This window comes from Niastella vici, assembly GCF_002077945.1.
GTDB lineage: Bacteria > Bacteroidota > Bacteroidia > Chitinophagales > Chitinophagaceae > Niastella > Niastella vici.
In genome coordinates this window covers 1-230686 of record NZ_LVYD01000124.1, presented here as the reverse complement: position 1 = coordinate 230686, position 230686 = coordinate 1, and the positions used below count along the sequence as shown (strand labels likewise).

The 230686-nt window shown below is 44.3% G+C and carries 163 protein-coding genes and 2 pseudogenes (1 of these 165 cut by a window edge); 84 read left to right on the top strand and 81 right to left on the bottom strand.

The window, feature by feature from the left end:
• On the top strand, positions 1 to 550 hold the 3' portion of the coding sequence (locus A3860_RS38460) for a glycosyltransferase family 2 protein (protein ID WP_081155911.1). The gene continues 203 nt to the left of window position 1, outside the view; the window shows 550 of its 753 coding nt (coding positions 204–753); its start codon lies beyond the left edge, outside the window; its stop codon occupies positions 548 to 550.
• A gap of 61 nt (positions 551 to 611) precedes the next feature.
• Here the strand turns inward: A3860_RS38460 and A3860_RS38455 are convergent, their stop codons facing one another.
• The 7 genes from A3860_RS38455 to A3860_RS38425 all read right to left on the bottom strand — a co-directional run bounded on the left by A3860_RS38455 (position 612) and on the right by A3860_RS38425 (position 8599).
• Positions 612 to 1991 carry a hypothetical protein gene (locus tag A3860_RS38455; protein WP_081155910.1) on the bottom strand — a complete coding sequence of 460 codons (1380 nt, stop codon included), beginning with the start codon at positions 1989 to 1991 and terminating at the stop codon, positions 612 to 614.
• Positions 1988 to 2587: a hypothetical protein gene (locus tag A3860_RS38450; protein WP_081155909.1), complete on the bottom strand. Its 600-nt coding sequence runs from the start codon at positions 2585 to 2587 to the stop codon at positions 1988 to 1990. The genes A3860_RS38455 and A3860_RS38450 overlap by 4 nt, the downstream gene beginning before the upstream one ends.
• Before the next feature lie 749 nt (positions 2588 to 3336).
• The gene (locus A3860_RS38445; protein ID WP_081155908.1) at positions 3337 to 4053 is read right to left on the bottom strand and encodes an SDR family oxidoreductase; all 717 of its coding nucleotides are present in this window, start codon (positions 4051 to 4053) and stop codon (positions 3337 to 3339) included.
• A 69-nt stretch (positions 4054 to 4122) separates the two neighbouring features.
• Entirely contained in the window at positions 4123 to 5070 is a 948-nt protein-coding gene (locus tag A3860_RS38440) for a helix-turn-helix domain-containing protein (protein ID WP_081155907.1), read from the bottom strand.
• Positions 5071 to 5261: 191 nt separating this feature from the next.
• Positions 5262 to 7706, bottom strand: a complete 2445-nt coding sequence (locus A3860_RS38435) for a TonB-dependent receptor (protein WP_081155906.1) — start codon at positions 7704 to 7706, stop codon at positions 5262 to 5264.
• Positions 7707 to 7873: 167 nt separating this feature from the next.
• Complete coding sequence (locus A3860_RS38430) at positions 7874 to 8200, bottom strand: hypothetical protein (RefSeq protein ID WP_081155905.1); 327 nt, start codon at positions 8198 to 8200, stop codon at positions 7874 to 7876.
• A gap of 54 nt (positions 8201 to 8254) precedes the next feature.
• Positions 8255 to 8599 carry a winged helix-turn-helix transcriptional regulator gene (locus A3860_RS38425; protein ID WP_081155904.1) on the bottom strand — a complete coding sequence of 115 codons (345 nt, stop codon included), beginning with the start codon at positions 8597 to 8599 and terminating at the stop codon, positions 8255 to 8257.
• A 92-nt stretch (positions 8600 to 8691) separates the two neighbouring features.
• Here A3860_RS38425 and A3860_RS38420 point away from each other — a divergent pair, with 92 nt between their 5' ends.
• Complete coding sequence (locus tag A3860_RS38420; RefSeq protein ID WP_216823613.1) at positions 8692 to 9432, top strand: SDR family NAD(P)-dependent oxidoreductase; 741 nt, start codon at positions 8692 to 8694, stop codon at positions 9430 to 9432.
• Positions 9433 to 9653: 221 nt separating this feature from the next.
• Here A3860_RS38420 and A3860_RS38415 read toward each other — a convergent pair whose 3' ends face one another.
• Both A3860_RS38415 and A3860_RS38410 read right to left on the bottom strand, forming a co-directional pair.
• Positions 9654 to 10076 carry a hypothetical protein gene (locus A3860_RS38415; RefSeq protein ID WP_081155902.1) on the bottom strand — a complete coding sequence of 141 codons (423 nt, stop codon included), beginning with the start codon at positions 10074 to 10076 and terminating at the stop codon, positions 9654 to 9656.
• 879 nt (positions 10077 to 10955) lie between these two features.
• A complete protein-coding gene (locus tag A3860_RS38410; protein WP_081155901.1) occupies positions 10956 to 13043 on the bottom strand; it encodes a S9 family peptidase in 2088 nt (695 codons plus the stop codon).
• A gap of 175 nt (positions 13044 to 13218) precedes the next feature.
• On the opposite strand from A3860_RS38410, the gene A3860_RS38405 reads away from it, so the two are divergent.
• Positions 13219 to 14010: a mechanosensitive ion channel family protein gene (locus A3860_RS38405; protein WP_081155900.1), complete on the top strand. Its 792-nt coding sequence runs from the start codon at positions 13219 to 13221 to the stop codon at positions 14008 to 14010.
• On the opposite strand, the gene A3860_RS38400 is transcribed toward A3860_RS38405, so the two are convergent.
• Both A3860_RS38400 and A3860_RS38395 read right to left on the bottom strand, forming a co-directional pair.
• Complete coding sequence (locus A3860_RS38400; RefSeq protein WP_081155899.1) at positions 14000 to 15517, bottom strand: FAD-dependent oxidoreductase; 1518 nt, start codon at positions 15515 to 15517, stop codon at positions 14000 to 14002. The genes A3860_RS38405 and A3860_RS38400 overlap by 11 nt on opposite strands.
• 105 nt (positions 15518 to 15622) lie before the next feature.
• On the bottom strand, positions 15623 to 16822 hold the full coding sequence (locus tag A3860_RS38395) for an NAD(P)/FAD-dependent oxidoreductase (RefSeq protein WP_081155898.1): 1200 nt from the start codon (positions 16820 to 16822) through the stop codon (positions 15623 to 15625).
• 314 nt (positions 16823 to 17136) lie between these two features.
• Between A3860_RS38395 and A3860_RS38390 the strand changes: the two genes are divergently transcribed.
• Positions 17137 to 20157, top strand: coding sequence for an ATP-binding protein (locus tag A3860_RS38390; RefSeq protein WP_081155897.1), 3021 nt, complete (start codon positions 17137 to 17139; stop codon positions 20155 to 20157).
• An 8-nt stretch (positions 20158 to 20165) separates the two neighbouring features.
• On the opposite strand, the gene A3860_RS38385 is transcribed toward A3860_RS38390, so the two are convergent.
• The 3 genes from A3860_RS38385 to A3860_RS38375 all read right to left on the bottom strand — a co-directional run bounded on the left by A3860_RS38385 (position 20166) and on the right by A3860_RS38375 (position 24491).
• The gene (locus A3860_RS38385; protein WP_081155896.1) at positions 20166 to 22547 is read right to left on the bottom strand and encodes an ABC transporter permease; all 2382 of its coding nucleotides are present in this window, start codon (positions 22545 to 22547) and stop codon (positions 20166 to 20168) included.
• 161 nt (positions 22548 to 22708) lie between these two features.
• Positions 22709 to 23542, bottom strand: coding sequence for a ThuA domain-containing protein (locus A3860_RS38380; protein WP_081155895.1), 834 nt, complete (start codon positions 23540 to 23542; stop codon positions 22709 to 22711).
• A 109-nt stretch (positions 23543 to 23651) separates the two neighbouring features.
• Positions 23652 to 24491 carry a hypothetical protein gene (locus A3860_RS38375; RefSeq protein WP_081155894.1) on the bottom strand — a complete coding sequence of 280 codons (840 nt, stop codon included), beginning with the start codon at positions 24489 to 24491 and terminating at the stop codon, positions 23652 to 23654.
• Between the two features lie 131 nt (positions 24492 to 24622).
• Here A3860_RS38375 and A3860_RS38370 point away from each other — a divergent pair, with 131 nt between their 5' ends.
• From A3860_RS38370 to A3860_RS38345, 6 genes are all read left to right on the top strand, one after another.
• The gene (locus tag A3860_RS38370; RefSeq protein ID WP_081155893.1) at positions 24623 to 24859 is read left to right on the top strand and encodes an RNA recognition motif domain-containing protein; all 237 of its coding nucleotides are present in this window, start codon (positions 24623 to 24625) and stop codon (positions 24857 to 24859) included.
• 222 nt (positions 24860 to 25081) lie between these two features.
• Complete coding sequence (locus A3860_RS38365) at positions 25082 to 26335, top strand: DEAD/DEAH box helicase (protein WP_081155892.1); 1254 nt, start codon at positions 25082 to 25084, stop codon at positions 26333 to 26335.
• Positions 26336 to 26360: 25 nt separating this feature from the next.
• Positions 26361 to 26618, top strand: a complete 258-nt coding sequence (locus tag A3860_RS38360) for a short-chain dehydrogenase (protein WP_081156265.1) — start codon at positions 26361 to 26363, stop codon at positions 26616 to 26618.
• 18 nt (positions 26619 to 26636) lie between these two features.
• Entirely contained in the window at positions 26637 to 27713 is a 1077-nt protein-coding gene (locus A3860_RS38355) for a 3-oxoacyl-ACP synthase III family protein (protein ID WP_081155891.1), read from the top strand.
• Between the two features lie 194 nt (positions 27714 to 27907).
• Positions 27908 to 28267, top strand: coding sequence for an RNA recognition motif domain-containing protein (locus tag A3860_RS38350; RefSeq protein ID WP_081155890.1), 360 nt, complete (start codon positions 27908 to 27910; stop codon positions 28265 to 28267).
• Between the two features lie 239 nt (positions 28268 to 28506).
• Positions 28507 to 29448: a hypothetical protein gene (locus A3860_RS38345; protein ID WP_081155889.1), complete on the top strand. Its 942-nt coding sequence runs from the start codon at positions 28507 to 28509 to the stop codon at positions 29446 to 29448.
• 133 nt (positions 29449 to 29581) lie between these two features.
• On the opposite strand, the gene A3860_RS38340 is transcribed toward A3860_RS38345, so the two are convergent.
• Positions 29582 to 30580 (bottom strand): T9SS type A sorting domain-containing protein, encoded by a 999-nt coding sequence (locus A3860_RS38340; protein WP_081155888.1) that lies wholly within the window; start codon positions 30578 to 30580, stop codon positions 29582 to 29584.
• Positions 30581 to 30858: 278 nt separating this feature from the next.
• Here A3860_RS38340 and A3860_RS38335 point away from each other — a divergent pair, with 278 nt between their 5' ends.
• Together A3860_RS38335 and A3860_RS38330 are read left to right on the top strand one after the other, a co-directional pair.
• Positions 30859 to 31779, top strand: a complete 921-nt coding sequence (locus tag A3860_RS38335) for a hypothetical protein (RefSeq protein WP_081155887.1) — start codon at positions 30859 to 30861, stop codon at positions 31777 to 31779.
• A 179-nt stretch (positions 31780 to 31958) separates the two neighbouring features.
• Positions 31959 to 32387 carry a hypothetical protein gene (locus tag A3860_RS38330; RefSeq protein WP_081155886.1) on the top strand — a complete coding sequence of 143 codons (429 nt, stop codon included), beginning with the start codon at positions 31959 to 31961 and terminating at the stop codon, positions 32385 to 32387.
• A gap of 120 nt (positions 32388 to 32507) precedes the next feature.
• Here A3860_RS38330 and A3860_RS38325 read toward each other — a convergent pair whose 3' ends face one another.
• Complete coding sequence (locus A3860_RS38325; protein WP_081156264.1) at positions 32508 to 32885, bottom strand: VOC family protein; 378 nt, start codon at positions 32883 to 32885, stop codon at positions 32508 to 32510.
• A gap of 260 nt (positions 32886 to 33145) precedes the next feature.
• Here A3860_RS38325 and A3860_RS38320 point away from each other — a divergent pair, with 260 nt between their 5' ends.
• The 6 genes from A3860_RS38320 (at position 33146) to A3860_RS38290 (ending at position 41048) form a co-directional block, all read left to right on the top strand.
• Positions 33146 to 33667: a DUF1003 domain-containing protein gene (locus tag A3860_RS38320; RefSeq protein ID WP_081155885.1), complete on the top strand. Its 522-nt coding sequence runs from the start codon at positions 33146 to 33148 to the stop codon at positions 33665 to 33667.
• 45 nt (positions 33668 to 33712) lie between these two features.
• A complete protein-coding gene (locus tag A3860_RS38315) occupies positions 33713 to 34294 on the top strand; it encodes a Crp/Fnr family transcriptional regulator (RefSeq protein ID WP_081155884.1) in 582 nt (193 codons plus the stop codon).
• 109 nt (positions 34295 to 34403) lie between these two features.
• Positions 34404 to 35243: an MBL fold metallo-hydrolase gene (locus A3860_RS38310; RefSeq protein ID WP_081155883.1), complete on the top strand. Its 840-nt coding sequence runs from the start codon at positions 34404 to 34406 to the stop codon at positions 35241 to 35243.
• A gap of 66 nt (positions 35244 to 35309) precedes the next feature.
• On the top strand, positions 35310 to 35699 hold the full coding sequence (locus A3860_RS38305) for a nuclear transport factor 2 family protein (RefSeq protein WP_081155882.1): 390 nt from the start codon (positions 35310 to 35312) through the stop codon (positions 35697 to 35699).
• Between the two features lie 589 nt (positions 35700 to 36288).
• On the top strand, positions 36289 to 39501 hold the full coding sequence (locus A3860_RS38295; RefSeq protein WP_081155880.1) for a SusC/RagA family TonB-linked outer membrane protein: 3213 nt from the start codon (positions 36289 to 36291) through the stop codon (positions 39499 to 39501).
• Positions 39502 to 39512: 11 nt separating this feature from the next.
• Positions 39513 to 41048, top strand: a complete 1536-nt coding sequence (locus A3860_RS38290; RefSeq protein WP_081155879.1) for a RagB/SusD family nutrient uptake outer membrane protein — start codon at positions 39513 to 39515, stop codon at positions 41046 to 41048.
• A gap of 313 nt (positions 41049 to 41361) precedes the next feature.
• Here A3860_RS38290 and A3860_RS38285 read toward each other — a convergent pair whose 3' ends face one another.
• Positions 41362 to 41760, bottom strand: a complete 399-nt coding sequence (locus tag A3860_RS38285) for a (R)-mandelonitrile lyase (RefSeq protein WP_081155878.1) — start codon at positions 41758 to 41760, stop codon at positions 41362 to 41364.
• Between the two features lie 84 nt (positions 41761 to 41844).
• Here A3860_RS38285 and A3860_RS38280 point away from each other — a divergent pair, with 84 nt between their 5' ends.
• The 3 genes from A3860_RS38280 to A3860_RS38270 all read left to right on the top strand — a co-directional run bounded on the left by A3860_RS38280 (position 41845) and on the right by A3860_RS38270 (position 44709).
• Entirely contained in the window at positions 41845 to 42240 is a 396-nt protein-coding gene (locus tag A3860_RS38280) for a putative quinol monooxygenase (RefSeq protein WP_081155877.1), read from the top strand.
• Positions 42241 to 42337: 97 nt separating this feature from the next.
• Positions 42338 to 42592 carry a hypothetical protein gene (locus A3860_RS38275; protein WP_143774475.1) on the top strand — a complete coding sequence of 85 codons (255 nt, stop codon included), beginning with the start codon at positions 42338 to 42340 and terminating at the stop codon, positions 42590 to 42592.
• A 194-nt stretch (positions 42593 to 42786) separates the two neighbouring features.
• Positions 42787 to 44709: a tetratricopeptide repeat-containing sensor histidine kinase gene (locus A3860_RS38270; protein ID WP_143774474.1), complete on the top strand. Its 1923-nt coding sequence runs from the start codon at positions 42787 to 42789 to the stop codon at positions 44707 to 44709.
• Positions 44710 to 44853: 144 nt separating this feature from the next.
• Here the strand turns inward: A3860_RS38270 and A3860_RS38265 are convergent, their stop codons facing one another.
• A complete protein-coding gene (locus tag A3860_RS38265) occupies positions 44854 to 45444 on the bottom strand; it encodes a hypothetical protein (RefSeq protein ID WP_245843718.1) in 591 nt (196 codons plus the stop codon).
• 89 nt (positions 45445 to 45533) lie between these two features.
• Here A3860_RS38265 and A3860_RS38260 point away from each other — a divergent pair, with 89 nt between their 5' ends.
• The 5 genes from A3860_RS38260 (at position 45534) to A3860_RS38240 (ending at position 60530) form a co-directional block, all read left to right on the top strand.
• Positions 45534 to 47945 carry a sugar-binding domain-containing protein gene (locus A3860_RS38260; protein WP_081155874.1) on the top strand — a complete coding sequence of 804 codons (2412 nt, stop codon included), beginning with the start codon at positions 45534 to 45536 and terminating at the stop codon, positions 47943 to 47945.
• Positions 47946 to 48102: 157 nt separating this feature from the next.
• Positions 48103 to 51603, top strand: coding sequence for an alpha-L-rhamnosidase (locus tag A3860_RS38255; protein ID WP_081155873.1), 3501 nt, complete (start codon positions 48103 to 48105; stop codon positions 51601 to 51603).
• A 202-nt stretch (positions 51604 to 51805) separates the two neighbouring features.
• The gene (locus A3860_RS38250; protein ID WP_143774473.1) at positions 51806 to 53644 is read left to right on the top strand and encodes a cellulase family glycosylhydrolase; all 1839 of its coding nucleotides are present in this window, start codon (positions 51806 to 51808) and stop codon (positions 53642 to 53644) included.
• A gap of 267 nt (positions 53645 to 53911) precedes the next feature.
• Positions 53912 to 58024 (top strand): hybrid sensor histidine kinase/response regulator transcription factor, encoded by a 4113-nt coding sequence (locus A3860_RS38245; RefSeq protein ID WP_143774472.1) that lies wholly within the window; start codon positions 53912 to 53914, stop codon positions 58022 to 58024.
• Between the two features lie 151 nt (positions 58025 to 58175).
• On the top strand, positions 58176 to 60530 hold the full coding sequence (locus A3860_RS38240) for a beta-galactosidase (RefSeq protein WP_081155870.1): 2355 nt from the start codon (positions 58176 to 58178) through the stop codon (positions 60528 to 60530).
• Positions 60531 to 60781: 251 nt separating this feature from the next.
• Here the strand turns inward: A3860_RS38240 and A3860_RS38235 are convergent, their stop codons facing one another.
• Positions 60782 to 60973: a hypothetical protein gene (locus tag A3860_RS38235; RefSeq protein ID WP_081155869.1), complete on the bottom strand. Its 192-nt coding sequence runs from the start codon at positions 60971 to 60973 to the stop codon at positions 60782 to 60784.
• A gap of 217 nt (positions 60974 to 61190) precedes the next feature.
• On the opposite strand from A3860_RS38235, the gene A3860_RS41795 reads away from it, so the two are divergent.
• The 5 genes from A3860_RS41795 to A3860_RS38215 are packed head-to-tail and all read left to right on the top strand — an operon-like array spanning position 61191 to position 68851.
• Entirely contained in the window at positions 61191 to 62270 is a 1080-nt protein-coding gene (locus A3860_RS41795; protein WP_216823612.1) for a TonB-dependent receptor plug domain-containing protein, read from the top strand.
• A gap of 11 nt (positions 62271 to 62281) precedes the next feature.
• Entirely contained in the window at positions 62282 to 64408 is a 2127-nt protein-coding gene (locus tag A3860_RS38230; protein ID WP_216823611.1) for a SusC/RagA family TonB-linked outer membrane protein, read from the top strand.
• Between the two features lie 11 nt (positions 64409 to 64419).
• Complete coding sequence (locus tag A3860_RS38225) at positions 64420 to 66357, top strand: RagB/SusD family nutrient uptake outer membrane protein (protein ID WP_081155868.1); 1938 nt, start codon at positions 64420 to 64422, stop codon at positions 66355 to 66357.
• Between the two features lie 40 nt (positions 66358 to 66397).
• Positions 66398 to 67630, top strand: coding sequence for a DUF4959 domain-containing protein (locus A3860_RS38220; protein ID WP_081155867.1), 1233 nt, complete (start codon positions 66398 to 66400; stop codon positions 67628 to 67630).
• 33 nt (positions 67631 to 67663) lie between these two features.
• Positions 67664 to 68851: a DUF4998 domain-containing protein gene (locus A3860_RS38215; protein WP_081155866.1), complete on the top strand. Its 1188-nt coding sequence runs from the start codon at positions 67664 to 67666 to the stop codon at positions 68849 to 68851.
• 232 nt (positions 68852 to 69083) lie between these two features.
• Here A3860_RS38215 and A3860_RS38210 read toward each other — a convergent pair whose 3' ends face one another.
• Positions 69084 to 73181: a hybrid sensor histidine kinase/response regulator transcription factor gene (locus A3860_RS38210; protein WP_081155865.1), complete on the bottom strand. Its 4098-nt coding sequence runs from the start codon at positions 73179 to 73181 to the stop codon at positions 69084 to 69086.
• Between the two features lie 231 nt (positions 73182 to 73412).
• Between A3860_RS38210 and xyl3A the strand changes: the two genes are divergently transcribed.
• Genes xyl3A through A3860_RS38185 form a run of 4 tightly spaced genes read left to right on the top strand, consistent with a single transcriptional unit; the run spans position 73413 to position 80904 of the window.
• Positions 73413 to 76025, top strand: a complete 2613-nt coding sequence (gene xyl3A / locus A3860_RS38200; RefSeq protein WP_081155863.1) for a xylan 1,4-beta-xylosidase — start codon at positions 73413 to 73415, stop codon at positions 76023 to 76025.
• A gap of 23 nt (positions 76026 to 76048) precedes the next feature.
• Positions 76049 to 77581 (top strand): alpha-L-arabinofuranosidase C-terminal domain-containing protein, encoded by a 1533-nt coding sequence (locus tag A3860_RS38195; protein WP_081155862.1) that lies wholly within the window; start codon positions 76049 to 76051, stop codon positions 77579 to 77581.
• A 29-nt stretch (positions 77582 to 77610) separates the two neighbouring features.
• Entirely contained in the window at positions 77611 to 79533 is a 1923-nt protein-coding gene (locus tag A3860_RS38190) for an alpha/beta hydrolase-fold protein (protein ID WP_081155861.1), read from the top strand.
• A 12-nt stretch (positions 79534 to 79545) separates the two neighbouring features.
• The gene (locus tag A3860_RS38185) at positions 79546 to 80904 is read left to right on the top strand and encodes a family 43 glycosylhydrolase (protein WP_081155860.1); all 1359 of its coding nucleotides are present in this window, start codon (positions 79546 to 79548) and stop codon (positions 80902 to 80904) included.
• 150 nt (positions 80905 to 81054) lie between these two features.
• On the opposite strand, the gene A3860_RS38180 is transcribed toward A3860_RS38185, so the two are convergent.
• From A3860_RS38180 to A3860_RS38160, 5 genes are all read right to left on the bottom strand, one after another.
• Positions 81055 to 83028: a hypothetical protein gene (locus A3860_RS38180; RefSeq protein WP_081155859.1), complete on the bottom strand. Its 1974-nt coding sequence runs from the start codon at positions 83026 to 83028 to the stop codon at positions 81055 to 81057.
• Positions 83029 to 83049: 21 nt separating this feature from the next.
• Positions 83050 to 84063 (bottom strand): GntR family transcriptional regulator, encoded by a 1014-nt coding sequence (locus A3860_RS38175; RefSeq protein WP_081155858.1) that lies wholly within the window; start codon positions 84061 to 84063, stop codon positions 83050 to 83052.
• A gap of 33 nt (positions 84064 to 84096) precedes the next feature.
• Positions 84097 to 85539, bottom strand: a complete 1443-nt coding sequence (locus A3860_RS38170) for a hypothetical protein (RefSeq protein WP_081155857.1) — start codon at positions 85537 to 85539, stop codon at positions 84097 to 84099.
• A gap of 107 nt (positions 85540 to 85646) precedes the next feature.
• A complete protein-coding gene (locus A3860_RS38165) occupies positions 85647 to 87317 on the bottom strand; it encodes a RagB/SusD family nutrient uptake outer membrane protein (protein ID WP_081155856.1) in 1671 nt (556 codons plus the stop codon).
• 30 nt (positions 87318 to 87347) lie between these two features.
• Positions 87348 to 90380, bottom strand: coding sequence for a SusC/RagA family TonB-linked outer membrane protein (locus A3860_RS38160; RefSeq protein WP_158085493.1), 3033 nt, complete (start codon positions 90378 to 90380; stop codon positions 87348 to 87350).
• A gap of 179 nt (positions 90381 to 90559) precedes the next feature.
• Between A3860_RS38160 and A3860_RS38155 the strand changes: the two genes are divergently transcribed.
• Both A3860_RS38155 and A3860_RS38150 read left to right on the top strand, forming a co-directional pair.
• Positions 90560 to 90748, top strand: a complete 189-nt coding sequence (locus A3860_RS38155) for a hypothetical protein (protein WP_081155854.1) — start codon at positions 90560 to 90562, stop codon at positions 90746 to 90748.
• A gap of 35 nt (positions 90749 to 90783) precedes the next feature.
• The gene (locus tag A3860_RS38150; protein WP_081155853.1) at positions 90784 to 91023 is read left to right on the top strand and encodes a beta propeller repeat protein; all 240 of its coding nucleotides are present in this window, start codon (positions 90784 to 90786) and stop codon (positions 91021 to 91023) included.
• 221 nt (positions 91024 to 91244) lie between these two features.
• Here the strand turns inward: A3860_RS38150 and A3860_RS38145 are convergent, their stop codons facing one another.
• The 3 genes from A3860_RS38145 to A3860_RS38135 form a co-directional block, all read right to left on the bottom strand.
• Positions 91245 to 92447: an epoxide hydrolase family protein gene (locus A3860_RS38145; protein WP_245843717.1), complete on the bottom strand. Its 1203-nt coding sequence runs from the start codon at positions 92445 to 92447 to the stop codon at positions 91245 to 91247.
• Between the two features lie 100 nt (positions 92448 to 92547).
• Complete coding sequence (locus A3860_RS38140; RefSeq protein WP_081155852.1) at positions 92548 to 93417, bottom strand: helix-turn-helix domain-containing protein; 870 nt, start codon at positions 93415 to 93417, stop codon at positions 92548 to 92550.
• A 283-nt stretch (positions 93418 to 93700) separates the two neighbouring features.
• On the bottom strand, positions 93701 to 94888 hold the full coding sequence (locus A3860_RS38135) for a winged helix-turn-helix domain-containing protein (RefSeq protein WP_081155851.1): 1188 nt from the start codon (positions 94886 to 94888) through the stop codon (positions 93701 to 93703).
• A 78-nt stretch (positions 94889 to 94966) separates the two neighbouring features.
• On the opposite strand from A3860_RS38135, the gene A3860_RS38130 reads away from it, so the two are divergent.
• The 4 genes from A3860_RS38130 to A3860_RS38115 all read left to right on the top strand — a co-directional run bounded on the left by A3860_RS38130 (position 94967) and on the right by A3860_RS38115 (position 97606).
• Positions 94967 to 95377 (top strand): VOC family protein, encoded by a 411-nt coding sequence (locus A3860_RS38130; RefSeq protein WP_081155850.1) that lies wholly within the window; start codon positions 94967 to 94969, stop codon positions 95375 to 95377.
• A complete protein-coding gene (locus A3860_RS38125; RefSeq protein WP_081155849.1) occupies positions 95377 to 96150 on the top strand; it encodes an SUMF1/EgtB/PvdO family nonheme iron enzyme in 774 nt (257 codons plus the stop codon). Before A3860_RS38130 ends, A3860_RS38125 begins: the two co-directional genes overlap by 1 nt.
• A 15-nt stretch (positions 96151 to 96165) precedes the next feature.
• Positions 96166 to 96732 (top strand): cysteine hydrolase family protein, encoded by a 567-nt coding sequence (locus A3860_RS38120; protein WP_081155848.1) that lies wholly within the window; start codon positions 96166 to 96168, stop codon positions 96730 to 96732.
• Between the two features lie 250 nt (positions 96733 to 96982).
• Entirely contained in the window at positions 96983 to 97606 is a 624-nt protein-coding gene (locus A3860_RS38115) for a hypothetical protein (protein WP_216823610.1), read from the top strand.
• A 202-nt stretch (positions 97607 to 97808) separates the two neighbouring features.
• On the opposite strand, the gene A3860_RS38110 is transcribed toward A3860_RS38115, so the two are convergent.
• On the bottom strand, positions 97809 to 101363 hold the full coding sequence (locus A3860_RS38110; protein WP_081155847.1) for a S8 family serine peptidase: 3555 nt from the start codon (positions 101361 to 101363) through the stop codon (positions 97809 to 97811).
• A gap of 124 nt (positions 101364 to 101487) precedes the next feature.
• Complete coding sequence (locus A3860_RS38105) at positions 101488 to 102309, bottom strand: DUF4292 domain-containing protein (protein ID WP_081155846.1); 822 nt, start codon at positions 102307 to 102309, stop codon at positions 101488 to 101490.
• Between the two features lie 215 nt (positions 102310 to 102524).
• Between A3860_RS38105 and A3860_RS38100 the strand changes: the two genes are divergently transcribed.
• Positions 102525 to 104237 carry a S41 family peptidase gene (locus tag A3860_RS38100; RefSeq protein WP_081155845.1) on the top strand — a complete coding sequence of 571 codons (1713 nt, stop codon included), beginning with the start codon at positions 102525 to 102527 and terminating at the stop codon, positions 104235 to 104237.
• Positions 104238 to 104466: 229 nt separating this feature from the next.
• On the top strand, positions 104467 to 105162 hold the full coding sequence (locus tag A3860_RS38095) for a DUF2625 domain-containing protein (protein ID WP_216823609.1): 696 nt from the start codon (positions 104467 to 104469) through the stop codon (positions 105160 to 105162).
• A 167-nt stretch (positions 105163 to 105329) separates the two neighbouring features.
• On the opposite strand, the gene A3860_RS38090 is transcribed toward A3860_RS38095, so the two are convergent.
• The 3 genes from A3860_RS38090 to A3860_RS38080 form a co-directional block, all read right to left on the bottom strand.
• On the bottom strand, positions 105330 to 106760 hold the full coding sequence (locus A3860_RS38090) for a PKD domain-containing protein (protein ID WP_081155844.1): 1431 nt from the start codon (positions 106758 to 106760) through the stop codon (positions 105330 to 105332).
• A 5-nt stretch (positions 106761 to 106765) separates the two neighbouring features.
• The gene (locus A3860_RS38085) at positions 106766 to 108061 is read right to left on the bottom strand and encodes a YncE family protein (protein ID WP_081155843.1); all 1296 of its coding nucleotides are present in this window, start codon (positions 108059 to 108061) and stop codon (positions 106766 to 106768) included.
• Positions 108062 to 108331: 270 nt separating this feature from the next.
• Positions 108332 to 108637, bottom strand: coding sequence for an antibiotic biosynthesis monooxygenase family protein (locus A3860_RS38080; protein ID WP_081155842.1), 306 nt, complete (start codon positions 108635 to 108637; stop codon positions 108332 to 108334).
• Positions 108638 to 109156: 519 nt separating this feature from the next.
• On the opposite strand from A3860_RS38080, the gene A3860_RS38075 reads away from it, so the two are divergent.
• The gene (locus A3860_RS38075; protein ID WP_216823608.1) at positions 109157 to 109885 is read left to right on the top strand and encodes a glycoside hydrolase family 11 protein; all 729 of its coding nucleotides are present in this window, start codon (positions 109157 to 109159) and stop codon (positions 109883 to 109885) included.
• Between the two features lie 81 nt (positions 109886 to 109966).
• Complete coding sequence (locus A3860_RS38070; protein ID WP_081155841.1) at positions 109967 to 110800, top strand: formylglycine-generating enzyme family protein; 834 nt, start codon at positions 109967 to 109969, stop codon at positions 110798 to 110800.
• Between the two features lie 204 nt (positions 110801 to 111004).
• On the opposite strand, the gene A3860_RS38065 is transcribed toward A3860_RS38070, so the two are convergent.
• The 5 genes from A3860_RS38065 to A3860_RS38045 all read right to left on the bottom strand — a co-directional run bounded on the left by A3860_RS38065 (position 111005) and on the right by A3860_RS38045 (position 118728).
• Entirely contained in the window at positions 111005 to 113956 is a 2952-nt protein-coding gene (locus A3860_RS38065) for a glycoside hydrolase family 9 protein (protein ID WP_081155840.1), read from the bottom strand.
• Between the two features lie 288 nt (positions 113957 to 114244).
• Positions 114245 to 116104, bottom strand: a complete 1860-nt coding sequence (locus A3860_RS38060) for a hypothetical protein (protein WP_081155839.1) — start codon at positions 116102 to 116104, stop codon at positions 114245 to 114247.
• Between the two features lie 96 nt (positions 116105 to 116200).
• Positions 116201 to 117643: a hypothetical protein gene (locus A3860_RS38055; RefSeq protein ID WP_081155838.1), complete on the bottom strand. Its 1443-nt coding sequence runs from the start codon at positions 117641 to 117643 to the stop codon at positions 116201 to 116203.
• Positions 117630 to 118202 (bottom strand): DUF4974 domain-containing protein, encoded by a 573-nt coding sequence (locus A3860_RS38050; protein ID WP_081155837.1) that lies wholly within the window; start codon positions 118200 to 118202, stop codon positions 117630 to 117632. Before A3860_RS38050 ends, A3860_RS38055 begins: the two co-directional genes overlap by 14 nt.
• Positions 118195 to 118728: an RNA polymerase sigma factor gene (locus A3860_RS38045; protein WP_081155836.1), complete on the bottom strand. Its 534-nt coding sequence runs from the start codon at positions 118726 to 118728 to the stop codon at positions 118195 to 118197. Before A3860_RS38045 ends, A3860_RS38050 begins: the two co-directional genes overlap by 8 nt.
• Positions 118729 to 119011: 283 nt before the next feature.
• Between A3860_RS38045 and A3860_RS38040 the strand changes: the two genes are divergently transcribed.
• Positions 119012 to 119764, top strand: coding sequence for a ThuA domain-containing protein (locus A3860_RS38040; protein ID WP_081155835.1), 753 nt, complete (start codon positions 119012 to 119014; stop codon positions 119762 to 119764).
• Positions 119765 to 119784: 20 nt separating this feature from the next.
• Here A3860_RS38040 and A3860_RS38035 read toward each other — a convergent pair whose 3' ends face one another.
• Positions 119785 to 120378 (bottom strand): Crp/Fnr family transcriptional regulator, encoded by a 594-nt coding sequence (locus A3860_RS38035; protein ID WP_081155834.1) that lies wholly within the window; start codon positions 120376 to 120378, stop codon positions 119785 to 119787.
• A gap of 144 nt (positions 120379 to 120522) precedes the next feature.
• Here A3860_RS38035 and A3860_RS38030 point away from each other — a divergent pair, with 144 nt between their 5' ends.
• Entirely contained in the window at positions 120523 to 121413 is an 891-nt protein-coding gene (locus A3860_RS38030; protein ID WP_081155833.1) for an SDR family oxidoreductase, read from the top strand.
• A 70-nt stretch (positions 121414 to 121483) separates the two neighbouring features.
• On the opposite strand, the gene A3860_RS38025 is transcribed toward A3860_RS38030, so the two are convergent.
• The gene (locus tag A3860_RS38025; protein WP_081155832.1) at positions 121484 to 122497 is read right to left on the bottom strand and encodes a glycoside hydrolase family protein; all 1014 of its coding nucleotides are present in this window, start codon (positions 122495 to 122497) and stop codon (positions 121484 to 121486) included.
• 210 nt (positions 122498 to 122707) lie between these two features.
• Here A3860_RS38025 and A3860_RS38020 point away from each other — a divergent pair, with 210 nt between their 5' ends.
• Complete coding sequence (locus A3860_RS38020; RefSeq protein WP_158085492.1) at positions 122708 to 123949, top strand: BamA/TamA family outer membrane protein; 1242 nt, start codon at positions 122708 to 122710, stop codon at positions 123947 to 123949.
• 279 nt (positions 123950 to 124228) lie between these two features.
• On the opposite strand, the gene A3860_RS38010 is transcribed toward A3860_RS38020, so the two are convergent.
• The 7 genes from A3860_RS38010 to A3860_RS37980 form a co-directional block, all read right to left on the bottom strand.
• Positions 124229 to 125050, bottom strand: coding sequence for a hypothetical protein (locus tag A3860_RS38010; protein ID WP_081155829.1), 822 nt, complete (start codon positions 125048 to 125050; stop codon positions 124229 to 124231).
• A 229-nt stretch (positions 125051 to 125279) separates the two neighbouring features.
• Entirely contained in the window at positions 125280 to 126746 is a 1467-nt protein-coding gene (locus A3860_RS38005) for an RICIN domain-containing protein (RefSeq protein WP_081155828.1), read from the bottom strand.
• A 51-nt stretch (positions 126747 to 126797) separates the two neighbouring features.
• Positions 126798 to 128351 carry a RagB/SusD family nutrient uptake outer membrane protein gene (locus tag A3860_RS38000; protein WP_081155827.1) on the bottom strand — a complete coding sequence of 518 codons (1554 nt, stop codon included), beginning with the start codon at positions 128349 to 128351 and terminating at the stop codon, positions 126798 to 126800.
• A gap of 11 nt (positions 128352 to 128362) precedes the next feature.
• Positions 128363 to 131719 carry a SusC/RagA family TonB-linked outer membrane protein gene (locus A3860_RS37995; protein ID WP_081155826.1) on the bottom strand — a complete coding sequence of 1119 codons (3357 nt, stop codon included), beginning with the start codon at positions 131717 to 131719 and terminating at the stop codon, positions 128363 to 128365.
• A 29-nt stretch (positions 131720 to 131748) separates the two neighbouring features.
• Positions 131749 to 132843 carry a FecR family protein gene (locus tag A3860_RS37990; protein ID WP_081155825.1) on the bottom strand — a complete coding sequence of 365 codons (1095 nt, stop codon included), beginning with the start codon at positions 132841 to 132843 and terminating at the stop codon, positions 131749 to 131751.
• A gap of 66 nt (positions 132844 to 132909) precedes the next feature.
• Complete coding sequence (locus tag A3860_RS37985) at positions 132910 to 133464, bottom strand: RNA polymerase sigma factor (RefSeq protein WP_143774470.1); 555 nt, start codon at positions 133462 to 133464, stop codon at positions 132910 to 132912.
• 241 nt (positions 133465 to 133705) lie between these two features.
• Positions 133706 to 134869 carry an alginate lyase family protein gene (locus A3860_RS37980; protein ID WP_081155823.1) on the bottom strand — a complete coding sequence of 388 codons (1164 nt, stop codon included), beginning with the start codon at positions 134867 to 134869 and terminating at the stop codon, positions 133706 to 133708.
• A gap of 292 nt (positions 134870 to 135161) precedes the next feature.
• Between A3860_RS37980 and A3860_RS37975 the strand changes: the two genes are divergently transcribed.
• From A3860_RS37975 to ppsA, 12 genes are all read left to right on the top strand, one after another.
• Positions 135162 to 136712 (top strand): sulfatase-like hydrolase/transferase, encoded by a 1551-nt coding sequence (locus A3860_RS37975; RefSeq protein WP_081155822.1) that lies wholly within the window; start codon positions 135162 to 135164, stop codon positions 136710 to 136712.
• 158 nt (positions 136713 to 136870) lie between these two features.
• Positions 136871 to 137479 carry an RNA polymerase sigma factor gene (locus A3860_RS37970; RefSeq protein WP_143774469.1) on the top strand — a complete coding sequence of 203 codons (609 nt, stop codon included), beginning with the start codon at positions 136871 to 136873 and terminating at the stop codon, positions 137477 to 137479.
• An 87-nt stretch (positions 137480 to 137566) separates the two neighbouring features.
• Positions 137567 to 138796, top strand: a complete 1230-nt coding sequence (locus tag A3860_RS37965; RefSeq protein ID WP_081155820.1) for a FecR family protein — start codon at positions 137567 to 137569, stop codon at positions 138794 to 138796.
• A 136-nt stretch (positions 138797 to 138932) separates the two neighbouring features.
• Positions 138933 to 142403 (top strand): SusC/RagA family TonB-linked outer membrane protein, encoded by a 3471-nt coding sequence (locus tag A3860_RS37960; RefSeq protein WP_216823607.1) that lies wholly within the window; start codon positions 138933 to 138935, stop codon positions 142401 to 142403.
• A gap of 20 nt (positions 142404 to 142423) precedes the next feature.
• Positions 142424 to 143887 (top strand): RagB/SusD family nutrient uptake outer membrane protein, encoded by a 1464-nt coding sequence (locus A3860_RS37955; protein WP_081155819.1) that lies wholly within the window; start codon positions 142424 to 142426, stop codon positions 143885 to 143887.
• 132 nt (positions 143888 to 144019) lie between these two features.
• The gene (locus A3860_RS37950) at positions 144020 to 144880 is read left to right on the top strand and encodes a DUF4843 domain-containing protein (protein WP_081155818.1); all 861 of its coding nucleotides are present in this window, start codon (positions 144020 to 144022) and stop codon (positions 144878 to 144880) included.
• A gap of 25 nt (positions 144881 to 144905) precedes the next feature.
• Positions 144906 to 146465, top strand: a complete 1560-nt coding sequence (locus A3860_RS37945; RefSeq protein ID WP_081155817.1) for a PKD-like family lipoprotein — start codon at positions 144906 to 144908, stop codon at positions 146463 to 146465.
• Between the two features lie 31 nt (positions 146466 to 146496).
• Positions 146497 to 147651 (top strand): TlpA disulfide reductase family protein, encoded by a 1155-nt coding sequence (locus A3860_RS37940; protein ID WP_081155816.1) that lies wholly within the window; start codon positions 146497 to 146499, stop codon positions 147649 to 147651.
• A gap of 221 nt (positions 147652 to 147872) precedes the next feature.
• Positions 147873 to 148382 carry a hypothetical protein gene (locus tag A3860_RS37935; RefSeq protein ID WP_081155815.1) on the top strand — a complete coding sequence of 170 codons (510 nt, stop codon included), beginning with the start codon at positions 147873 to 147875 and terminating at the stop codon, positions 148380 to 148382.
• Positions 148352 to 149194, top strand: coding sequence for a hypothetical protein (locus A3860_RS37930; RefSeq protein ID WP_143774468.1), 843 nt, complete (start codon positions 148352 to 148354; stop codon positions 149192 to 149194). The genes A3860_RS37935 and A3860_RS37930 overlap by 31 nt, the downstream gene beginning before the upstream one ends.
• Positions 149195 to 149255: 61 nt before the next feature.
• Positions 149256 to 149759: a hypothetical protein gene (locus A3860_RS37925; RefSeq protein ID WP_081155813.1), complete on the top strand. Its 504-nt coding sequence runs from the start codon at positions 149256 to 149258 to the stop codon at positions 149757 to 149759.
• Positions 149760 to 149927: 168 nt separating this feature from the next.
• A complete protein-coding gene (ppsA, locus tag A3860_RS37920; RefSeq protein WP_081155812.1) occupies positions 149928 to 152552 on the top strand; it encodes a phosphoenolpyruvate synthase in 2625 nt (874 codons plus the stop codon).
• A 64-nt stretch (positions 152553 to 152616) separates the two neighbouring features.
• Here the strand turns inward: ppsA and A3860_RS41580 are convergent, their stop codons facing one another.
• Together A3860_RS41580 and A3860_RS37910 are read right to left on the bottom strand one after the other, a co-directional pair.
• On the bottom strand, positions 152617 to 152778 hold the full coding sequence (locus tag A3860_RS41580) for a hypothetical protein (RefSeq protein ID WP_173820324.1): 162 nt from the start codon (positions 152776 to 152778) through the stop codon (positions 152617 to 152619).
• Positions 152779 to 152788: 10 nt separating this feature from the next.
• Positions 152789 to 153235: a DUF6934 family protein gene (locus A3860_RS37910; RefSeq protein ID WP_081155810.1), complete on the bottom strand. Its 447-nt coding sequence runs from the start codon at positions 153233 to 153235 to the stop codon at positions 152789 to 152791.
• 423 nt (positions 153236 to 153658) lie between these two features.
• Between A3860_RS37910 and A3860_RS37905 the strand changes: the two genes are divergently transcribed.
• A complete protein-coding gene (locus A3860_RS37905) occupies positions 153659 to 154645 on the top strand; it encodes a hypothetical protein (RefSeq protein WP_081155809.1) in 987 nt (328 codons plus the stop codon).
• Between the two features lie 189 nt (positions 154646 to 154834).
• On the opposite strand, the gene A3860_RS37900 is transcribed toward A3860_RS37905, so the two are convergent.
• From A3860_RS37900 to A3860_RS37890, 3 genes are all read right to left on the bottom strand, one after another.
• Positions 154835 to 156358: a serine hydrolase gene (locus tag A3860_RS37900; protein WP_081155808.1), complete on the bottom strand. Its 1524-nt coding sequence runs from the start codon at positions 156356 to 156358 to the stop codon at positions 154835 to 154837.
• A 56-nt stretch (positions 156359 to 156414) separates the two neighbouring features.
• A complete protein-coding gene (locus tag A3860_RS37895) occupies positions 156415 to 158430 on the bottom strand; it encodes a M13 family metallopeptidase (protein ID WP_081155807.1) in 2016 nt (671 codons plus the stop codon).
• Positions 158431 to 158697: 267 nt separating this feature from the next.
• The gene (locus A3860_RS37890) at positions 158698 to 159225 is read right to left on the bottom strand and encodes a class I SAM-dependent methyltransferase (RefSeq protein ID WP_081155806.1); all 528 of its coding nucleotides are present in this window, start codon (positions 159223 to 159225) and stop codon (positions 158698 to 158700) included.
• 246 nt (positions 159226 to 159471) lie between these two features.
• On the opposite strand from A3860_RS37890, the gene A3860_RS37885 reads away from it, so the two are divergent.
• On the top strand, positions 159472 to 162927 hold the full coding sequence (locus A3860_RS37885; protein WP_081155805.1) for a transglutaminase family protein: 3456 nt from the start codon (positions 159472 to 159474) through the stop codon (positions 162925 to 162927).
• Positions 162928 to 162935: 8 nt separating this feature from the next.
• Here A3860_RS37885 and A3860_RS37880 read toward each other — a convergent pair whose 3' ends face one another.
• The 6 genes and pseudogenes from A3860_RS37880 to A3860_RS37855 form a co-directional block, all read right to left on the bottom strand.
• A complete protein-coding gene (locus A3860_RS37880; RefSeq protein WP_081155804.1) occupies positions 162936 to 163823 on the bottom strand; it encodes a transglutaminase family protein in 888 nt (295 codons plus the stop codon).
• A gap of 7 nt (positions 163824 to 163830) precedes the next feature.
• Positions 163831 to 166410 (bottom strand): circularly permuted type 2 ATP-grasp protein, encoded by a 2580-nt coding sequence (locus A3860_RS37875; RefSeq protein ID WP_081155803.1) that lies wholly within the window; start codon positions 166408 to 166410, stop codon positions 163831 to 163833.
• A gap of 225 nt (positions 166411 to 166635) precedes the next feature.
• The gene (locus A3860_RS37870) at positions 166636 to 167586 is read right to left on the bottom strand and encodes a hypothetical protein (protein WP_081155802.1); all 951 of its coding nucleotides are present in this window, start codon (positions 167584 to 167586) and stop codon (positions 166636 to 166638) included.
• A 241-nt stretch (positions 167587 to 167827) separates the two neighbouring features.
• Positions 167828 to 167941: pseudogene (locus tag A3860_RS37865) on the bottom strand (helix-turn-helix domain-containing protein); the annotation flags it as partial.
• A gap of 175 nt (positions 167942 to 168116) precedes the next feature.
• A complete protein-coding gene (locus tag A3860_RS37860; RefSeq protein WP_081155801.1) occupies positions 168117 to 170120 on the bottom strand; it encodes an adenylate/guanylate cyclase domain-containing protein in 2004 nt (667 codons plus the stop codon).
• Between the two features lie 317 nt (positions 170121 to 170437).
• Positions 170438 to 170740: an RNA recognition motif domain-containing protein gene (locus tag A3860_RS37855; protein ID WP_081155800.1), complete on the bottom strand. Its 303-nt coding sequence runs from the start codon at positions 170738 to 170740 to the stop codon at positions 170438 to 170440.
• A gap of 351 nt (positions 170741 to 171091) precedes the next feature.
• Between A3860_RS37855 and A3860_RS37850 the strand changes: the two genes are divergently transcribed.
• From A3860_RS37850 to A3860_RS37840, 3 genes are all read left to right on the top strand, one after another.
• Positions 171092 to 171337: an RNA recognition motif domain-containing protein gene (locus A3860_RS37850; protein ID WP_081155799.1), complete on the top strand. Its 246-nt coding sequence runs from the start codon at positions 171092 to 171094 to the stop codon at positions 171335 to 171337.
• A 61-nt stretch (positions 171338 to 171398) separates the two neighbouring features.
• Positions 171399 to 171683, top strand: a complete 285-nt coding sequence (locus A3860_RS37845; protein WP_081155798.1) for a hypothetical protein — start codon at positions 171399 to 171401, stop codon at positions 171681 to 171683.
• Positions 171684 to 171733: 50 nt separating this feature from the next.
• Positions 171734 to 171985, top strand: coding sequence for an RNA recognition motif domain-containing protein (locus A3860_RS37840; RefSeq protein ID WP_081155797.1), 252 nt, complete (start codon positions 171734 to 171736; stop codon positions 171983 to 171985).
• Positions 171986 to 172076: 91 nt separating this feature from the next.
• Here A3860_RS37840 and A3860_RS37835 read toward each other — a convergent pair whose 3' ends face one another.
• Entirely contained in the window at positions 172077 to 172670 is a 594-nt protein-coding gene (locus A3860_RS37835) for a YdeI/OmpD-associated family protein (protein ID WP_216823606.1), read from the bottom strand.
• A 131-nt stretch (positions 172671 to 172801) separates the two neighbouring features.
• On the opposite strand from A3860_RS37835, the gene A3860_RS37830 reads away from it, so the two are divergent.
• The gene (locus A3860_RS37830; protein ID WP_081155796.1) at positions 172802 to 174280 is read left to right on the top strand and encodes a glycoside hydrolase family 130 protein; all 1479 of its coding nucleotides are present in this window, start codon (positions 172802 to 172804) and stop codon (positions 174278 to 174280) included.
• Here A3860_RS37830 and A3860_RS37825 read toward each other — a convergent pair.
• Both A3860_RS37825 and A3860_RS37820 read right to left on the bottom strand, forming a co-directional pair.
• The gene (locus A3860_RS37825) at positions 174263 to 175351 is read right to left on the bottom strand and encodes a glycosyltransferase (RefSeq protein WP_081155795.1); all 1089 of its coding nucleotides are present in this window, start codon (positions 175349 to 175351) and stop codon (positions 174263 to 174265) included. The two genes, A3860_RS37830 and A3860_RS37825, sit on opposite strands and share 18 nt — an antisense overlap.
• Positions 175352 to 175368: 17 nt before the next feature.
• Positions 175369 to 176574: a glycosyltransferase gene (locus tag A3860_RS37820; RefSeq protein WP_081155794.1), complete on the bottom strand. Its 1206-nt coding sequence runs from the start codon at positions 176572 to 176574 to the stop codon at positions 175369 to 175371.
• A gap of 365 nt (positions 176575 to 176939) precedes the next feature.
• Between A3860_RS37820 and A3860_RS37815 the strand changes: the two genes are divergently transcribed.
• Together A3860_RS37815 and A3860_RS37810 are read left to right on the top strand one after the other, a co-directional pair.
• Positions 176940 to 177188 carry an RNA recognition motif domain-containing protein gene (locus tag A3860_RS37815; protein WP_081155793.1) on the top strand — a complete coding sequence of 83 codons (249 nt, stop codon included), beginning with the start codon at positions 176940 to 176942 and terminating at the stop codon, positions 177186 to 177188.
• 45 nt (positions 177189 to 177233) lie between these two features.
• Positions 177234 to 177566, top strand: coding sequence for a hypothetical protein (locus A3860_RS37810; RefSeq protein WP_081155792.1), 333 nt, complete (start codon positions 177234 to 177236; stop codon positions 177564 to 177566).
• Positions 177567 to 177681: 115 nt separating this feature from the next.
• On the opposite strand, the gene A3860_RS37805 is transcribed toward A3860_RS37810, so the two are convergent.
• The 3 genes from A3860_RS37805 to A3860_RS37795 form a co-directional block, all read right to left on the bottom strand.
• Positions 177682 to 177870 (bottom strand): CsbD family protein, encoded by a 189-nt coding sequence (locus tag A3860_RS37805; RefSeq protein ID WP_081155791.1) that lies wholly within the window; start codon positions 177868 to 177870, stop codon positions 177682 to 177684.
• A 141-nt stretch (positions 177871 to 178011) separates the two neighbouring features.
• On the bottom strand, positions 178012 to 178716 hold the full coding sequence (locus tag A3860_RS37800; RefSeq protein ID WP_081155790.1) for a LytR/AlgR family response regulator transcription factor: 705 nt from the start codon (positions 178714 to 178716) through the stop codon (positions 178012 to 178014).
• On the bottom strand, positions 178713 to 179798 hold the full coding sequence (locus A3860_RS37795; RefSeq protein WP_143774467.1) for a sensor histidine kinase: 1086 nt from the start codon (positions 179796 to 179798) through the stop codon (positions 178713 to 178715). The genes A3860_RS37800 and A3860_RS37795 overlap by 4 nt, the downstream gene beginning before the upstream one ends.
• 230 nt (positions 179799 to 180028) lie before the next feature.
• Between A3860_RS37795 and A3860_RS37790 the strand changes: the two genes are divergently transcribed.
• Together A3860_RS37790 and A3860_RS37785 are read left to right on the top strand one after the other, a co-directional pair.
• Positions 180029 to 182413 carry an outer membrane beta-barrel protein gene (locus tag A3860_RS37790; RefSeq protein ID WP_081155788.1) on the top strand — a complete coding sequence of 795 codons (2385 nt, stop codon included), beginning with the start codon at positions 180029 to 180031 and terminating at the stop codon, positions 182411 to 182413.
• Positions 182414 to 182492: 79 nt separating this feature from the next.
• Complete coding sequence (locus A3860_RS37785; RefSeq protein ID WP_081155787.1) at positions 182493 to 184034, top strand: hypothetical protein; 1542 nt, start codon at positions 182493 to 182495, stop codon at positions 184032 to 184034.
• A gap of 4 nt (positions 184035 to 184038) precedes the next feature.
• Here A3860_RS37785 and A3860_RS37780 read toward each other — a convergent pair whose 3' ends face one another.
• Positions 184039 to 184911 carry a pirin family protein gene (locus tag A3860_RS37780; RefSeq protein ID WP_081155786.1) on the bottom strand — a complete coding sequence of 291 codons (873 nt, stop codon included), beginning with the start codon at positions 184909 to 184911 and terminating at the stop codon, positions 184039 to 184041.
• 137 nt (positions 184912 to 185048) lie between these two features.
• Between A3860_RS37780 and A3860_RS37775 the strand changes: the two genes are divergently transcribed.
• From A3860_RS37775 to A3860_RS42225, 3 genes and pseudogenes are all read left to right on the top strand, one after another.
• Positions 185049 to 185498 carry a hypothetical protein gene (locus A3860_RS37775; protein ID WP_081155785.1) on the top strand — a complete coding sequence of 150 codons (450 nt, stop codon included), beginning with the start codon at positions 185049 to 185051 and terminating at the stop codon, positions 185496 to 185498.
• A 607-nt stretch (positions 185499 to 186105) separates the two neighbouring features.
• Positions 186106 to 186705, top strand: a complete 600-nt coding sequence (locus tag A3860_RS37765) for a hypothetical protein (protein WP_081155783.1) — start codon at positions 186106 to 186108, stop codon at positions 186703 to 186705.
• 93 nt (positions 186706 to 186798) lie between these two features.
• Positions 186799 to 188319: pseudogene (locus tag A3860_RS42225) on the top strand (ADP-ribosylglycohydrolase family protein).
• A gap of 675 nt (positions 188320 to 188994) precedes the next feature.
• Here the strand turns inward: A3860_RS42225 and A3860_RS37750 are convergent.
• Positions 188995 to 192549, bottom strand: coding sequence for an alpha-L-rhamnosidase-related protein (locus tag A3860_RS37750; protein WP_081155780.1), 3555 nt, complete (start codon positions 192547 to 192549; stop codon positions 188995 to 188997).
• A 555-nt stretch (positions 192550 to 193104) separates the two neighbouring features.
• On the opposite strand from A3860_RS37750, the gene A3860_RS37745 reads away from it, so the two are divergent.
• From A3860_RS37745 to A3860_RS37735, 3 genes are all read left to right on the top strand, one after another.
• Entirely contained in the window at positions 193105 to 194319 is a 1215-nt protein-coding gene (locus A3860_RS37745) for a hypothetical protein (protein ID WP_081155779.1), read from the top strand.
• Positions 194320 to 194437: 118 nt separating this feature from the next.
• Entirely contained in the window at positions 194438 to 195562 is a 1125-nt protein-coding gene (locus A3860_RS37740) for a hypothetical protein (protein WP_143774466.1), read from the top strand.
• Positions 195563 to 195614: 52 nt separating this feature from the next.
• Positions 195615 to 197813, top strand: coding sequence for a B12-binding domain-containing radical SAM protein (locus tag A3860_RS37735; RefSeq protein WP_081155777.1), 2199 nt, complete (start codon positions 195615 to 195617; stop codon positions 197811 to 197813).
• A gap of 8 nt (positions 197814 to 197821) precedes the next feature.
• Here the strand turns inward: A3860_RS37735 and A3860_RS37730 are convergent, their stop codons facing one another.
• Both A3860_RS37730 and A3860_RS41435 read right to left on the bottom strand, forming a co-directional pair.
• Positions 197822 to 198352: a hypothetical protein gene (locus A3860_RS37730; RefSeq protein WP_081155776.1), complete on the bottom strand. Its 531-nt coding sequence runs from the start codon at positions 198350 to 198352 to the stop codon at positions 197822 to 197824.
• Between the two features lie 140 nt (positions 198353 to 198492).
• A complete protein-coding gene (locus A3860_RS41435; protein WP_158085491.1) occupies positions 198493 to 198663 on the bottom strand; it encodes a hypothetical protein in 171 nt (56 codons plus the stop codon).
• Positions 198664 to 199078: 415 nt separating this feature from the next.
• Here A3860_RS41435 and A3860_RS37725 point away from each other — a divergent pair, with 415 nt between their 5' ends.
• Entirely contained in the window at positions 199079 to 200491 is a 1413-nt protein-coding gene (locus tag A3860_RS37725; RefSeq protein WP_081155775.1) for a DUF262 domain-containing protein, read from the top strand.
• Positions 200482 to 202464, top strand: a complete 1983-nt coding sequence (locus A3860_RS37720) for a DUF262 domain-containing protein (RefSeq protein ID WP_081155774.1) — start codon at positions 200482 to 200484, stop codon at positions 202462 to 202464. The genes A3860_RS37725 and A3860_RS37720 overlap by 10 nt, the downstream gene beginning before the upstream one ends.
• Before the next feature lie 68 nt (positions 202465 to 202532).
• On the opposite strand, the gene A3860_RS37715 is transcribed toward A3860_RS37720, so the two are convergent.
• From A3860_RS37715 to A3860_RS37690, 6 genes are all read right to left on the bottom strand, one after another.
• Complete coding sequence (locus A3860_RS37715; protein ID WP_081155773.1) at positions 202533 to 203450, bottom strand: helix-turn-helix domain-containing protein; 918 nt, start codon at positions 203448 to 203450, stop codon at positions 202533 to 202535.
• A gap of 30 nt (positions 203451 to 203480) precedes the next feature.
• Entirely contained in the window at positions 203481 to 204221 is a 741-nt protein-coding gene (locus A3860_RS37710; protein WP_081156257.1) for an SDR family oxidoreductase, read from the bottom strand.
• Between the two features lie 666 nt (positions 204222 to 204887).
• The gene (locus A3860_RS37705) at positions 204888 to 205271 is read right to left on the bottom strand and encodes a hypothetical protein (protein ID WP_143774465.1); all 384 of its coding nucleotides are present in this window, start codon (positions 205269 to 205271) and stop codon (positions 204888 to 204890) included.
• A gap of 243 nt (positions 205272 to 205514) precedes the next feature.
• On the bottom strand, positions 205515 to 205886 hold the full coding sequence (locus tag A3860_RS37700) for a hypothetical protein (protein WP_081155771.1): 372 nt from the start codon (positions 205884 to 205886) through the stop codon (positions 205515 to 205517).
• Between the two features lie 162 nt (positions 205887 to 206048).
• Positions 206049 to 207899 (bottom strand): tetratricopeptide repeat-containing sensor histidine kinase, encoded by a 1851-nt coding sequence (locus A3860_RS37695; protein WP_081155770.1) that lies wholly within the window; start codon positions 207897 to 207899, stop codon positions 206049 to 206051.
• A 19-nt stretch (positions 207900 to 207918) separates the two neighbouring features.
• Entirely contained in the window at positions 207919 to 208632 is a 714-nt protein-coding gene (locus A3860_RS37690; protein WP_081155769.1) for a LytR/AlgR family response regulator transcription factor, read from the bottom strand.
• Between the two features lie 383 nt (positions 208633 to 209015).
• Between A3860_RS37690 and A3860_RS37685 the strand changes: the two genes are divergently transcribed.
• Both A3860_RS37685 and A3860_RS37680 read left to right on the top strand, forming a co-directional pair.
• Positions 209016 to 209633, top strand: coding sequence for a hypothetical protein (locus tag A3860_RS37685; protein ID WP_081155768.1), 618 nt, complete (start codon positions 209016 to 209018; stop codon positions 209631 to 209633).
• A gap of 506 nt (positions 209634 to 210139) precedes the next feature.
• Positions 210140 to 210832, top strand: a complete 693-nt coding sequence (locus A3860_RS37680; RefSeq protein WP_081155767.1) for a hypothetical protein — start codon at positions 210140 to 210142, stop codon at positions 210830 to 210832.
• Positions 210833 to 210972: 140 nt separating this feature from the next.
• Here the strand turns inward: A3860_RS37680 and A3860_RS37675 are convergent, their stop codons facing one another.
• From A3860_RS37675 to A3860_RS37655, 5 genes are all read right to left on the bottom strand, one after another.
• Complete coding sequence (locus A3860_RS37675) at positions 210973 to 212682, bottom strand: RagB/SusD family nutrient uptake outer membrane protein (RefSeq protein WP_081155766.1); 1710 nt, start codon at positions 212680 to 212682, stop codon at positions 210973 to 210975.
• Between the two features lie 25 nt (positions 212683 to 212707).
• A complete protein-coding gene (locus tag A3860_RS37670; protein ID WP_245843715.1) occupies positions 212708 to 216043 on the bottom strand; it encodes a SusC/RagA family TonB-linked outer membrane protein in 3336 nt (1111 codons plus the stop codon).
• A gap of 188 nt (positions 216044 to 216231) precedes the next feature.
• Complete coding sequence (locus tag A3860_RS37665; protein ID WP_081155765.1) at positions 216232 to 217302, bottom strand: FecR family protein; 1071 nt, start codon at positions 217300 to 217302, stop codon at positions 216232 to 216234.
• A 56-nt stretch (positions 217303 to 217358) separates the two neighbouring features.
• A complete protein-coding gene (locus A3860_RS37660; RefSeq protein ID WP_143774464.1) occupies positions 217359 to 217931 on the bottom strand; it encodes an RNA polymerase sigma-70 factor in 573 nt (190 codons plus the stop codon).
• Between the two features lie 119 nt (positions 217932 to 218050).
• The gene (locus tag A3860_RS37655; protein ID WP_081155763.1) at positions 218051 to 219013 is read right to left on the bottom strand and encodes a helix-turn-helix transcriptional regulator; all 963 of its coding nucleotides are present in this window, start codon (positions 219011 to 219013) and stop codon (positions 218051 to 218053) included.
• 80 nt (positions 219014 to 219093) lie between these two features.
• Here A3860_RS37655 and A3860_RS37650 point away from each other — a divergent pair, with 80 nt between their 5' ends.
• Positions 219094 to 220254 carry an FAD-dependent oxidoreductase gene (locus A3860_RS37650; protein ID WP_081155762.1) on the top strand — a complete coding sequence of 387 codons (1161 nt, stop codon included), beginning with the start codon at positions 219094 to 219096 and terminating at the stop codon, positions 220252 to 220254.
• 140 nt (positions 220255 to 220394) lie between these two features.
• The gene (locus A3860_RS37645; protein WP_081155761.1) at positions 220395 to 221945 is read left to right on the top strand and encodes a right-handed parallel beta-helix repeat-containing protein; all 1551 of its coding nucleotides are present in this window, start codon (positions 220395 to 220397) and stop codon (positions 221943 to 221945) included.
• Between the two features lie 123 nt (positions 221946 to 222068).
• On the opposite strand, the gene A3860_RS37640 is transcribed toward A3860_RS37645, so the two are convergent.
• A complete protein-coding gene (locus A3860_RS37640) occupies positions 222069 to 224543 on the bottom strand; it encodes a YfhO family protein (protein WP_081155760.1) in 2475 nt (824 codons plus the stop codon).
• A 290-nt stretch (positions 224544 to 224833) separates the two neighbouring features.
• Here A3860_RS37640 and A3860_RS37635 point away from each other — a divergent pair, with 290 nt between their 5' ends.
• Complete coding sequence (locus tag A3860_RS37635) at positions 224834 to 226060, top strand: alkaline phosphatase family protein (RefSeq protein WP_081155759.1); 1227 nt, start codon at positions 224834 to 224836, stop codon at positions 226058 to 226060.
• Positions 226061 to 226115: 55 nt separating this feature from the next.
• On the opposite strand, the gene A3860_RS37630 is transcribed toward A3860_RS37635, so the two are convergent.
• Entirely contained in the window at positions 226116 to 226904 is a 789-nt protein-coding gene (locus tag A3860_RS37630; RefSeq protein WP_081155758.1) for a class I SAM-dependent methyltransferase, read from the bottom strand.
• Positions 226905 to 227442: 538 nt separating this feature from the next.
• Here A3860_RS37630 and A3860_RS37625 point away from each other — a divergent pair.
• Positions 227443 to 230628, top strand: coding sequence for a reprolysin-like metallopeptidase (locus A3860_RS37625; RefSeq protein WP_081155757.1), 3186 nt, complete (start codon positions 227443 to 227445; stop codon positions 230626 to 230628).
• Positions 230629 to 230686: the final 58 nt, after the last annotated feature.

Genomic DNA, 230686 nt, shown 5'->3' with positions numbered 1-230686 from the left:
CGGCAACCAGAAATCCTGCTATAATAAGGCCCTCGAGATCGGCGCCGATATCATAGTAATGCTGCACCCCGATTATCAATATACGCCTGCTTTAATTACCCCCATGGTTTCGCTGATTGCCAATAAAGTGTACCCGGTTGTGCTGGGGTCGCGCATTTTGGGCAAGGGCGCGCGGAAAGGCGGCATGCCATTGTACAAATACATCTTCAACCGCATGCTCACCATGACGCAAAACATTTTGATGAACCAGAAGCTGAGTGAGTACCATACCGGTTACCGCGCTTATCATAAAGATGTGTTGCTGTCAATTCCTTTCAATGACAACTCCGACGATTTCGTATTCGATAATGAGCTGTTGGGCCAGATCTTTTTCAAAGGCTATGAAATAGCCGAAATAACCTGTCCCACGAAGTACTTTGATGAAGCTTCTTCCATCAACTTCAAACGCAGTTCCATATACGGGTTGGGCGTACTGCGGGTGAGTATGCAGTACTTTCTTCAAAAAGCGGGCATTGCGAAATTTAAATTATTTAAAGGCTTAGGTAAGTAAAATAAAAAATGGTCCGCTGCGGCGGACCATTTTTGTTGCATATAATTTTTTGTTTGTCTATTTATTTCGTCTCCCACTTCATGATCTTTTGCGACCAGCTAACCAGCAGGCTGTTATTCGCCATATACAATAACATCAGCGGGAAGATCTTGAACAAGCCTCTTTTGGTTGAATTGTTCAGATCGAGCAATGGTAATAAATATGCCATTACAGGGAACCCGATATAGATCACCAGCACGGCGTATAACCAATTACGGGTGGCGGGTGTAAGCTGGCGTTTGATGACCAGTTCAAGCAGCAACAGTAACAGGAAGAAGTAAATGAAATAACCATAATAGCCAACCCCCATGTCACTGAAGATGAGTTTGCTGTTGATATCAGTAAACCGGTCGAACAGGGGCGACAGATCGCCCAGGTTCTTATTCACCAGGCTCTGGATATTATATTTTACCGGCAGGTACTTGTTGATGTATATGGTAACAGAAATGATATACGATAATACCGAGGGTACCACAAACCAGGCACTGCTGATAAGGCCTTTTACCATACCCGTTTTATTTTTCCAGTGGTACCATACTATGGCGGGCGCCATCATACAACCAAGGATCAGCGTTTCGGAGCGGATGTAAGTGGCAAAGGCCATCAGCAACCCGGCAAAGGCCAGGTAATTGCGTTGCTGGTTCTGGAAGAACTGGTACAGGAACCAGACCGACAAACAGAAATACGCGGCATTTGCATAGTCGAACAACACCATAAAGGTGTAGGCGAACATTTCGGGTATGGCCATAAAGAACAATACCAGCAGTCCGGCGAACAGGCGATGTACGGTAAGTGTAAGCGCCTGGTATAAAAAGATCAAAAAACAGGTAACGATGGTGCTTAACCAAACCTGCCCAAATTCGAACCCGGCATATTTATAAATGATCTGCAAACAGGTAATGAACGGCGATTTGAATACGTTGTTGGTGGTTTCGAGGTTAACACTGAATACGGAGTTGATCATGGTTTTTTCGCGAATGGCGTATTCTGCGATCACTTCGGCCCCCGAGGTAAGGTCGCGTGGAGTAGGGGGGAAGTAGAAGCAGCGCCAGGCGCTTACAAACACAATAAAGATGATCATTACTAAATAGGGTATTTCATAAATTTTCAGTTTGAATCGCATAGTGGCCTTCAATTGCTGCAGGCGGGCAATACCCGATTTAAACTTAATATTTAAAAGAACACAAGCTACAATTATAGAAATGAATACGTTAGTTGATGTGAGTGGGATATACGCCAGCTGCAAAAGAAAGGGCATAATTGAAAAAACCATTACACCCAGTAAGATGGCCAGTGAAATAAGCAGGCCGGGTTTCAATTGTATATTGAACAGGTTAAGGAGCCCAAAGCCTGCAATAAACTGAATGATCGTAAAAAGAATAATGATCATTATGCCGCTCATAAGGAAGTTTTGAATTTGTTAAATGCTGCGATCGTGTCGAGTAAGATCTGTTTGTTGCTAACACTGTCGAAAACCAGTCCGCCATTTTTAACTGAAATGAACCAGTTGGCTTTAGACGCCTCGGCACTATTGGGCCAAATGGTCTTTAAGCCGGTGAAATAATAAAATACGGCTGGTTCGGGCACGTGAATGTCCAGATTATGGGCTTTGAAGTAATCGGTGGGTGGTAGCAGTACCAGCACTTTACCGGCCGAGCCTCTTTTTTCAAAAAAGCCGGTAACGTTTTTGGCGAACAGGTAATCGGTTTGGTAGCGGGCCAGTTTGCGCTCTTCGAGGTCGAGGTTCAGCTTTTGTTCCTTAAAATCATCCCAGTAAGGTATAATGCGTTGATTGAGCCAGAGTTTATTCGGTTCCAACCCAAAAAAGATAAGCAGTGAAATAATGGCTGCTACAAATAATATAAACGACTTAAAACCAGTGGTTGTGGCGGGGGAAGCCTGCTTTCCGGAAGGAGCGGCCGCTGGTGATGGGGCAACCGGTTTAGGACTGCTTTGGGCAGCACCGCGGTCTCGCGGGACGGTTTTCTTTTTCTTCATCTAAACGGTTTTATATTTTTTCGATGGCCATATGAATGATCCCTGCACAAAGCCCGACTCACGTCTGTTTAAAGCCCTGATCCTGCAAATATTACATCTTTTTGCGAAAATAAAAAGAGGCGCCCGGCCAGCTGGCGGATGCCTCTTTATTAGTGATCATAGACATTGGCGGGTTCTTCCCGGGAATTTGGATAGTCCATTATTTTAATTGCCCCACCACAGCAGGGGAATTAAAACGGGTTCCTTGTTAAACATGAAAAATGGTTTGCCAAATGGCAGCAGGCATTTTATATGTATAGCAAAAAACCAATCCATGGTTTTTCAAAGTGTATTTCTGAACTAAAAACAAAAAAAGCTTCGTTCCGTGCATACGCACAGTATATACAATGTATATAACATCAACTTCAAAGAGGGAACTGCTTCTTATGGGTGGTACACAGCGCCTTTAGAAACCAATGATGTCAGGAAAAGGTCGCCAATATAAATCGGGAAATAATTTCAGTCACCTGGTGAACGTTTTCTGGGGTATTTCTGGATTAGCGTTTATTCCACTAAAATCATTCCTATCTCTGCGTTTTTCGAAAAAAATGTATATGATCAATAAAATTGTTCCCCTTCATTACAAGCATTATGCCATCCTTCTTTTTCATTAAATGGGAATTGTATATTCAACAGGTTGACATTTATTCCGTTAGTTCATGTTACCTGATACGGTCTTTTAAATGTCATATGAAGTCATAACGATTAATTTACAAACTGAAGCCCCCATCACAATGGATCACTGAGCCCGTCATGTAATTATTACCCAGGGCGAACACCACTGCATCGGCGATCTCTGTCGCTTTTGCCGCACGGCCGGCAGGAATATGTGCGGTAAATTGTTTGAAGGTTTCCTGTTTGGCTTCCTCAGGCACAAAGTTCCACCAGGGGGTATCAACCACACCGGGCGAAACAGCATTGATGCGAAGTGGTTTTAATTCCTGGGCCAGCACCGGAACCATTAATTCAAGGGCGCCATTAATAGCTGCCAGTCCCGATGTGCCGGGTTTTTGCGCCACCGATGAAATGGCGGTAATGAGCACGATGCTTCCATTTTCGTTCAGGTAGGGCAGGGCGGCCTGTAAAGTATTGAGCTGGGGCCAGAATTTTCCTTCAAAGCCGGCCCTTAATTCCTGCAGGGGCAGGCTGGCAAAATTGCCCATGCCTTTTGAGCCGCTTACCGAGATCACCAGGTGATCGAATTTACCTATGGTGCTGAAAAACGCATCCAGCGCGGTGCGATCGCTGCTATCAACTGCCTGGGTTTGTATACCGGTTGTTTGATGAACGGCTTTTAGTTTGTTTTCATCTCTTCCGGTAACGGTTACCAATGCCCTGCTGTTGGCCAATAGCTGTGCGGTTGCCAGTCCAATGCCTGATGAGCCGCCTATTACAATTACTTTTTTGTTTTCGAATGCTGCGTTCATATTGTTCTGTTTTTGTGAGAACAAATTTCACGCGGTGGCGGGTATTCCTCATTGACCCAATCATGCATTCTATTGACCCAATGCATTCTTTCGCCAGGCAAGGGGTGGTTCGCCGGTCATTTTTTTGAAGAAGCGGTTAAAGGCGGCCGGTTCACTGAAGTTGAGTTGGTAAGAAATTTCAGCTATGGTGGCCCCGGTATATTTCAACACGGCTTTAGCTTCCTGCAACAGCATTTCGGCAATGGATTCAGAAGCGGTTTTACCAGTCACTTCCTTAACGGTTCGGTTCAGGTGATTGGCGCTTACTGCGAGCACGCTGGCATAATCGGTGACCTTTCTTTTTGATAAAAAATCGCGGCTCACCAGTTTTTGAAATTGCGATACCAGGTATACATTGTCGGTAGCATTGGCTGGCACATGCAATTGCTGGCGTTCATAACTTCTTTTGGCTTCCAGTAATAGCAGGTAAAGATAAAGCCGGATGGCTTTTTCCCTGCCGGGCCGGTTGAGTTTCAGTTCTTCATTCATTTTCAGCAGAAATTCTTCGGCCCGTACAATTTCATCGGGCGAGAGCTGAAAAAAGGGAACACCGGCATAATCGAAAAAGGGGAATTCTGTTGGGATGTTGACGGCAGGAATGAGCTCGCGCAAAAAATCTTCATTGAACAACAGGTAATAACCGAATGTATCGGCTTTGATATTGCTTTTTGAGAAAACCTGGTTGGGCCAGGTAAAGCTTACGGTGCGCGGCTGGTGTTTAAAATGTTGCAGCCCTATTTGTATATCCACAGAACCGCTGATGGTGATGCTGATGCGGTAAAAAGCTGATTTCAGCGGGCCCAGCGAGGGTTTTAATCCCCGGCTTGAATACAGTTCAAAACCTTCAACGGGATTGATCGCATCGAGCCGGTTGTACCCGAAATCTGAGGTATCATCTTCTTTCCGGTGCAATGACCGGAAGCCTTTTAAAGCATACTGCGGAATTTCGGGTAATGCGCTGGTTGATCGTTTGCCCATAGAATTGGTTGTATGGCCTCAAAGGTAATTGCAAAAAAGAAACCCCGGCGGTACCACCGGGAATTCAGTTCATCAACTGCAGTTACCAGTTACCGGATGCCAGTAACCGGGGCTCAAATCAAAAGCATGTTGATTATTGTTGAGCATACTGAAAATCAGGCCTGGTAACTGGCAACTGGTAACCGGAAACCCTACCAGTTAAAATCGAGCGGAATATTCAGTTTGAAACCAAAATTCCTGCCCATGTTAAACACGCCGGCCCTGCCGGTTACATTATTCACTGCTGTATATTTTAACCGGCTTAAATGATTTTGATAAGCTACATCGCCCAGGTTGTACGCCGTAAAGCGCAGGCTGAACAGGGTTTTTCCATGGTTCACAAAATCGCCACCGATGCCTGTATTGATGAGCCAGTAGCCGGGTGTGGCGGTTTCGGTAGCAAACCCGGTGAAAGGATGGTCCTGTTGAAAGGTGTAATCACTTTCAAGGTTCAGGTGCAGGTTACGAAGTGTTTTTCCCTTAGGAAGAAAATTCACTGCCAGGTCGGTGAACAACCGCGCAGCGGGGATAGAGGGAATATTTTTAGTGCCGTCTACTGCTGAAGTGAACTGAGCGCGGGTATACGAAAATGCATTTCTGAAATGCAACCAGTCGAGCGGGTGGGGGTGAATGTCGAGGGCCAGCTCGGCGCCATATAAATTAGCGTTGCGCTGATCGAAATGATAAACGTTCAGCTCATTGCCGGTATCGGGATCGGTGAGAATAGAATCGGCGGCGGCGTTGTTCGATAATTTTTCATAAAAGATAAAGTTGCTGATATGGTTATAAAACAGGCTTGTTTCCAGCGATACGTGTTCCGAGTTCAAGTCAAAACCACCATCTACCTGCAGGCTGGTCTCTGACTTCAGGTCATTGGCGCCCACTTCATAGCGGTTGGTACCTTCATGCGCGCCATTGCTGGCGAGCTCGGCGAGGTTGGGCGCTCTGAAACCCCGGGCCACATTGAATTTCAGCGTAACGAGGTCGCTGGCTGCATAACTGAGACCCACACTGCCCGATATATTCGAGAAATTACGGGTGAAACCGGTAAACTTAAGGTCGTTGTCGACGGTCATCGGTTTGCCGTTCACATGACGGCTATCAAAGCGGATACCGCCGTTGAGTGATAATTTATTTTTTTGGTAATGGGTGAACACAAAACCACCGATATCGAACAGGTCGTAATCGGGAATGATCACTTCCTCCGCTTTATTGGTATTGTTTTGCGACATACCCGTAATGCCAATGGTTGTTTTCCAGTTTTGGGTAGCAGGCAGGTGCCAGCGCACCGCATAATTGATGGTCTTTAAACTGAACCAGGCATTGGGCGTATTGGCTTCATCGGCATTTCCAAATTCCTGCCGCTGGTTTTGCTGATAACCCAGTGTAACATCCATGTTGCCTTTTCCGAGGGCAAAGTTGTTGTCGGTGGCTACTTTAAAATGGCGGATGTGCTGCCAGGGAATTTCCGGCGTTATCTTTTTGAAATCGTCATTACCGGCAATGCTTTGGGTACCGCCGGGCAATGCTTTCACAAAAGCGCCGGTGGCGCTGTCGCGATCACCTTCAACCATGCCAATATGCTGATCAAAATTGCTGACCATTATATGGCTGTAACCCCAGGCGCCGCTGTAACCCAGCATGCCGCCGAAATTCTGGTTATAGAATTTTGAGTTGAACACGCGGCCATCGTATTTGTTCCTGTAATCTTGGGCTCCTTTATAAGAGCCATAGGCATTAAAGCTGAAGCCATTCTTTGTTCCGGCTACGTCGCCATAAAACCCGCGCAGTGCATTATTGGTTTGGTATTCGCTCAATACATTGGCGGTTATATGCCCGTCGGCCACGGGGCGTTGGGTGATGATGTTTATAACACCGGCCAGCGCATCGCTGCCATACATTAAGGAGGCGGGGCCTTTTAATACTTCCACGCGCTGAATGCTGTAATCATCGATCTCAATCCCATGTTCATCGCCCCATTGTTGCCCTTCCTGGCGAATGCCGTCGTTGATGGTGACCACGCGATTATAACCAAGACCGCGGATAAAGGGTTTTGAAATGGCGGGGCCGGTTGAAAGGCCATTTACACCGGGCACTGTTTTGGCCAGGGCGTCGATGGCATTGGTGGCCGATACATTGAACAACTGTTCTTTTTTCAACACCTCAACCGGTTGGGGCGATTGCCTGATGCGGGTGGCGGAAGATACACCGGTAACCGTAACCTCTTCATTTTCTACCACTGCTTCCTTCAAAGCAAAATCTTTTTGGGTATCGCCATTGACGACAACTGTTTCTATAATGGTTGAATAACCCCGGTATGTTATCTCGATCAGGTATTTGCCGGCATTCAGATTGGCAATGCGATACTGACCTTTATCGTTTGAGATAGTTCCTTTTTTGAGGTCGTGCAGGTAAATGCTGGCGCCGGGCAAAGCTTCGCCAGTTTTGGCATCGGTTATTTTGCCCGTTAGTACGCCGGGGGTATTGCCGGTTGTTGCCGATGCATGTTTTTCGCTGGGGCCAAAATTATTCTGACTATAGGTAATTAAACTAATTATACTGAATATAAATGTGAGTAACGCATTTATTAATCTCATAAATGAATAGGTTTGAAGAGCCCGCAAAGGCATTGTCTGGATAAAGCTGGTTGATAAGATCGTTTCCAGGGGATGATAATCGTGAATGGTGAATGGTCAATGGTGAATGCTGAATAATAAAGACACCCTGGCCTTTACTATCTCATTCTTCATTTTTCATTCTTCATTTAGCTGAAAGCGGGTGGCGCGCGCAGGGAGTGAAAGTATTTGAATACAGCCGGGATGGAAAACACAGGAGTGGTGTAGGGCCTTATTACAGTAGTTACCGGCACCTCAATTGAAGGCACGGTAGTCTCTGTGAACGGCAGGTTGAAATCATTGATACAACCGCAGGCGAACTGTATTTCCTGGCCTGAAAGCGGCTTTGATGACGTGCTGTGTTGTTGTGGCGTGTGTAACCAGTTATGCAGATACAGGCCTACACCCATCTTCTGGCTGAACACCAGGATAAGAAGGAGGGTAGTAAGCTTTGTTATGATGCGGTTACCTGTCATCGGTTACAAAAGTATAGAAATTTGCAACACTATTACAAAAAATAATGTGCAAGATCACAATCTGTTCTCATCGCCCCAGTCTGAAAGGCTCTTCAGTATGGGTCTCAGTGAATTACCCTTGACGGTCATTTCATATTCAACACGGGGCGGTACTTCGGCATATACGATCCGTTTTATGAGACCGTCCTTTTCCATTTCACGTAATTGTAGTACCAACATCCGTTCGGTAACGTTGGGAATAGCATCGCGCAATTCGCTGTAACGCATTTTGCCTTTGCACAGCCGCCATAAAATAGCGGGTTTCCATCTTCCCCCAATCGTGGTGAGCGCATACGACATGCCACATTCCTTTTCAAGATTTTGTTTATTGAGCGTATTGGTGGAATTCTCTTTTCGCATTACTTACATTTTTGATAGTACCTAACACCATTATATGTACCGGCAAATTTACAGTACGGCCAATAGTTTTGCAAGCAATAAAAATGTTAACGATGAACCAATTACAAAACAAAGTTGTATTTATTACGGGTGGAAGCCGCGGCATAGGAGCAGGTATCGCTAAACGTGTGGCATCAGCAGGCGCCGATGTAGTGATCACTTATGTAAATTCGGCCGCCCGGGCAAAACAGGTAACTGATGACATTGAGCAATTAGGGCGGCGGGCATTGGCGATACCCGTTGACAATGCTTCGCCCGATGCCATCAATGACGCTATTGAAAAAACAATCGCCCAATTTGGCCGCATCGACATCCTGGTAAATAATGCCGGCATTTATATAGGCAAACCACTGGCCGATTATACGCTGCAGGATATTGACAATACCATTGCGGTGAACATTCGCGCTGTATTCCTGGCTTCGCAAAAAGCTGCACAATATATGCAGGCAGGCGGGCGCATTATTACCATTGGCAGTAATATGGCAGAACGCGTTGCTTTTGCTACCGGCAGTTTGTATGCCATGAGCAAATCGGCGTTAACCGGTTTAACAAAAGGGCTGGCGCGAGACCTGGGACCTAAAGGTGTAACGGTGAATATGGTTAACCCGGGACCGATAGATACTGATATGAACCCGGCCAACAGTGCGCATGCCGATGCATTGCGCAATGCCATGGCCATTCCGAAATATGGCAAACCGGCAGATATAGCCGAACTGGTGGTTTACCTGGCCAGTGAAGCCAGCTGGATGATGACGGGCGCTTCGCTGACGATGGATGGCGGGTTCAATATTTAATGATAGGGTGCAGCTGACCATCATTTAAACAAAAAAACCTCCCGGCATGCCGGGAGGTTTTGTATTCCGATTTGTTTGGTGAGGCAGAATCGATAATCATGAAACATTTGCAGACGAGGGATTACAAAGACGAAAATGTACCTGCATCCTGCTCCTGTAGGGCTTCACATCAAAAACTTACTCCATTGGACACACTATTTATTATAGCTTTTACATGCGTATTAAACGCTTTCCCACATGGTATTTTCTGTAGCTATAACCTGCATGGTTCCGTTAGAGGACAATGTTACATTTTTTAATGTGTACAAGCCGGGTTTGCAGTTCCCTGGAACTGTAAGCCCATCAACGATTGCTTCGGCCGGCAAGCTGCCTCCGTCACCGGCGTTCACCTTTTCAACGATTTCGATTGATTGCATCGGGCAGAAATAGAGTACCATTTTGCCGAAATTGCTTTCCAACCGTACCGGGGAAATGTTAGCTGTCACTGTTTCACCATGTGACAGTTTTTCTTCTTTCATTCTCTGTTGCAGCACATGCGGCTGAGAATAAGAAGTGATAACCACGGGTGTTGATTTTTCTGACTCTGTGGGTTTGCCCTTTGCACCAAAGAGATTGCTGAAAAGGGAGGTGTGTTCTTTTTTCATATCTCTTAAATTTTTAGTTACGAAAAAAACAAACAATAATAAAGAGGTCGTCGTCTTATACGTAAGTATAATCTGGCTTAATATCTTAATGCTCCGATCTAAACAGTAAATAGGATACAGTGTTGTACAATTCGTCTTTCTTCGGATCTGTTAGCGGTGTTAAAAAGGTTCTGCTGCATATTATCGGCTAAATAGGGTGGAGCTAAAAAGAGGATAATATGATTCAATGATTCATCTACAATATTAGACAGCGTTTATCTGTGAATTGCTGCTTATGCATTCGTGCATGGGTTCTCAAAATGGCGGAGGACAAAAGTAGTGATAGTGATTCGTTAATTCGTCAGTTGATCCGATGCCTTGTTGTGAGTTGTTGTAATGCGTTCCCCCACTTTTCAAACACACTCGAAATGTGCATACTTTCAAAGTAAAAAGATCAAAAATTATGCCGGGCAAACTATTCTGTTTTGCTATTGATACTAACTGTTCTTCTTTTATGATATCCTTAATTAAATGATGTCGTTTTAATTATGGCTGCAAGCAGATTGTTATAGCCGATCCACCTCTTCCCATATACGGTCATTTGCTGTTTTGCGTTGGGCTTATGTATTGCCCGGTGCAGGGGATAGAAGTTCTCATACATGCTACTTCACATGTACCATGATGGCCTTAACAAAACCTCATGCTGAAAGCGATAGAACATATCCTTTCTTCCTAAGCAATCGGTAGTTTAAACAGCTTAACCTAATTTAATCATTTTTTCTGGTATAGTAATGCAACTGCCCACATTAAAATTTAATTTTTACACAAACCTGAAATTGCTATCTGCATCAATGCATCACCTCCATTTTTTGAAACAATCATTTTAACAAATCAGTTCGCTTATTCAACGGGAATGTTCTCTTCTTTTTCGCCAAAAACATATTTGTTAAACCATAGCCAGTTATGCCAAACAGCTGCCAGCCGTTCTTTGGGTTTGTTAATGCCATGGCCAAATCCTTTGTATACGATCAGCCGGCTGGGCACCTTTCTATCCTGCAGTCCGCGGTATAATTCATATGCGTTTGGAATGGGCACCCGTTTATCCAATTCGCCATGTTGAATAAGTGTTGGCGTGGTAGCCTGGTTAATATTGGTCATGGGTGAGGTCTTGCGGTAGATGTCCATGTCGTTCCAGGGCGTATTTTGCAAATATTGGCGGGTAAATGGTGTAATATCGGTGTTCACGTAGTAGGTGACCCAGTTCGAAATGCCTGCGCCTACCGAAATGGCTTTAAAAATATGCGTGTTGGTGGTCAAAAAGGCAGAAATGTAGCCACCCTGGCTCCAGCCCATGCAGCCCATTCTTGAAGTATCGATCATACCCTTGCTGTTCAGGTAGTCGACCCCGCTCACCACATCCCACATATCGCCCACACCAAGGTTGCGCACATTCAGGGAACGGAACTTTTCGCCATAGCCGGCGCTGCCGCGGTAATTCACCCGCAATACAAGCGCACCTTTTTCAACCCATTGCATAATAGGGTAAACATAAGTGGCCGTGGGGTCGGGTATATCGATGCCGGTTGGGCCACCATGGATCACCACCAGCAACGGATATTTCTTTTGCGCATTATAATTGGCCGGTTTTATCAATACGCCTTCAATAAGGGCATCGTCCTTGCTTTTCCATTGAATGAGCTCATTCACGGGCGTATTCCAGCCGGCGATCTGCGCCGTATAACTGGTGATCTTTTTCAAAGGCTGTTTAATTATACCGGTGAAAGTGCCGGCATATACTTCGTTAAGGTCTGCGTAATTGCGGGCGGTTAGCGCAATTTTGTCGGTATTCCGGCTAAATGACACGCTGCTGATAAGATCATAGGGAAGCTCCACTGTTTTTGTTTTGCCTGTTTTAATATCAGCAATGAACAGTTTTTGTTTGGTTCTTTCCAGCGCGCTCAGGAACAGGCCCTGCTTGTTCCAGTCGGTCACCGATTTGTATTCATCGATATCGGTGGCTATTTCGCGGCTGGTTTTTGTGGCCATATCATATATGAACAATCGATTGTTTTTATAATAATCTGAAATACTGTCATTAAGGGAGCTCTGATAAACAAATGCCTTTCCGTCGGGACTCCAGCGGATGATGCCATCGGCGGTGGGATTGCTTACCAGGGTATCGATCTTTTTGGTAGCCAGTGTTAGCAACAGGATGTCAGAGGTTGTATAGGAAAGTATCAGCGGGTTCACCTGTTTATTAAAAAGTATTTGCTTATCATCGGGGCTCCAGGCAAAATTGGTAACGGTGTAATTGCCCTCAGTGAGCCTTTTAACAGCTGGCAATGAAATACAATTTGAATTAGCCATTGCGGCAGAATCCTTTTTCGTTGAATCTTTTTTGGTGTCGTAACAGGGAAGCTGACCGGCCATCACCACCGAATCATAATTAAAATTGAGTACCCATAGGTGCCGGTGTTTGTATTCCTCGCCTTCCACGCCAAAAGCGCCATACCGGTCTTTAAGCGTTTTATCCTGTTTGCTGTCGGGCTCCGTTTTCACCACCGCGATCCTGTCACCGGCCCAGTTCCATTCGTAGGCTGTAATGCCGTCTTCTTCTTTTGTAACAGGCAACGCTTCGCCACCCATTACGGAGATGATAAACAATTGCGTTTTGTCGCCCCGGTCGGCCAAAAAACTCACAAAGCGGCTATCGGGCGAAAAGCGGGGAGCCGAACTGCTTCCTTTCACCGTGCGGGTGAGCTGTACCGGTGTTTCACCATCGCGGCTCATCCATAATTCCGTATCGTAGGAATTATTTGCCCAATCGGTGCTATTCACCGAATACACGATGGTTCGGCCATCGGGCGATATTAATGGAGAAAAAGCGCCTTTCAGACTTATCCATTTTTCAAATGAAATGGTTGCGCCTTTTTGGGCCATGGCAGTGGTAGTGGCAAATAAAGACAGCAGGAAGAACAGGCGGGTCATAAGGTTGTTTTCTTAAATGTACAAAGAAAGGAAAGCGGTATCGTGGGGATTGTGATAAATGGGGTGTGGTTTCCCCATTACGGTTCATTACGGGCGCCTGTTGCCTGATATGGGCGAATGAGCCCCGGTGGCATTGATTTGACTGAAAAAAGGTATGCATCAAATAGTATCCGTTATGGAAAAGTGGATTGCCCTGATCAAAGAGAAATTAGAATCCTGGTTAACAACCCTGGTTAAAATGTTACCCAACCTGGTACTGGCCATTCTGGTAGCCGTGACCTTTTATTTGGTAGCCCGGCTGTTGCGAAAGCTTATGTATAAGTTGCTGCTGAAAATTTCCCATAAAGCAGCCATCAGCGGCCTTTTCTCCAGTATATTTTTTATCCTGATATTGTTGATCGGTTTTTTTATCAGTCTGCAATTGCTGCATTTGGAGAAAACCATTGCTTCCATGCTGGCAGGGGCAGGCATCATCGGTTTGGCATTGGGGTTTGCTTTTCAGGACCTCACGGCCAATTTTATTTCGGGCGTATTTATTATTTTCAGAAAACCATTCGATGTGGGCAACATAATTGATACGAACGGGTTTACCGGCATTGTGGAAGAAATTCAATTGCGCTCCACCACCATCCGAACTTTCGATGGTTTGCATATTATGCTGCCTAACAAGGAAATTTTTCAAAAGCCGGTCACCAATTATTCATTGAGTGGCAAACGGCGGATAGACGTAACGCTTACCGTGCCGGGAAAGTCGAACGTGAACGACATGGAGCGCCGTATTCAGCATGCGCTCGAAGAAATACCCGAAGTAAGGAATGATAAATCGGAGGTGCTGTACACAGATTATAATGGCGATGCCATAAAACTGGAAGTGCACTGCTGGATCGATAATACCATTGAACGGGGCTATTTTGCCACCCGCGATAAAGTGCTGCGGGCGGTACATGCAGCCATGCTTACAGCGTGATCTTTTCAAGGTCAATATCGGCGGGGCCTGTGAGCACCTTGCCATTGATATCGTACCGCGCGCCATGGCAGGGGCATTCCCAGCATTTTTCGGCGAGGCTCCAGCTTACAGTACATTTCAAATGCGTACAACGCGGGTTCAGGGCATGCACTTCACCATATTCGTCTTTATACAGGGCCAGGGTATGCCCATCAACCTGTACCACCTTGCCTTCACCCGGCGCCACATCGGCCAGTTCATGGATCTTTTCTTTGGTAAAGAAACCCGTTATCAACTGTTTTGCCACATCGATATTCTCTTTTACAAAATTGGTAAAACCGGCCACCGGTTTTATACGGTTGGGGTTGAACAATTTTATATATGGGTTCTCTTTATTTAAAACAATGTCCGACAACAGGCGGGCAGCCACGCTGCTATAGGTAATACCATTGCCGCCAAAGCCGGTAGCTACCAGTATTTTTCCCGGATTGCCCGGCAGGTGGCCGATATAAGGCAAGCCGTCGGCCGGTTCAAAATATTGCGATGACCAGCGATAGGGAATGTCCTGTACATCGAAATGCGAGCGAATATGACTTTCCAACCGCAGAAAGGGTTCGTTGGTGTTTTCTGCATGCGCTGTTTTGTGATCTTCACCACCTATGATGAGGTAAGGTTCTCCATCTATTATTTGTGTTCTGTAATAATGATAGGGATCGTACATATCATAAGCGAGGTCGCGGGGGTAGCTGCCCGATGTTAGTTTAACAGCCATAGCATAAGAACGGTAGGGCGCACAACGCAAATGCAGCAGGTTCACACCGGGCGGAATATGCGTAGTATAGATGAGCCAGCTGGCGTGCAGGTCGCCCGTTTCGGTCTTTACCACCAGGGGGTCTGTATTGTCGGTATCCATTACACGGCAATGTTGCACAATGGTGCCGCCGGCTTCTTCAAATGCTTTTGCCAATGCCATTACATAGCGCACCGGATGGAATTTTGCCTGGTTCATTACCTCTATCGCCTTGTCGAATTTTACCGGTACGGGTATCGTATCGGTATGAGCCGAGGTAACGCCTGCATCGATCGCTGCGTGGTGAATTGATTCCAGCTCTTTGGTTTGTTCCTCATTCTGTGAAAACAAAAAGGCGCTTGCTTCTTCAAAATTACAATTGATATTATAGGTTGTTACATTGGTTTTAACTGTATGGATGGCGTTGCGTACGGCCTGCTGCACCAGCGCCGCATTTTCCTTGCCGAAATTATTGGCGATGGTTGTATAGGGCGTATCGAGCAACGTATTCAGGTGGGCGGTAGTGCCGCCGGTTGTACCAAAACACAGGGTATGCGCTTCGAGTAAGATGCAACGTAAACCAGCCTGTTGTAATAACAGGGCGGTGCTTACACCGGTAATGACGCCGCCTGCGATCACTACATCATAGTTCTGATCTAATGAAACCTGCCGGCTGGGCGTAAATGCTTCCGATGAGTTTTGCCAAAGACTGATATTGGCGCCATCCCTTTGTATCATAATACTATTTTCAATAATACTGCAAATTTCATCCAGCTACAGGAAGGCGTATGATGTAGAAAAAGCATGCTATACAGGGAAAAAATTCCCCGGTGGGTGGTATTATCAGCGGTTGAAACCAAATAAGCGGGCATTATCATCGGGCAAACCCAATGCAAGGCTGGTAATGATCTGTGCAGCCAGCACACTGAAGGTAATGCCATTGCCACCGAGGCCGAGCGCGAAATAGGTATGCGGTTTTCCAGGCAAACTGCCGATATACGGCAAGCCATCCCGGGTAGAACCGAAGGTGCCGGCCCATTTAAAATCGGTTCTGAAATGAATGGCGGGAAATAATTTTTTGAAAGCCTGCTCCAGCGCCTTTGCTTTTGCCGGAAGGGCTTTGTCGCGGCGGCGGGCATCAGCAAAGTCATCGTCTTTACCACCAACCAAAATACGGTTATCAGCTGTTGTTCGCAAATACAGGTAGGGCTGGGCCGTTTCCCAGATCAGCGCATTCTGATGCCAGTGATGATCGGTAGGGCAGGGTTCGCTGATGATGGCATAGGTCGACTGCAACGTTTGTATCTTTTGAGGAATGTATTGCGCCGATTCATAGCCGCAGGCGATCACCAGTTTGCGGGCTTTAATTCTTTTCCCTTCTTCTGTTACCAGCTCAACACCGCGTTTGTTTTCATGAAAGGTAGTAACGGCCGTGTGGTCGTATACTTCTAACCCCAACCCCTGGCAACGATGCAGCAGGGCATGGGTAAGACTATACGCTTTTACTTCGGCTGCATCACGGGAAAGAATAGCGGCTTCTTTATTAAAGCCAAACTTTTCCCTGATGCCGGTTTCAGGAAGCCATTGAACCGCTATGCCATATTGTTTGCGCAGCTCATATTCCCTTTTTAATAACGGCACATCTTTCCTGTGCGATGCATATTGCATACTGGGGCGTTTGGTAAATGCCACTTCGGGCCATTGACCACAGATCGTTTCCAGGTCGTAAATGGCTTTGAGGCAAAGCAAATAACTTCTTACCGCATCGCTTTCGCCACGTTTATTGATCAGTTCGGCCAGGGGCGTATCAATTTCGTATTGCAGCAAAGCGGTGCTGGCAGCAGTGCTGCCCATGCCCACATGACGTTTATCAACGATCTCTGTTTTAAAACCGGCCTGGCAAAGGTACCAGGCGGCCAGGGCGCCACTGATGCCGGCGCCCATAATGGCAACATCGGCCCTTACATCCTGTAACAGCGAAGGATAAGAGTGAATAATGCCCCTGTCGAGCAGCCAGAAGGGATAGTCTGATCTAAGATCCATAACCAACCGTATGTATGTTGAACTTTATTAATATTCAATTAATAACAAGCATGCCAGTGGCAGATGGCATATCATTTGAAATTGTTGCTTTCAGGAATCATAATTTAAAACTGTAAATACACAAGTTAAACGAAGGAAACCCGGCTGTAATCATTATCCTGTTGTATAGGCACTGCTTTATCTGGTAAAGCAGGCCATTGTGAGAACAAATTTATTTAAGCCCCTCAAACCTGAAGTTGGGCAAACTATTGCCCAAACTGTGGTTAACCATTAAAGCGTGTTAAGAAAAAATGACCTTATTAGTATAACCAACCATGGATAAACATATTGCAATAACCAAACAGTTGGATTTCTTATCGGGTGGGGGTGAAATGGGTGAACGTATCCGCAATTTTGACTGGACAACAACCCCGCTTGGAGATCCGGAAACCTGGGACCAGAGCTTAAAGACCTGTGTACGTATTATTCTTACCTCGGCCCAACCCATGTTTGTATGGTGGGGGCCTTCCTACATAAACATATATAATGACAGCTATGCCCAGATCATGGGCAAAAAACATCCGGCCGGTTTAGGGGCCCGCGCATCAACTGTATGGGCTGAGATCTGGGATTCGTTAATACCAAAGATCAGAAGTGTAGAGCAGAATGAAGGAACTTATGACGAATCGTTCTTTTTTATCATGGAACGCAAGGGCTATCAGGAAGAAGTGTATGTATCGTTCAGTTATAGCCCGGCCCCAGGTGATGATGGAACTGTAAAAGGTATTTTTGGTATTTGTTCAGAAAGTACAGAACGGGTTATAAACGAAAGAAGATTGCAAACCCTGCGTGATGTGGGAACTGTTGTGTTTGACGAGAAATCGCTTGATGTAATATACCGGAATGTTGCCAATGCGTTGGGAAAAAACAATAAAGATTTTCCTTTTACCATTCTATATAAAATTGAAAACAATGGCGGCAGCGCCATTGCTGCCGCTTCAACAGGTACAGATAACAATCAATATGTTTTACCGGCGGAGATCGACCTGGATGATCCTGCAACTGTTACCGCCGATTTTTGTGAAGCATACAAATTGAATAAAGTTTCTGTAACAGGTATAAAACGAGTAACGGGGGAGCTTCCCCGGGGACCCTGGAAGAAAACAGCTTCGCAATTCGTATACATTCCTGTCACAGCTCCGGGCAGCAATCATCCTTATGCCATTATTTTTGCAGCGCTTAATCCATACAGACAGTTTGATGAAGCGTTCCATCAATTCTGTGAGCTGATCGGCGAACGGGTTTCCCTGGAAATAAATAAAATGCTGGCCTGGGAAGAAGAAAGGAAAAGGGCAGAGGCGCTGGAACAGCTCGACAAGGCCAAAACGGTTTTCTTCAGTAATATCAGCCATGAATTCAGAACCCCGCTTACTTTAATACTGAGCCCACTCGAAGAGCTACTTGACCAGCAGAGCAGTTGTTTGTCGATAATTGAAAAACAAAGTATTGAAACGGTATACCGGAACGCGTTGCGGTTATTGAAGCTGGTAAATACCCTGCTCGATTTCAGCCGCATTGAATCAGGGCGGCAGCAGGCAAGCTATACGGCCACCGATATAGCCACTTTTACAAAAGACCTGGCTGCCAACTTCAGGTCGGTGGTGGAAAAAGCGGGGCTGCAATTGATCGTACAGGTTGATGCCTTTGATCAACCCGTATATGTTGACCGCGCCATGTGGGAGAAAATTGTTTTCAACCTGTTATCAAATGCCTTTAAATATACACTCGAAGGCAGTATTACGGTAGCTCTTGCTGCTGAAAACGGCCATGCAGTGCTGAAAATAACAGATACCGGTGTTGGTATTCCGCCTTCCGAGATCCCGCATATGTTCGAACGTTTTCACCGGGTACAGCAGGTATCGGGAAGAACGTTTGAAGGAACCGGTATTGGCCTGTCGCTTATCAAAGAACTGGTGCTGCTTCACAAAGGAGAGATCAGTGTAACCAGTGAGCTTCATAAAGGAAGCACATTTACTGTTAAGATACCATTGGGCAGGGCGCATTTGGCGCAACAACAAATAGCGGCGCCGGTTGAAGGAGAATTAACCAGTTCAGCCATGTATGTAGAAGAAGCCGGAACCCTGCTGGTAAAGAACAATACGCAAAAAGCGTCTGTTGCACCTGATAAAAAGCACCTGTCACTGGTGCTGGTGGTCGATGATAATGCCGATATGCGGGAGCACATTCAAACCATATTATTACAGCATTTTAATGTGGTCACCGCCAATAACGGAGAGGAGGCGCTGCAAAGGCTACAGGAACAGCACCCAGCCCTGGTATTAAGCGATGTTATGATGCCGGTGATGGATGGTATTACCCTGGTAAAAGAAATTAAAGCAAACAAGACCACTGCGCATATCCCGGTTATTTTGCTCACTGCCCGGGCGGGCGAAGAATCAAAGATCGTTGGGTGGCAAACGGGCGCCGACGATTACCTTACCAAGCCTTTTTCTTCGCGCGAATTAATTGCCAGGATCTCGTCGCAGATAAAGACCCAGCAAATAAGGACCGAAGCCCTGTTGGGTATTGCAGAACAGGAAAAGCATGCAAAAAAGCTGGAGGATCTGAACCGGGAACTCACCAAAATGAATGAAGAGCTCACTTCATTTGCCTATGTGAGCAGTCATGACCTGCAGGAACCCCTGCGTAAGATCCAGATGTTCAGCAAGCGCATCATGGAAAAGGAAATGAAGGTGTTAAGCGATGAAGGGCGCGACTTCCTGCTTAGGATGGACAATGCCGCCAACCGTATGCAGCTGTTGATCAATGACCTGCTTACGTACTCGCGTACCAATACCTCGCAAAAGCATTTTGAAAAGATCGATCTGAATGAATTGATAGCTGAAGTGAAGCAGGAGCTGAATGAAAAGGTGGTGGCCACCCGCACCCGGATAGTTTGCGGAAAGCTTCCTGAATTATACCTCATTCCATTCCAGTTCAAACAACTGTTCACCAACCTGATCGCCAATTCTATCAAATTTGCCCGGCCCGATGTGCCGCCACGTATTACTATCAACTGTACCCGTATTGCTGGTCAGCGCATCGATCACCCTGCAGCCATTACCGCAAAAGAATACTGGCACTTATCCATTGCAGATAATGGCGCCGGTTTCGATCCCAGGTTCAATGAACAAATATTCGGATTGTTCCAGCGCCTGCATGGCCGAAGGGAGTATGAAGGAACAGGGATTGGACTGGCCATTGCCAAAAAAGTAGTGGAGAACCACAATGGTATTATTACAGCCGAAGGAAAAGAAAATGAAGGCGCCACGATAAACATTTATCTGCCTGGATAGGATGTTTATTATTCCGTTCGCAAACTATCTACCGGGTTTGCTGTAGCGGCCCTGATAGCTTGAAAACTTATAGTGATCAACGGGACGATCGTTGACATGAATCCGGTAATCACGAAAATATCTGGTTTAACAGGGATGCGATAAGCAAATTCGTTCAGCCAGCGGTACATGCCAAACCAAACCAATGGAAATGCAATGGCAGTGGCCACCATTACGAGTAACATGAATTCCTTGCTTAATAAATAGGTTAATTGAGCAGCGGAAGCGCCGATCACTTTCCTTATACCGATCTCCTTTTTCCGTTTCTGTGCTGTAAAAGCAGCCAGGCCAAATAAACCCAGGCAGCATATAATGATGGCGAGGCCTGCAAAATAACGTAACAGCATGCCTACCTGCATTTCAGACACATACAATTTTTGGTAATCTTCATCGAGGTACTGGTATTCAAACGCCATCCCGGCATTGAATCTGTTATACATATTTTTGATGGCCGCTATAGTAGTTTGTTCGCTGCCGGTTTTCAGGCGAACCATAATTTGATTAGCGACGGGATAACAGCGAAAAAATGCAGGCTTAACGGGTTGGTACAACGATTCGAAATTAAAGTCGCTTGCAATTCCGACAATTTCGCGTTTTTCATCCCAGAATCGTACTACTTTTCCAATAGGGTCTTGTATGCCCATTGCCTTTATTGCTGTTTCGTTTAAAATGATCTCATTCATAGACCGGGCATCCTGGGAGAAATTGCGGCCGGCTTTCAGCTTTATGCCGACTGTTTCAAGAAAATTATAACCTATTTCTATATTAGCGAAGTCGATATCGTTGCGCTCATTCTTACCTGGCCAGTGTATTCCGCCAATGCTGCCATGATCACCGGTGAGGTTATGCGCGTAACTGGCGGCATTTACAATACCAGGAATACTTTTAAGCTCATTTACAAAACTGGCGGCAGCGGCCAGCTTTACTGAATCCATTTCGAGCGGGATCTCAAAATGAATGATGTGGTCCCGGTTGTAACCCAGATCGCGGGTTTGTATATAGGTCATTTGCCTGTAAACGACAATTACGCTTGCAATGAGGATGATGGATAATATAAATTGGAAAACGGCCAGTCCCTTGCGTATCCATAGCTCGCTCCAGGATGTACGAAGCGTTCCCTTTAAAACGGCTACAGGCCGGAAGGCGGAAAGATACAATGCCGGGTAACTACCGGCTACCAATCCGGTGAGAATGGTTATGGCCAGTATAGATAGTAAAAATGCCGGCTCAAAATGCAGGCTTAACTGTTTACCGGTGATGTCATTGAAAACTGGTAATAGAAACCGAACCATAATCAGGGCCAGTGCCAGTGACAAAAACGTCATCAGCAGTGATTCGCCCAGGTATTGCAGCATGAGGGTGGAGCGGTTGGCGCCCACTACTTTTTTAATGCCCACCTCTTTAGCCCGGTGTACTGCACGGGCCGTAGACAGATTCATGAAATTGATACAGGCAATGATGAGGATAAAGACGGCGATGATTGTAAGAAAGCGCACATACGTGATGCGCCCACCGCTTTGAATGCCATTCTCATACCGGTTGTACAGGTAGCGATCAGAGAACCTGGCCAGGAACAGCTCGAATCCGAGGGCGTTTTTGTCTTTGCCTCGCATAAATTGGGCGATCTTTTTGTTCAGTAAGTCAGGATCGGCTCCTGGTTTTACCAATACGAAGGTATGTGGGTCTGCATTGTACCAATTATTGAGCCCCGGCCGTTTTTCAAGTACCAGGTCATAGTTGAACAACAGATCAAATTGTTCGGTAGCATTTGTTGGATTAGGCTTGAAAATGCCTCTGATCACAAAATCGCCAGAGAACTCGTACCGGTCATAGTGGATGACCTTTCCAATGACGTGTTCAGTAGTACCAAATAGTTTGTTGGCAAAAGTTTCAGAGATAGCTACCCCTTGTTTGTCAATAAATAATTGCCGTGGGTTGCTTTCCAGGAAGGAGCAGTTGAAGATATTGAAATAGTTGCTGTCGACATATTGCGGAATGGCTTTAAGTTTTTTATTACCTGCGGCCACCACGCCACCGGGGTTGAACCAGGATGCTGCGAGTACGGAAGTAGCATCTTCCACCTCGGGCAGATCGGCCCGCAGGGCTTTTGCCAGTATACCTGGCGTATACATACCCGTTCTTATCCCATTTTCCGATTTGCTATTACTCATTACCTGGAAGATGCGTGCATCTTTCTTATTATATTTCTCCATATGCCATTCATCGGCTACCCACAAACCGATCAATAACACACAAGCCAGTCCAACAGATAAACCCAGCAGGTTTAAGAATGAAAACTGGCGATCTTTCAGAAGATTGCGCCAGGCCAGCTTCAGGTAATTTTTAAACATGACGGTGATTTTAGGTGATGGAACACCGGATTTTTGTACTAGTATGATGCCGGTTTACGGTTGAGCTGGCAATCAATATATTATAGCTGCATAATTACTTTCGAATGTCCGGAATTGATACAGCTGGTGTTCGCGGGCAGGCCTGGTATATAAGATGGGGTTTATTTATTTTTCCCCGCCAGCCAGAACAAACCATCCAGCACGAGGCGGCAATATTCTTTATTATCAAACTGGAACGATAATTCTTTATTGGTTTTGTTTTCGTAGTCAATATCATTATGCCCCATGTTGATGTAAAGCATTTTATATTTGTTGTTCGTCCATACCACGGGGTAATAACCGCTGTGCCAGATCTCATGTGGTTTGGGGCCTGTTCCCAATGGGAAGCTGGTTGAGTCAATCGATAGCAGTATTTGTATATCCTTATTTTTCCGCAGGTCATTTTTCCATTTATACCATTCATTAGGGGCTGCCGTAAATGTTACCGGCAGGTGTTTTGTTACCGGATGTTTTTTGTTTTCTACCCGTAATACTGCTGATGTTGGCCGCCAGGTGTTGCCGGCATATTGACCAGAGCCGAGGAAAGTGTTGTGGTACCAATCCCAGTTTTGCGGGTAGGTAGAAGGAGTAAGTGCAAAAGCGGCAAAATGAAAACCCATCCAGGCGCCGCCATGCTGCACGTATTGCTCAAAAGCCGCCCGTTGTGCCGGATCATCGGGCGGCCGGGTATCTAAAAATAGCACCACCTGATAGTTGGCGAGGTGGCGGGTGTTCAGTAGGTTCCAGTCATTGGTTGAATCGTATTGGAAATGATGGGAGGCGGCTTGTTGGGCCAGCCAGCGGTTGGCCTCATGTACAAAGCTGATATGAGCCGGGTCGTTTTTGGCGGTGTAGAAGGCGAGAACACGGAACAGTGCCTTTTGCTGACCGGCGGCATGGGCGATTAAAATGACCTGGAGGAAAATCGTAATGATTGAGGGGCGAATGGATGGCATGCGTTAGGTTATATGGAAACTTTAATAATTGCGTCTTATCACGGAAATGTCATGATTAAATGACCCGTATGAGACGAGAACAAATTTATAATATTCCGGGGCTCACACATCACCAACCCGACACCAGTAAATTCCTGGCAGCTTTCCCGCTGCAGCGCTGGTTTTGAGCATAGGCGCTGGCAGCCCTGCTTCTGATACTGGCTACCGGTTCATTCAGCATATAACTGCTCAATGCATCGTGCAGCGTATAGGCTTCGGGGCACATTAAACCGGTGGTCCATACCAATGGGTTGGCGTGGGTGGCAGCGAGCAGGGGAGCAAAATATTTTTTGCTTATACAGGCTAAAATGATGGCATCGCGGGTGAGGCTATCCGTATTTCGGAAAATATTGGGAAGCGGAAAATCCATTAATCCATCGTGCCCGATGTAGGCCATCAGTTTGCCATTTCCATGAATGCCCAATTTTATTCCATCAATATGCAGCGTGTCTTTTAACTGTCCGGCACAGCTTTGCAGGAAATCAATAGTGCATTGCCTGATGTACTTACCATCATAGGCATCGGCTACCAGGTAGTATTTTTTTAGTTTATGTTTGAAGACCAGCCGTTCGAGCCGGATGCTGTCTACTTTATACCGTTTTACCATTGTCCATTCCTTACTTTTTTTGAACCAGGTACGAATGCCGGCATCGCAACCCCAGTATAAATTGCTGTTAGGGTCCTGGCCATTACCGATGGATGCCGGAACGGGCACAATGCCCTGGTATTTGTTATCGCATAAGGCCACAAATACATGGATCGTTTTTACCGATGTGTCGAAGGTGAGCGCAGGCGTATGCGATACCGGTTTTTTTGTTTTTTGTGCAGGCGTGGCTGGAGTGGGGGCACCAGCCGACTGGCAGTTAGTGTATGACTGACAGATCAGGAAAAACAGCAACAACCGGTTCACGCAATGAAGTTTTAATTTGATACAATGGTAGATACATGGGATGCGGTTGCGGTAAAAATCCATAAAGGGCTGGCCCCTAAAAATTATCCATCGTACCCCAAAAAGGCTTATCTTTCATTAAATGAACATTCATGAATATCCAGGTTTACAATTTGGGCAGAGATGTAAGTGATTCAGATCTGAGACGATTGTTTGCTGTATTCGGTATTGTTAATTCGGCTGAAGTGGTGCGCGACAAACTGAACGGCCGTTCCAAGGGGAATGGCATTATTGAAATGCCTGTTGAACACGATGCTAAACGGGCTATAGCTTCTCTTGATCAAACCATGGTTGATGGCAAAAAGATCTCCGTAAGTGAGTTGCGGTAACTGCCTGATAGTAACCTAACTTTAACTAAATGAGTGAGTTATGCTAATAACGACATGTTTTTTAGCCATATACGTATTAAATGCTTATCTTTGCACAACTTATTTCCTCCCTGCACCTATCTTGATTTTCCGCGTTCAACATTTGTGAAGGTAAGATTCTAAGCCAGGTACGTGTCTTTCATTGGCAGCTTACCAGATTATTATTAATTTAAATTTCAAAAATTGTCTTTCGAAAAGTTAAGAATTATTGAGCCTATATTAAAAGCGCTTAAGAACGAAGGTTATACTCAACCCACTCCAATTCAGGAACAATCAATTCCGGTTATACTTCAACGACGCGACCTCTTTGGCTGTGCCCAAACAGGTACCGGTAAAACGGCGGCCTTCGCCATTCCTGTATTACAGCTTTTACATGAGCAAAAACAGCCTGAAAAGCAGAAAAAAACTATTAAAGCATTGGTATTAACGCCAACCCGTGAACTGGCTATTCAGATCCAGGAAAGCTTTGAGGCGTATGGGAAATTTACCGGACTGAACCAACTGGTGATCTTTGGCGGTGTATCGCAATATGCCCAGGTAAATGCTTTAAGGAATGGGGTCGACATTTTAGTGGCTACGCCCGGACGCCTGCTCGATCTGATGGAACAACGTTATGTAAACCTCAATGACATCAAATTGCTGGTGCTGGATGAGGCAGATCGCATGCTCGACATGGGATTTGTGCATGATGTAAAAAAGATCATTGCCCGAACCCCTAAACAAAGACAAACCCTGTTCTTTTCCGCTACCATGGCGCCTGCCATCCGCAAGCTGGCCAACACCATACTTATCAATCCCGCTCAGGTGGAAGTGACCCCGGTTGCCACCACTGCAGAAACCATCAGGCAGGCGGTTTGTTTTGTAGAGAAAAAAGATAAACCCGCATTATTGCTGCATCTTTTGACGAATACCGACATTCCTATGGCCCTGGTATTCACCCGCACCAAACATGGGGCTAACAAGGTTGCGGCAGCATTGAACGGGAGGGGCGTTGCGGCAGAAGCGATACATGGAAACAAATCGCAGCAGGCCCGGCAAAAAGCATTGAACCAGTTCAGATCAAAACAAATAAAAGTGCTGGTGGCAACCGATATTGCCGCCAGGGGCATCGATATTGATGAGTTGTCGCATGTGATAAATTATGAATTACCCAACGTACCTGAAACGTATGTGCATCGCATAGGCCGCACAGGACGTGCCGGTGCCCAGGGTATTGCGGTATCCTTTTGCGACGGGGAAGAAAAAGAGTTCCTGCGCGACATTCAAAAACTCATTACCAGGGAAATACCGGTAAGGGCCGATCATCCGTTTCATAATGATAAGGCCAATAGCGGGGTGCGGCAGCCAGCTAAGACACCCCAGATTGCGGGAAAAGCCCCTGGACGGTCTTCATGGTCAAATAAAAGACGCCCCAAACGTCATAAAACAATTCAATAATTGTGTTACATTGTAAATGTTAAATATGACAAATATTCAGATCGAAAAATTCCTGGAACAGAACTACATTGATAAAAAGCCGGTGAAAGTCAGCTTTAAAGGCAGGAAACCGATAGTGGGAATATTTATTACCTCTGCAGATTATGGTGAATTGAAGGCAAAAAATTTCTGGCGCATCGTTGGCGAGGTGAATATTGAAAGTTTCAGAAAGTCAAAAGACATGGGTCTGGCAAGAATGTTCAATGGCTCGGAATTCACCAAATTGTCTGCTCCCGATCAGTAGTATCGTTTAATTTTTTTTATGTTACGTTCAATCATTACCGGAACAGGATGTTATATTCCGCCGGTCATTAAAAAAAACGCAGACTTTTTTACAGGGAGTTTTTATGGTGGCAATAATCAACCGCTTACGCTTCCTTCGGAGGAAGTTGTAAAGAAGTTTGAACAAATTACCGGTATTGAGGAACGACGGTATGCGCCCGACAACCTCAATACCTCTGATATTGCAGCCATTTCAGCACAGCTGGCTATTGACGACAGCGGCATTGATGCGGAAACGATTGACCAGATCATTGTTGCGCATAATTATGGCGACGTAATGAAAGGAAGTACGCAGTCTGATACGGTTCCGTCGGTAGCATCCCGGGTAAAACATTTGCTGGGTATACGCAACCCGGCCTGTGTGCCCTATGATCTGTTGTTTGGTTGTCCTGGCTGGGTTCAGGGCCTCATACAGGCCGACGCTTTTTGCAAGGCCGGCATGGCAAAAACCTGCCTCGTGATCGGCGCTGAAACATTGTCGAGGGTAGTGGATGAATACGACAGAGATGGCATGATTTTTTCGGATGGCGCCGGTGCCAGCATTGTTGAATATAAAGAAATGGGTGATAAACCGGGGGGCATATTGAGCGCCAGCACCAGGTCAGATTGTGTGAACGAGGTTGCTTATATCAATTTTGGTGAATCATACCACGCAGGATCAAATTCAGACACCCGTTATATTAAAATGAAGGGCCGGAAAGTATATGAATATGCGGTCCGGTATGTTCCCGAGGCAATGAAAGGATGTTTGGATAAAAGTGGTGTTCCCATAGAGGCACTGAAAAAGATATTCATCCATCAGGCCAATGAAAAAATGGATGAAGCCATGGTGACTGCTTTTTATAACCTGTATGGCATTCAGCAGGCGCCCGAACACATTATGCCCATGAGTATTCACTGGTTGGGAAACAGCTCGGTAGCTACCATTCCTACTTTGTACGATCTGGTATGTAAAGAGCAGGTTACCGATCAGCGGCTGCACCCCGGAGATGTTATTTTATTTGCATCTGTTGGCGCGGGTATGAATATTAATGCTATTTGTTATCAGTGTGTATAATTGGGGACATTCCCAATAAATCGCTGTAAAAGTATAGTTGGCTGTATTCTTTTTATAGGTTATCTTTATTTACGACAATTGAGTTATACTGCATAAAGTACTTGAAACGATATTTAGGTTTCCGCTGTGAACGTTCGCTTTTTCTACTTTTTGTGATTGCTCAGTTCAATTTATCACGATTTAATTTTACAGTAATGAATTTGTACGTTTCAAATTTAGGTTTTCACGTTAACGATGATGACCTGATGAATTTATTTTCGGCTTATGGTACTGTTACCTCAGCCAAGGTTATAACAGACAGGGAAACCGGCAAATCCCGTGGGTTTGGATTTGTTGAAATGCCTGTTGATGAGGAAGCTAAAAAAGCCATTTCGGGGTTGGAAGGAAAAGAAGTTGAAGGCAGAAACATTTCAGTTTCTGTTGCAAGACCCAAAACCGAGAACCGTGGATTCGGCGGCGGCGGCGGCGGTAGCCGTGGTGGCTATGGCGGCGGCGGTGGCAACCGTGGCGGTGGTAACCGTGGTGGTTATGGCGGTGGCGGTAACAGATGGTAATCATATCGCATTGAATTTCGCTCAATATAATTAAGACGAAATAGATCAATTGATTTGAAGCCTTTCCCTCGGCTAAGCCCGAGGGAAGGCTTTTTTTATTGCAGGCGGCCAACCACAAAATATATTTTCGAGCCATCAGGTATACGGAATCCCTGCCCGAAAAACCCGAAACCATTGAAGAACGGGGATGGCAGAAACTTTTCGGGCATTTTGTATCTTACCGGGCAAATTAAAATAAGATGCCCGGAAAGATCGGAAAGATAATAGCCAAACGTACAGGCAATGAGGACCTGATCAATATACTGGCCAATGAATTGCCGGGTTCCGATCTCAATTCCCTGTTGCTGGAGGTGTTTGCGCGCCGGGCACAACAACAGAGCGCTCCCACATTGTTAAAGCAATTTGAGCAGAACCGTTTTGTACAACCGGCAGAAACGGATTTCATTCACCTGCTGGAACGATCGCTGCAAACGCTGCAATGCTTATTGCAACACGACTTTAAACCACTGCAGGTTTCGCCGCTCAGTCAACTGGGCAGTTGCTCCGTTATAGCCACCGTTGACCAGGATAAAGTTGTTTCGGCCCTGCGCAACTGTGAGGTAATGTCCGACGCCACCAATGCGCTGGCTTTGTATATCAGCAGCCAGAAAAAGAAGCAAAAGAACGCAATCGGCGACACGCATATAAAATACTGCACCGTACAGCGGCATGTACGGTCGCAACCCTTCCCCATAAAAGGGTTCTCCCCGCATTTTACTATTGGCTGTATGGTTTCATCGGGTGTTGATACCGGTAATTATGCATTTGAAAAGAAGGCCATTGGTGAACATTTCGCGGCGTTAGGCGATGTGCTTACTAATGTTTTCAATGCTGGTCCCGTACGGTTTAAATTACAGAAACGAGAAGGCTACCCCGATGCATTTATTCCGGCGGTTTTGGACTACCTGCAAAACAGGCTGCCCGTTGCACAGGTCACCATTGATGAAACTCCTGGCATGAACAATTATTACAAGGGCTTACAATTTAAGGCGATCATCACACTGCAGCAGCGCGACTTTGAGATTGCCGATGGCGGACTGGTTGACTGGACACAACAGTTACTCAATAATAAAAAAGAACGGTTCTTTATTTCGGGGTTTGGGTTGGAATTGCTGAATAAACTGGAAGAGGGGCTACTGTAAAATCTGCAATTGTAGGAACTACGTTTGTAATATGGCGGAATTTTCTGCATCTTCCCGCTCCTAATCATTAAAACACAAAGGCCGGAGAACCGGCCCTTCTTTGTTGATTTCTCTATTTAAATGTATCCCTGTTTTATCTTTTAATAAAATTTTTGGTAATAGTACTGTTGTCATTCAGGATGATGAGTGCAGTGTAATTCCCTGCTGCCAGCTGTTGAATGTTCATCGAGTACGAAACTGCTTGTTGCAGCTGTGCCGAAGCTGCCAGGCTGCCGGCCGATGTGTAAATATTCACCCCTTTCAAGGGCTGATTGCCGCTTACTACAGTTAACACATCATTGGCCGGAATGGGGTAGAGCCAGATACCATTTGACTGGTCGTTTTTGACTGAAACGGTTTTTGAATATGAATACCGGCCATCGAGGTCCAGCTGCCGCACCCGGTAAAAACTGATGGCGGTGGGCAGGGTGGCATCAACCTGGTTGTAATTATTCGGCCCGGTCGTATTATGCGCATTTAGCGCAGCACCCAGGTTGTTCCAGTTAATACCATTACTGCTTTTTTCTACCTGGTAACCGGCGCAATTGGTTTCATCGGCTGTTTGCCAGCTTATTTGTACCGCATTATTACGACGTTGGGCTGTAATCTCGAGCCATACCAGGGGCAGCGGGCCTTGTGCCGCATTTACCAGGGTTAATTCATTCAGGGCTATACCTGATATAGTAGTTGTGATCAGGTTATCTGTACTGTTACGGACAATATTATTGATACAGGTATTCCAGCCTGAACCATTATGCACCTGCAACGAAAGCTGCGTTTCATTAAGACCATTCAATTCTCCATCCTGATAATATAGGGACACATTGCCGGTAAAAGGCGGCAGGGTGTTCGCCCATTGATATACCCGGCGAATGTAGGGGTTACTGCCACTATGAAGCGCAGTGGCCGCACGTTGCATACTGTTGCTGCCGGTGATCGTATAATCTGTTGATGGCGTTAATACCAGGCTGTCGATCGCTACCGGTGTGCCGGAGTTGATGTACAGGCTGGCGCCGGGCGACAAGTAAAGAGCGTTCTGCGCCAATACGCCAGCAGGCAATAAACAAATGGTTAAAAAATATAGGTTCCGCATACAGCAGGTGATTAACGGTTGCGCAAACCTACGATACTACAGGGCCTGCTTTATTCCCTTTGTATGTCAGCGGCAGGATTTTGTATGTGAACGACTAAACCGTCTGTGAGGCCCGGGAAATCGATTCGTTGTTTACATACAAATTTCCGCAGTTCACATACAAGTCCTCCCATGCCGGAATTACGCGGTGGTAATATTGCATCGCTTTAATCAGCAACGTTCATATCCAGATCCTTTCCAAAGACCCGCAAACATGTAACTCAACAAATATCAGGGATATGAACCGCATCTATATTATCACGCTCTATGCACTATTTATTATGTCACAGGCCCATGCACAACAGGTGGGGATAGGCACTACGCAACCCGATGCCAGTGCGGCATTGGAGATCAGGAGCACCGATAAAGGATTGCTGATACCGCGAGTTGACCTGGGGTTCAGTCCTGTTACAACTCCGGCCACAGGCCTTATGGTTTTTAATACCAACAGTATGTATGGTGCTGGAATCGGATTGTATATCAACATGGGAACAGGAAGTGCACCGCAATGGATGCAACTGGTACCCAATTCAACGGGAAATTTTATCCGAAACCAGACTGTGCAGCAGGCAAACAGCAATTTTAGTATTTCAAATTCCGGCGAAATAGGGAATGCCCTTACTGTTGGAGCTGTAAATACAGGACCTGCATCATTAGTGGTACAATCTGCAAGCAGTGTATATACAAACCTGGCGTTGCTAAATAATTCGTCTGGTACTTTGTGGAATATGCGTACCTGGGGTGTCTCTTCGGGTATTCCGGGCGCATTTTCAATTAGTAATGGTGTACACACACCGATTTTAGCAGTGGGTGGTAATGTGTCTATCAATCAGTCCGCTGCACCTACAGCCGCGCTGGATGTAAATGGCGATATAAAAGCATCCGGCAATTTTCTGATTGGCATGCAGTATTACAGTCATCAATCTACAGTGGCTGGAAATACTACGAAACTACTCACGCTGGTCTGCCCGGCTGGTTACAAGCTGATCAGCGGCGGCGGTGGTCACCGCGATTTTAATTCAGCTGCAAAAGATATCCGGCTCGATTATAATGGGCCTGATCCGTCGGCGCCTACCACTACCTGGAAGATCATAGCCCATAATAGCAGTGGCAGCAATCGCGAATTGATCATTTATTGCAATTGCGCAAAAGTGCAATAACCTGGTTAAGGCTTATGGTAACAAATGCCCTCTGAATGATCGGAGGGCTTTGTTCTTTTAAAAAAAACGGGGTTGTCCCGATAAATCAAAACAGCCCCGGGCAATCCTTTGAAAGGACAATCCATCAGCGCCATTGAACTTATTTTCGTTAAATTACCAGCAAATAAATTAATATTACGATGAAAGCCCTTTGTATATTAATAACCATCCTTCTGCCTGCCATTCTTTTTGCTCAAACAGAAGAAGTTGACAGTGTATGTGATGATAAAGTTTTTACCCAGGTTGAAACATTACCCGATCTTAAAAATGGCAAGGCTGCTTTTGAAGACTCGCTTACCGGATATTTAAGAAAGAGAACTGCTATTCCCCAAAAAGGAAGTATAACGTATACCTTTATCGTTACAACAAAGTCAAAGATATTCGATCTAAAAAAAGTGGAAGGCGACGTTAAAAATGAAGAGACTATTAATGAGGCGTTGATTTCCTTTGCTGGCCAATGGAAACCTGCGATACAAAATTCACATACCGTTTGTGCTTACGTTGGTCTTATAATTGAATTTGAGAAAAGTGCATTGAAAATAAAGGTAGTTAAACCGGTTTCTGAATAATTGGGTTATTAGTAAATAAAGGGCGTGAAAAGAACCGCCAAACCAGGGATTGCCGTCGACAAAAGTCCCCGGTCTTTGGCATTTCCCCGGTTTTATACTTTTTTGTTCGCTCGCCTGCAATTAATCCTTCGCTTCCCATAATTCAATTTTGTTGCCTTCTATGTCAAGGATGTGAACGAATTTTCCATAATCATATGATTCTATATTATCTAACACCGTAACACCTTCCTTTTTTAATTCTTCTACGAGTGCTTCAAGATTTTCGACCCGGTAATTGATCATAAAGTCCTTTGAGGAGGGCTCAAAATATTTGGTCTTTTCGGCAAAAGGGCTCCATAGCGTATAGCCTTTATTGGTTGAATCCCCTTCCTGTTTCCACTCAAATTTTGCTCCGTATTGGTTTACGTCAAAGCCAAGGTGGGTTTTATACCATTCTCTTATTTTTTCCGGGTCCTGGCATTTGAAGAAAATGCCCCCGATCCCTATTACTCGTTTCATGTTTACCTGATTTTTAGTTGTGCTGGTTATAATTGAATTGATTGCGAAACCAAAACCGAATGAGGTCGCAAGTGCCAAAAATATTAATGTTTTCTTTGCCATTTGTCAATGTTAAAAATATCAAAGGCCTGCTTTTCTGCTTTAAAATACAGCTTATTTTGTTTTTTTAATGTTTTTTCCCGGTCAGGTGGAAATTGTTCTACAGGACCGGCCGCCAGGCGCTGGCACAAAAATTCCTACCTATATAAATAAACGTGTACATGAGTGCCACTGCCGACAATGAAATACAGGATATAACCAAACTCATAGAGCGCAATGTCAATGCCCTGTTGAATAGAAAGAAAGAAGATCGTAAAAAAATGAGTTTTGCGCATAAAGTAGTGGCTGCCATAACTTCTTTCGCAAGCAGTATGCTCTCTATTTACATGCATACATTTTTCTTTACGTTGTGGATAGCCTGGAACCTGGGTTACCTCCGGCTGCAACCATTTGATAAAAACTTTATTATTCTCGCCACCTTTGCAGCCGTTGAAGCTATTTTCCTTACAACCTTTGTATTGATCGGTCAAAAGCAAATGAATGCCCAAGCCGATAAATGGGCAGAGCTGGATCTTCAGATCAGCATGTTAACAGAACACGAGGTTACCCGGATGTTAATGCTGGTAACAGAAATTGCCAGGAAAATGAAGATAGAGGTGGCCGGGAACAAAGAAATTGAAGAGTTGGCCAAGGATATACATCCCGATAAAGTACTTGATACCATGGAAAAAGCGTCGAAGTAAAACCAATCAAATCAATATCTTTGGACGCCTGGATGAACCTTACATATGACAGCCCTTCTTCAACAAAATATCGCCAGCCATATTTCGCTTTCTGAGGATGAAACAGAAGCCTTTTGTAATTTATTTCAACAGCAAGTTATTAAAAAGAAAAGTTTTTTATTAAGAGAGGGCGAAGTGTGCCGGTTTGAAGGCTTTGTTACCAGGGGGCTTTTTCGGGTGTATCATATTGACCAGAATGGCTTTGAACAAATACTCTATTTTGCCATCGAGAACTGGTGGGTGACCGATATCGACAGCTTTACCAATGAAAAGCCCTCACAACTGTATATAGAAGCGCTCGAAGACAGCACCGTGCTGTTGATTTCAAAAAAGAATAAAGAATTCGCGTATGCGAATTTGCCTAAGATCGAAAAGTTATTCCGGGTAATGACGCAAAAAACACATGTTGCCCTGCAAAGACGCATGATAGATAATTTGAGCAAGACGGCCGATCAGCGGTACCTCGACTTCAGGGAAAAATACCCCAATATCTATTCCAGGCTTACCAATCTTCAAATAGCGGCTTACCTGGGCATTAGCCACGAATTTTTGAGTAAAATAAGGAAGAAACTGGCCGAAAATAAGTAGGCCGGGCTATTTATTGAACTTGTTCAATGTTTTCGGGCATGGGGCCGGCGCATCTTTGTGCCTGTAATTTATACCGGCCGTATTATTAACAATTTCAATTTTACTCAACATGGATGTACAGGCACAAAGTTTCAAAACCATTGAAACAAACAATCTCAAACTACAGGTTTACAACGCTTCTGAAAATAGCTTTGGTGTGGCATCGGTAATTGTATCAGGAAAAAGGGATGCCATTTTAATTGATGCTCAATTTACCCTGGCTGATGCTGAAAAAGTAGCCCGGGAGCTCAGGGACTCCGGCAAAAAGCTCACCACCATTTATGTTTCACACGGTGATCCCGATTTTTATTTCGGACTGGAAGTGTTCAAGAAATATTTTCCCGAGGTTACTGCTTATGCAGCACCCGCCACAGTAGAACATATTAAGGCTACGGCTCAAAAGAAACTGGAAGTATGGGGAGAAAGATTAGGCAAAAACATTACTTCCAATGTGGTGCTGCCCCAGGTTTTAAAAGGTAACAGTATTGAGCTGGAAGGCCAGCAACTGGAGATCATTGGCCTGGATGAATTTCCCGCAAAAACCTTTGTATGGATACCGGCTATAAAAGCCGTTATTGGCGGAATTAACGTTTTTGGGACCACCTTCCATCTTTGGATGGCCGATGCGCAAACCGAAGCAGCCCGTAAGCAATGGATAAGCGTATTAGATAAAATTGAATCGCTGCAACCGGCTATCGTAGTGCCTGCCCACGCCAAATCAGATTCGCCGTTTGATCTATCGGCAGTGAAACATACAAAGTCTTATATTCAGCACTATGAAGATGCTTTGAAAGCTAATAAAACTTCAGAAGCCCTCATCGCTACCTTAAAGGCAACATACCCGGCATTGACTTTTGATATCGCTCTGCAAATAGGCGCCAAAGTGAACACCGGTGAAATGAAATGGTAAAATATATTATCTCAACCCTGACAGTGTCCGATGCACTGTCGGGTTGTTCTTTTAATAAAACTAACAATGACAAATCTCGAAATTATCAGGAGCACGTATGAAGGAAAAACTTCTGAAGAAAATGGGAAGAATCTGGCTAATCATGTTGCTGACAATATCTCCTGGACCGAAGCCCGGGGTTTTCCTTACGCAGGCACTTATGTTGGCCTGGCCAGTATAGTTAAAAATGTTTTCAGCAGGCTGGGCAGCGAATGGATCAATTATAAATTCACCCCTGAAGATTACGTTGCCAATGAAGACAGGGTAGTGGCCTATGGTACTTATTCCGGCACCTATAAAACAACCGGTAAATATTTTGAAGCCCGGGTAGCTCACCTTTGGAAATTGAAAGATGGAAAGATCATAAGCTTTGAACAATTTGTTGACAGCCAGCCGGTGAACGATTCAATAAATTAACGGCATCAGCAACTGCCATGGCTTTTACTGGTTTGAGCTAATAAAAATATGATACAGGTAATATTCCGCAACCCTGGTTGGTAATGCCATCAAATTTTATCCTGCCGGTAGTTTCTCCTGAAGCGATCCTCTGATTTATTTTCAAATAATAAGTGTTACATAAACACATGAAAAATCCAACTTATTTGAGTCGATAAAGTTATGATACTTTAAAGTCATAACATATATTTGTCCTGCATCATATAGTCTAATATAGCTACATCTACACGATTGTTTACTTACTGTTACCCGTCTCATTTGAGGACCTAACCTGCTACAGGAGTTATTCTCCACATGATTATGTTACTGGTGTGAAATAAACCGGTGGTTTACCCTGGCGTATACTCTTATAAGTATATACGCTTCTATTGATTTTCCATACCACATTGATTTAATGCCATAGTCGAAAAGCATAGTATATGCTTTCCATTCCTGTCGTGTATTGCCGGGCTGCATTCGTATGCCTGTGACTGAACAGCGAAAAAACAGGAAAGGAAAGCTACCGGGAATCTTTTGCCCTGTCCCTATTGTAAACCAAACCATAAAGTTCATGAGACATTTGCTTTTGATGACTATTGTATTCCTTATAACTGTTTCGGGTGCATGGGCCCAGCAGGTTATAAAAGGAAAAGTAACCGATGAAAAAGGTGCTCCCATTGGCGGAGCCACCATTAATGTAAAAGCCTCCGCTACTGGCACTGTAACCGACACTGCAGGTAAGTTCCATTTAAAAATTCCTTCCGACACAAAAATGCTTGTTGTTTCTGCGCTTGGATACAGCGTAAAAGAAATTCAGGTAAACAACGAGACTGAATTTAATATTTCACTTTCCCTTGAGGGAGAGAGCATGAATGAGATTGTGGTGGTGGCATATGGCACTGCCCGTAAGCAATCATTAACTGGTGCGGTTGCTACCGTTTCGGCAACTTCGCTCGAAAAACGACCGTTGACGAATGCCATAGCTGCTTTGGAAGGCGCTGCGGCCGGTATTCAGGTTAATAATACACAGGGGCAACCCGGCTCTTCCCCCACTGTGCGTATTCGCGGATTTGCTTCTGTGAATTATAGCAACGACCCGCTGTATGTTATTGATGGTGTTCCTTTTGGCGGTAATGTGGCCGACATTAATCCTGCCGATATTGAAAGTATTTCTGTGCTGAAAGATGCTGCCTCTTCTGCTTTATACGGCAGCAGGGCCTCTAACGGGGTTGTTATCATGACTACCAAAAAGGGAGGTAAAAGCAATAGCAGTTTAAACTTTACAATGAACCAGGGCGTGTACGACAAGGGGATCAATGAGTATCAAAAGATGAATGCCAATGAGTTTATGGAAACCATGTGGAAGGGCTACAGGAATTACCTCAAAAGTTCTAACCCCGCTACATATCCTACAGATGATGTGGCCGGTGCAAAAGCCACCCAGTCATTGATCAGTGATTATTTAAAACTGAATATCTATAATAAGCCAGATAATGCTTTGTTCGATGCAAACGGTAAACTGGTGTCCGACGCACAGATCTTACCGGGTTACGCCGAAGACCTTAACTGGTACAAAGACTATGAACGCCTGGGTCAAAGATCAGATTATAACTTAAATGGAAGATCCGGTTCTGACAAGAACTCCCTGTATTTTTCAGTAGGGTATCTCGATGAAAAAGGGTATATCTCTTATTCGGACTTTAAACGTTTTTCAGGTAGAATAAACGCCGAATTGCAGGCGGCCAAATGGTTGAAGTATGGCTTCAATATTGGCGCCACACACCAGATGGCTAACAATACCCCGGCTACCACAAGCAGCGCTACCTCTTTTGTGAATCCCATTTATTATTCCAGAACCATTGCACCTATTTATCCGGTTCACTTGCATACGGCCGGCACAGGCGATTATACACTTGATGCGCCTGGTAACAAACTATATGATGATGGCACTACTTCAAGGACCCAGTATGTTGGCCGCCATGCCATTTGGGAAAATGAACTGAATAAAGACCAGTTTTTCAGAAATACCCTGATGGGCCAGGCTTATGTAAATATTAATTTTTTAAAGGATTTTACATTGGGTGTAACAACTGATATGAACGCACGAACTGAAGATGAACAGATCTATAACAATGCGATCATTGGCGATGGTGCAGGCAATCATGGCCGGGCTTCCCGTAACAACTACAGGTATCAGAACTATACCATAAGGGAGTCGCTTACCTGGAATAAAAAACTCGATGCGCATTCCGTTGATGTAATGGTTGGGCATGAAAATTTTAACTATGACTACAATTATTTGTATGCCTATAAAACAAATGAATCATTTGCCAATGGAGTACAGCTGCAAAATTTTACAACCATTACCAGCTTAACCGACTACAAAGATGTATACCGCACCGAAGCTTATTTCAGCCGTGCCCGGTATAACTATGCCGACAAATACTTTCTCGAAGGTTCTTACAGAAGAGATGCGTCGTCGAAATTCTTTGGCAAATGGGGTAATTTCTTTTCTGTTGGCGGTAGCTGGGTGATATCTAAAGAGGCTTTCTTCGAATCTGTTGCCGATAAGGTCAATTCCCTGAAACTGCGCACTTCATATGGTGAAGTAGGAAGCGATGCCGGCATTAGTTATTACGCATGGATGCCATTGTACGATATGAACCAGAATAGTAATGCTTCAGCACTGTATAAAAGCCAGAATGCCAACAAAAACCTGATCTGGGAAACATCCGCTTCTTATGGCGCTGCTATTGAAGGACGGATCTTTGGCAGGGCTAATTTTATGGTAGAGTATTTCGACAAACAATCGCATAACCTCATCTTTGATGTGAATTTGCCTTTATCGTCTGGCGCCACCTCTACAACGAGCGCTGTTTCTGTAATTACAAAGAACATTGGTTCGGTTTCGAACAGAGGCTGGGAATTTACGTTCGATGTTGATCTGGTAAGAACGCATGACTTTCGGTTTAACCTTGGCGCGAATGCTACTTTCATGAAGAACAGGGTGATGAAGCTGCCCGATGAAAACAAGGAAAATGGGATCATCAATGGCACCAAGAAGATCATGGAAGGGCATGGTGTTTATGACTTCTGGCTGGCTCAGTACGTTGGGGTTGATCAAATGACCGGCAATGCCCTGTATTTACCCGATACAGTTACTTATTCGGCGGCTAATCCAATACCTGCACAATACCTTGTAACTATTAACGGGCAAACCTACACCACTTATACTACCTATGCAAAAAGAGACTGGAGCGGTAGTGCCATCCCTGATGTATTCGGCAGCGTTTCTCCTGTTTTTACTTATAAAAACTTAACCCTCGCCGGTTTGTTTACTTATGCTATAGGAGGAAAAACATACGACAACTCTTATGTTTCTTTAATGAGCATGAGTGGTACGCCCTCGGCTTTACATAAGAACCTGTTGAAAGCCTGGGACGGTGCGCCCAAAGATATGACGGCAACCTCAGCGGACCGGATTGCAGCCGGCGTTCCCGTAGTTGACTTTTTCAGAAGTGACAAAAACAACGCTACTTCAACGCAGTTCCTGCAGAATGGCTCTTACTTCGTAGTGAAAAATGTAAACCTCAGCTACAAATTATCAAAAGAGCTGTTAAGCGCAATCCCTTTAAGGACCCTGTCGATTGGCGTGAGTGTTGAAAACCTGTATACCAGAACAAAGTTAAGGGGCATGAATCCACAGCAGTCTTATACCGGAATAAGCGACAACGCTTTTGTGACGCCGAGGATATTATCATTCATGTTAAATGTTGGATTGTAAAAACAAGTACTATGAAAAAATTATTAAAAAATATACTGATCGTAACGGCTGTTTCGTCGATCGTGAGCTGTAAAAAAAGTTACCTCGATACAGAACCTACCAATGCTATTTCAATAGGTACCGTTTTTGAAACTACCGATAATGCTAAAATGGCGGTTAACGGCCTGGCCAAAATGATGACGCAGCAATACCTTAGTACGCAGGGCTTTAATGGGGAAGGTACCATCAAAATGTATTATGGGAATTATCCCGGTAATCATTTTTCGATAAACCTTTCGAGCTGGGCGCCTATTATCAATTCTACTTATAACGATAATACCATAAGCGTTTACTGTTATTATCCCTGGTATTACTATTACAAAATAATAGGAAATGCCAATACCATCATATTGCATGTAGATGAAGCTACCGGCGCTTCAACGCAAAAGGATTTTATCAAAGCGCAGGCGTTAACCTACAGGGCATATTGCTTTTTAATGCTGGTGCAACTGTACGGCAATCGCTGGGACGATTCGCATGGCGGCTCTACACCTGGTATTGTGTTGAGAACCGATGAATCAAATGGCGATCAGGCACGTGCCAATCTGGAAGATAGCTATAAACAGATCTATGCCGATCTGGATCAGGCAATTGCATTGTATACAAGCTCGGGGTTGAAAAGAACAAAAAATTATGAAGTTGATGCCAGTGTTGCCTATGCCATTTATGCAAGAGCGGCATTAACGCGGCAGGATTATGCGAATGCCGAAACCTATGCTGTGAAGGCAATGGATGGCTATCCACTTATGACCAACACCGAGTACAATGCCGGATTTTGTACGCCAAACCGGGAATGGATATGGGGTAGCTATGGCGCTTCGGATGAAACCTTATACTTTTATTCCTATTTTGCCTATATCGCCTATAATTCCAGCGCCAGTGCAGTGAGAACTACACCCAAAATGATCAGCCGGGAATTGTATAATAAAATACCATCAACCGACATGCGCAGGAGTTTGTTCCTCGATCCTACGGGTTATACCTATACAACCTCAACCGGAAATGCGGCTTCATCTACGCTGCTGTATAAATATGCATTCACCACGCGTCCGTCTTTGAACAGCACCGCAAGCGTATATGCCTATATGCAGTTTAAAATTGCTGCCAACGATCAACCGGGTGTAGGTAATCTCAATCACTTCAGATCGGCCGAAATGTACCTCATTGAAGCCGAAGCTAAATACCGCCAGGGTAAACCGGATGCAGAAGTGCAGAATTTGCTGGTGGCGCTGAATAACACATCGGGGCGTAATGCCAGCTATACCTGCACCAAAACAGGCACTGCGCTGCTCGATGAAATTAAACTGTACAGGGCTATTGAATTATGGGGTGAAGGATTCGATTGGTTTGATATGAAAAGATGGAATGACCCTATCAATAGAAAAACGTATGCCAATGGAGGTAATTTCATTACGAGCCTGGCACTAACCATTACACCTGATGCCAACAACAAATGGACCTGGAAACTTCCGTTGAAAGAAACAGATTTTAATACACTGGCAGAATAATAGTAAGCGCGTGATGCGCAGGGAAAACTTATTTTTTAACCGTTCCTGTTGAGTGTTTTTTCTTCCTTCATGCAACCGTAAAAGTGGCTGCCCCAAAAGAAATTTTGGGCAGCCCTTTTAATGTGTATACAGGTGCTGTGCTTACTTAAGTTTTGGGAAATATCAACGCTTGTTCAATGGTCTCGTTCTGGGAAGCGTTGCTGCGTTCCGTTATTTTTGGGGCTGCGTTATGCTACGGTCGTTCTTTCAAAACCGCCTGCAATACCTGGCTGGCAGCATTTTCGTTGAATTTGGTTTTTGTAATTGAACCTGATTATTCAGCATTATATTGTTCGTCGGTTACCTGCTCCATCCAGTCAACCACTTTGCCATTCAGATTTTCCTGTATGGCAATATGTGTCATTCCATTTGTTGCCGTAGCGCCATGCCAGTGCTTTTCATTGGGTGCAAACCAAACTACATCGCCGGGATATACTTCTTCAACCGGGCCGCCCTCACGTTGCATCCAACCGCAACCGGCCGTTATGATCAACGTTTGTCCGAGCGGGTGCGTATGCCAGGCTGTTCTTGCCCCCGGCTCAAAGGTAACGCTGGCTGCTGCAGCCCTTCTTGCATCATTGGCATCGAATAAAGGATCTATTCTTACTGATCCGGTAAACCAATCTCCTGGTCCTTTGGCAGAAGGCATTGCGCCTACTCTTGTTATTTGCATAGCTGGTTTTTATATTTTTACGATGAACCCAATATAGTATTTATAGGTATTGCGGCAAGGTACTATATTTTGTAACTTCATAGTATGACAAAATTCCGTTGTATTTTATTGGCCCATTTTTTCTTCATACTTACATTTATGTACAATGTTTCCTTCGCACAAACCCGGGATCCATATGTACGCATTGCAAAAATTATTGTTGATTCCACGCAACTTGAAAATTATAAAGCTGCACTCAAAGAAGGAATAGAAACAGCTGTTCGTTTGGAACCCGGCGTGTTAAGAATGTATGCGGTTTATGATAAGAATAAACCGACGCATGTTACCGTATTTGAAACCTATGCCAGTAAGCAAGCTTATGAATCACACATTCAAACACCACATTTTAAAAAATATAAAACGGGTACAGGGGGTATGGTGAAGTCCCTTGAATTAGTAGATGTTATTCCAATTGTTTTCGAAGCAAAAAAACAACAATAAACTGTCTGGCCTGTCATAAAGGTTGAGATAGAACGCACCCTTCTGTCTTGCATACCTTATCCTCAGTGCTGAGTTTATTGACTACCAGATCAGCAAGTTGAAATGGCAGCGACAGGTGCTGACAAGATATGTATGGATTTACAGTGTGCTTATATGGCTTGCTGTAAGCTTTTATATAGTGGAAGTTACGAGTAAGGGGTCGGTTTTGTTTACATTGACCGCTTTAGGACTTACTACAGCTTATATACTGGGAGTTGGTATATGGACATGGTTTCGCAAAAATAAAAAACAGCTTCAGCAGATCGATGATATCATGTATGACCTGGAACAATTGCATGATGCGCTGAGTTAATAGATCAGGTGCTTCACTCTACTATCACTCAAATTCTCATTGATGTAATCAATAGCTTGTGCAATACGGCTATCCCTTATATTTTGACGGCGTGATCTGTATTTGTCAATATGTTCCACAATAGCTCATGTGCAATAACATGAAAATATGGGTGTTGCCTCGTGATTAGTCATGAAAATGATTATCATTGATGTGTGAACACACCTGGTAATATGATATTGGCTTTGATCTTTTCATTGCTATTAAAACAGCAGCTGCATGCACAGTCGGCTGATATTCCCCATCTGCGGCGGATAATGCTGCAAATGCAGGCCAACAAGAATTTTGCAAAAGATACGGCCTACATTGATATACTCGATAGCCTGGCCTTTGCCTATTACCGCATCAATGCCGATAGTGTATTTCTGTATAGCAATAAAGCCCTCGCATATGCTGAACAAATGGGTTATGGCAAAGGCGCATCGGCAAGTTTACGATTGAAAGGAAATGCTTATTTATTGATCGGTGATTACGCCAGCATGTTATCGTGCTATCAACAGGCGCTGACCATTGCCGAAAAGATCAACGATCCTATAAGCATAGCCAAGGCAAGCATAAATATGGCCACCAGGTATTATAACGATATGGGAAAATATGATGAGGAAATGGTGTTATTGAAGAAGGCGGGTGATATTTTTGAAAAAATGCGTGATAGTCTAAACTGGCATAAAGCTTTAATTTCATACGGGGGAGTATGGGAAAACAAAAAGCAATATGAAAAAGCCTTACAATATTACCAGCGGGCATTAGCTGTTGCAACAGCTATGAAAGACAATTATTCGGTAGTAGTTTCGAACGACAATATAGGTATTGTATTATTCAGGGAAGGTTTGTACAAAGAAGCGCTGAGCCGGTTTTTACGCACTAAAGAATTTTTTAGCCATACCGATGATAAGATGCGGCAAATGCGCAATGCCATTGCACTGGCCCAAACGTATTTTAAGTTGAAGGATCACCGGAACGCATTGCAATACGCACAACTGGGCCTGAGACAGGCAACTGAGATCAGGGGGGAAAATTATATCAAAGAAGCCGACCTGTTACTGGCTGATATTTACGAAGCCAAGGGCGATGCGAGCAGCGCACTGAAATATTTCAGGGCGTATAAAGAGGCTTCGGATAGTGTGTTAAATGAAACAATGCTGAAAAAGACCGGCCAGCTTGAAGCGAAATATGAATACGAAAAAAAGGAAAGCCGGCTAAAAGAAGAGCAGAAGAAAAAAGATGCGCTGCATCAACTTCTGCTCTATATAGCCGTTTTAATGATCCTTTTTTTAAGCGTACTGGCCTTTTTGTTGTGCCGTAGCAGGGCGGCCAAACAAAAGCACAACCAGCTACTGGCAGCCATGAATGAAGAAATTGAGCAACAGGCAGTATTGGTGATGTTGAATAATAAGCAAAAAGATAAATTGTTCTCCATTATTGCCCATGATCTCAAAATGCCGCTGCATTCATTAAGGAATATGCTTGCCCTGCTTAATGCAAATGAACTGCCGGAAGAAGTTATAAAGGAGGTTATGGAAGAGCTGGGGCAGGATGTTAATTATTCTGCTGAACTGGTCAGCAATATGCTTTCATGGGCCGGCAGCCAGCTCGATGGCAGGATTGTTTCGCCGGTTGAGTTGCCTGTACATCAACTGGTAAGCGATACAATGGGGCTTTTTATAAAACAGGCGGCTGATAAAAAGATCTCAATGAAAAATGACATTCATCCGGCTTTACTGGTTTGGGCTGATAAAAATATGGTACAGGTAATGATCCGTAACCTGGTTGGAAATGCCATTAAGTTTTGCAATGCCGGCGACACCATCACTATAAATAGCAAAACAGCAGGCGCTGTAGTTGAGATATGCGTAGCTGATACTGGTATAGGAATACCTGCAGACGTATTGAGGAAGCTTGGCCGCAAAGAAAGCGTTACTACCTATGGTACCGCCAATGAAAGAGGTACAGGCCTGGGGATGCTGTTGTGCCATGAATTTGCCGAAGCGAACAACGGCCGGTTTAGTATTGAAAGTGAACAGGGCAAAGGCAGCCGGTTCTATTTTACCCTGCCGGCTGTTTCAGACCCGGGGTAGTATTATAAGTTAAGAGCATCACCGGCAGAAAATCAAAAACGACAGCCGCTCTGCCGGTTCCTCTCCTGGGGCTCACTGACAGATTTTAAAATAGCGGTGCACTATTATATCCTAACGAAAAATAGGTGTTTTTAATCGATCGCTTTAATGAGCTTCGCAGGAATCCAACAATTCAAGGAATACGGAAGTGAGTCGGAATGCAGCGTTCTTACGTTTGTCGAAGTTCTCCGAGGGCTGCAGTTTTAACGCTTCGTGGATGATTAAATTAATATAATTGCGGATGAGCTCATCTTTGTAGGCATAATCGGTTTGTTGCTCGTCGATCATTTTTTTGAAAATGGTATTCAGGAACTCCCGTTGTTCTACCGTTATATTAAAAATGGGCGTGCCGCCCAGCTTGAACAGCGGTGATTGTTGAAGGCTTTCTGACCGTTCGCCCGGCTTTAAAAAATCTTCTGCAAACAGAACGGTATATCCCACATAGCTGGTGGAGATTGTCTGCCATGAATAGGGGATATGCGGGTTACCAAAGAATAATACAGTGCCCTCTGTTTCAAAACTGCGGTCGGCGTAGTGAATGATGCTTTTGCCGGTGGTGAGGCAGATCTTATAGAAATCCTTTCTGCTGTAAATACGGGTTGCATGGCCATCACTTTCGATCTGGAACACGGTGAAGCCCTTTTGCTTCAGTTCGGTATTGAATTCGGAAAGTGGGCGCAGTTGCTTGTTTTCCATAAACTAAAGTTACAAAAATTTACTACAGCGGGCCGTCGGTAAAGGGCTGGCTTTTATACAAATGGAAAATCTTATTATCTTCGGTCGCTATGATCAAATGTATTAAGATTCCCCTAACGATATTGCTGGTTGTATATTCTATTGCAGTCAATGCTCAAAAACTCACCAATAACCGCACACAACTTTTTGATTACAACTGGAAATTCTCCCTGGGCGATCACCCCGATGCCCGCAACGTTGATTTTAACGATAATAACTGGCGAAACCTTGATCTGCCACACGACTGGAGTATTGAAGGAAGGGTGGATTCGCTGAACGCCTCAGGTAACGATGGCGGCTATTTCCCCGCCGGAACCGGCTGGTACCGCAAAAGATTTATAGTTCCGGCTGCGTGGAAGGGAAAGCACCTCTCCATTTATTTCGAAGGCGTATATATGAATTCCGAAGTGTTTATAAACGGACAATCATTGGGTATTCATCCTTATGGGTTTTCTTCTTTTTCCTATGAATTAACTCCCCACCTGAATTTCGGTAAAGAAAATATTATCTCGGTTAAGGTAGATAATTCCCAACAAAAAAATTGCCGCTGGTATAGCGGTTCGGGTATTTACCGGCATGTAAAGCTGTTGGTGACCAGTGCTATTCATATTGACCAATGGGGCGTAACGATCACCACGCCTGAAATAAGCAAAGCTAAAGCGACCGTTGCCGTTAGAACAAGTATAAAAAATGAAACTGATCAACCGCAACGCATCATCCTGCATACACTGCTTGCCTGTCAGCAGTCAAAAGCGGCGGGCAATAATGAGCTTACAGTAGATTTACCTGCTAATGGAATAAAGGAAGTAACGCAACAAATAACCGTGAGTAACCCGCGGCTTTGGTCGCCTCAAACGCCCATTACGTATAAAGCGCAAATAAAGATGCTAAAAGGAAGGGTGGCTATCGATAGCATCAGTCAGGCTTTCGGCATACGCTCCACGTCATTCGATGTGGAGAACGGGTTCCGGTTAAATGGGAAAAAGATAATCCTCAATGGTGGCTGTGTGCATCATGATAATGGTTGCCTCGGCGCAGCGGCTTACGACCGGGCCGAAACAAGAAAGGTGGAACTGCTGAAATTGGCAGGGTTTAATACCGTGCGTACTTCCCACAACCCGCCTTCAGAAGCGTTTTTAGATGCCTGTGACCGGTTAGGGCTGCTGGTAATTGATGAGTCGTTCGATGGCTGGCGCGAAAAGAAAACGCCCAACGACTATGCAAAATATTTTGATGACTGGTGGCAGCGCGACCTCGGCTCTATGGTGCTGCGCGATCGCAACCATCCATCCATTATTATGTGGAGTATTGGCAATGAGATCATCGAGCGTAAAAAAGCTGAAGCAATTACGACTGCCAATAACCTGGCCGGTCTTTGCCACCAGCTTGATGCCACCCGCCCGGTAACTTCGGCCATGACCACCTGGGATAAAGAATGGGAGCTATTTGATCCGCTTTTTGCGGCCCATGATATCGGCGGCTATAACTACCAGTTACACCGGGCGCCGGCCGATCACCAGCGCGTGCCCTCCCGCATTATTGTTCAAACAGAATCGTATCCGAAAGATGCTTTCGCTAACTGGAAATTGATAAACGATAATACCTATATCATCGGCGATTTTGTTTGGACGGCCATGGATTATTTAGGCGAGTCATCTATTGGCCGGTATTATTATCCCGGTGAACCGGATGGCCAGCATTGGGAAAAGAATTTCTATCCCTGGCATGGCGCTTATTGCGGCGATATTGATCTTACTGGTTACAGGAAGCCTATATCACATTATCGCGATCTGTTGTACAACGATAATAAGAAGCTCTATATGGCTGTAAAAGAGCCTAACCCCGATAATGGACCCATTAAACTAACCAGTTGGGCTGTTTGGCCTACCTGGGAAAGCTGGACCTGGCCCGGCCATGAAGGAAAAGAGATCCAGGTTGAGGTGTATTCAAGATACCAGTCGGTTCGCCTTTATTTGAATAATAAACTCATTGGCGAACAACCAACAGGCATGGAACAGCAATTCAAAGCTGTTTTTACATTGCCTTATGCGCCCGGGTTGTTAAAAGCAGTAGGTGTTGACAATAACAAGGAGAAAAAAGCTACTGTATTGAAGACTGCCAGGAATCCTGCCAGCATAAAGCTTATTGCAGACCGTTCAGGCATTCAGGCTAATGGACAGGACCTTTCCTTTGTTACGATTGAAATAACCGATGCGGAAGGAAATCTTCAGCCCAATGCAGAAAGCCTGTTATTGTTAAAAATAGAAGGACCAGGTGTTATCGCCGGTTCTGCTAATGCTAACCTGAAAGATCCCGATCCCTATGTCAGCGACATACGGAATGTATGGAAAGGGCGTGCCCTGATTGTAATTAAAAGCACACATCAGGAAGGCAATATTAATCTGATGGTAAGCTCGCCCGGTTTATCAGCTGCAAACTTAACCCTTAAGGCTATTAAATAATTAAAACCTTTTTGCATTTCAGCCGGCCCGAGGGCCCATATTTACTCGTAAATGTCAATTATACGCTTTCTTGAAAAATATTATCTTGCAGGCATCCGGCGCCGGTCATCGATCTTCCGGCGCCTTCATTGTTAGATGAATCCGATGCTTGTAACATATGCTTAGATCCTGTATTGTCTACCTGCTTTTATTGTTTTCTGCCACCTTATTACCGGGTTTATTGCAAGCCCAGGACGTACGTATTGTAAACCTGAAAACTGAATATACAACAACGCCGTTAGGCATTGATATTGAAAAGCCCCGGTTCAGCTGGCAAATGCAAGCAGAAAAAGGCGGGTGCTCCCAAACTGCCTGGCAAATAATAATTACAGATGAACGAAGGCAAATAGTCTGGAACTCCGGGAAGAACAACAGCGATATTTCATTGAATATAAAATATACGGGTGCACGGTTACAACCGCGTACCCGTTATAACTGGAAGCTGATCGTTTGGGACCAGCTTAAAAAAAAGCATACTGCAGCTTCCTGGTTTGAAACGGGGTTAATGAACTCCCGCAAGGGCGGGGGACTTTCTGCATGGAGCGGGGCCCGGTGGATCGGCGGCGGTGATAAGAACATGGTATTATATGCACAATACCTGCCTGTTTTCAACCTGAATTTTACGCTGCAATTAGATGAAGCTTCTCAAACTACGCGGGCCGGGTTTGTATATGGCGCCAATGATAACCGGTTAATGGACCCGAATAAGAATTTGTATAAACTGGAAAATAAAAAAGACAGTTCCTATATATTGGTTGAGCTTGATATTGCCGTGCTGTCGAATAACGATGCTGCCAAATTGCTTCTCTACCGCGTGGGATACGATCACAGCGATAAAAAAGAGCTTCCATTTAAAACTTTCTCTATTCCCTTATCCCTTATTAATGATAAGAACAAATACGGGAAACATACCGTATATCTTTCTTCCGTTTTAGGGGATACACAAATTTATATAGATGGCCAGTCGAAAGAGAACGGGATAGGGAATATCAATCTTAATCCATTAGGCAAAGGCGGTGATTTTATTGCTTTTCCGGTACTGGCTAATATTGGTTTTTCGGTACCTAAAGGACAGGCCGCTTATTTCTCAAACGTCGAGATCAGGAATTATCGCAGTCCGGGCAATGTATTGGTCTCTATAGCAGACACGCCGATAGCAGCAATAAACTCGGATGCTTTTGTGATCGCAGATCCAACAAGAAATTCCATGCCCATGCTGCGAACGACATTTTCGCCATCAACAACACCCATAGCAAAGGCGCGTTTGTATGTAACAGCACGTGGTATCTATGAAATTTATCTGAATGGAAAACGGATTGGAAATGATTATTTCAATCCGGGTCTTACTCAATATAACAAAACACATTTGTACCAGACGTATGATGTAACCGATTATTTGCTGCCTGGTAAAAATGCGATCGGCGCAATACTGGGCGAAGGATGGTGGAGTGGGGGCGCCACCTATATGGGTGATTTCTGGAATTTCTTTGGCGACCGGCAATCCCTGCTGGCAAAACTCGTGATCACCTATGCTAACGGAAAAGAAGACAGTATGGTAACAGACCCTGCTATCTGGAAATATTTTAATGATGGGCCAATACTATACAGTAGTTTTTTTCAGGGTGAAGTATACGATGCCTCCAAAGAAACATTGACAGCCGGCTGGAGTACGGCGGCATATGTTGATAACAAATGGCAAAATGCTGTAGAGACCGGTCTGGAAGATCATATCAGTAAGGACGAAAAAAATAAAGCCGTCAATATGCCAATGGTCGATGATTATAGCGGTCTGGTGTTGACGGGTCAGTTTGGTGAGCCGGTGAAAGAAATAAAAGAACTGGCGGCAGTATCAGTAAAAGAAGTGCACCCCGGCGTTTTTGTGTACGATATGGGGCAGAATATGGCAGGCGTACCAAAGATCAGTTTGCAGGGGATGGAACCGGGAAAACGAATAACCCTGCGGTTTGCAGAAGTGTTATATCCTGATCTGCCTGGCTATAAGGAAAATGCCGGGATGATCATGCTGGAAAACATCCGTGCGGCTATGGCGCAGGATATTTATATCACAAAAGGTGGGAATGAAATGATCAATCCTTCCTTTACCACGCATGGTTACCGTTATATAGAGATCACCGGCATTTCAGCACCATTACCAGTTGAGGCAGTTAAAGGAGCCGTGTTAAGTTCTGTACAGGAATTAACATCGGCCTATACAACTTCGAATATAACAGTTAATAAGCTTTGGGAAAATATCACCTGGTCGATGTATGCCAATTTCATGTCTATACCAACTGACTGTCCGCAACGGAATGAACGGTTGGGGTGGAGCGGCGATATCTCTGTATTTTCCCGTACCGCCACTTACCTGGCTGCTGTTCCGCAATTTTTTCGCAGGCATATGCGGGCTATGCGTGATGTACAACGGGAAGATGGGCGTTTTTCGGATGTGGCGCCATTGGGCGGCGGTTTTGGCGGTGTACTATGGGGCAGCGCAGGGATAACTGTAGCATGGGAAAGCTATCAGCAGTTTAATGATAAGGAAATGCTCGTAGAACACTACGATGCGATGAAAGCATACATGACTTTTTTGGTCCGCAGCATTGATCCCGTAACAAATGTGCTGGATGACAGGATCAGTAAGGAATGGTGGGCACTGGGCGACTGGTTGAGCCCCGAATACGATCGGTCAGAAAAAACGCTGTTGTGGGAGAGTTACTTTATTTATGATCTGGAAATAATGTCCAGAATAGCCGGTGTTTTAAATAAAAAGGAAGATGCCGCCTGGTTCATGAAAAAAGGCGCTGACAGGAAGATCTTCTTCAATAAAACATATGTTGACCCTGCAACTGGCAAAACCGCTTTTCGCGGAAGAACCATCGACACCCAAACCTCCTACGTGTTGCCACTGGCCTTCAATATTTTTGACGAAAAGAATAAACCAGCAATAGTGAAAAGTTTTGTAGCAGGCATTGCCCGGGAAAATAAAGCCGATGATGGTACCGTTTGCCCACCCAATTCTTTGATGACCGGTTTTATTGGCACCGCCTGGATCAACAAAGCCTTATCAGATAACGGCTCTGAAAAGATTGCTTATGAGCTGCTTCAGCAAACGACCTATCCTTCGTGGTTGTACCCGGTAGAGCAGGGCGCCACAACCATTTGGGAGCGGCTGAATTCCTATACGCATTCAGCCGGTTTTGGTGGAAATAACCGCATGAATTCATTCAATCACTATTCATTTGGCGCCGTGGGCGCCTGGATGTATAATTATTCTTTGGGCATTGAACGGGATGAGGCCTTTCCCGGCTTTAAGCATTTTGTACTGCGCCCACAACCAGACCCAACCGGAAAAATGACCTGGGCTAAAGGGCATTATAACTCCCTGTATGGCCGTATTGAAAGCGGGTGGGAGATAAAAGGGAAAAGCTGTTATTATCATTTTTCGGTTCCTGCCAATACCACGGCAACGCTTTATTTAAAGGCAGGCTCCATTCAGAATATTAGTGCGGGTGTTAATCCGGTGCTATCATTAAGGGGGGTAAAACTGGTACGGTCTAACGGCGGCAAATATGTTTTTACGTTACAATCAGGAGATTATGATATACAGGTAAGTTTATAGACAATATTTTTTTGTGAAAAGAAGGGTCCCGATGCGTCAGCTGGCGCACCGGGACCTTTTTGTTTGGTATCATTGTCATTACAACATTTAATAGCCCAATCTGAAACATTTGGCCCCCACGTTTTAAACAGCATCAAATTAGATTTACAAGAGAGTCTAGCGATCTGCCTGCCAGTTTTTTATAAACCAAAAAAACTAAAGTATGAAAAAACGTCTATTGATGCTTGTCACAAAGAGGAAATTTGCCATTGCGCATTTGCTTGTTGCGCTTTTACTATCCATTAGTGCACGCACGCAATTGCCTACCGCACAAACTATTGCCAGCCAAATGAAGGTTGGTTGGAATTTGGGTAACACCCTGGAAGCCATTTGTGGCGAAACGGTTTGGGGTGGCGCCACTACCACACAGCAACTGATCAATACCGTAAAGGCCTCGGGGTTTAATACCATACGGCTTCCGGTTTCCTGGGACTGCCATGCCACCAACGGCGTAATTGACCCTAACTGGATGGCACGCGTTAAACAAGTGGTGGATTATTGTATGAACCAGAACCTGTATGTGATCATTAATATCCATTGGGATAATGGCTGGCTCGAAAACAATGTAACAACATCGGCACAGGCTTCCGTAAATGCGAAGCAACAAAACTACTGGACCCAGATAGGGAATTATTTCAAAAATTATAATGAACGGTTGTTGTTTGCCAGCGCCAATGAGCCGAATGCGACTGATGCCACCGGCATGTCGGTATTGTTATCGTACCACCAGACATTTATCAATGCGGTGCGTGCAACCGGTGGAAATAACAGTTCCCGCACGCTTATTATCCAGGGGCCGCAGACAAATATAGATCTCACCAATAACCTTATGAATACCATGCCTACTGACCAGATTGCCAACCGGTTGATGGTGGAAGTGCACTATTACACGCCATGGCAATTCTGTGGTTTAACGGAAGATGCATCATGGGGCAGTATGTTCTACTATTGGGGAAATGGTTATCATTCCACAACCGACGCAAGCCGCAATGCCACCTGGGGCGAAGAGAGTGAAGTGGAGCGGGGATTGGGGTTAATGAAATCAAAGTTCATTGATAAAGGGATACCTGTGATCATTGGTGAATATGCGGCCGTTAAAAGAAATTTGAGTGCGCCCTCAGATCAGTCGCTGCACGTTGCTTCCCGGCTGTATTTTTATAAGTATCTGGTAAACTCAGCAAGGAGTAAAGGAATAATCCCGATCTGTTGGGACATCAATATGCAAATGTACAACCGCAGCACCTCTGCGGTACTCGATCAGCCCGTTATAGATGCCATTATGCAGGGTGCAGGCATCTCAACGGGTAGTTATGTTACGTTAACCAACCGGGCAACGGGATTATTGATCGATGGAATGTACAGGTCATCCAATGGTTCCAATGCAGGCCAATACAGTAGCAGTGGCTCTGATGCACAAAAATGGGTATTGGAGCCGGCCGGCAGTTATGTTAAAATAAAAAACAAGGCTACGGGCATATATCTCGACGGCATGGGCAGAACGGCCAATGGGTCAATATGCGGCCAATGGGCCACCAGCAGCAGTAATAACCAGCAATGGCTACAGGTTGCAGCGGGCAGCTATATGAAATTCCAGAACCGGGCAACGGGGTTATATCTCGATGGCCTCGGCGCAACAACCAATGGGGCCGACCTGGGTCAATGGCAAAACAGCAGTAGTAATAACCAGCAGTGGGCAGTAACTACCCTAGCCAATGGACGAAGAGATGTTAGCATGCCTGTTGTTTCATCGCCCGATGAATCAATGGCAGCGTTGGCATTAAATCCGAACCCATTCACCACCAATTTCAAACTTACTATTCCCGATCCCGGTAAAGTGTTGCGCATCGCCATTTTTGACATAATGGGCCGGCAGGTTGAAACTATTGAACAGGCTGCCATATTAAACTCCCTGTCATTAGGCGCTTCGCTGAAAAGCGGCGTGTATGTAGTGAAAGTATATGGTGTAAATGAAGTGAGATCGTTTAAGGTTATAAAGAAATAGGAATGAATAAGAACACCAATAAAATAGGGATGGGTTTACAGCCCATCCCTTATTGCTTTTCAGGGATCTAATGCCAGATCTCGGACTTTGGCTGCTGCCGTTTATGTATTGCAAAAATTGGCCAGCCATGAATATAATTTCCGTGATTTTTGTTGCTAAATCATTTACATTTATTTGTATTTCTGTTAGGGTGAATTAAAAGAATGTTGGTTTTTTATTATATATGTGCACGGAAATCGTATTTTTATATGCTATTCCCAAATAATTGTGAAACGTACGATTCTTGCCATTGACTGCTTGCTTTTATGCTTTGTTTTGACCGCTACCGGCCAGGATAAAGTACGTTACCTGACCATTGATCAGGGACTGGCTAACAATACCACTACCTGCATCTCAAAAGACAAACAGGGGTTTATGTGGTTCGGCACTTACGACGGGCTGAACAGGTACGACGGATATGCTTTTAAGAAATACAATCACCGGATAGGAGACTCCACTTCCCTGGCCGGAAATCAGGTTATAGCCATTGCCGAAGATGACCAGGGCAGGCATTGGATTGCTGCCTGGCCGGGCGTTTCGGTACTGGATGATAAGACTTCCCTTTTTTCTCATGTAAAATATCAGCCATTGCTTCAGCAGGAAACGAAGGTTTCGCCCAGAGCAGAAGCTGCAACCCTTGAAGTGTTTGTAAACAGTATTGTTAACGACGGACATGGTAACATGTTGGTGGGGGCAGCCTGTACAGGTCTCATCGTTTTTAAAAAAGGAGCTTTGACCGGCTCACAACTGGGCCTGCGTTATCATGGCAAAACGCTTTCAGAGTATACGGTTAAGACCATTTTTGCAGGTAGTGAAGGGCAAATATGGTTATATGTAGACCACATTGGCATATGTCAGTACGATCATAAGACCGGGAGTATAGTAATTAAACATGAAAACGCCATTCAGGCCAATTGTTTTGTTCAGCTGCAGGGTGATACGTTATTGGCAGGAACAGATAAGGCACTTTACCAATATTCTATTAATAATTCCCAATTGTCGCCTTACAAATTGCAACAGGGCCAACCGTTTCGGCCAGGCCGTATAATGTCGCTTTGCAACGACGAGGCTGGCAGGCTTTGGGTGGCTACGGATGGAAATGGCATTAGTGTCATAGACATTGCAACGCATCGTTTATTGGCAATAAGGGATATTGCAGGCTATCAAACCATTTCAAGCAATGCCATTTATTGTTTATATAAAGACGATGCACAGCGATTATGGATCGGCACGTTTCGCGGCGGCGTAAATATTATCGATCATAAAGGCAACCAATTCTATTCTGTCAAACCGGAGAACGACAAAGGGAAAAATCCGGCCGGCAATTTCGTGTTTTCATTTTGTGAAGATAAAAATGGCGATGTATGGATAGGAACCGATGGGGGCGGCATCAGCGTCTGGAACCGGAAGACGAACCAGTTTAAAAATTATTCATATACTCCCGCGGAGAGCGGTTTACCTCATAATAATATCCCGAACCTGGCGGTTGACAAAGATGGAAATGTATGGATAGCGACCTTTGGCGGTGGCATTGTACGGTTCAACAGAAACCGTAATATATTTCAAAAAATTGCGCCGTATAATGAAACAAAATTTGCCTGGGTGTTATATAATGACAATGCAGGCAATATGTGGGCAGCCTGTGGCAAACTGTTTAAATATGATAAAAAGAAAGGGGAACTGGTCCCGCTGAATATTGTTACCGGGGGCATTCTGGCATTGACCGGAGATCATAATGGCCATTTATGGTATGGTGGGCGCAAACAAGTGCAGCAAATCGATAAAGAGGGAAATATCCTGTACACATGCAATACAAATGCGCCGGTGCGAAGCATCCTGGAGGGCAGGGACGGCGCCATATGGGTAGGAACAGAGGGCAATGGCTTGTTAAAATATTACAGGGGCAGGTGGCAAACATTTACAGAACAACAAGGGCTGCCTAATAATAATGTGCTGAATATCCTTGAAGATAGCAGTGGCGCTATATGGATGAGCACTTTTAATGGTATTTCGAAATTTGAACCGGCAACGGAAACTTTTGAGAATTTTTTCGATGTCGACGGATTGCAAAGCAATCAATTTTATTACAATGCTGCCCTGAAGCTCAGATCCGGAGAATTCCTGTTCGGCGGCATAAAAGGATTTACCATTTTCAAACCCGAATCATGTGTTCCGGAAAAGTCATTTCCGCAACTTGGTATAACCGGGATCAGGATATTGAATGAACAGGTGAAACGGGTTGGCGAATATGTAAAAGGGACTTCTTTATATATTCCCGGTCAAATTGAAGTGCCATACAGCAAGGCCGTTCTTTCCATTGATTTTGCAGCATTGGAATATTCATTACCCAGTAAAATTCAATACGCATATTTTCTGGAGGGTTGGGATAAAACATGGAGTCAGGCAGGGAGCCTTAAAACGGCCAACTATTCAGAGCTGCGGGAAGGCAACTATGTTTTACGGATCAGGAGCACCAATATCTCAGGTATATGGAATACAAAAGAATTGCGCTTGCCTGTAATTGTGCTGCCCCCCTGGTACCGCACATGGTGGTTACGCCTGGCGGTTATTTTGGTGGTGATCGCAATCATAGGCACATTATTATATTATTGGGATAAGCAGCGACGGGTACAATACAAAATGAAGATCGCCGAGTTGAAACATCAGCATGAAATGGAATTGAATGAAAAGAGGCTTTCATTTTTTACCAATATTTCGCATGAATTCCGTTCACCGCTAACCCTCATTATCAATCCCATCAAAGAAATTTTAAAAAGCGGAAGGGTACCGGAAGATAACTACAAATTGCAGGTGCTCCATAGCAATGCGCAAAGATTGCTAAAAATGACCGACCAGTTGCTGCTGTTCAGAAAAGCCGATAATGAATTCGGAAAAATAGAACTGGCAAAACTTGACTTGCTTGATTTATGCAGGCAGATCTATTTTTGTTTCAGTGATGAAGCTGCTTCAAAATCCATAACATATGATTTTGATTGTGGGCTTGATGCTGCCGAGGTGGTTGCAGATGCTGAAAAGATAGAGATCATTATCTTTAATCTTATTGCGAATGCTATAAAATTCACCCCCTGCAGGGGTGTGGTTTTTTTTAAACTGGAAGAAAAAGATGATCAGTTTATCATTACGGTTAATGACAGCGGTTCTGGCATACCTGCAGACATCGGCGATAAATTATTCCGGAAATTTTACCAGGTGACTGATAAACAATCCACAAAGCCCGGTAAGGGTTTTGGAATAGGGTTGTACCTTGCGAAGGCCTTTGCCGATATGCATCAGGCAACGCTTACTTATCATTGTCCGGAAACCGGCGGCACTGTATTTACTTTCTGTTTGAAGAAAACAGCTGATCTTTCACTTGTCTCCCCCCGGGAAAGCCCGGCGTTCAAATCCATCACAGAAAAAATGATTGAAACTGAGTTGCCGGTCTATTCTTTTCTAAACAACCCGGCAACAACCACAATAGCTGATGCCCCTGATACCTCAGATGACCAGTTAAGCGATCTTGTTGCAGAAAAAAGGATAATGCTGGTGATTGATAATGACAGGCAGCTTACCTCGTATGTAAAAACTTTATTTGCACATATGACAGTAATCGAGGCTGAGAACGGATCAGATGGATGGAAAAAAGTGCAGGAACTCGTGCCCGATATAATAATATGTGATATTGTAATGGATGAGTCCAATGGAATTGAGGTTTGCAAAAAAATAAAGAACAGCAATGTGTACGGACATATTCCGGTTATTTTGCTTACAGGCTGTTCAGCCAATGACATGCGATTAAAAGGTGTTGAATGCGGAGCAGACGACTATATTCTTAAGCCATTTGACAGTGAATTGCTGATAGCACGGGTCAACAATATCTTAAAGGACAGGGACGTACTGAAAAAATTCTTTTTTAATGAGATCACGCTGCAGTCCGATACATTAAAGGTTTCTGATGAATTCAGGGGCTTTTTAACCAATTGCATTTCTGTAGTGGAAGAACATATTGAAAGGGATGATTTCGACAGTAAAGTATTTGCAAAAATGATGGGGATGAGCCGTTCCAAATTGTATACGCATGTGAAGGCGATCTCCGGTTTATCTGTTAACGAGTTCGTAAAATTGATCCGCCTGCGGAAAGCAGCAGAACTGATGATCCACACAGACGGGCAGGTAAAAGAGATCGCGTTTCAGGTTGGGTTCAGCGATCCTAAATATTTCAGCGAGCAATTCACCCGTTTATTTAAAATGAAGCCATCGGAGTATATTAAGAAATACCGGAATTCTTTCCAGAATAAAACCAATCTGAACGATCAGTTTTCACGAATCAGGAATAAGTAGCTATCTATCATTAACAACGAACCTTTACTTCACCTAATGGACGATTGTCACCCCTGTTTAATCGATTGTCCCCCCTTGTTGATGGAAATTCATGGTTATTTTTATTATTCAGGATGATTTTTCCAGGTGATAATCATATTAACAAATGGTAATGAGGAAATTTTCTTTGTTTTTCAGTTTGCTGATTATAGTGCTTTTTAATAATGCTATTAGTCAAACCCGGAAGATTACTTATGTAACGGGGAATTTTACAACCGGTGACAAGGAATTTTTATTGAACGGAAAGCCTTTTGTGATCCGGGCCGCAGAATTGCATTATTCCCGTATACCAAAAGAATATTGGGAGCACAGGATCCGGTTATGCAAGGCAATGGGCATGAATACCATTTGCATTTACCTGTTCTGGAACCTGCATGAGCAAATGCAGGATCAGTTTGATTTTACCGGTCAGAATGACGTAGCTGCTTTTGTGCGCCTTGTGCAGAAAAACGGGATGTATTGCATTGTGCGTCCGGGGCCTTATGTATGTGCTGAATGGGAAATGGGCGGGTTGCCCTGGTGGTTGCTCCGGAAAAAGGACCTGGGCGTTCGCAGTCTTGCCGACAGTTTTTTTATAGAACGTACTCATAAGTTCTTTAAAGAGGCAGGTAAGCAATTGGCCCCTTTACAAATACAAAGTGGTGGTAATATTATTATGGTGCAGGTAGAGAATGAGTATGCAACATTCGGTTCTGACAAGGCTTATATGGAGGCCATACGCAACGGTATACGCGATGCGGGCTTTGATAAAGTACAGTTGTTTCGTTGTGATTGGTCATCAAATTTTAACAAATATCAGTTAGATGGGGTAGCAACCACCCTGAATTTCGGTGCGGGATCCAATATAGATAACCAGTTCCAGGCTTTCCGGAAGTTGTACCCTTCGGCCCCATTAATGTGCAGTGAGTACTGGACCGGCTGGTTCGATCACTGGGGTAAGCCCCATGAAACCCGTTCCATCAGCAGTTTTATCGGTAGTTTGAAAGATATGATGGACCGTAAAGTGTCTTTCAGCCTGTATATGACGCACGGCGGAACTTCATTCGCACAGTGGGGCGGCGCCAATGCCGGGCCTTACTCACCCATGGTTTCTTCTTATGATTATGATGCGCCAATTGGTGAACAGGGAAATGTAACAGATAAGTTTTTTGCAGTGCGCGATCTGTTGAAAAATTACCTTCAGGAGGGCGAAGCCATTGGCAATATTCCCGATGAATTGCCGGTAATACAAATTCCGGCCTTTGAGCTAACTGAATGTGCTCCCTTATTTTCTAACCTGCCTGCTCCTCACAAGACGGCAGACATTCAGCCTATGGAATACTTTAACCAGGGTTGGGGCCAGATCCTGTATCGTACGCAGCTGCCGGCTTCAACAGTAAAACATAAACTGGTTATAAGGGAAGTGCACGACTGGGCAACTGTATTTATAAATGGAAAAGTTGTTGGTAAACTCGACCGCAGAATGGGAGATACCGCCATTGAAATACCCGCTGTTGTTGCCAATGCCCGATTGGATATATTGGTGGAAGCTACTGGCCGGGTAAATTTTGGCAAGGCCATTATTGATCATAAAGGTATAACCGAAAAAGTAACCCTTGAAACAGACAGCACAAAAAAGATATTGAAAAACTGGCAGGTATATAATTTTCCTGTAGATTATGAATTTCAAAAGAGCAAAAAGTACACTACTGCAAAAGGGAATAGCCCGGGATGGTACAAAGGAACTTTTAAAATAACTAAAACAGGGGATACCTGGCTGGATGTAAACTCCTGGGGGAAGGGCATGGTGTGGGTGAATGGTCATAACCTGGGCCGTTTTTGGCGAATAGGTCCTCAGCAAACCCTGTATTTGCCCGGTGTATGGTTGAAACGAGGTATAAATGAGATCATTATTCTGGATGTAGATAATCCGGTTAACAGGAATGTGGCCGGTGTGTTGAAACCCATATTGGATAAGATCAATCCGGATGCATCTTTATTACACAGGGCCATGGGGCAAAAACTTCAACTTGAAAAGGAACTTCCGGTTGATTCAGGAAGTTTTGCTGCAGATGGGGGCTGGAAAGAGATCAAATTTGCCGGTGAAGTTGAAGGCCGTTACCTGTGCCTGGAAGCAGTAAATGCCTGGCGGGCCAATGATCCCCTGGCAAGTATTGCTGAATTGGAACTGATAGGTAAAGACGGTAAAGCTTTGTCTGCTTTACAATGGAAGGTCGTTTATGCCAGCAGTGAAGAGATCACTTCAGGCAATCATGCTGCTGACAAAATTTTTGATCTGCAGGAATCTACCTTCTGGCAAAGCCAATCTGCAGGCGGCAGACCGTTATATCCTCACCAGGTAGTCATTGATATTGGTGCCATTCAGGTAATTACCGGTATGCGGTATTTGCCGCGATCAGATAATAAAACAGATGGTATGATAAAAGATTACCGCGTATTTTTTAAAAAACAACCATTCAGATTGTGACCTGCCATGACTAATTCGAGGATGTATTAAAAGTAAACGAAGGCCCTGAGAATCGCATAAACGACTACCTGGCTCCAGCGGGTACCCGAATAAAAAGAGGCTGCATCATAGAATACAGCCTCTTTTCTTTTTGCGTAAATTGAAGTTAGGTAATTGCCTCCCAAATGTCATTTTTTCATCACCAATCCTGAATTTTAACTTGTGACCAGTTGAAAAACGAACGTCAGGTAGCAAAAAATGAGGTTCAGCAATCAAAAATGGACGATTTTCATACCAATTTGAGCATCTGTCCCCCCTGATTCCCTTTTACCCACCCCTAATTTTGAACTCATCAGGTGCCAAACCGGCATCAGTTCAGGTAAACCAAAACGATTGTCAGCAATGAAAAAAATGAACTGCCTTAGTATGCCTAACGGGAACTGCCCCGTTTTATCAATCTTCAAAATATCCCACTCTTTAACCCGGCTTTTTTCAAGTTAATGCTTAATCGATTAACTGGTTTTCAGGGAACATAAACTAATTGTCAGTTTGCCATGCCTGCCTTACCGCATGATGGCAATATTGACCTGCTTTGTATTGCCCTAAAACCGGGACTCGCTTGAAAGAAAGGGAAGGAATAAAAACCACCAAAACTAAAAAATTGAACTTTAAAGAACGCTTATGACGAAGAAATTAAGGCCTTGCCTCGTGCTTTGTCTGTTGATGGCTGCTGCAATAGGGCTATCAGGGCAGGAACGTATTCAAAAGAATACAGAAAGATTTACGGTTACCGGTACCGTGCGTGATTCCACCGGTCGAATACTTACGGGGGTAAGTGTTGTACAGGCTGGTACTGGCATTGGTACTTCAACTAATGAAAACGGTATGTATGTAATTAATGCCGTGCCCGATCATTTGCTTGTGTTCAGCTATGCAGGGTACAAGCCAGATTCGGTTTTACTCACACCCAGAAAGATAAAGATAGACGTTGTTCTTAGAGTAGCTTCTTCATCATCCATGGGAGAAGTTATTGTGGTAGCGTTTGGCAGAAAGCAGCGCAAGGAAGCTGTTGTAGGCTCGGTATCCACCATTGAACCCGATAAGCTGCGTATACCTGCGAGCAATCTTACAAATGCACTTGCAGGCCAAACGGCTGGTGTGATCGCCTATCAGGAGAACGGCCAGCCCGGTCTTGATAACTCCAATTTCTTCATCAGGGGTGTAACTACATTCGGTTACCGCCAGAGTCCATTGATCCTAATTGATAACGTGGAGCTTACAGCCAATGACCTTGCCCGTTTGCAGGTGGAGGATATTGAAAGTTTTTCGATTTTGAAAGATGCCAGTGCAACGGCTTTATATGGGGCCCGGGGGGCTAATGGTGTGGTATTGGTAACAACCAAGTCGGGCAGGGAAGGTAAAGCCAGGATAAATATCCGGTTAGACCAGTCTGTTTCTGAGCCCACAAAAAGTATTCAGCTGGCTGATCCCATTACCTATATGCGAATGTATAACGAAGCAATAATGACACGGAATGAAAAAGGAATACCCTTTTACAGTGAGGATGATATTTATAACCGACAGCAAACGCTTGAAAATGCACCGGGAAGCAATAAGTATGTTTATCCGGTGGTCGACTGGCTGGGGGTGATGTTCAAAAAAAGAACGGCTAACCAGCGGGCATCCATGAATGTGAATGGAGGTGGTAAGGTGGCAAGATATATGGTTTCTGCATCCTATAGTAATGATAACGGATATTGAAGAAAAATCCCATGAACAGCTTTAATAATAATGTTAACTACAAGAACTATCAACTTCGCTCCAATGTGAATATTAACATTTCGCGCACCACAGAATTGATTGTTCGTTTGTGGGGCAATTTCAACGATTACAGCGGGCCCATTACACAGGATGCTTCTTTTTCCACAGATCTGTACAAAATGGCGATGCACACCAGCCCGGTGCTTTTTCCGGCTTATTATGAGCCTGATTCTGCCAACCTGAAGGCACAGCATATTTTGTTCGGGAATAACCCGGGAAATACTACCAGTACCAGCAATGTGGGTTTTCAAAATCCTTACGCCGAATTGCTCAGAGGGTATAAACGGTTTTCAGAATCGCGCATGTCAACAACCCTCGAGCTGAACCAGAAGCTTGATATGGTAGTGCCCGGGCTTACATTCAGAGGATTTTTTACCACCAACAGGTATGCCTACTTCGCCAACCAGATGGCTTATAACCCATTTTATTATACGATTTCTGCCCGCGATTATGACCGTTCGGCCAATACTTACAAACTGCGTTGGCTGAATTCATCTACCAGCAGTAATCCTTTGCCTACAGAATATCTTATTTTCTCTTCACAGGGTTCCAAGGCTAATACTTTCATACAATTTCAGGGACAGTTTGAATATAACAAGGGTTTCGGTGATCATAATATAAGCGCTTCACTTATTGGTGTACGACAACAATCACTCAATTCCCAGGCCATTACGCTACAGACGGGTTTGCCATACCGCAACCTGAATATAGCTGGCAGGGTTTCATACAATTATCAAAACAAATACTTTGTTGAATTCAATGCCGGTTATAATGGCTCTGAGCGGTTTTCAAAGAATAACCGCTTTGGCTTTTTTCCCACTATCGGCGGCTCATGGATGGTTTCAAATGAGAACTTTTGGGGTGGCGCCATTGCTGATATTATTACGAACCTGAAGTTGCGAAGCAGTTTTGGTTTTACTGGTAATGATGCTATCAGCGACCAAAGGTTTTTCTACCTGTCGGATGTGAATCTTCAGGGAGGGAATGGTTCGTCATTTGGCGTTGACAATGCTTATTCAAGACCGGGCGTGGTTATTCGTAATTATGAGAACCGGAATGTGACCTGGGAGAAAGCGCAGATCACCAATACGGCCATTGAGATCTCACTGTTTAAAAAATTGAATATCGTTGCAGAATACTGGCAACAGAGCCGGTCGAATATTTTAATGGACCGTTATGTGCCAGCCAGCGCCGGGCTTGAGGCCGGTATAAAAGCCAATGTGGGCACCGCTAAAATAAAAGGCGTAGACCTTACGGCCAATTACAGTCATAAGCTTTCACGGAATATCTGGATCGAGTTCATGTCGAACCTCACTTATTCGCAGGGAAGGTATGGAAAATATGAGGAGCCTGTTTATGCCGAGCCATGGCGCTATAGGGCCGGTACCTTGCTGAATCAGCAATTCGGGTATATAGCCGAGCGTCTTTTTGTTGACGATAAAGAAGCAAAGTCCTCTCCGTCTCAACTCTTTGGTGGCAGTGCGCCAAGAGGCGGGGATATTAAATACAGAGATGTAAACAATGATGGTGTTATCACGAACGCCGATATGGTGCCCATGGGTTATCCCACTACACCGCAGGTAGTATACGGATTTGGTTTTTCATTCGGGTATAAATCGCTTGATGTAAATGCCCGATTCCAGGGTCAGGCCCGTTCAACCTTCTTTATCGATCCAAAAGCCACAAGTCCGTTTATACCAGGTACCGGGTCTATTACAGGCATTTCGCAGGCACTTAAGGTATATGCGGATAGTTACTGGTCTGAGGAAAACCAGAATTTATATGCCATATATCCGCGGTTGGGGACCAACACCACCGAAATTTCGAACAACCTTCAAAATAGTACCTGGTGGATGCGCGATGGAAGTTTTATCAGGCTTAAAATGGTAGAAATAGGATTTACGCTTCCCGGGACAGCAGCAAAGAAATTAAGATTGAACAACTGCAGAATATTCTTTAGTGGGATGAACCTTGTCAATTTCAGCAAATTCAGGTATTGGGATATTGAGCAGGGGGGCAATGCATTCAACTATCCTTTGCAACGAACGTATAACCTTGGCATTAATGTTAACTTTTAATAATTACCATAATGAGAAGCAAAATAAAAATTCAACGATATCTATTCTTTCCTTTTGTTGGTATCATGCTTTTTGGTATGGTGTGTATTACTCCATCGTGCAGAAAGTATCTTGACGTAACGCCGGAAAACGTAGGCACCATTGATTATGCCTTTCGTAACCGGAACGAGGCAGAGAATTATTTGTTTGCCTGTTATGGAACTTTACAGGCGCTTAGCAATCCTATTAACGATCCGGGATTTATTACCTCAGGAGAAGTGTATAATCAAAGTTATGCCGGAAATCTTATAACCAATAATTTTACCCTGCTCAGCGGCAGTCAGAATACCACCTCGCCGCTTTTGAATTACTGGGAAGGCACTAATAGCGGACCGAATCTTTTTCAGGCAATACGCCGGTGTAATATTTTTCTGAAAAACATTGATAAACCGATCGATTTAAGCGCTTCTGAAAAAGAACGGTGGATTGCCGAGGCCAACTTTCTTAAGGCTTATTACCACTACTTTTTGTTAAGGATGTATGGTCCCATTCCAATTATGGATGTAGAGGAAGATATAAGTCAGCCTGTAGAAACATTCCGTAAGAAACGGCAGCCTGTTGACAGTGTGTTTTCTTATATCGTTGGCCTCCTTGACAAGGCAATTCCGGGTTTGCCTCCTGCTATTGTAAATGTTAACGATGAGCTCGGGCGTATTACACAAACAATTGCGTTGGCCGAAAAAGCTGAGATGCTTGCCACGCAGGCCAGTCCGCTGTTTAATGGTAATCCTGACTATGCAGGTTACCAGGATAAAGATGGGGTACAGCTATTTCCCACATCTGTCGATAATGAAAAGTGGAAAAGAGCGGCAGAAGCATGTAAGGCAGCAATATCGCAGGCTGCTGGTTTGAATTTAAGGCTGTATTCCTTCCTGATTCCCCCTGCAATTTCCAAATTAAACGATTCATTGAAATTGGTGTTGAGCTTACAAGGCGCCGTAACCGAAAAGTGGAGTAATAATAGTGAGCTGATCTGGGCACTCAACGGAACGTTTGGTTATCAATCAAATTGTATACCCCGTTTAACCACAAATACTGATGTGTTTGGCGCTGTTCCCGGTAATCTTTCTGTACCGTTAGCTATTGCTGAATTGTTTTACACGAAGAACGGCGTGCCTATCGAGGAAGATAAGTCATGGGATTATGGGAACCGGTTTTCCATGCAAACGGCCGATAAGGTTGATAAATATTACATAAAAGAAGGTTACAGCACGGTAAAGGGGAATTTTAACAGAGAAGCCCGCTATTACGCAAGTATTGCATTTGACGGCGGAACATGGTTTGGCGGTGGGGTGTTAGACCAGGAGTCAATGTTGTACGTAGGCGGAAGAAAAGATGGGATATCGGGTGTTCAGGAATATGGCCGTGCAAATGTAACCGGTTACTGGCCTAAAAAACTGGCGCACTACCAAACGGCCATCACCAGCAGCGGCGGGTTGTCTGTTGTTGGTTATCGCATGCCCAGAATGCGTTTGGCGGGTTTGTACCTGTTGTATGCGGAATGCCTGAATGAAGCCAGTGGTCCATCAAACGAAGTGTATAGTTATATCGATTCGGTGCGGTCGAGGGCAAAACTAAAAGGGGTAGTTGAATCCTGGGCAAGCTATTCCAACATGCCCGGAAAGCCTCTTACCAAAGATGGTTTAAGAGACATTATTCACCGTGAGAAAAAGATTGAAATGTGCTTTGAAGGTCAAACGGGTTGGGACCTGCGCCGTTGGAAAGAATATGTTACGGAAGCTTCGAAGCCTGTGCAGGGATGGAATGTGATGCAGGCCGATATCAAATCTTATTATACCCTGCAAACCTTTATGATACCCGTTATAAGTAATAAAGATTACCTGTGGCCCCTCTCCGGAGACGAACTGCTCAGGAACGATAAACTGGTACAGGCGCCGTACTGGCAGTAGTGGTATTGTATTCTTCTTTTGACCAAAACAATAAAACGAAATGAAAAACAGGCTTTTTTATACCATATCCGGTTGGTTTTTTTTATGTGGCATAATCGCTGTTTCCTGTAAGAAAAACAGCGATTATAATTCAACCGTTTCTACAGACAAAACCAAACCCGGGGCCCCCTCCAATATAAGGGTTGTAAATTTTAAGGGCGGTGCTTATATCATTTATGATCTTCCTAAAACCGAAAACACACTGTATATACAGGCAGATTATGTGATCAATGACAGCACGGGTGCAAGCAGGCAAACCAAAACCAGTTATTATACAGATACCATGGTGGTCGAAGGCTTTGCGGCGCCAAAACCATATACAGTAAACCTGAAAGCGGTAACGCGTGCGAACGTAGCCTCTGACCCTGTTTCGGTAACGGTGAACCCCGATACGCCTGCTTATCTCACGGTTGCTAACAATTTAACACTTCAGCCAACATTTGGTGGCGTTAATGCGCATACCCTGAATCCTGATGCAATGGGAGTTACGATTGCATATTTATACGACGACCCCGCGCAGGGCAAATATGTAATTCGTGAACAAAAGTATTTCGATGCTTTGGAGATCAACTATTCAATCCGCGGATTTGATACGTTGCCAAAAAGGTTTGGCGCATACGTAAGCGACTGGTGGGGGAACAAGTCGCCGGTTAAATATGCCACCATTTCACCCTTTTTTGAAGTGTTGCTGGATAAGTCTAAATTCTCTCCATATCCGTTGCCATCCGATATTCCCACACAAGGCAGCTTCCCTGTTAAAAATATATGGGATAATAGCGCTACTACTTTCTGGCACTACCAGTATTCTCCTGTTGTTGCCACAACCAAGCCATATGTAATTACATTTGGGATTGGACAACTAGCCCGGCTAAGCCGGTTTATTTATAATCAAAGACAATTTGCTTACTGGGGAGATGGCAATGTAGAATCCTTCAGCATTTGGGGAACAGCTAATGATGCTCCAAGAGATGCTGTCTTACCCGAATCGGCTCCTGAAGGAACTATAATGGGCGACTGGGTGAATCTTGCCAATTTTAATTTTCCGCTACCGCCTTCGGGCAGCGCTACATCCAGTCCGACTGCAGCTGATATACAATGGTGGAACGATGGAGTGAATTTTGAAATGCCTGTGAATATTCCTAAAGTAAAATATTTAAGAATGAGTGTCTCTAAAACCTGGGGAAACCGCCCTGGGGATTATATAGCCGAACTCACATTCTATGGGGGTAATTAATCAGGGTGTTTTACAAAATTAAATCTTACGCACATGAAATTTTCTGATATATTATTTAAGTTTTTTTTACTTTTTATACCTGGTTGCTATATTTTGATCAGTTGTAAAAAGCTGGACATTGAATACCGGAAGTACCTTAATAACAGCGAAATAGTTTATCCCGGCGTTCCTTCAAATATAACCTGCTACCCCGGTAAAAACCGGGTACAATTCAGCTGGATGCCGAGTCCCGATCCCAGTGTGGCGAAATATATTATCTATTGGAATAATTATACCGATTCGGCTGTTTTTAATGTTCCCGACGGCAAACAATCTCAGTTTACCAGTGGAATAGTGAATGATCTCAGCGAGGGTACTTATTTTTTTACAGTATATGCCTACGACAATAAAAACAATAGATCTATACCAACGGCTGTCAATAGTGTAAAAGTTTATGGCAATTTGTATCTGTCCGGATTGGTTAATCGCTCCATAGCAAGCACGGCCATTGACCCCGGTTACAATATAGTGACAACATTTTCTAATGCAGATGTCACCAATATTTCAACGGCTGTGGAATATACGGCAGCAACGGGCGAGAGTAAAAAGATTGATGTAGCCCCAGCCACTAAGATGGTGACTATTTCAGACTGGAAGATAGGAACACCCGTGGTATACCGTTCCTCTTATAAACCTTCAAATATTGCGATTGACACTTTTTATGTGAAATACTATGATACATTGCAAATAAGGATGGATGTAACAGCCACTTACCTGAAAAATACTTCACAACCTTTTTTGTCGGTACAAACGACCAATCGCTTCCGGGATCCGAAGGACTGGATAGTAAACGCTCCCGTTCAAAACCATAATAATATGGGTGGATGGGGGAGTGATAATAATACAGTGCTTTGCATGGAATCAGGATGGGGTGCTCCGGATATCATAAATGGAAAAATATACCAAAGCGTTCTGTTGCCTGCTGGCACGTATACTTTGCAGGTAGAGTTGGGACCTTTGGGGTATACAGGTTCAGTGCGTTTAGTGGCAGCGGTGGGAACAACTTTGCCTGATTTTGTCAATGGTCAAACGCCCGGTGCATTGGCATCAGCTGACCTGTCTTTTAAAGCCATCTCATTTACCCTTCCCCAGGACGATACCGTGTCTCTGGGATTCCTGGCTACTATGCTTGGTAACCAGTACTGGAGGGTAACGAAAGTAAAGTTACTGCGGCATTATTGATCTGTACTATGTACAGATAAAGAATGGGGAACAGGTTACTATGAAAAAATAGTGAAGCAGTAATTTTAAAAACGGTTAGTAATTAACCAGAAAAAATGATGGGTCGGGCTGAGTTAATGGAAGTATTAATTCAAAAGTCTCTCATAAACATTAATTTCGGAGGGGGGCTACCCCCTTCCTTTTTAATAATCAGAATATTTTATCGGAGCAAAAAAAATACGGTTATATTCCCCTAAGAATTGTTTGGTTTCACTTTTCTAACCTTTGCAATATATTCTGAAGGGATCATGTTGAACTGGCTCCTGAACGATTTGGCAAAATAATTAGATGTTGTAAAACCAACCTGGTTAGAGATCTCCACGATGCTCAAATTGCTTTTTTCCATTAATGCCGCAGCTTTATTCAACCGGAATGAACGGATATACTCAACGGGTTTTTGACCGGTTAATTGCAGCAGTTTGGCGTATAAGGTGCTTCTGCTCATCTGTAGATGCCTGCTTAAGTTCTCTACAGACAATTGCGGATTGGTGAGGTTTTTTTCCAGGTAACTGATTATTTCGGCCATCAGTTTTTCATCAGGCGATTCTACTTCCGGTTCTGTGGCTATTAGCTTTATGTGCTTCGAATAAGTGGTTTGCATGGTGTGCTTTAGATCGAGCAGGTTTTTTATTTTGGCATTCAACACTTCAAAATTGAATGGTTTGGTAATATAATCAGTGGCTCCTGTTTCCAATCCATTGATCTGCTGTTCCTGGCCGGTCATGGCCGTGAGCAGGATCACCGGGATGTGGCTTGTTCTTTTATCGGCTCTTATTTTTTTAATGAGTTCAATTCCATCCATTTCAGGCATGCTTATATCACTAACGATCAGTTGCGGATGATTGGATAGTGTTTTTTGCCATCCTTCTTTGCCGTTCGTGGCCTCCATTACTTTGTATTTATGCCGGAGGTTGTCTTTCAGGTAAAATCTGAAATCATCGTTGTCTTCTACCAGCAGTACCGGCGATGTATCGTTCGTAATGCTTTCTTCCGGCGCGGCCGGCGCATCGTTACGGCCGTTGTGTGAAGCTTTGGGTTCCGGTTGCATCATCGTTTGTTGTGCCATGGTAGTTTCATAAACGCGTTTAAGTGGAACCTGTATCGTGAATACAGACCCTTTTCCCGGCTCGCTTTCTACATGGATGCTTCCTCCATGTAATTTGATGAACTCTTTGGTTATCGACAAACCAATGCCGGAGCCCTGGTTAAGTATAGCTGTGCTGGTGTCATTTTGAAAGAACCGGTCGAAGATCTGGCTCTTTTTATCATCGGGAATACCAATGCCTGTATCAATCACATTGATCCACACCCGGGTTGTCTCCTCGTCTTCGGAGATCTCAGCCTTTTGCAGCTCAACGGTGATGTGCCCACCGGTTAAAGTAAACTTGAATGCATTGGATAGTAAATTGAAAAGGATCCGTTCCATCTTATCCCGGTCAAAAAGAGCATCGAGCCGGTTGATACAGGTTTTGAAATTGAACCGGATATTTTTTCTTTCCGACATATCCCTGAAAGATTCTGTGACTTCCCTTAAAAAGGAAACAAACTCGCCTTTCGTTACCTGTAATTTCAATTCATGCTCTTCCATCTTTCTGAAGTCGAGCAACTGGTTAACCAGGTTGAGCAGCCTTCTGGCATTACGCCTGATCATACTTAGTTTTTCAAGCTTTCCAGGGCTTCCTTCACCTTCAATCAACTGGTCTACCGGGCCCATGATCAGCGAGATGGGTGTTCTGAAATCATGACTGAGGTTTGTGAGGAATTTCAGCTTCATACGGTCCAGTTCCTGTATACGATTAACTTCCTGCTGTTCCTTTTCCAAAGCAAACTTCTTTCTTAATCTCGATAAACCTCTGTACCTGCTGTACAGGAGTAAGCCGCCAAGGGCAAGTATATAAAATATATAGGCATAGGAGGTACGCCAGAAGGGTGGCTTTACAATTATTTTTATCGTGGTGTCTTTTGTGCTCCAGATGTCATCATTATTGCTGGCTTTTACCCTGAAAGTATATTCACCGGGGTCCAGGTTGGTATAGGAAGCCATGTTGGATGTGCCGGTATAGTTCCAGTCTTTATCAAAACCATCCAGTTTATAGGCGTAGTGGTTTTGCTTTGGTATGGTATAATTCAGGGCTACAAAACTCAGCGCAAAGTTTTGCTTATAATTCAGCCTTATTTCGTTGGCTACTGAGATCTGTTCTTTAATAGGAGCATCGTTACCGGCAGCAACAGATTTATTGGATATCTTCAGATCAGTTAATATTACACGCGGCACATTGCGATTGACCGTGAGCTGGCCGGGAAAAAAATGATTGAATCCATCCATACCGCCAAAAAGCATTTCACCGTCCCTTAACCGCAGGCCAACTCCACGAACGAAATTCGAGTTTTGAATGCCGTTCAAATAAGTGAAGTTCCTGAAGCTTTTTGTATCAGTGTCGAGTTGGCTTAACCCTGTATTGGTTGATAACCATAACTTACCTGTTCCATCTTCTACAATTTGATAGATCATGTTATTTAATAACCCGTCTTTTTCGCTAAAAAAAGTAAACAGGTGCTTATCCGCTTCAAATGCAGCCAGTCCACTAAAAGTGCCAATCCACATTTTTCCCTTGCTGTCGCAATGCAGGCACTGGATTTTATTACTCGGCAACTGGCTGTTCTCCTGGGTGTATTTCGTCCATTTACCAGTGGTAGGTTCATATACTGCAATACCGCCACCATGTGTGCCAATCCATATATTGCCATAGGCATCTTCTTCAATGGCCCGTATATAGCCATTGATGGGCAACAATGACTCGCGATTGCTTTGGGGCAGGGGAGAATACCGGGCAATTACCCGGTTGTTGTTCACCACAGTAATACCGTCACCATTGGTGCCGATCCAGATATTGCCCTTGCTGTCTTCGAATAAGCAAAATATATCGTTACCGGTTATATCATTTATACCCTGGCCCTTTATCAATTGTTTATACGCTCCGGTTTCCTGGTCCGGGATGATCACCCCCCGGGAGTAAGTGCCTATATACAATTTATTCGACCGGGTGCGCAGCATCGAAAATATAGTGAGGTTACTGGCATTAATGTTTTTCAGCCGAAGGTTCACAGGATGTATCTGTTCTTTTTTTCGGTCGAATTCATATAAACCGTTGCCATCTGTTCCAATCAGTACATGACCATTGTTATTTTCGGTCAGCGCAGTGATAACGCCTATATTAGCTTTGTTTTGCTGAAAACTGCTGCTTAACGTGAGGTTGAACAGGTTAAGGTTTTTATCATATTTGCAAATGCCACCGGGGTAGGTGCCAAACCAGTAAATGCCCTGTTTGTCAATATACATACACCGCACCAATTTGCTGCTTAGGCTTTGGAGATTACCGTATTCATGTGAAAAAACGCTATGCGTGCCGGCCTGTATGTTATAAACGTACAAACCGTTGGAGCTGCCTATCCATAATAAGCCCTGGTCGTCGGCGGCTATGCAATTGATTTCGGTACCGCTTACATAGCTGTAATGAATGAAGCCTGATCCATCTGGCTTCAGCCTGCTTAACCCGGTTGCAGCGCCAACCCATATATTTCCCCAGTTGTCTTCTGCCAGCGCTCTTATGTTGTTCCCGGGCAGGCTGAAAAGGTCTGTTTTGTTGTTCTCATACAACCTGAAAGTGTTTGTTCGCACATTATATAAGAAAAGGCCGTTATCGGTTCCAATCCACATACGGTGTTTACTGTCTTCGTAAATAGAAGTAAGTGTTGTTTTTACTGTTTTGCCGGCCCCATCGCGCAACGGGTGTTTTGAAATGGATTGAGTTACAGGATCGAGCATATACAATGCTGAGAATTGCGCGATCCATATGTGGCCCTGGTAGTCGCTGCAGATGCCCCGGATAACATCGCTGCCTGTAAGCATGGCCGTATCTGCTTTTACCGGGTAATGTAAGAAACGGTCTTTTTTCCGGTCATAAAGGCTGAGGCCTCCACCGCCGGTGCCAATCCATAAATTACCCGATCTATCTTCATGTAATGCAAGCACTTCGTTCGTTCGCAGGCTGGTTGTGTCACCAGGTAAATGCCGGTATACTGTAAAATTCGTTCCGTCGAATTTGTTCAATCCATCCTCAGTAGCAAACCACATGAACCCATACCGGTCTTTTATGATAGCATTTACAGAATTGGATAACAGGCCGTCCCGGCTTGAAAGCGAAGTGAAATTGATATGTTTGGTTTGTGCGGAAGTTGGAATGGCAGTGATTAATACGAAACACCAAAATATATAGATATATTTTCGCATGTTTGCAATCGTTTTAATAATCAATATAATAGAGTGTCCCCGATCGAACAAAATTGCTAGGATATCCAACAAAATTGCCCGCACCGGGATTAGCGACCTGGCTAAATTTGTTATTAAATGTACGACTGACGTTTGTGTTTTCCGTACAGAAATTTAACTGCCGGTATTTCAGAATGCATACAAACGCCCGGCTGGTAAACGGGATCATACAAAATGTTTTGAATTATAATAATGAAATCATACAAAACCACTGGTACCGGCATTGCAATTATAGCAGCCCTGATTTTTTCGATAAATGGCTTTGCACAAAAGCTGCCCTATCAGAACCCCAACCTGCCTTCAGAAGAAAGGGCCAAAGATTTAGTAGCCCGATTGACGCTGGAAGAAAAGGCCTCGTTGCTGTTCGATCAATCCCCGGCCATACCCCGGCTGGGCATAAAAAAATTCAATTGGTGGAGTGAAGCATTACATGGCCTGGCCAATAATGATAATGTTACGGTTTTTCCCGAACCCATTGGTATGGCTGCTTCGTTCGACGATTCACTGGTATATAAGATCTTTGATGCTACTTCAGATGAAGTACGTGCCAAATACCATGATGCCATCCGGAGTGGAAAAGAAAACCGCCGCTTTCTGAGTCTTTCCGTTTGGACGCCCAACGTCAACATCTTCCGTGACCCGCGTTGGGGCCGTGGCCAGGAAACCTATGGGGAAGATCCTTACCTCACTTCGCGTATGGGCGTTGCAGTAGTAAAGGGGCTGCAGGGGCCCGCCGATGCAAAATACCGCAAGTTACTGGCCTGCGCCAAGCATTTTGCCGTGCATTCGGGTCCTGAATGGAGCAGGCATACACTGAACCTTTACCAGGTGAGGCCCCGCGACCTGTACGAAACCTATCTGCCTGCATTCAAATCGCTGGTGATGGATGCCGATGTACGCCAGGTGATGTGTGCTTACCAGCGTTTGGATGACGAGCCCTGTTGCGGCAATAACCGTTTATTGCAAACCATTTTGCGCAACAGTTGGGGGTTTAAACATGTGGTGGTTTCAGATTGCGGCGCCATCACCGATTTTTTTACCAGCCATAAAGTGTCGTCCGATGCCGTGCATGCTTCTGCAAAGGGCGCTTTGGCGGGCACCGATGTGGAATGTGTGTGGGAAGGCTATGCATTTAAAAGCCTGCCCGAGGCCGTTTCCCGGGGATTGATAACCGAAGAAGAAATAGATAAGCACCTGCTACGCGTGTTGACCGGGCGGTTCGATCTGGGCGAGATGGATGACGATGCATTGGTGCCCTGGGCCGCCATTCCCATGTCGGTCGTTAATAACGAGGCGCATAGAAAGCTGGCCCTGGATATGGCGCTTGAATCGATGACCCTGCTGCAGAACAGGAATAATATCCTTCCTTTAAAAAGAACTGCAAAGAAAATAGCTGTCATAGGGCCTAATGCTGAAAATAGTCCCATGCTTTGGGGAAATTATAATGGGAGGCCGGTTAGAACGATCAACATCCTGAGCGGCATCCAGTCTAAAATGCCGGCGAACGAGGTGTTATACGACAAGGCATGCGATCTGGTAGAGAACAAGGTGACGCAAAGCTATTTTTCACAATGTTCCATCGACGGTAAAAAAGGGTTTAAAGCCACATACTGGAACAACCGCGAAATGAAAGGCGATGCTGTTATTACCGAACAAATAGCCAATCCGTTAAAATTGACCACTGCCGGCCAACACGAGTTTGCATCGGGTGTTCAACTCGAAAATTTTTCAGCATTATATGAAACGGAGTTTGTTGCGGCCAGTACCGAGGAAATAGTTTTTAAATGCGGGGCTACAGGTTCCATGCAATTGTATGTGAACGGAACAATGGTAAGAAGGACCAATAACTGGCGCACCCTGCTTTCAAGAGTTTCCTATAAAGTTGAAAGTGGCAAAAAATATAAAATAGAAGTACGCTTTGCCCAGTTGAACAACTGGCAGGCAAATATCGAATTTGATTTTGGTAAGGAAGTAGACATCGATTTTAGCAGCCTGATCAATAAACTCAGGGGAATTGATGAAGTAGTATTCGTTGGCGGCCTTTCTACCTTGTTGGAAGGGGAGGAAATGCCGGTATCTTATCCCGGCTTTAAGGGCGGCGATCGTACAGATATTCAATTGCCCGAAGTGCAACGCAATTGTTTAAAAGCATTGAAGGCAGCGGGTAAAAAAGTGATCTTTGTAAACTGCTCGGGCTCGGCCATTGGCCTGATGCCTGAGACCGAAAGCTGCGATGCTATTCTGCAGGCATGGTATGGAGGCGAATCGGGTGGACAGGCTGTGGCTGATGTGCTGTTCGGTGATTACAACCCTTCGGGTAAATTACCTGTTACCTTCTATAAGGATACCACGCAGCTGGCCGGTTTTGAAGATTATTCCCTGAAGGGCCGAACCTACCGCTTCATGAGTGATCCGCTTTTCCAGTTTGGTTTTGGTTTAAGCTATACCAGCTTCTCAATAGGTACTGCACAAGTAAATAAAACAAGCATCAGCAACAGGGAAAGTATTGACCTGTTAATACCTGTAACCAATACCGGCAAACGCAACGGAACGGAGATTGTACAGGTATACGTGCGGAAAACAGGCGATACCGACGGGCCACTTAAAACCTTGAGAGCATTTAAACGGATAGCAGTTCCAGCAGGAAAAAGGGCTATGGCGAATATCAGTCTGCCGCCTGCCGCATTTGAATTTTATGATGCCAGTTATGGGAAAATGGCAGTAGCGGCCGGTGAATATGAGTTATTATATGGGAATAGTTCTGCAGAAAAAGACCTGAAGGTAGTGAAGGTATCGATTAAGTAATTCGCATAAAAAACCTGTCTCGAATGAAAAAAATACTTTTCTCATTATTGATCGTTTTGCCTGCGCTGCTTGCTGCACAAAATGCGACCATAAAAATTGATATAGAAAGAAGCATTGGCGAAATTGACCCCCGGATCTATGGGGTATTTATGGAACCTATTCACTTTAGCGGAAGAAGGTTTGGTTTACCCGATTCTGTGCAGTTCAATACATTGTATGGAACTTTATACGACCCTTCTTCGCCACTGGCAGATGAGAACGGCTTTAAGAAAAATTATATTGAAGCGATGAAGGAATTAAAGATTACCAACATGCGCTGGCCAGGCGGGAATTTTTTAATGGGTTATAACTGGCAGGACGGCATTGGACCCAAAGATCAACGTCCGGCCCGTATTAACCTGGCATGGGGCGGAGTAGATAATAATCACGTGGGTATCGATGAATGGATGGCCCTGAATAAGGCAATAGGCAGTGAAAATGTGGTATGTGTTAACCTGGGTCTGGGCGAGATCAAAGATGCCGTTTACTGGCTTGAATACTGCAACTATCCAATGGGAACTTATTATTCAGACCTTCGTGCCAGGAACGGTCATAAAGAACCATACCATGTTAAGTTATGGGACCTTGGGAATGAAGTGGACGGCTATCCCTGGGAACTAGGCTACAAAACAGCAGAAGATTATGTAAAAATTGGAAGGGAAGCAGCAAAAGCCATGAAGTCAGTTGATAGCACCATCAAGCTCGTGGCCTCCGGTTCTTCGTATTATGAACCTACAGGTATATGGGTTGACTGGAACCGCAAAGTGCTTGAGGGACTCGGCGATAAGATAGATTATTTATCTATTCACCGGTATTGGGAACGATCGGATGATTATTATGCTTACATGGGACAAAGCGCTATGGATTTTGAAGAAAAGATCAAAGTGCCGGCAGCCCAGATAGAAGCGGCACGTGCAAAAAACGGCTTTAAAAAACCAATTTATATTTCGGTAGACGAGTGGGGGCTCATGTCGAGGAACACATTATCTGTTCTGCCTGTTGCACAGTGTTTTAATTCTTTCCTGCGCCATGCGAATGAGGTTAAGATGGCGAATTTTACACTCCTTACCTCGCTATTGGGCAGTGACACAAAGAAGGGAACTTTTAAAACACCGTTGTTTTATATTTTCAAGGCATTCTCGAACAATTGCCGGGGAAGGTCTGTAGATACCTATGTTACCTGCGACACGTTTAACACCCCAAAATTCAACGATATTCCTTATCTCGATGTTACTACCACCTACTCGAAAGAAACAAACACGATTTTCATCAATGTGGTGAACCGTCATAAAGAGAAAGCGATAACTGCCGACATTGGTACCAGTTCGGGGACCTTTGCCGGCAACGCGGAAGCCAGCCTTATTGCAGGCACTTCATTGAACGAGGTATATGAATTTGACAAACAGGATCAGTATATACCCGTTAAAAAAATGGTTGAAACCAGGGGAAAACAGTTTACCTATACGTTTCCGCCCCATTCCTTTACTCAAATCAAAGCAGCTGTTACAATAAAATAAGCCGTTCAATACAACAGGAAAATTATTATATGAAACAAATATTGTTTGCCTTGGTCACTCTCTTGCTGAGTGCTTCATTTGCCAACTCACAGGAACTTGTTAAACAGGCGCCAACCGGTTTCGATTCATTGCGTGCAGATATTCCACATGGAAAGATCGATACCATCAGCTATGCCTCAAAAACTGTGGGGGTTACCAGGAGGTCACTCATTTATACGCCGCCCGGGTTTTCAAAAAAGAACAAGTACCCGGTTTTGTACCTGTTGCATGGTATAGGAGGCGATGAAAAGGAATGGTTGAATGGCGGAAAGCCACAAGTGATACTCGATAACCTGTATGCAGCAGGTAAGATTGTACCAATGATAGTAGTAATGCCCAACGGAAGAGCCATGAAAGACGATCGCGCCACCGGCAATATCATGGCGCCTGATAAAGTGCAGGCATTTGCCGATTTTGAAAAGGACCTGCTGAACGACCTGATCCCTTTCATCGAAAAAAAATATCCCGTATTGGCTGACCGCGAACACCGGGCCATAGCAGGGCTTTCAATGGGCGGCGGGCAATCGCTGAATTTTGGTTTAGGCAATTTGGACAAATTTGCCTGGGTGGGTGGCTTTTCTTCTGCCCCCAATACTAAAAAACCGGAAGAACTGGTGCCAGATCCTGAAGCAGCAAAAAAGCAATTGAAATTGTTATGGATCTCCTGCGGTGATAACGACAGGCTGATCACATTCAGCAAACGCACGCACGATTACCTGTATGAGCACAATGTTCCGCACATCTATTACATTGAACCGGGCGTACATGATTTCAAAGTTTGGAAAAACGGCCTGTATATGTTTTCCCAATTCCTGTTTAAACCGGTTGACAGTTCCACCTTTATGAAATATACTGTTTTGGGAACGCCAGCCTCAACAAATGTACGTTCGGCCGGTTACCCCCAGGTGCTTCCCGATAACCGGGTTGTTTTCCGGATCAAAGCGCCCAATGCGCAAAAAGTGCAAATAGACCTGGTTAAGAAATATGACCTGGTAAAAGATACCGGTGGGTACTGGGGTGTTACTACCGATTCCATTAGTGAAGGTTTTCATTACTATTCTTTACTGATTGACGGTATTGCCCTGGCCGACCCGGCCAGTGAAACGTTCTATGGTATGGGACGAATGGCCAGTGGTATTGAGATCCCGTTCCGTGGCGGCGGCTATTATGCGGTGAAAGATGTGCCCCATGGTGATATAAGAATAAAAAGATACTATTCTGCAACTACCAATACGTGGCGCCGGCTGTTCATTTACACGCCGCCCGGTTACGATGTAAATGCCAATGAAAAATACCCCGTGTTATATCTTTTGCACGGTGGCGGTGAAGATGAAAGCGGTTGGGCTGCCCAGGGGAAAACTGATCTTATTCTGGATAATCTGATTGCCGGCAAAAAAGCAACGCCCATGCTGGTGGTTATGATGGATGGGAACTTCAGTTCAGGGATCGCAGGATTTAACGAACAGGCATTAAAAGCATTTGAAAGCGAGTTAAAGCAAAACGTTATACCCTTTATAAAACAAAATTATCGCACAGCTACAGAGGCTTCGGCCCGGGCGCTGGCCGGTTTATCGATGGGTGGCTTGCAAACATTGTATACCGGTATAAAAAATACCCAACTGTTTTCCTATCTCGGCGTATTCAGCTCTGGCTGGTGGTCTAATCAACCAGCTCTTTCGGGGCCCCAGTACGAGTTTATGAAAAGCAATGCGGCCACCATTAACAACAACCTGAAGCTTTTCTGGATCGCCATGGGCGGAAAAGAAGATATTGCTTACAGCAACTGCAAGATCATGCTTTCGAAATTTGATGAAATGAATATTAAATATCAGTACAGTGAATATCCCGGCGGTCACAGCTGGCCGGTATGGCGGAATAACCTGTACAATTTTGCCCAGGGGCTGTTCAAATGATCATTGTTGAATATGAAAAATACAATGCATAAATATATTTTAATGATATGCCGGTATATACTGCTTGTCGGTATTACCATTCAATTACATGCGCAAAATCCGTTGATCCGTGACCAGTACAGCGCCGATCCTTCTGCCAGGGTATTTGGCGACAGAGTATATGTGTATCCATCTCATGATATACTGGCCACCCAGGAGCGGGGCCGGGTGGGGTGGTTTTGTATGGAAGATTACCATGTGTTCTCTTCGGCCAACCTTACCGATTGGACAGATCATGGCGTGATCGTTCACCAGAATAAAGTTCCCTGGGTTAAGCCAGACAGTTATAGCATGTGGGCGCCGGATTGCATTTACCGGAACGGCAAGTATTATTTTTATTTTCCAACCACGCCAAAAGATACCAGTTATGCGCGCGGGTTTACGGTTGGTGTAGCCATTGCCGATAAACCCGAAGGACCTTTTGTTCCACAGCCTGCGCCTATCATGAATGTACGAGGCATAGATCCCAATGTATTTATTGATAAAGATGGGCAGGCCTACCTGTACTGGTCGCAGGGAAATATCTATGGCGCAAAGCTGAAGGATAATATGGTGGAGCTCGCTTCCGATCCTGTGGTGCTGGGAGAATTGCCGAACAGGGGATTGAAGGAAGGTCCGTACCTGTTTGAACGGAACGGGACTTACTACCTTACCTATCCACATGTGGAAAACAAGATTGAACGGCTGGAGTATGCGATAGGGGATAATCCGCTTGGTCCTTTTAAAATAACGGGCGTTATAATGGATGAGTCGCCCACCGGTTGTTGGACCAATCATCATTCCATTATACAATTTAAAGATCAATGGTACCTGTTTTATCATCATAACGATTACTCACCCGCATTCGATAAAGCCAGGTCAATAAGGGCTGATAGCCTGTTCTTTAATACCGATGGCACCATAAAGAAAGTAACTCCTACTTACCGGGGAATAGGAGTTACAAAAGCCAATACACAAATACAGATCGACCGGTACAACCGTATTAGTGATGGAGGGGCGTCCATTGCTTTTCTTGATACCGCCAGTAAATTCCAGGGTTGGAAAACGGTGCTGGAAGCAACCGGAGCGTGGGTACAATACAACAGTGTAGACTTTGGGCAGAAGAAACGTAAATCGGTTACGGTACGGGCCCTGGCTCCGGAAGGGGGCTCTTTGCAAATACGCATACATGATGTTGAAGGGCCGGTCGTGGCAGAGGTTCCCATTGCTGCAGGTAATGACTGGCAGTTGGTAAAGGCGCCATTGTTGCATTTTGAGCCGGGCATCCAAAACCTGTTTGTTGTAGCGAAGGACAACAATCATATAGAAGTTGACTGGACAGGTTTTGAATAGGGAAAAACGCTTTGATTGAACAAACAGTCGCAGCGATAGTATCATTTATCCATGCGAAAACTACTTTCGCCGGGAGATAGTTACTTTTTGGGGGCAGTAATGGCAAGAAAAGTAAGGCAGGCAATCGTATCCATTAACTAAAGCTATGCATTACAGTACAAAGTGCAACGGTTTTATGCCATTCCAGAAAACCATTTTTGCCGGCTTGCCCGCTTCCTGTAAACATACGCGATATTTACCCCGAACACGATATACCGTTATATCCAGACTGGTATTAAATGCATGGATTTTATGCAGGGACATTTTCTCCCATCCTTTTGGCAGCTTTGGCGATATCGTGAATTCCCTGAAGCCAACCGGATCAAATCCCCAAAGTCCCTCAACGATGGCACGGCAATAAAGGCCGCTTTCGGCCGACAAATGGCGCTGATTGCCTTCCGGCCACGCTTCAATAGCATAAGGCACATGCCCGCCCAGGAGCCTTTGGGCCGAGTAATATGCGAAGTAGGGATAAGTGGTGTCTGTTGCACCCGATCTGAATAAGCCCCGGAAACCATACAAAGTTGACCGGTCCCAGAATGTAGTAGTGCCCGATTGTGTAAGCATGCCATTGGTAGTCCATAAATGGCGCGATAATAAAGCATCCCTTGTTTGATCTTTACGGTCATGAATATCCATAACAAGCGGGAGGCAGATCCAGGAACGCAGTTTGTTATTCCCCTCATAATAACGATAGGTATTATAGCCCTCAACCGATGCACCAAAGTAACTGCCGATATTTCTTTTTAATGCTTCTGCTTCTTTCTTCCAATCATTCGCCTTATCTGATTTTCCCAGTGCTGCTGCCAGGCTTGCGCCATAGCGGAAGGATGCATAGGCCAATGCGTTGGTAGAGAGGTTTATTTTTCCTGCCGGAAATCTTCCTTCCAGTTCGTCAGATTCAGAAGCGATCACACCTTCCGGCGATTTCTTCCGAAGCAGGTAAGCATTGCACCAATCGATCAAAGACCAAAGTGAAGTGGCGACCGATGTATCGCCGCAGGTCAACGCAAAAAAGGACGCTCCGTAGCCAATCATAGCCTGGTCTCCCCGGTCTCCGGCGCCATTCCAATAACCGGCGCCTTCGGCAATGATGGAGCTGGGAATAGGATTGAAAGCAGGATTGATATAGCTGGCAAACAGGCGGAAACTATTGCGTGCCGATTCAATACCGTTATTATATCCAAGGTAAGCAAAGAATGGATTGATGTATTCAGCCTGATCATTAGCCCAGATAGCAGCATAGTACTCTCCGCCGCCAGGGCCGTGCATTAAGCCTTCTTTGGTGTCAAATATACTTTCTGCTGCCCTTATTTTAGCAAAGGCAAACATGCAGTTAATAGTATCGTTAGGCGTTTTCAACACCAGATTATCCTGCAATTGATCTACCAGGGCAAGCCGCTTTTCCCACTCATACCTGGCAGCATAATGATACGGTTCATCAAATGTTTTTCGCGCAGATATAACCACCCAAAATTGAAGTTCACTATTACCATTAAGTGTTTTCGGGCCACCATTATACACTTTATAATTAATAGTATAGGCCCCGTATACTCCGCTGGCGGCGTCTGTGATCTCACTTTTATCAGTTTCGGGAATATGGACGGCAACCGCATCAGTATTGTTATTACGGATTGTGTAGTATTCGATGAAGGCAGCTTTATCGACAGAAGGGAATACCTTTCTTTGGATACTGACCCCTTTTTCCAAAAGAGTAGTACATTCCAATATTCCCCTGATATAAAACCATTGTGGCCTGCCTTTTACCAATCTACCTCCAATTATAATGGAATCGGTTATATTGTCGGTAAACTCTTTAATAAGATTCCCCCTTGTGTCATTGGGAATTGTTCGAAGCATAGGAAAAACCAGTTTGCGGCTAAAAACCATTTTCCCGGTTTCATCTACACCATAGCGAACAATAGCCGATACCTGCATTCCACTCATCTCTATGTGATCGGCGTGCACCTGGCCCGCCTGCACAGTCCATCGAATACCGCCATCCGGAGTTAATTGCCAATATTGCTGCTGAGCAGGCAAAGAAATCCCAGCCAGCAAAAATGCCAGCACCATCAATTGTTTCATGTGGTTGTATTTATAGTATTGTCAAAGTGAAGTTCTTCTTGCTAGTACGAAGGGTATGGTAACCTGGATGTTCTCTCTATTTAATATTGATTGAGCAGCCATGGCGCCCATTGATCCAAAGTCAGCCGAATAAGTGGTTATTCCAACAAATTCCTTTGCAGGCTCATCATTGTGAGATAGGATTCCAACATCCTTTCCCGGTTTCAGTTTTTTGACTTTGCATTCCTTTAATATTTCCCACATAGCAAAGTTGTCGAGCGTAAAGTAAACCTTACCCTTTTCAATAGTACCTGGAATAAACTCCCTGATCACCCGGCCTTTTACTTTGTAAGCTTTCAGGAATTTCCTGAATGCATTCACAATTTCCTTCGGGTCAAGCGAGTTGGGCGAATGATAAAAGATAATTTCATCAAAGCGTTTAATGTCCTCCGCCAGTTCTGAGAATACTTTATAGGAAGATTGTTCAAACTCCTGGGTTATATGATTAAACTCCCCATCCAACGGCTCAAAGCGGTCGACCATCAGCAACTTTTGGCGGGGTATACTTTCCAACAATTCTTTTGATCTCGGATGGGGGATAGGTGCTATAACATACATGCCGAAACGGCTTTTAATACGCTGCAGAATGGTTTCAAAAATTTCAATATTGCCATGATGAAAGAAAGTCTGTAGTTCAATTCCACTGCCCAATGTATTTCTGAAATTACGATAGAACTGCTCTTCAAAAGTATCGAGGTTATACATCAGCAATGCTACTTTCAGCATTTGCACCGTGTTGCCGTTCGCCACAAAATAACCCAGCCGGTTCTTTGATTCAATGATGCCCCTGCTCACCAGTTCATTGTACCCTTTTATGATCGTTTCCCTTGAAAAATGAAATTCCCTGATCATGGTATTTACAGAAGGCAGGGTATCGCCGGGTACCAGCATCTTTTCATTGATGGCATTGATGATCCCCTGCACCAGGCGATCATGCTTTGAATAGGCAGTAACTTTTTCGAGTTCTCTTATTTTTTCATACAATATTTTGCTCATCCTGCATCTTTTTTTACAACTAGCTATTATATCCTAATTTTTTGTAAAGCTTGCCAATAGCTTTTTACCCGGGGGCACTCGTACCTCCACGTAAGAAATAAAATTACCCATTATTCCACACTCCTGGGTGGTTTTCATTTTCCGGCCACCAATCACTATATAGGGGATACGGCTATTACAGGCTATCCGCCAGTTGATAGCTTGCGGGCCTTCATTCTGCAATGTACTTCCATTTTTCCGGTGTGTAATGTTGACGCTTGTTGACAGAACGGGTAAATGTAGCAGTGATGCACTATCTGCTGTACGACTCCTGTAAAGGGTTGAAACCCGGTTAAACCTGGCATCGGCCTCAACACCCATCAGGCCCTGTATGATGCCTTCAATAGCTCCGAATGATACTTCAGGGTACTCCCGCCTTTTTGTAGTGGGGTTGGTGAGGTATAGGATGAAGTTATAAGCATTATCCCAATACCCATACCTGTATAATTGATGAGGCAGGTATGACAGATTTTCAACATTCCAATTGTTCCCCAACAGGTGTTCTATCGTTTTTCTGATCCGTACACTGTCGGTTAATGCATTAAACCATAAGAGGAAGGTCTCTCCTTCTCTCTTTCCAAATTCTCCCTTATTGGTGACATGTGTATGGTATCGTTCAACCTCTTTATCCCACCAAATAGATTCCAGTTCACGATGATAGTCTGCTGCTTTCCGGGCATATGCTTCTGCAGCTTTTTTATTCCCCTTCCACGCTTCTACTTCCGACCATGTTTTTACAGCCCGGTAGATGGCTGCAACCAGATCGACAGCCATTTTCAGATCGGTTAAATTTTCTACATAGGAAGGTAATCCCCGGCAGCGATGAAAATAATCATTTATGTTAAAGGGCACAGGCGCGTTGGGGTAGGGGGGCCGCTGAAGCAGCGAGTCTGCCTGCAGTATCCAGCGCGCTACAAACTCATTTAATGAGCGAAGATGAAAGGATTTAAAAGCGGGATGTTTGATATAGCCGGTATCGCCCGTCCACAAATACAATCGCCAGCAGGCGTATATAATGTCGAAGTTTGCATTGAGGTTGTACCAGAAAGCGGTATCGTTACGGTAATCTTCCGGCGCCGGTTTTCCCTGGTAGTTTATTTCCCAGTAAGTGCACCAATCTTTCTTTTCTGAAATGTTGGAAACAAAATGCAGGAACATGTTTTTGTTTTCCCTGCTCATACCCAATGCTTCTGCAGCAAGGCATTGATGCGATACGTCCCGGATACAGAAAGCCCTTCTGCCGGGCAATGAAGCCTCATACCAGGCGCCAACCGGGTCCGTTGCATTTCTTTTATAATGCAAAGCCATTTCCCGGGCGTTCCTGAAAGCCGTTTGCATGGCCGTATCCGAAGAAGTAAAATCAATGGGCTTCACCTGGCCACAGACCAGATGGCTTACCAACAGGCATGCTGCTGTTAAAAAGGATATTCTATTCATACTGATCGCAAAAAAAAATTTAAAACAGGCTATTTGCCTATCCAACTATAACCGTTCCCATAATACATATTTTTCGGAAAAGCCGGATAGGCAAATAGCGATTGATATCAATTATAACCTGGGTTCTGAGGTAAGCCAGTTCTTTGGATTTCCGTTTTGGGGATCGGCAGCAAATAATTACTGGCCTTGAAATACCGTTGTTCCAGATCTTTATACTGGTAGGTCTTTGTACCATTCTGTGCACGGGTAATGATCACCTGGCCAATTGGCTGGTTCTGGGTTGCCTCCGCAATTTTCCAGCGGCGTACGTCATAGTATCGGTGTCCTTCAAAACACAGTTCAACCTGCCTTTCATTACGGAGCCTTTTTTCCAGGTCGGCGCCGCTTTCGGTAATATCAACAGTTATCCCTGCCCGCTTCCTTATGAGGTTGAGGTACTGCCTGGCAGTGGCTTCATGCCCCAGGTAAAACTCAGCTTCTGCATAGTTCAGGTAGATCTCCGACAATCTTGAGAGTATCCAGAACTTGTTGTTTTGGGTAGAAACATTGAAATCATAGGTTGTGTCCATGTATTTGCGGAAGGTATATCTTGTTTCGCTGTTATTCCAGGTATCGAGACCCTGGGGGGAATCCAGCCCGCCTTCATAAAATTCAGCGAGGGTGCCGTCGGGGTTCGTGCTGCTTTTACGCCAGCCTACATAGGCCGAATTGCCCAATGAACGACCATCATACACGATGTTGGCGTAGAACCTCGGATCACGGTTTACATACGGTTTCTGCGGATCATAACCCGAAGCAGCATCAGTGATATATTTTCCGTTGGCTGTACCAAATGCATCCACGAGGTTCTGTGTGGGCGCAAAAGCAGCCCAGCCATGGAAACCACTGGGATAACACATCATTTCAATACCATTAAATGCGCTCCAGTTGTATTGTTTATTGGATAATCTTACGCCGATCAATTCTGCATTGAATGTGGTGAAAATATCAGCATAGTTGCCGGTGAACAGGCTGAACTGGTTCAGGTCTATTACTGCTTTGGCGGCAGCTGAGGCTGCTGTCCATTTTGCCTGATCGTTTGCGGGGTTCCATTGAGGGCTCGCAGCATATAACAACAACCGCGATTTAATAGCCAGCGCCAGGGGCGCGGTGATACGGCCTGTGGTAGATGCTGAATTAGCAGCCGGCAAAAGGCCGGCAGCCATATCCAGTTCCGAAACGATAAATTTAACCATTTCCTCATACGAACTGCGTGGCACCTGAAAATCGGAATTCAATTCAAAAGGTTTCGTGATCAGGGGTACGCCGCCGTAATCACAAACCAGTTGAAAATAGGCAAATGCCCGTAAGAAAATGACTTCTCCTTTTATTCTCTTCCTGAGCGCATCGTCGCCGGGAATGGCATCGATCTTCGACAGAAAGATATTGGCGTTCTGGATATGATTGTAATTCTTTGCCCAAATGTCAAAGTCCCCCGCATTGTCCGGTGAAAGTATTCCCTTGGTAATAACACTCCGCAAGCCGGCATAATCAAACTTATTATAACCTTCGTCCACTGCACAGGACAATAGGAAGCTTCGGTTAATCGAATTTCCCCAATCATAGGTGCAGGTGGGAAGTACATTGTAAATATTATTGGCAAAAGCTTCTGCCAGTTTCAGATCATTCCATACAGATTGATCCGTATAGGAATCCAATGGCGCTTTATCCAACACCTTCGAACAGGATGACAACAGTATATTGGTGAATAAAATTCCGGTCAGTATTCTAAGCTTCATATAGCATTTTTTAATAGTAAAAAGATTTAATTATAACCCCACATTGATCCCTGTCCTGAATATCCTTGATTGTGGATAGTTAACGCCGGTTATATTATTCGTTTCCGGATCAATTCCATATTTCTTCATACCGTCGAACGAAAGCAGGTTGTAAGCGCTGGCGTATACACGCATGCTGGAGAAACCAAACCTTGAATAAAGATGAACTGGTAGGGAATAAGATGCTTCCACTGATTTCAGGCGCAGGAATGCAGCATTCTTCAACCAGAAATCGGCATAAATACTATTGTAGCTGTCGTTGGCATTGAACGCTCTTGGGTATTGGGCATTGGGATTATCGGCAGTTGATCTGCCATCATACAACCATTTCGGCGGTGCAACAAGTGAGCCCTGCATTTGCGAAAGAATCATTTGTTTGGCCTTTTCCTGACCGGAGAAGAGAAGATTCACTGCTACTCCTTTATAGGAGGCACCCAGGTTGATGCCATATACGAATTTAGGTGTGGCCGATTCGAATCTTCTTACCATGTCATTGCTCGTTATACTTTTGTTGCCATCAATGTCTTTAATCCATAGATCACCGATTTTGGCACCTGGCAAATGTACCGACCCATCAATTTCCTCCTTTGTATGGTATACGCCATTGGTATTATATACCAGCCACGAATCAATGGGGTGTCCCTCCGATTTTTGCCATTCAGGCACATTGGCCGCTTCATCGCGGAACAGCACTTTACTTTTGGCATACGTCAGGTTAATACCAATGTTGTATTGGAACGCTCCCTTCCGGTTATTGTAATTGACAGAAAGATCAAATCCCCTGTTCAGTGATTTTCCGATATTCTCGGCAGGCAGTGACATGCCCGTATATAATGGTATGGAAGCGCTGCGTTGAGCGAGTATATCCTTCCTGAGATAACGGAAATAATCAGCATTGATGTTTAGTTTACCATTCAGGAAGGTGGCATCAAATCCAATATTCCTGGTATCCTGTTTTTCCCAGGTAATATTGGTATTGGGAGTACTTGACAATAACAAGGAGGAAGCCAGCGCATAATCGTTACCAAAATAGGTGTAGTAATTCTTGTTGGTCACGAGCTGGTACCTGGTTAAGAACAGGTATTGCGCCACTGCATCACTACCCATCATACCCCAGGATGCCCTTATCTTCAACTGATTGATGAATGGGACAAATTCCTGGAAGAATTTTTCTTCCGAGATCCTCCAACCAACAGATACTGCAGGAAAGAATCCCCATCGGTTTGAAGCAGGAAAATTGAAAGAGCCGTTGTAGCGGAAAGAAAGCTCTGCCAGGTATTTGTTATCAAAATTATACCCCAGCCTGCCGAGATAGCTGGCACGGCCATCCTGTGCCGACGCTCCAGTCGCATTTTGTCCTTCTGCATTACCCGTAAAGATCTGGTCTATCTGATCACTTAACAGGTTTTTCCGGTAGGCATAAGTTTGCGAATAATTGGAAGAAGTTTGTTCATACCCCGCAAATGCATTGATGTTGTGAAGGCCAAACTGCCTGTCGTACGCAAGCTTGATGAAATTGGTGTTGTAATAAGTTAAACGGTCATCCTGTGTGATGCTGGTGATAGCGGTTGATGTTTTCTGATTGGCATATTCACCGGTCGTTCTGTTATAAGAATAGGCATCCCATGGCTTGGTAAATATCTTCTCATTGCGCAGGTTGATGTCAAAGGAAGCATATCCGCTGACAGACAAACCCCGCGTTATGAAAGGCAATTGAAGATCGAATCCTGCCAGGGGGGTGAGTACGTAATTCTTTATTTTATCATACCCCGGATCGCCGGTTACCAGGATAACGGGATTCCTTCCATTCGATACGCCGGCACTTAGCGATCCATTGGCCCAGCGCACCGGAATGAATGGGTACAGCGACCTGGCTTCATGCAAAATACTGTTAACTCCATAAGTAGGATAGGTTCTATCCTCCCTGCGTGCAGCCAGATCAAGGTTCACTTTCAGGTTCCTCGATATCCTTGCATCAATATTAGAACGAATATTGAATTGTTTATAATGCTCAATGCTGTTACGGAAATTGCTTGATTGATCAAGGTACTGACCGGAAAAGTAATATTTAACATTGTCTGTTCCGCCACTTACAGAGAGCGCATGGGCCAGCTGCGGAGCATTTTTGCGGAACACCTCATTGATCCAGTCTGTACTTCTATAATTGGAATCATTTCCCGCCTTATACTTGTCTATATCAGCCTGACTATAGGTATTGGGGTTGATCTCATTGTAATACGTCATGTATTGCCAGGCATTTACGATTTCAGGCAAACGGGTCAATTGCTGAATGCCATAAGAACCATCATATTGAATGGTGGGTTTTCCCGTTTTTCCCCGCTTCGTAGTAACCAGAATAACACCATTGGCTGATCGAACTCCATAAATGGCAGCAGCCGCGTCTTTTAACACGGTAATATTTTCAATATCAGCAGGATTAATACGGGTAAAATCTCTGTCGGGAACACCATCTACCACTACCAACGGACTGGTGCCGCCACCAAATGAATTGAATCCTCTGATGAGGATGGTAGAAGCATCATCACCAGGACGGCCTGAACGGTTATTTGCAATTACACCGGGAATACGTCCGGCAATGGCATTTGAAATATTGGCAGAACTGCTTTGTGCAATGTCGCTCCCTTTTACGGAAGCGACAGAACCGGTTACTGATGCTTTTTTTTGCGCTCCATATCCAATGACCACCACTTCATTGAGCCCTTTATTTTCAAGCGCCAGGACAATATTCTGCGGTTTGTCATTGTCAACGTGAATTTCCTTTGTTTCGTAGCCAGTATAGGATATGACCAGAACGGCATTTTTGCCGGCAACAGTAATTCTGAACCTGCCGTCTTGTGAAGTCACCGTTCCGTTTGCGGAGCCTTTTTCCATTACAGACGCGCCTGAAACAGGCTCGTTTTTATCGTTCTTTATAATCCCTTGTATAACCTGAGTAACGCTTTGGGCGGTTGAAGAAAGGTGGAGCACCATAATAAACTGCAAAAGAAAAAGAGAGATGAGCATACATTTCGTTAGGAAAGGGCATGCAAAGGGCAGCCCCCTTGAAAAACATTTTTTCATAAATAGTTGTTTTGGTATGTAACAGAGAGGATAAAATTGTAGCGGGTATAAAAAAGTGTGACCGCTAACTACTATCGTGCAGATGACAGGAAGCAATTATTGGCATAACAATCGTTTTAATTATGGCAAATCCCCATCAGCTTCTCACCCCGGAAATAAGATCCCTGAGCATTAAAGGGGTTGAAGAGTCTGACTGGTCTGGTCTGGTCTGGTCTGCTTCAAAAGTAGAACAATTTTTTATTTCCGGTGAAAATTTTTTTGTAACAGTTTATGGAAAAGCACCGATTATGGAAGCAGCTGGAGCCAGGTAGGCAGTTTCCCGGTATCAACATTCAGTGGAGCAGGCGTGTCATTTGTATTATTCGATAAAAGCACCGGCACAACGGGCAATGCTACCCAAACAATATATGTAGGCATCATACAAACGGGTAGTGCCAACCTGTATAAAACTACCGATGGCGCCACCACCTGGAATGCTGTTGCTGGTGCAACTACAGGCCTTATGCCAGTGCAGGCGGTCCTGGCTTCAAATGGTAACATGTATTTGATGCGGCCGGTCCAAATGGTATTTCAAGCGAGGCAGTAATAGAAATGGGGGCGAATGTCATAAGCATACCTGCTTTGTTGGGCCGGAGCAATATTTGTTTTGCAGAAGTGTTGAATACGGATAGTGGAGTAAAGATTGCCACAATAAAAGTAGTTTTCTGATTATGGCCCGGGCGTTTGAATTAGCCACAATCATTAAAAATGCCAGCAACCGGCGGATAATATACATCCGCCGGTTGCTGGCATTTCCTTCCCGTGCCATCACTTGATGCTATAAAAGAAATTACGTAGCTCTTCAGCGAAAACATCCGGTACTTCCAGTGCCGCAAAATGTCCGCCTTCTTTCATTTTTTTGAAGCTGACTATGTTTACAAAACGATCGGCCCACTCTTTGGGGAATTGTGCTTCTCTTGGAAACACCGCCACACCGGCTGGCACATTGCTTTTCTTCAATGGCTGTGAACCACCCCATTGAGCCATCGCCTCTACTTTATACATTTTTACAGATGATCCAATTGTTTGTGTTACCCAATAGATCATGATGTTGGTCAGTAACTCATCCTTACCACCGAATGCCTGTTCTATTAGTTCGGGGGGTGCGCCGGCATTGACCATACTAAGGATCCAACCGGCAAGGGCAACCGGCGAATCGTTGAGGCCATAGGCCAGGGATTGGGGCTTGGTAGCCTGTACCATGGCATAAGCACCCTCGGCATACCACCATTGTTGTACAAACTGTGCAAATTGTTTTTCTGCTTCGGTCATGGTTGCTGGATCTTCCTGCCCCATGGGGTAACCTACATCGGTAAAATGCACGCCCGCCACTACCTCGGGATATTTCGAAGCCAACGCTTTGGTAACGCCCATGCCTACATCGCCACCGGCTGCATAGAATTTTTCATAACCAAGGTTTTCTGTCATCAACGTTTTCCATAAGTCGGCAACTGCTTCGCTGCCAAGGGAGGTTTTATCAGAAAAACCAAAACCGGGTATGGAAGGGATCACCAGATCAAAGCTTTGATCCCCTTCGGTAAGTAATGGAATGAGTTTGTGAAACCGGTAGTAACTGTCGGGCCAGCCGTGCGTCAATACAAGCGGCTTTGCGTTTTTCCCTTTGCCTTTTATATACTGAAAATGGACCTTTACCCCATGCACATCCGCGATGTATTGGGGATATTTGTTCAGCAACGTCTCCTGTTTGCGCCAGTCGTATTTATTGAGCCAATAACCAGCCAGGTCCTTCAGGTAAGCTTCGCTGGTGCCAAAGTTCCAGCCCGATCCGGCAGCTTCACCCGGCCAGCGGGTATTTTGTAAACGGTGTTTCAAATCATCCAGCACTTGCTGGGATACTGTTACTTTGAATTCTGTTACGTTTTTCATTGCGGTTCTTTTTATTGGTTGTGAATAAGTGTTGGTGATGTTCAACAGGAGCAGGGCGGGCAAGACAGCATGCAACTTATTCATTATGTTTTGTTTTATACAGGCAAAGCTATTGGTTCAAACAGGTTCGTTGTTAGATGACATGTCGGAAGAAATGGTATAAATTTCGGTATTTGTGTAACCTTTATCGGTTGCGGTATTCCGTAGGTGTGGTTGTTGTCAGCTTTTTAAAGGCTTTTGTAAAATGCGAAGCATCTTCAAAGCCAAGCCAATGGCATATTTCCTGTATAGACATTGTTGTTTGTTTCAACAGGCTTTTGGCTTCCATCATGACAAATTCATCGATAAAGGTCTTTGCCGATTTGCCCAACGTGATCTGCAATACTTCGCTTAAATATTTGGGCGTAATATTCAAATGCGTTGCATAGAAGGCTACTTCTTTATGGCTGGTAAAATGCTGCCCCACCAGCTTTCTGAACGCATGCGTAATTTCTTCCCTTCTTGAAACAGTGCTGCTTTTAGGAATGTTATTTTGAATGGCATGAAATGAATTTGCCAGCATCAGCAGGGAGTGAACGATTCCCGGAACAGCCTCTTTCTCGTCTTTTACTGCTTTAAGTGATTCAAACAGGGAATTTATCTTCCTGACCTGATCGGCTGTCAATTGGATCACATGGTTGCCGCCATGGAAAAAGAATGGCAGTGAATGCAGAAATGACTTTACCTGTATTCCTTCCAGTAATTCTTCTGTAAAATAGATCGTATCATGTTCTGCTGTGTATTTGCCGGTCCATTGACAAACCATTCCCGGCCCAACCGTAGTAAGGCTGCGTGCTTTTAGCATATAATCAGTACTGCCGATCTTGAACACTTCGCCTTTACCTGTATAAGTAATGCCCAGTCCATAAGTAAATGACCGGAATGGAAACCTTACATGTGCATTCTTATAGGTATTCCGGTTGGCAAGGAAGAAGGGTAAATTAATACTATGGGCGTTCTGTTGTTTCAGGTATTCGAAGAGGTTGAAAGATCTCAGATTGAATTTTTTCTGCATATAATTTTTTATAGCGATGGGATATAAGGTTGGTTTTGAAGATACGTTATCTTCAATGCATATCGCAAATGGATATAACTTTATAAGTGATATTTTCGTTATCCGGAAATAGATTGAACGAATAAAACCGACGTTATGGCCAACACCAATACCTGTTATGTAGCTATAAAAAGGTATTTGTTCTGGAAGGGAGAGGAGCCCCTGGTTTGGTAAACACCTGTTCTATATTGTAAGTGATTTTCCCAAATGATAACATATTGACCACATCTGCAGGGGGATGGGCTTACAACCCATCCTTTATTGCTTTCCCGTATTGCTTATTGTTTGATTTTTTAATAACGATCTCCGCGCACTGGTTGAATTTGGCAAATGCTTTTATGGCATCAGTGACCTTTTCGATCATTGGTTTGTTTAGCTTCACCGGTTCAAAGTGGAGGTTGTGGATGGTGAGCACCCGTTGTTTACGGTCGGCCTTTGAATCCATACGGGCGACAAATACGTCACCCACCAGAATGGGTAAGGAGAAATAGCCGTATTTCCGTTTTGCCGCAGGAACAAAGCATTCTATCTGGTATTCGAAATCAAAGAAATCTTTTAACCGGTGCCTGAACACGTTCAATACATCGAATGGGGAAAGAACAACTGCTTCACCACTCAGCTCTATTTTTTTATTCTTATAAGTGGGTAACATGTAGAGTGGGGCAGTGGTAAGTCCTTCAACGGCCACCTGGTAAACTTTGCCTTCCGCCACGAGTTTTTGTAACTCCTGTTTTATCAGATTATTTTTCACCCGGCGGGCACGCCAGGCCATTTCTTTTACATAGGCGATACCCAGGGATTGCAATGCACGCCTGATAACATACCGCGCATAGGCTTCGGGTGTTGGCGGGGTGGTATCAATATCATGCGGAATTAAATTCCGGGGCAGATCATATACTTTCTGGAAATCTTTTCGCGATACCATCAGTCTGCCGTCGAGGTACAATCGCTCAAGTGCGATCTTCGAAGGGCGCCAGTCCCACCAGCCCGAGCTGGCCACCTGGCGGTCATTTTCAAAATCCTTTACCCGCAGCGGTCCTTCCCGGCCAATGCGGTCAAGTACCTGGTTCATGAGGTTGAGCTCAGCTTGTGTTTGGGAATTCCTGGCCGAAAAGCTTTCCATCACAGGCAACGAAAACCGAAAGTCATGCATGGGAATGTATCCTGCATCGGAGGTAAAGTATTCAAAGATCCTCCCGTCTGCCTGCAGCTCTTCCAGCCAAATGGGTTTATAGTCGGGTACCCGCGCGGCAATAACATGATGATGGGCACGCTCCACCACATAATTGGCGTCGATCTGAATAAAACCCAGATGGTCGATAAGTTTATACACCGCCTCGCGGCCTTTTCCAAAGGGCGCCAGTTTTGATAATCCCGCCGCATGGAGGATGATCTTTCTGGCTTGTGCTTTGCTGAGGATAAGCTGGCTCATATGAGGGTCAAATTTAAAAGTTCTTTTTGTTCAGAAGAAAATGTATTTTGACCGCACATTTATGGAAATGTATATTTTATGCAGCAACGGATCGCACATATTGCATTAGTGGTAAAGGATTATGACGAAGCCATACATTTCTATACACAGAAACTGGGCTTTCTATTGCTTGAAGATACCACGTTATCTCCCGACAAAAGATGGGTGCTTGTAACCCCGCCGGGTGCAACCGAATGTAGCCTGTTGCTGGCTAAAGCTGACAATGAACAACAGGCTGCCAGCATTGGCAACCAAACCGGTGGCCGGGTTTTTCTGTTCCTGTTCACCGATGATTGCTGGCGCGATTATAATAAAATGCTCGCAAACGGTATTCACTTTGTTCGACCCCCGAAAGAAGAACCCTATGGTATAGTGGCGGTATTTGAAGATCTCTATGGCAATTTATGGGACCTGCTGCAACCGAATGAACACAATAAAGGCCTGAAATAATGAAATCATTCTCTCTGCTCCTGGCATTGTTTTTATGCCATTTTTCACATGGACAAACGGCTAAAAACAGGAAACAATTACCTGGCTTTGTTCAAATAAACGATACGTTATTTATTGCAACGACTGAAACTTCGATCAGGGATTATTCCTATTTTTTGCTTTATCTGCACGACTTTAAAAAAGACAGCGCCATGCTTGCTGCCTGTATGCCCGAAACGAATTATACCGACTGGACAGCGTGGGATTCATACTACAGCAAACTAATTAAATACGACAATCCTCTTTATGAAATAAAGGATAGAGCCATTTCATTTACATCCGTCATGGGTTATTTACCGGTAGTAAACATTGACAAGAGGCAGGCAAACGAATATTGTGCTTTCAAAACAGCAGATTACAAAAAGTTTTTTAGTAAACTAAGACCGGGTAAGAAAAAGAAGTTTTCGGAAAATGTGACCTTCCGTTTGCCCACTTCGCAGGAGTGGATAGCAATTGCCAGTACACCCCTTAAAAATGGCAACATCGTTTGTCGCGAATATTATAAGAACGATACTACCGGGCAGCTTATGCCAGGATCGATATACGAGGGGTGTGTAAATTCACAGGGCGTTTATAATTTAACAGGAAATGTTGCAGAACTGGTTGGCGATACAGATTATGCCTACGGCGGCTCTTATAAAGACCCGATCGACCATTGTAATGCAACCAGTGGTAAAAGATTTGAGCAAGGGGATCACTCCATTGGTTTCAGGCTTGTTGCTGTAATCAGATAATAAGATAAAAAATATATGGACGCAAACAATCAAAACACGGCCCTGCTTGTAATGGATATGCAGGTAGCTGTTATTAGTAATTATCCCGATTACAATGAAATTACTGCTAATGTGGCTAAGGCAATGGCCTTTGCGCGCGCCCAAGACATTCCTGTTTATTTTGTAACGGTCGGTTTTAGGCCCGGGATGCCTGAAGTGAGTATGAACAATAAAATTCTGGCGGCAAGTAAACAAAGGGCGGCTAATTTAAGCATGGAAGGATTGATGAAAATTGACGATGCCGTTGCCCCATTACCGGGAGAGATTATCATTACCAAACGCCGGGTCAGTGCATTTACCGGGAGCGACCTTGAAGTAGTTCTTCGGGCGCAAGGTATTCAACATATTATGCTGACCGGTGTTGCAACCAGTGGCGTGGTATTATCAACGCTACGTGAAGCCGCTGATAAAGATTATCTAATTACGGTATTGTCAAACTGCTGTACTGATAGCGATCCCGAAGTGCACCGGGTGCTTACTGAAAAAGTGTTTCCACATCAGGCAACCGTAATTACTTTGGAAGAATGGAGCAATAAACAGTAAATGGAACCGGCAAATAATAATACATTGGGCGATCAAATGAATTTCCCGATCGATGCTTATCTGCAGGTAAAGCAGGTAAAAAGGTTTAAAGCCGTTGGATATCGCGGTTAAAAACAATCGCGCCAATCTCATTAAATGGTTGAATTAGATCCATTATTCCGGCCACCAATCACTTGAATTGACCAACGATAACAAGCTGGCGCCTGTGCCGGGTTAAATGGCCTATCTTAAAGAGATAACACCATTAACCATGAAGGGCATACTGACATTGCTGCTGGCCATTAGCGGTACAGTAGTGCTGGCACAACGACCGGTGCTCACCACCGATACCTCCATTGCTATTCCCCCGGTAAAATTTGACACAAATGGCGCATTGCAGATAACGGCATCGGCCGGTTCCTCCCAACGCGATTTTGATTTCCTGGTTGGCAAATGGAAAATGCATCATCGCAGACTGAACAAACGGTTAGTGAATTGCCACGACTGGACGGAGTTCAATTCCGAAGATGAAAACGAGCTGGTTTTAAGCGGCACTGCCAATATGGACACCTATCACACAACAGAAATGCCGGGGTTGGAAGGTAAACTATTTGAAGGCCTCACGCTACGGCTATTTGATCCTAAAACCAGATTATGGAGCCTGTACTGGGTTGCCAGCAACCGGGGCGTGCTCGATCCGCCGATGGTTGGTTCTTTTGAAAACAACATGGGACATTTTTTTGCCAAAGACGTTTATAATGGAAAAAACGTTCTTGTTGTGTTCCGCTGGGATATTAGGGATAAAGAACACCCCGTATGGAGCCAGGCCTTTTCAACCGATAATGGTAAAACCTGGGAATGGAACTGGTACAATGTTTCGGAAAGGATAAAATGAAAGGTTTTTTTGTACGAAAGGTTTGTTCATTCAGTATAACTGTACTTACCAGTACAATTCAGGTAATTATGCCTGGAAATCATCTGGTCAAAGTATTGCGGTAGCACAACCACCGGTTATCACTAAGTATTTCTTCCTGTAAATTGATCTGTATTAAAACGGTGGGCCGCTCCTGAAGAACGGCCCACCGTTATTTTTAAGCTTACTGGATGATCAATTTTCCACTCGTCCCTTTTCCTTTGCTGTTCTGTATACTATAAAAATACACCCCGCTTTCCGATACCGGCAGCGTTACCTTTTGCATGCCTGAAAGCAACGGCTGGCTGTACACCTGCCGGCCGGTGGCATCTATTATGCGCAAGGTGGCATCGGTTTCGGCCAGTACTACCTGAATGCTTTCTCCCTTCTTTATAACACTCGGGTATAGTGTGGTGGCAGTGATCTTTTCCCTTTCCAGCACAATGGTATTGGAATAATACACGCCAGCTTTATCGGTTATTTTGATACGATAGTAAGTCTTTCCATTTTGTGGTTTGTCGTGGTTGAAAGTAAAGAAGTGATGACAATCGTCCCAGCCGCCTGTTTTGCCGATGCTGGTGAAATCGGTGCCATTAGGGCTGCTTTCAATATCGAATGTGGCCCATTTCCGCAAACACTCGAACAGCCAGTTCAGCACATTGCTTTTGCCCTGTGGGCGGCCGTTAAAGTTCTCAACCAGTGGGAAAATGGAGCGATGGGTTTGTACGACAAAACCGCCGAAACCGGTAACGTCAAAACTTACTTCCCAGCGGCTGGCATCGGCATTCCATACAATATCGCTGTCGGCCGGGTCAATAAGGGTGGCATCGCCGTTGTAACTGCAGGGTAAACCGCTGCCATTACCAGTGGCGCCATCGTATTTGGCTATTCGTAAATTGGCTTTTCCGGCATTGTCGGTTGGGTTGGCCGGCAGGTTCAGGAAACTGAGTATATCGGCATTGAATGCATTGAATTCTGCCTGCGTAAAGTAAAGGGTTATCCTGCCTGTAACGGTTGATGCATTGGTGGCGGGTAAAAGCTGGTAATGCCTGGCCACGAACGGGATACCACAGTCATGCGGCACTTTGTTTTCCTTCCATACCGTAGCGGTAACATTTCCACTCACTGCATTGGCGCCAGCTGGTGTTAGCCCGGCAATCAACTGGCAACTGCTGTCGATAAACAGGTTGGTAGTGGCAATATTGCGGGTGATGGCTGCATTGGTTGTCACCAAATTACCCGTTAGCTGTGGGTTACTGTACACTACTGAACGGATCTTGTAATCGTAAACCTGACTGCTCCAGGAAACGCCATCGGTTGAAAGCAGGGAGCGGTTGTCGAGGCGGGTATTTTCGCGGCGCAGGCTCCAGTTGGCCGAACTGCTGCTATCGCGGTAAACCACTACATAGTAATCGGTTCCCCTGGTAACGGGAATGTTCAGGTTACTAAGGTCAACATAGTTCCAGGAAAAAGTGCCCACCAGGGTATCGGGCAGCGCCACTTTTCCCAATAGGGCATTGGGCCTCCCTGCACTGTCGGCCCGCACTTCCAGCACCAGGGCTGTTTTGGTGGTGGAAGGGTGGTAGTAGGCCCCGGCCATGCGGCCGCTGATATCCGGTGTAAACCGTACGGCTATCCGCTGTGTCGTTAAGGTTATTCCTGCATCTTCTGACGTAAGGTTCGGTGCATCGTATTGATAGGTTCTGCGGTTTACCGGTGAACAATTGAATACGGCGCCCGCAGCCTTGTAAATATCCAGGCGGCCATAGCCCCAGGTGGTATTGGGCATTGCGCCGGCCGCATTGGTTATAGAATCGGTTGCCGTATTATTGAACAGGGTGGTGCGTATTTGCGAAACGGTTGCGGTAGGGTTTGTCTGCAGCAACAAGGCTACCGCACCGGTAACAACGGGGGCCGACATACTGGTGCCCTGGTTCTTCCGGTACCGTCCCGGGTAAATGATATCTGTTAAAGCCGCCGTACTGCTTGAAGAGAAGGCAGAGATCACATGCTGCCCAATGGCGGCGATCTCTGGTTTAATAACCCCATCGCGCCGCGGCCCATGTGAACTGAAGGTGGAAATAGCATCGTTGCGGGCTGTAGTGCCATAATAGGAGCCAATGGCACCGAAGGTATACCAGGAAGGCCGGGCTACATAGGAGGCCACTGTGATGGCTGTGGTGGCGCTACCCGGTGAGGCTACCATGTATTCGCTGTTGCCGCCCGATACGGTGGCGGTGCTGAAAAATGCATTTTTGTAATACAGCCAGCCATGCAGCGATAGCGTATTAGCCGTGTTGTTAGTCAATGAAAGGGTCCAGCTACCGGCGGGGTTTGCGGTGTTGCTGCCGTTGCGGGCAATATATACATCCACATACCGGTCGCCATTACCGGCTTCTATAAAATTGCTCACAAATGCATAGAAGTTGTTGCTGAGCAAAAATCCAAATGATGATTGTCCGGGCGTGGCGGTTACTATGCCGCCTGCGGCAGGCGCCGTTAATGTAGCGGTGATATTACTGCTATCGTTTACATACACGCGGTATTCTAAAATATCTGTACCGGAAGTACCGGAAGGAACGGAGAATGTAATTGATCCGGAATCAGCGGCTGCCAGCGACAACTGGTTATGGATATTGGTGCCGTTTTCGTTTCCGGCCGAGATCACCACGGCGCGGCCGGGGGCCGAAGCGGTGAAATTATCAACCGCTACTTCGTATTCGCGGGTACCATCGTGCGGGCCAAATTGTCCGCCAATGCTCATGTTCAGTACAACCGGTTCCCCCAGTGTAGTGGCCAGGTTCTTTAAGTAAGTAAGGCCATTAATGACATTGGTGTTTGAAAAAGAACCGTCGCCGCCTTTTATGATAACGATATCTGCCTCTGGCGCCATGCCGGTGTATTTGCGGGTGAGCGGAATGGCAGCGCCGTTTCCGGCTGCGGTTCCGGCCACATGGGTGCCGTGGCCGTTAATGTCGCGTTCCCGTACATAGCCGGCAGGCGTTCCATCCAGTTCGTCGTTGATCTGGTCCTGGGTGTATTCGACGCCATAGCTCATGCCTGCGGGCGAAACCTCGCCGGCAATGGGCGAAAGGGTTTGGTCCCAGATGCGCAGGATACGGCTTTTGGTAGTATCTGCCGGATCGCGAAAATCGGGATGCGTCCAGTCGATGCCCGAGTCAAAAATTGCGACAATTACGCCTTTCCCTTTGTACACCGTATTGTTCAGCCGTCCCTGGTGCAGGAGGGAAGCGCCGGTGGTGGCAACGGCAATGTCGTTGTGCAGCGCATCCATGACCGGTGCGGCAATGTATTGAACACCGGGCAGGTTACTGAGTTGGGTGATCTGGTCAAGGGTAGCCCAGGCCGTTACAAACTGGGGCAGCACCGAGTTTACGAGTGCCCCGGTGTTGCGAACGGCCGTTGCATTGGATGTATAAACGATGCAATCGTACCGTTCTTCAATTGGTTGCCCGGCCGCTGGTATTACCAGCGTTGGCGTTGTTTTGTAAGCGGGTGAAAACCCCAACGCTGCCTGCCGCGCGCCGGGCGTCCCCTTGGCCATTACAAACCGGAACGCAGGATCGATCTTGTCTTCCGGCGAACGGCGGGTTTGCGCATAGCCTGATGCGTAGAACAGCAGGGCAAAAAATGAAATGAAGATGGTTTTGTGTGGAGTATGGGTTGTGACAAAGCGATACACAACCAGTAAATGATCCCTGGGAGTAGATCTTCTCATGGACTAAGGTTTTGAGTGATTAAAAAAAGGATAAAGAAAATTACCGAAAAATTGTGGAGGTTCCACCGTAAATTTTGGTATACGATTTATTTGTTATGTACTGGTGGGCGGTAGGGTGCTGCGTTTACAGCCGCTTGTAATTACGTGGAAGCGAAAAGGAAATGGATAGTGGCTTGTTAAACTCAACCTGTTTGAAATCCAACTCTATATCAAGCTTTGATCTTTCCGACACGGTGACCCGGCGATAGGTAGAAAAGCGGATGCCGCTTTTGCCGTACTGGTAATCGCCAAATGTAATATCAACTGTTCTTGCCCTGTTCATGTCTATATCATCAAGTTTGCTATGCTGCAGCGTGTAATCGTTTTTATTTACCGTAAGAAAATGTTTGAATACAGCACCTATACAAACAAGTGAAACCGATCTGTCATCGATCTTATAAGTGCCAACAGAACTGTCGAAGAATACAGGATTGCCAATGAGCACGTTTTGCAGATCGGAAAACGTGAGCGGAATATGGGCCAGTTCCTGCAGGTGATCGATTGGCCACAAACACACCGTTTTTTTCAATTTGTCTACTACTTTAACACTGTCGCGCGTTACCAGGGCCCGGGAAACATCGAGGTCGAAAGGGCCACGGATATTGATCCATAGCACGCTGTCTTTTATTAACCGGATGTAAGCTGTGAAATCATTTTTACCATCATTGTCTTCGTAATGCACTTTGGTTTTTGAAGAAAAGGTCTGGAATTCGATATGGTTGCGTTGAAGAGAATCCAGCACTTTTCGAATGAACTGCAGGGAATCGTTCCGGGTATCTACAACAGGGACCACTATTTGCGTTGTATCTTTTTTGGCAATAGCGGTTTGAATGGTTTTCACCGACCGGCAGCTGAAGAGGGCTGCGAGTATAAAGCCTGTAATGAATACGCCGGGAATAAATTTCATGTATAATATTTTGCAGTATGGGCTCTCTTAGAGATAAATATAAGAGAATTATTTGTAAGCGAATGTGTGTGGTAATAATACTAAATACTGGATAAGTACGACGGGTTTTTAAGTTAATGAAAAAATAAATTTTCGCGTCACCGTTACGTTTATTATTTATTCCTGTAATTTTTGGTTTCAATTGTTTTAACAGTATTTTAAACCTGCTGCTATTTATGAAAAGAATACCACTGCTGATTGCCTTGTTCATGATAACCTGTATTGCCCGGACGCAGGAACCAGGTAAATACAAAGCCGACCTCGACAGCCAGTTTAATAAAGGTTCTGGCATCGCTTCCATTCCGCTCGATAACCGCCGCATCAATGATCTGGTCGTATTGGGAAAAGTATGGGGATTTGTAAAGTATTATCATCCCGCGGTATGCGCCGGGGAATATAACTGGGATTCCGAATTGTTCAGGGTGCTGCCGAAGGTAATGCAATGCAATAATGACAAAGAAAGGAATGAGATCCTGTATACGTGGGTAAAGCAATTGGGAGCATTTAAAACAGAAAAATTCAAACAACCCGATAGCGGGTTGATAAAACTTCAACCCGATCTGTTATGGATCAATGAAGTGGCCGTATTGGGCGATCCCTTATCTGCCCTGTTAAATGACATTAAAAGCGCCAAACGTACTACTAACAATTATTACGTGAGATGGGGAAGATCGGGTAGTCCGGATTTCAAAAATGAAAGAGCCTATGCCGACAGGGGATATCCCGATGCCGGCCTCCGGTTGTTGGCGTTATACCGTTACTGGAACCTTGTTCAATATTTCTTTCCTTATAAATACCTGATCGGCGAAAACTGGAATGAGATGTTACCCGCCTTCATACCGCCAATTGTAAATGCCCCTGAGGAGCTGGCCTATAAACAGGCGGTTTTGTCGCTGATCGTACGCATCCATGATTCGCACGCCGGTATGGGCGCGCTGGTATTTGAAAAAGTATTGGGTAATAATTATGCACCGCTTAAAATACGTTTTATTGACAATAAACCCGTGGTAACAGATTACCTGAATAAAGACCTGGGCCCCAAAACCGGTTTGCAAAAAGGGGATGTTATCACCAGCGTGAATGGCAAAAGTATAGAGGCGATCATAAAGGAAAAGCTGCCTTATACATCCGGTTCAAATTATTCAACCCAGTTAAGGAATATGGCTTATAGCCTGTTAAGAGCAGTGGATACCGTTATAAATATTACGTATCAGCGTGGAAGCACCATGCGATCTGCCAGCATTGGCTGCTATAAGCCGCAACTGGTGCCCTGGGGCGGTATGAAGGTGGATAGCTGTTTCAAATATGTTACACCTGATATTGCCTACCTGTTTCCCGATACCATGCGCAAGGATTATTTGAACGGGTTGCTGCCTTCGTTAAAGAATACAAAAGGAATGATCATAGATATGCGCAGTTATCCGCCCAATGATGTGCGGGAAATATTGTCAACATTCCTGCTGGCTGAGCAAACGCCATTTGTGCGGTTTGCCTTTCCCGACCTTGAACATCCCGGCTATTTTATTTTGGCGAAACCCCGGGAAGTTGGCTCCAGGAATCCTGATCATTATAAAGGGCGTGTGGTGATCCTTGTAAGTGAGCTCACACAAAGCGCCGGGGAGTTTACGAGCATGGCATTCAGAGCCGTTCCCCAATCAACCGTTGTTGGCAGCACAACGGCTGGCGCCGATGGCAATGTAACTTTTTTCTTTTTACCGGGCGGTATCAGGACCCAGTTCAGCGGCATTGGTGTATATTATCCCGATGGCCGCGAAACGCAGCGCGTAGGCATCGTTCCTGATATTACGGTTCAGCAAACTATACAGGGAATTGCTGAAGGCCGCGATGAAGTACTGGAAAAAGCGATTGCGGTGATTAATGGGAAGTGACATAATTACTGCCTGTTGAATTTAATATATAACCCATAGTGTGCAGTTATGGCGGATAAACGTGTTGATTTAAGGAATAACTGTGCAGAAGCATCGATTGTATACGCTGCGGCCATTGAATGTTAAATGACTATAATTTGCAAACCCGCCTTTTATTATTTAATCTTGTGTCAATGCCATTATGAAACAATATTTTCTGATAACGATTCTGACCCTGCTAACTTTAACGATGAAAGCTCAACTTAAAATGCGATCAGTTGATGAACTGATAAATAAGTCCGACCCAGGTTGGAGCCTTGTGAAGGATTGGATAGATTCTGCCAAAAATAAAGTTGAGATCTTACCGGTTGACACAGTTAAAGCAAAGGAGGCATTGTATCAAACACAGGTAACAACCCGGTCGCCAATGGGGGCGGTAATTTATATGACAGGTGGGCTTTTAGTTGATGGCGGATGGATAAGGATACTTGGTTCAGGATGTTCAAAACTTAACCGGACACTACCTGGATGGAACAAGGGAAAATCATTCAAAGAGTTTGGAGAAGCGCCGTCATTTTTATTGATCGCTGACGATGCAATTGGTGGTTTTTTTCTTTTAAATGGTGGTGGATTTGGTAAAGATGTTGGCAAGATCTATTATTTATCACCTGATAATCTGGAGTATGAACCGCTGGATATAACCTATTCCGAATTTCTGCAGTTTTGTTTCAATAATGACCTGGAAAAATTTTATGATGGCCTCCGGTGGACAAATTGGAGAAGTGAGGTTTCGAAATTACAAGGTGACCAGGTCTTTAATTTTTATCCATTTCTTTGGACAAAGGAAGGGAAAGACATAAATAAGAATCACAGGAAGGCGGTGCCGGTTGAAGAACAGTATAGTTTGAACCTTGACCTGCGTAAACAGCTTGGGTTAAACAAATAAATATTTCAATAAACGAGAATGTATCAAAAGTAAAACGAAGGACCTGAGAACCACTTAAACGACTACCGGGCTCCATCAGGTACCCGAATAAAAAGAGGCTGCATCATACTTTTGATACAACCTCGTTTATTTTTATAAGTCCTGATATAGCCTTGCAATCATTACAATCACTTCGTTTTACCTGTGTCATCCATTTCCTGTAATAAGATGACCCTGTATATGTATGGATAACTGGTGGTGTACAGGTATCGCGAGCCAATGGCAATGTAACCGCCATTACGTAAACGGCGGATGACCACTGAACGGGTGTATGTTTTTCCATCTGCGAGGCTAAGCCATTGCTGGTAACCATCTAAAGTATATTTGGCTATGCCGAAGGACGATTGAGTAAGTAAAACAATGAGATTTCCATCCGCGGCGTTTGCAAAACCGGAGAAATTATCTTTGATCAATATACGGTCGACAAAATTCCCCGATGGAGTGAAATAATAAAGGGCTTTTGCGGTATCGTTAAATACGCCATAGTTGCCGTTTGTAAGTTTGCTGATATGTGTGCCTGCCCAGCCGTAATTGAGCAGGCTCCAGGGCATCGTGTTCTTCCAAACCAAATTGCCTGCATAATCGAGTTTGGTAATATATAGCGAATCGCAGGTTGAACAAGAACCATTATATTGTGTGACGCCCGCTAATACGAGGCTGTTTTGTTCAACAACTACATCCCGGGTGGTTAGCATTAATTCCTGGTCATAGGCCTTTTGCCATTGCAGGTTGCCATTATTATCGGTTTTAGCAACCACGGTAACATATTTTGCTACGCCATAAGGACCACCCACCACAAAAAGTCTTGAACCAATGATCGCATAGCCGCCATCCGGTGTTTGCGCAGCATAGGTGTAATTATCTCCGGCAATAATGGTTTTGGTCCACAGCAGGGTGCCATCTGCTTTCATTTTTATCAATTCATTGTCTTTACCTGAACCCTGCGTGGTGCCGGTAAAAATATAGTTGCCGTCTGTTGTTGGCTGCATGGAGTTAAGCTGGTAACCTGCAGGCAGGGTTTTCATGCTTTTCTGGTTTAAAAGGCTGTCCAGTTGTATTAAATAATACCTGCCATCTTTGCTGGTAGCACTTAGCACCACAAATTCATTGCCGTCCATTTCTTCAATAGCGAATGGTACCGCATCGTTGCCGCTTCCATAAGAAATGTTTTTTTCACCCAGCACCACCGATACAGTTTTTTGTGCGGTGTCGAATGCCCTGTTGTTTTCAACAGAAACCCCCAGGGTGACCTGGTACGATCCCCGCCGGGCATATTTATGCGCAGGATTTTTTTCATCAGACGATGTTCCGTCGCCAAAATCCCAATGGTAGGTGACGTTGTTACCAGTATCGGAACAGTTATAGAAGGTAATTGTAGAATCTGTTTGCACAACAGGACCCGGGAATTGATTGCGAAGGGCAGCGGGGGCGGAGAGGGCTTGTGCATTAAAACAGGCAACGGGTTCATTCAGGTCTATTATCTCCTTTTTTTTGCAGGCGGCCAGGGATGCAAAAAGAATAAAAAAGGTAAGCTTTTGAAAGGGGAATTTATTTTTCATAGGGGTTAAAGGTTAATTTTTTCAATGAGCATCAAATTGCCGGCTGCGTTGGATTGGTTGGGAGATTTTCCTAAAGAATACAAGGTGTTGCCATCACGGAAGATCTTGACCGGATTCAGGACCGTCTTGTAAGTTTTGGTGATTGTCCTTGCCGGATAACTGATTGCATAGATCGCATTATGATAGATATCAGCTGCATAAATGATCGATCCATCTGTATTGAACGCATAGTCGGAATAGGTATAGAGTGTAGTTATATTGCCCTCAAAGGTCAGCGGCTTTTTATAAATTGACCCATAGTTGGAGGTGATAAACCTGCTTCCGTCAGGAAATGAACGCATGATGCCATTGTTGACAGTGGTGTTGTCGTTCCAGTTTCTTGCCTGTGATGTTATGAGCTGACCGTCTGCGCTGAATTGATAATATTTGAGATCGTAATAAGAAGAGGGGTACAAAGACACATCAACCAGCTCAACGGATGTGCTTTCCAGCATCATCAGCCTGGTATTATAACCCGTGCCAACCCGTGCTGTCAGTGATTTGGTGGCGCGGTCATATATCTTGATATATCTGATAGGATACTCGGTATAATCGGTGGTAGAAACATACAGCTTTCCGTTAAACGCGGCAACCGAACCAACTTCCAGTCCGCCTACATAGATCTTATCTTTCAACTGCAGGGTGGCAGCATCCAGGATCAACACCGTACCATCATGTACCGGCACATATAATTCATTAGTGCCGTTAAAATCGCCCAGGCATGCGTAGCCGGTTTTTGCCGGAAATTGTTTGGAAGTTATTTGCCGGCCGGTTGAATAATCAACCAGTGTCACCTTTTGATCTTCTGTTATATAAAGCCACTTCTGTTGTTTGTTTGTCAGGATCTCAACCGGGTTGCCTGTAAGCGCATCGGGCCGCTGGTAGGAAATGATCCTCGGCAACTTTATTGAATCTGTTGCATTACCATCGGGATAGATTACGACAGACAGGGTATAGGTAAAGTAGCTGGCATAAGGCATTTTGTTTTCGGTAAAACTTAGGTCATTTAGATCATTGCCCGAATATACTTCCTCTGTGAATGAGCCAAATTGGCCATTTCTCATATAAGTGGCAGTGCGCTGGAGCCGGTACCTTTTAAAGTTATTGCCGGTGAATTTCGACCATGTGAGAACAATGGTAGAATCATTAACTACCCTGTCAATTTTAAGCAGGGTTTTGGGTGGGTTCACCACATACTCCTTTTCTTTTTTGCACGCCGAAATAAAAGAAAAGAGCAGCAGCCACAGGGTTACTTGTTTCATGTAGTCAGATTCCGGAAATGGTTAATATTAGGGTTTAATGCCGTTTTTTAAAGTGGCGGCAAAAATAGCCATTAAAATATCTCCGGAATGGTCGAATTAATAAGCGTGCTGTTTTGGGCTATAAGTGTGCAATAGGGCAAATAAACGTGTAGAACCGGTATTTTAATTCGATAAAATATTGGTGATTTTTGTCAGGTTTTTCTTTCCATCAGTAATGGGTACAAAAAAGGGCCTCTGCAGGCCCTTGGAATGTCACTCAATCTTCTCTTGCTATGCATGTGCCAGAATGCTTTCTGTTGTGTACACTTTTAAAACCGGATCTTTGGCAAAATCCTTTTTTACTTTTTCAACAAGTTGCCTGTATATACCACTGCTGTTATAAGCATCGGCATCGGCCTTGGTTTCCCAGGTGGTCATGGAAATATAGTCATCAGTTTTTTCAATAGGCTCCAACAGCCGGCAATCGATGTTACCTCTTTGTTTTCTTACAACGGGAACAATTTCTTCTTCGAAAACCTTTTTAGCCTGTACAATATTTTGCGGCAGGAAGCTGAGAAAAGTTAGTCGGACAATCATAAAACCTCCATTTTTTAAATTGAATAATAGGGATTGTAGAAGTGGGGTTCAGACTGTGCGGATGTATAAAGGAACAGGTAGTGTAGGAATTGCAGGTAGAAGTTACGACTAAAAATGATATGGACGTCGAAATTTTATTTGCTAAACTCAGGATCAGTGATCAGGAGCCCTGGCATGTGCTATAATACATCGCAATGCAGGAAACACCCCATTCATGAACCCGAATTACAAAAGCCCGAATTGTTAATTGTGAAGACAGGCTGCCTGCTCCCCATAACTAAAAGACATATACGCAATTGAGCATATGCAAAGGACATTGCACGTCAAACCCCGTCACTTTAATATTATTTATAATTAAAATATAGGCTTGTTTATTGTAAACGGTTGCATGACGGAAATGTCGTGTTTTTACCAGATAAGACATATAAGTGATGAGTTATATGTCAACTTTATTTTTGTAATCGGTTACATGAATGAAACGACTTCATTAAATTTATGGACTAACAATTAATTGCCATTATGAAATCAAACACATTCCTATCGGAAGTGGCCCGGAGGGTTACTTTCTGCGCGACCATTATGCTCGTCGCAACATCATCCATCTTATCAGGCTGTAACAAAAGATCTGTTGCTGAACCGCAAACCACTACGGGCGATCGCCAGAGTGGTTTTGTTCAGGATAATGCCAAGCCCGAAGACCAGGGCACCGTTAACGGTTGGTTCTGGTCGTTATACCGCGAAGGCGGCTCTGCCAGTATAACCCACGGCTCAGGCGGTAACTTCGCTATCAGCTACAGCAATGTCAATGATGTGGTCGGCGGTAAAGGCTGGAATCCCGGATCGGCCAGAACCGTAGGCTACAATGTAGGCGCCCTGAGCGGTAGCTATAATTTTGTTGGCGTATATGGGTGGACGACCAGTCCGCTCATTGAATATTACGTCGCTGAAATGGGTTCTGTTACTGGCGGAACCTACATCAACTCTATTAGCAGTGATGGGCATAGCTATAGCTTTTACAAACAGCAACGGGTGAATGCACCTTCCATCATTGGTACTGCAACCTTCTGGCAGTACAAAGATACCTGGGGTGGGTCTTCTACCGGTTCCAACCGCTCCATTAACATGGCCAACCACATTAACAATTGGCGTAGCAGAGGTGGCCAGGGTTTTGGTAGCTACAATTACCAGATACTGGCCCTGGAAGCCTGGGGTGGTAAAAGCGGTTATATCAACGCCACTGTTTGGTAATCGTTTAATCGCCTGATAAGTTTTGGGGCCGCCCCAACGGCGGCCCCTCTTTTTTCCTACCTGTATAAAGAAGACCTATCAATGAGAAAATTACTTATTGAAGTCGCAGCGGTGATCACGATCATTGCAGGCGCCTGCTCGCAAAAGCAGTCAGAGAAGCTTGTGCTGGTAAAAGGCGGTTCCTTTAAGCACCTTAAATCCTATTACTATAGAAATAGCATAGCTATAGCTGACTTCTTTATCGGTAAATATGAAGTATCGCAAAAAGAATGGATGGAGGTAATGTGCGCCAATCCTTCTGTATTCAAAGGCGATAATTTGCCGGTTGAATCGGTAAGCTGGTACGACTGTATTATTTATTGTAATAAAAGAAGCACAAAAGAAAAATTACAACCTTATTATAATATCGATAGCATTAAGAAGGATACGAATAATACCAATGCGCCCGATGATAAAAAATGGACGGTAACCACCAATGCGAATGCAAATGGTTACCGGTTGCCAACTGAAGCTGAGTGGGAGTATGTTGCCGGGGGCGGACAGCAAAGCAAAAATTATAAATACAGTGGAAGCAATAATATAGACGACATTGCCTGGTACTGGAAAAATAGCGGTAGTAGTTATTTGTCGGGTTATTGGTCATGGGCTGCGTTGGAGAAAAATAACAATAAAACAAAACCGGTCGGCAGCAGGTATGCCAACGAGTTAGGCGTGTACGACATGTCGGGCAATGTACGGGAGTGGTGCTGGGATTGGGACAGGGGAAATGGGGCTGATGCGCCACCGGGACGCGTTTGGAAAGGTGGCGGCTGGATGGGCGCCGACTTTTGCTGCGAACCCTCGTTCAGGGCCGGTTATGAAGCAACTGGCAGGGGACCCGACCAGGGTTTCAGGGTATGCCGTGGTGTAAAATAAAAAAGGGCTGACCAAAAAGGTGGAGATGACCTGTAAGGTGCATCATCGAAATCTGCACTGTAAAGATGCTGGATTGCACCTGACAGGTCTAATTATCAAAAGGTTAGGACCTGTCAGGTTCGCTTACACCCACTGTTAAGGTTATTTCAAATGGCGAACCTTACAGGTCTTTTTAGTCAGCCCCTTTCTAGATATAGATGTTCTTTACCGGATCATCAATTTTGTACTCAATACTTTTTTGCTTCCTGATGCAACAGTAACCTGGTAAAGGCCGGTTGGAACAGGTGTATTTAAAGACAAAGGTTCATTTACCTTTGCGTTTTTCCTTAACACAATGTTTCCATACAGGTCGGTAATTGTTACGGTTACATTTTTAATGCTTTGATCGGCCAGTCGAATGGTGAAGCTGCGTTGGGTAACCGGGTTTGGATATATTATTCCGGCGCCCTTTACTTCGGTTATGCTGGTTTCAATGAGCTGATTGACCAACGCATTGGTGCCGGCTGCTTCAAAATGCGACCAGGGATACTGACCCACATAATGCACATTATAACCGCCGTTCACCCGGGCTGGCATACTGTTCGACCACTTGTTGGTATAGTTAACGCCATTGATCTCCACCAAACTCATGTTCCATGAATTAACATAGGAGATGTTTCCGGTGATCACATAGCAGAATTCGCCGGCGCTGTCTTTTTTAAATGGAAGCGATACAGTGACCGGGCTGTTACAATTGCCCTGGTTGGCTGTTGGCGTAAAGTTGGCAGTTACCGAAATATTCGAATTCAACGTTACTGTTACCGGATTGGTGGTGCCTGTAATGCTTCCATTCCAGGTACTGAATTGATAGCCGCTTGCCGGCGTTGCGATCAGCGTTACCTGGGTGCCTGCTGTATATGTGCCGCCGGCCGGGTTCAATGCAATGCTGCCTGAACCTGTCACTGCAGTGGTGATGGTGTATTGTTTGGGTGCAACAACACCCGATACGGTGATGGCTGAAGTGGCTTTAAAGTTTCCATCTGTTGTGGTAGCGGTGATTGTCGCCGAACCTTGCGCCAGCGCTGTTACCAAACCGGTGCTGCTTACAGTGGCAACAGCCGGTGCGCCTGAGCTCCAGGTCACGGTTTTATTGGTAGCATTGGAAGGAGTTACCGTTGCCGTAAGTTGCCGGGTTCCGTTGATCTGTAAAGAGTCGGAGGCCGGAGTAACAGTTAATCCTGTAACAGGAACTACCACACCCGGGGTTGGGGTGCTGCCGTAAACAAGCACATCATTTACATACAGCGGAATAGTGCCCACTTCTTTCAATGTTCCATCAACGCCTTGTGACGACCAGTCGTTTGCCGGGTTCCAGGCTGAAGCGCTTGCTTCATAGGGAAGGCGGATGCGGATCTGCGATTCCTTCCTTGACTCACCTTGTCCGCCCGGCCAGATCTTGATACTGGGGTTAAACGTTACTTCTGTGTAGTAAATATTCTTTGGTGCATCCCAGGCTATCAGTTGGGTAAACGTAACATCTGAATTGTTTGATGACACCACATAGCTCGATGGAGAATAGCCTGCTGCGAGGCCTTCCGTGATATCAATAAATAGCCGGAAGGCATGTTTTGAGGCAATGCGCGCCGGCCAGGCCGTATGGTTGTTTACCCAAACACTCCATTCTGTATAGGTATTACCACTGCCATTCAACCGGGCTTCTATCAAAAATTCTTTCGTGGGTGTTTCTGCAACCGGGAAATTGGCCTGCGGGGTGCCGCCATAATCCTGCACCAGGCCGGCAAGCAGTCCTGAAAAGGCCGCGTTATAGTCGGTAGCCACTTCATTGTTCACATAATTGCCGCGGTCATCTGTATACGCATCATTGTTGCCGGGTCCGCCAACGAGCGCGCCATATAAAATATGTCTTGATTCAGCCGGCGGGCCGGTCAAATTGTTCGACCAGCATCCATGTGCGGTTCTATGATGGGGTTTTACCGGTGGGTTAGTACCAAACCCGCATACATAGCTGCTGCTTCGGGGATTACTTCCCAAAGCATAGTTCATTTGCGCCAACGCAAAATTATTATACTTTGTTCCCTTGGCAGTAGTGGTAGCAATGTCCTTGTAATATTTGGCAAGAAAGCCGGTATTGATGGCATAGCGTAAGGCGCCCCAGGTATCCAGAAAAGCCAGTCCACCAGGCGTATACGTTATGCGCTGTCCGTTGTAGCCATCTGTCCAGTAGTCAAGGTGCCGCTCCATATCTTCTTTATACTGCGTTTTGCCGGTGAGCTTTGCCAGCAATGCATAACAGCCATATGATTTGTCGTCCCAGGCAATGCCCCATTTGTACGACTTGATGGTGCTTTGGGGTTCGGAAGAGAGATTTGCGTAATAGGTTTCTGCTTTGGTTAACCAGGCTGCATCGCCTGTAGCCCGGTATAACCAAATGGCGCCCCACACCAGCTCATCATTATAACCGCTGTAAGAGTTGTAATAGCCTGCGGCATCTGAAATGGAGCTGGAGTATTTTCCCCGGTAAGTATCTGCAAAATTGTACAGTTGTATGGCATGGCTCAACAGGGTAGCGCTGTAAGCCGCATCATCTGTTTTAAAGATAATACTGCTGGCTGCCATGGCGGCGGCCGTTTCTGCTGCCAGATCGGAACCGGGATTGGTGGCATCGATCTTATAGGCGGGGCGCGTCATGGCCATTACTTCGGCTGAGCCCCACCAGGCATGGTCGGTACCACCATTTCCTACCTGCCCCCAAAATTCATTGGGCGCTGTATGACACTTAATGAAATAATCATTTACAAAACGCAGGTTGCTTTTCAGGTATTTCATTTGTCCGGAAGCGTTATAACCTGCCGCAAAATCAATACCGCCCCAGGCCAGCATGGTGGTGGAGAAGGCCATGGGGAAATTGAATTTAACATGGTCGCCGGCATCGTACCAGCCACCGGAGAGGTCATGGCCCACATCACTGCCATCACTCATGGCTGAGTTGGCCCGCCAGGTTACCCGGTTATCAGCGGGCAATTGTCCCGAGCGCTGGCATTCATAAAAGAACATTGATTTTTGTAAAGCTTCTGCATAATTAAAATTTTGTGCAAAGGTGTTGTTGAGGTAAGCCAGTAGGATACAGGTAGCTATGACGCTACTTTTTTTTCTCATGATCGAAAGGTTTAATTATAACAAAATCGAGTTTATATAAAGCATTAGCCGTACCGGTCCTTCAAAAAGGAACAGCATGATTATAAGCACTAAACTGGATATTCAATTAACGGCAGGGGGGAGGTGCGATAGGAGCAGGGCATAAAAGGTAATTAGTGTGTTGCTACAGCAAATTTAGCAGAAATATTAATTGACCAACGGGAAGGGATATACTTTTTATTAACAAAGCATAATACAAATATGATTGGGTGCAATCATATCTGTATTAATTATATTTTGATGCAGTCTCTATTTAGTGGAAAATGAATAATTCAATTTATCAGTTTCCTCAATACCCAAAACCATTACCCGTTGCAAACCCGATTTAAGCGTTGTTTCTTTCAGGGTTGCTTTGGCTGCCGCATCATATAATATATAAATGGCGCCACCGGGCTTTTCCAGTTTTAGTTTTCCGGGTGCAATAATACTGGCCGAATCGGTATTGCCCAACAAGAGGGGAATGAATTCTGTGAAACGGCCGGGGTGTTGAATGCTGACCTCGATTGCCTGTTCGTGAAAGACGATCGACTTTTTACCACTTGTACCTAATTTATAAGCCACCGTTAATGTGCCGTTGGGTAAATCGTGGCTACCGGGCGTTGGGTGTATGGGTTTATTGTTGATGGAGAACAGGGCATCCAGCGTATCCGCTTCATACAACCGGCCGTTTTCGGGTTTTGTGCCCCAGGCTGCATCATCGGTATCAGTTTGCGATTGCAGAAATGAACCGGCCTTTGGATGCCACAACAAGCCAATACCATAACGCTGTTGTGGTTTTAACCTGGGCCCTGAATTAAAACAGGCATAATAACCCGGCTGCCGCACGTAGGTAAATACAGTAGGGTTGCGGCTGTCCATTTTCTGGTGTATGAACCTGTTGCTTTTTATGTAGGGCAGTTGACTTATTGCAGCTGCTTTTTGTTGCGGTGAGGGATACCACTGGTAATGGGTGCGGTGAAGAAAGGCATAGGGAGAAAATGCGCTGAAGGCGCCGGTGACAAGCTTTTGCACATTGGGCCAGTTTTGTTCGAGGCTCTTCCGGGCGTCAGCAACAGACTTTTTCTTTTCATCTGTATTCATATTGAATGCCCGTACACCTGCTACTGCTTCACCCAGCGGACTGGTAATAAAATAGCTTTGAGTAGTGGTGGCTTTTTGCCGCATTTCTATGGCCCTGTTGATGGTATAGTAGAGAGAAGCTGGTTCGGGCACTGCATTATAACTGATCCAGGTATAGTACCGGCTTTCTTCTTCAATAAATGCATTGGCTAGCGGCGTGTTGCGGCTGTAGCTATAAGCCATCCACAGGTTGCTGTGATGGGTATTGAAATTATAACCAAAATCGGTTCCGCCCGCTTCATAAAAAAAGCCTGCGGGGCTTTGAAAATCGGTGGCCGATTGTTTTATGCGGGCAATTAACCGGTCGCTTATTTCCTTATCAGGAAATAATGATAAATACGCCAGTGCGCCGGCCCATACATTGGTATACTGGTTTGAATAATCCTTGCCATGTTTGTACAGATCTTCTATAGTTAGCACCGCCATAATAGCTTTTCTGTCGGCAACAATTACATTTTGCATTAAAGCAGTATCAATAGCCGGACCGCCTTTAAGCAGTCGAATTGTTTCACCCATGAATTTGGTGCTGAATGCCGTTGCTGGCAGGTTCCATTGCTGCGGGCCATACTCACTAAAACGGCCATCCGTATTTTGACTGTGGCACCAGAACGATAAGGCTGCTTCCAATCTCAGCCGAAGGGCAGGGGAGGCATAATATACATTCCATGGCCGGTTGGTGCAATAGAAATAAGCAAGTGACAGTATGTTCTCCATGATGCGGGCATCATAAGGCTTGTTTACATCAGGAGCACGCCATACTGAGATATTGATAAACCCTTTGTTGGGCCCGGTTTCCAGTACGCTGTTGGCGAACGTATGAAAATGTTTCAGGTAATAGGGGATATCCAGCTCCTCATCTGTAAAATCGGAAGGCTTGAATTGCGAGAGGTCAACATCGGGTACAGCAGGCCATTGCGCCCTCAGCGGCTGTATAAATGCAGTAACAGTAATGAGCATGGCAATAACAGCATGGCCGGCATTTCGTTTCATAATAAGTAGATTTCACTTACAAGTTATTATTTCTGCTGATTAAAAAATGCCAAAACAACAACTTGTTAAAATAGCTTAGTGAAATGCTGACCATGGTCATTCTTCATCGCGCCGGTTTATGCGCCAGCGTATAAAAAGCTGTGCATTCAGCGGACGGCTTTTATTCAAACTTTTATCGGTAAAGGGATTGGTGAGCGGCATTAACAGGGCTACGCCTGCGTCTAATGCCCCAAAGCGATATGCCAGTTCTATTTTTCCCGATATAAATGAGGAAGACAGGTATTTAATGGAATCTTTACTGTTGTTAATATTGTATAAAGAATCGGTTACCAGGGTGTCAGAAAATCGCTTGTACGATTGCTGGTAAGCCAGCCCGCCGCTGCGCAGGTGGAAACCTATACCTGCGCCCACTATCCATTTTTCATTTATGTGATAATTGTATTGCAGGCTGCCATACCAACCTCCTGTCTTTATGAGCCTGGTGTTGCTTTTTACCGGTATGCTATCAAAGTTCCTGATAACAAAACCAGAGTCTTTGCGGAAGGGATCTTTATTGTAGAAGTACCACTCTGCCGGTTTTACCAGCAACATTATTTCATGTTTGTCATGGGCCATTGCACTTACCCATATGCCGGGAATAAGCAGGTTGTAGGGCTGACTGAGGGTATTGGTACCTGTAAAATAGTATTGGGTGCCATACAGGGGTATAGTTGCCTTCCACTGCGGGCCAAATTGCCATTGCCAGTTGCCTTGCGGACCATTTCCGTAATTGCTGCTCCGGGCGCGGGCAATCCTGGTGCGTTCATGCTTTTTGGCTGCAGCCGCAGGCGGCGTAGCGTAAACCGGCGCCGGCTTTTTTTTAGGCGTTGTTGACTGGTTCTTTACAACGGAGGTGTCGCCAAGTCTGATGACAAGCGGGCGATCTGCTGAAGACGGAATAATAGCTATGGTTATAACTTTTTCATCAGTAGTGTCTTTTACTACCGGACGGCCCGCTTTAACCGGCTTTACAGGTACAGTTGTTGTATCTTTTTTAAGGGTACTGTCTATTACAATAACAGGTTGGGGAAGGGTGTTTTCGGCAGGCTCGCGGGTAATTGTTTTACTCACTGGTTTGCGATGTGCAGCAACCATTTCCTTTTTTACAGGCGGTGTTGGTTTTGTTTTGGAAGGAACCGCGGGGGAAACCGTTTTTTGCTTCGGCGGATTATCCTGGAAAATAACGTACCCGTTATATATGGAATAATACAGGGAGGTATGCTGATGTATCTGCTGCAGCAGCGATCCTATGGTATACGTTCCTTTTTTAAGGTTGATAATTTTAGTTCCCTTTACCTTCGAGGAGTTAAAGGAGAAACGTATTTTACTATGGCTATGAACAAATTTGGTAAGCGAATCGAGTGTTATGGGTTTATCAAAATAAAATTGCACCCGCTGATTGCCGGGCGCATTGGGCTTACTTTGTGCAAAACAATTTCCGCCAGCTGTCAATATAAAAAGAAGGAACAGCGCGGAAATACTTTTCTTAATTACATCCATCTCCTGATATTATAACCTGGTTTTTCTTTTCATCAATTTTATATTTAAAAGCGAGGGTATACCCCAGAATATCGAGTATTTCTTCCAGTGATTTATTATCGAACCGGGTGGTGACCATACAATTATTGATAGCATCGTTTTTCACGACGATTGTGATTCCGTAAGCTTTTTCAAGAAATAGGGCTACTTCTTTAAATGGTGTATTGCTGAATTCATGGCTTACCGTTTTACTGCGCTGGGTAGCCGGGTAAGCAATAGTAGTATCCTTTATTGTATCGGCCCCGGGTTTGGCGTCGCTGGTATATTGTGTTTGCGTTGGGGCCGGTTTTTCTTTCTTAATAGCGACAACATAAGTGATCACTGCGGCAATGATCACTACACCTGTACCAGCCAGCCACCGGCCTATGCCTTTGCCAAATGAGAACCCCGACGGGGATGCGGCAGCGGCAGGCGCCAGTTGCAACAGTTGCTTCATGTTGTCCCAGGCGTCCTCAACCGGTACATCGGGTTCCGGATACTTTTGCCCGCTCGCGTTATCAGGTAAATTTTTCTTATCCAATTTGCTTCGAGTTATTTTGTTCAAATATTACTTTCAGCCGGGTGCGGCATTCATTCAGGTGCCATTTTACAGTGCCTTCCTTCATATCGATCAGGCCGATAATTTCTTTTATGGAAAATCCCTCCAGGTAATACAGGCTGCAAACATACCGGGTATTAGTAGGTAGCTGATCGAGATAATAGTATATGTCTTTCCATTCCAGTTGTTTAAAGGGATTATTGATTACAGCGTTCCCGTCGTTTTCGGTGAGCTCGAAGGTGAGTTTGGTCTTTTTATCCCTGATCAGCGTGAGGGCGGCGTTTCGCACGGTGGTATACACCCAGTTGAACAATTCGCCTTTGGCGGGGTCGTACTGATGAATATTCTTAAAAACCTTTAGCATGCCATTGTTTACTGCGGTAATAATATCGTGGTTGTCGGTGAAAAAACATTTGCACAATGCAAACAGGGCCGGGTAAAACTGTTTATACAATTTTTCCTGGCTTTGAGGATCGTTTTTTCTGCAGCCATCTATTAACTTATCCAAATTTCACGGGTTTTTAAGCCAGGACCGTTTTCATTGGTTGCTGATAGCGGTCCTGTGCAAATGTACCATTTAAAATGAGCCTTAATTTGTTGTCCCGGGTGAAATTATCACCCCGCTGTTACGGCTTCTACGATACTATAAACTACATGGTGGCTGCCGAAGGTTGGAAATTCCGGAAAAAATTTTTAAAAAAACATCAAAAGGCTTATTGGGTAAAATAGGTTACTGAATTGCTTACGCAGCCTGGGAGAAACCTGTTAAATTGAACCTGTAATTTAACAATATGAAAAAGATCCCTTCCTGGCTGGTGACGGCCTTCCTGGTACCCGTTATACTGGCATTATGCTCGCAGTATTCTTTTGCACAGGAGAAAAAGATCCGGGTATTGCTCATTACTGGCGGACATGGGTTCAAACACGAGCCTTTTTATGAAGTTTTTAGTTCCATTAGCTCTATTACCTACGATACGCTGGTTCAACCGCAGGCCAATGCGTTCATCGCTTCTCCCGAAGTGAACCAGTATGATGTGCTGGTGTTTTATGATATGGCCGATTCCATTTCACCGGCGCAGCAGCAGGCATATATAAACCTCCTGAATAAAGGCGTTTCCATGATCTTTCTTCATCATTCGTTGGTGTCGTATCAAAACTGGCCTGAATTTATAAAGATAGTTGGCGGACAATACCACACACATCCCGTAGTAGTGAACGGCGATACGTTAAATACCAGTTATGAGCATGATGTAACCATTCCCGTAAAAGTGGAAGATAAAAAGCATCCCGTTACAAAGGGCATCAGCGATTTTGAAATTATTGATGAGGTGTATGGTGGTGTGGAGATCCTGCCGCAGGTAAAGCCTTTGCTCAGTACCACGCATCCTAAAAGTATGCGCTACCTGGCATGGATCAATCATTATGGGAATTCGAATGTCATCTATATACAATTGGGCCACGGCCCATCCGGTTATTCCAACCCAAATTATCGCAAACTGATACAACAGGCCATTGAGTGGTCGGCAAAACGATCAAAAAAATAATTTAACCGAAAGAGCTGCCATTAATTATCATCTTTCTGTTGCTTCAGCTGCGCATGCCGTATGCGGCTCAGCGTTTCGCGCGATACGCCTAAATACGATGCTACCATGTGCAGCGGCACCCGCGGGAACACATTGGGAAAAGATTCTATAAAATGCTGGTATTTTTCTTCGGAAGTAAAACTGATATTCATGAGTATCCTTTCGTGGTTGGCGTCATGACTGATCTCCTTTATTTTATCTGAAAGCATTTTGAAGGTGGGAATAGTTTCCAGTAACCGGTCAAAATTTTCCTTTTTCCATAATACCAGTTCTGTATCTTCCAGGGCATCGATATTATACCTGGAAGGCGTTTGGTTATTATAGCTTTCATGGTCAATACACCAGGCGTTTTCGCAGGCAAACCGCATAATATATTCCGTTCCATCCTCCTTCAGCAGGTAGGTCCTTAATAAGCCTTTAGAAATAAATGTTTTGTACCGGCATACATCACCTTCCTGCAACAGGAATTGTTTCCGGCGCAACTTCTTTTCGGTGGCCAGCGAGCGCATAAGGGCCAGTTCATCCCGGGTAAAATGCGCTATTGACGTAATATAAGCTTCAAAAATTTCAAACATAGTGTTTACTTCTTTTCAGCTGCCTGCTCGCAAAGTTAAGGTCAAATGACCTCAAATAATTGTGTCAAATGCCCTTGGGCCGGGGCAGCATTCCGGCGCAAATTTGTGGAGTAAATTAATTATTCAATAAAATAAAAACAACATATGCGAGTATTTGTTACCGGCGCTACAGGTTTTGTGGGTTCAGCCGTTGTACAGGAATTGATCGCTGCCGGCCACCAGGTTACAGGACTGGCCCGCAACGATTCCGCAGCCAGTTCCCTGGCCGCCGCAGGTGCCGAAGTGCATCGCGGCCATCTTGAAGACCTCAACAGCCTTAAACGTGGTGCGGCCGCGGCTGATGGCGTTATTCACACCGGCTTTATTCATGACTGGTCGAATTTTAAGGAAAGCTGTGAAATAGACAGGCGCGTTATTGGGGCGTTCGCTGAGGCGCTCGCCGGTTCCACCCGGCCTTTGATCATTACTTCCGGTATCGGCATCCTGGGTCTTGGTCGCCTGGCAACAGAAGAAGATGTACCTGCTACTACCGACTTTCCCCGCACAGCTACAGAAGAAGCCGCTGTTGCGGCAAAGGCCAATGGCGTGCGCGTGTCGCTGGTGCGTTTGCCGCCATCGGTACATGGCGATGGCGATCATGGTTTTGTTCCGGCACTTATTGATTTTGCAAAGCAAAAAGGCGTTTCGGCGTATGTGGGTGATGGGCTCAATCGCTGGCCTGCTGTGCACCGCCTCGATGCTGCCCGGTTGTTCAGGCTGGCGTTGGAGAAAGGGGGAACGGTGGCCCGCTTTCATGCAGTGGCCGAAGAAGGCGTGCCTTTCCGGGAAATTGCAGCAGTGATCGGCCGGCGGCTTAATGTGCCTGTTGTTTCTAAATCGAAACAGGAAGCAGCCGATCATTTTGGCTGGTTTGCGCATCCCGTTTCTTTCAACACGCCGGCATCAGCTGCGCTAACACAGGAAATACTTGGCTGGCGTCCCACTCAAATTGGCTTGTTAGCCGATATTGATCACGAACGGTATTTCAACCGGTAAAAACAATGCTATAACACAGCAAAGCCTCCCGTTGCATCGGAAGGCTTTGCTGTGTATATGTTTACCCCATTTATTTTTTGACTGCTTTCAGTTGAATATAGGTTGGCCGGTCGCGGTCGCAGGTAATAATGCCATTCTCCAGCTGTAGTTCCGCAACCTGGATCACGCTTCTTCTGGCCGCCAGGGATTGATCGGGCGCCCGGTTTGCTTTCGCTCTGCCCGGATGGGTAAAATAGAAGACAAATGCTTTGCCGTCATTTACCACTACATCGCTGTGGCCGCCGATAGCTCCATCGTCGTTACCCCTGCCCGGCGCTTCCAGGATATTTGCATTGCGTTTCCAGGTAAGCAGATCGTCAGACTGGTAAATGTCCATCCCTTTCCAGATATCAATGATCATCCAGTAGCTGTTCTTCCAGCGAAATACTTTTGGTCCTTCGCCTCTGGCAGCAATGGCCTTGCCTTTATCTTCCCAGTGAAACAGGTCTTTGCTGTCGGCATAATAAATACTCTTTCCATCTTTTTCATTGTTATACCAAAGGCGCCAGCTGCCATCGGGTAACCTGTATACAGAAGCATCGATGACATGGTCGTTGGCCAGTTTGAGGGTGCTTTCATATTTCCAGTTCTGCAGATCGGTACTGGTTAAATGAACAATATTGCGGGTATGGTTCCAGTCATCGAAGATACCCGGCACATATGTAAGGTACATGTGATAAAGGCCCTTGTTTTCTATAACATCCGGCGCCCAGAAGGTATAGCCTTCATTGGGGCGGTAATTGATATTTGCCGTATCCATATACTGCCAGGTGCTGCCATCTGTTGAAGTGGCAATGCCAATACGGGTGCCATGCACCCAGCGAACACCCGATGAATCGTTGGTATTGGCACGGCGATTGGTATAAAACATCCACCAGGCTTTCTTTTTTTTGTTCCAGATAATAACCGGGTCGGCAGCGCCATCATACACAGGATCAGCAAAAGCGGGTTTAGGCGCGGGGACTTTATTTTGCGCCAGGGTAGTAGCGGTGCTGGCAATTGATAGCATAATGGTGCCCAATAAGATTCCTGTTAACCTGTTCATATGGCTTTAAACGTCGGTTTAACTTTTATTTAGGGATGCAAGAATACTAAAAATAAATAGTAAATGGCCATTAAACCCGGTTGCTGGTGAACAGGTCTGTAATGGGGCAATTGGTTAAGCCCCAGTTAATTTACCATGAATATTTTTTCATATTACAGCTTTTGTTATAATTGTAGCAGATTAGTGCTTTATTTCCCTAAATACCGACTTTTGATAAGAACGCTATTTTTATTAATGCCTGTGATGCTGTTGGGTTTGAAGAATAATGGGCAAACCCCGCTTCCTCAAAGGCCGGTCTCTCAAAACGCTGTGGACACCAGCAGCCCCGCAAAAACCAAAGAAAAAGATATGGGCGATGTGTTGCTCCATCTTTTTTACCCGCACAAACCATTGCCCGCCGATTCTACAGAAGTAAAGGATACCAAAAAACATTTTTCACTCGTGCCCGCAGTTGGGTATACCCTTCAAACAGGTTTTGCCGGTCTTGTTAGCGGCAATATGGCCTGGTACAATGATATTGCAGGTGATGCCAAAATTTCGAGCATTAGCACCAATGTTACCTACTCGCAATACCGGCAGATCATGATCCCCTTTCAAATCAATTTGTGGACAAAGGGCAACCGGTACAATATCATTACCGACTTCAGGTTTATTAAATATCCATCTGTTATTTATGGTCTTGGCGGCGATTCAGATCCCAACCAGGGCTATACTATTGATTTTTCAGGTATCAAGGTGCATCAAACGGTCATGAGAGCGCTGGGGGGTGATTTTTATGTGGGGCTTGGTTACTACTTCGATAAGATCTGGCATATAAGAGCCACCGATTCCCTGTCAGATGACCTTAAAGAGCAATTGAAACAAACCCTTCACAGGAAAGAAACAGCATCGGGATTTGCCTTGCGTTTTTTATACGATTCACGACTGAACCAGATCAATCCGCAGCAGGGCATCTATTTCAATATTGTATACCGCAACAACCTGAAAGGACTGGGTAGCTACAGCAACTGGCAATCGCTGTTGATCGATAGCCGTACTTATTTGCATTTCCCCAGGCAGTCGCACAATGTGCTTTCCTTCTGGCTCATGGATTGGCTAACCCTCGACGGTTCACCGCCATATTTATTATTGCCCAGCACCGGTTGGGACGATAATTACAATTCGGGCCGTGGATATATTCAGGGCCGGTACAGGGGAAACAATATGCAGTATTTTGAAAGTGAATATCGCTTTGGTATTACGCGCAATGGTTTAATAGGCGGGGTGGCATTTGTAAACCTGCAGCATTTTTCAAACGAAATATCTGATGCCTTCAGTACTTACTTTCCCGGTTATGGGCTGGGCCTGCGCATAAAGCTCAATAAACATTCCGGCGCCAATTTGTGCATTGATTATGGATTTGGCCAGAACGGCTCCCGCGGATTCTTTGTAAACCTGGGCGAAATATTTTAAAGGTTAAGTAAGTACAGATTGCAGCTCATCAACAGGCATTGCGAAAATTGTTCAGTATATACCAATCAAGCTGACGGAAGCACCACCAAAGCAGTACTGAAATTAGAAGTTAAAGATGGGAATTTGATCATCGTAAACGGAGAGGCCGGAAATGACAACGAATATGTCATAATGGTGTCGAAATGGGAAATAATTAAGGGGTAAGCCCAACAATGTTTAGCGTAAGATATTTAATGTAATCCCCCTTCAGGTCTAATTTTTGAAGGGGGATTTTTTTTATTATAAACCCGCTATTACAACATTTGAGATCAGCATATGCGTTGGGCTATAGAAATCGGCGCCGAGTTTAAAGGTGCTATAAGTTCTGTTGCCTTCAAAGGCATGATTAATGTCGTATGTTTTTTCCTGGTTGATGTATACCCGTAAACGTTCGCCTTCTTTTTTAAACGCGATGTGATTTATTTTTCCGCCTGTGTTATAGGCGTCGCTGTTAACGTGCGTATCCAGGTCTTTGCCTTTGCATTCTACATAGGCGCTGCCGCCCGAATACATCCTGAATTGCAGGTATGGGTTGGAAGGGTATTTATCGAAATTCCGATCCAGCGCATCTTCAAAATCAACAAACAGGGTACTGCTATTGCCACCGTCAATGATCACGTCAAATTCTACGGTAAAATCTTTGGGAAGACCGGTTTTTAATTTTGGAATATACACCCCGGTACCTGTAATGTTAAACCAGTTGCCCGGGTATTGTTGCAGGGTAACCACTTCGCCGCTGGCATTGGTGAGCCATTTAACCGGGAAATTACCCTTCTTGGTGGAGTCAAAATGATCTATAAACAACAGCGTGTTGCCCGGTACAAAATCATACACTGTATTAATACCAACACTGGTAGGGGAGGCGGTTGGTTTTGTAGCATCTGTATCAGCCGGCTTGTTCCTGTTCTTCTTTTTAAATAAGCCACCTACTTTGTCAATAGTGCTGCCCACTTTGTCGGCGGTGTTGCCTACCTGGTCAACAGTAGATTGTGCATGGCCGTAGAATGGAATGGTTGCAAGAAATAAGACAGGTAATGCAGCAATGAATTGCATTTTGCGCATAGGTTTTGTTTTAATGGAAAAAATAAAATTGTTTTATTCAGGGTCCATTAGGGGGCTCACAGATCAGTCGATGCGCATATTTTTTTATTACAGTGCAGGAAGTTATTTTTTGGTGATAAAGACAATTCAGTGGTGTTTGGGTATTGGGCACTGAGATGCCTATAAAAAAACAGCCTCTCCCGATTCATCGGGAAAGGCTGTTGAAAGGAAAAATAGAACACTGACCTTGTTACTGTGCAATGAGTGACCACTGCTGGTTATAACTTGAACCGCTATACCATTGTTGCATAGACGAGCCATTGGTGGTTTGTCCGCCAGTATCAAGACATTTGCCTGTGGTAAGGTTAACTACTTTATAATAACCATTGCCAAGAGAAACAAGTGTCCACCGCTGGTTGGTGCTCGAGCCTAAGGCCCACTGTTGAACAACACTGCCGTCGGTGGTATTGGTACCTACATCAAGACATTTCTTTCCGGTAGCACAGCTTAATGTATAATAGCCGGCCGTATAGCTGATATTCCATAGTTGGTTGGCGCTGGAAGAGGATGCCCATTGTGCAACTGCTGCACCGTCGGTGGTGCTGCCCAGGTTGTCGAGCATGAGGCCGCTGCTCCGGTTCTGCAATTTATATCTTCCATCTGCAATGGGGCCCTGCCATTTGGCTGCGGTGGAAAGCTTCCACGACCACCGGAACATATTGGCGCAACCGGGGTTAACCTCTATCAGGTTATTGTTGGCTACATACCAGCGATAGGTATCAATATCGTTCACGCCCGACCAGGCGATGGTTCCCATTGAATTGTCTTTGGCATAGGCAAGTCCGCCTGTAATGAATGCCTGATCTTCGTACACGCCCGTATCCCATTGCCACCAGAAACTTACATTGCGATAGTTTTCAACGCCAATTTCGGTAACAACTGTTCTTGCTGCATAGGAACCTACCTTCCCTGAGATTATATTGTAGTAACCCGACCATACATTATACGACCCATAGAACCACCAGTAACAATGGATGCCCAGATACTGGCTGCTTAACCGGCTGTCGTTTCCTACGGTGACCACTTCGCCGGCGTAACCGGTTCCATCGAGGATACATTTCCAGGTTGATGGATTGATCGTTCTTAAGAAATTGGCATACAGGTTACACAGGTCGGTGCCCGAATAATCAACCGGTTCGTTGATGGGTTCATATAGTACCGCATCGTTGTTTTTATAAACCGCATCAACCGTGCTCCACATGGTGTACCATTGCGTGGTGTCGGGCACATGATGCACATCGATGGGCCAGTAACAAAGGATCACATTGCACCCTTCTGATACGACCGCGTTAATGGCCGATTGATACACGGGCCAGTAAGTGGAATTACTGGCAGTTAACGGAGTGATAGGCATACGAATGGTGGTGCCACCGCTTGCTTTAACCGAATCAGCGATCCGCTTTCCTACAGCCGCCGCATTGGTTGCCGAAATGGATGAGGATAGGCCGCTGGGGGTAACAACCCTTGAGGCGGCTTCGTTCCCGTTAGGGTCGGCCCAGTTTATGCCCCGCAAGCCATTCGTATTGGCCGTAGCGCTTCTGGCCGTTGAATGAGTGGCGGAAGTGGCATCCGTTGTTTGTACGGCCGTTTCTTTTTTTGAACAACCGGCTAATACAGCCAGCAGGCAAATAGCCTGAATGAGGAAGAGTTTTTTCATATGACTCTATTTTGTGATGGTTTAATGCAAGCAATCGATCAGCAATCGTTATTAATAGCCCGGATTATTTGGCAACAGGTTTTTATTTATATCTATATCTCCCTGCGGAACGGGCCACAACCATCCTTTGGCGGCATCGAAACTCCGCGTTTCCTGTTTCACCAGCTTGAACGTCCAGGTAGCTGAGCTCGAAGGGTCACTGAGTAACGATTTATCGTAGCCGTACACATCGTGCACCAGCGAAACATCCTGCCACCGCAACATATCGGCATAGCGGGTTCCTTCATTATAAAACTCCACCCTTCTTTCATGCCGCACGATAGCTCTTAATTGCGACTGGCTTAAACCGGTTCCTTCCACTGATTCTACGGTTGGCATACTTACGCGGGCCCGCACTTTATCGATCAGCGAATAAATTTCGGCATCGGTACTACCTGCTTCAATAAGCGCTTCTGCCCGCATCAGGAAAATATCTGCATAGCGCATCAGGATCGTATTCAAAGAATTGTTGTTTACATCGGCAATACCAATGCTGGCGTATTTGCGTGGCCGGGCGCCGCAGGGTACCTGGTCAAGCGCAGGAATAAAAGTGGTGGAACCGAATTTTGAACCGGGCAATACCACTGATGCAGCCAGGCGGGGGTCGCGGTTTACAAAAGGATTTTGTGCATTATAGCCCGATGAGGCATTGGTAATTGGCAACCCGTTCGTCATGTAATAGGAATTGATCATGTCGGCAGTCACATTCGCTGTGGGCCAGCTGCTCAATGACAGAGCGGCTGTTGGCCATGGTTGCGACTGGGTGGTAGGTATGTATTGAATATCAAAGATCACCTCTACGTTGTTTTCGTGGTTTTCATCGAAGGTGCCGGCATAATCAGGATATAAACTGTATGCTTTCAAATTGATTACATCCAGGGCAGCCTGTGCAGCTTCGGCATATTTCTTATTATACAACAATACCCGTGCTTTGTAAGCAAGCGCTGCTCCTTTGGTGGCGCGGCCTACATCTGATCCTGAATAGGAGGTGGGAAGCGCTGCCGCTGCGTCATTAAAGTCGGTAAGGATCTGCGTAAGCACGTCGCTTTTGGCGGTTCTTGACACATACGCTTCTGACAGGGCCAGTACTTTGGTAATAAGCGGTACATCGCCGAAATAGGTGATGAGGTCGGTATAGGCATAACCCCTCAAAAATTTGGCTTCGGCGCTCATTTGCGATTTTATGGCATCGCTTACGCTTGCCTTGGCAATGTCCTGCAGAAATTCATTGGCCCTGGCTATAATGGTATAATCCTGCGTCCATTTGGCGTAAGGCGCCCAGCTCGAGGTATTGGTGAGCCATTCACCCACTTCCTTCGAACCCTGCCAGGCGTCCTGGCAATAGCCGTTGTCGCTCATATAATCGAACTGGTAAAAATGGGCGGGAGTAGCGTTGGGTTGAATGGCATTGTATATACCTATCAACGCCATTTTACATTGCGTTTCGTTTTGATAAAAGGTGGAAGGGGAAAGCCTGTCCTTTGGCGTTTTATCTAAAAGGTCTTTTGCGCAACCGGTAAAAGCCAATATTGAAATGAAAAGAATGCTTTTATTTATATTTTTCATATCCTGCTCGTTTAAAAGTTAACATTTACACCCATCGTCATTACACGTACCTGCGGGAAGGCCTGGGCCCTGGTTTGATTAACAGTTTGCTCCGGATCAAAGCCTTTGAACTTTGTAACGGTAAAGGCATTTTGTATGTTTCCGTAAACCCTGAGCGATCTGATGCCTGCTTTGTTCAGGATGTTCGGACTGATTGAGTAACCCAGTTCGATGTTCTTCATCCGTAAATACGCCGCATTTTCCATGTAGAAGGAGGAATGAATGTTATTGCGCACCCCATCGAGTGTGAGCCGGGGTAATGTATTGGAAGGGTTTGTCGGTGTCCACCTGTTCAACCACCAGTCACCCATATTGGCAAAACCACTGAATGGCGTTGCGATCTCATAGTAAGTATAACCCTGAATTCCTTTAACGCCCTGTAAGAAGAAGCTGAGGTCAAATCCTTTCCAGTCTGCATTGAACGTGAAGCCATAAGTGAGATCGGGGAACTGGCTTCCGATGATCGTTCTGTCGTTATTCATGTCAACTATGTTGTCCTTACCCAGGTCCCTGTATTTGATATCACCCGGTTGCGCGGTATAGTTAGCTACCTGCACTACGCCTGGTTTAAGGGTATAGGTGCGGCTGGCGTATGGGATGCTGGCGTCGCTGTTATTTTGCCAGGTAAAGTCAGAGATCTGGTAAATGCCATCCATTTTGTAACCATAGAATGAATTGATGGCAGCGCCCACTTTGATCGCTTTAGGCGAAACAAGCTGCTCTGCAACATTCATTTTGGTTATTTTATTTACTATATGAGAGGCGTTTACGGTTGCTCTTATATGAAGCCCGTTCGCAAAGCTTTTTTTCCAGGTCACTGCTGCTTCAATACCCTTGTTCTGCACTTCACCGGCATTGGCATAGGGCGCCGCTTCGGCCATTGTAAGCGGAATGGGTTGGTTCAGCAACAGGTTTTTGGTGCGCTTGTCGAACCAGTCGGCAGTGATCTCGAAATCATTTTTCACCACCATGTCTATACCATAGTCAAGCTGTTGGGCGGTTTCCCAGGTCAGTTCTTTATTGGTCATTTGAGTAATAGCTACGCCGGAATATAAAGTGCCACCCAGTGAGTAGTTATTACCGGTTGATAAAATGTCGCTTCCGTTGTAGTAATTGCTGATGTTCTGGTTGCCTAATCTACCCCATGAAGCGCGCAATTTAAGATGGTTCAGCCAGCTCAAAGTTCTCAGGAAATTCTCTTTCGACAGTACCCAGCCGGCAGAGAAGGAGGGGAAGGTGCCCCATTGATTTTCTTTGGAGAACCGGGAAGAACCGTCTCTTCTGAGATTGGCTTCAAACAAATATTTTCCGTCGAACGCATAATTCAGGCGGCCAAAATAGGAGCGTAATCCCAAATCATAGCTGCCTGCATTATTGGTTTGCGTTGCGGGGTCGCCGAGGTTAAGCACCCGTTGCTGGTTATTGACAAAGTTGGCGCGGTAGCCGCTTTCCCAATCATAATTGAATTGTTCTTCTGAATAACCGCCCAATACAGTAACATCATGTTTGCCGAATGACTTATTATATTTCAGGAGGCTGGTGAGCAGGGTTTGAACGTCTGTCTCATTGCTCACATTTAAATTGGAGGCTAAATTGGTGGTAGTACCGCTTTCATTATACAAGGTGACGTTTGCATGGAAGGCTTTTGTTTTTGAGTTCGTCACATTATAGCCATATGTGATCTGGGCGCTTAACCCGTCTACGATCTTGTATTCAGCTTCTACCTGTCCGGTAAAATAATAGCGGTTTGTTTGTGCGGTGCTGCCTTCTTTTATTTCACCATAGAAGTTGCGTTCTCCATTTACCGATACCCATTGGCCCGCTGCATTTTGCAGGGGATGTATGGGCGCCAGGGTGGCGTACCACTCGGCGCTCCACAGGTCGGTGGGTTCGTTTTTCACGCCCAGGTTCCCGGCTAATTTGGTGGAGATGCGCAATTTTTTGTTCTTTAAGAAAAATCCATCAAGGTTGGTGCGGAAATCGGTCTTTTTATAATTGGTTCCAACCAGCACACCATCCTGGTCTAAATGCCCAAGCATAACGGCATAGTTGATATTGTCGGTTCCACCTGAAAGGCTTAACCGGTGATTTTGAATGGCCGCGCTTCCATAATATACATTGAAATAATCAATGTCGGGGTACATGGGGTTATTATGGGCTTTGTATTTCGCGATAGTGGAGTCGGGATAAACAATGCTACCGCCTGAATTCAAAGAAGCTTCGTTATACAGCGTCGTATAATCAACCGAGTTCAGCACATGCGGTAACCGAGTTGGTTTTTGTGTACCGATATAGGCGCTGTAATTGATCTTTAAACTGCCGGCTGTGCCTTTTTTAGTTGTAATAAGAATTACCCCGTTGGCGGCCCGGCTACCATAAATGGAGGCAGAGGCGGCATCTTTCAACACCGACATGGACTGTACGTCAACCGCATTTACATCATTGATATTTCCCGGAACCCCGTCAATTAATACCAGGGGCGTATTATCGCCAAATGTGCCCACACCACGAATGTCGATCACCGTACCATCATCGCCCGGCTTGCCCGATGCCTGCAGCGCATACACACCGGCAACGGTGCCCTGCAATGCCTGGCTGGTATTGGTTATTGGCCGGGTAGCCATATCGTCCATTTTAACAATGCCCACAGCGCCTGTTAAATTTGTTTTCTTTTGCGTACCGTAGGCAATCACCACTACTTCATTTAGCAATGGTTTCAGTTCATCCAGTACTACCGAAAGGTCGGTGGTGCTGGTAACCTTTACTTCAACAGTACGGTACCCGACAAAACTGATCTCCAGCACATCGCCCGGGTTTGCATTTATTTTGAAGATGCCGTTTTCATCGGTTGATGCAGCGGTTGAGGTGCCTTTTACTGCCACTGTTGCTTTGGCAACCGGTTGGCCGTTTTTGTCAACCACTTTTCCGGTTATGCCCGTGCGGTTTTCACCCACATTAAAAACGGCCGGAGTGACCTTTACCGGTGGTATTACGGTAACTACATTTTTCGACCATTCAAAGGTGGCGCCCGATTGTTTACTTATTTCATTAAGCAGTTGTTTTAACCGGAGTTTACCGGCCGATATTTCTACCGGCTCCCGTACATTCAATTCTGTAGCATCATAAGCGAACTTCACGCTGGCCTGCATTTCTACAATAGTGAAAAGCTCAACTAATAAAAACTTCTTTTTAGTAAGCTTTATAACCGTGCTGTTATAATCCTGGTCGCGGTCACCAGGCGAGGCCTTTGCAAAGTTGAAAAGGGAAAGCGCTATCAGCAGGGAAAGGGCATACAATACCTTCCCGGGGAGCATACCAATTCTACCCATGGCAATTTTTGTTTTAGCGTTTTAGATATTTAGTGAATCGTTATTACATTTCCTTTGATTGTATAGGAAAGTTGTTTCGAAAGGCAAATACTTTTTACAATTTCTTCAGGTGAAACATTCGAAAATGACCCATTGAACCTGAATTCCTTTTTCCGGCTTTGATTGATCAGCCTGATATTATATACTTTATCAAATCGATTGGCTATTTCAGTAAAACCGGCATTCCTGAATACAACAATTCCCTGTCGCCAGCCTGTTTCTTCATTCAGATCGTATGCAGTTTTTTGGAGCGATTGATCGTTCTTATTTAATACGCCCATTTCAGCGGGCGCCAGTGTTATTGTTTTAACCCGCCTTTGCTTATTTTCCCCGTTACTGATTGCATTCAGTTTTACTTTACCGGTAACCAGGGCAACGGTTGCCTGGTCTTTATCGGGGTAACACTGCATATTGAATGTAGTGCCCAGTACCATCACTCCTATATTGATGCTGGTAACCAGAAATGGATGCTGCGCATCGGGCTGCACTCTGAAGAATGCTTCGCCGGTAAGCTGCACTTCTCTTGTATTACTCGTGAACTTTGCGGGATACGTTAGTTTACTATCGGCATTCAGCTCTACTTCCGAACCATCGGGCAACGTAATTTTTGCGCGCTCGCCTTTCGGTACATATTTTTCTATTAATTGAACGGTTTCCCTGCCAGGGGTAACTGATCTGTTTTTCTGCAGGGCTATATAGGCAATTGAACCCACAGTTACAAAGAGCAGGGCTGCCACCGCTCTGGTTATCCTTTGGTTGCGTTTTCGCGCTCTGTAGTTGTAGTACTCCCTCAACGCTTCATCCGGTTCTTCCGTGGCATTCCCCGAAAGACTGTTACCTGGTGAAAGCTCGTTCAATGCCTGGGCAAAACGCTGCTGTTCCCGCTGAAATTCCGATTCAGGGAGCCGCACAGAAAAAGCATCGATGTAATTGTTGGCAGAAATAATGACGTCCAGCTTTTCAGGATGAAGTTTGATCCATTCGGTCCAGAATTGGATGTCCGCTTCATTTTCCCTGAAATAATACCGCAGATATGATTCATCTGTGATAAAATCCTCCACGCCATATTGTAAATAATCCTTCATTTCGGTGTTACTTAATAACAGGACGTGCGATCAGGGATTTTTTACCGTAAAATTTTCAGCTTTTTTTTAAGAAGTATGTTTGGCCGAGAAATAATGCCTGAGGCGTTCAACTGCTTCATAAATGCGGTTGTAGATGGTACGCTGCTCACAACCAAGTAATTCTGCGATCTCTGCGTAATTTTTGTTCTCAAAATAACGCAGCTGGATCGCTTCTTTTTGTTTAGTGGTTAATTGCAACAGCGCTTCTTTAAGGGTTTTACTGGTTGCTTCCTGTTCCTGAAAAGCAATGATGACCTCTTCGTAGGAGAACTCATGTTCGTCATCCGTGCTCAATAAAGCGGCTTCGGGAAGCGATTCTTTCTTTAAAGCATCGATCAATTTACGGCGTACACAGGCATTGAGGTAGCCACCAACAGAAGATACAGGGGGAAGTTTGTCGCGATTGATCCAGATATTGAGAAAGGCCTCGTGAATACTGTCTTTTACAATGTCGCGGTGGGTGCATACAGCGAAGTTTGCAGAAAAGAGGAAGTGATAAAATGAATTATACAACTCTTTTAATGCACCGGGATCGCCTGCACGCATGCAGTTCCAAAGTTCAGTAGTTCGGGTTGTTTGCAATGTTAGTTATATGGCAAGCTGAATAATAAATGTCAAATTAGCAATTATTTTAGTGTTACCAAATTTTTTTATTGACTGTGTTCGTATTATCCCCTTTAACGGCGTGTCGTTAACAGGCGGGTAACAACTGCGAAAGCGATTATTATGTCATACAAATAGGTTCCCGTATCTAATAAATAAAAACAAAGATCCCACACCAACCGGCCTGGGATCTTTGCTCTGAGTGTAGTCGAAGAATATATTACAGTCCGCTATTGAAATGTGTGTAAGAAGTAAAGCCCAGGAACGTTTTGTCACTGGTTACACCCAATGGGTCCTGCAGCTCTCTCAGGCTTTTCAGGTTGGCTGTTTTGTAATAATTATACGCCACCTCGGTGCCGGGAAATACCGTGCTCGATGAGGAACATTTATCACAGGCCGCATTGTGGTTATACGCCTTTCTCATATAATCATATCCCTTGCTCAGCAGGTTCGAATTGTAGGTGAACAGGGAGTTATCACCCTGTATCCTCGCCAGTTGTGCAGCATAAGCAAAAGCTGTAAGGGAATACTGATAGTGCACACAATCGTCGCGGTCGCAATATTCAGGAATGGTGCCGTCTGATTTTATAATGACCGGCAAATGGCTTTGAATGATATTATACCCGTTTTGATAAACAGTTGTATTATCCATGAAAATGCCAATGGTCATGCGGGCATAGCCTGCAGAGGCATTCCAGTTATTATTATACTCAGGTGTATTATTGATGTAGGTGTTCTTTACCAGGTTCAGGTAATTGATGAACTGGGTAATGTCTGCATCAGCCCAGCCCGATGCTTTTCCAAATGCTTTATAATAGCGCAGTATTTCAGCTGCTGCCACAAAGCTGGGGGTGGTCCAGGAAGCTTCCAACGATGGTTGAAGTGCGTTGGAGCCGGAAAGCACTGCATACTTTTTGAAGGTGTACGACCAGCCGTTCAGGATAGCAATGGCTTGTTGGGCATAGGTCATGGTACCGGTTTTTGCCCAGCGTAAGGCCAGCGCATAGGCTAATATAGCGTCTTTCCTTATCTGGCTTTTTGATTCGGTAGTTGCTCCGTTTGAACCTACGGTAACCGTTTCCCAGAATTTAGTGGGTAAGGCATTGTCGTTAACATAATCCAGTACTTTTTGATAGGCTGCCAGGCGAACGGCATCTCCGCCGTTTACTTCTGCCCCAATTTTATCAAGGCTTTCTTTGGTATTCAATATGCCGGGGTGCACAAATGTTGTAATGGCAGCTGCCGATGCGGTAACAGCAGCCTCTTCTTTTGGTGTTGGTGTAACTGTCTGACTGCTTTGTTCTCCCTTTTTACATTTTAAGAACAAGGTTGACAGGGCCAGTAAAAAAATTCCGGCACCGAGGATTCTCCCATTTTTTTTCATAGTACAGATGAAATTTTTATAAAACGAATTTGTTAATTGAAGAAGGTGTTAGTACAATACAAAATGACTGCCATAAATACTGCCAGCTGAAACTTCAATGAATAGTGCACTACGTCTTTTCTACATCAACCGGCAGGCGCACCGTTAAAACACCTTTTTTGTGGGCTTTACCCATCAACAATAATTAATATCAGTAACTTTCGTAATAGCACAGGTGAAGATCATACAGTCCATTGGTTGCCTGAGATAGCATTGTTTCCTGCTGAATTTTCTACACTAAAACATATAAACCATGGACCTCTCAAAAAAATTAACGCAATTGGGCAAACAGCCCGACTTCATCCTGATCATTACCGATGAACAGCGGGCCACCCAACATTTTCCCCCGGGGTGGGAGCAGCAAAATCTGCCCACGCTTACTTTTCTCAAAAAGAACGGTTTCAGCTTCGACCGGGCTTTCTGTAATACCTGTATGTGCTCACCCAGCCGGGCCACTTTATTTACCGGGATTTATCCGGCCAAACACCTGGTATCCCAAACCCTCACTATAGGCGGGCCCTTATCGCCTGCAGAACCTACCCTCAATACTGCGTTACCAAACATTATGAACGTACTTTGGAATGAAGGGTATGATGTGCAGTACCGCGGTAAATGGCATATGAGCAAAGGAGTAGCGGGCAATGGCGCCGTGACCAATTATGATACCTTAACGGCCGCGGATATTTCTTTATTTGGCGCCATGGGCTGGGTGGCGCCCGATGCCGGCGAAGACGTGAACCCGTTAAATTTTGGTGGCGGCTTTGCCAACCACGACGCCCGGTATGTATCAGAAGCCATTCAATACCTGCAGCAGGTAAAAGCAAGGCGGGCGGCAGGCGACAACAAACCCTATTGCCTAATTGTATCGCTGGTGAACCCCCACGACGTACTGGCGTATCCGAAAACTGCAGGAACATCCGGTTATCATTCCAGTGCCTGGAGTGGCCGGGAAATAGGTTTACCCGATACCGTGAACGAACATTTACTGCTCAATAAAAAGCCAATGGCGCAGGAACAGATCTTATTGGGAATGGATGGCTTATTAGGGCCTTTGCCAACAACAGAACAAAAATTGAACTACATAAATTTTTATGGCTACCTGTTAAGCTGGGTCGATAAAGAGGTCGGGTTCCTCATCAGGGAATTATATGCTAAAGATGCCAACGGAAAAAGTTTGGCCGATACGGCCATCGTAACTTTTACCTCAGACCACGGCGAAATGGGATTGGCACACGGCGGGCTGCGCCAGAAAACCTTTGTGGCTTACGAAGAAGCAATACGGGTTCCCCTGGTCATTTCAAATCCGGTTTTATTTTCAGATCAAACTGTCAAAAACTCGATGGCCCTGGCAACCCTGGTTGATATTATGCCCACCTTCATGGAGATCGCCCATGTACAGAACCCGCCTTCCGGACTGGCAGGTACCAGCCTGTTGCCCATTATACAGGATGGTACGCCGGTACAGGAAAGTATCTTATTTACTTACGATGATACAAAGGCCGGTTCCAACAGTAAATGGTCGGCAGTAAATGCAGCCAACCGCATCCGTTGTATTCGCACCGAGAAATGGAAGTACAGTTATTATTTTGATGCGGCAGGCGCTTATTACAACCAGTATGAACTGTACGACCTGGTAAATGATCCTTCTGAATATACGAACCTGGCCTACGATCCCGCCTATAAAGAAGTGCGGGAGACCCTGAAAAAACAATTGCATAAACTGGAGGTTGACAAGTTACGGGCAATGGCGCCGCCGGAAATGGAAAGCGTTCCCGAATCGCAGTTGGATAGCGTTTCAGCCTGATCACCTGTCAGGGTTGTATTGATAATAATGCCCTCCCGATGCACCGGGAGGGCATTTGCCATTATATTCTTCTCAAATTGTGATTATCTTGCATGCGCCCATTATTCTCCTTATCTTAAATTATATCATAATAACAATACTCAGGTTTTTCTGCACTTGTGGCATTATCAAAAAATGTAATACAGGATGAAGTTGTGTTGATGCAACAATTCCGCGCCGGGAGCGAGGATGCATTTACAACGGTGTACCGGCAGTTGTACCAGCGGGTATTCTGGTTTGCCCGTAAGTTTGTTGACGAAACCGAAGATGCCCGCGACCTTACCGCAGAAACCTTTGTTCAACTGTGGCAGCAAAACAATACATTTCCCACCCTCGATGCCGTAGCGGCATTCTTATATGTAACCGTTCGCAATAAATGCTATAATCTGCTAAAACACCGGCAAATGAAAGCCGGTCGCCGCGACGATCTGCTACGCCAGCTCAACGAACGCGGGGATAATGATTTCTTCGAAGAGCAGGTACAGCTGCAACTGGTTAGCCGCATTTATGATGCGGTAAATAAATTGCCGCCCCGCATGAAAGCCATATTTCTGCTTTCTTACCGCGATGGATTAAAACCTGCTGAAATTGCAGAACTGCTACAGATAAAACCGCAAACCGTGATCAACCAGCGGGTAACCGCGGTGCGCCTGTTGCAATCGGCGCTGGGCAAAGACTTTTTGCTTTCCTCTTTGTTAGTACTGCTGAAATACCGCGACATATTCTAATTCAGCGGCCTTCCCTAAAAAAAGAAAATTAAAAAAAACTTCACATTGAACTGGTTGGTTTGGGTTGTTCAATTGTAGTGTACGTATATGATGCTCATTAACGACCTTATTGATCTTTTAACGAAGCACCTGCAGGGAAATTTGACTGAAGCGGAGCAGGCGCAGCTTGACCATTGGCTTACACAATCAGAACGGAACCGCCGTTTGTTTAACTCCATCAACGATGAAGAACAATTGCGGCAATGGATCATGGCGTATCACCAGGAGGTGGAAGAAGACAATGAGGCCCTCATTATGGCAAAGATCAAACAACAGATCAGCGGCAGCCAGCCGGTGCCCCCGGTTCTAAAAATTAATACGTGGCGGCGTTGGGCCGCGGTAGCGGCTATACTATTACTGGTCGCTGGTGTTGGTTATTTTGGGTGGAACCATAAAACGCAGAATCCGCCAGTTGTTCAGCATGCTACGCCGGCCGACATTCCGCCGGCACGCGATGGCGCCATATTAACGCTGGCCGATGGCCGGAAGGTAGTGCTTGACAGTTTGGGAAATGGGGTAATCGCCACTGAAAAAGGCACCCGGGTAGTATTGCAAAATGGTGAGCTGGCCTATAATGGCGCAGGTTCAAACGCTGCCATGCCAATGCATAATACGCTCACCACACCCAGGGGGCGGCAGTTTCAACTGATATTGCCCGATGGCACGAAAGCGTGGTTAAACGCTGAGAGTGAGATTTACTACCCAACTGTTTTTTCGGGCAATGAACGCCGGGTTCAGATAGCAGGTGAAGTATACTTTGAAGTGAAGCACGACAAAACAAAGCCATTTATAATAAACATTCTCCCGCATAACGGCGGCGGCCCGGGCGGCAGTCAGTTGGAAGTGTTGGGAACACAGTTCAATGTAAATGCCTATACGAATGAAGCAACAATAAAAACAACCCTGGTAGAAGGAAGGTTGAAAGTACTGGCGGGGTCACCGATCGATTATCATTCACCAGTTGTGCTGCAGCCCGGACAGCAGGCGCAAACCGACAACCATACTTATCATATAAAGTTGGAGAAAAATGCAGATGTAGGCAAAGCCATCGCCTGGAAGAACGGCTTCTTCAATTTCGAAGATGCCAGCCTCGAAGAAGTGATGCGCCAACTGGAACGCTGGTACGATATAGAAGTGGTGTACGAAAAAGGTATTCCTGATATTACGTTCGGCGGAAAAATGAGCAATGATGTAAGCTTATCAGGATTGCTGAAATCACTACAGCAGATGGATGTGCACTTCAGGGTAGAAGGCCGTAAACTGATCGTGTTACCGTAAAAGAAAAATTAAATCCATATAATACCCGGTTGGCCCAAACGCAAAAACCGTCCCGACTGCAATCGGGACGGCCAAAAGCCGGGTCGATCTAAAACACCTGTAAGCATTTATTAACCAACCAAACTGCAACAAAAGTATGCCCAAAACTGCTACTTGTGTTCAGTGGGAGGCGCCTTTTTTGTTTGCCGAACCATACCCGTGTTCCAGGGTAGGTATGCGGCATTGCTCCGGTATATACAAACCGGAGCGAACTGCCAGCGCTTCTTCACTGTTCAAAGCCATGAGATTCGTGATCGTATTACTGTGTGCCGCTTCGCTTACTGTATCGGCAAATTCCTTTTCACAAGGTGTAACCCTGTCGGCAAACGGCCTGGCGCTGAAAAATGTATTTACAGCGGTGGAGCAACAAACCGGTTTTGTTTTTTTCTACAACAAGCAACTGCTCAGCAGTGCAAAGCCTGTAACTATTTCTGCCCAGAACATGCCGCTTACCGAATTTTTACAGGCGGTGATGAACAATCAGCCGCTGAATTTCCGCATCGAAGGCAAAACCATTATTCTCTTTCGCAAATCAACCGCCGCAGGGGCGCTGCCGGAAATGCCCGCTCCCGGTATTGCACCCGCCGATAGCACCCGTACCATTTCAGGTTTAGTTACATCAGAGGCCGGCGAACCCATTGGCGGCGCCAGTGTGATCATTAAAGGAACATTTAAAGGTGTTTCTACTGACAGCAAAGGCATTTTCAGCATTCGCGCCGCTACCGGACAAACGCTTATTTTTTCCGCCGTAGGCTACGAGCAAATGGAACTGCGGGTAAACGCCGGCATTTTTTTTACCATTAAAATGGTGCAAACCGCTACCGCCATGAAAGACCAGGTGGTAACGGGTATTTATCAGCGTAAAAAAGAAAGCTTCACCGGTTCCTCCACTACATTTACCGCCAAAGAGCTGAAAATGGTGGGCAACCAGAGTGCCTTACAGGCTTTGAAAACCCTTGACCCTTCCTTTGCGATCGTCGAAAACAATTCTTTCGGTTCCGACCCAAACCGCTTGCCCGATATCGAGATCAGGGGCAAAAGCAGTGTGATCGGTTTATCGGAACAATACGGCACCAACCCCAACCAGCCATTGTTCATTTTAGATGGTTTTGAGACCACGCTGCAGGTCATCAGCGATTTCAGTATGGACCGTATTGAAAGCATTACGCTGTTGAAAGATGCGGCGGCAACCGCTATCTATGGGTCAAAAGCAGCCAATGGGGTAGTGGTGGTAGAAACAAAACGCCCAACCCCCGGCCGGCTGCGGTTAAGCTATAACCTCAATACAACGTTCAGCTTTGCCGACCTCAGTGATTATAACCTCATGAATTCGGAAGAGAAACTGGAGTTCGAAAAGCAAACCGGGTTCCTGGGGTCTGTAGATGCCAACGGTAATTTTGTTATGGCCGATGCCGATGCAAAATACAATGCGCTGCTGGCAGAAGTAAGACGCGGTGTAAATACGTACTGGATGAACGAACCCCTGCGGTTTGCCACTGCACAACGGCATACCTTATTTGCCGAAGGGGGCGATGGCAACCTGCGTTACGGCGTTTCTTTGTCTTATGGCGATAACCAGGGGGTAATGAAAGGCAGTGACCGTAAGTTGACCAATGGTAACATCCGGCTCATCTATCGCAAAGGCCGCCTGTCGGCCACCAATTCATTAAGTATAGATATTGTGAACGCTACCCGGGAAACCGTGCCCTTCTCCGATTTCTCCCGCGCCAATCCTTATTTCAGGAAATATAATCAGGTGGGTGGTATCGACAAAGTACTGAATTCATTTATTTATGCCGCCTTCTATGGCGCGCCCATACAAACCGAGGTCTACTACAACCCGCTTTATGACCTGCACAATAATAATGTGAACAAGTCAGAATCGCAGGGCTTCACCAATAATTTCGAAATAGAATGGCGGGTGCTGAACGATTTAAAAGCGCGTGCGCGTATCGGTATCAACCGCCTGGCTATCCGTGATGAAATATTCAGGTCGCCCTTCAATGGGGAGTTTGCCGGCACCGACCCATTACGGCAGGGCACCTACGATGAGCAGAACGATCACCAGTTGAACTATGATGGAGATCTTACCCTTACCTATGGAAAATTGCTGGCCCGAAAACATATGGTGAATGTAGTGGCGGGTATGCGCCTGAACCAGTTGTCGGCAATCACCAGCTCCTATGAAGTGCGTGGATTTATCAGCGATGATTTTCCCAATGCCGCATTTGCCTTTGGTTATTCAGATAACAAACAGGCCACTTACCTGGAGTCAAAGCGTCGCAGTGCCAGCTACTTCCTGAACACGGGTTATGCTTTTGATGAACGTTACCTGCTCGACGCCACGCTGCGTTCAGACGGGGCTTCCGTATTTGGTTCAAACAGGCAGTTCACCACCATTTGGTCAATGGGCCTTGCCTGGAATGTGCACAAGGAAGTATTCTTCAAAAAGCCATCCTTCAACTGGATGAACAGCCTGCGGCTGCGCGCCTCTATTGGTAACCCGGGCAACCAGAATTTCAGCGATTATATTTCCACGCGGGTATACCGGTACAACAATGAGAACCGTAACCCCTTCGGCCCAAGTGTGATCGTTCAGAACCACGGGAACCCTTCGTTGAAATGGCAGAAGACAATTGACCGCAACATGGGGCTCGACCTGGAAACCATGAAGAACCGGTTGCGGATAAACGCCGATTATTTCATCAAAACAACCGATCCGCTGCTGGTGTTTGCCACCCTGCCTTCTTCAGCAGGGGCCACCAGTGTAACCGATAATATGGGGGCGCTTGAACAGAAAGGCTTCACCATCTCTGCCAACTATACTCTTATCCGGCACAAGATGCTCACCTGGATGGTCAATGCCAATGCACGCCGGCTCCGTTCTCAATACAGGAATTTCGGCAATGCCCTTTCCACTTTCAATGAAAAGAACAAGGGAGTAAACATGACCCGTTATTACGACGGGGCCAGTCCTTCCGATCTGTGGGCGGTTCGTTCATTGGGTATTGACCCGGCCACCGGCAGGGAAGTGTTCCTTACCAAAGACGGGCAGCACACGTTCATTCACAATTACCAGGATGAAGTGGTAGTGGGTAACAGCGATCCCGATGTGGAAGGCATCTTCGGCTCTTCTGTTAGCTGGAAAGGTTTTTCGGCCAACGTAGCGCTGCGTTACCGCATCGGCGGACAGATCTTCATGCAAACGCTCTATGATAAAGTAGAAAATATTCCGAATCAAAATGTAGGATTGAACCAGGATAAACGTGCCTTGCACGACCGCTGGCAGAAACCCGGCGATAACGCAAAGTTTAAATCTATAAAGGAGATCACTTCAAACCCCATGTCATCGCGTTTTGTAGAAGACAATAATATTCTCTCAGGTGAGTCCATTTCAGTTGGATATGAAAATTCCACTGCCCGTTGGGTGAAGGCGCTAAGAGCATCTTCAGTGACCTGCAGGGCCTACATGAATGATATTTTCAGATTGAGTACCGTCAGGAACGAACGCGGCATTGATTATCCTTTTGCCCGGTCGGTTTCCTTATCTGTAGGAGTACGGTTTTAATTAACAACCAAAACAAAAAAATGAAAATAAAAATAATTGTATCCTGTTTGATGCTGGTCATGGGGTTGGGCAGCTGTCGCAAGTGGATCGATGTAAAGCCGAGCGACCGGCTGGCAGAAGACCAGTTGTTCAGTACCAGGGAAGGCTACCTGAGCGCGTTGAACGGGGTGTATGTAGAACTGACCAATGCCAGTATCTATGGCGAGAAAATGACCGTGAGCAGTCTCGACGTAATGGCAAACTATTATTATCTGATCCTTTCTACCCACCGGTTTTACGACTTCGCCGTGTTTAACTATACAACAGACAATTCGAAGCTCATATTTGACAACATGTGGAAGAAAAGCTATGAGCTCATCGTTAACTGCAATGTGATCATTGAAAGGTGCGGGGAAAGCAACGATCTTTTACCAGCTCCTTATTTCGGGCTGGTGAAAGGTGAGGCGCTCGCATTACGCGCCATGCTGCATCTGGATATGCTGCGCGTGTTTGGTCCCACCTATTCCGATGCAACTAAAGATAAGCCCTGTATACCTTACAATACGGCCTCCCGGCCAACTGTATCGCCATTGCTGGGTTCTGCAGCCATCATGCAACAAGTGATCGATGACCTCACGGCAGCGTTGGCGTTATTGAAAGATGCAGATCCTATTATTACGGAAGGTGTTCGTAGCACGCCCAATGCCAGTGGCGCCAACGACCTGTATTTGCGGCAGTACCGCCTGAACTACTATGCGGTAAAGGCATTGCTGGCCAGGGCATACCTGTGGAAGCAGGATAAAGAAAACGCGTTGAAGCAGACGCAGGAGATATTGACAGCGGCGTTGAACCCTTCCAAACCCATTTTCAAAATAGGCACTTCCAACAGCGGGCCTTCACTGGCCGAATTCGATCACCTGTTCATTTCAGAAGTGATGTTCTCGCTGTACACCATCAACCGGCAGAACATTTATACTTCTTTCTTTGCGCCTGACCTTGAAGCAGGATACCGGTTGAGTTTTAATAATAATGATGATAACCTGTCGCGGCGGAATGAGCTGTACGACGACCAGAATGATTACCGGTTGAAGGCATGGATGATACAGAACAATACCAATGGCTCCTTTCTTACCCATGTGAAGTTTGGCGTAACTACCAACGGACCCGGCCCCCATATGATACCGCTGATACGGCTGAGTGAGGTGATATTGATTGCCGCAGAATGCAGCAATACGCTCAGCGATGGCATTAGTTACCTGAATATGGTACGTACGGGAAGGAACTGCGTTAGCCTGGCGCCCACTTCAACGGCACAATTGAAAGATTTTATCACCCGCGAGTTCAGAAAAGAAGTATTGGGCGAAGGACAAATGTTCTTTTACTACAAGCGCAATGCCATGACGGCCATACCTAATAATGCGGCGCTCACCGGTACAAAAACTATGAGCCTGAATAATTATGTGGTGCCATTGCCGCCCAGTGAAGTGGCTAACAGGTACAACTGATAGATTTCTGATTTTGAGATTTAGGGATTTTGAGATTTGATTTTATTCGGCATCCTGAACTATTTCTAAATCTAGAAATCTCGAAATCCCGAAATTATTTCGATGGTTTTAATCATTTAAAAAGCCTATACAATGAAAAGTTTCATTTACTGCTTTAGAATGTTGATAATGGTTTTTTCACTGGCTTCCTGCAAAAAAGAGATGATGGGGTATGAGGGAATGGAGGGAATTTATTTTGCGGTGACCTCGGGGCCTTCTTACGCAGCCCCTAATTCATGGCCTTACCGCCCTTACACAAATATTGAATTTGTAAAACAACCAGCCAGTGTAAAAGAGTATATCGCCAATATAAGGGTCATGATAGTGGGCCCCGTTAAAGACTATGACCGGGCATTCACGATTGAGGTAAACCCCGATTCTACCACCGCCCAGGAAGGTGTACACTTTTTGCCCATCGGCAACACCTTTACTGTTCCGGCCGATTCAATTTATGGTTATATACCGGTGACACTGAAACGCACCGCCGACCTGGCCACCACCAGTAAAAAGATCGGTTTGCGGTTGGTGGCCAATGAAAATTTCAGCCTTGTGTTTAAGAACTGGAAAGCGATACCCGGACTGGGCGAAAGCTACCTGGGCGCCGACACCGCTTTTGACGCCAGTCTGCATACCATCAATATAAGCGACCTCATGGTGCAACCGGCTGTGTGGCGGGGTTCTGTAGTGGCCGCCACCAAAGTGGAAACCGGCGCCTGGGGCGCGTTTACCCGTAAAAAAATGGAACTGATGTGCCAGCTCTTCAATCTGAAATATGAGGACTTCAGCTCTGATGTAACGATGACGTTGGTATTGTCGAACCTCATCACTACCGAAATGAGCCGTTACCTCATTAACCAGTTCAATGCGGGAACACCGGTAAAAGAGGATGACGGCCGGCTGATGTGGTGTGGAACCGTTCCCTGGACCTCCATCATTGGCGTGCCTTATCCCTAATTATTAACCATCCCCGCAATTCATTATGAAAAAGATCAGCCTCATCATACTTACTGCTTATATAAGTTTCCTGTTGGCCTGTTTCAAAGACAAGGGAAACTATGATTATAAAAACATCAATGAGATCAAAATAAATGGTCTGGCAACCAACTATTCGGTTGTGCTTGGGGTAGGGCCATTGCATATTGAGCCGGCCATACAAATGAGTGAATCCGATGCCGATCCCGCCCGGTTTAATTATTACTGGATCTTATACAGGGGCAGCGCAGTGATAGATACGCTGGGGCGGGAAGCGGTGCTGAATGCCAAAATAAATGTAACCCCGGATTTATACAACCTGTATTTAAGGATCATTGACAATGCAACAGGCGTTGCCTGGAAGGCAGCCACTAAAGTAACAGTGGGCACCAGGTATTCAACCGGTCTCATGCTGATGGGAACCGGTGAGAACGGGAATGCCGAAGTGGATATGATCTCGATGGTGAACGATACGCTGGCGATACATGGCATTTTAGGTAACAGCGGCCTGCCTGCATTGCACGACCCCGTGACCATTATGCAGATCGGCGGAAAAGATACAAACAGCAATAACGCCCGATTGTGGGTAATGACAAAAAGCGGCTCCTATTATCTCGACCGCAAGAGCATGCTGGGAAACCCGTCAAAAATATTTGCAACCATTACAGTTACCAATGAGTTTGCCGATAAAACTAGCCTTACGCCCATCCTGGCTGTACCGCAAATAAAGGAGCGGGGTGGCACAACCAGTAGTTCATATACGCGGGCGATGATGACAACTGATGGCAATATATTCACCACACATACCTTTTTGACGGCGGGCGGTGATTACTATACGAACCCGGTTAACCGGGAGGCATCCAATTACGACAAAAAGCTTAAGACAGCGCCATTCCTGTGGTATGCTATTGGCAGCATGAGCAACATGTTGTGGTACGATACCGAGAACCAGCGTTTCATGCTTTTCAGCAGCTTTGGTATTGGTACCACTTCCTCCGCATTAACGGATAAAACAACAGATAGTTTTCCCTGGAACCAGGCCGCGGCGGGCCGGGTGCTGGTGTATGGAGAAAATACGCGCAATACCGATGGCGGTAGCACCAATGGCAATTCATTTGCAATCATGAAGAACAACAGCAACCAGTACTATATTTATAAATTTTACGCCAGCGGCGCCACGCCGCCCAAGCGGGATCTTTATACTGTATTGCCGCTGGCTACTGATTTTGATAAGGCCGAACAATATGCATTTTCTTCAAACCGCAGTGTGGTATTTTATTCAGTAGGCAACCGGCTGTATGCATACGACTACAATAAGGGGCTTGAAAAGATCTACCAGTTCCCTGAAACGGGTGGAGATGCAATCACCATGCTCAAATTCGACACCCAGATCGATTACGCTACCAATAGCCTGTACGTTGCAACATACAATTCAACTACTAAGGGCAGGCTGCGCCGTTATATGGTGGGCACCAACCCCAATACGGTTACTATTACCCCGGTTGACAGATCGGACTGGGATGGGTTAATAAAAATAAAAGACATGAACTGGAGAGCCATTAATTAAAGGCGGTTCAGAAAAAATAAAATAAAAACAAATGAATACCTTAAAGGCAATTGTAGCAGTAATTTCAATGACTGGCGCCACCATGACCCTTTCGGCGCAAACCCCATTCAATATCAAATGGAATTTGAAGGATACTACCAGGAATGGCGAAAAGGTTACACTCAGTTATTACAATGGCAGTAAAAGAGTGTATACGGCGGCCACTATTAAAGACGGTTTGTTTACAATAGAAGGTACGCTGGTTGAGCCCTCCAGGGCAACACTTTCCATCGCTACCACCAAAAAACAGCGGGAAGGTATTCCCTGGTTTACGAGTGAGAAATGCGAGTTTTATATAGAAGGCGGCGAAGTTACCGTTGATGGATATCCCTTAACAACGGTTGCTGTAAAGGCCCCCGGAAAATCACAGCAGGATTTCCTGGCCTTTCAGGCAAAACTGAAACCGTTTGAGGATAAGGAACGGGCATCATATAACGACATGCTGCATGCGATCATCAACCGCGATTCGGTGGCTACGATAAATTACAAGGCCCTCAATGAACAATGCAAGCAACGGATCGACAGCGTAGAATTGGTATATCTGAAAGCCAACCCAGCCTCGCATGTATCGTTGGGATTGTTACGGGAAATGGTAACAGCAAAAGCACTGGCAGAAGATAAAGAAACGCTGAGCGCCCTGTATAATAAACTCGCTGCCCCTTTAAAAAATACAGTTGTCGGCAAAGAACTGGGCGAATTGATTGCCACCGCATTTAAAGTAGGACCCGGCAAACCGGCTGCAGATTTTGTGCTGAACGATACCCTGGGCAATCCCATTCGGCTGTCTTCCTTCAAAGGTAAATATGTGCTGCTCGATTTCTGGGCTTCCTGGTGCATACCCTGCCGCTATGAAAACACCACTTCAGTGGTAAAGGCGTATGACCAGTTTAAAGATAAGAACTTCACCGTGCTCAGCGTGTCATTGGAAAAGCCGGGCGACCGCAAAGCATGGGTGGCTGCCATCATCAAGGACAGGCTTACCTGGCCGCAGGTAGCCACATTGACTCCCGAAGAGAACACCACCGTGACAAAGCTGTATGGCATTCATGAGATCCCGATGAATTTCCTGATCGATCCACAGGGAAAGATCGTGGCGATACATTTACGCGGGGAGGCGCTGCTCAAAAAGCTGCAGGAGGTATTATAAACTTCTTTTTCCAAACTGATAACCCTTTAGGTCAATCGATCTGAAGGGTTTTTTTATAGTGTTAATTTAGCCAGTAAGTGCGTCGTTTTGGGGCATAACCGTGCAGTTTTTAAGGATAAGTGTGAAAATGGAATTGTCAGTTTTTCCGGATTGCCTGTTTAGTAATTGCATTGATTCCATTAAATATTTATCTTTCGTGACCATAACCCTAAAATTGAAATATGAATTTACTTAAAGGCAGTTTTGTAATAGTTCTGACATTGATTTCCTTTGCATCATTTTCCCAGGAGGGGGAATTGCTGACAACCGTGCCCACTAAAAAAAAGGAATTTGTAAAAAGCGAACCTTTAGTAATTAATACGATCAATTGGTTTGAAAACACCCCATTGGACCAGGATATCGAAAAACGAAAAATAGTTGCTGCCAATCTTATAGCCTGGGTAACGAACTCACCAACAGTTACCATTACGTTTAATTCAAACGTAATGCCGTTTACAGAAAAGAACAACGTGTTATTGGTAGTATTCCTGGGCGGTTGGACGAAGTACGCACTTCAGAACTCGTATTCCAAAGATGAAATTAAAGGAAGTCTGGCGGGGCTCAAAAGTGTGATCAAATTTTACCAGGCTAACAAAAGTTTGACGAAAGACGAGCAGATGGACAAGCTCATTGAGCTCGACACTAATAATAAACTGGAAGCATGGGTAGCAGAACAGTTAGCCAAAAAGTAATGGCTGATAGCCGCAATTTAATGAAGACACTATTGTGTGTTTCGCTATTGACTGTTTTAAGTTGCAAAAGGGCAGCGAAACAGGGAGAGAAGGACGCCCATGTTGGTCAAAGGGGTAAGGAATCCCGTGTTGATACAGCAACGGTACAGGCAGAAGCAACCAAACCAGGTGACAGATCTGCCTACTATATAACCAAGGACAGCTTGCTCATCGCAACGGAAACCGGCGACACGTTAATTTACGGCAGGGATGAGTTTAATACCATTGTTGACACACATCCCGAGTTGTATAGTGACGATATCCGGTATCCGGACCTTACTTTTTATTGTAATGGCAGCCGGGATGCATATAATAGTGAGGCAGGTCAGGACGTATATTATGTGTTGTATGCCTATTTTTTGAAACAGAAAAATGGCATTGATAAATATGCAATGCGTCGAAAAAGACTGATTGATATATATTCAAACATTAATTTGCTTTTTGCCCGGTTGCACAATGGCGGCACTTTTTTTGGACACCAGGGTTTACGGATTCTGGGATATGCCGAATACTCAATTTATGTGTACAAATTATATGAAAAGGATATTTCAGAACCTTACGATATCTCGAAACAAAAAGACCTTTATATTAAATCGCTCCGGCTGCTTTATAGTGATGGAAGTAAAAATACCGAGGGCTTATTAGATCCGGAAAGGAGGGCGCGTATCAGAGATTTAAATGCTATAGTCGATAATATAAGCAAAGCAATAACGGATAACTTTTACCTGCAGCGTGCACAGGAATTCCATTACGATCATTATCAGTACTATTGACGAAATACAGTCTGGTGCAACGATAGCCAGTTATTTATTGTCATTCTGCTAAAGGTGGGTTATGAAACTCATACCAATACTGCTTATTTTTAATATTATCCTTCTCTCGTGCAAAAAAGATAAGGTGAGTGGGGGAGAAACCGTTGAAATTTATCTGCTCAAAACCAGCCAGACTGTTCCCGGCAAATGTCAAATAGATGCTGCAGCTTCTTCCATACAGGATACGCCTGAGATAACGAACGATGACATCCTGGAATATTCACAGATTGCACGGGAATTTAAATTGTCTGCTATAGCCATTCAAAAGGTGAAAGCCTTTCATGATTTCACACCCTTTGCAGTTACAGTCGACAGGAAGGTGATCTATTATGGGTTCTTTAAACCCGGAATTTCCAGTTCTTCCTGTACCAATTCCATCACGATGGACATTTCATTATCATCTGGTAATAAGATCGTACTGCGCCTGGGATATCCTGCAGCGATAGATGATGCAGGTTTCGATGATCAAAGAAATAACAGCTGGTTGTTGGGGACTTTAGAAAAACAGGGTAAACTCAGACCCTGATTTTAAGCCATTTGGGACGGCTCCTTTGCAATAACAACAAGCTGAATTCATGGATTGTTGACCATTTCAATAAAAAATAATTTATTCATTGAAATGGTTGGTTATTAATGGTTTTTTATCCTTTTTGCAATTGGATTGATATAACACCCAATTTAAAAAGGAGAATATATGAGTTCATTTGTGCTCGATTTCCAGGACGTTGATAAATCAAAATTCATGCTGGCAGGAGGGAAGGGCGCCAACCTGGGTGAACTTTCCCGCATTGAAGGAATACCCGTGCCAGCTGGTTTTTGTATTACTACCGAAGCCTTTAAAAAGATCATGGAAGAAACACCATCGATCAACGAATTGCTCAATCAGTTATCACTTCTACAGGTTGAAGACCGTGAAAAGATCAATGCAGTGAGTGCTGCCATTCGTAAGTTTATCGAGGCTATAACAATTCCTGTCGATATTAATTCAGCCATCACTCAACAGCTTACCCTCCTTGGCGAAAACAATGCCTGGGCTGTACGGTCCAGCGCAACCGCAGAGGATCTTCCCACGGCCTCATTTGCAGGGCAGCAGGATACTTATTTGAACATAATCGGAAAGGAAGCAATCCTGCAACATGTCAGTAAATGCTGGGCATCGTTGTTTACTGCGCGGGCAGTAACCTACCGCATTCAAAACGGCTTCGATCATCGTAAGGTTTATCTGGCTGTGGTTATTCAAAAGATGGTTTTCCCGCAAACGGCCGGGATCATGTTTACAGCTGACCCCGTTACTGGTAACAGAAAGGTGTTATCTATAGACGCCAGCTTTGGCCTTGGAGAAGCGCTGGTTGCCGGTATAGTGAATGCAGATGTTTATAAAGTACGTGACGGCAAGGTTATCGATACAAAAATCTCAACCAAGAAGCTGGCTGTTTATGCCACAAAAAATGGGGGTACAAAAGAGCAGGAGATAGGGGTGGAGCAGCAGAACAAGCCAGCGCTCACAAATGAGCAGATCTTACAGTTGGAGCAAACAGGTAGAAAGATCGAAAACCATTTTGGCTGTCCGCAAGACATTGAATGGTGTTTGGCTGATGATACATTTTATATTGTGCAAAGCAGGCCGGTCACTACTTTATTTCCTATACCCGAAACAAATGACCACGAGAATCACGTGTACGTATCTGTTGGTCATCAACAAATGATGACTGATCCTATAAAACCACTGGGGATCTCTGTTTGGATGTTAACAGGTGCCCGGCCCATGTTTAAAAAAGGTGGCGGAAGGCTGTTTGTGGATATCACGATGGGACTGGCTTCACCGGCTGGCAGGCAAAATTTACTGGGTGTTTTAGGGCATTCTGATCCGCTCATAAAAGACGCGCTTATTACCATCATTGAGCGGGATTTTATAAGATCGGTCCCGGATGATAAAAGCGATATGGGGCCCGTTAAAAGCCATAAGGGTATGACGGCTGCGGATATTCAGGCAGAGGCAGGAAACGATCCGGCAATTGTAGCTGATTTGATCAGGAGTAGTGAGGAATCGTTGTCAGCGTTAAAACAAAATATTCAAACGAGATCAGGATTAGATGTATTTGATTGTATCCTGGAAGATATGCAGCAACGGCGGCAGCGGGCGGCAGATACGAATAATTTGAGTGTGATCATGTCCGCCATTCATGCATCGGCCTGGATCAATGAAAAAATGAATGAGTGGTTAGGAGAAATAAACCCGGCTGATACGCTTTCACAATCGGTTCCAAACAATATTACTTCTGAAATGGGGCTGGCGCTGTTAGATGTGGCAGATGTGATCCGCCCATATCCCGAAATAATTGAATTTTTATCCCGGCACGTCGGGATGAATGAAGATAACTTCCTCGATGAACTGGTTCAATTTAAGGGTGGCCGGGAAACCCGGGCTGCAATCATTACATTTCTCGACAAATACGGAATGCGATGTGCCGGCGAGATCGATATTACAAGGACCCGCTGGAGCGAAAAACCAATGATACTCGTTCCCCTCATCCTTACTAACATCAAAAACCAGGAGCGGGGCGCCAGCAGGCGGAAATTTGAAGAAGGACTACAACAAGCATTAAAGAAAGAACAGGAGTTATTAGATCGATTGAAGCAACTACCGGATGGAGAACAAAAAGCTGGCGAAACAAAACAAATGATCGATCTGATCCGGAATTTCATTGGTTACCGTGAATACCCGAAATATGACATTGTTAGCCGTTACTACGTTTATAAACAGGCATTGCTAAAGGAAGCGGAACGGCTTGTACAGGCTAACGTCATTCATGAAAAAGAAGATATTTACTATCTCGCTTTTGAAGAATTGCAGGAAGCAGTCCGCACAAATAAACTGGATTACCAGCTCATCAACAACCGGAAAGAGGAGTATAAATTATTTGAAAAACTTACACCGCCGCGGGTTATTACGTCTGAAGGAGAGATCATGACGGGCCGGTACAAGCGGGAAAATATTCCCGCCGAAGCCATTGCAGGCCTCGCTGTTTCTTCGGGCATTGTAGAGGGCCGGGCACGGGTTATTTTGGATATGTCAGCTGCCGCGCTGGAAGAAGGCGATATCCTGGTCACCACTTTTACCGACCCCAGCTGGACACCCTTGTTTGTCTCGATAAAAGGCCTGGTCACCGAAGTGGGCGGACTGATGACCCATGGCGCAGTGATTGCCCGCGAATATGGCTTGCCGGCAGTTGTGGGCGTAGAGAATGCTACCAAACTGATAAAAGATGGGCAACGGATCCGGGTGAACGGGACCGAAGGGTATGTGGAGATACTGTAATGCTGCATAAATGAAAAGCCTCCCGGGAGGCTTTTCATTTAGACTCAAATATTTTTGTGCCAATTTACTTTGGTAAAGGCGTTTTTAATTTTCTAAGCAACTTATTCGCTTCCTCAAGCTTTTTAGGCGCCAGCACCTTACCTTTTAACTTGTTGAGATTTTCATCAACAGTGTAGGTGCTCACCTGATTAAACAACTCGCTCTTGATTTTATATACCTTTTTCATTCTCATAAAGTTAAACATTTTTTCGCTTAATTAAAAATGCGTTGATTTCCATGTTCTTAGCAAAAACAATTAACTCTTCATTAGTAAATACATAGATGTCAAATTTACTGGTCAATTCTTCCAGATTGTTACCAATAGCCATTCGATATAATCTTGTTCTTTCTTTGGTACTTCCTCTAATTAATATCCATCTTTCAGGATACTTTCTTGTGTAGTCATCTACGACTTTAACAACCGTCGATAATATTTTATTTCTATCACCATTATCACTTATCCTATAATCATCTATCTCTCCATTTAAATCTACATCACCAAAGGCCAGATTATAAACATTCTCCAGCTCAGTTGTTGTAAATGTAATCCTTTTAGGTATTGGCCCATTCTTACCGATGCTTATGAAATCAATTACACTAAAATCCTCAGTAAATGCAAATTCAGAATACGACTCGTACTTCATTCTACACAGTTTTATAGAATTAGATTAAGTGTGTAAATAGATATGCTAATAGTAATAGCCTTACTATTAGTTTAAATGTTATCACATCTATTTACACTTGGAAAACCTCGTCAGGTGTTGTGTGGAATGTTATATCAGAGCGTATGGGTTAACAAATATAATAATTTTTAAATAATCTGAAAAATATATCAATTAATTATTACTGTTATATTATTAAATTTGATACAGCATTACGATGCAGCATACATGTTACACTGAATACTTCTGAGCATATTACTCAAAAACAATTCCTTTCAACACTCAAAACAAAATGCAGCAGCCTGTATGAAGTCGTAACGAGCACAAAAAAGACAACAAAAAAACGTGAAAAACACCTTTTCTTATAATCCGAAATATTTGTAAGCTTGCCAAACACCTCAACAAATGCCCGGGATTAAAATTTCAGTTATTGATGGCGACGCTTTTACAACAAAAGCGGACACCCTGATCTTAAAATTTGCACAAGAGGCACATGGCCTTGACAGAGACGTTATTGGGAAATTTGAAAGCATGGGATACCCCATTTATGAAAAACTTCCATGTGCCTGGAACTTCTTTTTTACGGGGAGTAAAGAAGTTACCAATACAAAAAGTCTTCTTTTCATAGGAACACCACCTTTAGCATATCTGAAGTATAAGGATATCAGGAGTTTTGGCCGGATAGCCTTGATTTCATTGGCCAAAGCTGATCCAAAAACAAAATCAATTATTCTGACAATTCATGGCCCTGGTTTTGGGCTTGATGAATTTGAAGCTTTCGAAGCTCAGGTGGCTGGAATAGTTGAAAGCATCACTGCAGGAAATTGCCCTCCTGATCTTCAGGAAATCACTTTTGTCGAACGTTCTGAAGGACGGGCTGAAAGACTTCAAAGGGTATTGAAAAGACTTTTACCTGACGGCTATATTCCTCCCCCCAAATCAGGTGGCTTAAAAGACATGGGTAATGGTTCGTCGGAAACACTTCGCTCCGCTGGGTATACTTCAGAAAGTAAGAAAAGTGTATTCGTTGCCATGCCTTTTGATTCAGATTTTGATGATTGTTATCATTATGGAATATATGGAGCAGTAAATGCATCCGGCTATTTATGTGAAAGGGCCGACCTGCAATCTTTCACAGGGGATGTTATGGAATGGGTAAAAAGCAGAATTATGTCGGCTGATTTTATTATTGCTGACTTAACAACTGCAAATCCAAGTGTTTATTTGGAAGTTGGTTTCGCCTGGGGACAAAACAAAAGAACCATTTTAGTAATTAAGAAGGATACAAAAGACCTGAGATTTGATACACAAGGGCAACGGTGCCTACTATACACAAGCATTAAAGACCTTGAAACAAAACTTAAAGCTGAGCTCGTAAATCTAAAATTTTAAACTACCTGCCTTATGATACCCCCTGAAGCAATTAAAAAATTTATTACCATTCATATTGAATGGCATGGCTCGTTTGTTACTTGGGCTTTGTTGATATAACACCAGGGTATCTTTAAGCCAATATGATTTAGAGCATATCGTTGATAGGCCATGGTTCATCTCCTTAAAAAGAAACACTACGGTGATTTGTTATTGCTGCTTCACAAAAACATACGGATCTTCTTCCACAAAATCGCTTTCTTTGGTTTCGATGGATATTACTTTGTTGCCGCTGATCTTGAATTGTACAGAGAAGATACCGTACTCAATATTGTCGTATTGCAGTAGCCATTCTTTCGAATCCATATACGAAAGGCGGGCGGTTAAATGATCATGACTGTTGAATTTTACATGTAAGCTTTTTTTATCGGCTGCCAGGTTAATATCCAGCGATCCGTACATCGCGTTTGTATAATGCCCCACGTAAGCCAATAGTGGAAGTGATGGAGCCATGCCTTTTATGCGGGCCTGCCAACCATGAATGGTTTTTAAAGTATCATCCATGGTGTTATTGAAATCTGCCAAATAATTCCTGCTTCTGTTCAGGTAAGGCATACCAGTGTAGGCATCCAGCACCTGAGCCCGCAAGGCGCCATACAGATTCTGATTATCGTTATTTGTAAGCACCGCCATGCCGAGCCTTTCTTCGGGAACAAAGCATACGTTGCTTACCATACCGGCAGCGCCGCCCGTATGCCAGAAAACCTGCCGGCCGTTGTAATCGCCTACTATGATGCCTAATCCGTATCCTGCAATGTGGGTAGGCACTACGGGTGATTTGCGGCTTGTAATAGGGGTATTAATGTCGCGGGTTGCTTGCAGCACACTAAAAGGCATCACACGCTTTCCTTCATAACGGCCGCTATCCAGTTGAAACAATAGCCAGTGCGACAGATCGCTCACATTGCTGATCAAAGATGCGGCAGGAGCCAGGTTATCCCAGTCATCCCAGGGCACCTGGTTCAGTATGCCGGTAAAACTGGTAGTATACGGTTTCGACAGCAGGCGGGAATCAGACAGGCTGTGTATGCTGGTATACGTATGCTTCATTTGCAAGGGCGTAAGTATACTATCCTGTATATACCTTTGCCACGACTGACCGGTTATTTTGGGAATTACTTCGCCTGCCGCTAAAAAGCAACTGTTGCAATACCCATAATGGCTACGAAAACCGGCCTCAGGTTTCATCAGTTTCATTTTTTGCATGATCTGCTGCGAAGTAAGCCGGCTGTTCCAAAAGGTAAAATCACCCTGGAAGGTTTTGGTGCCAATGCGATGGCTAAGCAGGTCGCGGATCGTTAACAAACCGGTGGTGGTTGGTTCATATAATTTAAACCCGGGAAAGTATTTGGTGAATTTATCATCCAGCGAAAGCTTTTTGTCATATTCCAGCTTGCTAAGCGCGGTAGCAGTAAACAGTTTGGTATTGCTGGCAATCATAAACAAGGTGTTTTCATCTACGGGTTGGCGTGTAGCCGTATCAGCCACTCCATAGCCCTTCATAAAAGCAACCTGCCCATCTTTCACTATTACAATAGCTAACCCCGGTACATTCCAGTCTTTCATACCCTGGCGGATGTAACTGTCCAGGCTATCTGTAATAAAGGCGGGCGTTTGGCAGAAGATGCATTGGCCAATGACTACTAGCAACAGTAGGGGCAGTAATTTTCGCATGATCGAAGTTAAGTTAATTCTTTGGTTAGCCGTTTGAATCAACTGGCCACTCCAATTTACCAGATCTTGATTTGCTTATCGTTGTCGAGGTACATCATCTCGCCAGGTTTCAAATTAAATGCTGAGTAAAAAGCCGGGTTGTTCATCAGTGGGCCATTCACCCGCCACATGGGTGGCGAATGGGGATCATTATTTACCCAGTAGCGTAAGTATTCGTCTTTCATTTTCACCCGCCAGATCCTGGCAACTGAAAAGAAAAATCGCTGCATGGGTGTAAACCCGCCGATTCTCGTGGTATCCTGTCCCTGTTTGGTCATTTTAAAAGCGTCAAGAGCCACGGCAACGCCGCTTATATCCGCTGTATTTTCTCCTACTGTAAGCGCACCTTTCACATGAATGCTGTCCAGCACGGTGAATTTATTGTATAGGTCAATGACCTGTTGGGTTTTGGCCTTAAACTTTTCGTAGTCTTGAGGTGTCCACCAGTTTTTTACGTTCCCGTCTTTATCAAACTGTGCTCCCTGGTCATCAAACGTATGCGTCATTTCATGCCCGATAACCATACCGATACCCCCATAGTTAAGGGCGTCATCGGCATTATTGTCAAAATAAGGAGGCTGTAGAATTCCGGCGGGGAACACAATTTCATTGGCGTAAGGATTATTATAAGCAGTAACTGTGGATGGCGTAGTGAACCATTCGGTCTTATCAACGGGTTTCCCCAGTTTGGCCAGGCTATATTGGAAGTTGTTTGCAGCCGCCGATACCACATTTTCAAAATATTTATTCCTTACAACAGTTACATGGCTGTAATCGCGCCACTTATCGGGGTATCCGATCTTTTTGGTAATGGCAAATAATTTCTCCTTGGCTTTTTGCTTGGTGCTGTCACTCATCCAGTTCAACTGGTCAACCCGATTGGAAAAGGCCTTTTGCAGGTTATTCACCAACTCCAGCATCCGTGTTTTGGCCGACTCGGGAAAATATAGCTTCACATACAATTGTCCCAGCGCCTGGCCCAGAGAGTTATCTACCGCGCTGGCCATGATCTCGCCGCGTGTTTTTTGCACGGCCTGTCCCGTCAAGGCCTTGTTATATCTGAAGGATGCATCAACAAAAGGCTTGCTCAGGTAATCTGCATAGCTACTAATATAATACGCTTTCAGGTATATTTTCCAATCCCCGAGCGGGATCGATTTCAGGAGCGTGTTCACTTTATCATAATAACGTGGTTGGGCTACATCCAGCGAATCCATGGTGGCGCCCAGGGTATTGAAGTAAGTTGTCCAACCTATATTACCTTGTTGTTTAATTAAATCAGCCAGGGCTATTTTATGAAAATTGCCTTTTATATCCCGTGTTTCAATATTGGTTTTATGTGAAGCAGCCAGTTGTTTTTCAATACTGTAAACAAGCGCCGCGTTTTTTTGCGCCAATACTGAATCGCTTCCGGTCAGCGTAAAAAGATCCGCGAGATATTTTTTATAGGCTTGCTGAATAGAAACGGAGGCGGAGTCGGCCTTGAAATAATAGTCCCTGTCGGGCATGCCAATACCCGCTTGAGAAATATGCCCCATATTCATGCTGCTGTTTTCCTGATCGGGCGAAACCTGAAAAGAAATGAGGGATGAGTTGGACAATTTGCTCTCTTCTGCCATGAATGTAATCATACCAGAAATGCTGGTGATGCCATTGATCCGGTCTAACCCGGTTTTAATGGGCTCAAAGCCGCGTTGGTTGATGATATTGGTATCCATTCCGGAAGCAAAGAAATCACCGATCTTTTGTTCCAGGCTTCCCGGCGCATTGTTACTTTTCGATACGCTATCCAGGATGCCTTGCAACTTGAGGCGCTGCTGAAAGTTCATGAACCGGTAGGCGCCTACGCCCGACTGGCTCGCCGGTATTTGTACAGTATCATACCATTTTGCATTTACATAATTAAAAAAATTATCGCCCGGCTGGCGGGTCGAGTCTATCCCATTAATAGCTATAAAAGATTTTTCGGTAGTACTTGTTTTGCAGGCAACAAAAGAAACCAAGCTGACAGATAGCAAAAACCAATTTTTCATATAGATTAGGTTGGTGGCGAAACGATGTTGAATAATTGATAAAGATATCGTTTCTGGTTTATAATTAAACAACTATGCCTGCCCGAAGTTTCCGGGATCTTTATAAACTAACGGATGAATAAGCAAATACGTCCGGTAACTATATTACTTCATGAACTGCATTTCAGGAAATCAATCAAATACGCATTAAAATTGATTAGAAAATTAGCGCCAGCTAAGTCAGGCTTCACCACTGCAAGTGGTACCATACTAAAAGAGACCGTGACACTAAGAAGCAACGGATTGGCTGATTAGAGCTGCATAAATTGAATCCCTGCGGTAAATGGATGAGCGTTCTCCTATTTTTTCGATCCTGGAAAAGCCAGCGGCACTAAATACCGTTTGTGCACGGGCAAATGAAACAGGATATGGGACCCATTCATTTCCTGTATCGGTGTCATATTCAATCAGGATAAATACGCCCGTGCGATTGCGTAAATGGGTTCTTAATTGTTGGATGCATGCTACCTGATCCCGTACATAATGAAGGGAATTTGCCATTAGTATTCCATCGAGAATAGGAACTGGCAATATATCCTTCACAAAATCCGCCTGGTGAAATATGATCGAGGGATTGTGTTGGAGGCTTGGTCGCTTATGTAAATCAACCGCATGAATGGTTGAACCCGGTAGTAATATGGAGATTAGGGCTTCGGAGAATAATCCCTTGCCCGCGCCAAGATCGGCCCAGGTTTGTGGAGAGTTTTGCGGAGCAATTCCTTTTTTAATCAACGATATCGCTTCTGATAATTGCATGGAATCGGGTTGCTGCGTTTCTGGTTTTTTTACATGCTATTTTGTCTAAATTCTTTTTCAGGTCCAATAAAAACAATCTCATCTTAGCAGACATTGCTATTCAAGCCGCAATTTCCAGTATTATCTTTTACAGGCCTTTATTTTTTACCCAACTGCCCCGAAATATATTTTAACATCACAATTTTCACCCTTAAATTTAAGTAACGATTGTATTGCTTTCAATAATAATATACCAAATTCCCTTTTATGGCTATCAGGGTGGCAATACAACATAAAACCGTTTATACCTACGACAGGCTGGTTGCGCTTTCTCCTCATATATTCCGGTTGCGGCCTGCAACTCACTCCCGAACTACCATTGAGGCTTATTCATTTAAGCTGAAGCCCCAGGACCATTTTATAAACTGGCAGCAGGATCCCTTCGGGAATTACCAGGCCCGGGTAGTTTTTCCCGAGAAAACGAATGTAATGGAAATCGATGTAGAAGTGATCGCCAATTTACAGGTGATCAATCCATTCGATTTTTTTGTAGAGGACTATGCTGAATTATTTCCTTTTGTCTATGCACCTGTGCTGGCTAAAGAACTGGCCCCTTACCTTGAGCATAAAGTGGAAGGGCCTTTAATTCAACAATGGGTTGAAAAACACATTGACAGAAATACCCCAACCCCCATAGTTGATTTCCTGGTGAACATAAACCGGCAACTGAATAATGAAATTGTTTATACCACCCGTATGGAACCGGGCGTACAAACGCCCGATGAAACGTTGACCAAAGCATTGGGGTCGTGCAGGGATTCGGCCTGGTTGCTGGTAAATATTTTGCGTTATGCCGGCCTGGCCGCACGCTTTGTATCGGGTTACCTGGTGCAGTTGAAAGCAGATGAACAATCGCTTGATGGCCCTTCGGGTGCTGCCAGTGATTTTACGGACCTGCATGCCTGGGTGGAAGTATATGTGCCCGGCGCCGGCTGGATTGGCCTTGACCCAACTTCGGGCCTGTTTGCTGGCGAGGGGCATATTCCATTGGCCTGCACAGCCGATTATGCCAGTGCCGCCCCCGTTGTGGGCGCGGCAGATAAAAGTGAGGTTACATTTACATTTGAAAATAAGGTTACCCGTATTCATGAAGATCCGCGGGTAACCCACCCGTTTTCTGAAGCGCAATGGCAGGCAATTAACGCCATAGGCTACCAGGTTGATAAAGATCTGGAAGCTGGTGATGTGCGGTTAACCATGGGCGGCGAACCCACATTTGTTTCTATCGACGATATGGAATCGGCGCAATGGAATACCGCGGCTGATGGCTATGAAAAAAGGATCCTGAGCCACGACCTGATCTACCGATTACGCGAAAAGTTCGGGCCGGGTGGGTTGATCCATTACGGCCAGGGAAAATGGTACCCGGGTGAATCACTGCCCCGCTGGCAATATGGATTGTACTGGCGTAAAGATGGTTACCCGGTATGGCGTAATATTAACCTGGTTGCTCATGAAAAAAAGGGCCTGGACCTTACATATAAAGATGCGGAGCGCTTTCTGAATGAGCTGGCCAGGCACCTTGCCGTTAGCGCCGATAATATAAGCCCGGCCTATGAAGATGTGTTTTATTTTCTATGGTCGGAAGGTAAACTGCCGGTAAACGTTGATCCGCTGAAAAGCAACCTGAAAGATCCGCTGGAAAGAAGAACACTGGCGCAATTGCTGAACCAGGGGCTGGGTGAGCCTGTTGGTTATGTGTTACCCCTGCAATGGAATTACTGGAACAATAAATGGCTGAGCTGTAAATGGGTGTTTAACCGGGAACATCTTTTTTTGATGCCTGGAAATTCACCTGTAGGGTTACGGCTGCCCTTAGACTCATTGCCGGTAATGGCCAGGGCCAAAATGCAGCAACCTGTTGAACGTAGTATGTTTGAAGAATTGCCGGCGCTGGATTTTTTTCATGATACCATTACCGGGCGGTATGGAACCATTACGGCGCATTCAGCACCGGTGCAGCGGATCGCCCACCAAACCATAGTGGCTGCCGGTGAAGGGCCCGGCAGGAAAAAGAAAGCGCCTGCGGCCAAAGAAACGCCTCCTGAACCTGATCAGGAGATTACGTTTGACGTTGTTACTATCAGAACCGCATTAAGCGTGGAAATAAGAAATGGCTTCTTATACGTTTTTATGCCTCCCATGGATTACCTGGAACATTACCTGGATGCAATAGCTTCCATAGAGGCCACCGCTGCCAAACTGAATATACCGGTTCGTATTGAAGGGTATGAACCACCCCGCGATAACCGGCTCGAAAAACTGGTAGTGTCGCCCGACCCTGGGGTGATAGAAGTAAATATCCATCCTGCCAAAAGCTGGGAAACTCTTTGTTCTAATACCAATATGTTGTATGAGGAAGCCCGCCTGTCGCGATTGGGTACTGAAAAATTTATGCTCGATGGCCGGCATACCGGCACGGGTGGTGGTAACCATATAACCATTGGCGGTGCAACACCTACTGATAGTCCTTTGTTGCGAAGGCCCGATCTGTTGCGCAGTTTGATCACCTTCTGGCAACACCATCCTGCGTTGTCGTATTTATTTTCCGGTGCTTTTGTAGGCCCCACCAGCCAGGCGCCGAGGATTGATGAAGGGTTGGAAGATAATTTGTATGAAATGGAAATTGCGTTCAGCCAGGTGCCGGAAAAGGGATTCATACCCTTCTGGATAACCGACAGGTTGTTCCGGCATTTATTGACCGATCTTACCGGTAATACCCACCGCTCGGAATTTTGTATCGATAAAATGTTTTCACCCGATTCGTCGTCGGGCCGGTTGGGTATTCTGGAATTTCGCGGATTTGATATGCCACCGCACAAACACATGAGCCTGCTGCAATCATTGCTCATCAGGGCCCTGGTTGCTGCATTTTGGAAAAAACCTTATAAACATAAACTGGTACGGTGGGGAACTGCTTTGTACGACAAGTTCCTGTTGCCCCACTTTGTAAAACAGGATATGGATGATGTGGTGGCGTATTTGAATAATGCAGGCTATGCATTTGATGTAAACTGGTTCAATGCTTTTTTTGAATTCCGGTTTCCGCAATACGGTTCTTTAAACATTCGCGATATAGAATTGGAGTTGCGCATGGGCATAGAACCCTGGCATGTGTTGGGCGAAGAAATGTCGAGCACGGGTACTTCCCGTTTTGTTGATTCCTCGCTTGAAAAAGTGCAGGTAAAGCTGAAAGGTTTGATTGATAAACGATATATTTTATTGTGCAACGGATCGATAGTGCCATTGACAGCTACCGGCGTAAAAGGCGAATATGTATGTGGTGTCAGGTACCGGGCCTGGCAACCGCCCAGCGCCCTGCATCCTACCATTGGAATAGATTCTCCATTGACCTTTGATATTGTAGATACCTGGAATGGCCGTTCCATTGGCGGATGCTCCTACTATGTATCGCACCCTGGCGGCAGAAGTTATGATACATTTCCGGTAAATAGTTTTGAAGCAGAATCACGTCGTCATAACCGGTTTGGTATTACCAGCCATACCCAGGGACAGGGACAACAATCTTTACAGTCATCCACTTCGGGCGTGTCGCGTTATGTATTGAACAACCGGTTACCGTTCATATATGATGCACCAATACCCGATATTGATAGCGAGTTTCCTGCCACCCTCGACCTTCGGAAAAAGAAAAACTGGTAGGCCATTCACTATTCACGGGATCCTGTTAACCGTTTAACATCTACGGCAATAGATAGCTGGTGCAGATCGCTGCTCATAATAACGCCGCGCAGGGGAACGATGTCGAAATAATTCCTTCCCCAGCCAATAACTATGTACTGTTCATCGGGCAATTTGTTATTGGTAGGGTCAAAATCAACCCAGCCCATTTCTGGTATAAAAACCGAAAACCAGGCATGCGAAGCGTCGGAGCCTGTTAGCTTTTCTTTTCCGGGTGGTGGTATCGATTCAAGGTAACCGCTGATGTACCGGGCGGCCAGTCCCATCGACTGCATACAGGCAATGCCCAGGTGGGCAAAATCCTGGCATACCCCTTTTCTTTCTCCCATTACTACCGATAGGGGAGTAGAAACCGTTGTGAAGCCTGGTGTATAGGTAAAATCAGTATAGATGCGCTGCATCAGGTCGCCTGCTGCTTCCATTAAGGGGCGTTGTGGGGTAAAGGACTGGGCGGCATATTGCTGAATTGCTTCCGTTGCAACAGTAATATCAGCAGGAAAAACGAATTGTTTCTCGTGCATGTATTTTCCGGTTGATGACTGCAGCAGATCGCGTACACTTTCCCAGCTTTGAAGGTTTTTGGCGGTTAGTTTCCATTCCGGCGTTTTCCTTTCTACAATAGAGGAGGTGGTTACCGATAACATTTCATGTTCCTGCTCTACCACGAAATAGAAAACCCGGTTACCAAAAAAGTCAGTGTATTCATCAACAATGCCGGCTACAGGCGATATATCGAGTGAGAAGGAGCGGCAGATCTGCGAAGGGGTATCGCGGGGCGCCAGCGTGGCCAGGTTATGGCAAAGCGGCACCGTTTCCTGATACGTATAAGTGGTGGTATGTTTAATGCTATACAACATAAAGCAATTATAAGACCCGGGTAACAAATAACTGTTGCTGCGAAAGGGTATGTTTGAAATAGGTTTTTGAAATAACGGCATTGGTTTCCAGTAATAATTCGTTGAGCTTAACAAGCAATTTGCTCAGGGGAACGTATTCTTCGCCGCTGCCTTCCAGTTTTGATAATACCAGCCCGTTTGACAAACTCAGCAGGGTATGCGCTTCCAGCATCAGCCGCTCCGGCTCACTCAATGTTTGGGTTTTACCCTGTTTGGGTAATGTCGATACGTGCAGCCTGATCTTATCAATGAGGTAAGCCAGTGATTTGGGATAGTTCATATCTAACATCAGCAGCTCCAGTACAAGGGGCAGTTGCAAATGGTCTCTGAAGGTGTACCGGTAGGTAACCATGCTTTGAGTGGCCGCCAGTATGGCTTCCAGCAGTTCATATTCTGTTTGCGTTTCCTGTCTTTTATACAATACCTGTTGCAATATCCGGATAATAAACAGCGACTGTTCCAACTTTCTTCCCAGGTCAAGGATCGCCCATTCCTGCTCGCGCCGGGCGCTTTCGCGGTTCATGCCCAAAAAAGCAAACATGGAAGTGTTCAGATTGTCTATGTCGTTGATCATAGATGCCGGTTCGTGATGTGGCTGGCTTTTTGCCCGTTGCCATGTTTCGCCCAGTTGGTCTACCACCCGCCAGGAGTCGGCCGATAAAAAGCTGCGAACATTGTACACCGATTTTTTAAACAGGACCAGGTTTTGCGAAAGCCCGCCGCTTTTATTTTCATCATACTGGGTTTGCAAAAATTCATTCCAGGGATTATTGAGCAACTGCTGATACTGTTCGGTATTTTCATTGCCTGTAAAGCCCGGATAGGAATAGGTACAATGTGTAAGCGCTGCCAGCAATATTTTTTTTGTAGCGTTTGCTGTAGCCTGGGAAGGCTGCTGGTTGTGCATAACAAATTGCATAACGGTTCGCAGCAACCGGGCGTTATTAATAAGCCGGTCTGTATAGCGTCCGGCCCAAAACAGGTTTTCGGCTGTATGGCTTGGCAAAGATTCCTTTTGTATCAAATTGTAAGAGCCGCTGGTTTGCAACTGAAATTTTACCGGTTGCACATGGTCTTCGCCCGACGAAATAACCCAGGTGTCTTTACTGATGCCACCGGTTTGGTTAGAAATAACAAAGCTGCTTTTGGTGTAATTGGTGCGGGTAAGCGCTCCCGGCATAGCAACAAAGCTGTCTTCTTTTTTTACCAGGAAACCCCGGATCAGCGAATTCCTGGATTCTATTTTTCCGTTCACCCACGAAGGGGTGGATGAGAAATTGATCTTTTCCTGACCGGTGTATAAATGAGGATTGGCTTTAATTTTTCTTATAAGCGTGGCTGCTTCAGCGGCAGACAGGGAAGCGCCGTCGATAGCAGTGCGGGTGCCGGCGGTTTGCCTGAATATTCTGCGAATAACCAGGTGCGGCAGGTTATCGATCACATATTGCATTTCCCGGGGTTGCCCGCACCACCAGGTAGCAATGGAGGGAACTATCAGGTCTTCGCTGAGCAGGTGGCGGGCGGCCAGGTGCAAAAAAGGCATAAGCCCGGCATTTTCAATAATACTGCTGCCCAGGGGATTGGCAATTGCTACGTTTCCTTTTCGTACTACGTGTAATAATCCTGGTACACCCAGTAATGAATCGCTTTTCAGCTCCAGCGGATCGCAATACACATCATCCATTCTGCGCAGGATCACATCTACTCTTTCAAGGCCGTCAATGGTTTTCAACCATACAAAATTATCTTTTACCATCAGATCATTCCCCTGCACCAGGGTAATGCCCAGGAAACCAGACAGATAGGAGTGCTCGAAATAGGTTTCATTTTCCGGGCCGGGTGTAAGTATTACAATTCTGGGCGTATCGTTTGTATTCGGCGCAATGCTGTGGAGCGCTTGTTGCAGGGAGTCAAAAAATGGTGATAATCTTCTTACCTGCAGGTTAGAAAATAATTCAGGTAAAACGCTCGACATGGCAAAGCGATTTTCGAGGGCATATCCATACCCCGAAGGGGCCTGGGTTCTGTCGCTGATGATCCATAACCGGCCATCACTACCGCGTGCCATATCGGCTGCGTATATCACCAGGTGTTGTTGTGCGGGTAAGTTAATATGCATGCACGATCGTAAAAAACCGGGGTGCATATATATTAGCTCCTGTGGAATAATTCCCTCTTTTATAAGCGTTTGAGGACCGTAAATATCTTTTAGCAATAAATTGAACAACGTAGCCCGCTGTACCAGCCCATTATTAATGATTGCCCAATCTGTTGCGGATATAATTTGTGGAATGGGGTCTAGCTCCCAGGGACGATTTTCTCCTGAAGGATCATTATAAATGTTATACGCCACGCCATTTTCCTTCAGCAGCCTTAAAATATCATTGGTGCGGTTTTGTATTTCCGTATGCCCCATCCCTTGCCACGAAGAAAAAAAACTTTCCCAGGTTGCCCTTATGTTCCCCTGTTCAGTATAAAGTTCATTATACGAATGGGAATCGGGAATATGTTGTTGCAGGAAGGCTTCTACAGAAATTTGACCAGACATATTTGTTTTATCATCTTTTGTATATTTAAAATTAATGAATATTAAGCAATAAGCTGCCTGGTAATATTCCTGTTGGAAGGCGTGGATCTCATTGCAGCTGATGGAATTAGCAGAACAATTGCATCAGGGGACCAATGCAATTTTACTCATATTCGGTGAATTGCCCGAATAAAAGAAGGCTGTATCACTTCAATTTGATACAGCCTTCATTATTATTAACTTTTATTATTTATTGTAAGTAAACCTGGTCTTATCCCAGTACTTACCATCACTAAAAGTAATAGAAGAAATATAACCTGATGGTAAATATTCCAACTCCCTCGTTTGTGGGTCATCTGTGTAAGTGTTCACAACACCGGTTGCCACATCTGTGCGTTTTGTAGAGTGGTTCATTTTATCAGGCAAATTGGCATATTTAATCGCCGGGAATTTGTCACCGTACAACGTTCCCAATTCGGCAAACACCCATGCATTTATGCTATCAGCTTTATTGCCGTAGTTTTTAGTGTATTCAAACGAGTAGTTTTCCTCGGTGTTCGAAGTACTTTTATAGGTGTTAGCTCCTACCTGCGTATTGCTCGACTCTTCTACTCCGGTGATCTTAACAGCCATTAACTTTCCGTCCTGGTTGGTATAGTTTATGGTATATGCCTTTCTGTTAGAACTATAATAAACCGCTTGGCTATATTTTGACCAGCTGGTGTCGTAGCCGGTACCAGTGGCTTTAACCAATAAACCGGCAGCATCATATTCAAATTTGCACGTATCGGCGTGTATTTGAAAACGGGGATTAGCTGTAGACATACCATCCATGTTCTCGGCAGTAATACGCTGAATGGGCAGGCGATTGCTGTTCAGTTTATAGCGTGCCGAATAATTAAAATTTCCCGGATCGGCCGGTGCTTCCTGGAAGATAGCTTCATCGCCAACATAACTGATAGTAATGTAATAGGTAGGATCGGCAGAATCCTTAAGCGAAATGATCCTTCCCGACTTATCATACTCAAAAAAAGTAGTTTCGGTTGTTGAGCTGGTGCTGTGGTTATAGTTGGTTTTTACCACCCGCGTAGTGTCTCCTAACTGTTGTTCTTCAGGTTGATTGTCAGAATCCTTTTTACACGAATCAAGCGAAATAATAAATAACAAGGACAGAATGGGAATCAATGATCTTTTCATAAAATATTTTTAATTACGTCCGATTCCCTATTCCCTTTCTTTTCTGGCGGGCGCAAATTTAATAAACATCCTGATGAATTAAAATATTTAATAAAGAAAATTGGGTGGCTAAACACTAACGTATAGGGTAAATACGATGAGCGGGTCTGTTATTTTACGAAGAAAATAAAAAAAGGCTGTATCACCAGCGGTCGTTTTATAATTCCCTTATGAAACAGGATGGTGTGCGCATTCTATATACTTAATTGAGCGACCGGTATTCATTTGGTGAGTATCCCACCCGTTGTTTAAACAAACGGGCAAAATGCTGGGGATACTTAAATCCTAATTTATAGGCTAACTGGCTAACCGATTTGCCCTGGTCTAATGTTTCACACTGGCATGGTGCAGGTAAGGATGAAGGATTGGTTCAAATTGCCATAACGAATACGCAAAACGGGCCAACAGTGTGGCTGCAACCTGTTACTGATGAAGAGTATAATAATTGAAGAAAATGTATGCTACTAACAGTGGTTATAGCTGTTAAAGGATTAGTAGATTTCGTTATCAGCGTTGTTAGTGAAACCAATTCTATCTAAAAAAAGTTGAAAACGCGGATCAGCTCTGAGTGTGGCAGGAACCCATTGTTCATATTTGAGCATAACTAAAATGGGGTCGCGGTCATCGTACGCTTTTTCAAGGTAATCAAAAGCTTCATCCAGGTCATTCAGGTAGGCTGCCGATATTGCAGTGAGCGTGTTGGCAACATATTCACTTTGTGATCTTTCTTTTAATTCGTTCATCAATACACGGGCCTTGTCGGTACGCCCGGTGATGCAATATGTCCAGATAAAACCATGAACTGTAAATGAATGCCTGTTCGAAAGCTTCATGGCAGACTCGAAGGAAGAAATTGCTTCCTCATATTTTTGCAGGGCTATTTGTGTTTTACCTGCCGTTACATGGCATAAAAATGAATTGGCGTCGAGTTCAATTCCCTTTTTGCAAACAGCCAGTGCTTCTTTGAACTTGCCGGCGCAATGAAGGATCAGGGCATAGCTGGCATAACAAATTGAATTGAGTGGTTCCAGCGTTATCCCTGTTTTTCCATGCTTTTCAGCTTCCTCGAATTTTCCTTCCACACAGGTAAGGTAGTTCCAGCCATACCGGTAATGACCTTCTGCATACCGTGGATTAATTTCAATGGACCTAAGGAAATTTTTCCTGGCCTCTGGCCAGTTCCATTCAAAACAGGTATAATAATATCCAAGTGAACAATAGGGTTCGCATAAAGAAGGATCCAATTCCAATGCTCTTTCTGCAGATAGCTTTGCCTGAGCCATTGCCTGCCTGGGTGGCAATAATCCGTAGGAGGCAATTAATAAATTGGCATCTGCATATCCTGCATGGGCCAGGGCAAACCCGGGATCAATAGCAATTGCTTTTTGAAAACATTGTATACTGGTTATTACCGAAGCGCCACGCCTGGCTAAATAAAACCTTCCTTTTAAATAGAGCTCATAGGCTTCGGTATTTTGTGTATAGCTTTTAGTCATCAGGTCACGATCTTTCTTCAGTAATGTCAGCTTTAGTTTTTTGGTAATGGAAAGAGCGATATCGTCCTGGATCGCAAACACATCATCCATTTCCCGGTCATATTTTTCAGACCACAGCTGATACCCATTTTCTATATTGATCAACTGGGTTGTTATGCGAAGCCGGTTGCCCTGCTTACGCACACTGCCTACCAGTACGGTATGTACACTCAGTTTTTCACCCAATTCATGCAGGTCGATATTTTTTCCCTTGAATTGAAAAGAGGAGGTGCGCCCCGCTACATTTAGATCTTTTAAATGGGTTAAAGAGTTAATGATCTCTTCAGCAATGCCATCACTGAAATATTCCTGATCAGGGTCATTGCTCATGTTCACGAATGGTAATACAGCAATACTTTTTAAAGGAATACTTTTAGTATCTGATCTTTTGCGTGTTTCATATTCGGGAACTTTTTCTTCTTCGGTCTTTCCTTTTAGTGAATTGCGTGGCGGTTTTACCAGGTATTCATGATCAAGTGCAAACACTTCTACCGGCCGCTTTACATTTTTTAATTGATACACACCGGCCGATACTGTTTTAAGTTCAGGATGATTGTGCAATTCGTCATTTGCTGTATCGGAGATCAATACACTGCCGGCTACTCCCAGGGATTCAATGCGGGATGCGAGATTAACTCCGTCGCCAAATATAAAGTCTTCGTCAGAGATGATATCGCCGATGTGTAATCCCATTCGCACAGGAACCTGTGGCAATTGAAGGAATTTCTGTTGCATGGATAGCGCACATTGCACTGCTTCAACAACGCTTGGGAAAATACTAAGCGTGCCATCTCCATAATATTGAATTATGCGGCCATTAAATTGCTGGTGTTCTAATTGCAGGATTTCGCGGTGCCGGTCTTTTATGATCAATGCTTTTTGCTCACTCTGCTGCATAATAGCAGTGTATCCTTCAATGTCGGTGAACAGGATGGCTGCAAGCTGACGGTGTTGGGGCATAAAAGTTAGGGAAAAAATACATCCAAATTTACTGACAATCCATCAGTATAATTATATCCCCAATAGTGATCGGCATCAGTAAAGTGAAAGAAAGTCAACTACTGCATAAAATACATTAGTTCAACCAGGCGTGTTTTAATTTGTGCTGTATGATGTTGATATTCAACGGGTGAGGCTGCACTGCAAGTGAAAGTCCGAAATTATCCGGGAAATAGGGGGCAGGCCATAATGGCCAATTATTACAACCCTGACAAGGTAATACTCGGACCAGGGCAAAAAAAAAGCCCTTTCGGGCTTTATCTGCAGTCAAAATAACTTTAGTATCTATTTTTATTATAACTATTCGAGCTATTGAAACCACCTCTGGAAGGTCTGTCTTCTTTCGGCTTTGCAACAGAAACGCTGATCGTTCTGTTTTCTACAGTAGATCCATCAAGTTCAGCAATTGCTTTTTTTGATGCAGCTTCATCTGCCATTTCAACAAATCCGAAACCTCTTGATCTGCCGGTTTCTCTGTCTGTAATGACTTTAGCTGAAGTAACTTCTCCATAAGGAGCGAAAAAATTCTTTAAGTCTTCATCGTGCACATCGAAGCTTAAATTTGAAACATAAATGTTCATTTGAAAAAATTAATTGATGAATAATTTCGAGGAAGGCAAGAAGTAAGAGACTAACTATAATGCAGATAACTAGGCAATGTAATTAATGAATACTAATGCGAGGCTCAAATTAACAAAATGAAGGTACCACTTATTTTTTACATTTCAATAAATGATATTAACCGGCCTGCCCCGGCCGGCCTTATAAACCGTGGCAGGCCAGTGCATTAGTTGCTATAAATAATAAATTAGATTATTGGCGATAATAAGCTTAATTTTAGTAACTGACTTTCTATTGTGTAATTCCCTCCTATATTGGTCTCCTTATACACTATACCTGGTCAATTCTCAAATTAAATAAATTTGAATAGTATGCGATTATTGATCAGCAATTTAAACAGGTTTACCACCACTTCACAGGTAGTAGCTCTTCTGGGTCCTTTTGGCCTGGTATCGTCAGCTGTGATCATGATGAATGTGAAAAGCGGCTATTCGGAAGGTATAGCGGTGGTCGAAATGGAATTTAAAGCAGGTCAAATGGTGATCAGTGAGCTCAATAACAGCCGGTTTATGAATTACTACATCAGTGTGGAAGAAACGGTTACCACTATTAATTAAGGCTGGGGTTTAGTAATTATTCCTCTATTGCACATGTAGGCCAATCCTCTAAAAGATGACAATGATATTTTTAAAAGAACATTTACGCAAAAGCCATTATAATTGGGCAATTGGCCTGAATCATTCCTCAGGGAACAATGAGCCCGACCGAAGGGTTTTTGACCGCTTTAACGGCTTTCAGGTTCTATTCATTATTAATCATTTCGGTAAATCACTTGGCAAACTGACCGTCACCGACGGACTCAAAATGGAAGAGCTTATTTCTGCTCAATTGCCAAAGGAAGTAAAAAGTGAATTATCCGTTTTTAACTGGTTGCGCGGGGTTTACTTGTATTATAGTAATTGAGCCGGATGACAGCATAAACGGGTATAAAGAATTTAACAAATAAAAAATGTATGAACATACAGGTTTTTAATCTTAGTCTGAATACCGCGGATCGCGACTTGCGAAAATTATTTTCTGCTTTTGGTATTGTTGCATCAGCAGAAGTCATTAGAGATAAATTGAATGGCCGCTCAAAATGCAACGCAATGGTTGAAATGCCTATTGAAAGAGAAGCCCTGCTGGCGATTGAATCGCTTCATCAAACAATGTTGGATGGCAAGAAGATCTCGGTCACCGCACTTCATGCAAAACCTAAATGGTAATGATACTTTGTTGCCTGTTCCTTGCTTTGATGATGTTAGGATTATATGCTTCGATCATCAGGGTGGCTCATTGTCTGTAGTTTAGTACCTATCATTTCTTGTACTTGTTGTCTTTCCACTGGTTCGTTCCTGCCGCACTGTCGGCAATAAGTTGATTTAGTCTTTTTATCCGAGTCGTTTCCTGCTTCGCACTCATTACCCAATGTGTTGATACTTTTCTATATGATGGTGCCAGTAATTGAAAGTAGTCCCAGGCCTTTTTGTTTGCTTTAAATAGTTTTTTATAAGGCTGAGTTAATTCCACTTCGTCTTTTTCGTGGGAATATATCTTAGACTTACTTTCTATTCTTTTTTCAAAACTCGCTACTCCGGCTGGTTGCATAAGTCCTTCCTTTGTTAATTTCTCAATTTTTTTGATATTAACCGCACTCCATATACTCGTTGATTTTCGTTGTGTAAAGCGAATTTGATAACTGTCTTTGTCTATAGATTTTCTAACGCCGTCAATCCATCCAAAACATAGCGCTTCGTCAACTGATTGAGACCAGGACATGCTGGGTTTTCCACTGCCAACTTTATAAAAGCCTACCAGTAACTCAGTTTCCTTTTTATGATTTTTCTGTAACCACTTTCTGAAATCGGATTGTTTGGCAAAAAAGATCGGTGTCATTTCCTTGTCTTTCATAAAAAAAGTCGTTAAACCGGCAAATTTACTTAACTCAATCACATCGGGAACATTTCCAGAATATTCTTCTGGTCAATTATTGATTTATTGAACTAACTTCAATAATTATTATCATTTGACTTATTTCATATATGAAACCACCCGTTAAAAGGATCAGTGTGCGATTGAATCCTGATGTCAGGAAAGTAATTCCAAGATTTTTTAATACCGGAGATGAACGTGCACGGGCGCTGATCAACAGGATAATGTTATTGCCCGATAAACAGGTGAGTGAATTATTACTACAGGTTCTCACCGAATTTCGTAAACGTTATAATAATATCCGGGTTGTATTTGAAAAACATTTCGAGCTGGTAAAGCACCTGTTGCCGGATAAGGAACGCCTTACATTGCCTAACGATAAAAAATTACTGATAGGGTCGTATTTTACAATGGAATATTCACTGGAACATGCAGCCCTGTTCAATCCTTCTATAGTGGAAGATCCGGATCAATCGGGTACGGCCGCCGGAGAAAAAAATGTGATCGTAAGTTTCAGAGCTACCGGTGAAGGTCATATCTCATCCCTGGTATTTAAACGGGCGAAGCTTGACAAAAATTCCAATATTCATTTTGAGCCTTCCGGGAAATATATGAGCCAGGGAAGGATAACTCAACAGAAACGGAACAACAAAAAGGCTTTTGAAGAATTGCTTTCTCATTCAATATTACCAGCCGAAATTCGTGCAGGCATATTAAGCCAGTTACCTGATACCTTTTCTTATAAAGAAATTGAATCGATCTTAAAAACTGCCTTGCAGCAAGTGCAAACCGGAATGGCCAAAAACAAGATAAAATATGAGATCCTCAGCATGGTAAATACCGGTTATGAAGTGCACTTTTTGCCGGAATCTTTGTTGTCGGAACGGGTTATTTTTCCCGTAACTTTTACCGAAAAAAATGGAATTGAAGATGCCAGGTTTATGAAATTTACAGCTGAAGATGGTTCCGGCACATATATGGCTACTTATACCGCCTACGACGGTTCTTTTATTTTACCGCATTTAATTGAAACAAAAGATTTTTTACATTTTAAAATGTCTCCGCTTCATGGAAAGGCGGCTATTAACAAAAACCTCGCTTTATTTCCCAGGAAGATCAATGGGCAATATGCCATGATATCCCGTATCGATGGCGTTAATAATTACATCATGTTCTCTGATGATCTGTATCTGTGGGAAACTGCTACTTTATTGCAGCAACCAGTGTATCCATGGGAATTTGTGCAGATCGGGAATGCCGGTTCACCCATAGAAACGGAAAGGGGATGGCTGGTGATCACCCATGGAGTAGGGCCTATGCGTAAATATTGCCTGGGAGCAAGTTTGTTTGATCTCAACGATCCCTCCAAAGAACTGGGGCGGTTAAAAGAACCGTTATTAATGCCTGATGAAGATGAATGGCACGGTTATGTGCCTAATGTAGTTTATTCTTGCGGCACCATCATTCATCAGGAAAATTTATTTATCCCCTATGCGGTTTCTGATTATGCTACATCGTTTGCTGCCGTGCCATTGAACGCATTATTAGATGCAATTAGTAATACCGGTTCTTCATTCCTGGAAAGTTGAAACTACCACCAGATGCGATATCCAGTATGCCAGGGTACTTTCAGCGCCCTGGTTCAGATTTATTCCTTCTGAATGTATGCCATCTGCACATCCCCCGGTTGAAAAATCGTACAACGAAAGTCCCATATCATTATCACCCAGGAACCATTGGTAGCTTTTATACATGCGGGCCAGGTATGTTTGTTCGCGGGTGATCCTGAAAGCCTGTTGATAAAAAAGTACCATTGCCATTACATCAATGCCCTGTTGATCAAATTGAGCTACCGACCCGCCTTTTTTATGCCACCCATCATTGCCTATTGGCCTGAGCGTATCATTAACAAACACTTTTGATTCCAGGAAATGCATGGATTCAAAAGCGATTGTCAGATATTCTTCATTTTGCGTAATCTCAAACGCATTCAATAAAGCCAATGGCAGCATGGCATTGTCGTAGGTAAGAACGGGCTCAAACCAAAGCCAGTTAGTGCTTTTGTTATCGTTATACATGCTAACCATTTTATTGGATAGATTAATTACCATGTCTCTTTTTTTGTCGTCAGGGTAATGATATTTAATAAACTGGCAGATGCCAATAATTGTATTGGCAATACCTCGCAGTGAGGTAAGTTTATTAACATGTGGGAATGCTTTTGAAAAAATTTCCTGCGCTGTTCTGATCGACAGATGAGTGGGACCTTCATTGATCAAAAAACCCAATGCCATCATAGTTCTTCCGAATGAATCTTCTGAACCCCGGTCTTCTGTACTTGTCTTTGTATAACTCAAAAAATTTCGAAAATATCCATCTTCCCTTTGCATATAATGAATAAAACTCAGGTAAACCGGAAGGTGGTATATGGCAACCTGATCTTTTTTAATATGCTTACAAGCCCATACTGCCCATAACAACGCGCGTGCATTATCATCGATACAATAGCCTTCTTTTCTGTTAGGAGTGGCAAATAAGGCGTGCTGAATAATGCCGGTAAGATCAGTTAAATCACTAATATGCTTAAAGTTTATATCCGGCATTTGCGCCACTGTAAACAAAGTTGGTTTAGTGAGTAGTAAAGTATCTTCTAGTTCCATAAAATATGCTGTATTTATTATTTAGATATTAATTGATCAGGCAGTTCAATTTTGCGCATTGGTTTTTGCAGGATCTTATCAAACAATTCCAGATGCTTTCCGGCGACTTTTTTCCAGAGGGTATCTCTTGTTTTTAAAGAAGCAGCATTTCCCATCAGTTTTCTTGCGTGCTTGTTTTGTAACAGGTAGATCGCATTCTCTGCCAATTCATGTTCCTGGCCGGGTCCAATGATAATACCGGTAGTTTCATCCAGCATCTCTTTTGCTAAAACAAACGAATTAGAGATAATAGCACAACCTGCACTCATCGCATATAAGAAAGTGCCGCTTACAGCCTGATCGGGGTCTTTGGATGTAAACAGGTAAATGTCTGTTAACGCCAGGTATTCCATCAGTTTTTTTGTGGGAACATACTCATTCACTAACCGTACATTATTTTGCAGGTTGTTTTCCTCAATTAATTGTTGAAGATAGTTACGGTATTTTTCGCCTTCCTGCTGCAGGAGATTAGGATGCGTAAGACCCAGGACTATGTATATAGCATGTGGAAATTCTATACTTATTTCTTTCATGGCCAATATGCCCTTTTCTATCCCTTTGTTAGGGCTTAATAAACCGAAGGTGGTAAGCACCAGGTTATTTTTAAGGTCGTATCTTAATTTCAGATCATCAGGGCTTATTTTACTGTTTGCATGGGTACCATGTGGGATAATGATAAGTTTTTCGGTATCCAACTGATAATCCTCTTTCAATAACCTGGCAGAGTTCAAAGTCATTACAATTACTTTTTCGGCCAGTAATCCTATTGTTTGAACCATTTTAAGCCTTTGTGGATCCGGCGATGGTAGTACTGTGTGGAACCGGATGATGAAAGGTTTTTCAAGCATTGCCAGAAATCCCAGTAAGAATGAACCCATGTCGCCACCATACAAGCCAAATTCATGTTCAATACAAACGAGGTCAATATTCCGGTCGCGGTTAATAGTATTAGCTGTTTCAATACAGGAGTCCAGGTTATGGCCATCCATGGTCATACTCACCATGAAATTATATAACCCTGCATTTTCTTTTTTGTCAAGGGCGCAAATATTGATTAAATAATTTCCATTTATCTCAGGAGCGATTGATTTAGTAAGGTCCTGTGTAAAACTGGCTATTCCACATTTTACCGGCGGATAAGTACTAATAAAAAGAATTTTTGATGGTGAACCAGATGTTGTCATGCAGGTGTTTGTTTAGTAATTAAAAAGTGCAGTAATAGTTCGGTCAATGCAATACGATATAACCTTGAATCCAGGAACTTCAGAAAATCAATTATGGCTTACAAACCGGAGTGAACGCAACGTAATGAAGGATTGGCGGGATTATCTTCAATAAAGCGATTGAAGGTAACCTATTTATTTGGTAGTAACTATTATATTATTCCATGTGGTAATCTTAAGATAATATAATAAACACAAATAAAAGATTGTATCTTTAAGAGACAACAGTTTGAGTTTATTAGCACTTTGTAATTGAATGATCCTTCTACCTTTCATTACCTCCTGCTTTTTTCCTCAGATCATTATTCATTTTTCAATTGTATAAAATGGACATTTACGTTTCTAATTTAAGTTTCAATGTACAGGGTGAAGATCTAAAAAAACATTTTTCGCAATACGGAGAGGTTTCTTCCATTAACATTATTATGGATAAAGTTACCAACCGCAGCCGTGGATTCGGTTTTGTTAAAATGAATGATACAAGGGCAGCGGAGAAAGCTATCCGCGAATTAAACGGCATTACGATCGATAATCAGGCGATCAAGGTCAAGGAAGCAAGGCGAAGAGATGAATAAAATAAAGCAGTATACCTCTTTATAGATGTTCATAAACCGAATTATATGCTCCATTACAAAAAATACCTGGTTAAAAATACAGACCAGTTTGATCCTGAATTTTTTTCATTTGTAGGCAATGATGTTGATTTGATAAAGGAAGAGATCCAGCATATTGTCTGCGACTATAAAGCTGAGTTCATTGTATATTTCCTGAAAGATCATTGTCTTCCCGGTGATTGGGAAAAAGCAAATCCGGAGTTTGTTGCACTGGTGAAATCAAAATCCCTGTCTTCCGGCAATATTGAATTATTATTTGAGAGCTGCTATAACAATCCTGTTTTTAAACAGCAACTGGAAACTTATATAAAAGGGAAAATGGCTGAAAAATATGTGTAGCTCCTCTACAGCGCTTTTTTTCCCGGGCAGGCTTGGTAAAATGGCAATAAAAGCAATATAAAAAAACACCGCCTGTAAATGAAAACAGGCGGTGGTCTATCAAGCGTTTGAAAGGTTAAAGCGTTTCCAGGATCTTTTCCCACTCTTCTTTACTTTGCCCCAGTTTGACCTGTAGTTTTTCCAACATCTCGTTTTTCTTGCCAAACTCGTAAACCAGATCATTATCTGTAAGTGCAGGAAATTTCTTTTTAAGGGTTGCTTTCTGCTCATTCCAGTTTTTACTGGATGGTGTCTTTATAGTCATTTTAAAATAGCTTTTTAATGAAACTATTGTGTAAAGGTGGCCCTTATTTTAGTGATAAGTGTTACATAATTAAATATAAAAGTTACATCATTCACACTATATTTTAAAATAGTGATGATGAAGCAAACGATATTATCCATTTCACGAGATCCTACCCATAAAAGCCAGCCGGTAATTGGTGCCAATAGGTATTTGTGTTTGCCCGATCTCAATAGTATTACCAAATACAGTATTTATGGCCGCCAGCGCTACGATATAAGATTTATGCACCCGTATAAAATCGGCTGATGGCAGCAGCGCTGACATTGACTTCATAGTATAGGTAACTACATAGGTTTTTGCGGTGGTATGGATCTTCACAAAATTCTGCATGCCTTCTACAAACAGAATGTCGGCAAAATCGATCTTTACCAGTTTGTTATCATGCCGTACGAAAAAATAATTGACCACCGGTTGGGGCGCCTGGTTGGAACCGATTAACCGGGCCTGCAATCTCTCCGTAACTTTTTGCGCCGCCAGCATTAGCCGTTGCAGGGAAATGGGTTTTAACAAATAATCGACGGCATTGAGTTCATACCCGTCCATCGCATATTTGTTATACGCAGTGGTAAAGATCACCAGCGGTGGCGTTTTTAACGACTTTAGAAAATCAATACCGGTAATAATGGGCATCCTGATATCGAGGAACAACACATCGACTGCATAGGTTTGCAGCGCCTCAAACGCCTCAATGGCGTTGCTGCAAAGCTGTTGTATCTTCCAGCCCGGAAGCTGCGACACATAGGCTTCCATTAATTTGCGCGCCTGTGGTTCATCATCCACAATGATGCAGGTAATTGGTTTCATTCCAGCTCCAACGTTAAATTTACTTTGTAAACCCTGTTCCCGGCATCCATGACAAGCCGGTGGCTGTTGTTAAAATAATACTGTAATCTTCGTTGAACGTTCTGCAACCCGATACCGCCATTTTTATTTTCCCTTGTCCCGGGCAACGTAAGATCATTTTCGACGGTCAGGTCTAAACGTCCGTTTTGCTGACGGATTGATACCCTGATCCATGAATGCCCCAGCTGAGCATCTGCGCCGTGTTTAAAAGCGTTTTCTACAAAGGGCATCAGCAACAGGGGCGGTATGCGGTAGCCGGCAAAGTTACCCCCGGTGGTGAAATCAATTTGTACCCGGTCGTCGCAACGTACTTTTTCCAGCTCTACATAATCCTGCAAAATACTGATCTCTTTATCCAGTTCAATATATTCCTCATTACATTCGTATAAGGCAAACCGCATGAATTCAGACAGCCGGCCAATCAGTTCTATCGATCTTGCCTTTTCATCCTGCACTATAAAGGACTGTATATTGTTCAGGGTATTGAATAAAAAATGGGGGTTTAATTGTGATTTCAGAAAATCGAGTTCCAGCCGTAGATTCTGCCGCTCAAGCGTCGACTTTAGCCTGTCGGTGACAAACCAGTCATCCATAAATTTTACAAATGCGCCCGCCAGCAATACCGAAAAAGAGATGCCCAGGTTGTCGTGGAAGTAATATTTCCAGGTGGTCGACTGCGGATAGTTTGATTCTCCCAGTAAGCGGTACACCAGTATTTGTTCTACCCCGTATCGCAGCGGCGTAAATAAAAAGAAAATGCCCGCCAGCGACAAAATGCGGTAAGGAATGCGAAAAAACCGGGGTAATCGCTGCGCAAATGGCAACACAATAAAAGCGGTGGCATAAACAAAACTTAAATAAAAGAGGTAAAAGCCCAGCGCGATGGGACTGTATGCATAGGCAAACGAGAACTGATAGCTTTTAACATATATACTCTTGAACAATGCCTCAAAGGTCATAATGAGAAGTATGAACAGGGCATGCAAATAGATACGCGTAGCCGGGAATTTGCCTGATTGTTTCCACCTGGTAAGCAGTTCCATAAGCCAATATGAAAAGAAATGACGAAATAACCTAAAATTACTGACAAACGAAGGATTTACCAGTACCAATGAAGCGCCAATACCGACAAGCAGTACAGGCACTAACGCGCATGCCTGTTGTCAGGTGCTATAATTACTTTAACATTCGTTAGGGTCAGTTGGTCAAATCTTTTCTGCAAACAGGAAGGTAGCCTGTTGTTTTGGTTAGAAAATTCAAGTCAAACCATCACATGAGAAAATTACCTGTCCTGTTTGCGCTCATCACCATTAGCTGCCCGCTTTTTGCCCAGCGCATCGGGGGCGTTGTTTCGGATGCCGCAACCCGTCAGCCGCTGGCCTGGGTTACCATTAGTGTGCTAAAGGCTACTGATACCACCAGCCTCGTCAAAGGCACGCTGGCTGCTGAGAATGGCAGCTATTTGTTGGATCACCTGAAACCGGGGAATTACCTGCTTGCTGCCCAAATGATGGGCTATGCCCGGCAGTTGATACCTGTTGAACTCGCCACAACCGACACTACCATCAATATACGCCTCACAGCCGAAACCAAACAATTGGTCGTCGTCACGGTCAGGGCTTCCAAACCTTTGGTGGAGCACCGGCCCGACAAACTTGTTTTTAATATTGAGAACAGTATTGTAGCCGCCGGTAACGATGCCCTGGAGCTGTTGAAAATGACCCCAATGGTGATGGTGAGTGCCAACAACAGCATTCGCCTGAAAGGAAAAGATAATGTGTTGGTGATGCTCGACGGAAAAATTGTTCCGGGCGAAACCCTGGCCGATGTTTTGCAAAGTATGTCACCGGAGCAGATCTCGAAGATAGAGTTGGTCACAACGCCTTCTGCCAGCAGCGATGCCTCGGCCACCGGTGGTATCATAAACATCATTACGAAGAAAGGCACGGGCCGCGGCCTCAATGGGCTAGTCAATGCATCGGCTGTGGAAAGCCGCTATGGCAAATACAATGGCGGTATTTCGCTCAATTACCGTAGAGAAAAGATAAATGTCTACAGCACTGTTAACGGGCGCGATGGCAAAGCTTATAAGAACGAAGAGATCACCCGTGCGCTCAATGCAGGCAATGGCCTGCTGCAGACACTGGAAATGCCAACCGAACTTTTTAGAAATGCCAGGGCTACAACGGGCAAACTGGGGGTCGACTATACCCTGAATCCTTCCAACACCATTGGCTTAAGTGTGGATGGTATTTTTTCCCGGTCAAACAATAACGCCATTGCGGTATCTTCCTTTAAAAACGATACCAACGACGCTGATTCCATCCTTACATCAAAAAGCCGGCCGGCTAACAATACCAATTACACTAATTACGATCTGTATTTTAAAAGTAAATTGAATGCCAGGGGCGACCAGCTAGCGCTGGACCTTAATCAAACGCATTTCAACAGCGATACCCGGCAAATCGTGAATACCACGATCGTTGATGTGAAAGGCGGTACGCCCGACAGATATGCTTCGTCATTTAACAGCACCAGGGCCATTATTGATATTACGAATGCTCAGGCCGATTATTCGCTCACCATAAAGCCAGGTTTTTCATTGGGAACCGGTTGTAAAGATGTATTCACGCGTTCGGCCAACCGGTCAGCCAATGAGCAGGAAAATGGGTTGAACCCCGAACCGGCGCAAAACGAAACCTCGTATAAAGAGAACATTTTTGCGGGCTACCTGGTACTGACCCGGCAATTGAAAACGGTACGCGTGCAGGCGGGGCTAAGGGCTGAACATACCAATGCCTGGCTGAGCAGTACGGGTTTGCATAGCAGTTATCTCGACTGGTTTCCCAGTGCGCTGGTGAGTAAAAAAATTACAGATAAATACCAGGTCACATTGAGTTATACCTGCCGTATTAACCGGCCCGCCTACAAAGCATTGATCCCATTTGTTATACCGATTGACCGGTATTCGCAGGAAAAAGGCAACCCCGGACTAAAACCCGAGTATACGAATAGTTTTGAGCTGGTAAATTCGATCGGTAAAATGATCTTTACGCTTGCTTATACGCATACCCGTGATGCCATTGCCGATTTTATTGAACAGGACCCGCAAACCCGGATTTGGACCTTTACCAAGGGCAATTTTTCGCGCAGGGAAAATGTTGATGGCACCCTGGTGTTACCTGTGACCATCGCCCGCTGGTTCACTACCGACAATACGCTGCAGGGTTTTTACAGTTCTTTTGCCGACAAATCGGGTAAGGTAGGAGGGGCGGATTACGACCAGGGGAAATTCAGCTGTACCATCAATTCCATCAATACGTTCTCCCTGCCTCTGAATTTAAAGGCCGACCTCACGGCGATTTATAATTCTGCTTATATCGATGGATTGTATCAAATTTCGGGCAGCTCGATGATCAATGTTGGGTTGTCGCGAGCATTTTTTGAAAGGAAACTAAATGCGAAGCTTGCGGTGAACGATATCTTTCATAATGGCGGTTACCACCTTAGTTCAGGTACGGGCAGCATTCATTTAACCGGTCATCAATACACCGATAGCCGGCAGTTTGTACTGGCCGTATCGTATAAGTTTGGAAAAACGGCCTCACCAAATAGCCGGGGCGGTAATGAGGATGCGAAGGGGCGGTTGAATCTGTGATAATCCAGCTTACTACCTGGTTAAAGCTGTTTATTTATTACTGTTAATATTGTAATTATTTGCATGGTAAAGTATAGCCATGAAATTGTCTTCATTTCCCAAAATATTACTGTTTGGTATCATTTTTCATTCCAATGTATTTGCACAAACAAACGCTGCTAAAAGCCAGTGGGTGTATTTGAATGCCGCTAACAAACTGGAATATAAAACAACAGAACGGGGCGACAAAATAATGGATTTTTCCTATGCCGGCTATATGGGCGGCGGGGTTGCTATACCAGCAGTACCCGCAAAAATTGTTGTTAGTCCGTCGGAAGGTGATAATACCAGCATGATTCAGCAGGCTATTGACCAGGTAAGTTCCAAGGCCCTCGTGAATGGTGTACGGGGAGCCGTGTTGCTGAAACCGGGTATGTATAATTGCGAACGGCCAATAACAATTAGTGCGAGTGGTGTGGTATTGCAGGGAAGCGGCTGCGGCGAAAACGGTTCCATCATTAATATGACCGGCACGCCGCATGCCTGTATTGTAGTAAAAGGCAACGTCACAATTAAAGCCACCAATACAACTACTACGATCGCCAACCAGTATGTTCCTTCAGGTAGTATCAGTTTTCAATTACGCAATGCAAAAGGCTTTGCACCAGGTGATATCATTCGGATTGCAAGGCCGGTAACCGATGCCTGGGTGCAACTGATGGGAATGGATAAACTGGTGCGTGACGGCAAAAAACAAACCTGGGTAACCGGGGATATAACAACGGAAAGGGTAATTACGAAGATCAATAAGAATACGGTCATGGTCGATTTCCCGCTCACCGACTCCTACGACATGAATTATTTGGGAACAGACGGGGTATCAGTAACAAAGATCACTACCAGCGGTTCCCTGTCACAAACTGGTGTAGAGCACCTGCGGATTATTGCACCGGCACAATCGGTAACCATCAATGAAGGGCATCACCGGGCGTTAACCATGAGTGGCGTAAGGGATAGCTGGGTTCGTAACCTGGAAATTATGAATACGGTCAATAGTATCAGCATTACGGCGAACCGGGTAACGGTTGATCATGTAAACATCGGGCATGAGGTGCCCACAAAAGGCGCTGCCAAACCGGCCGACCTGAATGGGAGCGGTGCACAACTGCTCTTTGATCAATGCCAAATTACCGGCGATAATCTTTTTTTCTTTGCTACCGGCCCCAAAGTATCGGGACCTGTTGTTTTATTGAACTGCGTTTTTAAGGGTAACGGCTGGATACAACCGCATCAGCGCTGGGCCACCGGTTTACTGGTTGACGGATGCCAGGTACCCGGCGGTGGTATTGACTTTATGAACCGGGGCGCCATGGGATCGGGGCATGGTTGGGCAATTGGCTGGGCCGTTGCCTGGAACTGTACGGCGCGCTCTTATTTGAACCAGTTACCACCCGGATCGGCCAACTGGGTGATCGGTTGCAAAGGCGAATCTCAAAAAAAAGCTATTCCCTTTGATGCGGGACCCTTGCTGCCCGAAGGTATTTACGACGCACATAATACTCCTGTTGATCCTGGTAGCCTGTACCTGGCACAATTAGCCGAACGGTTAGGAAAAAAGGCGGTTCAGCAAATAGGATACTAATTAGCTACCACAGGAACCGCTGCGCTTGCGATACGGTAGAAATATGTTGCATTTTGCCCTGGTTGTATTCGTGATACAACCGCCTGATATCATCTGAAGTATCGCCAATGAACGGGCCATGCGAAACAATGGGATCGCCCTGTGGCTCACCGGCATACAGCACAAAACGGGCGCCTGCTGCTTCGGCAGTTATTATCAATTCACTTTCAGCTGTAACCGAAAAACGGTCGAGCCAGCCTACCTGGTCGTGCTGCAACCCTTTTTTATCTTCACCCACCTGTATACTTCCTTCCAGCACATATATAAAAGTGCTGTATGAAGCGGGGATTCGCTGAACGGTGGTGATGCCGGGTTGCATTTTAACGTCTGCGATGATCACCGGCGCATAGTTCTGAACAGGGGAGGAGAGACCGGCGAAAGAACCGCTGTATACTTTTACGTTCAGCCCATTAGCTGAACGTTGGGGCACGTGTTCCAGCGGAATATCCTGTACCCGGGGTAATGTCCATCTTTGTTTTTTAGGAAGGGTCAGCCATAATTGTAACAACCGCATTTTGGCTTTTTTTTCGATGGTCTCGGTATGAATAATGCCGCTGCCGGCTGTCATCATTTGCAGATCGCCACCTTTCATTTTATGCGCCTCATCGCCCATTTCGCCTTCCAGTAATAACGAAACCGTTTCAAACCCGGCATGCGGATGGGGGCCGCCAACGGGTGTCTCATCTTTTTTATCGAGAATATCATCCATCAGCATGATAAATGGATCGCTATCGGTATAGTCTACCTGAATCACCGGGCGGGCAATATGGCCACGGCCGAGAAAACCGGGTTGTCCGGTCGGTGTATATATATTGACAAGTTTTCTTTTTATTGACATATGAAATAATTTAACAGCACAAAGTTACGGCAGGTTGCTATAAAAAGTATAGCGCTATACTGGGGTATAGTACTATAGTTCGTTATAGTGAATCAATTGATTATATTTGGAGGTCTGTAAAAGTGAAAACTACCCTTATGCCCTTAACAAACAACGCCCCCGCATTGATTCAGAAAAGGCCAGGATTTACCACTATTGTTTTGATCACCGGGGCAGGGCTTTTTATATTATCCCTTTTTTTTAATTGCTTTTGTACTGATAAAGGTTGCCGGCCATCCATCGATGCACTTGTGTTAGGATGGGCTGAAATGTTTGAAGGGAATTTTGCCTGGCTGGCCAACCCATTGCTGATCGTTTCGTGGATCTTATTGGGGATGAATAAAAAGGGGGGAATGATCCTGGCGCTGCTGGCATCTCTGTTTAGTTTATCTTTTTTATTTTGCCATACCATCATGGAAGATGAAGCAGGAAATATGGGCATCATTAAGAACGTTACCACGGGTTACTGGCTTTGGGTGGGAAGTTGTGTGGTTACGTATGTTGGGGCTTTGGTTGGCAGGGTGAATAATAGAAAAATAACCGGTTAACTGCAATTATTTATGTCCCCTAAAACTTCACAACTTTATCATCTGTTTTTGGCTTTGGCCATGCTTAATATGCTGGCCTTTTATCTATTGAATGAAAGATCTACTCTTGACATACATAAAAAAGACAACGGGTTTTTTGATGATGAGTCATTTAATTATTCTTTCAGTGTGACATTATTAATTCTTCTGATATGGTTGTCGTACCGGATATTCAGGAAAAAGATCTATTCATTCAAATTGATCTTGTTGCATCTGCACATTACATTTATAACCGTGTTTGTTTTACCCTGGCTACTGTATAAATTTATAGATCCAATGCCACGACGATATTTGGACTATGTCAACGGTGGCTTTAAATTATCGGATATTTTTGGAAGTATGACCAAAGCATTTATCCTTGTGGCCCTTATATTGATAATAAGTGAATTGCTGTTGATCGCAAACATCAGAAAACAACCCCCAAAAATCATATTGTTTGATAGTGAGGTTTAAATGATAATACTACACATGACACTACGGATACTTATTATTTTACTATCGTTTTTACCTTTTGTCACATTGGGGCCGGCTCCAGTTATTAGAAAGCGAAACAAATAATAGAACCACCATGAAGCACCTCTTATCCATAATTTTTTTACTGGTACTGTCGTTTTCAACAACTGCCCAGCGACGAATTTCATTTTATACCACAAAAATCAATAAAGACCAGTTTGATAAATGTGGTAAGGTATCTTATCTCGTTGCAAATGCTCAAATAAGGAAAAAGTCAGGGAGCCTGCGTATCCCAATTGTGGCCAAAGCTGCAAAAGTTTTCAAAGACGACAGTTCTGATAGAGACTTTCATGAGTTCAAATATTTAGGCGATGTAAAAGGAACAAAGCTTTCACTCGTACAGCGGATTGAATACAACGATGAAGAATTTTATCTTCTTAATCGGTTAACAGGCACTATTGATACATTGATCGGGCAGCCTGTTTTTGCTCAAAATATGAAAAACTTTGTTTGTGTAAACAATCCCGGTACAGACGAAAAACAACAAATACAGGTTTGTGAAATGATTGATGGTCGCGTTAAAACAAGAGTTTATTTGGACGCTATAGCCAACACCATTATAGAATTCGTTACTTGCGTCAATCGCAACTCCTTTTTGGCAGAAGACAACTACGGTAAGTATTGGAAGATCCATTTTAAACTCAGCGACGAATAAGGGCCGCCAGGCATAGTTTTACCCTATGGGTTGGGGAAATCTGCCGATTCTGATTATTTTCGTATAAATACCTGTTATTTCAATGATCCTGTCATGAAAGGTTATATCTATTCTCATAAAGTTTTGATCGGAACAACCCAATTTCATCAGGTTTTCGGTGGCATGGGACATATTTGGGGTGAATTTATACCTGCTGAGGCATATCAATTAATAAAAAAGGAGGTTCAGGAATTCTGTGATGAGGGGAAGAAGGATTACGAAAAGTGGTACTCATTCAGATTTAATATACAACTCGAGAATGGCTATTTTTTACTCCCTATTGGTGGAGTTGAAATTCTTGACTCTGCCCATTTTCCCGATGAACAAATCGAACTTCATGTGGCCGGTGTTCATTACCACGTTTACGAAGATTATTTTGAAAGCAACAAACCGTTTGTGATCGCACCCTGGCAGCAGGTAACTATTGATCAAAAGATTGACCTGGAAGATGAATTACTCCGTGTAATTGGCGACACAAACGTTACCTTTTCAACATTGGCAAAACACTGCTTGAGCAATGAGGTGTTGTTTGCAGTTCATGGCGTCAATGAGGGCTCTTTTGTAATAGCTAATTTAAAGCCCAGGCAAAATGCAGCAATAGAAGAGGTAATTCCAACTGAAAACTATTTCGGGGATTTTGAGCTTGTTCAGGAACATATGGCTAAAGACAATCCCAGACCGACTATAACTACAAGTGACAGGCTAAGCGGTTGCCTGGCCGGCGGCGCCATCGGTGATGCCATTGGTAGCTATTACGAAGGCCGGTCGAATGTAGAAATGATCAGTTTAGAGGTGGTCAATGGCATAACTGACGATACGCAACTTACCATGGCAACCTGCGAATCTATTCTCGATACCGGGCAGGTATCAGCCGCCAGCATCGCACAGCATATGCTAACGTGGTATAATAAGGGAAAATTAACCGGTCTTGGCGCCAGTACATTGAAAGCGTTGCGCGATCTGCAGGCCGGCGCTCACTGGGCCCTTTCAGGCCGGTCGGGGGATTAAGCAGCCGGCAATGGAGCTGCTATGCGTATTGCTCCACTTGCTTTTTTTATCAACCCCGAAACAGATAGAACGCTTATTCGGGATGTATGTAATATTACCCACAAAAATGATGAAGCCTATGTTGGGTGCCTGGCAATCCTCTATTCCCTGCATTACATTATAACTGACAGGTGGAAGTGGGGAATTAGTCTGGGGGAATTATTATTACCCCAACTGCCCGACAGCGCGGTGCGGGATAATCTTTTAATATTAGCTGATACCTCAATGAGCATTCGCGAAGCAGCAACCTTAGTAGGCACATCTGGCCATGTTATTGAATCGGTGCCTTTTTCAATTTTTGCAGCTAATAAGATCAGGGAAAGCAATTTTGAAGCTATACTTTCCGAAATTATACTTTGTGGCGGTGATACAGATACCAATGCATCACTTGCCGCACAAATAATGGGTGCATTTATTGGTTTGTCAAATTTTTCCAGCACGATAACAAATGTGTTTGCCCAAATAAAAGAAAGTGCCTGCATCCTCGAAACAGCAAACAGATTATCGGTGATGTTGAAGGGGCAATAAATTCTTTTTCACCACAATTAGCTCCTTTTTTCGTAGATAAATTAAAAAACTGTGGACTATAATTACTGTTTTGGGGAGATAATTACTTTTAGGTGCCCGATATTTACTTTTAGGTGCCCGATATTTACTTTTTGGTGGGCGATATTTATTTTTTGGTGGACGATAGTTACTTCCTGGTAGCTGATAATTGTTTTTCTGACGGTGTTAGCTACTTTTTCATGAAAGATAATTCAGTTTTTCAGCTATTGCTTATTGTTTTATATGAGATAACTACTTTTCCTGGGAAATAGTTACTTTTTTATCAGAATTAACTCAATATGCTTACAACTAAATTTATTTCTTCACAACTTCATTCTTTTTCCTCAGAATTAGTTTTATTTCGGGAATTGTAACATCATTTTGCCGGCACCACACTTTTTTTACTGGAACTAATTATTTTTTCTGAAAAAAAATATAATTGTTGTCGATTCTAACTTATAAATGAAAAAAGGTAGTTATGTCGCATCCATTTTAATCTATTTCCGGGAAAAAGTACTTGTAGAAGAGGAAAAAGCAGTTATAAAAGATAATTACTTACTTAACACGCAAAAAAATAATTTATAACAATAACAAAGCCTCCAGATCCTACGACTTGAAGGCTTTGTTGCTCTAAAAAAGTACTTGATCAGATCATCACTACTCCACCACCACCTTTTTCAATAAGTTCCCGTTCCTGCCGCCTTTCAAAACAACCGAGTAAATACCTTTTTTCAGGTGGCTTACATCTATAGTTACAGAAGATGCTTCTGATGGGAGGGTTTTCGTTATTGCGGTGCGCCCGTTCATATCAATAATGTTCAGGTACCTGTAACCGACATTCCCCAGGTATACGGTAAGCACATTGCTGGCAGGATTGGGATACAATTGTACCCCGGTTTTATCATCACCGGCAGGTTGTAGTTTATCAGTAGCGGTTGTTTCCTTCCGCGCAGTGATGGGTTGTATAATAATTGAGCTTAGTACATCGTTCCAGCCCTCATCTGCAAGGCACGAGGTGTCGGCCGTTTTCGTCAGCGTATTACCACTGAAATTGGCATCCCAGTACAAGACGGCCCGGTATCCGTTCAGTACCCTGATCGATGATACTGAATCATTGGGCATACCCCTGGCTATTAAATCGGAAAGATTGTAACTGCCTACAGGCAGGCTAACTGCCTTTCCACCATAATTGCAATCGATGTAAAGCACCACCGGCCCATCGGCTGTTGTTGCCTGTGAAAAGGCGGTGAACTTCCATGTACCGGGTTGCACCCTGAACCGGATGTAGTCAGTATCTTCTCCCACGTAGCTTATACCTGATACGCCGGCTATAAACGAACCATTTTTCCAGATAGCTACCTTATTGGCATCGATCTCTTTCACGCCGGCAGCAAGCATGCCTTTGGGAATTGCCACAATAGCAACTGTATTAAGCGGATTGATCAATGTTTGTGTGAACACGTTCGCGTCCCGGATATAGGAAACAATAATATCGCCTTTGGGCGAAGGGATCGAGGCCAACATAGTGTTAAGGTTGGTTACCTGTGGCTGAAAAATAAATTCATTATAGGCGGGCAGGGTAGGCCGCACGCCTAATGTATAAGCGCTTAACTGGTAAAGTGGCCCGGCACTCCAGGCATGATTGCTGCTGCTGTTGCTCGCCGGAAATTCTTCCCATAGGGTCGAAGACCAGTTATCGATCATAACGGCATACCGGCTTCGCATCCGCGTAAGGGCATCATTGGCGTTGAGCATCGACAGGGCCATTTCAATATACATTTCCTGGTAAGGGCCTGCATTGTACTGGTTCTTCAGTACTGCTAATACGCCGGCCTTCCGTGAATCATCTACCATGCCGGCCAGCACCGCCCAGGCATTGCTTCTGTCGTCAATGACCGATGATTGTACGCCGTTGTTTCTGTGGAAAACATACGCATTGGCCGCAGGGTTCCAGAAGTAGTTATTGAATTGGGATTTTACCCTGTTCTGCAATGTTTGGTAATAGGTTTTGTCGGAACTGGCGCCTGTAAGATCAGCCATGTTGATCATGGCGTCGAGCAAAGTAATGTATAAGGCATTGCATACTGTATTGGCGCTTCCTGTCACAATATCCATGTTGCTGCCCCAGTCAATCCAATTCCACACGTTGGGTTGCAGTATCAGCATGCCGTCACTGTTGGCAGTACTGGCGCAGTAATCAATGAATTTTTTTGCTTGCGGATAAACCTCTCTTATGAGGTCTGCATCGCCTGTATACTGGTAGTATTTCCACAGCATGGCCACGGCAGCCATATTTTGATCAGGAAGATGAAAGGCAATTCCTGGTGCGGTGGTATACAACGAACCATCTGCTTTTTGCGTGTGCATCAGTTCCCTGAAAGCCTTTTTGGCCAGCAGGTTGGCATTTTGATCATACAGGTAGAACGAGTAAAGGATCTGTTCCGAAACATCACCCCACCACTGGCCGCGCTCGCGGTTGGGGCAATCATAGAATATGTCGCGCATGCATACGCGGGAAGTATTTTTGCTCTTGTTCCAAAGGGAGTTTAGGCGCACGTCGTCACCTAAAAACACCCCGCGAATGGCGGTGTTGTAACTTGTTTGCCTGAACTTCATATCAAGGATGGTAACAGTGCCCGTTACATTGGAGAAATCGTATTTCACGTTGTGGCTGCTCGAGTTCTGCCAGGCAAAACATTCGAATTCCTGTACACCTGCCCGGGTAATATACTCCTGCCAGTAAAAATCATTCAGGATGATCTTTATGCGCACCCCGGCGGGGGCATCCACCTTCAGGTAAGGTGTTCCCTGGATGTTAATGTCCAGGTTTTCTGTAATAATAGTGTTGCTATTGATTGTTGAAGGAAATGCGTTATTATAAGCCGTTAGTCCATAGTCTTTCCAGAATGGAATTGTTCTGGGCACCAGGGTATTCCAGGGGGCAACGGGCGGTGCGCCTTTTGCTGTGGCATTGCCCCAGCTGGCGTCGTTGTAGCTGGCTGTTTGCCAGCCCTGCATGGTGTTCATGGCATCGTAACTTACCGGCCATTCAACCCATTTATAATCACCAGCCGGCTTCAGCTGGTTGTTTTCCGACCCATAGGCTACATCGCATACGCCGGGCAGGGTGTAGGACCCGCTTTCATCGGCGCATTTCGTCCATGGATTACCACTGCCGGTGATTCTGTAATAACCTGCCTTAACTACATTGGGGATGGGATCGAGAAAGGTGGCGTTATTAAACGTGATAGTACCGCTCACTGCATATTTAAAGTTGAAAGTGCCGCGGTTAAATGCCGGGTTGAGCTTCACCTTCCAGCTGTTGTCTGATACTATGGAAGCAGGGCTGGCGCCTGTGACAGCAGCCTCAAATAAAAAGCCGCCATTGTCTACGGTTCGCTGCGAATAACCGTCGGCGCCACCTTTATACCATACCAGTGCCGCAATGGTATTTTCCCCGCTCTTCAAATAAGGCGCGAGATCTATTTCATCATAATAGGTGTTGTTGAGATCGGGCCGGATGTCGAGCCCACCATCGCGCACTACGAGGCTATCGTTTACGTACAGCCAGTACTTGTTCTCCGCCGCGATCCTTGTAATGGCTTTTGAAGGCTGGGCGCTAAGGGTTACCTTCTTTCTAAACGATAACCAGGTGTTATTGGGTCCCTGATCGGCCGCCCAGATCCAGTTGGCGGTCCAGTTACCTGAGGCTGGTGTGCCAAATAATTCGATCTCTGCCAGCTGCAATATCGTTCCGCTGTTATTGGTCAGGTTAAAGCGGTAGTACGTGTAGCCTGCGCTGTTACTGAAGGCGAAAGACCGTTTCTGGAACCGGTCGGGGAAGTCTTCGTTCGTTCGGGTGTCGATCGTGCTCCAGTTGACGCCGTCGTTCGATCCCTGCAAGGTCCAGTTTAGCGGATCACGTTCGGCGGCATCATTGGCCGAGGTAATGGCGTAACCTGTTACAATATAACCTGAATTTGTCCGGTACTGGATCCAGGCCGAAGCATTAAATGTGAGGTACTTGGTAGAAGCATTGTTGTCGGTGAGATTGGTGTATTCTTCACCGGGAGGAGAGCCTGTCTGGTATTGAGCGCTGATGGTGCCACCCAGGTCGGTGATATCCTGCGCATGGGTCATTGACGGTGCAATGAACAAAGTCAGCAACAGCAATAGCATAGCTGCCTTTGCCGTAGGAAAGGATTTAAACATAGGATTTAAGTTTAGAAGGAAAGTTATGTGTTTAGCAAGATCAACTTATCAGGATGTGGAGAATTTTTTGATCTACCGGCGGCGCTTGTATGCTGTTTATTTTACCGATAGGATGGGTAACCGAACAAAATAACACCCAAACGGTCAGGCGCTTATAAAATAGGTGAAAACACCTTTTTTTTCTTACGGGGGCGATATTATCGTTTAACGGTATCTAACATATGATTTTTATTACTACCTTGTTGCTCCTAAGAAATTTTACACCATTGATAGTATCAATTTCTCCTGCCTGATTTTTAGTTCCATCCTGATTTGAGCTTCAATTCTTTATCACATCTGTTTGTTTTTATCAGTTTGTATTTGGAAAGAATACAAGCCATCAATCGTATGCTTTTCCGGTAAGGTTAATGAATTAGTAATAAGATATTATAAGCTTTTGGAAGGTGGAGTTCTGATACCACTTAAAAAAACGATCTGTCCTGTTGCAGAGATCTTCAGCGGGGGCAAATCCCGAAAAGCCTAACGAGTAGGGGTAAATTATATAAAACAATTCAAATGAGTACGTTTTTAGATTTACAAAATGGATGGTATAATGGCTTCCTCCAGGGAATGGGACAAAGCGCGAATTCATTCCAGATCATTCAGCCGGCGCCTCCTATCGCAAGCGGCACAGCTGCAGATTCCATGTTCTGGGCTTATTACAATAACCTTCCGCCATTTTCCCTTACGCAACAGTTTACACCGAGCGGTGGTAACCAGTTTTATAACAATTACAGAGCATTGATGTCGGCCCTGGTTCCTTCAAGGACTATAGATGTTCAGGCCGATATTGGCGCTGCCAACTATACAAAATGGCAAAATTATATTTTGGGTTTGGCGACACCGCCTTCTATGAACCAGCTACCTACTTTATTCAGGAACTGGGCAATGATCTTTGCGCCCAACGTGGCCAATATCGGGTCTTCTGACTATGCGGCGATCTTATTAGATCCCATTGCCACCGCTCAAAATGAATTGACATTGATCTACACGGATATAAACGGGCTTCCAAAAAGTTTTAACTGGACGCTCAGCTACATGGATATGGTAGGGCAATTGATTGCCAGCCCCAGCAGGCAATTCAGCTTCGATAGCCAAACCATGAATTCCAATGTAAGTACTTCCTGGACGAAAGGTTCAAATTCCGGCTTCTTCGGCCTTTGGGGCGGAAGCACTACCAGTTCTTCGATCAGCCAGCAGTTCGCTGCCAGCCATGTAACCGTAACTGCATCGTTTGATAATGTTTTAGTATTTGCCAATACTCCAGGTTTATGGTATTATTCATCTGCCATGGGGCTGGCCTTTGCCAACAAAACAGGAAACCCATGGAGTGCCCAGTCCTCCATCAACTGGAATAATACATTTGGAAGTAACGGTAATATGCAACTCTTTGCAGCTAACCTGATCATTGCATCGGGCATGACTGTTAAAGTAACCTCCGATGCATCTTATTCAACATTGGATCAACAAACCATTACTTCCAGTGGGTCATCAGGGTTCTGGCCTTTCTACTCCGGTTCAAGCGGCAGCTCATCAACCAATACCGCCACTTTTAATGAACAGGGGCAAATGACCATTACTACAACAAGTTTGAAAGGTGTACCTGTTGTGCTTGGCGTAAATGTACTGCCTGTTGCACAATTTGTAGGGCACTCCGCAGCTATGGGTACTTCGCTGTATGCTGCTGCGAAAAGCTTCAAACCTGAGAAGGAATTTGAGAAATATGCATAAAGGGTAAGGGGGAAGAAGTATGCGTGCGTTTAATAGCGCACTATCTTCTTCGATTGTTAAAAAAGGAGAGGCTCGCCTGAAACAGGAAGATGCCTCTTCTTTTTCATATTCAGTTATTATGAACAATAAAGATCTTTCCTGTGAAAGTATTACAGGAATTACAGATGCCTGGTACAATCTGTTATGTGATAGCCTGAAATTGCCGGTCAATAATTTTCAATTGACGCTGCCTGCAGGAATGCCTGGTAATAACGAAAGTCTTTGGGCGTATTTTAATTTGGTGCCGCCGGCAACATTAAAATATAATTATTGGTATTACGATCAGCCAACTTTTTTCAGCCAGTATGCAGCGATAGTACAACAATTGCAATTTCCGGAAAGCTCATTTGAAAATGATATTGGTAAGGCTACCTATGCAAAATGGACCGCTTATCTGAATAGCTTACCCCAACCGCCACCTGAAAATACCTTACCTACCGTTTGGTTTCAATGGGCTATGCTCAATGCGCCTTCGGTCGCAAATACCGGCCGCACCGGCCTTGCCTGCCGGGTGCTTATAAAAAGTGGATTGGCGGCTTTAGCGCCTTATCTGGGACCCAATGCGAAAGCACCTGAGTTTTCACCATTATTTTCAGACTTAATTACCACGCTTCAGGCCGCTCCACCGGCTGATCTTTTATTTACCTCAATGAATGGCAATCCGGATGTATCAAATTCCTGGGTGCCTGGTATTGATCCTGCTTTCTTTGGATTATGGACGGGAAGCTGGTGTGGGTTCCTGCTCAATAAAAAATTTGCACAAAGCGCCGTCACTCTTTCCATAAGGTTTGAACATTATGCTGTAGTAACCGTTACTCCGGGCGCCTGGTATAATTCAGGCCTGCTTCATCTCGCATTGGCTTCCAAATCGGTTCCCCCATGGAGTTCCAGCGCCGGATGGGAGAAATATTTTAGCCTGGGTGGAACGTTGAATTTTGCTATCGGATCTGTTTTGGCTGTAGATGGGATCTCGCTTACGCTTACGGCCGATGCTGATTTCACCAGCGAAGAACAGGCAGTGATCACATCTTTCGTTGAAATGGGGTACTGGCCGTTGTATTGTCAGCAAAAAATAAGGGCTATAAAAAACGAGCTTTCATTTGAACGGGGCAAAATGACAATTTCCTGCCATACTGTTGCGGGAAATCCTGTTTTAATAGGGAACAATGTTTTTAAAATAAACCAGTATTTAGGGGGAAGTTAAACGCCGCCAAAAACCGGGTTTTTAGCCTAATTTTGCCCCAAATTATTTGATTTTGAGCGTTCCTGTGTTTTTGATCACTCCGCCGTTTACGCAGCTTAATACGCCGTATCCGGCAACGGCATATCTGAAGGGCTTTCTGAATACCAAAAATATCCGTTCCTTCCAGAGCGATTTGGGTATTGAGGTAACCCTGGCCCTGTTTTGCCAGGAAGGGCTGCAGGAATTGTTCAACCGCATAAACCGCCTCGAAAAGCCCCTGAGCGACAATGCCGCCCGCATGGTGGCCCTACAGGAAGATTATATTCATACCATCAACGACGTGGTGCTCTTTTTACAGGGCCATAACCCTACCATGGCGCACCGCATCTGTAAAAGGGATTTTTTGCCCGAAGCCAGCCGTTTTGCTCAACTGGAAGACCTGGACTGGGCATTCGGCTCCATGGGCACGCAGGACAAAGGCAAGCATTTTGCCACCATGTACCTCGAAGACCTGAGTGACCTCATTAGCGAATGTGTGGACGAGCATTTTGGGTTCAGCCGCTACGCCGAAAAGCTGGGCCGTTCCGCCAACAGCTTCGACGAATTGTACAAGGCCCTGCAAAATGAATATACCTTTGTTGATGAATTGCTGATCAGGCTGCTTAAAACACATATGGAAAGGTTGGAACCGAAACTGGTAGCCATTTCTGTTCCTTTTCCCGGCAACCTGTATACCTCGCTGCGTTGCGGGCAGTACATCAAACAGCATTATCCCGAAGTAAAAGTGGCCATGGGTGGTGGCTTTGCCAATACCGAATTGCGTTCGCTTACCGACCCGCGGGTATTCGAGTTCTACGATTATATTACCCTCGATGATGGCGAGGCGCCGCTTGAACAACTGGTGCAACTGGTAGAAGGCCATCGTTCAGCCGAAGACCTGAAAAGAACTTTTACCCTGCAGAATGGGAGCGTGCATTACATCGATAACAAAAGTTGCAGCGATTACAAACAGGCGCAGGTGGGCACACCCGATTACAGCGATTTTCTGCTCGATAAATACATTTCTGCTATTGAAGTAGTAAACCCCATGCACCGCATGTGGAGCGATGGCCGTTGGAACAAGCTCACCATGGCGCATGGCTGCTATTGGGGTAAATGCACGTTCTGCGATATTTCACTCGATTATATCAAACTGTATGAACCCATTGCCGCCGCTCTGTTGGTCGACCGCATGGAAGAGATGATGAAACAGACGGGGCAGAACGGTTTTCATTTCGTTGATGAGGCCGCACCGCCGGCCATGATGCGGGCACTGGCGCTGGAGATCATCAGGCGCAAATTAACTTTGAGCTGGTGGGCCAATGTGCGTTTTGAAAAAAGCTTTACCCGCGATCTCTGCCTGTTATTGAAACGCTCCGGTTGTATTGCTGTTTCAGGTGGGTTGGAAGTGGCCAGCGACCGCCTGCTTGAGCTTATTCAGAAAGGAATTACCGTAGCGCAGGTAGCCCAGGTGAACAAACACTTTACCGAGGCCGATATAATGGTGCATGCTTACCTGATGTATGGTTTTCCCACTCAAACCGAACAGGAAACCATCGATTCGCTGGAAATGGTACGGCAGCTATTCGCTGCCGGTATACTGCAGTCGGCCTTCTGGCATTTGTTTACCATGACGGTGCATAGCCCCATAGGAATGCAACCCGAAAAATTCAAGGTAAAAAGAGAGTCGGCGCTGATGGGCGCCTTTGCGAATAACGACCTTGTGCACATCGATGAAACGGGCGCCGAGCATGAAGAGTTTTCGTTTGGCCTGAAGAAATCCCTGTTCAACTATATGCATGGCATTGGACTTAATGAACCGTTACAAAAATGGTTCGAGTTTAAAGTGCCCAAAACAAAAGTAGCGCCTGACTATATTCAAAAAGTGCTGGAACAGGATCTTTATATAGCTGCCAAACCTACTGCCAGGATCGTATACCTGGGCAGGCCACCCATTGTAGAGCACATCACCAAAAGTAAAAAAGGCAATAGCTGGGAAATGACTTCCTTAACATTTCAGGACAAACGAATGCAATTCAGCATCAGTGTTAGCCGCGAACAGGGCGACTGGCTGGCCGGCATGCTGAAGGAATTGTCGATCAATAATCCTAAGCTGCTAACGCTACAGGACGTTATGGACAGTTACCATGCCGCCGGACTGGAAGATTTTGAACTGTTCTGGGATAATAAGCCGGTGAATACCTTGCATAAAGTTGGGTTACTAAGGTTGTAACCGCATAGTTATTTACTTGCCCGGTAAAAATTATAAAACACCCATGGCGTTAGAAGAAGATAGGAAATAATATTTGCAATCAAAACGCTTTTCGATATTACGGTACTATTATGGGTATTCTGTAAGTCCTTTTTTATCATATTTCCCTCAATAATTACTGATACAACGAGGCATATTATCATACTTGTGATGATATCCGAAATGGCAGCGCTATCAAACTTAGAGCCAATACCTACATTTCCGAATATCCCCAAAATTACCGGATTATTTACAAAATCCTGGTCAGTTGTAGAATAAATTATTATTCCAAGAACCACCCTGATGATCCCCTGGAACAGGAAACCCATTAAAGTGGTAATTATGTTTGCCTTAATAAGAAGCGCTAACAGCCGCTTGAATTTTTCTTTTATAAATAGTTTTACAATATAAGTTTCAATCAGCACTACGAAAATTAAAGCAAGCATAACATACCACCATTCTAAAAAGACCAAAGGAAGAATGAAATTATAAAGGCGATCACGAAATATCTTTTTTTTCATTAGGGGTAAATGCTGTTGTAATGACCGTTATTATTTGTTTCGCTATTATACGCCTTTTTGTTTGAATTATAAAACAGGAACCATAACGAAAAGAGGCTGTCAGCCAACTGGCGGTACAACCTCTCTATTTATATATATATTTAATATTCTTTAGGAGGGTTTGTTTGTGCACATGACCATACGAGTTCTATAAAAGTGCTTTCTGCCAGGAATTTATCAAAATTAACTTCCTGCAGTAAATTTAATCGCTCGCCATTGCTATTGTAGAAAAATGGGATGCCATCACAATTGGCCCCATTGAAATATTTCATATATACTAGCAGTATTTTAATTTTATATCTTATATTTCATCTTTAATGGATTGTAACCATGATTTAAAATCTTCGGGCACTAGTATGTTGGTCGAATAAGTTGTTCCGATCGGTTTTTTATAAGCTCTACTTACCAAAACATACATGCCTTTTAAAACAGGTATTTTTCACGTTTTTTATTTGCTTATTTTTTTCAGGCCAGTTGATTCCAGACCTCAGTTCAGTTCAGAACGTAATATCAGTTCGCTTTAAATGCTACATGTTTACCCCATACATTCTAAAAGTATAATACAGGAAATTGCTTTTTGATCAAAAATAGTGTATTATAGCTCCACATAAGCGTTAGTTAAGCCTGATTAATATTAATGACAATTCATGGCTAATAATAGGAGTTAAAGATTACAAAACAGTAAAGATGATGGTAAAGGTTTACACTCATACATACAATGAAATTTTTAAACAATACAGAAATATTCTCATCCCTGAATATCAGCGACCATACAGGTGGACAACGGAAAAAATTGATGAACTTTTAAGTGATCTTGAAGAGTTCTTTATTTTGAGACCAAATCCCAATCTTGAATATTATATGGGTGGGATAGTTTTTTATCAAGATACGGAAAGGAGGTTTCAGATAATTGACGGACAGCAAAGATTAACAACACTTACCCTGATTCAATATATTCTTACTGGAGAGCTATCGGAAAGTCAAAATTTAGCTTACAACAACCATATTTCATTCTACAACATTAAAAAAAATCTTACTTACCTTGAAGGAAAAAAGTCGCTGCTTGAGAAACTGAATCATTTCAACTTCTATATCCGACTACGGTTTACACTTATCATAAGTGATAATGAGGATAATGCTTTTGCTTTTTTTGACTCGCAAAATAATAGAGGTGTAACACTTGGTGCAGACGATTTTCTAAAGGCATATCACCTAAGAGAAATTTATTCGGAAGATTTGCAGGAACGTCTTGCACAAGAGTGGGAAAGAGCTGTCTTCCAATCCCAAAAGGAAAAAAAATCCGAATCTGGTTTACAGCATTTGTTTTATAAAATCCTTTATAGAGCAAGGATGTGGAGAGGGCAATCTCAACTAATTCCGGAAGACAAAGATATATTGCTACAAACTTTTCAAAAACAAACTCACAAAAGCTCCATTAAAGATGGCTATGAATTGTTTCCCGGAAGAGTAAATCAACGGTATAAATCTATTTCATTAAATGCTGATAATACGTATATATTACATGCTAATAATAATGTAAACGAATCGTCACTTGATTTACCTTTTGCTATTCGCCAGCCTATTTTTAAAGGACACAATTTTTTCAGGTTCACTCAGAAGTATCATGGGATTCACGAATACTTGTTTTCAGAAAATATTGCGGAAAATTCCGTAATTGAAGCAAGGAAATATTATCACTCAATTTATACAGAGAATATGTCTGTTTACTTGCGAAACTTCATGCAACTTTGTATGGTTATGTATTACGACACTTTTGGAATTGTAAAAATTGAAGAAGCTGTAAAGTATTTTGATTATTATATTGGGAGCATTCGGATTGAAAAGTATTATGTAAAAAAGGAAGCCGTAAAAAACAGCCTGATTGATAATAGCAATAATTTGCTGGATGTAATTGCAAATGCTTATATGCCACAGGAGGTTTTTGATTTTATTCAATCACAAAGAAATCTTCAGACAATTTATGAGAACGAAGATTTGGATAGTCAAGACTATGGAGTTAGAAATGCCTACAAACAAAGAGTGTTATCATATTTTAAGCAAAACGAAGGAACATTAAAAGATAGATTACAATGGATATAGTGAATTCAGAGTTATACGACATCAAGTCCATAATTCAAAAAGATTTTCGTTATAATATACCCCGGTATCAGCGCTTATATGTTTGGAAAGAAGAGCAGGTAAACACCCTTTTCCATGATATATTGATCGCATGCAAGGCGAATAAGGACATTTATTATATTGGAGGAATAATTACTGTTAAGTATCAAAAAATTGAAAACTGCTTTGATCTTGTTGATGGGCAACAACGATTCACCACATTATGGCTTTTGGCAAACGAGTTAGGGGAGTCGATTAAAGATTTTACACGTACAGTAAATGGCTTACGACTAAACTTTTCAATAAGGAAAAATGTAGAAATGTATTTTAATCAACTTTTGTCTGGCTCGGAATCGATAGAGAATGACACAGAGTTTGATGACTTAGTGAGATTGAGCAAGGCGCGAAAAATCATTGGGGCGCTTATTACCGAGAACCTGCAATCAAAAGAACTAAAAAATAAATATATTTATTTTTTATTACAAAAGGTCAAGATGGTTATTACAGAAGTTCCGCCATCTACTGACCTAAATAAACTTTTCGAAACACTAAACAACAGGGGCATTCAATTAGCGCAGCATGAAATATTGAAAACACACTTTCTTTCAAAAATAGGAAACAGCAAAAAGAGATACAGGTATGGCATTCTCTGGAATGCATGCAGTGATATGAATAACTACATTGAAAGAAGTTTAACCTATGAAACAGGATATGCAAGAGGTGTGGCAAATACATATGATCAGTGGGTTCATGATTGGAAGCAAATTGAAAATATTCTAATAGATGAAAAGGCAAAAGCAGAAAAACTTACATTGCAAGATATCATTGGTAAAAGGAAAAACTGGGATGAAGCAGTTTACGGAGATGAAGAACCTGATTTTGAAGAAATGCATCCAAATGCAACAGATGATGAATTAGAACCAGTTAGAAGTATTCTTACCTTTCCTCAACTATTACTACACACACTTAGAGTTTACTTACATCGTAATCAACGGATAGACATTCAGAGGATCAATGAAAAGGAATTATTACATATTTATTCGGAATATTTTTTTCTAAAAAATCAAAATGATTATGAAAGCAGGAGAGAGGAGGACGAAACAGAAAGTATTGCTTTCATGGACCTGCTATTTAAAATGCGAGAGGCTTTTGATAAATACATTATCAAGTGGGTTGAAGTAAATGATATGACCGAAATACATTTGATAAAAAAAGTTTATAAGCAAAATCAAAAGAAAAAAGGATGGTTTTATTACTTACGCAGGCAAAAAACACAAGAGTTAGACGGTTTTGCGATGTTACAAAGCATTCTTTATCATTCTCAGCAAAACACCACGCAATATTGGCTTACGCCATTTTTGAATTGGTTGCTTGAGTTCCCTTCATTTGATGATGCTTTTGCATGGCTAAAAGTTCTTGACAACATACTTTTTTCAAGTATGCAAGAAGGCAGGGAGCTTATTGACCGAACCAAGGAATGCATGGATGGTTATCCAGATATTGAACCAACTACTAAAGTTTTGACAGAAGCTTTGGGGACAAGTTTTCCCCACTATTGGTTTTACAAACTTGAATTTGTTTTATGGCATGAAAGAGTTAAGTTCAACAAGAGCGAAGAATGGAAAGAGTACAGGATAACAGCAAAAAACTCCGTGGAACATATTTCTCCACAATCACCTCGAAACTCAAAAGATAAATTATGCGATACTCAACTTCATAATTTTGGCAACCTGGCGTTGGTGACACGAAGCATAAACTCTGAATACAGTGATTTTCCCTATGGAGTTAAAAAGGCAAAATTTGAAGACAAAAAATCAAAAGGGACTTTTGACTCTCTTAAATCTGATATCATTTACCAGTATCCAATATGGAATGATAAGCTGGCATTAAACCATCAGAGTGAAATGATAAATTTATTACAGGAATACTTTGAGAAAACCAAAAGAAAATATTAAAATCCAATTCTTTAACTCACAAATTTGAACATTTTAAGGCTTTCTCGAAAGCATGTCTCCTAATAAGTTCAATTAAACGACTGCCTGTATTCCGTTGGCGAGAGATTGGTTTTTGCCTTGAATAGTTTGCTGAAAGATTGCGGATGTTCGAACCCAAGTTGATAGGCTATTTCGGCTACGGAGAGGCCGGTTGAGCCAAGCATGTCTTTCGAATATTCGATGACTTTATGTTGAATATACTGTTGGGCATTTTGACCGGTGAGGGATCGTAGCAGATCGCTGAGGTAGCGTGATGATAATTGCAGCCGGCTGCTGACATATCGCACGGAAGGTAGACCGTTTTCGAGTCCTTTGTTTTCATTGAAATAAGAAATAAGCAGTTTATCCAATGATGTGATGATCTCATTGTTTATGGCTTTGCGGGTAATGAACTGCCGGTTGTAAAACCGGTCGCTGTAATTCAACAACTGCTCTATTTGTGACACAAGTATATTCTGACTGTATTGATCTATATTATTCTCCAATTCTGCTGCAATGCTGCTGAACAAATGGTTGATAACAGCTTTTTCTTTGGCTGAAAGAAAGAGCGCCTCTGATACAGAATATGAAAAAAAGCCGTAGTTGTTTATCACGTTGTTAAGCGGATAGTTCCTGATAAGATCGGGGTGAAAGAACAGGGCATAGCCCTCATAGCTTTGTTCGTCAGTTGAAGAGATAACGATTTGCCTGGGCTTTATAAAAGCCAGCCCGCCTTCCTCAAAATCATAATATCCCTGTCCGTATTTTACCTGTCCCCTGAATTTTGTTTTGAACGACACTTTGTACAGGTCGAGGCAGATCTTCTTTCCCTTTTCAAAGCCATACGGTTGTACCTGGTTATAGTTCACCAGGGCAATCAGCGGATGCAAAGGTTCTGGCTGTTGCAGGTAGCGCATCAGTTCTGAAATGCTTCCGATTGTGTATGTGCCTGGCATTGATGGTTTCATATTAGCGCTTTGGGATATGCAAAGTTATTACTAATTCTGCCGTGCGGGGCGGATAACAATATCGCCCACTTCAACGTCTGCAGGCTGGCTGATGGCATAGAGCACGGCATCAGCAATAGCTTCCGGTTCAATGGCCAGTTGTTCCATCTTTTCTGATATGGCTGCCCGTGTTGCATGATCCTTCATATTATTGGCAAAATCCGTTTTTACCATTCCCGGGGAAATGCCTGTGATCCGTATAGTGCCATCAGATTCCTGCCGGAAGGCTTCCGTTATAGTACGAACGGCATTCTTCGTACCAGCGTACACGCCCTGTGTAGGCACAATCTTTATTCCTGCAGTGGAAATGATATTGACGATATGCCCGGATTGCTGTTGCCTGAATACGGGTATGGCTGCCGCCATCCCATAGAGGACACCCTTCAGGTTTATGTCGATCATTTCTTCCCAGCCATCGATATCCAATTCATCGATCCTGCTAACCTGGGCAACGCCGGCGTTGTTGATGATCACATCGAGTCGGCCATATTTTTTAACAGCTGTATTCACCAGATGTTCCAGGTCGACTTTATGCCTGACGTCCATTATAATGTATGCACATTCGCCTCCTGAGCCTTTAATCTCTTCTGCGATCTTTTCCAATTGTTCCATTCTTCGGGCGCCCAAAACAAGTCTGGCGCCAGATTTTGACAAGTTCCGGGCAATTGCTTTCCCGATGCCGCTGCTTGCTCCGGTAATGGCCACTACTTTACCTTCAAGTTGATTATACATGATGATGATGTTTGTATAACTGCAAAATTCCAGCATCCGGCCCGGCAAAAAGTAGTTGGATTGGTAAATGTTGTAGTTGAATTTGCTATTCCTCCTTCAAAATAGTGTATCCAGCGTTAACTATACATTATCCCAAGCTAAGTATGCAGTATTCAGGTATAACTATACTAAATCCCGATCTCAAAATATTGTATCCAGATTTCATTATGGAGCGTCAGTGAGCAACATTGTGGTATCATTGGTTAAGAATTCGCCGTTCCGGCCTAAGATTGGGCCATACCAAAGGGAGGTATAGCCCAATCTTTGCCTGGGATGATGAAAATCCATTCGGGTATGATGAAAATCGAGTCTGGTATGATGAAATTCCATTCAGGTATGACCCAACCCGGGGCTGCAATGCGCTGAAGTTGTTCTGGTAAGACGAAATGTTGAATCAAAATGCGGCATCTTTAAGTTAAAATGTGACATTTTGAGTCTGGTAAGCCGAAAACTTAGTCCGGTATGCTGAAATCTTAGCCTGGTAAGCCGTTATCAGGCTAAAATCTCACAATGATTAGGGAGTGGAAGACGCTATTGCCGGAGGTTGACCCATCCAAATTCACTGTGTTGAGGGCTTCTTTTGTTATCTGCACGAAATGCTTTTAAAATGTGTGTTTCGGACGCCGCTTAGCTGATCATTTCCATCAGGTCGTCGATGGTTAAAAACAAGGCATGCTCGTCTACCTCAATGTTGATCGTTTTGCGGAATGACATAGTACGTACTACCTCTTTACGGGTATCCTTTAGCAGTTTTTTATTTTCATCGTACACCTTAACATATACATCCGGTTGAAATACAAGCAGGTGTTTATAATTATCCCAGGTAAAAATGATGCAATACCGGCCTTCATCATCTGTAATCGCTTTTCCCAGGCAGTCGGTACCCAGTAAGCCATCACAGTCGAAAGCAACCACCGACATGCCTTTCAATGGGGTGAAAGTGTTTGCTTCCATAACAGTTCCAGAAACTATCCAGATCCTTTTATAAACGTCTATCACCCTTGGGCTCATAGATTAAAAAGTTTAATAATTAGAAAATGACAGGTTGGCTTTTCTCAAAGGAGGGGATAATTATTTTCCGGAGGGGTAACAGGTATGACTTTAGCCAATAAATTTATTACAGTAAAGAACGGATGTAAATTATAGTGTATAAGGGGCGGGAAATAATACACGAAGGGAGGGCATGGCCGGGCATTAAAAAAAGTGCCCCGCTGCGGCGGAACACTTTTACAAACTATCTTTTACAGTTACCAGCTAATACTTTGTGGTGTTCACCACTTTCAGGTTATGCTCCAATTGTTTTTTCAATACTTCACGCAGTTTTTTGATCAATTCCGGGTTTGTTACCTTGTCTTTCTTCGGCAGGGTCTTTTGGCCGGAAGGCAATATGAAACAACAGGTTTTGCAATAGATCCTGTAGAATGTGATGCGTGCTGGTTGTTTAGAGCTATTGTCAGACATTATCTCCGCCGCATAAGCTGTGTCGGGTACTGAACCAACACAACAGGATATAACTTCGTACGTTGTGTCTCTTACCGATCCGGGCTGGGCATAGGAGGATGACCGGCATAAGAAAAGAATTGAAAACACCAGTATAAAACCGGTTGTTCTTTTTTTGTTGAACATGATGTGTGTTTTAAGGTTCTGAAGATGGTTTCGAGCGGTTTTCAGGCGGGGATATAAACCTTTCATAGTTACGGATCAATATCGGAAGGCAGCAAAATTAGCTTTAATACGGTTCTTGCTTCCCGGTCAATGTAGCAGTGGGTTGAAAAAATACAGGAACGGCTATTGGATGGTACGGCTATCCTGTTCGTTTTTTTGGCGTGGAATTGACACAATGAATTCAGTGCCCTGTTCTTTTTGTGAAGTAACCGATATGGTTCCCCCCAGTTTTTCGGTAAACTCCCGGGCGAGCTTTAATCCCAACCCTGAAGAATCACTGCGAATGCTGTTCCATTCAAAAATATTTTTCAGGTCGGCTGGCTCAATGCCCTGGCCAGTATCTTTTACGCTGAAGTCAATAACCTGGTTATGTTGTACAGATGCGAGGATAACCATACCCGCTGGTGGGGTAAACTTTATGGCATTACTCACCAGGTTACGTAAGATGATCTTGATAAAATTTGGGTCTGTATAAAAAGAGAACCCGCTGGCCACTTCTTTTTTCAGCATTATGTTTTTGCTTGCGGCAAATGGCGAATTTAAATGGATTATTTCGTCGAGCAATTCATCCACATCACAAAACTCCCGCACCGGCGTAAAATGTTCCATCTGGCTTTTTGACCAGATGAGGATATCTTCCATGGCCTCCAGCAGGTTTTCAGCCGATTGACTAATATTGCGGTCAACTTTCTCCCTTTCCTCTTTATTGAGCTTACCGGAATTTATTTTTTGCAATTGCAGAAAATTGAAAAGGCTGCTTACCGGACTCCTGAGATCGTGTGTGATGATGCTTAGGAGTTTAACTTTTGAATTATTGGCTTCAGCCAGTTTATTATTGAGGTGGTTAAGTTCCTGGTTTACTCTTTTTTTATTGATATAGCTTCTGTATAATGAAACAGCAAGGATAAGCGTTAAGGCAATACCGGTTAACAGGAAATATTTGGTACGACGTTGGTTTGTTAGCTCAATAGTAGCAATTTGATTGTCGCGCTGTAAGAGCATGATCTCCTGCTGGCTTTTCTCTGCCTGGTATTTAGCCTGCATTTCTTCATAATTCAGGATGCTTTGCTTTTTGTAGATGGTATCCTTAATGGCCATTTCGCCTTGCTGGTATTCATATGCTTTTTTATAATTTCCCAACGCCAAATACGTTCTTTTCAGGTTATTATAGGATTGCTGCAACAGTTCGTTTGAATTGATCTTTTGTACAATGGCCAGATTCTGCAAATGGTATTCCAGCGCTTTTGAAAAATTATTCATATTGTAGTATAGATCACCCGTATTGCCCAGCACCAACGCAATACCATACTGGTCGTTCCTTTTTTGCATCAATGCAAGTCCCGGCTGATAATACCTGAGCGCCTCCCCGTATAATTTCAGTTTTGCATAGGTTAACCCTATATTGTTAAGCACATTGGCTCTTATTTCATCGGTAACATGCGCATTAAACGCTGTAATGGTCCTTTTGAAATAACTCAATGCTTTGGCGCAACTATCCTGGTCGTAATATACCGACCCTATATCATTTAAAATATTGGCTATCCGGGTTGAATCTTTTTCTTTTTGTTGTACGGCAAGCGCCTGTAGCAAAAAGCTGGATGCGCTGTTGTACCGTTGCAGCACCCGGTAGGTATTACCGATGTTTTTAAGCGTTCCACCAACTTTTACCTGGTTACCAATGTTACCATAAACTTTCAGGGCCTTAAAATAATACTCCAGGGCCTCCTCATATTTCCCTTTCTTATCGTTGGCAATTCCAATACCGATCAATGCATTACCGATCCTTAACGAATCTTTATTTTTTTGTGCAATGGACAAACATTGGCGGCAGACAGCGATGGACCGGTTAAAATCGCCATCTGTGCGGTATTTACCGGCCAGGGTGAAGAGCGAGTCAGGATTGACGGGTTGCGCCCTGGCGGCCGGCAATAAAGCTACAACAATAAGGATTATGCTTACGAAAACTACTCTCATGCAATGCAATGGCAAATGGTCAGTTACTTTCGGTAAAGTGTTTTTTTACTTCCTGGCGGTATGTTTTTCCTAACGGCAGCCGCTGCTCACTTATCAACAGTTCATTTTTGTAAACTCCCTGGATCTTATCTACCGCTACCGCATAACTGCGATGGATGCGTAAGAACCTTTTTGGCGGTAAATAATCCAGAAAGCTTTTCAGGTTGTTCAGGGTAATGTATTTTTTTTGAACAGTGACCACTTTTGTATAATTGGTCAGGGCCTCCAGGTAAAGAATATCTGCGATATGCACTTTGTTTAAAACGGTGCCTTCTTTGATCATCAGGAAATCATTTTCAAAGTGCATGCTGTATTGAACCGCTTTCGACTTTATTTCCTGCAATTCGAGGGTGCGTTGAATGGCTTTATCGAGACGCTCGGGTTTTACAGGTTTTAACAGATAATCTATGGCCTGAACATCAAAAGCGTCTATGGCATATTCGGGGTGAGCCGTTACCATAATGCAGGGTGGGGGATCAGCTAAAGATTTTAAAAAATCGATGCCATTAATAACTGGCATATCCACATCAAGGAATAAAATATTGATGAGATTCGTTTTTAAATGTTCCAGGCTTTCAACAGGATTAACGAAGGTGCCTGTAATATTAATAAAGGAATATTTTGCAAGATATTCTTCGAGCAACAACCTGTCAACGGGATTATCTTCAATAATCACACAGTTCAGGAGATCCATAGCATTTATATTGGTTTGATTAGTGCGTAAAAAGCTGTTTTTTAAAGGTAAACAATAATCGAGAAACTCAGCGAACCCGATGACCAGACTGTTTGCCACCGGACATATCTTGTATCAAAAAGCGAACAATGTAAAAAGATGCAGTTGTTGTAACCGTTTGACCAATAGTTCTTTAATATTATGGAAAGGCCGCTCAAGTTAACGGCGGACAAAAAATATATATCGGGGAAGAGCAAATTATGGTAACCGTAATTACGGGTGGCAACTACAATACCCAGTCACCCTCGGATGAAATAATAGGGAAATACATATTACCGGCTTTTAACAAAAAATGACAGCATGAATACAATTGATTTTCTATTTTAGCTGGTAATATTGACTAAATGATAAAAGCATTCTACAAACCGCTCTCTTTGTTATTGGCCTTGTCATTATTAAGTTGCAAAGGACCGGCATCAGAAGAAAACCGGTCAGGAGATGACGCAGGACAAAAGATAGAATTGATGATCGATGGAAATAAAAGATCACTTGATCCGGCACCTATTATTACCGCCGGTTACGCAGGAGCTCACTTTATGTTAGGTTATCTAAGTGATAAAGATGATCTTCAGTTTACCATTGCTGCATATGCGCAGGATCTAAAAACAGGAACTTACCAGGTATACGATTGTAAGTCTGCCTCAGAATGTAATGAGAATGTACCCGACAATAACCAATCAGCATTTTATGGCCCATATCCTAAAGACCCAATGCCACCAACAAACCTGTTTCGGGTAGCCTATTATGCGCCTAAACTTGGACTTAAACCGTTAACGCTGGTTATCACTTCAGTAACTGACGAGCAACAGGCTGGTAATCCATTTAAAACTAAAAGGATTAAAGGACAATTTAGTGGTATCCTGGCAAATGTAGAACAACAGCCAGGCGGTTATGATTATTACATTGCAGGAAAAACATCGCAGGTTGAGGGTAGTTTTGATGTGTTTTGTAGCATAAGATAAAAGGTTATGCCCCCTGCGCCATTCATCCCTCCCCATCCAGAGTTAACTATGGATTATCCGAAGCTAAGTATGCTGTAGCCAGGTATCGTTATAGTAAATCCAGTACGCAAGCTTTTGTATCCAGATCTCATTATGGAATGTCAGTAACCAACTATATCGCGTCAGTGCAAAACTATGCACTTTCCCTGCGTAACTTTGGATTATAAGTTTGCGATTTATAAATTAAAAATAGCCACTGACATTCCATCTTTAAGCATTTATGACTCAAAGTTGAGCAGCGAAGCACTATAGTTGAACCTGGATACAAAAAAGTTAGATCAAAATACGGCATCTTGAGATCTGGATATTACATTTTGATTCACGGACGCCATATAGTTACAGGTAAATGCAGCATTTTGAGCAAGTTTTGCACTGATAAGGGCTACAGGGAAATTGAATATTTTGTTTACTGTTAAATCTGGCGTATAATAGCAGAAATACTTTATTCGGTATTCAATGCAATTTGCATGTGGGAAGAATTGAAAGTATACAAGCAACTGGATAAAAAAGACATTAACCCAACATTTAAAAAGTTCGGGAAGGCGTTGTTGTCACATCTTGACGGTTATATAATTGACCAGACGAGTTCTATGATCAAAATATCACGCCAGGTCAATCAGCTTGAACAGGCTGTTTTTATCGGGAAAAGCCGGGGTTCATATGAACTCCAGGTTAGGACCAGTATTAAACCGCTTGACTTTTACAGGCGACACATATTTACAATGCTCAATATTGTACCGCTGGGCGATATAATGAATAATTATCGAAGGACATTCTATCCGCTAACCCAGGAATGGAACGACCTTGCTTTTTTCCTGGCGACAAGAATAAAAGCGGAAGTTGAAGAATATTTTCAAAGTTATAATTCATACGAAAAAATAATTGAGCGACGAATGGAAATAGAGGCCCAGGAGTTTGACCTAAACAACAATTATGAGCTTTTAATATATGCTGCTATCAAGACAAGAAATCAATCACTTTTGCTTTCATATCTTGATAAAAAAATAAGTAAACCTGTAATGCCAATCAGCCATATTGAATATTTGAAACCTGAGAGCGGCGAAATTAACGAAGCCGCATTCCTGCAGGTAATAAAAAAACATGCACACACAGGCGACTTTGCAAGTATTGAAAAAGAGATTGAGATAGTTGGTAAGTAATATGACAGCTATTAAATACTACAATCGGTTTCGTAAGTAAACCTTTGTTTTTACAGGTTCCATTGTTTTTTTGCTAAAAGTAGCCTCCAGATCTACCGATCTGAAGGCTCTCTTTAATGTTGATGAAGCAAGCTGCTGCTCTACTGATACCCGTCATTCTGCTTCAACACCGCCCCGGTATTCTGGGTTATTTCGGTGGTAGGTATGGGCCACAAATTGTGATAGGTTTCAATGGTGAGTCCCGATTTGGGGTTGAACCGTTTGTCGCGATCGTACAATAATCCCAAACGGGTTAGCGTAACTGCCCTGAATTCTTCCAGGTACAGCTCCCGCAGGCGCTCGTCGAGAATATAATCCATATTCATGTCTGCAGCCGTAGCGGGTGTGGCGTTAGCCCTTGTTCGCAGTACGTTTATATCATCAGCTGCTTTTTGTGTTTGGGATTTTCCCAAATAAGCCTCAGCCCGCAGTAAGTAAGTTTCTGCCAGGCGGGCCATGTATTTTTGCATAAACAATCTGGTAGCGCCATTAAGCAGGATGCCGCCAAACGGATTGGTTGTGTTGGTTAACATAGCCGGACCGGCTGCTGAAACAAAGTCGCCTGCCGAGGGTGATGTCTTCCTGATAATGGGGTAAAAGTTGCGGATGGTGTCCCTGAAATCGGCCGGTAAGGTTTTAGCCTTATAACCATCTTTTACATACCATTTGCCATAATCGGGCGAAGTGGACGCAACGCCGGAAATACGGATATCCCTTACAATATTGTAGGAGGAGTTACGAATATCACCAGGTGTCCATATTTCATAGTTAAAATGGTTGGTTGGCCGTATCCAGCCAATACCATTGGAGGATATGCTATCTACGAAGTTCCCGTTATACATTACATTCTTCTTGGTACTGGTGCCTGTTTCCACATATCGTAAGCTGTTAAAACCGGGCACTATTGCCCAGGCTGTTTGATCACCCACGGAAGCAAGGTTATTCAGGGCGGTTTGAATTACCAGCAATCCTTCATGGTTACCTGTACTGTAATTTTGGTTGTTGTACTCAAATAGATCCCGGTATACATCGCCCGGTGTAGTGGCCCTTCTTCCAAAGCGGCTTGTCATCAACGATACGCCTGAATAACTGATCACACTGGTGGCGCTGGCAATGGCGCCATCATAATCTTTTAAGGAAATCAACACTTCGGTGAGTACGTGGTTCGCGATCTGTTTGTTTACCACGCCGTCGCTTACTTCATTGATGTTCTTTAATAACGCTGCTGCCTGCTGCAGGTCCTTCTTGCATTGCTGATATACTTCATCGCGCGAAGCCCGCACATAATCGTACCGGGGCTCTGTGAGCTCGTTCAGCTCAAGCGGTACCCCGCCAAATAAGTTCGCCAGTATATTGTATGAATACGCTCTGAAAAACAGCGCCTGCCCCAGGAAACTGTTCTTGTCAGCATCTGAAAGCTGACTGGCTTCGGGTACCCGGGCAATAATGAGGTTGGCGTTGGTGATGATCTTGTAATACGCAGTCCAGATATTTTGCGGAATAAAATAGCTGGGCACCATGGTGGCTTTATACGCATTCAATTTTGCTGCAGGATCGTAGTCTGTAGCGTTGAAGGCAAAATCAGTGGCATAATACAAGCCAAAATAGGTATCGAGGTTAATATTTCCCATGTAAATATTCCTGATGCCATTGTACACATTATTAATAGCCTGCTGAAATTGTGCAGATGTTTGCAGCGAATTATCCGGCGTGTATATCGACAGTGGCTCTTCGTCCAAAAAGCTTTTCTTGCAGGAGAACAAAGCTGTTCCCATGCTAAGAACGAATATGCTGATTATTACTTTTTTCATGTCGTACAGTTTAATTGTTCAACCCTTAAAATGATAAGTTTACTCCCAAAGAATAGTTCTTCATAACCGGATAGCCATTGGGGTCTAAGCCCAAACCTCCCGGAATTCTTTGTCCAAGCGAGGTCCTTTGACTGGCAGATGGATTGGCTTCCGGGTCCCAGCCATCCCATTTGGTAATGGTGAACAGGTTGGTCGCGTTCACATAAACATTAAATGCTTTTATGCCTTTTATCCGCCGAAGAAAACCATCGGGCACACTATAAGTAAGCGTTACATCCTGCAGGCGAACAAAACTTCTTGACTGGTACGGCCAGAAATTCTCGCCCATGGTAGCCACATAAGCAGCTATGCTTCTGTAGCGCGCGCCCGGGTTATTGGGTGTCCAGTAGTCGAATACAAAGCCATTGTTATTCCTGATATTATCAGGGTTTTGCAACATGGCGCCGGGCTTACCCAGGTAGCCGTTCTTACCACCCTGAATAGAATTGATAAAGAATTTTAAATTCAGGTTTTTGTAAGTAACACTGTTTGAGATGCCAAAGCTGTAGGAAGGGTCCAGCTTTCCTATGATCTGTTTGTCGTCGGGCGTAATGATGCCGTCTTTTCCAACATCATCGATCTTGTATTGTCCGGCCTTAAAGCCCTGGTTGGCTAAACCTGTAGGAATATTATCGCCCAGTTGATACATGCCGGTGATCTTGTAATCATACACTACTCCGTAAGGCTGACCGATGAAGAAACTCAGGATTGGATCTGATCCATTGATCAGGTCTTTACCGGTTCCATCAATATCAACGATCTTATTCCTGTTCCTGAAAAAGTTAAGGGTTACATCCCATTTGAAATTTTTTGTTGCGACCGGGACAGCCGTGATATTCACCTCCTGGCCCCGGTTTTGAATTTTACCGATGTTGATGAGGTAAGAAGTAAAGCCGGTAATAGTTGGCGTAGCCCGGGCGTTCAACAGGTTCTTTGATTGGGAGAAATAGATATCCAACGATCCCGAAAGCCGGTTATTGAACAGTGAAAAGTCTAAACCGGTATTGGTTGAATTGGTAGTTTCCCATTTTAAATTCGTATTGGGTTGCTGCGACAGGTACGATCCCAACTGTGCGCCGCCTGATGAACCATATAAATAGCCGTTACCCAGGCCAACACTCATTTGAGACAGGGTCTGATACCTGCCCACTGTTCTGTTACCGGTTGAGCCGTACGATACCCGCAATTTAAGATCGTTTAACCAGGAGAAGGATTGTACAAAATCTTCTTTGCTCACCCGCCAGGCAAAAGCAATAGAAGGGAAGGTGGCGGTTTTGTTCTTACTCGAAAAACCGGAGAAGCCGTCTCTTCTTACTGTACCGGTGAGAATATATTTTCCGTCATAGGAGTAGGAAGCGCGCGCCATTTGATAAAGCGCCTGTTCTTTCCAGGGCAGTACGGAAAGATCGTTTGATACGGTAAGCCGTGAAGCATCGCCCACATCGAGCCTGTTGAAAGATAACGCACCGTTGAGGATGCCTGCCGCAGAATCTTTGGAGCCGTCATGCCGGTTTACCTCAGCGCCATAGAGCAGGGTAACATCTATGCCATGTAAGCCAAATTCCCTTTTATAGGTAAGGATATTATCTATAGTGAGAAAATAATCGGTCATGTTTGTTCTATAGGCCGTGGCTTCAACAGTAGGTTGGTTGTAATTAAATCTATTATAGTATATAAAATTGTTCCCGAAGTTCACCCGGTAGTTCAATCCTTTTACATGCGGAATGTCAACACTGGCGTATACATTACCGATGAAGTTGAGGTTCCTGTCCTTATCCTGCGACCTTCTCAATATTTCCAGCGCCGTAGGCGTGGTGGTGTTTTGATAATAGGTGAGCATTTGGCCAGTGGTGGGGTCAAAGGGCAGGGTGTACGGTTTCAGGTACATGATATCTGAAAAAGTGGGCGATACGCCACTGTAATCGTTGATGGATAAACCCGTTTGCGCACCTACAGTAAGCCAGTCCAGCACTTTTGTGTCGAGGTTCATGCGCAGGCTGTGCCTTCTGTAATTATCATTCATGATCAGGTTCTTTTGATCGAAGTACCCGTAGCCAAAATAGAACTTGGTCTTTTTTGACCGGCCACTTACGCCAATAGAATGATTTTGTATGCGGGGGCTGCTGTTGGTCATCAGGCTCCACCAGTCGGCCGTATAGCCATTCTTGTAATTGCTGGCTTCCACGGCGGCCAGTTTAGTACTGGGGTCCCAGTTAGGGTTCATTTTGGTGGGGTCGCTGGGGTCCCTGCTTTCACTCAAATACCAATCGCCCAATTTTTGTATGTACTGTGGGCCCGTCATGGGCTTCATTTCTTTTTTTGTCATTTCCTGAATGGAATAAGAACCGGTATAGTCAACCGTTACTTTGTCCATACCGCTGGCGCCACTTTTTGTGGTAATGAGTACAACGCCATTTGATGCCTGGGAACCATAAACGGCAGCGGCGCTGGCATCCTTGAGCAGGTCGATGCTTAAGATGTCGGCGGGGTTAATGCTGGTGATCGATCCCCGGTAAATAAGCCCGTCGAGCACGATCAGGGGCGACGTAGTGCCCGAAATGGAGTTGCGGCCACGCACCATCAGGGTAGGGTCGCTGCCGGCTGTGGTTGTTTGTCCCACAGTAAGGCCCGGCACGGTTCCTCTTAAAGCCGACATCACATTCGAGTTGGGCGATTGCTTCTGCACCTGTAAATTGGCCTTTACAACGGCGCCGGTAACATCCTGTCGTTTTCTGGTGCCGTAACCTACCACTACCACATCGCCTAAAATAGCGTCACTCAACTTCAGGGTTACTGCAAGCTGGGATTGACTACCTATCGTGATCTCCGCCGGTTCATAATTAATGGCGGAAATTTCGAGCACTTCGCCTTCGGCCACCTCAATGCTGAAATTGCCTTCGTTGTCAGTGCTGGTACCCCTGGTGGTATTTTTTACCTTTATGGAAGCCCCGGGAATGGCAATACCGGTTTCGGCACGCACCATACCGGTAACTCTTTTATACTTTGCGTTGGCAATAAATGGTTGATTCGAAAGGGTGATAACAACCCGGTGACTGGGGATCAATTTCCAGTTAAGATGGGTGCCATTAAACAAGGCAGAAAGCGTTTGATTGATCCCGGCATTGGCAAGATCAATTGAAAAACGTTGATTGGCCGGCAGGTCATCGCTGCTATAAAAAAAACGGTATTTGGTTTGACCTTCAATTTTCTTAAAGATCTCCTGAATACTTGCATTGTCAACCTTCAGGTTAATAGTCTCCTGCGCATGGTTTTTAGCCGATACCTGTAACCCGATAAAAAGAAATACGGTGGATAATCTCATAAGGAGTTTAATTTTCCGTAAGCATAAAAAGGCCCTTACAGAAAAAAAGCAATCGCTAATTTTCATAATTTTGGTTGGTTTTAAAAGACTAAGATTTCGTTTGAAACTAGAGTGGGGGATGTGGCGACATTCCTCACTTTCTTTTATGGCATGTAAAGCTTGTTACATCATAAACGCATGGGTTTGTTTTAGTAAATAGTGATTTGTTTGTTGTTAAGGGTATATTGAAATGGTTTGATCATTTGTAATATTTTCAAAATGTCTTCTGCATTCTCTTCATCATAAACCCCCGTGTACTTATAGCTGCTCACTGCATTATTTTTAAACTCGATATTTACATCAAACTGCCGCTCCAGGTCCAGGGCTATTTCTGAAAATGGTTTATCAACAAAGGCCATCTTGTCGTTCAGCCACGAGGTTTCAACTATAACACTATCCTGCACCTTTATGCTTGTTAGTTCAACTTTTTTATCCCCCGCGGCAGGTATTACAACTTCATCGCCGGCTGCGGCCTGCTTTACAATAATTTTATCGGATGGTTTCAGCAGGATCTTACGTTGCGTACTGGCATGCAGCGTTAATTCAATGCTGCCGGTCAGTAGCGCGGCTTCCATGCGGTGTTCATTTGAATAGTTACGTACATTGAATTTGGTGCCCAGTACTTTAATATCCGCCTCATCGGTATGAACTATAAAAGGAATGGCGGCATTATGGGTTACTTCAAAATAAGCTTCTCCGGTCAGGAAGACCTCTCTGGTTGTTTTGCCAAATCCTTCCCCATAACTAACCTTACTTTTTGCGTTCAACCGAACTATAGAACCATCGGGCAGGGTCATGGTCGACCTTGAGCCTTTATGGGAATCTGTGGTTACAATGGTTTGCCTGTTACCGGCCGGCTTATTCCTTTTAAAGAATTGCCAGGTTACGCCCACTATTAAAATAGCAGAAGCGGCCACCAGCGCCCAGGCCAGAGTGCGTTTAACCCAAAAATACCGGCCGGGTAGTGTAATTACTTCTGCTGTTTCAACGGCCGATAATGAGGGGTGAAACATTTTAGACCGGTGCTTTAACCAGGCAGTTTCAATATCCGGCAGGTCCGATACTTCGGTTGAATGCGCTAATAGCTCGTTATAAAAAAATTGCAGCTCCGGGTTTTGCTGAAGTATAGATTCCAGTTCTTCCAGTTCTGGCGCCTGAATTTCCCCGGTGAGTTTACGGCCGAGCAGATCATAAAACCTATTTTCTACAGATGGATGCATACAGTGTTATATTTGGATAGACGTATAAAAAGGAGGCTGCCGTGAATGGCAGAAAATTATTTTTTTTCGGTCAGGTACACATTCAGGGCCGTGCGGATCTTTTTCAGCGCATTGCGCATATGAGTTTCCGCTGTATTGAGTGAGATACCCAACACTTCGGTCACCTGTTTATAAGGCAGGCCCTGTTCCTTGATCAACCTGAATACCAATTGGGATTGGGTAGGCAATGCGTGGATCGTTTTGCCGATAAATTGTTCCAGCTCGTCGCGGGTATATACCGTTTCAGGGGAGTTTTTGTCAATTATTGCTTCCTGGATAGTAGAAGAGATGGAGACGGTATGGAGGGCGCGTTTTTTCTTTCTCAGCACATCATATGCTTTGTTGCGGGCGGCGGTGAACAAATAAACGGTTAGGTTGTCGACCTGTTTCAGGGCTGAGCCCATGGTCCAGATCTTGAGCATCACTTCCGACACAACCTCTTCTGCATCCTCATTATTATTGAGAATAGTAGTGCAAAAACTTAATAAAACAGGATAAAAATGATAGAATAATTTCCTGTAAGCGTCTTCATCCTGTAAATAAGCCATTTTTTCCTGCAACATCAATATCTCCTGGGTGGCAAGTTTCACGCTATATCTATGTATTATGTTCTTCGCAATATAAAATTAAAAAGCACAACGCTGAAGCAATTTATAGCAAATCAAAATCAATAGGTTATGCCCGGCATAATGGGTGGTAACCTGGTGTATTAATTTGCGTATAAGGCTGAATACTTCTTTGGTTTCATGCCCATATGTTCTGAAAAAACCCGGGAGAAATGGCTCAAATTGGTAAATCCCAACTGATACCCGGCTTCGGAAACGGTGAGCCGTTTTTCGCGTAGTAACTGGGCGGCTTTCTGCATTCGGGTGCGCTGGTAATATTCAAAGACCCCTTTCCCAAAAGTTTGCCTGAAGAGTTTCCGCAGTTTGGGTTCACTCATGCCGGCGTTCCTCGCCAGCGCAGCGATATTGGGCGGTTCATCCATATGCGATTGCAGCTGTGATTTAATGGCATAAATGGCTTTGATATCATCGATATGCATAGCGCTCGGCGGTACTGCCTCCCGTTGCATCAGGATGGCGACAATATAGCACAGCAGCTCTTCACATTTCAGTTTGTAGAAATAGCTTTCCATTATTTCCGGAACAGGCTCATTCAGCAGTTCGCTGGCGGCATTGATTATTTGGGGCGACAGGCCGGCTTCCAACACAAAGTTATCCGCGGCCTTTAAAACGCTTATCACTACCGGATGTTCTATTTGCCCAAAAAGCTGGTACAGATAATGCCTGGAAACCGCAATGACTACACTTCCGAAGATCGTATTGGAAGGCATGCTGATGACAGTAGAAACCGCCTGCTGACAAATAAATACATTCGCCTGTTCGGGCAATAATTGCTTTCCGGGCTGTATCAATGAAGGAAAAATACCACTCAGCATAAAGACAACCGTTTCATTTTCTTCAATCGACTCATTCGTCCATTCTATAGAAATATCTTCTTTCAGATAGTAATTCCGGATCATCATTCGCAGATCGCTTCCCCACCTGAAACCGGTGATGTAACCCGCGCCCCTGCTTTCCGGAATGTGCACAAAACGCCCACGTACGGTGGCGCCGATGGCCCGGGCAAAGTCGGCCATAATGCCCGAACCATTGACGGATATTTTCATTTATGACTATTTTATTAAGGAATGCGGCTATTTTAATCGCAAAGCTAAATAGAATTTTGTGGCACAAAACACAAAAACATATGTTGTTAGCAAATAAACAAGTGGCCATCATCGGTGGCGGCCCGGGCGGTTTAACGCTTGGCAGGCTTTTACAGCAGCAGGGAGTAAACGTAAAAGTGTATGAACGCGATAAAGACCGGTATGTGCGTCAGCAGGGTTCTACCCTCGACATGCATACTGATACCGGTTTGAAAGCCATTACAGCCGCAGGATTGTTGGATGAATTTAAAAAGCAGTACCGGCCGGGGGCAGATAGGGTAGTGGTTGTAAACAGTCAGCTGGAGGTCTTACTCGATGAACATGACGACAAAAACGAAAAGAACTTTGGCGACGAGCATTTTAGGCCCGAGATAGACCGCGGCGCTTTGCGTGATATGCTGATCGCCTCCCTTAAGGAAGACAATATTGTTTGGAATGCCAGGTTCAGCGCAATGACCCCGGATGGCACGGGCTGGAACATTCAATTTGAAAACGGTACCAGCGTCTATGCCGACCTGGTGATCGCTGCCGATGGCGCTAACTCAAAGCTTAGAAAATATATTACTGATATTCCACCGGTTTATTCAGGCGTAACGGCCATTGAAGGGAATATTCAGAACGCAGTAGTCAACGCGCCAAAATTCTGGCAGCTGGCAAAAGGCGGAAGCCTGTTTGCGCTGGAAAACGGCAGAACCATTCTTTTCATTACTAAAGGCGATGGCACGCTTGCGTTCTTAATTGGGTTGAAAGTTGCGGAATCCTGGCTGGCGAATTTGGGCATTGATATTACCAACCGGGCTTCACTGGCGGCATGGTTTAAACAGGAGTTTGCTTCCTGGCATCCGGAATGGAATGAACTATTGGCGGCTGACACCCTTACCATTGTTCCCCGTCCCTGGTATCATTTTCCAACCGATCAGCGTTGGAAGCCGCTGAGCAACCTCACTATAATGGGCGACGCAGCCCATCGCATGCCGGCGTATGCGGGCGAGGGCGCTAACCAGGCGCTGGCCGATGCGCTGGACCTGTATGAGGCGTTGTGTGGCGACACATTTGAAACGATAGGGCAGGCCATTGCAGCGTATGAAGAAAAAATGTGTACCCGTGCAGGAGCGATCACGGAAATGACTTTACATTTTACAGCAGGCTTTCATGAAGCAGACAACCTGCAATTTTTTATGGAGCAATTTGGTGGTAAGTGATGCAAAAAAATATTAGCATATTTTCTTTAAACCAGGCAAACCCGGCCCTGATCTTCGTATTACCGTAAAGGTTTATGCGTTAGATGCAAAACGGCATTATTTTTTCTGTATGATCTGCTTAATAATCAAACCTTATGTTAATGCAATCAAACCTTATGGTAATGCGCAACGTTTTTGTGCTATCTGTGCTGTTATTTTGCTTTTCCTGTAAAAAAGATTCTTCCGTAAATCCTGACAACAAGGATAATCCTGTTAATGCCACCGCGGTGAAGACTTATTATGTTGATGGAACTTCGGGCAACGACTCGAATGATGGTCTCTCCCTTGCCACCGCCTGGAAAACGATCCAGAAATCCTTTAATACGGCTGTGGCGGGCGGACTGGTGCTGATCAAAGGCGGCACTTACTATGAGCAACTGACCGTAAAGGTTAGCGGTACTGCGGGCAGCCCGGTTACATTTACGAATTACAATGGCGAACAGGTGATCATTGACGGGTCAAAGAATTCAGGTACTACCATTGTTACCATCGCCGATAAAAGCAATCTCGTTTTCAGCAATCTCACGATCCAAAATATGACAAAGAACAATGCCACAGGTGTGCTGCTTTCAGCAAGTAAAAGCGGTGCGGCCAGTAATATAACTTTCCGCAATGTGGTGTTCAAAAATATTAAATGGACAAGCAGTGCGTCTACCACACCGAATAGCAGTCAGAATGCACAACCATTCATTGCATTTGGCTATGGGACCGCTCAGGCAAATGCCATTACGAACCTGGTCATTGATAGTTGTGAATTCACCGGCAATATTACCGGTTACAGCGAATCATTGTCTTTAGATGGAAATATCGATGGGTTCACTATCACCAACAACAAAGTGCACGATAATTCGAACATTGGCATTGCCGCGATAGGCCACTACGGCACAAGCAGCAATTCAACATTAGACCAGAGCCGTAATGGGTTGATCAGGGGAAATATCTGCTACAACAACAAAGCTGGTTATGCAACAAGCGGCGGCATTTATGTTGATGGCGGCGGGAATATTAAAATTGACCAGAACATAACTTATCAAAATGGTTATGGAATTGAAATAGGTAATGAGGAAAATGGTACCGCTAGCAATATCACTGTCACCAATAATGTTATTTACCTGAACGAGGTTGCGGGCATTGCCATTGGCGGCTATGACTCGGGCAATTCGGGGCAGGTAACAAATTGTATTATCAGAAATAACAGTTTTCTTAAGAACAATACCAACAATGATGGTTCCGGAGAAATATATATGACCAAAGCCTCCAATTGCACCATCGGGAATAATGTGTTTTATACTAATAGTCAGAACACCCTTTTCACCCTGGAGAATATTTCGCCGCAAACCGGCAATAGCTTTGACTACAATGACTGGTATACGCAGTCAGGAAACGCTTCCAACATCAACATCAACTGGCGTAGTACAAGTTATTCGTCCTTTTCTACCTATAAAACCAAAACAGGCATGGATGCGCATTCTGTTTTCCAGGATCCGCTTTTCACGAGTCTTACAACGCCCGACCTGCATCTGAAAACAGGCAGCCCCGCTTTAAAAACGGGCAATGCCGCCTGGATCACTGATGCCACTGAAAAAGACCTCGATGGTAAGCCACGGGTAGTCAATGGTGCCGTTGATATGGGCGCTTACGAGCAACAATAGTCAGCCATCAAAATGTGCATAATGAAAAAAGTCTTCCCCAACTGGCGGAAGGCTTTTTCTTTTAATGGCCCACATTTAATACCTGTTAAAATGTACTTTAGCTATTGCTGCCGGCTTATTTGGTCATGAAGTTCGTTGACGGGCCTGTACATAAGTAACTAAGCAGGCCGTCAAAACCAATAACAGGCTTATAATGCCTGCAACCTGCGCAATGGCCTTTCCATTATAAAAAGAAGCCGGGCGAAACTCAAACCGGATCCGGTGTTGCCCCGCTGGTACACATAAGCCCCGTAAAACATAATTTGTTCTTATGATCTCAACTTCTGTATTGTCAACATATGCTTTCCAGCCCTTCCCGTAAAATATTTCGCTGAATATGGCAAAACGGGGTGCTGTTGCATTTGATGCATATACGATCTCGTCATTTTTATTTTCTATTAATGTAATGCTGTCGGAACTGTTTTGGGAAGGATCATAATGAATTAAGTTTTTATCCTTTTCAAAAACAATGGCGGTTTCCCTGGGATTTAATGAACTTAAGGCATTCATAACGCTTTCGGGGTCATTGGCAAAACGCACCGAGTTAACAAACCAGGCAGCACCCAATGCCGCTTTATTGGTAATAACAGTATCCCTTCCTGTTGAGTCTTTGTCAATAATGTATTTGGTGTTCAGCATATTGATGGCGGCCGCACAATGGGGGTAGTTATATAACTGGTGCTCAATAAGGTCCTGGTAAATGCTCAATTTTGCGGGGTGATAGCCGCCAATTGAATGATGAAAGTATCCGCTCAGGGCACTTGCATTAAAAGCGCTGTGCACGCCGTCACGAATATCAAAAACCCGGTAATAACTCTTGTCCTGCATAATGGTTCGGTCGGCCGGGGAGGGTGTAAAGTAGGTTTGCTGGTAATCAGCTTCATCCTGGTAATTATCCTTATTCAGATATTGCCAATCAATGGCCATTACATCAATAAATGCCAGGCAGCCAATACCGGCAAGTGCTATTCCTGCTTTTATTTTATCTTTTAAAAACAGGCCTGTTAAAACAGCAGCTGCCGAGATAAATAAAAACGAACGAAGCAGGCTTGCGCCAAAAAGAGCTTTTCTATCTGTTTTTAACGCAGTTAAAAAGTTCATGATATAGCTTTTGACGGAATCAGGAGCCGCTTTTGCATTGCTTAAAAGATATTTATCATCTGCAGAAGTGTAATCTGTATTAAAATAAAACAGGAGCAGCAGCAACAATATGCTGCCTGAGAACAGGATGGTTTTCTTATAGTTGTTCCACAGCGCTGTTTTGTCGTTTGTAAATAAGATGGTTTGCAGGGCCAATACTGCCATAAGGCAAAAAAGAAAGGTGGGCACAATAATGATCATGCTTGGCGCTCTGAATTTATTGTACAGTGGCAAATGATCATATAAAAAGCCATTAAAGCCTGCAAAATAACCACCCCAACTCATAAGGATGGTCAAACCGCTCGCTGCCAGTATCCACCATTTATGCTCATTCTTTGGTAATAAGAAACCAAACAGGGCCAAAAAGCAAATGATAGCGCCTACGTAAGGCGGGCCTGCAGTATCGCCAATACCACCCCAATAAAATTTCAGGTATTGTTGCAGTTGCTGACCCAATGCCGGTGGCATTTGACGTAGTTCTTCTATAGCTTTTGAATGCGCTTCATCAACCTCGGGCCCGCCACTGCCACCATAAATTTTGGGCACCAACATGACAAATGCTTCACCGGGATACATGCTGTAAGAAAATGCGTATTCTTTTGACAGCCCGCCGGCAGTAGCTGCATTTTTGTTTGCCAGTTCTGATCCCCCTCTGATGGTAGTTTTGGAAGACTCATAGGTGGTAAGCAGGGTAACCGCGTTGCTTAACGTTCCCAATATGCCGCTACAAACAGCTATACTCACCGCCAAAAACAGGTGTTTGAGGTCCTTTTCCCTGATCCATTTTACGGCATAGCCAATGGTCATTATAGTGGCGATGATAAGCAGATAATAAATAACCTGAACATGATTATAACCCACTAACAGCGCCGTCATTATTGCCGTGAGCGCTGCTCCCCAAAGGTATTTTTTATTATAAATGAGCATCAGCGAGGCTATAAAAGCAGGCAGCAACGCTATGGACATCATTTTTGTATCGTGCCCCACTGAAACTATTATTGGGTTATAAGTGGTGTAAGCGTAGGCAAGGCCGCCTACCAGCCCTATATAAGGATTGATCCGTAAAATCTGGGTTAGAAAATAAAAACAGATACTGGCTAAAAAAAAGAAACTGATGGGTTTGGGCAGGAACAACGTAAAAATACTGTTAAACCAACCGGGCGAAACAATAATATCAGATTCCATTGCAATGTGATAAGCAGGCATTCCGCTGAATAAGTTGTTTGTCCATAATGGAAACCGGCCATATTTTTCTTTAAACTCAAACGATCCCTGCGCCATTCCCTTCCAATGGATAATGTCGGGTTGCGCTAATACCTGGTTATCTAAAACAGGTCTGCAATAAATGGTAGCAACAATCAGGAAGGTAATTACTGCAACAAAATGAGGAAAAAGCCTGCTTAACAATTCTTTTTTCATATATCAGTTTATGCCGGGGCAATTCGTTCGAATTTCAGCTTTGACAAATAAAAAGAAAATTTCGCAAAAGGCATATTGGGGCTCTGTTTTATTTTTTATTAACAGCGTTGCTGGGTTGGATGGGGGCTTTTTCCTTATTCTTAGCAAATAATAAATAAATTGAACGTGCATTCAATTTATTTTTGCCGGTTATGTTTTTTTGTTCATATTTGATAAAATAAACTGAATAGTCAGTCAATTTATAAATGGCGTTATATGGCTGCTTCAGTAACCATAATTAATATTTGAGTATGAAAAAACACCTGGCATTTTTATTAATGGTCAATATAACCATTTGCGGCTACGCTCAGCCGGCTCAAAAAGCAGTATTCGTAATAGTAGACGGAATTGCCGCCGATGTTATAGAAAAGCAGCCTACTCCTTTTTTAGATGCGATTGCCAAACAGGGTGGCTATACAAAAGCTCATGTGGGTGGCGAAAGAGACAGCTATTCGCAAACGCCTACCATTTCGGCAGTAGGCTATAATTGTTTGCTTACCGGCACATGGGTGAATAAACACAATGTTTGGGATAATGATATCAAAGCGCCCAATTATAATTACTACACTATATTCCGTTTCTTTAAAGAACAATATCCCCAAAAGAAAGCAGCGGTATTTTCGAGCTGGCAAGATAATCGTACAAAATTAGTAGGTGAAAACCTGCCGGCAACCGGTAATTTAAAGCTGGATTTTCATTTTGACGGACTGGAATTGGATACCATTAATTACCCGCATGATAAGAACAGCGACTTTATGCACCGCATAGATGAAGCTGTTGTAGAAAAGGCTGTTGCAAATATAAAGAAGGAAGCGCCCGATCTGTCGTGGGTTTACCTCGAGTATACAGATGATATGGGGCATAAGTATGGCGATAGTCCGGAATTTTACAGGGCAGTTGACCTCATGGATAAGCAAATGGGACGTTTATGGGATGCGATACAATATCGCCGGAAAAAATTTAATGAAAACTGGGTGATATATATTACTACAGATCATGGCAGGGACTCCAGTACCGGCAAAGGACATGGCGGGCAGTCGAACAGGGAAAGAAGCACCTGGATTGTGACCAACGCAAAAGGATTGAATGATTATTTTAAAACGGGGAACCCGGGTATAGTAGATATTATGCCATCTATAGCAAGGTTTCTTGATATACGTATACCCCGACCACAGCTCATGGAAATTGATGGTATACCTTTAACCGGACCACTATCAGCCTCCTCACCCCAGGCAACATTGGAAAATGGAAAGTTGAACGTTAGCTGGAAGGCAACCGGTAAAGGAGATGCCAGGATATGGTTAGCTACTACCAATAATTTTAAAGAAGGAGGTCAGGATGATTATACGCTAATGACTACAGTACCACTGCAGGCGCAGCATGCAGTTATTAATGTAGAAGATCGTAGATCTTCATTTTATAAAATAGTGATCGAAACGCCCAATAATTTTTTGAACAGGTGGGTATTGGTCAAATAAGTTTTTCTTAGCACAAAAGCCTTCAGGTGTAGCGACCTGAAGGCTTCAATAATCATTATCTGGCTGCTATCAGGTAATAAACGCAGGTTGTATAGAAGTTTCTTACAAAAGGCAGGTGGCTTAGCAGGGGTATTTGCTTTTTAGCCTCCCAGCCAAATTTCCATTTATAAATGGGATTCAATAAGTAAAATGTTTTATGGGGTATACGGTAGCCCTGCTTTTTTACAATGCGTTCAAAGCGTTCAATGGAAATACCTGTTTCTTTTACTTCCAGCAAATTTTCTACCGCATCCCTGGAGAAGCGTTGTAGTAAAGCTTTGTACAGAAAGCGTGGCAACAGGTGATACCAGGGTAGTTTAGCCATCCATTTATTCGCGCACATTTGCTGGTGCCCGCCAAATGGCATTTGCCAGGGCGGGAAACCAAAGAAAATAGTGCCTCCCTGTTTCAGAAAGGTTTTCATCCAGCCTATTAACTTAGCCTGATCATGTATATGTTCGATAACATCTTTCAATACAATTATATCAAAGGCGCCACCCAGGTCGTTTTCTACATCGCATTTATATATATCTTTAGTTACAAAGCGGATGTTTCCGTTGGCCAGATCTTCCTGCAGCCATTGTTTTCCGTTCTCAACTCTTTCTTCGTATAATTCAACGCCTACTCCTGTACAACCTTTGTTGATAAAAGCTTTTAAAACGCCCCCTTCACCACAGCCTATTTCGAGCACGCGCATTCCTTTTTGTATGGTGAAGCTTTCTTCAATAAAAGGAATGACATACTGCTCTGTATTCAGTACCTGGATGTCGAAATATCTTTTCCTGTCAAAGTGAAACTCAAACATGACCCCTTTTGTTATGGATATGAATTCGGTTTATTTTTCAGGCTATTCTTTGAATAACCGTTTTATTCTTAATATAAGTGTAAAATAGGCGCAAATATAATAAACAAACAGCAGGCTGAAAACATATAATTAAAATCATAATAAGATGCCGGGTGTTTAAAATAATGGTAATCTTCGATTTACGTAAAGCATTCCACTTATAAATCCCACAATAGGCTGGAAGCATGGATCACAGGAAATACTTATAGGTTTTGTGTTGGGAAACCGGTTCGGTGATAGCCTGCGGGATCTATGATAATATGGAAACGGCATTCATCCAAACAACATGAAATCCTTCCTGTTGATCATATCGATGTTTGGGCTCATATTTATTTATTTCTTCCTCTGTCTTCTTATTAAATCATCTAATTCAGTAAGCTATAAGTCAAATTTTTTATAGCTCATGGTATGTGGGTATTACGGGTAGGTACAGTTGTTAGTATTGAAAATTAAGTTAAATTTATCCAGATACCATTTTTTCCATTAAAACTACAGTCACATGAGAAAAGTCTTACTCTTCGCAACAGCATTGTTGTGCACTACAGCGATGCTTGCCCAGGATTACTGGCGGCCACACACCGATGGCGCCAGAATTGAAACCGACAAAGCCGTGGCCCGGCTTGCCTTTCCAACCGACTTCAAATTGTTTGATCTGAATTTTACGCCGTTAAGGAATGAAGCATTCAAAACTGTTGGCAATGCGTCAAAGCATTCCACTGTTATCTCCCTGCCAAATGCTAACGGACAAATTGAACAGTTCGAAATTATTGAAGCTTCCAATTTTGAACCGGCGTTGCAGGCCCAGTTTCCTGAAATAAGGGCCTTTTCAGGAAAAGGCATTACCGATAAGTATGCTACGGTAAAGCTGAGCCTTTCTCCGCAGGGATTACAAACAACGGTATTCCGTCCCGAAAAAGAAACGGAGTTTATTGAACCCTATTCAGCCGACCACACTGTTTATACGGTGTTTAAAAAACGGGCGCAGGCTTTGCCCTGGAAGTGTACTACGCCCGAGCAGCAAATGGCCACCAGTATAGGAGGCCAGATCACCAACGCGAATGCAAGGTCAACCGGCGATGTAAAAACATTGCGGCTGGCCCAGTCAGTTACCGCCGAATACTCCAATTATTTTGGGGCCACCAGTTCTTCACAGGTGTCATTGGTGCTGGCGGCTATAAATGCCACGCTCACCCGTTGTAATGGGGTTTATGAAAAGGACCTGGCCATCCATCTTAACCTGGTGGCTGCCTCTACCAATGTGATCTATTACAATGCTTCAACAGATCCATATGACGATGCCAGCACAGGCGCCGGCGGAACCTGGAACAGCCAGCTGCAAAACACATTGACCTCGGTGATCGGTGCCGCGAATTATGATATCGGGCACCTGTTCGGTGCATCGGGCGGCGGCGGTAATGCCGGTTGTATCGGTTGCATTTGTGTCGACAATTCAAAAGGAAGCGGCTTTACATCACCTGCCGATGGTATTCCGCAGGGCGATAATTTCGATATCGATTATGTGGTACATGAAGTAGGGCACCAGTTGGGCGCCAACCATACTTTCTCCATGAGCAATGAAGGCACAGGCGTTAATGTGGAACCCGGTTCAGGTATTACTATTATGGGCTATGCCGGTATTACCAGCCAGGACCTTGCGCCGCATTCCATTGATATTTACCATGCCGCTTCCATTGCGCAGATCCAGTCTAATTTATCGAGTAAGACCTGTCCCGTAACTACCAGTGTAAGCGCCAATAACGCCACACCGGTTGCCAATGCCGGCAGCAATTATACCATTCCTATCAGCACCCCGTTTGCATTGACCGGTTCTGCCACTGATGCCAATACCGGTGATGTGCTCACGTATTGCTGGGAGCAAAATGATAATGCCTCCTCTTCTCAAACAGGGACAGCCAGCGTGGCCAGCGCTACCAAAGCAAGCGGCCCCAACTGGATCTCATTTTCGCCTTCTACTTCACCCATAAGATATTTCCCCAAAATGGCCACTATCCTGGCTGGCGGTTTAGTGAGCGGCCCGCTTACAGGTGGCGATGCCGGAGCCAATACTGAAGCGTTGAGTTCTGTTGCAAGGACCCTGCACTTCCGGTTAACGGTAAGGGATAATGTACCGTACAGCTCTACGGCACCGGTGACCATTGCACAAACCAATTTTGCTGATATGACGGTGACCGTCTCCAATGCTTCGGGGCCTTTTGCCGTAACATCGCCTAATACGGCGGTATCATGGGCCGGCAATTCGTCACAAACCATTACCTGGAATGTAGCAAGTACAACCGCATCACCGGTTAGTTGCGCCAACGTAAAGATCTCCATCTCTACCGATGGTGGCACTACATTCAGCACCCTGGTGGCCAGCACGGCTAATGACGGCAGCGAAGCGGTGACCATTCCCAATACGCCCACTACCACCGCCAGAATAAAAATTGAAGCGGTAGGAAATATTTTCTTTGATATTTCCAATACCAACTTCACTATTACCGCCGGTTCAGGTTGTTCATCACCTGCAGGGTTAACGGCTTCTGCTATAACCACTACATCGGCTACCGTGGGCTGGACGGCTGTAAGCGGCGCTTCCTCCTATGATGTGGATTATAAAGCCACTTCATCCAGTACCTGGATCAATGCGGCAACTGCAACCACCGCTACTTCTGTTGGCTTAACAGGGCTTACAACGGGCACTACGTATGATTACAGGGTAAGAACCAATTGCAGCAGCGGCAGCAGTGCTTATTCAGCGGCACAGTTCACAACCACAGGAACAGTAACCTGTACCGCGCCTTCCGGTTTAACCAGTTCCGTAACAAGCAGCGGCGCTACTGTTAGCTGGACGGCTGTAAGCGGCGCTGTATCATATGATGCAGATTATAAATTAAATTCTACTTCTACCTGGACCAATGCCGCCACCGCCACCACTGCCACTTCTGTTAGTGTAAGCGGATTAACGGCTTCCACCTTATACGATTGGCGGGTAAGAACAAATTGTTCAGGCGGCAGCAGTACCTATTCAACTGCACAGTTCACTACTGCCAGCACTACCTGTGCAAGTACATTGGATAATTCAACCAACGGAACAATTTCCGGTGCAGCCACCATTCCGTTCAATACCAATGTTACCGGCCTTATTAGCCCAAGTGGCGATATTGATAATTATAAATTCGTGATCACTACCGGCGGCACTGCCACTGTTACCTTAACCACACTGCCTGGCGATTATGACCTGAAAGTGCTGAACAGCGCAGGTACACAACTTGCCATTTCACAGGCAGGCGGCACTACCAGTGAAAGTATTAGCAGAACCTATACTGCCGGTACCTATTATGCACAGGTGTATGGTTGGAATGGGGCCAATAGCGCTACCACCTGTTATACATTAAAAGTACAATTAGGTACGGCCAGCCGTGGAAATGATCTTGTTACCAGCGATGTGCAGAAAGTGGCTGTATTCCCGAACCCAACAAGCAATATTGTGAACATCAACCTTACAGGTTTCACCGGAAAATCGGATGTCCGTTTGTTTGATGTAAACGGCCGCATGATCATGCAGCGCCAGGTAAGTACAACCAACTCGCAGCTTGATATTTCAGCATTGCCTGCAGGTATTTATATGATGAAGATAAAGAATGATGGAAAGGAAGTGAATATGACGAAGATCATTAAGCAATAATGATAATATAGAAACCGGATCAAAAGAAAAAAGAAGGCGTCTCAAAAGTAAGAGGCGC

Coding starts and splice junctions, on each gene's coding strand:
- A3860_RS37625 (WP_081155757.1), top strand. CDS start 227,443: ATGAGAAAAGTCTTACTCTTCGCAACAGCATTGTTGTGCACTACAGCG.
- A3860_RS37890 (WP_081155806.1), bottom strand. CDS start 159,225: ATGCAATTATCAGAAGCGATATCGTTGATTAAAAAAGGAATTGCTCCG.
- A3860_RS38255 (WP_081155873.1), top strand. CDS start 48,103: ATGCTTAGATCCTGTATTGTCTACCTGCTTTTATTGTTTTCTGCCACC.
- A3860_RS37925 (WP_081155813.1), top strand. CDS start 149,256: ATGAAACTCATACCAATACTGCTTATTTTTAATATTATCCTTCTCTCG.
- A3860_RS38420 (WP_216823613.1), top strand. CDS start 8,692: ATGAACCAATTACAAAACAAAGTTGTATTTATTACGGGTGGAAGCCGC.
- A3860_RS38325 (WP_081156264.1), bottom strand. CDS start 32,885: ATGAAACGAGTAATAGGGATCGGGGGCATTTTCTTCAAATGCCAGGAC.
- A3860_RS37825 (WP_081155795.1), bottom strand. CDS start 175,351: ATGGAACTAGAAGATACTTTACTACTCACTAAACCAACTTTGTTTACA.
- A3860_RS37860 (WP_081155801.1), bottom strand. CDS start 170,120: ATGCCCCAACACCGTCAGCTTGCAGCCATCCTGTTCACCGACATTGAA.
- A3860_RS37675 (WP_081155766.1), bottom strand. CDS start 212,682: ATGAAAAAAGTAATAATCAGCATATTCGTTCTTAGCATGGGAACAGCT.
- A3860_RS38310 (WP_081155883.1), top strand. CDS start 34,404: ATGGATGTACAGGCACAAAGTTTCAAAACCATTGAAACAAACAATCTC.
- A3860_RS38440 (WP_081155907.1), bottom strand. CDS start 5,070: ATGGGCAAACGATCAACCAGCGCATTACCCGAAATTCCGCAGTATGCT.
- A3860_RS38290 (WP_081155879.1), top strand. CDS start 39,513: ATGAAAAAATTATTAAAAAATATACTGATCGTAACGGCTGTTTCGTCG.
- A3860_RS37980 (WP_081155823.1), bottom strand. CDS start 134,869: ATGAAAAAAAATGGGAGAATCCTCGGTGCCGGAATTTTTTTACTGGCC.
- A3860_RS37945 (WP_081155817.1), top strand. CDS start 144,906: ATGAAAAAGATCAGCCTCATCATACTTACTGCTTATATAAGTTTCCTG.
- A3860_RS37725 (WP_081155775.1), top strand. CDS start 199,079: ATGATGGTAAAGGTTTACACTCATACATACAATGAAATTTTTAAACAA.
- A3860_RS38215 (WP_081155866.1), top strand. CDS start 67,664: ATGAAATTTTCTGATATATTATTTAAGTTTTTTTTACTTTTTATACCT.
- A3860_RS38345 (WP_081155889.1), top strand. CDS start 28,507: ATGCCCGGAAAGATCGGAAAGATAATAGCCAAACGTACAGGCAATGAG.
- A3860_RS38370 (WP_081155893.1), top strand. CDS start 24,623: ATGAATATCCAGGTTTACAATTTGGGCAGAGATGTAAGTGATTCAGAT.
- A3860_RS38450 (WP_081155909.1), bottom strand. CDS start 2,587: ATGAAGAAAAAGAAAACCGTCCCGCGAGACCGCGGTGCTGCCCAAAGC.
- A3860_RS38385 (WP_081155896.1), bottom strand. CDS start 22,547: ATGTTTAAAAATTACCTGAAGCTGGCCTGGCGCAATCTTCTGAAAGAT.
- A3860_RS38435 (WP_081155906.1), bottom strand. CDS start 7,706: ATGAGATTAATAAATGCGTTACTCACATTTATATTCAGTATAATTAGT.
- A3860_RS38395 (WP_081155898.1), bottom strand. CDS start 16,822: ATGGATCTTAGATCAGACTATCCCTTCTGGCTGCTCGACAGGGGCATT.
- A3860_RS37880 (WP_081155804.1), bottom strand. CDS start 163,823: ATGTTGTATAGCATTAAACATACCACCACTTATACGTATCAGGAAACG.
- A3860_RS38390 (WP_081155897.1), top strand. CDS start 17,137: ATGGATAAACATATTGCAATAACCAAACAGTTGGATTTCTTATCGGGT.
- A3860_RS38090 (WP_081155844.1), bottom strand. CDS start 106,760: ATGAAAAATAAATTCCCCTTTCAAAAGCTTACCTTTTTTATTCTTTTT.
- A3860_RS38210 (WP_081155865.1), bottom strand. CDS start 73,181: ATGCGAAAATATATCTATATATTTTGGTGTTTCGTATTAATCACTGCC.
- A3860_RS37905 (WP_081155809.1), top strand. CDS start 153,659: ATGCCCGGGATTAAAATTTCAGTTATTGATGGCGACGCTTTTACAACA.
- A3860_RS38125 (WP_081155849.1), top strand. CDS start 95,377: ATGAAATCATTCTCTCTGCTCCTGGCATTGTTTTTATGCCATTTTTCA.
- A3860_RS37895 (WP_081155807.1), bottom strand. CDS start 158,430: ATGAAAAATTGGTTTTTGCTATCTGTCAGCTTGGTTTCTTTTGTTGCC.
- A3860_RS38080 (WP_081155842.1), bottom strand. CDS start 108,637: ATGATTGTCCGACTAACTTTTCTCAGCTTCCTGCCGCAAAATATTGTA.
- A3860_RS37805 (WP_081155791.1), bottom strand. CDS start 177,870: ATGACTATAAAGACACCATCCAGTAAAAACTGGAATGAGCAGAAAGCA.
- A3860_RS38415 (WP_081155902.1), bottom strand. CDS start 10,076: ATGAAAAAAGAACACACCTCCCTTTTCAGCAATCTCTTTGGTGCAAAG.
- A3860_RS37975 (WP_081155822.1), top strand. CDS start 135,162: ATGGACCTCTCAAAAAAATTAACGCAATTGGGCAAACAGCCCGACTTC.
- A3860_RS37815 (WP_081155793.1), top strand. CDS start 176,940: ATGGACATTTACGTTTCTAATTTAAGTTTCAATGTACAGGGTGAAGAT.
- A3860_RS37810 (WP_081155792.1), top strand. CDS start 177,234: ATGCTCCATTACAAAAAATACCTGGTTAAAAATACAGACCAGTTTGAT.
- A3860_RS37790 (WP_081155788.1), top strand. CDS start 180,029: ATGAGAAAATTACCTGTCCTGTTTGCGCTCATCACCATTAGCTGCCCG.
- A3860_RS37835 (WP_216823606.1), bottom strand. CDS start 172,670: ATGAAAGACAAGGAAATGACACCGATCTTTTTTGCCAAACAATCCGAT.
- A3860_RS38000 (WP_081155827.1), bottom strand. CDS start 128,351: ATGAAAAATATAAATAAAAGCATTCTTTTCATTTCAATATTGGCTTTT.
- A3860_RS37710 (WP_081156257.1), bottom strand. CDS start 204,221: ATGTATAATCAACTTGAAGGTAAAGTAGTGGCCATTACCGGAGCAAGC.
- A3860_RS37850 (WP_081155799.1), top strand. CDS start 171,092: ATGCGATTATTGATCAGCAATTTAAACAGGTTTACCACCACTTCACAG.
- A3860_RS38335 (WP_081155887.1), top strand. CDS start 30,859: ATGAACCGCATCTATATTATCACGCTCTATGCACTATTTATTATGTCA.
- A3860_RS37665 (WP_081155765.1), bottom strand. CDS start 217,302: ATGCATCCATCTGTAGAAAATAGGTTTTATGATCTGCTCGGCCGTAAA.
- A3860_RS38140 (WP_081155852.1), bottom strand. CDS start 93,417: ATGCAGAAAAAATTCAATCTGAGATCTTTCAACCTCTTCGAATACCTG.
- A3860_RS38145 (WP_245843717.1), bottom strand. CDS start 92,447: ATGAATAAGTTGCATGCTGTCTTGCCCGCCCTGCTCCTGTTGAACATC.
- A3860_RS38305 (WP_081155882.1), top strand. CDS start 35,310: ATGACAAATCTCGAAATTATCAGGAGCACGTATGAAGGAAAAACTTCT.
- A3860_RS38410 (WP_081155901.1), bottom strand. CDS start 13,043: ATGACCCGCCTGTTCTTCCTGCTGTCTTTATTTGCCACTACCACTGCC.
- A3860_RS38195 (WP_081155862.1), top strand. CDS start 76,049: ATGAAAAAAATACTTTTCTCATTATTGATCGTTTTGCCTGCGCTGCTT.
- A3860_RS38265 (WP_245843718.1), bottom strand. CDS start 45,444: ATGGAAAACAAGCAACTGCGCCCACTTTCCGAATTCAATACCGAACTG.
- A3860_RS38175 (WP_081155858.1), bottom strand. CDS start 84,063: ATGAGCAAAATATTGTATGAAAAAATAAGAGAACTCGAAAAAGTTACT.
- A3860_RS38260 (WP_081155874.1), top strand. CDS start 45,534: ATGATCAAATGTATTAAGATTCCCCTAACGATATTGCTGGTTGTATAT.
- A3860_RS37855 (WP_081155800.1), bottom strand. CDS start 170,740: ATGAACATTTATGTTTCAAATTTAAGCTTCGATGTGCACGATGAAGAC.
- A3860_RS38070 (WP_081155841.1), top strand. CDS start 109,967: ATGAGAAAATTACTTATTGAAGTCGCAGCGGTGATCACGATCATTGCA.
- A3860_RS37645 (WP_081155761.1), top strand. CDS start 220,395: ATGCAATCAAACCTTATGGTAATGCGCAACGTTTTTGTGCTATCTGTG.
- A3860_RS38380 (WP_081155895.1), bottom strand. CDS start 23,542: ATGCCATCCATTCGCCCCTCAATCATTACGATTTTCCTCCAGGTCATT.
- A3860_RS38230 (WP_216823611.1), top strand. CDS start 62,282: ATGAACAGCTTTAATAATAATGTTAACTACAAGAACTATCAACTTCGC.
- A3860_RS37950 (WP_081155818.1), top strand. CDS start 144,020: ATGAAAAGTTTCATTTACTGCTTTAGAATGTTGATAATGGTTTTTTCA.
- xyl3A (WP_081155863.1), top strand. CDS start 73,413: ATGAAATCATACAAAACCACTGGTACCGGCATTGCAATTATAGCAGCC.
- A3860_RS38455 (WP_081155910.1), bottom strand. CDS start 1,991: ATGAGCGGCATAATGATCATTATTCTTTTTACGATCATTCAGTTTATT.
- A3860_RS38350 (WP_081155890.1), top strand. CDS start 27,908: ATGAATTTGTACGTTTCAAATTTAGGTTTTCACGTTAACGATGATGAC.
- A3860_RS38110 (WP_081155847.1), bottom strand. CDS start 101,363: ATGAGAAGATCTACTCCCAGGGATCATTTACTGGTTGTGTATCGCTTT.
- A3860_RS37630 (WP_081155758.1), bottom strand. CDS start 226,904: ATGTTTGAGTTTCACTTTGACAGGAAAAGATATTTCGACATCCAGGTA.
- A3860_RS37870 (WP_081155802.1), bottom strand. CDS start 167,586: ATGAAAAGATCATTGATTCCCATTCTGTCCTTGTTATTTATTATTTCG.
- A3860_RS37960 (WP_216823607.1), top strand. CDS start 138,933: ATGCCCAAAACTGCTACTTGTGTTCAGTGGGAGGCGCCTTTTTTGTTT.
- A3860_RS38035 (WP_081155834.1), bottom strand. CDS start 120,378: ATGTTTGAAATTTTTGAAGCTTATATTACGTCAATAGCGCATTTTACC.
- A3860_RS37935 (WP_081155815.1), top strand. CDS start 147,873: ATGAATTTACTTAAAGGCAGTTTTGTAATAGTTCTGACATTGATTTCC.
- A3860_RS38445 (WP_081155908.1), bottom strand. CDS start 4,053: ATGAACGCAGCATTCGAAAACAAAAAAGTAATTGTAATAGGCGGCTCA.
- A3860_RS38085 (WP_081155843.1), bottom strand. CDS start 108,061: ATGAAACAAGTAACCCTGTGGCTGCTGCTCTTTTCTTTTATTTCGGCG.
- A3860_RS38040 (WP_081155835.1), top strand. CDS start 119,012: ATGAAAAAGATCCCTTCCTGGCTGGTGACGGCCTTCCTGGTACCCGTT.
- A3860_RS38095 (WP_216823609.1), top strand. CDS start 104,467: ATGAAAGCTCAACTTAAAATGCGATCAGTTGATGAACTGATAAATAAG.
- ppsA (WP_081155812.1), top strand. CDS start 149,928: ATGAGTTCATTTGTGCTCGATTTCCAGGACGTTGATAAATCAAAATTC.
- A3860_RS37840 (WP_081155797.1), top strand. CDS start 171,734: ATGAACATACAGGTTTTTAATCTTAGTCTGAATACCGCGGATCGCGAC.
- A3860_RS37750 (WP_081155780.1), bottom strand. CDS start 192,549: ATGTTTAAATCCTTTCCTACGGCAAAGGCAGCTATGCTATTGCTGTTG.
- A3860_RS37795 (WP_143774467.1), bottom strand. CDS start 179,798: ATGGAACTGCTTACCAGGTGGAAACAATCAGGCAAATTCCCGGCTACG.
- A3860_RS38130 (WP_081155850.1), top strand. CDS start 94,967: ATGCAGCAACGGATCGCACATATTGCATTAGTGGTAAAGGATTATGAC.
- A3860_RS38295 (WP_081155880.1), top strand. CDS start 36,289: ATGAGACATTTGCTTTTGATGACTATTGTATTCCTTATAACTGTTTCG.
- A3860_RS37745 (WP_081155779.1), top strand. CDS start 193,105: ATGAGTACGTTTTTAGATTTACAAAATGGATGGTATAATGGCTTCCTC.
- A3860_RS38180 (WP_081155859.1), bottom strand. CDS start 83,028: ATGAAACAATTGATGGTGCTGGCATTTTTGCTGGCTGGGATTTCTTTG.
- A3860_RS38165 (WP_081155856.1), bottom strand. CDS start 87,317: ATGAAGCTTAGAATACTGACCGGAATTTTATTCACCAATATACTGTTG.
- A3860_RS38400 (WP_081155899.1), bottom strand. CDS start 15,517: ATGATACAAAGGGATGGCGCCAATATCAGTCTTTGGCAAAACTCATCG.
- A3860_RS38185 (WP_081155860.1), top strand. CDS start 79,546: ATGAAAAATACAATGCATAAATATATTTTAATGATATGCCGGTATATA.
- A3860_RS37940 (WP_081155816.1), top strand. CDS start 146,497: ATGAATACCTTAAAGGCAATTGTAGCAGTAATTTCAATGACTGGCGCC.
- A3860_RS38405 (WP_081155900.1), top strand. CDS start 13,219: ATGGAAAAGTGGATTGCCCTGATCAAAGAGAAATTAGAATCCTGGTTA.
- A3860_RS38430 (WP_081155905.1), bottom strand. CDS start 8,200: ATGACAGGTAACCGCATCATAACAAAGCTTACTACCCTCCTTCTTATC.
- A3860_RS37700 (WP_081155771.1), bottom strand. CDS start 205,886: ATGTTCAACAAAAAAAGAACAACCGGTTTTATACTGGTGTTTTCAATT.
- A3860_RS38285 (WP_081155878.1), bottom strand. CDS start 41,760: ATGCAAATAACAAGAGTAGGCGCAATGCCTTCTGCCAAAGGACCAGGA.
- A3860_RS38225 (WP_081155868.1), top strand. CDS start 64,420: ATGAGAAGCAAAATAAAAATTCAACGATATCTATTCTTTCCTTTTGTT.
- A3860_RS37900 (WP_081155808.1), bottom strand. CDS start 156,358: ATGCGAAAATTACTGCCCCTACTGTTGCTAGTAGTCATTGGCCAATGC.
- A3860_RS37885 (WP_081155805.1), top strand. CDS start 159,472: ATGGCTATCAGGGTGGCAATACAACATAAAACCGTTTATACCTACGAC.
- A3860_RS38280 (WP_081155877.1), top strand. CDS start 41,845: ATGACAAAATTCCGTTGTATTTTATTGGCCCATTTTTTCTTCATACTT.
- A3860_RS41435 (WP_158085491.1), bottom strand. CDS start 198,663: ATGAAATATTTCAATGGGGCCAATTGTGATGGCATCCCATTTTTCTAC.
- A3860_RS38155 (WP_081155854.1), top strand. CDS start 90,560: ATGGCAAATCCCCATCAGCTTCTCACCCCGGAAATAAGATCCCTGAGC.
- A3860_RS37775 (WP_081155785.1), top strand. CDS start 185,049: ATGCCCTTAACAAACAACGCCCCCGCATTGATTCAGAAAAGGCCAGGA.
- A3860_RS37690 (WP_081155769.1), bottom strand. CDS start 208,632: ATGGATCTCCTGAACTGTGTGATTATTGAAGATAATCCCGTTGACAGG.
- A3860_RS37830 (WP_081155796.1), top strand. CDS start 172,802: ATGAAACCACCCGTTAAAAGGATCAGTGTGCGATTGAATCCTGATGTC.
- A3860_RS38220 (WP_081155867.1), top strand. CDS start 66,398: ATGAAAAACAGGCTTTTTTATACCATATCCGGTTGGTTTTTTTTATGT.
- A3860_RS37965 (WP_081155820.1), top strand. CDS start 137,567: ATGATGCTCATTAACGACCTTATTGATCTTTTAACGAAGCACCTGCAG.
- A3860_RS37995 (WP_081155826.1), bottom strand. CDS start 131,719: ATGGGTAGAATTGGTATGCTCCCCGGGAAGGTATTGTATGCCCTTTCC.
- A3860_RS38190 (WP_081155861.1), top strand. CDS start 77,611: ATGAAACAAATATTGTTTGCCTTGGTCACTCTCTTGCTGAGTGCTTCA.
- A3860_RS38425 (WP_081155904.1), bottom strand. CDS start 8,599: ATGCGAAAAGAGAATTCCACCAATACGCTCAATAAACAAAATCTTGAA.
- A3860_RS37695 (WP_081155770.1), bottom strand. CDS start 207,899: ATGAGAGTAGTTTTCGTAAGCATAATCCTTATTGTTGTAGCTTTATTG.
- A3860_RS38135 (WP_081155851.1), bottom strand. CDS start 94,888: ATGAGCCAGCTTATCCTCAGCAAAGCACAAGCCAGAAAGATCATCCTC.
- A3860_RS38240 (WP_081155870.1), top strand. CDS start 58,176: ATGAGGAAATTTTCTTTGTTTTTCAGTTTGCTGATTATAGTGCTTTTT.
- A3860_RS38025 (WP_081155832.1), bottom strand. CDS start 122,497: ATGAACAGGTTAACAGGAATCTTATTGGGCACCATTATGCTATCAATT.
- A3860_RS37670 (WP_245843715.1), bottom strand. CDS start 216,043: ATGAGATTATCCACCGTATTTCTTTTTATCGGGTTACAGGTATCGGCT.
- A3860_RS37655 (WP_081155763.1), bottom strand. CDS start 219,013: ATGAAAATATCCGTCAATGGTTCGGGCATTATGGCCGACTTTGCCCGG.
- A3860_RS37765 (WP_081155783.1), top strand. CDS start 186,106: ATGAAGCACCTCTTATCCATAATTTTTTTACTGGTACTGTCGTTTTCA.
- A3860_RS38115 (WP_216823610.1), top strand. CDS start 96,983: ATGAAGGGCATACTGACATTGCTGCTGGCCATTAGCGGTACAGTAGTG.
- A3860_RS38065 (WP_081155840.1), bottom strand. CDS start 113,956: ATGAGAAAAAAAAGTAGCGTCATAGCTACCTGTATCCTACTGGCTTAC.
- A3860_RS38320 (WP_081155885.1), top strand. CDS start 33,146: ATGAGTGCCACTGCCGACAATGAAATACAGGATATAACCAAACTCATA.
- A3860_RS38005 (WP_081155828.1), bottom strand. CDS start 126,746: ATGAAAAAACTCTTCCTCATTCAGGCTATTTGCCTGCTGGCTGTATTA.
- A3860_RS37990 (WP_081155825.1), bottom strand. CDS start 132,843: ATGAAGGATTATTTACAATATGGCGTGGAGGATTTTATCACAGATGAA.
- A3860_RS37845 (WP_081155798.1), top strand. CDS start 171,399: ATGATATTTTTAAAAGAACATTTACGCAAAAGCCATTATAATTGGGCA.
- A3860_RS37730 (WP_081155776.1), bottom strand. CDS start 198,352: ATGAAAAAAAAGATATTTCGTGATCGCCTTTATAATTTCATTCTTCCT.
- A3860_RS38030 (WP_081155833.1), top strand. CDS start 120,523: ATGCGAGTATTTGTTACCGGCGCTACAGGTTTTGTGGGTTCAGCCGTT.
- A3860_RS38100 (WP_081155845.1), top strand. CDS start 102,525: ATGAAAAGAATACCACTGCTGATTGCCTTGTTCATGATAACCTGTATT.
- A3860_RS37715 (WP_081155773.1), bottom strand. CDS start 203,450: ATGAAACCATCAATGCCAGGCACATACACAATCGGAAGCATTTCAGAA.
- A3860_RS37635 (WP_081155759.1), top strand. CDS start 224,834: ATGAAAAAACACCTGGCATTTTTATTAATGGTCAATATAACCATTTGC.
- A3860_RS38250 (WP_143774473.1), top strand. CDS start 51,806: ATGAAAAAACGTCTATTGATGCTTGTCACAAAGAGGAAATTTGCCATT.
- A3860_RS37680 (WP_081155767.1), top strand. CDS start 210,140: ATGTGGGAAGAATTGAAAGTATACAAGCAACTGGATAAAAAAGACATT.
- A3860_RS41580 (WP_173820324.1), bottom strand. CDS start 152,778: ATGAAAAAGGTATATAAAATCAAGAGCGAGTTGTTTAATCAGGTGAGC.
- A3860_RS38340 (WP_081155888.1), bottom strand. CDS start 30,580: ATGCGGAACCTATATTTTTTAACCATTTGTTTATTGCCTGCTGGCGTA.
- A3860_RS37930 (WP_143774468.1), top strand. CDS start 148,352: ATGGGTAGCAGAACAGTTAGCCAAAAAGTAATGGCTGATAGCCGCAAT.
- A3860_RS38330 (WP_081155886.1), top strand. CDS start 31,959: ATGAAAGCCCTTTGTATATTAATAACCATCCTTCTGCCTGCCATTCTT.
- A3860_RS38075 (WP_216823608.1), top strand. CDS start 109,157: ATGAAATCAAACACATTCCTATCGGAAGTGGCCCGGAGGGTTACTTTC.
- A3860_RS37740 (WP_143774466.1), top strand. CDS start 194,438: ATGAACAATAAAGATCTTTCCTGTGAAAGTATTACAGGAATTACAGAT.
- A3860_RS38010 (WP_081155829.1), bottom strand. CDS start 125,050: ATGCGCAAAATGCAATTCATTGCTGCATTACCTGTCTTATTTCTTGCA.
- A3860_RS37720 (WP_081155774.1), top strand. CDS start 200,482: ATGGATATAGTGAATTCAGAGTTATACGACATCAAGTCCATAATTCAA.
- A3860_RS38060 (WP_081155839.1), bottom strand. CDS start 116,104: ATGAAACGAAATGCCGGCCATGCTGTTATTGCCATGCTCATTACTGTT.
- A3860_RS38105 (WP_081155846.1), bottom strand. CDS start 102,309: ATGAAATTTATTCCCGGCGTATTCATTACAGGCTTTATACTCGCAGCC.
- A3860_RS38170 (WP_081155857.1), bottom strand. CDS start 85,539: ATGAATAGAATATCCTTTTTAACAGCAGCATGCCTGTTGGTAAGCCAT.
- A3860_RS37955 (WP_081155819.1), top strand. CDS start 142,424: ATGAAAATAAAAATAATTGTATCCTGTTTGATGCTGGTCATGGGGTTG.
- A3860_RS38160 (WP_158085493.1), bottom strand. CDS start 90,380: ATGCTCATCTCTCTTTTTCTTTTGCAGTTTATTATGGTGCTCCACCTT.
- A3860_RS38120 (WP_081155848.1), top strand. CDS start 96,166: ATGGACGCAAACAATCAAAACACGGCCCTGCTTGTAATGGATATGCAG.
- A3860_RS37685 (WP_081155768.1), top strand. CDS start 209,016: ATGATAAAAGCATTCTACAAACCGCTCTCTTTGTTATTGGCCTTGTCA.
- A3860_RS37640 (WP_081155760.1), bottom strand. CDS start 224,543: ATGAAAAAAGAATTGTTAAGCAGGCTTTTTCCTCATTTTGTTGCAGTA.
- A3860_RS37875 (WP_081155803.1), bottom strand. CDS start 166,410: ATGTCTGGTCAAATTTCTGTAGAAGCCTTCCTGCAACAACATATTCCC.
- A3860_RS37910 (WP_081155810.1), bottom strand. CDS start 153,235: ATGAAGTACGAGTCGTATTCTGAATTTGCATTTACTGAGGATTTTAGT.
- A3860_RS37785 (WP_081155787.1), top strand. CDS start 182,493: ATGAAATTGTCTTCATTTCCCAAAATATTACTGTTTGGTATCATTTTT.
- A3860_RS37780 (WP_081155786.1), bottom strand. CDS start 184,911: ATGTCAATAAAAAGAAAACTTGTCAATATATATACACCGACCGGACAA.
- A3860_RS38355 (WP_081155891.1), top strand. CDS start 26,637: ATGTTACGTTCAATCATTACCGGAACAGGATGTTATATTCCGCCGGTC.
- A3860_RS38315 (WP_081155884.1), top strand. CDS start 33,713: ATGACAGCCCTTCTTCAACAAAATATCGCCAGCCATATTTCGCTTTCT.
- A3860_RS38055 (WP_081155838.1), bottom strand. CDS start 117,643: ATGGATGTAATTAAGAAAAGTATTTCCGCGCTGTTCCTTCTTTTTATA.
- A3860_RS37705 (WP_143774465.1), bottom strand. CDS start 205,271: ATGAGCCCAAGGGTGATAGACGTTTATAAAAGGATCTGGATAGTTTCT.
- A3860_RS37820 (WP_081155794.1), bottom strand. CDS start 176,574: ATGACAACATCTGGTTCACCATCAAAAATTCTTTTTATTAGTACTTAT.
- A3860_RS38360 (WP_081156265.1), top strand. CDS start 26,361: ATGACAAATATTCAGATCGAAAAATTCCTGGAACAGAACTACATTGAT.
- A3860_RS37650 (WP_081155762.1), top strand. CDS start 219,094: ATGTTGTTAGCAAATAAACAAGTGGCCATCATCGGTGGCGGCCCGGGC.
- A3860_RS41795 (WP_216823612.1), top strand. CDS start 61,191: ATGACGAAGAAATTAAGGCCTTGCCTCGTGCTTTGTCTGTTGATGGCT.
- A3860_RS37800 (WP_081155790.1), bottom strand. CDS start 178,716: ATGAAACCAATTACCTGCATCATTGTGGATGATGAACCACAGGCGCGC.